The 230,686-nt window shown below is 44.2% G+C and carries 188 protein-coding genes, 2 tRNA genes, 1 other RNA gene and 2 pseudogenes (2 of these 193 only partly in view); 105 read left to right on the forward strand and 88 right to left on the reverse strand.

What is annotated here, in order from left to right; translation table 11 throughout:
• Positions 1-511, forward strand: the 3' portion of a protein-coding gene (locus tag KHS38_RS04115; RefSeq protein ID WP_213487244.1) for an amino acid permease. The gene continues 1,199 nt to the left of window position 1, outside the view; only the last 511 of its 1,710 coding nucleotides appear in the window; its start codon lies beyond the left edge, outside the window; the stop codon is at positions 509-511.
• 79 nt (positions 512-590) lie between these two features.
• Here KHS38_RS04115 and KHS38_RS04120 read toward each other — a convergent pair whose 3' ends face one another.
• Positions 591-1,700 carry a glycoside hydrolase family 43 protein gene (locus KHS38_RS04120; RefSeq protein WP_213487245.1) on the reverse strand — a complete coding sequence of 370 codons (1,110 nt, stop codon included), beginning with the start codon at positions 1,698-1,700 and terminating at the stop codon, positions 591-593.
• Positions 1,701-1,984: 284 nt separating this feature from the next.
• Here KHS38_RS04120 and KHS38_RS04125 point away from each other — a divergent pair, with 284 nt between their 5' ends.
• Complete coding sequence (locus tag KHS38_RS04125; protein ID WP_213487246.1) at positions 1,985-2,257, forward strand: hypothetical protein; 273 nt, start codon at positions 1,985-1,987, stop codon at positions 2,255-2,257.
• A 77-nt stretch (positions 2,258-2,334) separates the two neighbouring features.
• On the opposite strand, the gene KHS38_RS04130 is transcribed toward KHS38_RS04125, so the two are convergent.
• Both KHS38_RS04130 and KHS38_RS04135 read right to left on the reverse strand, forming a co-directional pair.
• Positions 2,335-4,536 carry a tetratricopeptide repeat-containing hybrid sensor histidine kinase/response regulator gene (locus tag KHS38_RS04130; RefSeq protein ID WP_213487247.1) on the reverse strand — a complete coding sequence of 734 codons (2,202 nt, stop codon included), beginning with the start codon at positions 4,534-4,536 and terminating at the stop codon, positions 2,335-2,337.
• 130 nt (positions 4,537-4,666) lie between these two features.
• Positions 4,667-5,578: a YitT family protein gene (locus KHS38_RS04135; protein WP_249665266.1), complete on the reverse strand. Its 912-nt coding sequence runs from the start codon at positions 5,576-5,578 to the stop codon at positions 4,667-4,669.
• Between the two features lie 88 nt (positions 5,579-5,666).
• Here KHS38_RS04135 and KHS38_RS04140 point away from each other — a divergent pair, with 88 nt between their 5' ends.
• The 5 genes from KHS38_RS04140 to KHS38_RS04160 all read left to right on the forward strand — a co-directional run bounded on the left by KHS38_RS04140 (position 5,667) and on the right by KHS38_RS04160 (position 11,517).
• On the forward strand, positions 5,667-6,050 hold the full coding sequence (locus KHS38_RS04140; protein ID WP_213487248.1) for a response regulator: 384 nt from the start codon (positions 5,667-5,669) through the stop codon (positions 6,048-6,050).
• 88 nt (positions 6,051-6,138) lie between these two features.
• Positions 6,139-7,389 (forward strand): DEAD/DEAH box helicase, encoded by a 1,251-nt coding sequence (locus KHS38_RS04145; protein WP_213487249.1) that lies wholly within the window; start codon positions 6,139-6,141, stop codon positions 7,387-7,389.
• Positions 7,390-7,529: 140 nt separating this feature from the next.
• A complete protein-coding gene (locus KHS38_RS04150; protein ID WP_213487250.1) occupies positions 7,530-9,122 on the forward strand; it encodes a M20/M25/M40 family metallo-hydrolase in 1,593 nt (530 codons plus the stop codon).
• A gap of 279 nt (positions 9,123-9,401) precedes the next feature.
• Complete coding sequence (locus KHS38_RS04155; protein ID WP_249665267.1) at positions 9,402-11,051, forward strand: pectate lyase family protein; 1,650 nt, start codon at positions 9,402-9,404, stop codon at positions 11,049-11,051.
• Positions 11,052-11,193: 142 nt separating this feature from the next.
• Positions 11,194-11,517, forward strand: a complete 324-nt coding sequence (locus KHS38_RS04160) for a hypothetical protein (RefSeq protein WP_213487251.1) — start codon at positions 11,194-11,196, stop codon at positions 11,515-11,517.
• 1 nt (position 11,518) lies between these two features.
• Here KHS38_RS04160 and KHS38_RS04165 read toward each other — a convergent pair whose 3' ends face one another.
• Positions 11,519-11,917: a hypothetical protein gene (locus tag KHS38_RS04165; protein ID WP_213487252.1), complete on the reverse strand. Its 399-nt coding sequence runs from the start codon at positions 11,915-11,917 to the stop codon at positions 11,519-11,521.
• A gap of 260 nt (positions 11,918-12,177) precedes the next feature.
• On the opposite strand from KHS38_RS04165, the gene ku reads away from it, so the two are divergent.
• From ku to KHS38_RS22200, 7 genes are all read left to right on the forward strand, one after another.
• Positions 12,178-12,948 carry a non-homologous end joining protein Ku gene (gene ku, locus KHS38_RS04170; protein ID WP_213487253.1) on the forward strand — a complete coding sequence of 257 codons (771 nt, stop codon included), beginning with the start codon at positions 12,178-12,180 and terminating at the stop codon, positions 12,946-12,948.
• Between the two features lie 3 nt (positions 12,949-12,951).
• Positions 12,952-15,477 carry a DNA ligase D gene (ligD, locus tag KHS38_RS04175; RefSeq protein ID WP_213487254.1) on the forward strand — a complete coding sequence of 842 codons (2,526 nt, stop codon included), beginning with the start codon at positions 12,952-12,954 and terminating at the stop codon, positions 15,475-15,477.
• Positions 15,478-15,676: 199 nt separating this feature from the next.
• Positions 15,677-16,471, forward strand: a complete 795-nt coding sequence (locus KHS38_RS04180) for a HipA family kinase (protein ID WP_213487255.1) — start codon at positions 15,677-15,679, stop codon at positions 16,469-16,471.
• Positions 16,449-16,835 carry a DUF3037 domain-containing protein gene (locus KHS38_RS04185; RefSeq protein ID WP_213487256.1) on the forward strand — a complete coding sequence of 129 codons (387 nt, stop codon included), beginning with the start codon at positions 16,449-16,451 and terminating at the stop codon, positions 16,833-16,835. The genes KHS38_RS04180 and KHS38_RS04185 overlap by 23 nt, the downstream gene beginning before the upstream one ends.
• 14 nt (positions 16,836-16,849) lie before the next feature.
• Positions 16,850-17,389, forward strand: coding sequence for an MOSC domain-containing protein (locus KHS38_RS04190; RefSeq protein ID WP_213487257.1), 540 nt, complete (start codon positions 16,850-16,852; stop codon positions 17,387-17,389).
• A 340-nt stretch (positions 17,390-17,729) separates the two neighbouring features.
• Positions 17,730-18,026: a choice-of-anchor I domain-containing protein gene (locus KHS38_RS22195; RefSeq protein ID WP_249665268.1), complete on the forward strand. Its 297-nt coding sequence runs from the start codon at positions 17,730-17,732 to the stop codon at positions 18,024-18,026.
• A gap of 28 nt (positions 18,027-18,054) precedes the next feature.
• A complete protein-coding gene (locus KHS38_RS22200) occupies positions 18,055-18,729 on the forward strand; it encodes a choice-of-anchor I domain-containing protein (RefSeq protein WP_249665269.1) in 675 nt (224 codons plus the stop codon).
• Between the two features lie 58 nt (positions 18,730-18,787).
• On the opposite strand, the gene KHS38_RS04200 is transcribed toward KHS38_RS22200, so the two are convergent.
• The 3 genes from KHS38_RS04200 to KHS38_RS04210 all read right to left on the reverse strand — a co-directional run bounded on the left by KHS38_RS04200 (position 18,788) and on the right by KHS38_RS04210 (position 20,759).
• Entirely contained in the window at positions 18,788-19,540 is a 753-nt protein-coding gene (locus KHS38_RS04200) for an OBAP family protein (RefSeq protein ID WP_249665270.1), read from the reverse strand.
• A gap of 135 nt (positions 19,541-19,675) precedes the next feature.
• Entirely contained in the window at positions 19,676-20,203 is a 528-nt protein-coding gene (locus KHS38_RS04205; protein ID WP_213487259.1) for a DUF4142 domain-containing protein, read from the reverse strand.
• Positions 20,204-20,285: 82 nt separating this feature from the next.
• The gene (locus KHS38_RS04210) at positions 20,286-20,759 is read right to left on the reverse strand and encodes a VOC family protein (RefSeq protein ID WP_213487260.1); all 474 of its coding nucleotides are present in this window, start codon (positions 20,757-20,759) and stop codon (positions 20,286-20,288) included.
• Positions 20,760-20,953: 194 nt separating this feature from the next.
• On the opposite strand from KHS38_RS04210, the gene KHS38_RS04215 reads away from it, so the two are divergent.
• The 7 genes from KHS38_RS04215 (at position 20,954) to KHS38_RS04245 (ending at position 27,314) form a co-directional block, all read left to right on the forward strand.
• On the forward strand, positions 20,954-21,712 hold the full coding sequence (locus KHS38_RS04215; protein ID WP_213487261.1) for a DUF72 domain-containing protein: 759 nt from the start codon (positions 20,954-20,956) through the stop codon (positions 21,710-21,712).
• Positions 21,713-21,814: 102 nt separating this feature from the next.
• The gene (locus KHS38_RS04220) at positions 21,815-22,567 is read left to right on the forward strand and encodes a YdcF family protein (RefSeq protein ID WP_213487262.1); all 753 of its coding nucleotides are present in this window, start codon (positions 21,815-21,817) and stop codon (positions 22,565-22,567) included.
• A 316-nt stretch (positions 22,568-22,883) separates the two neighbouring features.
• The gene (locus tag KHS38_RS04225) at positions 22,884-23,027 is read left to right on the forward strand and encodes a hypothetical protein (RefSeq protein WP_213487263.1); all 144 of its coding nucleotides are present in this window, start codon (positions 22,884-22,886) and stop codon (positions 23,025-23,027) included.
• 634 nt (positions 23,028-23,661) lie between these two features.
• Complete coding sequence (locus KHS38_RS04230; protein ID WP_213487264.1) at positions 23,662-25,281, forward strand: hypothetical protein; 1,620 nt, start codon at positions 23,662-23,664, stop codon at positions 25,279-25,281.
• An 11-nt stretch (positions 25,282-25,292) separates the two neighbouring features.
• Complete coding sequence (locus tag KHS38_RS04235; protein ID WP_213487265.1) at positions 25,293-25,868, forward strand: hypothetical protein; 576 nt, start codon at positions 25,293-25,295, stop codon at positions 25,866-25,868.
• 118 nt (positions 25,869-25,986) lie between these two features.
• Entirely contained in the window at positions 25,987-26,730 is a 744-nt protein-coding gene (locus KHS38_RS04240; RefSeq protein ID WP_213487266.1) for a hypothetical protein, read from the forward strand.
• Positions 26,731-26,813: 83 nt separating this feature from the next.
• Complete coding sequence (locus tag KHS38_RS04245) at positions 26,814-27,314, forward strand: hypothetical protein (RefSeq protein ID WP_213487267.1); 501 nt, start codon at positions 26,814-26,816, stop codon at positions 27,312-27,314.
• 975 nt (positions 27,315-28,289) lie between these two features.
• Here the strand turns inward: KHS38_RS04245 and KHS38_RS04250 are convergent.
• Both KHS38_RS04250 and ychF read right to left on the reverse strand, forming a co-directional pair.
• A tRNA-Arg gene (locus KHS38_RS04250) sits at positions 28,290-28,361 on the reverse strand.
• A 158-nt stretch (positions 28,362-28,519) separates the two neighbouring features.
• Entirely contained in the window at positions 28,520-29,620 is a 1,101-nt protein-coding gene (ychF, locus tag KHS38_RS04255; protein ID WP_213487268.1) for a redox-regulated ATPase YchF, read from the reverse strand.
• 236 nt (positions 29,621-29,856) lie between these two features.
• Here ychF and mgtE point away from each other — a divergent pair, with 236 nt between their 5' ends.
• Positions 29,857-31,218, forward strand: a complete 1,362-nt coding sequence (gene mgtE, locus KHS38_RS04260; RefSeq protein WP_213487269.1) for a magnesium transporter — start codon at positions 29,857-29,859, stop codon at positions 31,216-31,218.
• Between the two features lie 145 nt (positions 31,219-31,363).
• On the opposite strand, the gene KHS38_RS04265 is transcribed toward mgtE, so the two are convergent.
• Together KHS38_RS04265 and KHS38_RS04270 are read right to left on the reverse strand one after the other, a co-directional pair.
• Positions 31,364-31,705, reverse strand: coding sequence for a DUF3276 family protein (locus KHS38_RS04265; RefSeq protein ID WP_213487270.1), 342 nt, complete (start codon positions 31,703-31,705; stop codon positions 31,364-31,366).
• Positions 31,706-31,855: 150 nt separating this feature from the next.
• Positions 31,856-33,649, reverse strand: coding sequence for an ABC transporter ATP-binding protein (locus KHS38_RS04270; RefSeq protein ID WP_213487271.1), 1,794 nt, complete (start codon positions 33,647-33,649; stop codon positions 31,856-31,858).
• Between the two features lie 307 nt (positions 33,650-33,956).
• On the opposite strand from KHS38_RS04270, the gene nusB reads away from it, so the two are divergent.
• The 8 genes from nusB (at position 33,957) to KHS38_RS04310 (ending at position 38,922) form a co-directional block, all read left to right on the forward strand.
• Positions 33,957-34,904 (forward strand): transcription antitermination factor NusB, encoded by a 948-nt coding sequence (nusB, locus tag KHS38_RS04275; RefSeq protein WP_213487272.1) that lies wholly within the window; start codon positions 33,957-33,959, stop codon positions 34,902-34,904.
• Between the two features lie 8 nt (positions 34,905-34,912).
• Entirely contained in the window at positions 34,913-35,365 is a 453-nt protein-coding gene (locus KHS38_RS04280) for a DUF1573 domain-containing protein (protein WP_213487273.1), read from the forward strand.
• 11 nt (positions 35,366-35,376) lie between these two features.
• Positions 35,377-35,706 (forward strand): preprotein translocase subunit YajC, encoded by a 330-nt coding sequence (yajC, locus tag KHS38_RS04285; RefSeq protein WP_213487274.1) that lies wholly within the window; start codon positions 35,377-35,379, stop codon positions 35,704-35,706.
• A gap of 90 nt (positions 35,707-35,796) precedes the next feature.
• The gene (locus KHS38_RS04290) at positions 35,797-36,741 is read left to right on the forward strand and encodes a YbbR-like domain-containing protein (RefSeq protein ID WP_213487275.1); all 945 of its coding nucleotides are present in this window, start codon (positions 35,797-35,799) and stop codon (positions 36,739-36,741) included.
• A gap of 1 nt (position 36,742) precedes the next feature.
• Complete coding sequence (gene coaE, locus KHS38_RS04295; RefSeq protein WP_213487276.1) at positions 36,743-37,342, forward strand: dephospho-CoA kinase; 600 nt, start codon at positions 36,743-36,745, stop codon at positions 37,340-37,342.
• Positions 37,342-38,280 carry an MBL fold metallo-hydrolase gene (locus tag KHS38_RS04300; RefSeq protein WP_213487277.1) on the forward strand — a complete coding sequence of 313 codons (939 nt, stop codon included), beginning with the start codon at positions 37,342-37,344 and terminating at the stop codon, positions 38,278-38,280. The genes coaE and KHS38_RS04300 overlap by 1 nt, the downstream gene beginning before the upstream one ends.
• Position 38,281: 1 nt before the next feature.
• Positions 38,282-38,443 carry a C1orf53 family protein gene (locus KHS38_RS04305; RefSeq protein WP_213487278.1) on the forward strand — a complete coding sequence of 54 codons (162 nt, stop codon included), beginning with the start codon at positions 38,282-38,284 and terminating at the stop codon, positions 38,441-38,443.
• A 32-nt stretch (positions 38,444-38,475) separates the two neighbouring features.
• Positions 38,476-38,922, forward strand: coding sequence for a MarR family winged helix-turn-helix transcriptional regulator (locus KHS38_RS04310; protein ID WP_213487279.1), 447 nt, complete (start codon positions 38,476-38,478; stop codon positions 38,920-38,922).
• A gap of 44 nt (positions 38,923-38,966) precedes the next feature.
• Here the strand turns inward: KHS38_RS04310 and tamL are convergent, their stop codons facing one another.
• Positions 38,967-41,324: a translocation and assembly module lipoprotein TamL gene (gene tamL / locus KHS38_RS04315; RefSeq protein ID WP_213487280.1), complete on the reverse strand. Its 2,358-nt coding sequence runs from the start codon at positions 41,322-41,324 to the stop codon at positions 38,967-38,969.
• Between tamL and KHS38_RS04320 the strand changes: the two genes are divergently transcribed.
• The 3 genes from KHS38_RS04320 to KHS38_RS04330 all read left to right on the forward strand — a co-directional run bounded on the left by KHS38_RS04320 (position 41,315) and on the right by KHS38_RS04330 (position 42,392).
• Positions 41,315-42,064, forward strand: a complete 750-nt coding sequence (locus KHS38_RS04320; RefSeq protein ID WP_213487281.1) for a TrmH family RNA methyltransferase — start codon at positions 41,315-41,317, stop codon at positions 42,062-42,064. The two genes, tamL and KHS38_RS04320, sit on opposite strands and share 10 nt — an antisense overlap.
• Positions 42,065-42,116: 52 nt before the next feature.
• A tRNA-Cys gene (locus KHS38_RS04325) sits at positions 42,117-42,190 on the forward strand.
• A 28-nt stretch (positions 42,191-42,218) separates the two neighbouring features.
• Entirely contained in the window at positions 42,219-42,392 is a 174-nt protein-coding gene (locus tag KHS38_RS04330) for a spore protein (protein ID WP_213487282.1), read from the forward strand.
• 35 nt (positions 42,393-42,427) lie between these two features.
• Here the strand turns inward: KHS38_RS04330 and KHS38_RS04335 are convergent, their stop codons facing one another.
• The gene (locus KHS38_RS04335; RefSeq protein WP_213487283.1) at positions 42,428-43,474 is read right to left on the reverse strand and encodes a quinone-dependent dihydroorotate dehydrogenase; all 1,047 of its coding nucleotides are present in this window, start codon (positions 43,472-43,474) and stop codon (positions 42,428-42,430) included.
• 78 nt (positions 43,475-43,552) lie between these two features.
• Between KHS38_RS04335 and KHS38_RS04340 the strand changes: the two genes are divergently transcribed.
• From KHS38_RS04340 to KHS38_RS04360, 5 genes and pseudogenes are all read left to right on the forward strand, one after another.
• Complete coding sequence (locus KHS38_RS04340; protein ID WP_213487284.1) at positions 43,553-44,314, forward strand: SGNH/GDSL hydrolase family protein; 762 nt, start codon at positions 43,553-43,555, stop codon at positions 44,312-44,314.
• A 226-nt stretch (positions 44,315-44,540) separates the two neighbouring features.
• Entirely contained in the window at positions 44,541-46,454 is a 1,914-nt protein-coding gene (locus KHS38_RS04345; RefSeq protein ID WP_213487285.1) for an ABC-F family ATP-binding cassette domain-containing protein, read from the forward strand.
• Positions 46,455-46,523: 69 nt separating this feature from the next.
• On the forward strand, positions 46,524-47,792 hold the full coding sequence (locus KHS38_RS04350; RefSeq protein ID WP_213487286.1) for a type IX secretion system plug protein: 1,269 nt from the start codon (positions 46,524-46,526) through the stop codon (positions 47,790-47,792).
• A 115-nt stretch (positions 47,793-47,907) separates the two neighbouring features.
• Positions 47,908-48,435, forward strand: a complete 528-nt coding sequence (locus tag KHS38_RS04355; RefSeq protein WP_213487287.1) for an acyl-CoA thioesterase — start codon at positions 47,908-47,910, stop codon at positions 48,433-48,435.
• Positions 48,436-48,501: 66 nt separating this feature from the next.
• Positions 48,502-49,005, forward strand: a pseudogene (locus tag KHS38_RS04360) (O-acetyl-ADP-ribose deacetylase); the annotation flags it as partial.
• A 16-nt stretch (positions 49,006-49,021) separates the two neighbouring features.
• Here the strand turns inward: KHS38_RS04360 and KHS38_RS04365 are convergent.
• Together KHS38_RS04365 and KHS38_RS04370 are read right to left on the reverse strand one after the other, a co-directional pair.
• Positions 49,022-50,008, reverse strand: a complete 987-nt coding sequence (locus KHS38_RS04365) for an aldo/keto reductase (RefSeq protein ID WP_213487288.1) — start codon at positions 50,006-50,008, stop codon at positions 49,022-49,024.
• 52 nt (positions 50,009-50,060) lie between these two features.
• Positions 50,061-50,465: an EVE domain-containing protein gene (locus tag KHS38_RS04370; protein ID WP_213487289.1), complete on the reverse strand. Its 405-nt coding sequence runs from the start codon at positions 50,463-50,465 to the stop codon at positions 50,061-50,063.
• A gap of 456 nt (positions 50,466-50,921) precedes the next feature.
• Here KHS38_RS04370 and KHS38_RS04375 point away from each other — a divergent pair, with 456 nt between their 5' ends.
• The gene (locus KHS38_RS04375) at positions 50,922-51,116 is read left to right on the forward strand and encodes a hypothetical protein (RefSeq protein ID WP_213487290.1); all 195 of its coding nucleotides are present in this window, start codon (positions 50,922-50,924) and stop codon (positions 51,114-51,116) included.
• A 33-nt stretch (positions 51,117-51,149) separates the two neighbouring features.
• Here KHS38_RS04375 and holA read toward each other — a convergent pair whose 3' ends face one another.
• Positions 51,150-52,166: a DNA polymerase III subunit delta gene (holA, locus tag KHS38_RS04380; protein WP_213487291.1), complete on the reverse strand. Its 1,017-nt coding sequence runs from the start codon at positions 52,164-52,166 to the stop codon at positions 51,150-51,152.
• A gap of 24 nt (positions 52,167-52,190) precedes the next feature.
• Here holA and KHS38_RS04385 point away from each other — a divergent pair, with 24 nt between their 5' ends.
• Positions 52,191-52,691, forward strand: coding sequence for a type I restriction enzyme HsdR N-terminal domain-containing protein (locus KHS38_RS04385; protein WP_249665271.1), 501 nt, complete (start codon positions 52,191-52,193; stop codon positions 52,689-52,691).
• On the opposite strand, the gene KHS38_RS04390 is transcribed toward KHS38_RS04385, so the two are convergent.
• The 3 genes from KHS38_RS04390 to KHS38_RS04400 all read right to left on the reverse strand — a co-directional run bounded on the left by KHS38_RS04390 (position 52,676) and on the right by KHS38_RS04400 (position 57,999).
• Positions 52,676-54,523 (reverse strand): ATP-binding protein, encoded by a 1,848-nt coding sequence (locus KHS38_RS04390; RefSeq protein WP_213487292.1) that lies wholly within the window; start codon positions 54,521-54,523, stop codon positions 52,676-52,678. The two genes, KHS38_RS04385 and KHS38_RS04390, sit on opposite strands and share 16 nt — an antisense overlap.
• Positions 54,524-54,614: 91 nt before the next feature.
• On the reverse strand, positions 54,615-57,287 hold the full coding sequence (locus tag KHS38_RS04395; protein ID WP_213487293.1) for a valine--tRNA ligase: 2,673 nt from the start codon (positions 57,285-57,287) through the stop codon (positions 54,615-54,617).
• A 367-nt stretch (positions 57,288-57,654) separates the two neighbouring features.
• Positions 57,655-57,999 carry a hypothetical protein gene (locus KHS38_RS04400; RefSeq protein WP_213487294.1) on the reverse strand — a complete coding sequence of 115 codons (345 nt, stop codon included), beginning with the start codon at positions 57,997-57,999 and terminating at the stop codon, positions 57,655-57,657.
• 86 nt (positions 58,000-58,085) lie between these two features.
• Between KHS38_RS04400 and KHS38_RS04405 the strand changes: the two genes are divergently transcribed.
• Positions 58,086-58,574 carry a hypothetical protein gene (locus tag KHS38_RS04405; protein WP_213487295.1) on the forward strand — a complete coding sequence of 163 codons (489 nt, stop codon included), beginning with the start codon at positions 58,086-58,088 and terminating at the stop codon, positions 58,572-58,574.
• Positions 58,575-58,724: 150 nt separating this feature from the next.
• A complete protein-coding gene (locus KHS38_RS04410; protein ID WP_213487296.1) occupies positions 58,725-60,791 on the forward strand; it encodes a M13 family metallopeptidase in 2,067 nt (688 codons plus the stop codon).
• Between the two features lie 443 nt (positions 60,792-61,234).
• Here the strand turns inward: KHS38_RS04410 and KHS38_RS04415 are convergent, their stop codons facing one another.
• The 3 genes from KHS38_RS04415 to KHS38_RS04425 all read right to left on the reverse strand — a co-directional run bounded on the left by KHS38_RS04415 (position 61,235) and on the right by KHS38_RS04425 (position 64,188).
• A complete protein-coding gene (locus tag KHS38_RS04415; RefSeq protein WP_213487297.1) occupies positions 61,235-61,963 on the reverse strand; it encodes a DUF481 domain-containing protein in 729 nt (242 codons plus the stop codon).
• A gap of 79 nt (positions 61,964-62,042) precedes the next feature.
• Positions 62,043-63,293, reverse strand: a complete 1,251-nt coding sequence (locus KHS38_RS04420) for a DUF2130 domain-containing protein (protein WP_249665272.1) — start codon at positions 63,291-63,293, stop codon at positions 62,043-62,045.
• Between the two features lie 145 nt (positions 63,294-63,438).
• Positions 63,439-64,188 carry a Mut7-C RNAse domain-containing protein gene (locus tag KHS38_RS04425; protein WP_213487298.1) on the reverse strand — a complete coding sequence of 250 codons (750 nt, stop codon included), beginning with the start codon at positions 64,186-64,188 and terminating at the stop codon, positions 63,439-63,441.
• Between the two features lie 121 nt (positions 64,189-64,309).
• On the opposite strand from KHS38_RS04425, the gene KHS38_RS04430 reads away from it, so the two are divergent.
• From KHS38_RS04430 to KHS38_RS04440, 3 genes are all read left to right on the forward strand, one after another.
• A complete protein-coding gene (locus tag KHS38_RS04430) occupies positions 64,310-64,561 on the forward strand; it encodes a hypothetical protein (protein ID WP_213487299.1) in 252 nt (83 codons plus the stop codon).
• 156 nt (positions 64,562-64,717) lie between these two features.
• Complete coding sequence (locus tag KHS38_RS04435) at positions 64,718-65,488, forward strand: peptidase associated/transthyretin-like domain-containing protein (RefSeq protein WP_213487300.1); 771 nt, start codon at positions 64,718-64,720, stop codon at positions 65,486-65,488.
• Between the two features lie 77 nt (positions 65,489-65,565).
• Entirely contained in the window at positions 65,566-66,363 is a 798-nt protein-coding gene (locus tag KHS38_RS04440) for a TIGR00266 family protein (RefSeq protein WP_213487301.1), read from the forward strand.
• A 60-nt stretch (positions 66,364-66,423) separates the two neighbouring features.
• Here KHS38_RS04440 and KHS38_RS04445 read toward each other — a convergent pair whose 3' ends face one another.
• Entirely contained in the window at positions 66,424-66,933 is a 510-nt protein-coding gene (locus KHS38_RS04445; RefSeq protein ID WP_213487302.1) for a hypothetical protein, read from the reverse strand.
• Positions 66,905-67,396 carry a sigma-70 RNA polymerase sigma factor region 4 domain-containing protein gene (locus KHS38_RS04450; protein ID WP_213487303.1) on the reverse strand — a complete coding sequence of 164 codons (492 nt, stop codon included), beginning with the start codon at positions 67,394-67,396 and terminating at the stop codon, positions 66,905-66,907. Before KHS38_RS04450 ends, KHS38_RS04445 begins: the two co-directional genes overlap by 29 nt.
• Before the next feature lie 247 nt (positions 67,397-67,643).
• On the opposite strand from KHS38_RS04450, the gene KHS38_RS04455 reads away from it, so the two are divergent.
• Positions 67,644-69,512, forward strand: coding sequence for an SPFH domain-containing protein (locus KHS38_RS04455; protein WP_213487304.1), 1,869 nt, complete (start codon positions 67,644-67,646; stop codon positions 69,510-69,512).
• Between the two features lie 669 nt (positions 69,513-70,181).
• On the opposite strand, the gene KHS38_RS04460 is transcribed toward KHS38_RS04455, so the two are convergent.
• The 3 genes from KHS38_RS04460 to KHS38_RS04470 are packed head-to-tail and all read right to left on the reverse strand — an operon-like array spanning position 70,182 to position 71,622.
• Positions 70,182-70,637 carry a GreA/GreB family elongation factor gene (locus KHS38_RS04460; protein ID WP_213487305.1) on the reverse strand — a complete coding sequence of 152 codons (456 nt, stop codon included), beginning with the start codon at positions 70,635-70,637 and terminating at the stop codon, positions 70,182-70,184.
• 35 nt (positions 70,638-70,672) lie between these two features.
• Positions 70,673-71,125, reverse strand: a complete 453-nt coding sequence (locus KHS38_RS04465) for a DUF421 domain-containing protein (protein WP_213487306.1) — start codon at positions 71,123-71,125, stop codon at positions 70,673-70,675.
• A gap of 5 nt (positions 71,126-71,130) precedes the next feature.
• Positions 71,131-71,622 (reverse strand): hypothetical protein, encoded by a 492-nt coding sequence (locus KHS38_RS04470; protein WP_213487307.1) that lies wholly within the window; start codon positions 71,620-71,622, stop codon positions 71,131-71,133.
• Between the two features lie 227 nt (positions 71,623-71,849).
• Between KHS38_RS04470 and KHS38_RS04475 the strand changes: the two genes are divergently transcribed.
• The 5 genes from KHS38_RS04475 (at position 71,850) to KHS38_RS04495 (ending at position 75,844) form a co-directional block, all read left to right on the forward strand.
• Positions 71,850-72,587, forward strand: a complete 738-nt coding sequence (locus KHS38_RS04475) for a nucleotidyltransferase (protein ID WP_213487308.1) — start codon at positions 71,850-71,852, stop codon at positions 72,585-72,587.
• A 9-nt stretch (positions 72,588-72,596) separates the two neighbouring features.
• Positions 72,597-73,334 carry a metallophosphoesterase family protein gene (locus KHS38_RS04480; RefSeq protein WP_213487309.1) on the forward strand — a complete coding sequence of 246 codons (738 nt, stop codon included), beginning with the start codon at positions 72,597-72,599 and terminating at the stop codon, positions 73,332-73,334.
• A gap of 159 nt (positions 73,335-73,493) precedes the next feature.
• On the forward strand, positions 73,494-73,802 hold the full coding sequence (locus KHS38_RS04485) for a YMGG-like glycine zipper-containing protein (protein WP_213487310.1): 309 nt from the start codon (positions 73,494-73,496) through the stop codon (positions 73,800-73,802).
• 135 nt (positions 73,803-73,937) lie between these two features.
• Positions 73,938-74,510 carry an NUDIX domain-containing protein gene (locus KHS38_RS04490; RefSeq protein ID WP_213487311.1) on the forward strand — a complete coding sequence of 191 codons (573 nt, stop codon included), beginning with the start codon at positions 73,938-73,940 and terminating at the stop codon, positions 74,508-74,510.
• A 104-nt stretch (positions 74,511-74,614) separates the two neighbouring features.
• Positions 74,615-75,844 (forward strand): BamA/TamA family outer membrane protein, encoded by a 1,230-nt coding sequence (locus KHS38_RS04495; protein ID WP_213487312.1) that lies wholly within the window; start codon positions 74,615-74,617, stop codon positions 75,842-75,844.
• A gap of 148 nt (positions 75,845-75,992) precedes the next feature.
• Here KHS38_RS04495 and KHS38_RS04500 read toward each other — a convergent pair whose 3' ends face one another.
• Positions 75,993-77,720: a RagB/SusD family nutrient uptake outer membrane protein gene (locus KHS38_RS04500; protein WP_213487313.1), complete on the reverse strand. Its 1,728-nt coding sequence runs from the start codon at positions 77,718-77,720 to the stop codon at positions 75,993-75,995.
• Positions 77,721-77,734: 14 nt separating this feature from the next.
• Complete coding sequence (locus KHS38_RS04505) at positions 77,735-80,827, reverse strand: SusC/RagA family TonB-linked outer membrane protein (protein WP_213487314.1); 3,093 nt, start codon at positions 80,825-80,827, stop codon at positions 77,735-77,737.
• A 622-nt stretch (positions 80,828-81,449) separates the two neighbouring features.
• Here KHS38_RS04505 and KHS38_RS04510 point away from each other — a divergent pair.
• The 5 genes from KHS38_RS04510 to KHS38_RS04530 all read left to right on the forward strand — a co-directional run bounded on the left by KHS38_RS04510 (position 81,450) and on the right by KHS38_RS04530 (position 88,366).
• Complete coding sequence (locus KHS38_RS04510) at positions 81,450-82,553, forward strand: endo-1,4-beta-xylanase (protein WP_213487315.1); 1,104 nt, start codon at positions 81,450-81,452, stop codon at positions 82,551-82,553.
• A 19-nt stretch (positions 82,554-82,572) separates the two neighbouring features.
• Entirely contained in the window at positions 82,573-85,470 is a 2,898-nt protein-coding gene (locus KHS38_RS04515; protein WP_249665273.1) for a glycosyl hydrolase 115 family protein, read from the forward strand.
• Positions 85,471-85,706: 236 nt separating this feature from the next.
• Positions 85,707-86,372 (forward strand): fructose-6-phosphate aldolase, encoded by a 666-nt coding sequence (gene fsa, locus KHS38_RS04520; RefSeq protein WP_213487316.1) that lies wholly within the window; start codon positions 85,707-85,709, stop codon positions 86,370-86,372.
• 81 nt (positions 86,373-86,453) lie between these two features.
• On the forward strand, positions 86,454-87,299 hold the full coding sequence (locus KHS38_RS04525) for a transketolase (protein ID WP_213487317.1): 846 nt from the start codon (positions 86,454-86,456) through the stop codon (positions 87,297-87,299).
• 110 nt (positions 87,300-87,409) lie between these two features.
• Positions 87,410-88,366 carry a transketolase family protein gene (locus KHS38_RS04530; protein WP_213487318.1) on the forward strand — a complete coding sequence of 319 codons (957 nt, stop codon included), beginning with the start codon at positions 87,410-87,412 and terminating at the stop codon, positions 88,364-88,366.
• 68 nt (positions 88,367-88,434) lie between these two features.
• Here the strand turns inward: KHS38_RS04530 and uxuA are convergent, their stop codons facing one another.
• Both uxuA and KHS38_RS04540 read right to left on the reverse strand, forming a co-directional pair.
• Complete coding sequence (gene uxuA, locus KHS38_RS04535) at positions 88,435-89,631, reverse strand: mannonate dehydratase (protein ID WP_213487319.1); 1,197 nt, start codon at positions 89,629-89,631, stop codon at positions 88,435-88,437.
• A 45-nt stretch (positions 89,632-89,676) separates the two neighbouring features.
• Positions 89,677-91,245, reverse strand: coding sequence for a GH39 family glycosyl hydrolase (locus KHS38_RS04540; RefSeq protein WP_213487320.1), 1,569 nt, complete (start codon positions 91,243-91,245; stop codon positions 89,677-89,679).
• 243 nt (positions 91,246-91,488) lie between these two features.
• Here KHS38_RS04540 and KHS38_RS04545 point away from each other — a divergent pair, with 243 nt between their 5' ends.
• The 5 genes from KHS38_RS04545 (at position 91,489) to KHS38_RS04565 (ending at position 96,900) form a co-directional block, all read left to right on the forward strand.
• Complete coding sequence (locus tag KHS38_RS04545; RefSeq protein WP_213487321.1) at positions 91,489-92,520, forward strand: LacI family DNA-binding transcriptional regulator; 1,032 nt, start codon at positions 91,489-91,491, stop codon at positions 92,518-92,520.
• 55 nt (positions 92,521-92,575) lie between these two features.
• Positions 92,576-93,613 carry a LacI family DNA-binding transcriptional regulator gene (locus tag KHS38_RS04550; protein WP_213487322.1) on the forward strand — a complete coding sequence of 346 codons (1,038 nt, stop codon included), beginning with the start codon at positions 92,576-92,578 and terminating at the stop codon, positions 93,611-93,613.
• 82 nt (positions 93,614-93,695) lie between these two features.
• Positions 93,696-94,847, forward strand: a complete 1,152-nt coding sequence (locus KHS38_RS04555; protein ID WP_213487323.1) for an MFS transporter — start codon at positions 93,696-93,698, stop codon at positions 94,845-94,847.
• Between the two features lie 71 nt (positions 94,848-94,918).
• Positions 94,919-96,316 (forward strand): DNA/RNA non-specific endonuclease, encoded by a 1,398-nt coding sequence (locus tag KHS38_RS04560; RefSeq protein WP_213487324.1) that lies wholly within the window; start codon positions 94,919-94,921, stop codon positions 96,314-96,316.
• Positions 96,317-96,405: 89 nt separating this feature from the next.
• Positions 96,406-96,900 carry a DUF2147 domain-containing protein gene (locus KHS38_RS04565; protein ID WP_213487325.1) on the forward strand — a complete coding sequence of 165 codons (495 nt, stop codon included), beginning with the start codon at positions 96,406-96,408 and terminating at the stop codon, positions 96,898-96,900.
• Here KHS38_RS04565 and trxA read toward each other — a convergent pair.
• The 3 genes from trxA to KHS38_RS04580 all read right to left on the reverse strand — a co-directional run bounded on the left by trxA (position 96,897) and on the right by KHS38_RS04580 (position 99,629).
• Positions 96,897-97,199 carry a thioredoxin gene (trxA, locus tag KHS38_RS04570; protein WP_213487326.1) on the reverse strand — a complete coding sequence of 101 codons (303 nt, stop codon included), beginning with the start codon at positions 97,197-97,199 and terminating at the stop codon, positions 96,897-96,899. The genes KHS38_RS04565 and trxA overlap by 4 nt on opposite strands.
• 119 nt (positions 97,200-97,318) lie before the next feature.
• Positions 97,319-98,560 carry a beta-ketoacyl-ACP synthase II gene (fabF, locus tag KHS38_RS04575; RefSeq protein WP_213487327.1) on the reverse strand — a complete coding sequence of 414 codons (1,242 nt, stop codon included), beginning with the start codon at positions 98,558-98,560 and terminating at the stop codon, positions 97,319-97,321.
• Between the two features lie 118 nt (positions 98,561-98,678).
• Positions 98,679-99,629 carry a Smr/MutS family protein gene (locus tag KHS38_RS04580; protein ID WP_213487328.1) on the reverse strand — a complete coding sequence of 317 codons (951 nt, stop codon included), beginning with the start codon at positions 99,627-99,629 and terminating at the stop codon, positions 98,679-98,681.
• A 146-nt stretch (positions 99,630-99,775) separates the two neighbouring features.
• Between KHS38_RS04580 and KHS38_RS22430 the strand changes: the two genes are divergently transcribed.
• Complete coding sequence (locus tag KHS38_RS22430) at positions 99,776-100,420, forward strand: phosphatase PAP2-related protein (protein ID WP_213487329.1); 645 nt, start codon at positions 99,776-99,778, stop codon at positions 100,418-100,420.
• A gap of 58 nt (positions 100,421-100,478) precedes the next feature.
• Here the strand turns inward: KHS38_RS22430 and KHS38_RS04590 are convergent, their stop codons facing one another.
• Positions 100,479-100,835, reverse strand: coding sequence for a hypothetical protein (locus KHS38_RS04590; RefSeq protein WP_213487330.1), 357 nt, complete (start codon positions 100,833-100,835; stop codon positions 100,479-100,481).
• Between the two features lie 165 nt (positions 100,836-101,000).
• Here KHS38_RS04590 and KHS38_RS04595 point away from each other — a divergent pair, with 165 nt between their 5' ends.
• Together KHS38_RS04595 and KHS38_RS04600 are read left to right on the forward strand one after the other, a co-directional pair.
• Positions 101,001-102,782 (forward strand): thiamine pyrophosphate-requiring protein, encoded by a 1,782-nt coding sequence (locus KHS38_RS04595; protein ID WP_213487331.1) that lies wholly within the window; start codon positions 101,001-101,003, stop codon positions 102,780-102,782.
• A 202-nt stretch (positions 102,783-102,984) separates the two neighbouring features.
• On the forward strand, positions 102,985-104,484 hold the full coding sequence (locus KHS38_RS04600) for a malate:quinone oxidoreductase (protein WP_213487332.1): 1,500 nt from the start codon (positions 102,985-102,987) through the stop codon (positions 104,482-104,484).
• A 104-nt stretch (positions 104,485-104,588) separates the two neighbouring features.
• On the opposite strand, the gene KHS38_RS04605 is transcribed toward KHS38_RS04600, so the two are convergent.
• The 6 genes from KHS38_RS04605 to KHS38_RS04630 all read right to left on the reverse strand — a co-directional run bounded on the left by KHS38_RS04605 (position 104,589) and on the right by KHS38_RS04630 (position 112,949).
• Positions 104,589-105,695, reverse strand: a complete 1,107-nt coding sequence (locus KHS38_RS04605; RefSeq protein ID WP_213487333.1) for a spore photoproduct lyase family protein — start codon at positions 105,693-105,695, stop codon at positions 104,589-104,591.
• A gap of 127 nt (positions 105,696-105,822) precedes the next feature.
• Positions 105,823-106,845 carry a cytochrome d ubiquinol oxidase subunit II gene (locus tag KHS38_RS04610; RefSeq protein WP_213487334.1) on the reverse strand — a complete coding sequence of 341 codons (1,023 nt, stop codon included), beginning with the start codon at positions 106,843-106,845 and terminating at the stop codon, positions 105,823-105,825.
• A 1-nt stretch (position 106,846) separates the two neighbouring features.
• Positions 106,847-108,184 carry a cytochrome ubiquinol oxidase subunit I gene (locus tag KHS38_RS04615; protein ID WP_213487335.1) on the reverse strand — a complete coding sequence of 446 codons (1,338 nt, stop codon included), beginning with the start codon at positions 108,182-108,184 and terminating at the stop codon, positions 106,847-106,849.
• Between the two features lie 180 nt (positions 108,185-108,364).
• The gene (locus tag KHS38_RS04620; protein ID WP_213487336.1) at positions 108,365-110,038 is read right to left on the reverse strand and encodes a sodium/sugar symporter; all 1,674 of its coding nucleotides are present in this window, start codon (positions 110,036-110,038) and stop codon (positions 108,365-108,367) included.
• Between the two features lie 48 nt (positions 110,039-110,086).
• Positions 110,087-111,418: a xylose isomerase gene (gene xylA, locus KHS38_RS04625; protein WP_213487337.1), complete on the reverse strand. Its 1,332-nt coding sequence runs from the start codon at positions 111,416-111,418 to the stop codon at positions 110,087-110,089.
• A 25-nt stretch (positions 111,419-111,443) separates the two neighbouring features.
• Positions 111,444-112,949 (reverse strand): xylulokinase, encoded by a 1,506-nt coding sequence (locus tag KHS38_RS04630; RefSeq protein ID WP_213487338.1) that lies wholly within the window; start codon positions 112,947-112,949, stop codon positions 111,444-111,446.
• A gap of 371 nt (positions 112,950-113,320) precedes the next feature.
• Between KHS38_RS04630 and glgX the strand changes: the two genes are divergently transcribed.
• The 4 genes from glgX to KHS38_RS04650 all read left to right on the forward strand — a co-directional run bounded on the left by glgX (position 113,321) and on the right by KHS38_RS04650 (position 121,957).
• Complete coding sequence (gene glgX / locus KHS38_RS04635; protein WP_213487339.1) at positions 113,321-115,465, forward strand: glycogen debranching protein GlgX; 2,145 nt, start codon at positions 113,321-113,323, stop codon at positions 115,463-115,465.
• Positions 115,452-117,281: a malto-oligosyltrehalose trehalohydrolase gene (gene treZ, locus KHS38_RS04640; RefSeq protein ID WP_213487340.1), complete on the forward strand. Its 1,830-nt coding sequence runs from the start codon at positions 115,452-115,454 to the stop codon at positions 117,279-117,281. The genes glgX and treZ overlap by 14 nt, the downstream gene beginning before the upstream one ends.
• Positions 117,281-121,510 (forward strand): malto-oligosyltrehalose synthase, encoded by a 4,230-nt coding sequence (gene treY / locus KHS38_RS04645; RefSeq protein ID WP_213487341.1) that lies wholly within the window; start codon positions 117,281-117,283, stop codon positions 121,508-121,510. Before treZ ends, treY begins: the two co-directional genes overlap by 1 nt.
• Positions 121,511-121,738: 228 nt before the next feature.
• Positions 121,739-121,957 (forward strand): hypothetical protein, encoded by a 219-nt coding sequence (locus KHS38_RS04650; protein WP_213487342.1) that lies wholly within the window; start codon positions 121,739-121,741, stop codon positions 121,955-121,957.
• Between the two features lie 11 nt (positions 121,958-121,968).
• Here the strand turns inward: KHS38_RS04650 and KHS38_RS04655 are convergent, their stop codons facing one another.
• Positions 121,969-124,788, reverse strand: coding sequence for a TonB-dependent receptor (locus tag KHS38_RS04655; protein WP_213487343.1), 2,820 nt, complete (start codon positions 124,786-124,788; stop codon positions 121,969-121,971).
• Between the two features lie 206 nt (positions 124,789-124,994).
• On the opposite strand from KHS38_RS04655, the gene KHS38_RS04660 reads away from it, so the two are divergent.
• Together KHS38_RS04660 and KHS38_RS04665 are read left to right on the forward strand one after the other, a co-directional pair.
• Entirely contained in the window at positions 124,995-125,384 is a 390-nt protein-coding gene (locus KHS38_RS04660) for a PH domain-containing protein (RefSeq protein WP_213487344.1), read from the forward strand.
• A gap of 21 nt (positions 125,385-125,405) precedes the next feature.
• Complete coding sequence (locus tag KHS38_RS04665; RefSeq protein WP_213487345.1) at positions 125,406-126,095, forward strand: hypothetical protein; 690 nt, start codon at positions 125,406-125,408, stop codon at positions 126,093-126,095.
• A gap of 68 nt (positions 126,096-126,163) precedes the next feature.
• On the opposite strand, the gene KHS38_RS04670 is transcribed toward KHS38_RS04665, so the two are convergent.
• From KHS38_RS04670 to KHS38_RS04685, 4 genes are all read right to left on the reverse strand, one after another.
• On the reverse strand, positions 126,164-127,060 hold the full coding sequence (locus KHS38_RS04670; protein ID WP_213487346.1) for an SDR family oxidoreductase: 897 nt from the start codon (positions 127,058-127,060) through the stop codon (positions 126,164-126,166).
• Positions 127,061-127,146: 86 nt separating this feature from the next.
• Entirely contained in the window at positions 127,147-127,725 is a 579-nt protein-coding gene (locus KHS38_RS04675; protein WP_213487347.1) for a Crp/Fnr family transcriptional regulator, read from the reverse strand.
• 120 nt (positions 127,726-127,845) lie between these two features.
• Positions 127,846-128,346 carry an FKBP-type peptidyl-prolyl cis-trans isomerase gene (locus KHS38_RS04680; protein ID WP_213487348.1) on the reverse strand — a complete coding sequence of 167 codons (501 nt, stop codon included), beginning with the start codon at positions 128,344-128,346 and terminating at the stop codon, positions 127,846-127,848.
• Positions 128,347-128,370: 24 nt separating this feature from the next.
• On the reverse strand, positions 128,371-130,395 hold the full coding sequence (locus KHS38_RS04685; RefSeq protein ID WP_249665274.1) for a thioredoxin domain-containing protein: 2,025 nt from the start codon (positions 130,393-130,395) through the stop codon (positions 128,371-128,373).
• Between the two features lie 208 nt (positions 130,396-130,603).
• On the opposite strand from KHS38_RS04685, the gene KHS38_RS04690 reads away from it, so the two are divergent.
• The 3 genes from KHS38_RS04690 to KHS38_RS04700 all read left to right on the forward strand — a co-directional run bounded on the left by KHS38_RS04690 (position 130,604) and on the right by KHS38_RS04700 (position 134,064).
• Positions 130,604-132,877 carry an ATP-dependent helicase gene (locus KHS38_RS04690; protein WP_213487349.1) on the forward strand — a complete coding sequence of 758 codons (2,274 nt, stop codon included), beginning with the start codon at positions 130,604-130,606 and terminating at the stop codon, positions 132,875-132,877.
• Between the two features lie 291 nt (positions 132,878-133,168).
• The gene (locus KHS38_RS04695) at positions 133,169-133,537 is read left to right on the forward strand and encodes a helix-turn-helix domain-containing protein (RefSeq protein ID WP_213487350.1); all 369 of its coding nucleotides are present in this window, start codon (positions 133,169-133,171) and stop codon (positions 133,535-133,537) included.
• A gap of 230 nt (positions 133,538-133,767) precedes the next feature.
• Positions 133,768-134,064, forward strand: coding sequence for a hypothetical protein (locus KHS38_RS04700; RefSeq protein WP_213487351.1), 297 nt, complete (start codon positions 133,768-133,770; stop codon positions 134,062-134,064).
• A 17-nt stretch (positions 134,065-134,081) separates the two neighbouring features.
• On the opposite strand, the gene KHS38_RS04705 is transcribed toward KHS38_RS04700, so the two are convergent.
• Positions 134,082-135,401 (reverse strand): tetratricopeptide repeat protein, encoded by a 1,320-nt coding sequence (locus tag KHS38_RS04705; RefSeq protein WP_213487352.1) that lies wholly within the window; start codon positions 135,399-135,401, stop codon positions 134,082-134,084.
• A gap of 297 nt (positions 135,402-135,698) precedes the next feature.
• Between KHS38_RS04705 and KHS38_RS04710 the strand changes: the two genes are divergently transcribed.
• From KHS38_RS04710 to KHS38_RS04720, 3 genes are all read left to right on the forward strand, one after another.
• Positions 135,699-135,881 carry a hypothetical protein gene (locus KHS38_RS04710; RefSeq protein ID WP_213487353.1) on the forward strand — a complete coding sequence of 61 codons (183 nt, stop codon included), beginning with the start codon at positions 135,699-135,701 and terminating at the stop codon, positions 135,879-135,881.
• Positions 135,882-136,019: 138 nt separating this feature from the next.
• Complete coding sequence (locus KHS38_RS04715; protein ID WP_213487354.1) at positions 136,020-137,390, forward strand: dipeptidase; 1,371 nt, start codon at positions 136,020-136,022, stop codon at positions 137,388-137,390.
• Positions 137,391-137,519: 129 nt separating this feature from the next.
• On the forward strand, positions 137,520-138,866 hold the full coding sequence (locus KHS38_RS04720; protein WP_213488185.1) for a deoxyguanosinetriphosphate triphosphohydrolase: 1,347 nt from the start codon (positions 137,520-137,522) through the stop codon (positions 138,864-138,866).
• A gap of 118 nt (positions 138,867-138,984) precedes the next feature.
• Here KHS38_RS04720 and KHS38_RS04725 read toward each other — a convergent pair whose 3' ends face one another.
• Positions 138,985-140,100 carry a mandelate racemase/muconate lactonizing enzyme family protein gene (locus KHS38_RS04725; protein ID WP_213487355.1) on the reverse strand — a complete coding sequence of 372 codons (1,116 nt, stop codon included), beginning with the start codon at positions 140,098-140,100 and terminating at the stop codon, positions 138,985-138,987.
• Positions 140,101-140,318: 218 nt separating this feature from the next.
• Between KHS38_RS04725 and KHS38_RS04730 the strand changes: the two genes are divergently transcribed.
• The 4 genes from KHS38_RS04730 to KHS38_RS04745 all read left to right on the forward strand — a co-directional run bounded on the left by KHS38_RS04730 (position 140,319) and on the right by KHS38_RS04745 (position 144,587).
• Complete coding sequence (locus KHS38_RS04730; protein WP_249665275.1) at positions 140,319-141,047, forward strand: DUF4290 domain-containing protein; 729 nt, start codon at positions 140,319-140,321, stop codon at positions 141,045-141,047.
• A 205-nt stretch (positions 141,048-141,252) separates the two neighbouring features.
• On the forward strand, positions 141,253-142,560 hold the full coding sequence (murA, locus tag KHS38_RS04735; protein WP_213487356.1) for a UDP-N-acetylglucosamine 1-carboxyvinyltransferase: 1,308 nt from the start codon (positions 141,253-141,255) through the stop codon (positions 142,558-142,560).
• 88 nt (positions 142,561-142,648) lie between these two features.
• The gene (locus tag KHS38_RS04740) at positions 142,649-143,881 is read left to right on the forward strand and encodes an MDR family MFS transporter (protein ID WP_213487357.1); all 1,233 of its coding nucleotides are present in this window, start codon (positions 142,649-142,651) and stop codon (positions 143,879-143,881) included.
• A 70-nt stretch (positions 143,882-143,951) separates the two neighbouring features.
• On the forward strand, positions 143,952-144,587 hold the full coding sequence (locus KHS38_RS04745) for an HAD family hydrolase (RefSeq protein ID WP_213487358.1): 636 nt from the start codon (positions 143,952-143,954) through the stop codon (positions 144,585-144,587).
• A 9-nt stretch (positions 144,588-144,596) separates the two neighbouring features.
• Here KHS38_RS04745 and KHS38_RS04750 read toward each other — a convergent pair whose 3' ends face one another.
• Complete coding sequence (locus KHS38_RS04750) at positions 144,597-145,109, reverse strand: DinB family protein (protein WP_213487359.1); 513 nt, start codon at positions 145,107-145,109, stop codon at positions 144,597-144,599.
• 179 nt (positions 145,110-145,288) lie between these two features.
• Here KHS38_RS04750 and KHS38_RS04755 point away from each other — a divergent pair, with 179 nt between their 5' ends.
• A complete protein-coding gene (locus KHS38_RS04755) occupies positions 145,289-146,845 on the forward strand; it encodes a PQQ-dependent sugar dehydrogenase (RefSeq protein ID WP_213487360.1) in 1,557 nt (518 codons plus the stop codon).
• 200 nt (positions 146,846-147,045) lie between these two features.
• Positions 147,046-148,476, forward strand: coding sequence for a L,D-transpeptidase scaffold domain-containing protein (locus KHS38_RS04760; RefSeq protein WP_249665276.1), 1,431 nt, complete (start codon positions 147,046-147,048; stop codon positions 148,474-148,476).
• Between the two features lie 65 nt (positions 148,477-148,541).
• Here KHS38_RS04760 and KHS38_RS04765 read toward each other — a convergent pair whose 3' ends face one another.
• From KHS38_RS04765 to KHS38_RS04775, 3 genes are all read right to left on the reverse strand, one after another.
• Complete coding sequence (locus tag KHS38_RS04765) at positions 148,542-149,354, reverse strand: murein L,D-transpeptidase catalytic domain family protein (RefSeq protein WP_213487362.1); 813 nt, start codon at positions 149,352-149,354, stop codon at positions 148,542-148,544.
• 226 nt (positions 149,355-149,580) lie between these two features.
• On the reverse strand, positions 149,581-150,162 hold the full coding sequence (locus KHS38_RS04770; protein WP_213487363.1) for a nitroreductase family protein: 582 nt from the start codon (positions 150,160-150,162) through the stop codon (positions 149,581-149,583).
• Positions 150,163-150,334: 172 nt separating this feature from the next.
• A complete protein-coding gene (locus KHS38_RS04775; protein WP_213487364.1) occupies positions 150,335-152,764 on the reverse strand; it encodes an alpha-ketoacid dehydrogenase subunit alpha/beta in 2,430 nt (809 codons plus the stop codon).
• A 147-nt stretch (positions 152,765-152,911) separates the two neighbouring features.
• Between KHS38_RS04775 and KHS38_RS04780 the strand changes: the two genes are divergently transcribed.
• The 3 genes from KHS38_RS04780 (at position 152,912) to ssrA (ending at position 155,167) form a co-directional block, all read left to right on the forward strand.
• Positions 152,912-153,304, forward strand: a complete 393-nt coding sequence (locus KHS38_RS04780; protein WP_213487365.1) for a DUF1573 domain-containing protein — start codon at positions 152,912-152,914, stop codon at positions 153,302-153,304.
• A gap of 88 nt (positions 153,305-153,392) precedes the next feature.
• Positions 153,393-154,625 (forward strand): pyridoxal phosphate-dependent aminotransferase, encoded by a 1,233-nt coding sequence (locus KHS38_RS04785; RefSeq protein WP_213487366.1) that lies wholly within the window; start codon positions 153,393-153,395, stop codon positions 154,623-154,625.
• A gap of 174 nt (positions 154,626-154,799) precedes the next feature.
• Positions 154,800-155,167, forward strand: a transfer-messenger RNA (tmRNA) gene (gene ssrA / locus KHS38_RS04790).
• Between the two features lie 161 nt (positions 155,168-155,328).
• On the opposite strand, the gene KHS38_RS22505 is transcribed toward ssrA, so the two are convergent.
• Together KHS38_RS22505 and KHS38_RS22215 are read right to left on the reverse strand one after the other, a co-directional pair.
• Positions 155,329-155,610, reverse strand: a complete 282-nt coding sequence (locus KHS38_RS22505) for a hypothetical protein (RefSeq protein ID WP_502887917.1) — start codon at positions 155,608-155,610, stop codon at positions 155,329-155,331.
• A 52-nt stretch (positions 155,611-155,662) separates the two neighbouring features.
• On the reverse strand, positions 155,663-155,806 hold the full coding sequence (locus KHS38_RS22215; RefSeq protein ID WP_249665278.1) for a hypothetical protein: 144 nt from the start codon (positions 155,804-155,806) through the stop codon (positions 155,663-155,665).
• Positions 155,807-155,873: 67 nt separating this feature from the next.
• On the opposite strand from KHS38_RS22215, the gene KHS38_RS22220 reads away from it, so the two are divergent.
• Positions 155,874-156,383: a phage integrase SAM-like domain-containing protein gene (locus tag KHS38_RS22220; RefSeq protein ID WP_249665279.1), complete on the forward strand. Its 510-nt coding sequence runs from the start codon at positions 155,874-155,876 to the stop codon at positions 156,381-156,383.
• Positions 156,384-156,706: 323 nt separating this feature from the next.
• Positions 156,707-157,093, forward strand: a complete 387-nt coding sequence (locus KHS38_RS04800; protein ID WP_213487367.1) for an Arm DNA-binding domain-containing protein — start codon at positions 156,707-156,709, stop codon at positions 157,091-157,093.
• 211 nt (positions 157,094-157,304) lie between these two features.
• Here KHS38_RS04800 and KHS38_RS22435 read toward each other — a convergent pair whose 3' ends face one another.
• From KHS38_RS22435 to KHS38_RS04820, 5 genes and pseudogenes are all read right to left on the reverse strand, one after another.
• Positions 157,305-157,703 (reverse strand): helix-turn-helix domain-containing protein, encoded by a 399-nt coding sequence (locus KHS38_RS22435; RefSeq protein WP_349627909.1) that lies wholly within the window; start codon positions 157,701-157,703, stop codon positions 157,305-157,307.
• A 41-nt stretch (positions 157,704-157,744) separates the two neighbouring features.
• Positions 157,745-158,131 carry a hypothetical protein gene (locus KHS38_RS22440; protein WP_349627910.1) on the reverse strand — a complete coding sequence of 129 codons (387 nt, stop codon included), beginning with the start codon at positions 158,129-158,131 and terminating at the stop codon, positions 157,745-157,747.
• An 88-nt stretch (positions 158,132-158,219) separates the two neighbouring features.
• Positions 158,220-158,369, reverse strand: a pseudogene (locus KHS38_RS04810) (zinc-binding dehydrogenase); the annotation flags it as partial.
• A 49-nt stretch (positions 158,370-158,418) separates the two neighbouring features.
• Positions 158,419-158,709 carry a zinc-binding dehydrogenase gene (locus tag KHS38_RS04815; protein ID WP_213487369.1) on the reverse strand — a complete coding sequence of 97 codons (291 nt, stop codon included), beginning with the start codon at positions 158,707-158,709 and terminating at the stop codon, positions 158,419-158,421.
• Between the two features lie 6 nt (positions 158,710-158,715).
• The gene (locus KHS38_RS04820; RefSeq protein ID WP_213487370.1) at positions 158,716-158,997 is read right to left on the reverse strand and encodes an alcohol dehydrogenase catalytic domain-containing protein; all 282 of its coding nucleotides are present in this window, start codon (positions 158,995-158,997) and stop codon (positions 158,716-158,718) included.
• Positions 158,998-159,398: 401 nt separating this feature from the next.
• On the opposite strand from KHS38_RS04820, the gene KHS38_RS04825 reads away from it, so the two are divergent.
• Positions 159,399-160,301, forward strand: coding sequence for an NAD(P)H-binding protein (locus KHS38_RS04825; RefSeq protein ID WP_213487371.1), 903 nt, complete (start codon positions 159,399-159,401; stop codon positions 160,299-160,301).
• A 6-nt stretch (positions 160,302-160,307) separates the two neighbouring features.
• Entirely contained in the window at positions 160,308-161,222 is a 915-nt protein-coding gene (locus tag KHS38_RS04830; protein ID WP_213487372.1) for a helix-turn-helix domain-containing protein, read from the forward strand.
• 98 nt (positions 161,223-161,320) lie between these two features.
• Here the strand turns inward: KHS38_RS04830 and KHS38_RS04835 are convergent, their stop codons facing one another.
• The 7 genes from KHS38_RS04835 to KHS38_RS04865 form a co-directional block, all read right to left on the reverse strand.
• Positions 161,321-162,145: an alpha/beta fold hydrolase gene (locus KHS38_RS04835; RefSeq protein WP_349627911.1), complete on the reverse strand. Its 825-nt coding sequence runs from the start codon at positions 162,143-162,145 to the stop codon at positions 161,321-161,323.
• Between the two features lie 842 nt (positions 162,146-162,987).
• Complete coding sequence (locus KHS38_RS04840; protein WP_213487373.1) at positions 162,988-164,625, reverse strand: hypothetical protein; 1,638 nt, start codon at positions 164,623-164,625, stop codon at positions 162,988-162,990.
• Between the two features lie 110 nt (positions 164,626-164,735).
• A complete protein-coding gene (locus KHS38_RS04845) occupies positions 164,736-165,407 on the reverse strand; it encodes a basic secretory protein-like protein (protein ID WP_213487374.1) in 672 nt (223 codons plus the stop codon).
• 82 nt (positions 165,408-165,489) lie between these two features.
• Positions 165,490-166,458 carry a DUF5007 domain-containing protein gene (locus KHS38_RS04850; protein ID WP_249665281.1) on the reverse strand — a complete coding sequence of 323 codons (969 nt, stop codon included), beginning with the start codon at positions 166,456-166,458 and terminating at the stop codon, positions 165,490-165,492.
• Between the two features lie 18 nt (positions 166,459-166,476).
• Entirely contained in the window at positions 166,477-167,166 is a 690-nt protein-coding gene (locus KHS38_RS04855; RefSeq protein ID WP_213487375.1) for a hypothetical protein, read from the reverse strand.
• Positions 167,167-167,183: 17 nt separating this feature from the next.
• Positions 167,184-168,671 (reverse strand): RagB/SusD family nutrient uptake outer membrane protein, encoded by a 1,488-nt coding sequence (locus tag KHS38_RS04860; RefSeq protein ID WP_213487376.1) that lies wholly within the window; start codon positions 168,669-168,671, stop codon positions 167,184-167,186.
• A 23-nt stretch (positions 168,672-168,694) separates the two neighbouring features.
• Positions 168,695-171,949 carry a SusC/RagA family TonB-linked outer membrane protein gene (locus tag KHS38_RS04865; protein ID WP_213487377.1) on the reverse strand — a complete coding sequence of 1,085 codons (3,255 nt, stop codon included), beginning with the start codon at positions 171,947-171,949 and terminating at the stop codon, positions 168,695-168,697.
• 1,334 nt (positions 171,950-173,283) lie between these two features.
• On the opposite strand from KHS38_RS04865, the gene KHS38_RS04870 reads away from it, so the two are divergent.
• The 3 genes from KHS38_RS04870 (at position 173,284) to KHS38_RS04880 (ending at position 178,783) form a co-directional block, all read left to right on the forward strand.
• Complete coding sequence (locus KHS38_RS04870; RefSeq protein WP_213487378.1) at positions 173,284-173,886, forward strand: phage integrase SAM-like domain-containing protein; 603 nt, start codon at positions 173,284-173,286, stop codon at positions 173,884-173,886.
• 1,843 nt (positions 173,887-175,729) lie between these two features.
• The gene (locus KHS38_RS04875; RefSeq protein WP_213487379.1) at positions 175,730-178,009 is read left to right on the forward strand and encodes a GH92 family glycosyl hydrolase; all 2,280 of its coding nucleotides are present in this window, start codon (positions 175,730-175,732) and stop codon (positions 178,007-178,009) included.
• A gap of 96 nt (positions 178,010-178,105) precedes the next feature.
• Positions 178,106-178,783: a GNAT family N-acetyltransferase gene (locus tag KHS38_RS04880; protein WP_213487380.1), complete on the forward strand. Its 678-nt coding sequence runs from the start codon at positions 178,106-178,108 to the stop codon at positions 178,781-178,783.
• A gap of 27 nt (positions 178,784-178,810) precedes the next feature.
• On the opposite strand, the gene KHS38_RS04885 is transcribed toward KHS38_RS04880, so the two are convergent.
• The 11 genes from KHS38_RS04885 to KHS38_RS04930 all read right to left on the reverse strand — a co-directional run bounded on the left by KHS38_RS04885 (position 178,811) and on the right by KHS38_RS04930 (position 191,464).
• Complete coding sequence (locus KHS38_RS04885; RefSeq protein WP_213487381.1) at positions 178,811-179,653, reverse strand: NAD-dependent epimerase/dehydratase family protein; 843 nt, start codon at positions 179,651-179,653, stop codon at positions 178,811-178,813.
• Positions 179,654-179,732: 79 nt separating this feature from the next.
• A complete protein-coding gene (locus tag KHS38_RS04890) occupies positions 179,733-180,074 on the reverse strand; it encodes a HopJ type III effector protein (RefSeq protein ID WP_213487382.1) in 342 nt (113 codons plus the stop codon).
• Between the two features lie 213 nt (positions 180,075-180,287).
• Positions 180,288-182,501: a GH92 family glycosyl hydrolase gene (locus KHS38_RS04895; RefSeq protein WP_213487383.1), complete on the reverse strand. Its 2,214-nt coding sequence runs from the start codon at positions 182,499-182,501 to the stop codon at positions 180,288-180,290.
• A gap of 135 nt (positions 182,502-182,636) precedes the next feature.
• Positions 182,637-183,248, reverse strand: coding sequence for a phosphatase PAP2 family protein (locus KHS38_RS04900; RefSeq protein ID WP_213487384.1), 612 nt, complete (start codon positions 183,246-183,248; stop codon positions 182,637-182,639).
• 74 nt (positions 183,249-183,322) lie between these two features.
• Positions 183,323-184,381, reverse strand: coding sequence for a DUF748 domain-containing protein (locus tag KHS38_RS04905; protein ID WP_213487385.1), 1,059 nt, complete (start codon positions 184,379-184,381; stop codon positions 183,323-183,325).
• Between the two features lie 96 nt (positions 184,382-184,477).
• Positions 184,478-186,241, reverse strand: coding sequence for a carboxypeptidase-like regulatory domain-containing protein (locus KHS38_RS04910; protein WP_213487386.1), 1,764 nt, complete (start codon positions 186,239-186,241; stop codon positions 184,478-184,480).
• 21 nt (positions 186,242-186,262) lie between these two features.
• Entirely contained in the window at positions 186,263-187,225 is a 963-nt protein-coding gene (locus tag KHS38_RS04915; protein ID WP_213487387.1) for a FecR domain-containing protein, read from the reverse strand.
• An 11-nt stretch (positions 187,226-187,236) separates the two neighbouring features.
• Positions 187,237-187,824 carry an RNA polymerase sigma-70 factor gene (locus tag KHS38_RS04920; RefSeq protein WP_249665282.1) on the reverse strand — a complete coding sequence of 196 codons (588 nt, stop codon included), beginning with the start codon at positions 187,822-187,824 and terminating at the stop codon, positions 187,237-187,239.
• Between the two features lie 16 nt (positions 187,825-187,840).
• Complete coding sequence (locus KHS38_RS22225; RefSeq protein ID WP_249665283.1) at positions 187,841-188,539, reverse strand: TonB-dependent receptor domain-containing protein; 699 nt, start codon at positions 188,537-188,539, stop codon at positions 187,841-187,843.
• Positions 188,540-188,565: 26 nt separating this feature from the next.
• Positions 188,566-190,221 carry a TonB-dependent receptor gene (locus KHS38_RS04925; protein ID WP_249665284.1) on the reverse strand — a complete coding sequence of 552 codons (1,656 nt, stop codon included), beginning with the start codon at positions 190,219-190,221 and terminating at the stop codon, positions 188,566-188,568.
• 127 nt (positions 190,222-190,348) lie between these two features.
• The gene (locus KHS38_RS04930) at positions 190,349-191,464 is read right to left on the reverse strand and encodes a hypothetical protein (RefSeq protein ID WP_213487388.1); all 1,116 of its coding nucleotides are present in this window, start codon (positions 191,462-191,464) and stop codon (positions 190,349-190,351) included.
• A gap of 192 nt (positions 191,465-191,656) precedes the next feature.
• Here KHS38_RS04930 and KHS38_RS04935 point away from each other — a divergent pair, with 192 nt between their 5' ends.
• Both KHS38_RS04935 and KHS38_RS04940 read left to right on the forward strand, forming a co-directional pair.
• Positions 191,657-192,361: a dihydrofolate reductase family protein gene (locus KHS38_RS04935; protein WP_213487389.1), complete on the forward strand. Its 705-nt coding sequence runs from the start codon at positions 191,657-191,659 to the stop codon at positions 192,359-192,361.
• A 12-nt stretch (positions 192,362-192,373) separates the two neighbouring features.
• Positions 192,374-192,751, forward strand: coding sequence for a hypothetical protein (locus KHS38_RS04940; protein WP_213487390.1), 378 nt, complete (start codon positions 192,374-192,376; stop codon positions 192,749-192,751).
• Positions 192,752-192,906: 155 nt separating this feature from the next.
• On the opposite strand, the gene KHS38_RS04945 is transcribed toward KHS38_RS04940, so the two are convergent.
• The 11 genes from KHS38_RS04945 to KHS38_RS04995 form a co-directional block, all read right to left on the reverse strand.
• Complete coding sequence (locus KHS38_RS04945; RefSeq protein ID WP_213487391.1) at positions 192,907-194,355, reverse strand: sensor histidine kinase; 1,449 nt, start codon at positions 194,353-194,355, stop codon at positions 192,907-192,909.
• A 96-nt stretch (positions 194,356-194,451) separates the two neighbouring features.
• Positions 194,452-195,378: an SRPBCC family protein gene (locus KHS38_RS04950; protein WP_213487392.1), complete on the reverse strand. Its 927-nt coding sequence runs from the start codon at positions 195,376-195,378 to the stop codon at positions 194,452-194,454.
• A gap of 52 nt (positions 195,379-195,430) precedes the next feature.
• Positions 195,431-196,357: a TIGR01777 family oxidoreductase gene (locus KHS38_RS04955; protein ID WP_213487393.1), complete on the reverse strand. Its 927-nt coding sequence runs from the start codon at positions 196,355-196,357 to the stop codon at positions 195,431-195,433.
• 10 nt (positions 196,358-196,367) lie between these two features.
• A complete protein-coding gene (locus KHS38_RS04960; RefSeq protein ID WP_213487394.1) occupies positions 196,368-197,186 on the reverse strand; it encodes a DUF393 domain-containing protein in 819 nt (272 codons plus the stop codon).
• Positions 197,187-197,242: 56 nt separating this feature from the next.
• The gene (locus KHS38_RS04965; RefSeq protein ID WP_213487395.1) at positions 197,243-197,749 is read right to left on the reverse strand and encodes a GbsR/MarR family transcriptional regulator; all 507 of its coding nucleotides are present in this window, start codon (positions 197,747-197,749) and stop codon (positions 197,243-197,245) included.
• Between the two features lie 301 nt (positions 197,750-198,050).
• Entirely contained in the window at positions 198,051-199,670 is a 1,620-nt protein-coding gene (gene susR / locus KHS38_RS04970; RefSeq protein ID WP_213487396.1) for a SusR family glycan utilization regulator, read from the reverse strand.
• 115 nt (positions 199,671-199,785) lie between these two features.
• Entirely contained in the window at positions 199,786-202,254 is a 2,469-nt protein-coding gene (locus KHS38_RS04975; RefSeq protein ID WP_213487397.1) for a glycoside hydrolase family 31 protein, read from the reverse strand.
• A 98-nt stretch (positions 202,255-202,352) separates the two neighbouring features.
• Positions 202,353-203,105 carry a SusE domain-containing protein gene (locus tag KHS38_RS04980; protein WP_213487398.1) on the reverse strand — a complete coding sequence of 251 codons (753 nt, stop codon included), beginning with the start codon at positions 203,103-203,105 and terminating at the stop codon, positions 202,353-202,355.
• 60 nt (positions 203,106-203,165) lie between these two features.
• Positions 203,166-204,764 (reverse strand): RagB/SusD family nutrient uptake outer membrane protein, encoded by a 1,599-nt coding sequence (locus tag KHS38_RS04985; protein WP_213487399.1) that lies wholly within the window; start codon positions 204,762-204,764, stop codon positions 203,166-203,168.
• A gap of 26 nt (positions 204,765-204,790) precedes the next feature.
• On the reverse strand, positions 204,791-207,799 hold the full coding sequence (locus tag KHS38_RS04990; protein WP_213487400.1) for a SusC/RagA family TonB-linked outer membrane protein: 3,009 nt from the start codon (positions 207,797-207,799) through the stop codon (positions 204,791-204,793).
• 164 nt (positions 207,800-207,963) lie between these two features.
• Positions 207,964-209,814: a glycoside hydrolase family 13 protein gene (locus tag KHS38_RS04995; RefSeq protein WP_213487401.1), complete on the reverse strand. Its 1,851-nt coding sequence runs from the start codon at positions 209,812-209,814 to the stop codon at positions 207,964-207,966.
• Between the two features lie 653 nt (positions 209,815-210,467).
• On the opposite strand from KHS38_RS04995, the gene KHS38_RS05000 reads away from it, so the two are divergent.
• The 11 genes from KHS38_RS05000 to KHS38_RS05050 all read left to right on the forward strand — a co-directional run.
• Positions 210,468-216,065 carry an alpha-2-macroglobulin family protein gene (locus KHS38_RS05000; RefSeq protein ID WP_213487402.1) on the forward strand — a complete coding sequence of 1,866 codons (5,598 nt, stop codon included), beginning with the start codon at positions 210,468-210,470 and terminating at the stop codon, positions 216,063-216,065.
• Between the two features lie 376 nt (positions 216,066-216,441).
• Complete coding sequence (gene pbpC / locus KHS38_RS05005) at positions 216,442-218,766, forward strand: penicillin-binding protein 1C (protein ID WP_249665285.1); 2,325 nt, start codon at positions 216,442-216,444, stop codon at positions 218,764-218,766.
• Between the two features lie 110 nt (positions 218,767-218,876).
• Positions 218,877-219,932, forward strand: a complete 1,056-nt coding sequence (locus tag KHS38_RS05010) for an NAD-dependent epimerase (protein WP_213487404.1) — start codon at positions 218,877-218,879, stop codon at positions 219,930-219,932.
• A 123-nt stretch (positions 219,933-220,055) separates the two neighbouring features.
• Positions 220,056-221,006, forward strand: coding sequence for a glycosyltransferase family 2 protein (locus KHS38_RS05015; RefSeq protein WP_213487405.1), 951 nt, complete (start codon positions 220,056-220,058; stop codon positions 221,004-221,006).
• A 99-nt stretch (positions 221,007-221,105) separates the two neighbouring features.
• Positions 221,106-222,353: a transglutaminase-like domain-containing protein gene (locus KHS38_RS05020; protein ID WP_213487406.1), complete on the forward strand. Its 1,248-nt coding sequence runs from the start codon at positions 221,106-221,108 to the stop codon at positions 222,351-222,353.
• Positions 222,354-222,531: 178 nt separating this feature from the next.
• Complete coding sequence (locus KHS38_RS05025) at positions 222,532-223,500, forward strand: glycosyltransferase family 2 protein (protein WP_213487407.1); 969 nt, start codon at positions 222,532-222,534, stop codon at positions 223,498-223,500.
• 297 nt (positions 223,501-223,797) lie between these two features.
• A complete protein-coding gene (locus KHS38_RS22335; protein WP_502887927.1) occupies positions 223,798-224,301 on the forward strand; it encodes a glycerophosphoryl diester phosphodiesterase membrane domain-containing protein in 504 nt (167 codons plus the stop codon).
• 2 nt (positions 224,302-224,303) lie between these two features.
• Positions 224,304-225,809 carry a GH3 auxin-responsive promoter family protein gene (locus KHS38_RS05035; protein WP_213487409.1) on the forward strand — a complete coding sequence of 502 codons (1,506 nt, stop codon included), beginning with the start codon at positions 224,304-224,306 and terminating at the stop codon, positions 225,807-225,809.
• Positions 225,810-225,881: 72 nt separating this feature from the next.
• Positions 225,882-227,081 (forward strand): 1-deoxy-D-xylulose-5-phosphate reductoisomerase, encoded by a 1,200-nt coding sequence (locus KHS38_RS05040; RefSeq protein ID WP_213487410.1) that lies wholly within the window; start codon positions 225,882-225,884, stop codon positions 227,079-227,081.
• 16 nt (positions 227,082-227,097) lie between these two features.
• A complete protein-coding gene (gene rseP / locus KHS38_RS05045; RefSeq protein WP_213487411.1) occupies positions 227,098-228,429 on the forward strand; it encodes an RIP metalloprotease RseP in 1,332 nt (443 codons plus the stop codon).
• Between the two features lie 473 nt (positions 228,430-228,902).
• Positions 228,903-230,686: the 5' portion of a sensor histidine kinase gene (locus tag KHS38_RS05050; RefSeq protein ID WP_213487412.1), read on the forward strand. It continues 1,102 nt past the right edge of the window; only the first 1,784 of its 2,886 coding nucleotides appear in the window; it begins with the start codon at positions 228,903-228,905; its stop codon lies off the right edge, out of view.

Raw genomic sequence — 230,686 nt, forward strand, 5'->3', positions numbered from 1 at the left:
TGCTACCATCGTTACTGGCTTTGTAGTAGCCATACCGGCTCTTTTCATGAATCTTACAGAGGTAACCGACCTTACCAGTATTGGTACCCTGTTTGCCTTTGTGCTGGTTTGTGGCGGCGTATTGTTATTACCAAGGGAAGAAGCAGTAAAGGGTAAGTTTAAAATACCTTACATTAACGCCAAATGGATTGCCCCGGTAATCTTTATTGCGGGTGTGGTTATATTCTGGAAACCGATGTTGGGTTTATTTTCGGGCGAAAACAGCCATCATAATTTTCCTTACATTCTTTTCATTATACTTTCGGCTGCCTTAACAGTATTGGCTATTGTTAAAAACCTGTCTTTAATACCGGTTTTAGGCCTATTGAGCTGCTTTTACTTAATGACCGAGCTTGGATACACCAACTGGCTCCGGTTTTTGGCATGGCTTATTATTGGCTTAGTTATTTACTTTAGCTATAGCTATAAAAATAGCCGGTTAGGTAAAGAAAGTGCAGGAACAGCATTATAATATTTACTACTTAATGAGAAGTATATAAATAAAAAGGCGGACTAATCAGTCCGCCTTTTTATTTATATAGGATTCGTACTTACGGCTTTACAAATTCATCTATTGTTTCAATACTGCCATCGGGGCGGTGTTTCAGTTCGGTTACCTTTACATTACGTAACCAGGTTTTGCCTGATAGCTCGGTATCATGGTAAAACAAGTACCACTTACCTTTTATTTCTACAATGGAGTGATGCGTGGTCCAACCTTGTACTGGTTTTAGAATAACGCCTTTGTAAGTAAACGGCCCGTAAGGGCTGCTGCCAATGGCATAGCACAATCTATGTGTATCGCCGGTTGAATACGTGAAATAGTATTTGCCATTATACTTATACATCCACGATCCTTCAAAAAAGCGGCGGTCATGATCTTTAGTTAACAGCGGCTTGCCGTTTTCATCGAGTATCATTACATCTTTTGGGCTTTCGCTAAACTCCAGCATGTTTTTTCCCAGTTTGGCAACCTTGGCGGTTAATGCAGGTTCGTTATCTTTACCTAAATCTGTTTTTGAGCCATTGGCATCGTAGGTACCCTTAGCCCAGCGTTGCAACTGGCCGCCCCATATACCACCAAAATACATATAGTAGCTGCCATCGGTATCTTTAAAAACGCTTGGATCAATACTAAAGCTCCCTTTAATAGGCTGCGGCTGCGCCTTAAACGGCCCTACGGGCGACTTACTGGTGGCTACCCCTATCTGAAACATATCCTGCTTATCTTTAACCGGAAAATAAAGGTAGTATGTGCCATTCTCATAAGCCGCATCGGGCGCCCATAGCTGCCGGCCAGCCCAGGGAATATCTTTTATATCCAGTGCCACACCATTATCTTTCACAGGGCCACCTATGCTATCCATAGAAAGCACATGGTAATCGCGCATGGCAAAGTGGTCGCCGTTGTCGTTTTCCGGAACCCCGGCATCAATATCATGCGATGGATAAATGTATATTTTACCGTTGAACACATGTGCCGACGGGTCGGCCGTGTAAATGTGACTCACTAAAGGTTTGGAAATAAACTTAGCCGTCTTGTTAGTATCTTTTGTGGCAGTAATACTATCTGCACTGTTAGCCTGGCTGCTTTTGTTACCCTGACAAGCAACTGCCGCGCCTATTAAGGCCAAGGCTGGCAAATGTTTAATTTTTAGCATAATTGATAGGTTAAATAAGTTTTGCAATCGGTTGCATAAAGAAACGAAAAATATGAGCTAATCAAAATTATTTGCCGTGTAAAAAAATTGTAATGAAAAAGTTATCAGAGTATTGACTTTTCAAAAACGGTTAATTATTTTTATAGACAAGAAGATAATTATTCAGGAGCCTAAAAAAATTTCAGTTTCGTTCAGAAATTTTTGTTTTGGAGTATATCTTTTGAATTTCGTTTTGCGTATACAAACGTAAAAACGCACCAATTGCCTAATTAACTAAACTATATATGATTGAGGAGACCAACTTGCTGAGCTCTTATCTAGTGCAGCGGCAAAGATTTTACGATTTACTTTACTCTATTCAGGAAAAGTACCTGCAATGGTTTACTGAGCGGGAAAGCGTTAACGGACAGCAACACCCGAGTTTAGTACGCGATTATGTGGATTGCAACCTGGATTTAAGTACCCGGGTGCCAAAACTTAAATACAACCCCGATCTGGATTCAAACATTTTGGAAGAGTGCAGCGATGCTTTTTGCGTTGCCTTTGACTTAAGTTAAAAGAGTTATTATTATATATTATACTAAAAAAGCTTACCTCACAGGTAAGCTTTTTTAGTTAGTTCAGTTTATGCCCGTTAACATACTTCTAACAAAGCCTTGTAAAGCTTGTCAATCTCAATTGGCTTACGTAAAAAACCGGTAAAATAGTTGAGATACTGCTCCTGCCCTTCGGCTGTAATATCAGCCGTTAGGGCGAAAATCGGCGTTTTAATATTGGGGTTATCATTGTTTCGGATGTGTGCAGTAGCATCAAAGCCGTTCATCTCCGGCATGTGGATGTCCATCAAAATAAAGTCGAACGTTTTTTGCCAGGCCTTGTCTATCGCATCCAAACCATTCACTGCATGTTCGGCCGTAATACCCCAGTTAGATAATAACTTTCGGGCCACCATAGCATTAATCATATTATCTTCGGCCAGCAGGGCCACCCTATTATGCAATTGCTGCTTTGTTTTGGTTGGTGCCTGTTCACTTTGCCTGGCTCTTTTTAATTGAAGTTCAAAGTAAAACTCTGACCCCTTACCTACCTCACTTTTAAAATGTACTTGGCTTCCATGCAACTCTACCAGTTTTTTTACGATGGCCAAACCTAAACCCGAACCTCCCTGCTTACGCGTGGTGATAGATTTGGGTTGAGAAAAGCTTTCGAACATTTCACCGTAATATTCTTTTGGTATACCAACGCCGGTATCGGTAACTCTAAACTTAATAGTGTCTATTTCATCATGCGATGCCATCAGCAACAGTTCAACCACTACTTTGCCCTCATCAGTATACTTGATGGCATTGCTTATCAGGTTACCCAATATTTGCGCTAATTTAGTTTCGTCCAGCTCATATGCCTCGGCAATAAGCGGATCAATAAACAGGTACGGTTTTAAGCCTTTTTCGGTAGCCAAAAACACATACGTTTTTTTGATATGCTGCATCAGCACATGCAGGTTGCATGGCCGGTTCTCGAGCTGCATACGGCCGTTATCCAGCTTATTAAAGTCGAGGATATCATTAATGAGCAGCAGCAGGTTATTTGAGGCAAACCTGAGCGAGTCAAGAAGCTGCCTTTCCTCGTCATTGTCTCTGTCACTCAGTAACGATGAGATGGTAACAACCGCATTAAGCGGCGTGCGTATTTCATGACTCATGGTGGAGAGAAAATCCTGCTTCATTTTAGCCGACTGTTCGGCCCGCTCATGCTTTTTTATCATCTCGGCCTTTTCGCGCTCCATGTGGGCCTCTTTCTCTACCGACTCCATTTGGAGCATCAGCTCGTAATTCTCAATCACTTGGCGGGTTTGTGTATTGATAACAGCTTCGCGCTGGGTCATATAATATTCCAGGTGTTCGAGCGCCTTCGAGCTGTTGTTTTGCCCTTTATGTATTTGATAAAGCAGATGATTGCACTTAAACTTGATGATAAGCGTATTGTACTTTTCACTAAACAGTAAAGCTTCGGCCAAAATATTTTTAGCCATTTCGGCCTCGCCCATGGCTACGTAAAGCTTGCTCAGTTTGTAATAAGCCATCCCTGTTCCCAGGCGCTCACCCATTTGCTGATGAATTTCTATCGCCTTCAGAAAGTCCTGCTCTGCTTCGGGAAAGCGTTGCTGGTTCAGATTTATCTTGCCACGCCCATACAGTGCAAAGGCCATACCTCTTACATCGCCAGTGCGATGCTTGATTGCTATAGACTGCTCTATAACACGGGTTGCTTTTACAATTTTGCCCTGCTTAAGGTATATGCCTGATAATGGGTTATAAACGTTCGCGATCAGGTCTGTATCCTTAACCTTTCGGGCGGCATCAATAGCACTTTCATATGAGCGCAATGCATTTTTTTGATCACACAGGTATTCATAAATGGTAGCCAGTGATTTATGCGTGCGGGCAATGTTGTGATAATCATTAAACCTTTTGTAGGTACTCAGGCAATCGATTAAATTAACCAGCCCTAAATGATAATTATCAGTTTTATAATAAACACCTGCCAAACAGTACTTGGCATCGGCTATACCTTTTTCATCACCCAATACCTCGAAACTTTTAATAGCCTCTTTTGCCATGGCCACAGCGCGTTTATAAGCGCCTCTGATCATGTAAAACAATGATAGCTTGTTCAGGCTGTTGCCAACTAAGGCTACATCGTTTTGTTGCCGGCTAACGGCTAAAGCTTGCTTAGCAAGCTGAATGCTTTTTTGCAGGTTATTAATACGGCTACGATAAGCATTATTTAACAGGCTGTTTACTTCATCTGTATAATTTGTAGGAAGTTCACTCATGCAAAGGCCGTATTAGCGAATATTATGGTGTGTAAAAAGGGTTTGTCGATGGTTAGTGCAATGCACTAATTTACAAAAACTCTACGATATTACTTGCTATACAGATTTATAATATTATTAATTATACAAATTAATGCAGTGCCTTGCGCTTAAGTAATCCGCCTGTTGTATCGTCAATACTTTGTTGTATGATGAATGCTGTTGGATCTACCTTAAGGATTTCTTGTTTCAACACCGGTATCTCCAGCCGGGTAACTACTGTAAATACAATATCGCGCGGATCGTTTACCTGGCCATCTTTACCATAGCCACTTTTACCGGAATAAATAGTTACGCCGCGGCCCAGTTTGTGGGTGATCACTTTACGTATGGTTTCACTTTTAAGCGATATGATAGTAATACCTGTATACTGCTCAATACCGTTTAGTATAAAGTCGATCATTTTTGATGCCGCCAGATAGGTAAGAATTGAGTACATGGCAGACTCAATACCTAAAAAGAAAGCTGCAGCCCCAAAGATGACTACATTGAGCAGTAGTATAATATCGCTAACTTTAAGCAGATGGCTTTTTTTACTGACCACCAGTGCAGCAATCTCGGTACCGTCCAACACGGCCCCGCCGCGCATAGCCAAACCAATACCCACGCCTATAAAAAAGCCACCAAATACCGAAGTAAGCAACTTATCGTGCGTTACATCCGGATAATGCACAAAGGCTAGGCAAACAGATAAACCAGCAATAGCCAATGCGCTCCGGATAGCGAATGCAATGCCTACCCGTTTGTATCCCAATACAATAAATGGGAGGTTGATAACGAAAATCAGGATGGAGATAGGCAGATGCGTGATATCAGCTACCAGCATGGAAATACCGGTTACCCCACCATCAATAAAATGGCTCGACAACAAGAACCCCTTTAAGCCCATGCCTGCCGAAAGTATACCCAGAATTACCTGTACAAGGCCTAAAATTTTACTTCTGAAATTCGAAAATAGCTGTATCATTACCAGGTACCATTTACTTCTGGGTCTTACCATCATGCGCAAAAAATTATATAGTTAGAAACTTAAAAAATTACGTTTTTCGTAAATATAACAATTAGGCGCAATTTTTGATTACCATTTGACTATGGACACTAAGCAGAAAACGATATTAGTTGCGGACGATGATAAAGCTATAGTTGATTCCATCTCTGCTATTTTAAATATGTCGGGCTACGAAGTTTTGAACGTAAATGACGGCACCTCTGTATTGCAAGCCATTAAGGCCCAGCCCGATTTGGTATTGCTGGATATACAAATGCCGGGGCACGATGGTGTAGCGGTTTGCAAACAATTGAAACGACAGGCATCTACCAAAGATATTCCGATTATTTTTTTATCGGCCAGTATGGATGTGGCCCGCAAGGCACAAGAGTCAGGAGCGGACGATTATCTTGAGAAGCCGTTTGATATTGATGCCTTGAAAGATAAGATATTTCATTGCCTTAACCGGAGCCGGGCGGCCAGCTAATCAATTATTTACCGGCATATTGAGGTAAATGCCTGATTGTTGCTATATTAGCCCGTTATAACTTACATACAGAAACATTTACCCGATTTTGACCTTTAAAGATTTTAATTTTAACGAGCAACTGACTGAAGGTGTAGATAGCATGGGATTCAAAACCCCTACGCCCATTCAGCAATTGGCCATACCTGTGATATTGGAGGGTAAGGATATTATTGCCTGTGCCCAAACAGGAACCGGCAAAACAGCATCTTACCTGTTACCTGTTTTAAACCAGATTGGCCCTACGCCCAGCCACCAGATCAGCACACTTATTTTAGCGCCCACACGCGAGCTTGCCCAGCAAATAGACCAGCAGGTGGAAGGCCTGGCATACTTTACCGAAATCAGTTCGGTAGCTATTTTTGGCGGCGGCGACGGCATGGCTTATGAAAACCAGAAGCGCGGCCTGCAAAACAAGGTGGATATTGTAATTGCCACTCCTGGCCGGCTCATTGCTTTTTTAAACTCAGGTGCGCTGAAACTAAACCATCTGAAATATTTGGTTCTTGATGAAGCTGACCGTATGCTGGATATGGGTTTCCAGGAAGATATTATGCGCATAGTAAGCTACCTGCCCGGCAACCGGCAAACGCTTCTTTTTTCGGCAACTATGCCGCCTAAAATTCGCAAGCTTGCCGGCTCCATTCTAAAGGATCCGGAGCAGATTAATATTGCCATTTCGCAACCTGCCGAAGGCATTAATCAGATCGTTTACAAGGTATACGATGAGCAAAAAACCAAACTGATAGTACATCTTCTAAAAAGCGGTTTATACACCAGTACCATCATTTTTGCGTCGACCAAAGAAAAAGTAAAAGCACTTTACAAAGACTTGAAATCAAGGCAGATCAATGCCAACGCTTTTCACTCAGACATGAAGCAGAACGAGCGGGAGGAGATTTTGCTGGAATTCAAAAACAAACAACTCCCGGTGATTATCGGTACGGATGCCCTATCGCGCGGTATTGATGTGGAAGGTATTGATTTGGTTATCAATTATGATGCTCCGCCCGATCCTGAAGATTACGTACACCGTATTGGCCGTACTGCACGTGCTGCCACAACCGGCACTGCCATTACGCTGATCAATGAGCGCGATCAACGTAAGCTAAAAAGTATTCAGGAGCTTATTGATAAAGAAATTACGGAAGGTATTTTACCGCCTGAATTGGGCGAGGCACCAGTGTTTAAAAACACACCCTCAAACGACAGAAACAAAAACCGCCGCTGGAATAACAAGAAAGGACCGGCACGTAAAGGAAACAAGCCGCAGAATAATAAACCGGCCCCTTCTGCATAAAAAATTTCTAATGGCCCGCTTTACAGCGGGCCATTATGCTTTGCGGCCATTAATTAACAGGCAAAGCGCTTATGCGTATAAATCATGATACAATACCTGCTGCATTGTTTCTGCAATGGGCAATTTACTATATTGGCTTCATGAAATTTAATACTACTCACCTATCCTTTTTGCCACTTAAAAGTGGCTCCAAAGCATTGCTTTTGGGTTTGCTGATGGCATCGGCAACATCCCGGGCGCAAACCAAAGACCCCATAGTTGATCAGATTGTAAAAGAGGGCACAGACAATTCCCAGCTCGAAAAACTGGCTCAGGAACTGCTTGACGGTATTGGTGCACGTTTGGTAGGCACGCCGCAAATGAAACAGGCCAACGACTGGGCGGTAGCCAAATACCAAAGCTGGGGTGTAAACGCACGTAACGAAAAATGGGGTGAGTGGCGTGGCTGGGAACGCGGTGTGTCGCATATTGATATGGTTTACCCGCGTGTAAGATCGCTGGAAGGCACACAACTGGCCTGGAGCCCCGGAATGGGTAAAAGGACGGTAACTGCCGAAATGGTTATTTTACCTGATCTGGCAGATTCTGTAGCCTTCAAAAGCTGGCTGCCCACGGTGAAAGGTAAGTTTGTAATGATTTCGATGAACCAGCCTACCGGCCGGCCTGACTATAACTGGCAGGAATTTGCTACTAAAGAATCATTCGACAAAATGAAAGCAGCGCGTACCGCACAAACCGAGGCATGGCGCAGCCGCATACTGAAAACCGGCCTTAACTCACGTACACTTCCGGTAGCGCTTGAAAAAGCCGGTGCAGCAGGTATTATTACCTGTAACTGGTCGGCAGGGTTTGGCGTGGATAAAATTTTTAGCGCCTATACTAAAAAAGTACCTACGCTGGATATTGCCCTGGAAGATTATGGCTTGTTATACCGCTTAACCGAAGCAGGTAAAAAACCACAAATCCGCGTACATGCCGAATCGAAAGAACTGGGCGTGGTGCCAACATTTAACACGATAGCCGAAATTAAAGGCTCAGAAAAGCCTGATGAATACGTAATACTGTCGGCCCACTTTGATTCATGGGATGGTGCCAGCGGTGCAACCGATAATGGTACTGGCACTCTTACGATGATGGAAGCGATGCGTATTCTGAAAAAGATTTACCCTAATCCTAAACGTACTATTTTAGTTGGCCATTGGGGCAGCGAAGAAGAAGGACTTAACGGCTCACGTGCTTTTGTACAAGATCATCCCGAAATTGTAAATAACCTGCAGGCACTGTTTAATCAGGATAATGGCACCGGCCGCGTGGTAAGCATACAAGGTCAGGGCTTTGTGCATGCGTACGATTACATTGGCCGCTGGTTATCCAAAGTTCCCGCCAACATACGCGATCAGATCCAAACCAGTTTCCCGGGCATGCCTGGCGGCGGCGGGTCTGACTTTGCCTCGTTTGTAGCAGCAGGGGCTCCGGCATTCTCGTTAAGCTCCAACAGCTGGTCATATGGTAACTATACCTGGCACACCAACCGCGATACGTATGATAAAATTGTGTTTGATGATGTACGCAACAACGCCATACTAACGGCTATACTGGCTTACATGGCATCCGAAGATCCAAACAAAACATCACGCGAGCGCATGGTGATGCCTGTTAACCCGCAAACCGGCGAACAATATAAATGGCCTGCTGTAACCCAGCCAACCCGCCGAGGCGGACTGGATAAATAGCAGCAAGCGCAGACCAACACAAGGGCGAATAGTAAAACACTATTCGCCCTTGTGTTTATATAGTATTCTTCACAACGATGTTACGTAATTTAGCCACCCAACTAGCTTACAAGCAAACATTGTACAAGAGCATGAAAAAATGCTACATAAAACTTAGTTGTGCTTAATGGATATTTGAACAAGTAGGTATAGCCTAAGCCGTTACTGATAACCTAAAATAAAGCATGTAATAAGGTACAAAAACATGCTTGGAATAACCAATTGGTACAAACCGCATCAATGAAGACTAAATACTTGCTAAGCACTATGGCGCTGGCTGCCGGTATGGCCGCATGCCAAACCGCGCGTGCTCAATACCCTAATATTCCGCCATCAGTACAAGCCGTGGCCGATTCTGCACTGGCGGCCGAGCAGCGCAGTTCGGATGCAGCATGGGAAAAAGCGCTGCCCATCATTCAGCGTGATGAGAAGAACGGCAAGCCGTTTATCCCCTGGGCAGCCAAACCGTCCGATTTACCGCAAGCTAAAATTCTGGCTTTCCCGGGTGCTGAGGGTGGTGGAGCCTACGCCTTTGGCGGGCGCGGTGGTAAGGTATTCGTGGTAACCAGCCTGGCCGACCGTGGCCCCGGCACCCTGCGCGAGGCCTGCGAGCAAGGTGGCGCACGTATTATTGTGTTTAACGTGGCGGGTATTATTCAGTTAAAAAGCCCGATCATCATCCGGGCGCCGTACATTACCATTGCCGGGCAAACCGCTCCGGGCGATGGAGTTTGTGTAGCCGGTGAATCTGTTTGGATCAATACCCATGATGTGGTGATACGCTATATGCGTTTTAGGCGGGGCGCTACCGATGTAGCCCGCCGCGATGATGCCCTGGGTGGCAACCCGGTGGGTAATATCATCATTGACCACGTTTCGGCCAGCTGGGGATTAGACGAGAATATGTCAATTTACCGCCACGTGTACGACCGTAATGGCGCCAAGCAGGAAAAGATGCCTACGGTAAACGTCACCATCCAGAACTCTATTTTTTCGGAAGCACTGGATACCTATAACCATGCATTCGGCAGTACCATTGGCGGCTTGCACAATGCCTTTGTACGCAACCTCTGGGCCAACAATATCAGCCGTAACCCATCAGTAGGTATGTACGGCGATTTCAACTTTGTAAACAACGTAATATTTAACTGGTGGAACCGCAGCGCCGATGGCGGCGACAATAACTCATTGTTCAACTTCATCAATAACTACTACAAGCCCGGCCCCATTACACCGCTGGATAAACCCATAGGTCATCGCATTTTGAAACCGGAATCGGGCCGCGCCAAGGATAAATCAACGCTGTTTGGGCGGGTATACGCCAGCGGCAATATCATTGAGGGTAACGAGCGCGTTACTAAAAACAACTGGGATGGCGGCATACAAATTGGTGATATGGCTGATGCCGGTCGCTATACAGATAGTATCCGGTCTGACAAACCCTTCCCAATGCCGCAGATCAAAATGTTAACTGCCAGCAATTCCTATCAATATGTGCTGGCAAACGTTGGCGCTACCCTGCCTAAACGTGATGCGGTTGACAGCCGCATAGTACAGGAAGTAAGAACCGGTAAAATTACCTATGCAGAGGGCTATGCTAACAGCAAAGGCAGCCAGTATCTGAAACATCGCCTGCCCGATGATTCCTATAAACAAGGCATCATCACCGACCCGGCACAGGTTGGCGGTTACCCGGCATACAAAGGCACGCCTTACAAAGATACCGACAGTGATGGCATGCCCGATGTTTATGAAACCAAGCATGGCCTAAACCCGCGTAACGCTGCAGACGCCGTTTTGCAGGCCAAAGGAGAAAACGGCTATACCAATATAGAAGTATACCTGAACAGCATTGTTCCGCTCAACCAGGTGGTACCGGCTATAAAATAATTGCGCCTCAAAACTCTATTCAATAAAAAACGACCAGCCTTAAACAGGTTGGTCGTTTTTATTTGTGCGGATTTCCTATAATCAGTAAACAATTTTAGTAGCCGAAACTTAATTAGAAGTAACTATTTAGGAGAGCGAGCGTATGAATCCGATTTATGTTGCCATTGGCCAGCAAACCTTTAAAATTTTACCTGATACCCAGGCCCATGCCGACGGGCATGCGGTAATTACCCACACCTATCACGTATTTAAAGACGAGCGGGACAATGACGATATTACCCGTCAACCCAATCTCGATCTTAACATCTCCAACCCGGATTATTTTGGGTACATAACCTTTGAGCTGCCGGGCCGGATGTTTACTTACACATCAAACGGCAGTTACGAGCTCAGCAATGAAGATATTGAACAACTGATTGAACAGATCAATCATTACCGCGATCATCCGGAATTGTGGCGTTATTAAGTCAATCGTTGTTTAAATGCAGCGTTTCAAATTCTGTACGAATTTCGCTATCTAGGTCAAACAGGTTCTGCAAGGCAACCTGAATACGCGAGTAGCTCCCCCATTTAACCAGGCACTGCTCCCAGATCTTTTCAAAACTGGTTATGCTGGATATAATCTGTATTACATAATGCACTGATGCCTCGGGCTGCTCAAATTCAATATCATCCAGTACATGCAGTTGTTTCATGATATCGTACATGAGGTACGGTACCCGTTTATTGGCAATTACCCTAATGTTGGTTTCGGCACCATAAATGCGCGAGTTGTACACCGGTTCGGTATTGATTTTTTGTGCCTCGATGTAGGTTAGTACAATATTTTTCAGTGCTTGCTGAATTTGCTGTAATTCGTCAGTCATGTGGCAGTGTGTTTACGTATAGGCCAAATGTATCAACAACTACGCCTGCCATGCCAAAAGGCATTGCCTATTTCTCTACATCGGCACACAAGTTACTAACACTGCTGTTGAGAATTCCACAAAACAAAAAACCAATAAGCTATTTATCAACTACATAGCAGCCACTTGCAAGTAAATCTATTAACGGCATTTTGTAAACCGCTAATGTTCCGTTAAAACCGATTTTGAAAACCAGTGGTTATACTAAAAACTAAATAGCTATGCGATCAATCTGGAAAGGTTCTATCGGGTTCGGACTGGTTAACATTCCAATCAAATTATATTCGGCCGTACAAAGCAGCTCGCTTGATCTGGACATGCTCGACAGCCGCGATCACTCACGCATTCGTTTTTTGCGCGTGAATGAACATACGCATAAAGAAGTGCCATATGATAAAATAGTGCGTGCCTATAAAATGGACGATGATTATGTGGTACTGGAAGAGCAGGATTTTGCAGACGCCAGTCCTGAAAAAAGCAAGCTTATCAACATTGAGCATTTTGTAGAGGCCGAAGAAATTAACCCTATGTTTTATGAAACTTCCTACTATGCCGAGCCCGACGGCAAAAATGCCAAAGCCTATGCGCTGCTGCTACAGGCGCTCAAAAAGTCGGGCAAGGCTGGCTTAGGTCGCTTTGTACTGCGCAATACCGAAAACCTGTGCGTAATACATCCGGTAGAAAATGCGCTGGTTATCACCCGTATACGGTTTGCCCAGGAACTGCGCAACCAGGACGACTTGAAGCTACCCGATGATGAGAGTGTAACCAAGAAAGAACTGGACATGGGTTTAGCGCTCATTAAGCAATACACCGAAGATTTTGATGTATCAGAATTTAAAAACGAGTACTCAACTGAACTGCTGAAAATCATCCGTGCAAAAGCCAAAGGCAAACGCCCAACCATCAAGAAAATGAAGGTGGCTAAAACCAGCAGCACCGACCTGTACGAGCAATTGATGGAAAGCCTGCAAACCCGGAAAGGAGCATAAAATATGAGTTTGGAAAAGTATGAGGCCAAGCGCAATTTCAATAAAACAGCTGAACCTAAAGGAGGCAAAAGTAAAGGCAAGGCGCTATCCTTTGTAGTACAACGGCATCATGCATCGCACTTGCATTATGATTTCAGGCTGGAGCTGGATGGCGTGCTCAAAAGCTGGGCGGTGCCCAAAGGCCCGTCCATGAATCCCGGCGACAAGCGGTTGGCCATGATGGTGGAAGATCACCCGTATGATTACCAGTTTTTTGAGGGCGTGATACCCAACGGCGAGTATGGTGCAGGCGTAGTTATTACGTGGGATCATGGCACTTACGAATCGTTGGCCGAAGACCGCAAACAGGATGTTAAAACCCTGCACGCGGGATTGCACTTGGGCAATTTAAAATTCAAGCTGCACGGGCAAATTTTGCAGGGTGAGTTTGCGCTGGTAAAACTGCACAACCGCGATGGCGATGATAACTCCTGGCTGCTTATTAAACATAAGGACGAGTTTGCTGTGACCAGCAAATTTGACAGTGAAGCCTTTGTACCCGACAACATCAAGGAACTGAAGAACAATAAAACGGGTAAAGTAAAATCGCTACCCAAGCACCCGCTTGTTGGCGTAAATCAACCGGCAAAAAAGGCAAAATCTTCCAAAAAGCAGGATGAGGATAAAGCTGATAACGCCTACAAACCCATGCTGGCCAAGCTGGAAGAAAAAGTATTTGACGACCCGAACTGGCTGTATGAACCTAAGCTGGATGGCTACCGGGCCATTGGCTACACCAATAAGGCTGCTGCGCTGATATCGCGCAACGGGCTCGATTTTGGCAACAAGTATGAAAAGGTATTAAACAGCTTAAAAGCCATTGAACGCGAAGCCGTACTGGATGGCGAAATTGTACTGGAGGATGAGCATGGCCGCAGCGATTTTCAGGATCTGCAAAACTATGCATCCGAAAAAAACAAGCTTACGCTACGGTACTACGTGTTTGACCTGCTTAGCTTGGACGGGCATGACCTGCGCAGTATGCCGCTCATTAAACGCAAAGAACTGTTGCGTGCGTTGATGGATACCTTCCCGGCTGATGCGCCGATGCAATATGTATCCCATTCCACTGGTAATGGCACGGAATTGCTGGTGCAAGCCCAGAAAGAAGGTTGGGAAGGCATTATTGGTAAAGACAGCCATAGCGTTTACGAGAACGGCCGCCGGTCTGACCGGTGGTTGAAGTTCAAAATTCAGGTATCGCAGGAAGCCATTATTTGCGGCTATACCCAACCCAAAGGCAAGCGGCAATATATCGGCTCGCTGATATTGGGTATCAACCAGGGGGATGAAATTAAATATGTAGGCAACTGCGGCACCGGCTTTGATACCGAAACACTGAAAGATTTACATGGGCGGCTTGAACCGCTCGAAACCGGCCTTAAACCATTTAAAGACAAAGTAAGCTACCACGGCCCTATTACCTGGGTAAAGCCCGAACTGGTATGCGAAGTGTTTTATGCCGAGTGGACAGCCGACGGCATTATGCGCCACCCGGTATTTAAAGGATTACGTATGGACAAAGAAGCAAACAATGTGTTAAAGGAAGTAGCCGGCGATAGCGGTCAGCTTCCAGACGAGGAGATAGTGAGCTATGGCAGCAAAAAAGTAAAGCTCACGCATCAGCACAAACTATTCTGGAAAAAAGAAGGCATTACCAAAGGCGAATTACTGCATTATTACAAGGATATAGCGCCGCATATCCTGCCTTTTCTGAAAGGTAAGGCCTTATCTATGCGCCGCCAGCCGAATGGAATTGATGATCCGGGCTTTTTCCAAAAAGATGTGGATGAAAGCCATTTGCCAGAGTGGATCAAAACCGAGAAACTTTATTCTGAAAGTAACGATAAGGATATTAATTACATCATTGGTCAGGACGAAGCAACCCTGTTGTATGTGGTAAACTTAGGATGTATTGAAATCAATCCGTGGCTCAGCAATTACAAAACGCCCGAAAACCCGGATTACGTGGTGATTGACATTGACCCGCACGACGTGCCGTTTACCGAGGCGGTTGAAGTTGCATTAAAAACCAAAGAGATTTTTGACCGGATGAAGCTAAAAGTCTTTATCAAAACATCCGGCTCTAAGGGCCTGCATATTTACTGCTACTTGGGCGGCAAATACGACTATGATTTTGTAAAGACCTTTGCCGAATATGTGGCCAACGTGGTACATGATGAGTTACCCAAAACTACCAGTGTAGAACGCAACCCGGCCAAACGCAAAAACAAAACTTATATCGACTTTTTGCAGAACCGCCGTGGCCAAACCATTGCAGCCCCCTACTCCGTACGTCCAAAACCCGGCGCAACGGTATCCACACCGCTACACTGGCATGAAGTGAACGACAGCCTATCGCTGGCCAACTTCACCATCCATACAATTAAAGACCGCTTGGCTAACGTAGAAGACCCTTGGCAGGACTTACATAAAAAAAAGCAGGATTTAAAGAAGGGATTAGAAAGAATGAAGAGTGAAAAGGGCTGATGAGAACAGTTTATACATTAGGAAGTGTAGTAAGTTCTCGGCCTACATAGTACCACCAAACTTACATCGCCTCCGATTTACTACAGTGAGCAGATAACAAAAAGTTTGACACCACTAACGATAGTGAAAAACGCAAGCAGTACGTCCAAAGCCAAACAAATTGCCTAATTTTCGTCCCTGTTTCGTTTAGCATCATATTATGAACGATAATCCGCAACTCAGAACCGTTAACGTAATGCGTTATGTAACGCCTTTGCGCGAAGGCGGTTCGCTGCCGGCCATTGCCGAGGCAGATGATGAATTTTTATATGTACTTAAATTCCGGGGTGCCGGGCAGGGTGTAAAGGCTTTGATTGCCGAACTGATTGGTGGCGAGATAGCCCGGACGCTGGGCTTCAAAATACCGGAAATTGTGTTTGCCAACCTGGATACAGCTTTTGGCCGCTCGGAGCCCGATGAGGAAATACAGGATTTGCTGAAAGCCAGTGTAGGTTTAAACCTGGCACTGCACTACCTGTCGGGTGCCATAACGTACGATCCTGTGCTGACCACGCTTGATGAAAAGCTGGCATCGCAGATTGTATGGCTGGATTGCTTGCTGACAAACGTTGACCGTACACCCCGTAATACCAATATGCTGATGTGGCACAAGGAGCTTTGGCTTATTGACCATGGCGCGGCGCTATACTTTCATCACTCGTGGCAAAATTGGGAAGAGCAGGCTAAAAAACCATTTACGTTGATCAAAGACCATGTACTGCTGCCCCAAGCCAGCGAACTGGAAGCTGTGGATGCGGAGTTCCGTACGCTGTTAACATCAGAACGTATAAGAGCAATTGTAAACCTTGTACCCGACGAATGGCTTACAGGCGGTTCAATCGAAGAAACTGCTGCCGAGCGACGTGAGGTTTATGCCCGCTTTTTAGAGATACGGGTTGCATCATCAGAAACATTTGTAAAAGAAGCGCAAAATGCCAGAGCCACACTTATTTGAGTATGCCGTAATACGCGTTGTACCCAGGGTGGAGCGCGAGGAATTTTTAAATATCGGCGTGATATTATATTGCCCCAAACAAAAGTTTTTGCAATGCCAGTTCACTATCAATGAAGACCGCATACGTGCATTTGCACCCGTGCTGGATATTGACGAACTGAAAGGTAACATCGAAGCATTTGAGAAAATATGTAACGGTGGAAAAGGTGGTGGGCCTATTGGTATGCTGGATATCGCATCGCGTTTCAGGTGGCTTACTGCTACCCGCAGTACGGTGGTACAGGCATCCAAAGTACACCCCGGCTTGTGCAACTGCGAGGCGCACCAAACTTTAACCAAACTACACGCACAGCAAGTGCTCTAAGTGATAAGCGTTGTATGAAGCTAACCAAATCATCGCCATTGCAAAAGCTGCTGGATACCCTGCCCCAACAAGGCAAAGTATGCTGGATAGGCATTCGCCCTCAGCGCAAGGCACCACTGCTTTCATTAAATGAGGTAGAGGCGCTAACTTTAAAAGGACTTGCAGGCGATCACTTTTCGGGTTCAGCCGGCAGTAAGCGGCAGGTTACCCTCATACAACAAGAACACCTGGATGCTATTGCGTCTATCATGCAACTGCCGGATCTGTCGCCGGGCATAATACGGCGTAACATTGTAGTTAAAGGGATCAACCTGCTGGCTTTAAAAGATAAAACTTTTTGGGTGGGCAATACTTTATTGGAATACACCGGCGAATGCCATCCATGCTCGCGTATGGAAGAAAATTTAGGTGCAGGTGGTTACAACGCCGTGCGTGGCCATGGCGGTATTACCGCGCGCATATTACAAGGCGGTATTATCAGCGTTGGCGATGCGGTAAAGATGAACGGTATCGATGAACGTTTACCTGCTACTGATTTATTTACAGGGTTGTAATAAAAGCTTTATACAATTGATCTCTGACTGCTCATATCTATGCTATTTAATAATTGATTAACCGTCAGATTAATCTCCCTTAATACAACGAGGATAGCTTTGATGCTTACATAAACCAATACTTTATGAAGCACTATTTACTTTCTGCTCTCCTGATTGCCAGCCTGGCAGGCTGTAAAAAGGACAATCAGCCTACCGATCCGGAAACCGAGTTTTTGTAAACGAAGACCCGGCTACGTTTGCCGAAACAGGTTCGCTTGATATTGGCGATGCCGGTGCTGCCGAAATATCAGCCTTTGACCCAACTACCAACCGTTTGTTTGTTGTAAACAATGGCACGGTGAACAAGATAGATATCATTGATTTTAAAGACTCGGCACACATGAGCGTTATCACTTCCATCAGCATGGCGCCTTATGGCGGCTCGGTTAACAGTGTATCCGTATCAGATGGCAAGCTAGCTGCCGCAATCGAATCAACCGACAAACAGGCCAATGGTAAAATTGCCGTTTTTAAAACCAGCGATTACAGCGAAATAAAGGTGATTAACGTAGGTGCATTGCCCGATATGGTTACCTTTTCGCCCGATGGCAAATATATTCTGACAGCCAACGAGGGCGAGTACCGACGGCAATGAAATTGATCCAAGCGATAAAGATAACGGCATGACGCTGGCAAAATGGAACGTAAAAGGCGTTTATATGCCCGATGCTATTGCCGTACTTGAATCAAACGGTACCCCCTATTTATTTACCGCCAACGAGGGCGATGCCCGTGAGTATTCGGCCTTTAGTGAGGTTAAACGTATTAAAGACAAAGACGTAAAACTGGATGCAGCTAAATTCCCGAATGCAGCTACGCTGAAACAGGATGAGCAGTTAGGCCGCTTAAACATCACGACGACACTGGGCGACACTGATGGCGACGGTGACCTGGACGAGCTGTATTCCTTCGGTGCGCGTTCTTTCAGCGTTTGGAACGGCAATGATGGCAAGCAAGTATTTGACAGCAAAAACGAAGTTGACGTTAAAGCCATTGCTGCCGGTATCTATGATGACGGCCGCAGCGACGATAAGTCTGTAGAGCCCGAAGGTATAACCATTGGCAAAATAGGCAAAAAGAACGTTGCTTTTGTAGGTTTGGAAAGAGCCGATGCCGTAGCCGTTTATGATGTTACCGATCCGGCCAAACCTGCATTTTTACAATTGCTTAAATGCGGCGATGCGCCGGAAGGTGTGCTTATCATCCCGGCAAAAAACAGCCCTACCAAAAAGAGCCTGCTGGTTGTAAGTAGCGAGAACGACGGTGTTATAAAAGTATATACACCTAAAACCATATAAGTAAATCGCCGGAATAAATAAGGGCCTATGCTAAGCATCAGGCCCTTATTTACTTTAATCAAGGCTTCATCATGTGCTTGTTCATGGCCGAATCAACCTGATCTGTGATTATGAACTGCCTTACTTTGCCCTTTTCCCAAGCATTGGCATTAGGGTCAACCTGTGGCATAGGGATGTCGGCCCGGTTTCGCTTCTTTTCTTCTTTTGATACGTTGAACCGCTTATCTCTGTCGGCCACGGCTGCGGGGTTAAGCTGCCCTTCTTTGGTAAAGCCCATCATCAGCATAGGCATCCCCATAGGCAAGGTACGGTCCTGATCGGTATGCCAGGTATGGATGGTTTTACCGTAGGTGGACACAATCTTTTCCATCAACTCATGCTCCGCCTTTTCGGGCAGTCCCGGCGCAATTAACTCGCCTGATTTTACCTCGTAATGGTGGCTGTGCCACAGCAACTTTTCCTTCTCGGGCAACGTCTTGAACAGCTTAGCGGTAATGATATACTCTACCCCCATTAACTTGGCATCTTTACCGTTGCCATCAAATATAATGGCCTGATACATATCATTATTTAACTGCGATACATAGTGATGCGCCTCCATTTGGGCATGCAGGTTGCCGTTATAAAAGTGAAAGCCATCCAGGTAAGTATTAAAGGTACTTAGTGGCGTTTTATCCTGTATCAGGTCGGCCCCGGTTTCCAACATTTTGTCTTTGCCGGTTTTCTCGCCGCCTTTGGCCTCCACGTTCGACGAGGTGTTGTTGCCACCGCAACTGTAAAATAATGCCAGCAAACAGGCTGTAATGCTCAAGCGGCTAACTTGCCTTATGATATTATCTAAAATCATTATACAATCTTTATTACAACGGATATGGTTAAAGCACCGGCTTATAAAACAACAAAAGCCGGTTGCAAACCAGCTCTTGTTAAATGTTTAGAGATTCTTTTATTGAGTAACAGCACCTGTGGTACCTAATTTAGAAACAATAGCCTGTGCCTGAACCAGGTGTTGTTTTAACAAAGGCAGTGTTTTAACGGCAAAAGCTTTCAGATCCGGTTCGGGAACGGTATGCGTTGCAGTTTCAAACAACTCAATAGTTTTTTGGTGATCAGCTACCATCATGGTCATGTACATGCGGTCAAACTCGGCGCCTGAAGCATTTACCAGCATACTGTCTGGTGCAGCTGCCTCAACAGGTGGTTTTGGTAGTTTATAGCCTTTGGCTTTCACTAAAGCCATCATTTGCTTGGTAGCCATTTTGTGGTGCTCAACCATTTGGTCACCATATTTTTTAACTTCTGCATCTTTTGCTTTAGTACCGGCCAGTTTACCGGTAACAATCTCTTTCATGTTGGCCACGGTAGCATTGGTAATAAAATCGGCAGATGCCGGATCCGGTGTTTTACTTTGTGCAAACGAAACCTGCGTAATGATTGCACCTAGTACGATTAAATAGGCGATGATCTTTTTCATAAATCCTGATGTTAGTTTGTTTATTGCTTAATTAACACCATCAGAAAATTACTGTTTTTAATTATTAATAAATAATATTTACTTAACCTTTCATGTAAGCTTCCTGCAAAACTGCAATATCAATTTTGCCCATTTGCATGAGGGCCTGCATTACGTTTTGCGACTTTGCGGCATCCGCTCCCTTTAATAGTTCAGCCAACGCATCAGGCACAACCTGCCATGATAAGCCAAACTGATCTTTAAGCCAGCCACACCTGCCCGGCTCGCCACCATCAGCTAATTTTTCCCAGTAGTAATCTACCTCTTCCTGCATTTGGCAATTGATAACAAAAGATATTGCTTCCGTAAATTTGTAATGCGGCCCGCCATTTAGCGCTATAAACTTTTGCCCGTTAAGCGTAAACGTAGCGGTCATTAGAGAACCTGCCGGGCCGGGGCCAGCATCGCCGTAACGGACCACCTTACCAATTTCTGCTTCTTTAAAAACAGATGTATAAAACGTAAGGGCTTCTTCCGCATTATTATTGAACCATAAAAAAGGTGTGATTGACGGCATAAGTTTAAATTTACTAATTAGTTAAACAATTGATTATTAATATCTACGATACAAACATAACATTAAACCTTGTAGTGAAACATGTGTAATTCCGACAAATAGCGGCCTATTCGCGACGGCATATTGCAATCAACGCTGAGCGCATCTCACGCGGCAACACAAACAGTTCTGATTAAAGTGTTGTTAACATTCACATGATATGGAATAGTGAAGGCGGTTATTATGCAGGTACCAGTAATGTGGTACTACCTGTGCCCAACAAGCAGTTCTTTCCGGCTGAATTTCAAAACAAAAGCAGGCTTGCTTATTATGCATCGTTGTTTAATAGTGTAGAGATCAATAGCACTTTTTATAAGGTACCGATGGCATCAACCATTGCCAAATGGGCAATTGAAGTACCGGATACCTTCAGGTTCACTTTTAAGCTTTGGCAGGATATCACCCATAATGCCGGGCTAAAGTTCGATAGTGCAGCTGTGCAACGCTTTATGAATGTAATTAGCTATGCCGGTGATAAAAAAGGCTGTTTGCTGATACAGTTTCCGCCAAGCACAAATATTAACCTGCCGCAGCTACAATATCTGCTGAGCGAAATTAAGCATGCTGATGTATCGGCCAATTGGCCCCTTGCCGTCGAATTCAGGCACCGCTCATGGTATAATGACGATGTATACGATTTACTTGACGAGCATGGCGTTGGTATGGTACTGCATGATTTGCCAGCCTCGGCAGCACCTTTGCGTATAGGCGAGGCTGACTTTGTGTATCTGCGTTTTCATGGGCCGAATGGCGGTTACCGCGGCAGCTACGCTGATGAGTTTTTATATGAGTATGCCCAGTACATCCAGGAATGGATGCAGGATGGCAAAACAGTATATGCCTACTTTAACAACACCATGGGCGAAGCGGTAAAAAACCTGCAAACACTGAACAATTACATGCAGGAAAGCTAACTGCTTCATTTCTCTAAGAGCAGGTTAAAACATTACAATGTAAGCAATAAGAATATTACGTCGCTCTTTCCATATATTTACCTCGCCTGCTTGAGCTATAATATGATGTTTGTCTTATCGAAAGTACTACTGTTCATCACCTTCCCGATCACCTGGGTATTCATCATTTTTATAAGCGCCATTATCTTAAAAAAGCCACACGTTAAACAGCGGTTATGCATTGTCGGCGTATTACTGTTATATACTTTTTCTATACCGTTTTTTCTGAACGTTTATGCCAAGCTATGGTCTTATCCAAGCACGTCGTTAAACCTACATAAAACGTATAGCTGCGCCATTATTTTGGGTGGATTTTCATCCAGAAAGGCAGATAAGACAGGCTACTTCAATGGAGCGGCCGACCGTTTTATACAAGCATTAAAATTGAAAGCAACAGGAAAAGCATCGCACCTGTTAATTACCAGCGGAAATGCCAGCTTAAGACCCGACACTACAAGCGAAGGCGTATGGGTGGGCAGGCAGTTAAAAGAACTGAATATTCCGGATAGCAGTATCTTGATTGAAAGCAAATCGAGAAACACGATAGAAAACGCGCTGTTTACCCGGCAGTTACTTAAAACCCAAAACCTGAAGCCGCCATACCTGCTTGTAACGTCCGACTTTCATATGCGCCGTGCAATGCTCATATTTAAGCATACCGGAATTGACGTAATCCCCTACACTTGCCATTACATAGCTGGTACAGATAAAATCAGCCTGAACTCATTTTGGCCCCATAGCGACGTACTTTATACCTGGGAAATATATACGAAAGAGTTGGTCGGATACGTGGTAGCTCGGCTGCATAAGTATTAATTAGCACCACATGGAGATACTATGGACATTAGCCTATTTTCAAGCTTGATTGTTGAGAATATTGTAGCACATTATCAGTACGACGCCGAGCCATCAGTTAAGATAATTGATGTTAATTACTTGTGTGCTAATCATAATAATGATTCTGCCAGTCTTCTAAATTGAACAGTTAACGAAATCCTATACCAATAATTCGTTCTCTTAAAAACCCCCATTAATCAGCTGAATATAAAAGCTACACAGTTTGGTATACAGTTTATAAATGCCTGCAACAATACAAATTTGCCATGCTACCTTGGTATAAATTAATTTTGCTATGGCTCATCAGGATATCACCCAAATCACTTTTACCACTAAATTTAAGGATGTTTTAGGGCTGTTAGCTTTACTGGCTTTAGGCTTTTTTATTATCTTCCTTATGCTTCCTTATTTAGAAGCTTTTATGTTAAGCCGAACATAAGGTTCAAACCATTTTGATTTTATTAAGCGCATTGCCCCGGCCTAGTGTTTGGATATGAACAATTTTTTGTCATCCACGTGGGAGCGAATTATCCGGGGTCGGTTTCGCGACCGGACTAAATAGCTATGTAATTGTGCGTGTGCTTCTTGATATATTAGATTCCGGCTCACGACCGTTATAGCAAAATCTATTTTACAAAGCGCAGCTCATTACGCATCTTATTAGAGGTCTGGGTGAAATGACTCATTGGCACTGACTTCCTTTTAAAGTTTATCACATAGCTATGTTAAAATTTGGTAAAAAGAGATGTACATTGATTATGGTTAGCTTTTACCCTAAAAGAGTGTGCAGACGGTTGCTGATTTGTCAGTAAGAATGAATATTAATTTTTGACAGCTTTAATTTAATCGTAATCAGCACCTAAACTGCGTTTGGGTGATAAACATTTCTTGATTGAAATGTGATTTTATATCGAATCCTCTTCCTAGTTAAGCCATTGTACATAGCTAAGAGCAAGCGTCTTTTCACAGTTGATCTTGGTTTTGAACTTATTTAACTATGAGACAAAAACTCATGTAATTTCTTTGATTTTCGAAATACAATTACTACTTTTCTAGTAATCTAACCATCACAAATGAAAAAAATTCCTACTTCCTGCCGCGGTGTTGTCTCCCTGTATTTTTTCACACTCATTTTTATAATTTTTAGCTGTAGGAAAGACAATCGTGGAGAACATAACGAGCTTAGAAGCCCCAATGATAAATTTGATTACAGCGAGTATAAAATACTCTATGAAAACTCGTTTAAAACATATAAATCTTTTTCATTAGGCGAAAGATTATTTAATGCTATCAAAGGAAGAGACCTTATGTGGGATAAAGGCTATGTTTTTGAGCGAAGCGATAGTAGCCTTGTTGCGGAGTTTACCATGGTTGTTGATTCTACCATCATCTGTTATGCCCCACCTGCAACAGCCGCGAAGAAAACGTTTGCCAATAAAACAGATGCGGTGTTCCTAACATTTCACAATGGCTCGAGGATGAACTTTTACATGAAAGTGGTTGAAGATATTTCTGAACACAAGGAAAAGCCGCTGATCAACGCCGTTCATTACACCGATATTCCGGCAGGCTTTACGGGTATGGTTTATTATTTTACGTTTGATCACAAATTCATCAATGGTTGGATGTACAAAAACGGGGCGCTCACTGCCGAGGCTACCTTGGTTCCCTCCCTCGGTAATTCAACGGATACGAAAGTACTTTCAACCGGTTCAGTAAGTAAACCGCTTAACATGGCACCCAATTGTGAGACTTACGAAACCAAGTTTTATAACTGCTACTATGGATCCTGGACAAGCAATGGCGTTACTTATTCATCAGAGGTAACCTGCGACTACATGTATTCAACCACCACTACAGTTTGTACAGGCACCGGAAGTGGTGGTGGCGGTTCCGTTGGTGGTGGTGGTGGCGGTGGCGGCGGCGGGACCACTCCCAATCCTAATCCTTGTGTGCCTGTTATAGAACAACCACAAGTTGTCAGTATTAAGGTTATCGCAGGCAAAAATCAGGTATTAAATGTGCCACCACCGCCACCGATAGGTGTAGATCCTGGAGGAGGCGGCAATCCACCTTGCCCTCCAGTGAGCAACCCACCGCTTACAGATATCGTAAATAATTTAACCGGATGCAATTATGCGGTGGTTGAAAAGTTGAGGAGCAAAGATTTAAAGGGACAGGTAGCTGGAATTATGCAAAGCACATTTGGTACAACAGATAAAGTGAACGCAGTATTCATTGAGAGTACCGATACCTATACCAGGCCTGCATTCTCGCTTCCTTTGACTGACAGAACGAGAGATGGGATACACTATTATGATTATGAGATAAGAATAAATAAAAATACTCTTCCAAGTGATGCAAGTCAGGAGTTTAAAGCGGCTATATTTATTCACGAATTGTTACATGGCTACTTAACATTCACCAATTCATCTGAAGCGAACACACAGATGCTTCAACACTATGATATTGCAACAAAGTATGTCGATGGAATTGCCCAGTTGCTTACCAATGTATTTGGACTTGATAAAGGTAAAGCTGTCTCTCTTGCAATCGGTGGCGTTAAGGATCTCTCTGTTTCAAATCCGGTTATCTACAATCAAATTTTAAATGCCCATCATACATCTCAAAGCCAGATAAATCTTGATTATGAATTTCAACGTGCCGGCTTGGACGGTACTAAATGTCCATAAAACGAATAGCTATGAAAGCAATAATTATCACCCTAATTCTAACCGCATGCACATTAGCCGGTTTTTGTCAAAAAACATCTGGCATTGGCCCTTTATTGGATGATATAAACCTAATGTCATTAAAGATGATTAAAGAATATCATCCGAATAGGGATTCCGTCGACAATTCATGTCAGGAATTCTGTGTATTCATTAAATTCAATATCAGCGCAAAAGGCAAGCTAACAAATATAGCTTATACACGAACCACCCCGGCTTTTGTTCAGCAAGCCCTTACTAAGGCGTTTAAGGCAATAGAGCCTGCTGTGAAGATCCGGATAACAAGTCAACTGGCTAAAAGGACATACATTCTACCATTGCAGCTGATACATAACGAAGGCTGCGGTTTGCAATACGGATCCTGGCCCAGTCCGGAAGATGAAAAGCTGACAGAAGAAATGAAACAGGTTTACAAAGATCGTCAGCTAAGGTTCAGCCATTCGCCTGTATCTATATGGAATATTACCCATTTTACTGATGGGAACCGTACTGACGCCATTGACTGCATCTTGTTGTCACCACTTCGTAGTGGTGGGATCATATTCTAAGCTCCATTTCATTTGAAATGCAAACCTATAATTTGAGCCTCAATAAGCATTAGAACCTGACTAGATCCTACCTAGCACCAATAGTTGGCCGGAATTTATTTGCATCAAAGTCATAATTGTGATAGAACAACCACAAGTTGTCAGTATTAAGGTTATCGCAGGCAAAAATCAGGTATTAAATGTGCCACCACCACCACCGATAGGCGGAGATCCTGGAGGAGGCGGCAATACACCTTGCCCTCCCGCCAACAATACATCCCCGGCCCTTACAGATATTAAAAACGAGCTAACCGGATGCAATGGCGTTGTGGTCGATAAATTAAAAAACAAAAATATGGTTGGACAAGTAGCGTCGATCATACAAACCACCTTTGGTACAACCGATAAAGTCAATGCAATGTTCATAGAAAGCACTGAAACTTATAACCGACCGGCTTTCTCATTTCCATTGAAGAATGTTACCAAGTCCGATGGCTCCCGGCAATATGACTTTCTGATTAGGGTAAATACGAACGTGTTGCCCAGGGATGCGAGCCAAGAATTTAAAGCTGCTATCTTTGTTCATGAGCTGCTACACGGATATTTAAGCTATGTAAACTCGTCAAAAGCGAATACGCAAATGTTACAGCATTACGACATCGCAACAAAATATGTAAATGGTATTGCCTCACTTCTCAATAATGTGTTCGGGGTAAATATAAATATCGCAACGTCTTTGGCCCTCGGCGGCGTTAAAGATCTTTCTGTGTCGAATCCTACCACTTACAACCAGATCCTCAAAGACCATAACACTACTCAAAGCCAGATTAATGTTGATTATGAATATCAGCGTGCCGGTCTGGAAGGCACCAAATGCCCATAAAACGACTATGTATGAAAGCATTGTTTATCACCCTCATCTTGACCGCGTTTACCTTAAGCGGTTTCAGCCAACATCAACGCCGTATGGCAGCTTTAACGGACGATATCTATAATATTTTTTCTAAAATGATTGACCACTATCACCCCGATAAAGATTCCGTTAATAACTCCTGCCAGGAGTTCTGCGTGTTCGTAAAATTCAACATCAGTAAAAAAGGGAAGTTGTCCAACATCGCTTACACAAAAACCACCCCGGTTTTTGTTCAGCAAGCCCTTATTAAAGCATTCAAAGCTATTGAACCACTGGCTACTATCCGGGTATCCGGAACATTGGCTACAAGAACATACATTCTACCTTTGCAACTGACACATAATGAAGGATGCGGTTTACAGTATGGATCCTGGCCCAGCCCCGAAGACGAAAAGCTGACAGAAGAAATGAAACAAGTTTACAAAGACCGCCAGCTAAGATTTAGCCATTCCCCAGAATCCATATGGAACATAACAAACTTTACAGACGGGCGAAAAGATGTCGTCGATTGCATTCTTCTGTCGCCGTTCCAAAGTGGTGGTATAATATTTTAACCCCATAATGATAAGGTGAAACCAAAATTTAGTTTCACCTTATCATTACAAACATTAAAACCTCACTAAGTCCCACCTAGCTCCTATCGTCGGCCGGAACTTATTGAAATTAAGGTTATAATTGTAGTTTGATATCAAACTAAACCGGTTGATATCAAACTACCCTGGGCCAATGTGAGTAAGCTGCGCGAAGCTGAAATTTGCTGCCACTTGAATACCTAAGTTCGAAAACCGGTTCTTTCTGCTGAACGGTCAGTAGCTTGACGCCACTCACATGAAACTATAAGATCGTTAGAGAATATATCAATGTAGCTTTTATTTGCCTTCATTATCCGTTTCTTTTTTCACTACTGCACCACAGTCAACGAATCAATATAAGCATAATCGAACTGGCCACGGTCCGAGGTGTCAGCGCAGGCAACTGGTGGCCGGTAGGCAAGTTACGTTGTTTGATGTGGTTGTTTTACACTTGCAAATGTTTCTGTGTTGTATAGAAACAACTCACCATACGTTTTAACCAATAAATACTTTCCATCGGTTGTTGTGAGATGTTTATACCACTTAACTCTCATACTAGTTTCGAATTGAAAAGAGTTTGGATCCTGACTGATACTCTAATACTGAAATACTGGATATTGAATAGATTCATCCCTATTATCACTGTAATTAAAACATCCGGAACCTCTGTTTGGCACTAGCTTATCTTGCTCAGATACTTCGTAAAAGGATCGTACACATATTGTTCGTAAGTCTGAACATATAGCGATTTATGAAGCTGTTAAGAACACCTTTGCAACGGATATGAAAGAATTGAAACCAACCACTGAAGTGCTAACCTATAATGTACAGAGCATAAAGAGCAGAGCACTCGCTTTAACCAGAGAACCATCTGCAACGAAGCACAAAAAGCCTTAGAAGCTCGATTATTTACACCATTAAAAAACCCCTCTCAAACGCTTGTTTGGAGGGGTTTAGTGCACCCGAAGGGATTCGAACCCCTATCTTCAGAACCGGAATCTGAAATTCTATCCATTGAACTACGGGTGCTTGCAGCGAGTGCAAATATATTATTTTAGAATCAAGAGCCAAGAGCTGAAAACCAATTAGTCTTTAATTTATAGCAAACTATGCTTCAAGAACCAGGAAATAAGCTATGTACTAACTATTTTTCCCGACTCTTAATTGTTAGCTCTTGGCTTAATTCACTACACGTTGAAGCGGAAGTGCATAATGTCGCCGTCTTGTACAACGTAAGTTTTACCTTCTACGCTTAATTTACCGGCATCTTTGCAGGCACTTTCCGAACCAAACTTCACAAAATCTTCATACTTGATCACCTCCGCACGGATAAATCCTTTCTCAAAATCGGAGTGGATTACGCCTGCTGCCTGCGGTGCTGTAAATCCTTTAGTAATTGTCCAAGCACGCACTTCCTGTACACCGGCAGTGAAGTAGGTACTCAGATCCAACAGCTGGTACGCTGCTTTAATCAGCTTATTTACCCCGGATTCTTTCAAACCCAAATCGTCCAGAAACATTTGGCGCTCCTCGTAAGTTTCCAGCTGAGCAATTTCCGATTCAATCTGTGCAGAAATGACCAGTACTTCAGCGTTTTCTTCTTTTACGGCCTCACGTACTTTTTCAACGTAAGCGTTACCGGTATTTACGGCGCTTTCTTCTACGTTGCAAACGTACATTACCGGCTTGGCGGTTAATAACCACAAGTCGGCAATATGCTCTTTATCCTCTTCGGCAACTTGTGCTGTACGGGCAGATTTACCGCTCATAAGGTGTTCACGGTAAACGGTTAAAACTTCGTATGCTTTTTTAGCATCCTTGTCGCCACCGGTTTTGGCCATCTTTTCTACTTTCTGAATCTTCTTTTCAACCGATTCCAGGTCTTTCAGCTGCAGTTCGGTATCAATGATTTCTTTGTCACGAATCGGGTCAACAGAACCATCAACGTGAATTACGTTATCGTTATCAAAACAACGCAGCACGTGAATAATGGCATTAGTGGCACGTATATTACCTAAAAACTGGTTACCCAATCCCTCACCTTTGCTGGCGCCTTTTACCAAACCGGCAATATCTACTATCTCAATCACGTTCGGTACCACCTTTTGCGGAACTACCAGCTCGGCCAGCTTGGTTAGCCGCTCATCGGGCACGGTAATTACGCCAACATTGGGCTCAATTGTACAAAACGGAAAGTTAGCCGCCTGTGCTTTGGCGTTCGATAAACAGTTAAAAAGTGTTGATTTACCTACGTTTGGCAAACCTACTATACCACATTGTAAACCCATTAGTTGTTATTGCGTGTATTAAATTGTTAAGTGAATGGCGCTATGTATATTGTATAAGCCACCTAAGTGACTTGTTGTATTGTTCAGTAAATTAATATACTAAATACGCTGTCAAATTTCCCGCAAAGATAACACAATTTCTGCCTTGATATTTGAAAAAATAAACGACTTTTGCGGGCGTTATCAAACGATTGCTGACAATTTAAGTTTAAGATGTAAAACAAAGAGGGCCGCATATGAAAGAAATGGTTGAACAAATAGAAATGTTACTGGAAACAGGAGATAAAACGCAATTGCATGACTATTTGAACAGCCTCAACATATCGGACGTCGAAGAACTGATCGGGGAACTGCCCGAGCATGCAGCTGTTTTTATTGAAAGTCTTTCCCTTAACCGCGCAGTGAACGTTTTCCGGATTTTGGATTTCCCAACCCAGGAGCGTTTACTAAAAAAGCTGCCGGGATACAAAACAGCCGAACTGATTAACGAACTACCGCCCGATGACCGTACCTCATTATTCAGTGAATTACATGGCGATACGGTTAAAAATCTGATTTTACACCTCCCACCCGACGACCGCAAACAGGCCCTGGCTTTATTAGGCTACGAAGAAGACAGCGTAGGCCGGTTGATGACACCGGATTATGTAGCCGTAAGAAAAGACTGGGATGTAGTACGTGTGCTATCACACATCAGGCGCTATGGTAAAAATTCCGAAACCATAGACGTGATATATGTAATTGACGATCATGGCGTTTTGTTGGACGATATCAGAATTCGTGAAATATTGCTGGTTGATCCGGCCACTAAAATAAGTGACCTGATGGATAACCGGCTGATTGCCCTGAACGTGAACGACCCCCAAGAAGAGGTGATCAACACTTTCAGGATGAATAACCGCGTAGCCCTACCCGTTACCGATCATAATGATATTTTGCTGGGTATTGTAACTGTGGATGACATTTTGTGGATAGCCAACGAGGAATATACAGAAGACATTCAAAAAATTGGTGGTACAGAGGCATTAGATGAGCCTTACCTGGACATCCCGTTGCTAAAACTGGTTAAGAAACGCGTAGGCTGGCTAATTATCTTATTTTTAAGTGAGATGCTTACCGCTACAGCAATGGGCTTTTTTGAGGATCAGATAGCTAAGGCTGTAGTACTCGCCTTGTTTGTGCCGCTCATTATATCGAGTGGTGGCAACAGCGGGTCGCAGGCATCAACTCTTATTATACAAGCCATGGCGCTTGGTGAAGTTACCGTGGCCGATTGGTGGCGCGTAATGCGCCGGGAAATCATCTCTGGTTTGCTGCTTGGTGTTACACTCGGTATCATTGGCTTTTTCCGAATTTACATCTGGACGCTTTTTAGCGACATCTACGGTCCGCATTGGGTACTGGTAGGTACAACAGTTGGTCTGGCTTTGGTAGGCATTGTACTGTGGGGATCACTGGCCGGCTCCATGCTGCCGCTGATGCTTAAAAAGCTGGGGCTTGACCCTGCTACATCATCAGCGCCATTTGTAGCTACGCTGGTTGACGTTACCGGCCTTATTATTTACTTTACCATCGCAGTATCCATTATGCATATATAAGGTCTTCAGTAATAGAGACCTCAGATAACTATCGCCAAAACAAATTAATGCTAAATACAAAACAAAAAAGCCTCGCCCTTACCGGACGAAGCTTCAATAATAAGCTTATAAAGAAATGCGCCTAAGGGCGCATTTTTATTTTGTATTAGTACGTTGTTAAGTCTTCGTCTGGTTCGGCTACACCGGCTGCTTTGGTGATTTCAGACAGCTCGCTGTATTCGTAACGTTTTTCAACCACATCCTGATGGGCTTTGATATAATCAACTGTCTCTTTCAGGCCTTCGGCAAACTTCTCAAAATCTTCTTTGTACAAGAAAATTTTATGTTTCACAAACACACCATCTTCCAAACGCTTTTTGCTCTCTGTTACTGTGATGTAATAGTCGTTTGAACGTGTTGCTTTTACATCAAAAAAATAAGTTCTTTTACCTGCCCTTACCTTTTTCGAGAATACTTCATCCCGCTCTCTGTTATCAAAATCTCCCATGATAAATAAGTGTTGTAATAGTTATGATTGCATAAATATAAACAATTTTTGAAATAGCAAGTATTTTTATTAATAATGTTGATAATTATTTAAACTATTAACATCCTTGTTTGTATTTCGCACCCTCAATCTAACACTTGTATATTAAGCCTACGTTTGTGGGCTTTCTTGTTCCTCGAGCAGTTGCTTTTCGTACAGTTCAAAATAAACACCTTTTTGCTGCATCAGCTCGTCGTGGTTGCCCTGCTCAGCAATCACACCGTTATCCATCACCAGTATTTTGTCGGCATTGCGAATGGTAGAAATACGGTGGGCTATGATGATGCTGGTTTTACCGTTCATAACTCGGCCCATATTACGCAGTATCTCTTCTTCGGTGCGGGTATCCACAGCCGAAAGGCAGTCATCAAACACCAGGATCTGTGGTTCTTTCACAATGGCCCGGGCAATGGAAACCCGTTGCTTTTGCCCTCCCGATAAAGTGATACCCCGCTCGCCTATCAGCGTTTCAAATCCTTTTTCCAGCTCTATGATATTATTATAAACAGCAGCATCTTTGGCAGCCTGCTCAACGGCAGGTGTATTCAGTACATCGGCACTAAAAGCTATATTACGGGCAATAGTGTCCGAAAATAAAAAAACTTCCTGCGGCACAAAACCAACCTGTGAGCGATAGCTGTTAAGGTTTAACTGACTGATAGGTGTACCGTCGATACATATCTGCCCACCGGTGGTATCATACATACGCATCAACAGGTTGGCAATGGTAGACTTGCCAGATCCTGTACGGCCGATAATGGCCAGCATCTGTCCGGGTTCAATACTGAACGACACATTTTGGAGGGCCTTTATACCGGTATCCGGATATACGAAACTTACCCCATCAAAAACAATATTTCCCTTCACCTGCTTGGGTTGCACTGCTGGCGATTTTACTTCGGGCTGTTCATGCAAAAACTCGTTGATACGTTTTTGAGATGCCGCCGCGCGCTGTATAAGCGAGGTTACCCACCCTAATGACATTACCGGAAACATCAGTTGGTTCAAATAAACCACAAATTCGGCAATATTGCCCGAAGTGATGCTTCCCTTCATTACCTCTACACCACCTATATATATGATAAGCACATTACTGATACCTACCAATAAAAGCATCATGGGATAAAACAACGCCTGCACTTTGGTAAGCGCCATGGAATGCATTTTGTAATTCTCGCTCTCTTCGGTAAAGCGCTTGCTGATATACGATTCGCGGACGTAAGATTTAACAACCCTAATGCCTGATATATTTTCCTGTACAAAACTCGACAGCGCAGATAACCGCTCCTGTATTTTTTCGCTGCGGAAATTGATAATATTGTTTACATAATAAATGCTTAGCACCAGTACCGGCATGGGTAGTAAGGCAAACAGCGCCAGCCTGCCGTTTACCGAAAGCATGGCATAAACCGTCAGCACAAAAAGCACAACGGTGTTGATGGCATACATAATACCAGGGCCCAGGTACATACGCACCCGGCTTACATCTTCGGTTGCGCGGTTCATCAAATCGCCGGTATTGTGGCGGCGGTAAAATGCGAGGGATAATTCCTGGTAGTGGCTATAAATTTCGTTTTTCAGATCATACTCAATATGCCGCGACATGAGGATGATGGTTTGCCGCATAAAAAACAGGAACAGGCCCCTCAACAACGCCAGCACTAATACCAACACACCAAAAAGCAGCAGGCTCGACCCGAAAATATCATAAACAACCTGTTGCCGGTTAAAGCCGGCATACAGATGATAGATCTGTATATTTTCGGCTACCAAGTTAAAGGCTACCCGTATTACCTGCGCAGGCAACACACCAAATATGTTGGATATTATTACAAAGAACACACCCGGCACCAGGCGCCAGCGGTACTTGTAAAAAAACTTATTTAAATAGGCAAGGCTTTTCATACTACCGGCACAAAGGTAATGTATTTGACAGCTACAAAGGTACCGCTTACCAGCAGCACCAATTTATTTACCTTTTATTAATATTTTACCCGACCTAATGTTTATTGGCAAGCAAAAAAAACTTACTTTTGCACCGAAATATTATAGTTTCATGGCGTTGTAGCGGTGCAGTACTTTTGCTTATAAAAGCTGTACCGGGTAAACCTTGTGAGACTGATGTAACCGCGAACAAAAGCACATTGCTGATGTTTTGGGTATATCAAGTGAAACATTTTTTTAGAAATACCATCTTAAATCGTTCTTATTCATGTTAAACAGAAGGCATCTCAGGGTTAAAGTATTGCAGGCTTTATACGCATATCATCAAACAGAGCAAAAGGATGTTAAACAGCATGAAAAAAACTTACTGCATAACATTGACCAGGTATATGAGATGTATATCTGGATGCTATCACTGATTGACGAAGTGATACAGTTTTCCAGCAATGACGCTGAAGAGCGTGCTAACAAACACTTGCCCACCGCCGAAGATCTGAATCCCAACTTAAAGATTCTCGAAAACCGCTTTATTACTTCACTGCACGTTAATAAAGACTACATTTTAGCCCTCAAAAAATACAAGGTATCCTGGGATTTTGAGCCCGAACTGTCAAAATCACTGTTTTTGGTACTTAAAAACTCGGATGAGTATAAAGCTTACCTGCAAAAAACAGATGATACGCTGTTAACGGATAAAGACATCATTAAATACATCTTCAAAAAAGTAATTCTGAAATCGACACTTGCCGAACAGGTGTTTGAAGATAAGTTTATTGCCTGGCCTATTGATAAAGAAATATTGCAGGCACTGATTGCAAAAACCTTCAAAAACTTCTCGAACGATAATCCGCATGAGAACAAGCTGGCCGAAGTTACAGGTAACTGGCCCGAAGACCGCGACTTTATCATTAACCTTTTTGAAGAGTGCATTCGTCATGATGCCGAGTACCAGGAATTGATAGGCAACAAAACCCAGAACTGGGAGCCGGAACGTATTGCCATGATGGATACGCTGCTGATGAAAATGGCTATCACAGAATTTGTTAACTTTGCATCCGTACCCGTTAAGGTAACCATTAACGAGTACCTGGAGATTGCGAAAGAATTCAGTACACCGAAAAGCAACTCGTTTATTAACGGTATACTTGATAAAATTTTGTTTGAACTGAAAGACCAGAACAAAATTCGTAAAACCGGCAGGGGATTAATTGAATAACAGCAAACATGAGAAACTTTATAGTAGTATTATGCCTGGCAGGTGCATTAGCCGCCTGTAACCAATCAACCAAAACGGCAAACGTAACTGGCAACAGCGACAGTACAGCAACCACACACGAGGCAGCAAGTGTTGATTCGGCCAGTGCCCCGGCAATGCAGTTCCAAAAAACAGCTTACGACTTTGGTAAAATCAAAACCGGTGATAAAGTAAGCTACACATTTAAATTTACCAATACCGGTAAATCGCCGCTTATCATCAGCGATGCGGTGGCCAGCTGCGGCTGTACCAAGCCGGAGTTTGATGCCAAGCCCATTGCACCCGGCCAGGATGGCGAAATTAAAGTAACATTCAATAGTGCCGGCAAAGACGGCTTACAGGATAAAATGGTAACCATTACCGCCAATACATTTCACCCGCAAAATGTGGTGCATTTAACCGGCGAGGTAACCAAAAAATAATTAATTTAAACATGACGACAGCAACTATTCTATTACAATTTGGCGGTGGCGCCGGCGGCTTTGGTAGTATCGTACCCATGATCCTGATCATTGTGGTATTCTACTTTTTTATGATTCGCCCTCAGGTTAAAAAACAGAAAGACCAGAAGAAATACGTTGAAGAGCTTAAAAAAGGCGACAAAGTGGTAACCACTGCCGGTATACACGGCCGCATTGCCGACATCAACGATACGACATTTTTAGTTGAGGTAGACAATGGTGTAAAAATCCGTTTTGATAAAGCATCCATCTCATTAGATGCATCAAAAGCATTAAACACACCGGTTGTTACTAAATCTTAACTAAAACATTACCTTTTCAAATGCCGTTTCTTTTTGTAATTAAAAGAGCGGCATTTTATTTTTAGCCGTTAAGCAAAGCGATACATAAGCATGCCCATCATCAAACTATCTGTTTCTGAACGCAGGCGGTTATCCGTTTTCATAACCTGTTTGTTACTTGCTGTAGTAGCCTGGGTATTTGCTACGCTGTCGGAAAAATATGTTTACACCACACGGCAGGCCATTGTGTTCAAAAACGCCCCGCAAAAGCGTGCCTTCAGGCCTTTGCAGACTGATACTGTAGAAATAAGTTTGCAAGGCACCGGCTGGCAGATGCTGTTTTCAAAAATGGATCATGGCTCGCGCCCTATCCCGGTTGATTTGCATACGCTTGATCACAACGACTATATTGCACTTAACACCCAGTTAGAGCGCATTAACCGGAACAAAGACCTCAACCATCGCATTATTGCTTTTAACCCGGATACGCTTTATTTTGACTTCACCAATCGGCTAACCAAGAAAGTACCGGTACTACCCCTTCAGGCTATCACTTACAAGAAACAGTATATGGTTACAGGTAAAGTGACCGTTCAGCCCGCTTATGTAGTTGTTAACGGACCCGGCAATGTTATCGAAAATGTAAACCACTGGCTAACCGACTCTATTAAGTTTACCGATGTACGGCAAACAATCAATACCATTGTAAGGCTGCAACCGGTTAAGTCCGGCAACCTGAATGTATACCCAAAGATGGTTCAGGTGCGCATACCGGTTGAGGAGTTTACCGAAAAAACGCTGGATATACCGGTAAAAGTAAGCAACAACACACATTACGATGCGGTAAGAATCTTTCCACAGAAAGTAAGGGTAACGTTTACCGTACCACTAAGCCGCTATACCGAGATTGACGAAAACTTTTTTGAAGCTAACGCCGATTTGAGTTTGTGGCATCAAGGCTACAGCGTGTTGCCGGTTAAGATTACGCATATGCCTGCCTACTGTAAAATAGTAAGTACCGTACCCCAGAACGTCGACTTTATAATTAAAAAATAACATGCTTAAAATTGGCATCACCGGAAATATAGGCAGCGGCAAAACAACCATCAGCCAGGTATTTGAATTGCTGGGTATCCCGGTTTTTTATGCGGATAACGAAGCCAAGAAAGTAATGACGGCTGATGCCATTCTGATTGCTGCCCTGCGTGAAACCTTCGGGCCTGAAGCCTATTTGGCCGATGGAACACTTAACCGTAAGTATATTGCAGGTATTGTTTTTAATAACGAGGCCGAACTTAAGAAGCTGAATGCACTGGTACACCCTGCCGTTTTCAGAGCTTTTGATAACTGGGTTTTGCAACATGCCCATGCACCTTATGTACTTAAGGAAGCCGCCATACTCTTTGAAAGCGGATCGCATAAAGATTGTAATTACACTATACTGGTAACCGCCCCTGACGCCATGCGAATAGACCGCGTGATGCAACGGGATCATATTACCCAGCAGGAGGCCGAAAGCCGCAATGCTAAACAAATGCCACAAGAGCAAAAAGCTGCCCTGGCCAATTTTATTATAGCTAATGACAATACCCAGCTGGTGATACCTCAAATACTCGCCTTACACCAGCAGTTTTTAGCGGAAGCGAGTACCCGATAATGATATTAGACGATTTTTTAGTTTTTGATACCAACGGTTTATACTGCCGTTACGGCGATTTTTATTTAGACCCGCAACAAACGGTTAAACAGGCCGTAATATCGCACGCCCATGCCGATCATGCCATAGCCGGCAACCTGGACGTGTACTGTACGCCCGCCACAGCCGACTTTATGAAACTGCGCTATGGTAAAAACGCCGGCCGTAATTTCACTTTGCTGCAATGGCAGCAAACCGTTGCAATAGGCCCGGTAACTATCAGCTTCATTCCAGCCGGGCATATGCTTGGATCGGCGCAGGTAATGATGGAATACCAGGGTGTGAGATATCTTTACACAGGTGATTATAAACTGCAACCTGACCTAACCTGCGAGCCCATTGCATGGTTAAAAGCAGATGTGCTGATTACAGAAAGCACCTTTGCCAACCCTGACACTGCACACCCAGATCCGGTTGCGGAGATCAGGAAGCTTAACGATATCAAAATCAATATTTTGCTTGGCGCCTACGGCTTAGGTAAAGCACAACGGCTAATTAAGCTTATTAACCAACATGCACCGCAAAAAAAGATATTGGTACACCATCGTATTGCACCTATTAACACTATTTATGAAAAATACGACTACCAGTTGGGTCCCTACCAGCACTATGGTCGCAAGCTCATGAAAAACCAGGAAGAGTATGTTTACCTGGTTCCGCCGTTTACTTTTGATAGTTACCTGCGTGCAACCGGCGTTAAACGACTGTTCGCATCGGGCTGGAAAAACCTGCAGGTAAACGATCAGGATACGCTGTTTATTTCTGACCATGCCGACTGGAACGATGTTTTGCAAGCAGTTGAACAAGTATCCCCAAAGCAAATATGGACGCTGCATGGTGATGGTTCGCATCTTAAAAAGCATTTTTATGACCGTATCTTTGTGAAAGTATTGAACTGATATGCTTATTGAAGGCACTGACTATTACATTAATGAAGATGGTAACTGGGTTTTTACCCGCGAATACCATTTAAAACGGGGGTATTGCTGCAAAAACAATTGCCTGCACTGCCCATGGCGTAATGGCAAAGTCAAATCCTGTAAACAAATTGAAAATAAATAAACATATTTGCCCGTTCGTTATTTTACTACAGTATGCAAATTGACAAAGAGATACAGAGCAAATTCGAGGATAATTATCACAAAGCTGTTGTCAATGTCAACTACACGTATGGCTGGCTGGCAAATCTACTTCGTAGCGAGTTTGAAAAATATAATTTAACAAGCCAGCAGTTCAATGTACTGCGCATACTGCGTGGCCAGCATCCTAAGCCGGCTACTATCAATATGTTAAAAGAGCGGATGCTCGATAAAATGTCGGATGCATCGCGCATTGTTGACCGGTTGGTGCAAAAAGAGTTGGTATCGCGTGGTACCTGCAGCCGCGACCGCCGCGCTGTTGATATCAAGATTACCGATAAAGGATTGGATATACTTACCCAAATGGATAAAGGCTTTAAAACAGCCGATTTGATCAGCCGTAATCTTACTGAAGATGAGGCCGGTCTGTTAAGCGATTTGCTTGATAAACTGCGGGGGTAAAACCAAGTCTAAATCCAATTACCGGATCTAACTATATATCATAATTAGAATGGCAAGCCCACGCCGAAGTTAAGCTGCATAAAACGGTAGGGCTCTCCCCCATTTGCTTCTCTGTAATTTTGCTTAAATTCTCCTGATTTGAACAGCTCATCAAAGTGTTTGATAAGCACCCATTGATCAGAACCGGTAAACTGAGGGTCCTTGAACTTAAAGCCGGCATCTAACCTGAATACGAAGTAAGATAAATCGAATCGCAAACCTGCACCTATGCCAATAGCCGTTGTTTGCAGCAATTTATTCAGCCTAAATTCGCCTCCCGGGTTATCGCTATTTTTCTTTAATCGCCAAACGTTCCCAAAATCACTAAAAAAAGCGCCCTTTAACTTGGTACCGTAAAAGTCATTGGTAATACGGAACCGGTACTCGGCATTCCCAATAATTCGGATCTCGCCAAACTGATCCAGATACCTGAACCTGCTTAACTGGGTGGTATCCCCTCCATAAAATGCACCACGGTTAAACTGACCAGGTCCAAGTGTACGGGGCAACCAGGCACGAATGTCATTAGCACCACCGGCATAATAATTTTTCTCAAAAATAAGCTGGTTGCTGTTACCGAACGGAACACCAATACCGGGATTGATACGGAACACAAACTGGCGCTCATTACGACCCAGGCTACGGTACCAGCGTAAATCAATATCAGCCTTGGCATACTGGGCAAAGGTGTAACCAAACATGGTACGGTTACCTAATGTATCGCGGGGCCTGTCAAAGGTGCGGCTAACCAAATTCAGGAAGTTACCGCCTACATCAACAAAACCTCTGAAATAAACAAAGTTCTCCAAAGAGTACAGCTTGTTGGCATTAAGCTGGTAAGTATACTGGCTACCGGTAGTGAATATGGTACGCCCGATAAGATAGATGTAAGAGTATCGGTTTTCACGCAATAACGTATCCTTCGCTACCGGGTCAATAGAACCGCTCGAAAATTCGATACTGATGGGAGTTAGTGTGTGTTGCTTACGGCTGGTTTCATTCCAATCGTACGTAAGGGCATTGACAAAGCTACGGCGTTGTACAAGCCCCTTTTGGTAAAACAACTGAAAGTTGGACGAGAAGGTGGTATGCGGCACGCCGTACTTACCCAGTGTAGGCAAATCAAACGGAGCAATAATACGCGGGTAAACCAAATTGACACCCGCTTTAAAGTCCTGGTTTTGTATACTGCCTGTATTGCCGCCATTTGTATCAAACAATATACTCCAGTTCAGTTTCAACTGCAACACTTCGGCCTGCTTAAACAAATTTCGGTTGGTAAATGTGTTACCTAAGTTGTATCCATAACGCCCGCCGCTAAACAGAAACTCCGCCTCAACACGATCCGACATCCGCTTGAGCGGTATCATATTAATTTTATTATCCAACCGGTTCGAACTGTCTGCCAGCTTCCGGTAGGCCGGGTTGGGCACGTTCCGGAAAACATTAAGCTCAGACAAGCGCGCCGTGGTTAGCGATTGTTGGTCGATATTATACAAGTCTCCCTTTTTCTGGAATATATACCGGTTAATAGCACCCGGTTTAAACCGATGAGAGAAGTCAACAAACCTTAATTGAGAGTCAACCTGTATCGTATCGGCTTTACCAATAGTACGGCCGTAGCTATCGGTAATGGTTACTAAGGTATTATTGATACGGTAGGTAGGATGAGCCGATTTATTTTCGGGATTATCCACAATCATCTTTACATCAACTACGCCGTTATTAAAGGTTGAATCGTAGTTATAGTTAATGTATTGGCGATAAAAATCATAATACCCGTTACGTTTCATTACCTGATAAAACTCATCGCGGTCATAAGCCAAACTATCGGTATCAAAACGGCCGCCGGGCTGCACGTGCGAAAAGCGGCGACGGTTAACCCGGTAAAGCGCCTGCACTGCCGGATCGCCGATACTGTCCTGAATATTACGGATACGGAAAAGCGGGCCCTCGTTAGCTGTAAAGGTAAGCTTGGCTTTCTTTTTGGCTACTTCTATCTGGCTTGCTACACGGGCTTTTAAATAGCCTTTGTTCTTTAAAAAGAGTTCGATCTGTTCACGGGAATTTTCTACCAGTCCGCTATCCAGAATAGCCGGTGGCTCGCCGATGTTCTTTTTACCGTTTTTGCTAAGCAGGTAGTACAACTGCAGGTTAAACCAGTTGTTGGGCTGCTGCTGGCGGTCTATATAAGTAAGTGCCTGATCCGAAAATTCACTGTCGATACTATCCAGTTTTACGGTTCGCACCAGGGCCTGATTATCATCCAGCCTGCGGGTTAAACTGCAACTGCTGACAAAAAAGATGAAAAGAATGGTTAATATTGCAAGGCTATAATGCTTAATCTCGGGAAATGCTTTCAAAATCTCAGGTCAGTTTATTAAAATCCTTACAACAAAAAAAGTTTCGCAGAGAGCACAGTCTCTTTGTGGTGGAGGGCCTTAAATCGGTGTCTGAGTTCATGACATCTTCTTACGCTATCCAAACAATATATCATACGCCTGCTGCAAGTTCTAAATTGTATCAACTATCAAAGAAAATCAATTTTCAGGAAATTACAGCCACCGAACTTGAAAAAATAAGCAGCCTTACAACTCCTCAGGAAGTTCTGGCCGTAATCCGTATTCCGGAGTGGCCGGCGCTTGATAACAAGCAGCTGTTAAAAAAGTTTACACTTGTGCTTGATGGCGTTCAGGATCCGGGCAATATGGGTACGATCATTCGCACGGCCGATTGGTTTGGCATCCAGCATATCATCTGCTCGCAAGATACGGTTGACGTTTACAACCCGAAAGTAGTGCAGGCTACAATGGGTTCGCTTGCGCGGATAAATGTGCATTATGCCGATTTAACAAAACTGCTACCCCAACTGAACCTGCCTTTGCTGGGTGCCATGCTGGATGGCGAAAATATTTATGCTACCGATTTGGGCAACGAAGGGCTTATTGTGATGGGTAATGAGGGTAACGGCTTACGGGCTGATATACAGCAACTCATCAACAAAAAGATTACGATTCCACGCATTGGCCAGGCCGAATCCTTGAACGTTGCCATTGCCACGGCGCTGTTCTGTTCGGAAATAAGTAGAAAAAGATTGCAATAATTATTGGCGGATAACAAATAATTATTATTTTTGCGCTCCGTTAAATAAGAACGGTCGGGTGGCCGAGTGGCTAGGCAGAGGTCTGCAAAACCTCGTACAGCGGTTCGAATCCGCTCTCGACCTCCAAAGGGATAACCGATAAAGATAAATTACCATGGGCGTAACACGTTTAAAAAGAAAAGACAGAAGAAACAAAACTGTTTCTCGTTTAGAAGTACAACACCTGAAACTGGCTACTAACCTGGAACCAGGAAGCCGCTCACAAGAGCCTAAGAAAAGCCAGATTGCTAAAAACAATGAGGTTTTAGCTCAATTGACTTCAAAGTAATCACTGATTTATTCAGCATAAAAAAATCCTGTCAGTTATACTGACAGGATTTTTTTGTTGATACGCCCTATCAAACCGGGGCCTTCGTATATAAAACCGGTATACAGCTGTATTAGCGAGGCGCCTGCCTCCAGCTTTTCAATTGCATCTTCCGGACTGTGTATCCCTCCTACCCCAATAATCGGGAACGAGCGATTAGATTTATCAGACAAATAACGGATCACCTCGGTTGAGCGTTGCGTTAATGGCTTACCGCTTAAACCACCTGTTTCGTTCACTAATTGTTGCGGCGAATGCAGCCCATCACGGCTTATGGTGGTATTGGTTGCGATGATACCTGCGATATTGGTTTGCTTTACAATATCTACAATATCATCCAGCTGCTCATTCGTTAAATCGGGCGCAATTTTGAGCAGTATGGGTCTGCTTATTCCATTTTTGTTATTCCGTTGCTGCAATGTATTTAAAATATTCATCAACGGTTCTTTCTCTTGCAAAGCACGTAACCCGGGCGTATTAGGCGAGCTAACATTCACCACAAAGTAATCCACTACATCAAACAGGCGGTCAAAACACTTAATGTAATCGCTTACGGCATCTTCATTAGGCGTATTTTTATTTTTACCAATGTTGCCGCCAATCATAATATTGCCTTGTTTTTTAGCGGCCGCGCTTTTACGGTAAGCAGCAATGCGCGATGCCAGCACATCTACGCCAAGGTTATTGAAGCCCATACGGTTTATCAAAGCCGAATCTGTTGGCAATCGGTACATACGGGGTTTGGGGTTGCCCGGCTGTGGCAGCGGTGTTACCGTACCTACCTCAACAAAACCGAAACCCAGGTTAGCCATTTCGGCAATCATCTCGCCGTTTTTGTCAAAACCTGCAGCTAAACCAACTGGGTTTTTAAATTTCAGACCAAACACTTCGCGTTCCAGACGCTTATCCTGCACATCCCAGATTTGGCGACTTAAAGCTGCGCCACCCGGAAAACGGTTTACCCGTTTTAAATTACGGGTCACAAAATAATGTACCTTCTCAGGATCGAACTTAAATAATATAGGCTTGAGTATAAAATACATGCTGCGAAGTTAGGGCTTTAAAGCCGTATTTGCAGATTTGATGTAAACCCCATACATTAGGGACTACAATTATAATTCATGAGCAACTCATTAAACCGCCGCAAATTTATTACCGGCACGGCAGTAGCCACCATTGGCGCCATATCGTTACCGCAAATTGTATCGGCTGCCTTTGAGGCTGAAAAGACACCTAAAGTAACGTTGAATGCCAACGATGTGATAGTTTACCAAGGCGATTCTATTACTGATTGGGGCCGCAATAAATCTGAAACTACCCCCAACAGCTTTGGCATGCTGGGCACCGGATATGTTTACCAATCGGCAGCACATTTATTACTTAAACACGCCGATAAAAACCTGCAGATTTATAACCGGGGCGTAGGCGGCAATAAAGTTTATCAATTAGCTGATCGCTGGGATGCCGACTGTCTTGCTTTTAAACCAAATGTACTAAGCATTATGGTTGGTGTAAACGACTACTGGCACACGCTTAGCGGTAACTACAAAGGCACTATAGAAACTTACCGTACCGATTACAAAAAGCTGCTTGACCGTACTAAGCAAGCCCTGCCTAATGTTAAGCTCATTATAGGCGAGCCGTTTGCTATAAAAGATGTAAAGGCGGTTACCGATAAATGGTACCCGGCTTTTGATGAATACCGCCAGGCGGCACGCGAAATTGCCACCCAATACGACGCCATATTTTTACCTTACCAAAAACTGTTTGACGAAGCTTTAAAAGTTGCACCCGGTACCTACTGGACCAACGATGGTGTACACCCCAGCGTAGCGGGTGCGGCATTGATGGCTAAGGCCTGGTTAAAGGCGGTGAAATCTTAAGCATTGGCTTAAGCTGTTAAATAAGCCTTTGTTAAAACGAGCGTTAGTCTGCTCTTTTAACAAAGGCTTTTCTTTTGACGTAGTTACAAAATGAAGACTGCTCCGAGGCAATAGGCGTGTTCATCAAATTCAACCCTTCAGTATAGGTAGCCGAAGTCATATTTTGACAATCCCTTTATCCTTTCACCTTCCCGCTTTCGCCTCAAAATGGTATATTTGTGGTTAAATGATTGCGATAAATAACCTGACGTTCGAGATTGGTGCGCGTGCGCTATACGATGAAGCTAACTGGCATATTAAACCGGGAGAGAAAATTGGCCTTATAGGCGCTAATGGTACCGGTAAAACCACTTTGCTGAAGTTGATTGTAGGCGACTACAAACCTACATCAGGCACCATATCCAAGTCTAAAGAACTTACTATTGGTTATTTAAATCAGGACCTGTTATCCTACGCATCCGAAAAGTCGATTTTGCATGTGGCCATGGAAGCATTTGAGCGCCAGAACCAATTGCATTCCGAAATTGAAAGCCTGCTGCAAAAGCTGGAAAGCGACTATAGTGAGGATTCACTAAACAAGCTGAGCGACAAGCAACAGGAATTTGAGGCGCTGGACGGTTATAGCATCGAGTACAAAGCCCACGAAATTTTAGCCGGTTTAGGTTTCAGTGATGAGGATCAGCAACGTAAGCTCAGCACCTTTTCGGGTGGATGGCGCATGCGGGTTATGCTGGCTAAAATATTATTACAGGCACCTGATATCTTGCTGCTGGATGAGCCTACCAACCACTTGGACTTACCGTCCATCCAATGGCTGGAAGATTATTTGAGAAACTTTGAAGGGGCTATCGTAATCGTATCGCACGACAGATGGTTTCTGGATAAAGTAATTAACCGTACGGTTGAATCGCGCAAAGGCAAACTGACCGTTTATGCGGGTAATTACACTTTTTATCTGGAAGAGAAATCCCTTCGTGAAGAGATACAACGTGGCGAGTTCAAAAACCAACAGGCCAAAATACGTCAGGAAGAGCGCTTGATTGAACGTTTCCGTGCTAAGGCATCGAAAGCTAAAATGGCACAATCACGCATCAAAATGCTTGATAAAATGGAGCGTATTGACGACGTTGATGATGATAACCCGAGCGTTAACTTCAACTTCAAGTTCAGCAAGCAATCAGGCCGTAATGTAATTGCCATCGAAGGGCTAAACAAAAGCTATCCCAATCTGGAAATTTTGCATAATGCCCATGCCGTGATCGAAAAGGGCGATAAGATAGCCTTGATTGGTGCAAACGGTCGTGGTAAATCAACCCTGTTGCGCATCATTGCAGGCGCTGATAAAGACTTCACCGGTAAAAGCGAAACTGGCTATAACGTTACCCAAACCTTTTTTGCCCAGCACCAGTTGGAGTCATTGCACTTAGATAGCGAAATTTTACAGGAGCTGCAATCATTTGCACCTAAGCATACCGATACGGAGCTGCGCTCGATATTGGGATCCTTCCTTTTCACAGGCGATGATGTATTTAAAAAGATCCGCGTACTGTCCGGAGGGGAAAAATCACGTGTGGCGCTGGCTAAGGCTTTAACGGCTGATGCTAACTTCCTGATACTCGATGAGCCTACCAACCACTTGGATATGCAATCGGTAAACATCCTGATACAGGCATTACAGCAATACGAAGGTACTTTTATCGCCGTATCGCACGACAGGTACTTCCTGGATAATATTGCCAACAAAATCTGGTATATTGAAGACAAACAGATCAAAGTATATCCGGGCACTTATCAGGAATACGAAGAGTGGCAGTCCAAACGCAAACTGCAACCAAAAGCAGCCGCCCCTCAGCCTAAAAAGGAAGAGAAAAAGGCGGTTGTAAAACAAGAACCTACCGAGGATAGATCCAAACAGCTGAAAAAGCTGAATCAGGATTTAAACCGCATGGAACAGCAAATTGCCGATCTGGAAAAAGAAGTAAAGCAGTTGGAAGTGCAACTGGCCGACGATGGCGTATACAGCAATCCAAACAAACTGAAAGAAACCAACAACAGCTACCAGGAAAAGCAAAGCCAGCTAAAGGGCGTTCAGCAACAATGGGAAAACCTGGCTGAACAGATTATGGAACTGGAAGCATAAAATTGATAAACATATAGAACGTCATGCTCAACACAACAGCATGGCGTTTTTTTATATCTAATAGTGTACATGAATAAGCGTTTGACAATCTTGCTGATCATTAGCTTGCTGGCTGTAAAGTCTTTTGCGCAGGCTATCGTATACAACAGCTACACTTATCGCCCCGAGATAAAGAGTGTAGAATGCTATAACGCCGAAAAGGAAGGCTCCTTCCCGATCATCAACCTGCGCTCAAACGAACAGATACAACTCAATTTTGACGACCTGACCGGGCAAAGCCGTAATTACTATTACACCTTGCAGCATTGTGATGCACAATGGGCCCCATCCAACCTATCGCCGGCAGAGTACCTGCAAAGCTTTATGGAAGACCGCCTGTTGAATTACTGGTATGCCAGCGGAACTGTGCAAAAGTATGTGCATTACGAACTTAAACTGCCTAACCAAAACATTGCGCCAAAACTGAGCGGCAATTATATATTAAAAGTTTATGAGGATGGGGATCAGCGCAGATTAGCTTTAACCCGGCGCATTTATGTAGTAAATACCCGTGCTGGCATCAATGCAGAGATGGTACCCTCGAACAACGTTGCCCTGCGGCCAACCAATCAGAAGATCAATTTTCAGGTTGATTATGCCGGCATCAATGTATCTAACCCATACAATGATATAAAGGTGCTGATTATGCAGAACAGCCGTCCGGAAACGGCCGTATTAAATACCAGGCCCACAAATGTTCGGGGTACACAACTGCTGTATAACGACTATCAGAGCAATGACTTTGCCGGTGGTAATGAGTTCAGGCATTTTGATATCCGCAGCCTTAAACTTAATTCAGAACGGGTAGCCCGCATTTTTAAGGATACGGCCAACACCGTACTACTTTTGGGTGATGCGAGCCGCAGGCAATCTGCCTACCTGTTTCAGTATGATAACGACGGTAACTTTTTTATCCGCAACCAGGATGGCCGCGATGCACGTGTAGATGCCGACTATATACAGGTTTATTTCGGCTTAAACATCAACCTGCCCGCAACTGAGGGTGATGTGTACATAACAGGCAAGTTTAACGACTACCGCCTGGATGCATCCAGCAAACTGCAATATGATGCCAGCCGTAATATTTATACAACCAACTTACTGTTAAAGCAAGGCGTGTACGACTATCAGTATGTTTGGGTGCCACGTAATACCAACCTGGCATCAACCACAGAAACAGAAGGCAGCTACTTTGAAACCGAGAATGAATACCAACTGTTAGTGTATTACCATGCGCCCGGCGCCCGGTGGGAAGAATTGGTTGGTTACCGTTTGCTTACCAATGCCCAAAAACGATAGCGGCAAAGCTCAACAACCTGTTGTAATTTAGACTAATTGCCAATTAGATATTCTTGCGGCTCTATACACCGCCATTAGGTACAATGCGCTATATTTGCAGCTTTATTAAATGCGTATGACATCCAAAAAGCCTAAAGATTCGCTGGTAATAATGAACGAGTTGGTATTACCCAACGATACCAACATGATGCATAACCTGATGGGAGGCCGTTTACTTTACTGGATGGACATCGCAGCGGCCATGTCGGCCCAAAAGCATAGCAATCGGTTAGTGGTAACCGCATCGGTAGATAACGTTTCTTTTCAGCATTCCATTAAGCTGGGTGATGCAGTTACTATAGAAGCTAAAGTGACCCGTGCTTTTAATAAATCAATGGAAGTGCGCCTGGATGTATGGGCCGAAAACATCCCTACCGGTAGCCGTGTAAAAAGCAACGAAGCTTATTATACTTTTGTGGCTTTGGATGGTGATGGCAGCCCCGTACAGGTACCTGAACTAACACCCGAAACGCCTGAAGAAGAAGTTATATTTGCAGGCGCTTTGCGCCGCCGCCAATTACGATTGATACTAAGCGGACGCATGGAACCTAATGATGCTACTGAGCTTAAAGCGCTGTTTATGGCAGCCAAACAGGAGTCGTAGGTAGAAACAATTTTTGTACATACTAATAGCTGCCTACCCTATGGATAATCGCATCAATTACAAAAAGGTGATATAACGAAACTACCGGTTGATGCCATTGTAAACGCTGCCAACAGCAGTCTGATGGGTGGTGGTGGCGTTGATGGCGCGATACATCGGACAGGTGGTAGCCAGATACTCGAAGAATGCCGCGCTATAATAGCCCGCCAAGGCAAATGTAAAACAGGCGAAGCCGTAATTACCAGCGGCGGCAACCTGCCGGCAAAATATGTAATTCATACCGTTGGCCCCGTATGGAACGGCGGTAAAAAGAAGGAGTCGCAGTTACTGAGTAATTGTTATGTGAACAGCCTCAATCTGGCTGTGGAAAATGACATTAAAACTGTTGCCTTCCCCAATATTAGTACCGGCATATATGGCTATCCGAAAAATGAGGCCGCCGAAATTGCAATAAAAGCGGTAAACGACTTTTTAGCAAATAATACCTTCATCCAAAAAGTAATTTTTATCTGCTTTGATGATGAAAACTATGGCTTGTATGAGGCAATGCTAAGCTCTCCAGCCCTTTAAATAAGATAAGAGGGCTCTAAAAGTGTCCTCTTATCTTATTGTATATTTCTTCGTCATATAATTTTCGCAGCTGCTGATGTGTATCGGCGGACAAAGCCTGAAGGCCAGATGCCTCAACATTGCTATGCACCTGGCTAATTTTAGATGCACCGGGAATGACGGTAGTTACTTCGGGGTGGTCCAGAATCCAGCGGATTGCCCATTGTGCCATACGCTCGTCGGGCAACATGGCTTTGATTTTGCCGGCTAATCTAACCCCTTCCTTAAACTCAATTCCCGAAAAGGTTTCACCCGCATTGAATGCATCGCCATTGGCATTAAAATTACGGTGATCGTTAGCACCGAAAGATGTATCCTCTTTAAATTTACCGCTTAATAAGCCACTGGCCAAAGGTACACGTACAATCAGCGCTACGCCTTTCTCCTGAGCTTTGGCAAAAACCTCATCGGCTACATGCTGCCTGAACAGGTTGAATATAATCTGCAGCGATGCCAGCCCCTCCTGCTCCAGGCATATCAGCGCCTCTTCTGACGTTTCTACACTGGCACCAAAATAACGGATCAATCCTTCCTGCTGTAGTTTGCGCAGATTATCAAATACCTTACCGGTACGCATTTCATCGGTAGGTATGCAATGAAGTTGTTCCAAAAACAATTGCGATAGTCCTAGGTGCTGCAGCGAATCTTCGGCATGGCGTTTTATGGCATCATACGTGAAGTTTTGCGGCCAGCCATTGCCTGCATCGCCTCGCCGGCCAAGCTTGGTGGCTACAAATATTTCTTTATCTGTATTCGCTTTTAAAAACTTGCCTATCACTGTTTCGCTCACACCCATGCCGTACACATCAGCCGTATCAATGAAGTTGCCGCCTGCATCAACATAGCTTTGCAGTATCTGCAGCGCTTCTTGCTCGTTTACGTTACCCCAATCGGCACTTCCTAACTGCCATGTACCTAAACCAACCTCGGCTACCGATACGTCTTTAAATGCCCTGAATTTCATTATAGATGATATTGTATAATCTGTCAACCAATGTAAATAAGCGATTGTTTGCTTAACTCCCCAATTCAACAATGCGGTCAAATTCTTCAGGCTTAAGGCCCATAACAGACAATCGCCCCTGGCGTACTAAACTAATATCTTTTAAGCGGTCATCGGCTTTGATTTGCTCCAGCGTCACCGGCTTTTGCAGGCCCTGTATAGGCGATAAATCAACCACGACCCAATTGGTATCATCTGTTGTGGGGTCTTGGTAAAACTCTTTAACTACCTTGGCTATACCCACTACGGCCTTACCTTCGTTACTATGGTAAAACAACACTAAATCACCCTCTTTCATCGCTTTAAGGTTGTTGCGGGCCTGATAATTGCGCACGCCATCCCAAAAGGTGCGTCCGTCTTGGTTGAATTTTTCCCAAGAATATTTGAATGGTTCTGATTTGACTAACCAATAGTTCATGATTTTAATTTCTCTATCGCTTTATTTGAATTCGAATGTAAAGGTTAAAATTTTCGCTGATTTATAAAACTTGCAAGGTTGCTCTTTAGCTATTCTTATAAATTTTCAATCAGATAGAGTTTCATGAATCATATAGTAAGTAAGGTATTAAGGACGTTACCTACTCAAACACTAAATCGCAGCCTTAAACTCTCAGGATTTGCTCAGTCGTAAAGACGCTTGTGGGCATTTATGCTTATTTGGTTCTTAACTTACTATGTCCAACTTTTGTATTGTGCCAAGTTATTTACTTATATCCGTTTTTATTTGACCGCGTATTCGTTCATTTCCGAGTTATTCAAATGCATAATAATGCAGCAGCTTCCTTGCATCAGTACCAGAAAAACCAGGTATATATCTTATCTAAACTTTTACTACTACACCTTGTTTATCTCTTATAATCATACAATATCTATCATGAGAAACGGACTATTTGAATACGGCGACCGGGTTATTATTTCATCAACAGATGAAAGGGGAACGGTAAATATTGACCAGATGAAAGATGGCGATCCGGTTGAGGTGGCACTTGAAGGATCGGGGGCTGTAAACCAGTACAGTGAAGATGACCTGGAGTTTGACGAAGATTACCGGCCCGATACAGGCGAATAAATAAAAAGCCGGTTTTACTACCGGCTTTTTATCTTAATGAATTATTTTAAATACAAGCTCTTTCATCAATTCACCGTGAGAGGCATTTGAATCAACGCCCTTGCTTTTCAAATCGTACTCCCGCAAAAATGAGATGATTTGCAAGGTTTTATAATAGTCGAAGCTACGAGCGGCCTGTTCATAATCTTTCAGGAAATAAGGACTAACGCCCAACTCACGGGCAGCGTTGGCTTTATCCTTGACGTAATGGAACAACAGCACCTTGCTGAAAAAGTTATTCATATTACCTAAAACCAATACAATGGGGTTGGCCTTAGGATTGGCTTCAAAGTAATTAACGATCTGGTTGGCTTTTAGCACATCTTTTCTAATCAGGGCCGACTGCAGCTCAAAAACATTATACTCTTTACTAATACCAATATTTTCCTGTATATGCTTTAGTGTTATTTCCTGGCCGGCGGGTACATTCAGCATCAGTTTGCTTAACTCATTGGCAATTTTTGAAAGGTCGTTACCAAGATATTCGGCCAGCATAGCCGATGCCTGGGCACTAATACGGTAACCTTTTGCTGTGGTATAGCCTTCAATCCAACCGGGTACTTTATTATCGTACAAAGCGGCCGATTCCATAACTATGCCATTCTTTTCAATGGCTTTATAAGCTTTCTTCCGCTTATCAAACTTTCCGTACTTGTAACATAAAACCAGGATAGTGCTTTGCAGCGGGTTTTCCAGATAGCTCAATACCGGGTTGAGCCCTTTCTTATCCGCATCTTCTTTACCCCATTTCATATCCTGCGCTTCTTTCACAATAATTACCTGATATTCGGCCATCATCGGGAAGCGGCGCGCAGCGTTAATCACCGTCATAATGTCGGTATCCTTGCCATACAAAACCGTTTGGTTAAAGCCCTTTTCAGCCTCATTCAGCACCTTATCCTCTATGTAATCGCTTACTTCGTCAATAAAATAAGGCTCGTCGCCGTGCAGTAAGTACAAGGGTTTAAACTTGCGGCTTTTCAGGTCTTTCAGTATCTCGTTTGCGGTCATTTTACAGGGTGCAATTTACAAAATATGCCATTAGGATTTGGCAGCGATAATGATGAATTTAGCGCCATGAATTTGTTGCAGCCGCTCAACCTGCCTCCCTACCCTTTTAAACTTACCGACCAAAACGGCCAGCTTTTCATTTTCGATGAGATAAGGAAAAAGAATTTGCTGCTGACACCGGAGGAATGGGTAAGGCAACATTTTGTGCAGTACCTGATAAAAGAAAGACGCTATCCTAAAAGCCTGATTAAGCTGGAGGGCGGCCTAAGGCAAAATGGCATAGCCCGCCGGTCTGATATTGTAGTTTTTAATACCTATGGCCAAAAGATACTGATGGTAGAATGCAAGGCGCCTGCGGTTGAAATTACCCAAAGTGTTTTTGACCAGATTGCCCGCTATAATATCACCCATCAGGTACCATTACTTGCCGTAAGTAACGGCTTGCAACACTACTATTGTACCATTGATTTTACGCAGCGCAGCTACGTATTTATTGAGCAATTGCCTCCTTACAACGCCACCTGACTATTATCGTTTAGCAAGGCATCACCTGAAGTAAGCTTCATGATCTTTTCACGCAGCTCATTTGGTTTGAACGGTTTGGATACATAATCATTCATACCCGAGTCGAACACTTTTTCGCGAATATCAATCAGCGCCGATGCGGTTAGGGCAATGATAGGTGTAACTGCTTTTTTAGGATCTTTGAGCTTGCGTATTTCCGTTGCGGCATCAAAACCGTTCATTACCGGCATTTGCAAATCCATCAGGATAATATCGAAGTTGCCGTATTGCACTTGCTCAACCGCCAGTGCGCCATTTTCAGCAAAGGATGATTTGAGTTTCCATTTGGAGAACAGCTTTTTCATAAGCATCGTGTTCACCATGTTATCTTCCGCTACCAAAACATTTAGATGGCTCATATCGCTTTCGCCATCCTGTTCGGTAGCAACAGGTTCCTGCGGCTTTATTACTTTTTCAACTACAGGCTCGGTTGATACCGGGAATTCTATATTGAATGAAAACTCGGAGCCTCTGCCCGGTTGACTAAGCACCTGCATTTGCACGCCGCTTAACTCCAGCAACCGTTTTACGATGGCTAAGCCCAACCCCGTACCTCCATACTGGCGGGTAGTGGTAACCGACTCTTGTGTAAATGGCTCGAATATGGCATTAAGGTTTTCTTTTTCTATACCGATACCCGTGTCTTTTACAGAAAATTGGATAGTAACCCGGTCATGTCGGTCTTCAACCAACTCAACCAGCACATGCACTTCACCTTGTTGTGTAAACTTAATGGCGTTACTTACCAGGTTAAAAATAACCTGAGTAAGGCGGGTTGGGTCGCCTATCACCACTTTGTTTTTTACCCGGCTGTCAATATCCAGCACAAAATTAAGCCCTTTTTCAATAGCTTTAGGCTTTTGTCCGCCGCAGATGTTTTGCATCAATTCGGCCAGATTGAACCGGATGTTTTCAAATACAATTTTCCCAGATTCGATCTTATTAAAGTCCAGAACATCGTTTACGATAGCCAGCAGGTTACCTGCTGAGAATTTGAGTATCTCTAAATTTTCTTTTTGATCCGGCCGGGGATTGCTCATCATAAGCAGATTGCTCATACCGATAACCGCATTCAAAGGGGTACGAATTTCATGCGACATGGTGGATAAAAACTCGGACTTTGCAAGTGATGATTTCTCTGCCTTATCAATAGCAGCTTCCAACACACTATTCAGCCTGCCTTGCTCTTCACTGTTCTTCTTCAGTTGCCTCATATTGGTTTGAAAGGCCTGATAGAAGTGATTGTGTATAAAAACCAATAAAATAAAATTGGTAAGCACACCCAAAATAAGCGTTGCCTGATCTAAATGCGAGGGTCTGAAATTTATTATATATAAATTATTTGAAGAGTAGATCATGAACAGAATAATGGGTACTACATTCAGTATAGAATACAACATTCCCCATTTTTGCCCAAGCATGTAAAAGCCGAAGATAACGATCAGCAAAACCAATTGTACTGATATAATGTCAACCTGCTGAAATATCAGAAAAGCATCCACCATGTTGATCATGGTACCTGTAACCAGTAGCGCGTGTGATACAAATCGCCAATCTGGTTTCCAGGTAAGATACTTAAATAAAATAATTATGCATATCAGCAATGTACCGGTTATATAACCCATTACAGCCTGATTTTGCACAAGCTGGTTAATAAAAATAACAGATACTGTTCCTAAAATAAGCAACAATCCATAGTACAACAAACGGATACGGGCGTTCTCTAATGAAGATCGCCCGTTCGCTAATATGTTTTTTATAGAAAGGTTAAAAAAACCTGCTGCTTTTGCCATTGCGAATATTTATAATGATAGCATCTGCTAAAATTACCTGTTTAAGAAGATTTAAACAAAGCTGAATTTATGCTAAACTATCACCTTGCAATTAATCTGCCAAAAGATCCAAATTATCATCTATGATTTTAATTTTGGCTTCGGCATCCGCTTTCTTTTTGCGCTCGTTTTCGATAATCTCCGGTTTGGCGTTATTAACAAATCGCTCGTTACTCAGCTTTGCATTTACCGATTTCAGGAATCCTTCCAGGTATTCTTTTTCTTTTTGCAACCTTGTACGCTCCGCTTCTGCATCTACATTGCCCTCCAACGGAATAAAAAACTCATTCCCTGACACAATGAAGTTAGCAGCACCAGCTATTTTATCAGCAGTTTCATTAAACTCGCTGATATTACCCAACTTGGTTATAACCGGTAAATAGGCTTTGTAATCGGTGCTGTTATTAAGCTTCACAAATAAGCTCAATGCCTCTTTAGGCGATATTTGTTTACTGTTACGCGTGTTACGAATTTCGGTAATCAGTTGCTTGATGCCTTCGAACTCCGCCAACAACTGTGTATTAATTTGCTCAATAACTGGTAACTGTGCTACAATACAGCAGTCTTGCTCGGTGCGGTTGCCAAACACCTCATCATGCCATAACTCTTCGGTAATAAACGGCATAAACGGATGCAACACTTTCAATATTTGTTCAAAAAATGTAATCGTTGCCTCATAGGTTTGCTTATCTATCGGCTGCTGATAGGCCGGTTTAACCATCTCAAGATACCAGGCGCAGAAATCGTCCCAAACGAGTTTATAGACAGCCATAATTGCATCTGATAAACGATATTGGTTAAAGTTTTCCTCAATTTCGGCCAATGCCTGGTTAAAACGATTTTTAAACCACTCAACGGCTGGTGCATTCGCAAACTCCAAACTATCGCTTACTTCCCAACCTTTAACCAGCCTGAATGCGTTCCATATTTTATTGGCAAAGTTGCGTCCCTGTTCGCAGTAGCTCTCATCAAACATTAAATCGTTACCTGCGGGAGAACACATCAGCATACCCACACGTACCCCATCCGCACCGAATTGTTTAATCAAATCAATCGGATCAGGTGAATTACCTAATTGTTTGGACATTTTACGGCCAAGCTTATCACGCACAATACCGGTCAGATAAACGTTTTTAAATGGTGCCTCACCTTTAAACTCATGGCCGGCCATAATCATACGGGCAACCCAAAAGAATAAAATCTCAGGCGCTGTTACCAGATCATTGGTTGGATAGTAGTAGTTGATATCGGCATTATCAGGATCTTTAAATCCATCAAAAACCGATATAGGCCACAACCATGATGAAAACCAGGTATCCACCACGTCAGGGTCCTGGTAAATACCGGTAGCATCCTGGCCTTGTGCCTGGAATTCTGCCTCGGCTTCGGCCTGGGTTTTGGCTACTACCCACTGGCCTTTCTCGTTGTACCAGGCAGGAATTTGCTGGCCCCACCACAACTGGCGACTAATGTTCCAGTCGCGCACGTTTTCCATCCAGTGGCGGTAGGTATTGATAAACTTTTCTGGTATCAGTTTTACCTCACCGTTCAGCACGTAATCCAGTGCCGGTTTAGCCATCTCCTGCATTTTGCAAAACCACTGCATAGATAGTTTGGGCTCAATCACCGCGTCTGTACGTTCAGAAAAACCTACCTGCGATTTGTACTCCTCTACCTTCTCCAGCGCGCCGGCTTCTTCCAGCATTACGGCAATCTTTTTACGGGCGGCAAAGCGATCCTCGCCTACCAGTATCTGCGCATTTTCGTTCAGAGAGCCGTCATCGTTTAAGATATCAATTACCGGCAGGTTATGTTTCTGGCCCAGTTCATAATCGTTCAAATCGTGTGCCGGTGTAACTTTAAGGCAACCGGTACCAAAATCCATGGTTACATACTCGTCCAATATCACCGGTATTTCGCGGTTAATTATGGGCACAAATACTTTTTTACCGTGCAAGTGTGTATAACGCTCGTCGTTCGGATTGATACACACGGCACTATCGGCCATAATGGTTTCCGGACGGGTAGTGGCAATGATGAGATGGTGTGCGGAGTGCGAGGCATTAGGAGCGGTATCTTCAACACTCTTCTCACCTTCCGCTTCGCTCACAGCTAAAGCATAGCGTATATAGTAAAGTTTCTGGTTAACTTCTTTACGGATTACTTCTTCGTCTGACACGGCTGTTAAACCCTTGGGGTCCCAGTTTACCATGCGCACGCCGCGGTAAATCCAGCCCTTTTTGTACAGGTGTATAAAGGTATCTATAACCGCTTCCGACAGTTCAGGATCCATAGTAAAGCGGGTGCGGTCCCAATCGCAGGAAGCGCCTAACTTTTTAAGCTGCTCCAGGATAATGCCGCCGTATTTCTCTTTCCACTCCCAGGCGTAGTTTAAAAACTCTTCGCGGGTAAGCTCTTTTTTATTGATGCCGCGCTCTTTGAGCATATTTACCACTTTGGCTTCGGTGGCAATGCTGGCATGGTCGGTGCCGGGTACCCAGCAGGCATTTTTGCCTTTCATGCGGGCACGGCGTATCAGTACGTCCTGAATGGTATTATTCAACATATGGCCCATGTGCAACACGCCGGTTACATTGGGTGGAGGAATGACTATCGTGTACGGTTCGCGCTCATCGGGCACAGATTTGAAAAACTTGTGTGCCAGCCAGTAGCTGTACCATTTATCTTCAACTTCGTTAAACTGATAGGTTTTTGAAATACTCATAGCCCACAAAAATAATGTTTTGCCCTTAATAGTGAAGGGCTTGCCCGCTTTTGTTTATTTCTCAAACTAATCCGTGCTATACCACCGTACCGAAGCTGCTTTAACCCCATAGGTGTACCACTTTTGAAAGTGGTACAAAGCGGAACAAACCGGTACACCCCGGAACAGGTGGTACACTTTGGTACAGCAAAAACGGCATTTGCAAGCTGCAAACGCCGTTCATAAAAAGTGGTACACTTTGGAACACCCGGTACAGTTTGGTACAGGTATTTATACTCGTGACACGATCTTGTCAGTACCAATTAGTTGTTAACACTCACAGCTACATTAATAAAAGAAAGCTTTTGTAACCTAAGCTACACGCTTCTTAACGCCCATGTGCCGGCACAGCAACCGGCACTACCGTTGTTGGCGCAACCTCGGGTTCTAAACGGTTCCATCTGTCGAGCTTACCATTTAAAAAGTATAAACAGTACTGCCTTAAACCTGTACCGTTTTCATACATCGTGTATTGTATAATTTCCAGCAGATTATTAGTGCCAGGTAAGCGCTCGGCAGAGATTACATTGTCAGGCTTAATTTTTAGCGCTTGCCTAACTTCATCTTTACTCATGCCTATGCTCACCTGCGACATATTGGCTTTCATAACAGCGCATGAAGTTATAACGGCTGCCACCAAAGCAAGAATGAATGTTTTAAATATCTTTTTCATGTTAGGTTGTAGATTGGTTTGGGTTTGACGGTGGTGAAAGGTACAGGTTTAATGTTATCTTCAACAAATTAAACACCTTAATCATAATGAAAATTCATACGTCCTTGGTCTGCTGGTTACTACTTACCATTGCTATGCTTGCTATTGCCTGCAATACAAAGAAAAATAAAAATCTGGACAGCTTTTATACTGATGGTGGCGAATGGGACTCTGCCCGCATACCGTTTATCAAACCTTATGAAGCCATCAAATCAGACGATAGATACGGATGGATTATGAATTTAGAAGGAATAGACGGAGATACTGGAATACTTAACATTCAAATGGCTGGTATAGTAAATGGAACAATTCTGTTATATAGCACTAATACAATCCTTCATGGAAATGATGTAAAAGAGGCATGGTATGTTATCATCCCAAAACAACATTTGGAGAAGGGTTTTGGAAGCTACCGAGCGTATCTTAGTTATTTGAGAGCATTAGGGTTTAAAAACACCCCGAAATTACATAACATAAGAACGATTGCTAGCTATTTTGATGACCATGAAACAATAGATTGGAATAGAATCGAATAATTATTATAGCTTCACACAGCAGATGACTATAATTATGATAGCAAATTCTAGCAATTATTGAAGATCTCCCTCCCTGTAAAAAAAGCCTTACAATTTCCTAACAATCATTTTAAAATGGTTATTTTAAGCCATCATTATTTAAACTATTAAATGAAATCAAATTTAGGAAATTGGATGCTTGCCGCTGCCGTTTGCATTTCGGCCAGTGCTTGGGCTGCTGATGGCGGTAAACCGGGGAAAGCCAAACCCGCACCGTCTAAAAAATTCATAGATCCGGCCAACATGGATCTGTCAGTAAAACCCGGCGACGACTTTTTTGAGTATGCCAATGGTGGCTGGATTAAAAAAAACACCATCCCTGCTAAAGAAACCAGCTGGGGCAGTTTTATCATGCTGCGCGACAACAATAAGCAACAAATTGTAGGTATAGTGAATGAGGTGAGCAAAACTTCGGCCACGCAGCCAAAAGGCAGTATAAAACAACGGGTGGGCGATTTGTATGCCAGTGCCATGGACACTGTAACCATCGAACGCTTAGGCTACAACCCTATCAAAGCCGATTTGCAACGCATTGATGCCATTAATAACGTTGATGCGGTAGTAAACGAGATTGTTTACGAACGCTCGAACGCCATTGGCAGTCCGCTATTCAGTTTCGGTGTTCGCCAGGATTCTAAAAATGTAAGCAAATACATTGTTAGCTTTGGCCAGGGCGGTACCAGTTTGCCTGATCGTGATTACTACTTGAATAACGATGCGCGTACCCAGCGTATACAGGCTGCTTACAAACAATATATTACCGATCTGTTTACCCTAACCGGTAGCTCGCCCGAAGAGGCTGCAAAAAATGCGTCAACCATTTTCGGTATAGAAAGTAAACTGGCTCAGGCACAAATGAGCCGTGTGGCCATGCGCGATCCAAACAAAACTTACAACAAGTTCACCGTTGCCGATTTTAGTAAAACCACCCCCCACTTAAACTGGGTACAATTATTACCTAAGCTGAAAGTAAACGGCCAGGATACCGTATTGGTTGGCCAGCCTGATTTCTATAAATCGGCGGATGCCTTACTGGTAGCTACGCCGATTGAAGATTGGAAAACCTACCTAAAATGGGGTATTCTGCGTAACTCGGCGGGTTCTTTAAGTTCACCGTTTGTACAGGCTCAGTTTAAATACAGCAGTGTATTAAGCGGCCAAAAAGTACAAACACCTCGTAACGAGCGCAGTGCCATGTTTGTTGATGGTGCCGTAGGCGAATTATTAGGCCAGCTTTATGTAGAACAATACTTTAAGCCTGCCGCCAAAACTTATATGGAAGGCTTGGTAGCCAACTTAAGAACTGCTTTGGGCGAGCGCATTCAGCGTTTGGATTGGATGACGCCCGAAACCAAAGCCCGTGCAACCAAAAAGCTGAATGCCTTTACCGTTAAAATTGGCTACACCGAAAAATGGGAAACCTATGCAGGTTTAAACATTGACCGCAACGATTACTTTGGTAATATCAGACGTGTGTCTGCCTGGGGTTATAATGATATGATTAACCGACTGGGTAAACCGGTTGACAAAACCGAATGGGGCATGACGCCACCTACGGTAAATGCTTACTATAACCCGGTAAACAACGAGATTGTGTTCCCGGCTGGTATTTTACAGTTCCCGTTCTATGATTTTGCTGCGGACGATGCGGTGAACTATGGCGGTATCGGTGCTGTAATTGGCCACGAAATGACCCACGGTTTTGACGACCAGGGTCGCCAGTATGATGCTGATGGCACCCTGCGCGATTGGTGGAAAAAAGAAGATGCCGACAAGTTTAAAAGCCGTGCGGATATGGTAGTAAACCAGTACAACGGCTTTACTGCTGTGGATACCATGCACGTAAACGGTCGCTTAACCTTAGGTGAAAACCTGGCCGACTTAGGCGGCATCAACATTGCCTACGAAGCGTTCAAGAAAACCAAAGAAGGAAAGTCAAATACCAAGATTGATGGCTTCACGCCTGATCAGCGTTTCTTCCTGTCGTTTGCACAGATTTGGAGAGGCCTGCAACGCCCCGAGGCTACTGCACAGCAAATCAAAACTGACCCGCACTCGCCAGGCCGTTTCCGCACCAACGGACCGGTTGTGAATGTGGATGCTTGGTACAAAGCGTTCAACGTACAAGCCGGCGATAAAATGTACAAAAAACCTGAAGACCGGATTAAGATCTGGTAATTAAGGTGGTGAGATAAAAAGAGAGCGCCTGGTTGATTAGCCAAGCGCTCTCTTTTTTGTATAAGCTATAACATAGCGGTTCTACTTTTCTTTACTATCGTCAGTGCTTTCAATGCTCTGCAGTCCGCTCATTGCCGCGGAGGCTACTTACTTTGTCATAGCCACAAAGTAAGCAAAAGGCCTAGCTTTCGCAATCCCTGCCAACGCTACAGAGCCTGCACCCGGCCGGGTGCGAAAGCAGCCCTACGCTCGTTTGAGGAATGAGGCTTGAGGTGCGGAGAGCGAGGAGATGTTCTTGTTTCTTGGCTCTTGCTTCCTGACTCTACCAACTTCCAGTCATCTCCAGCTCTGGGTAAAAGGCGAGCGGCACAGATCAGCCCTGTGCTGTGGCAATGACCTTTTTGCTTTTGCATAAGCGCAGCAATAAGGAGAATTAAGCGCTATCAAAACCACCGCTCTAACTTCAAACCATAAGTCAACAGCAAATTTTCGCTATCCGTTACCGAAATGCGGTTGTAGGCCAGTGAACTGGTTAGGCTAAGCCAGTTGCTTAACTTAAAGCCGAGGTTCAATGTAGATCGCAGGTTCGTATCATTGCGGCGGGTTAAGGAGGGTTGCCAGAAAGCGCCCCCATCCACAGATACATTTTTTCTGATAATGAACCTGAACTGCAAGCGCAAAGAGTTACGGTAGGTATGATAATCGATACGCTGATCATTCACATACAAATCGCTTAAATCATATAAAACACCGTCGCTAATGTTCAGGTAGGCCTCGGGGCGGTCATAAATACTGTAAGCAATACCCCCACCCGCCAATAGCTGGTTATTAATTTTGAGCGAAAAGCTGGTATTGTAATTGGCCAGCCCCCAGTAATAAAAATGCGGCAGGGTGCGGTAGAGGTTAAAATCGAGCGAGGTGGAATAATCGTTATTGGTTAAGTCGCTGTTGTTGCGGCCGTATATCCAGCTATTGTTCAAATTCAGCAGAATGCTTTTTTTCTTCATACCGAAGCCCAAAGCATTGTTGAGCAGGTAAGAGTTACCGTCTTTAGTTCGGTTTACAGTACCGGTACCATTAAACACCGCGTGGTATTGGGTAGTATCGCTAAACTGAGCCGAAGCTGTTAACGAGCAGCTAAATAGCAGGATGAAAACAAGAATTTTGTGCATAGATAACCGTTGAGGTTGCCTCATACCGACAAATAACTGCCCTGCATTGTTTTTATTTATCCGCCAAACAGGCCAATGTTTAGCTAAGCATAATCATATCTTCATCATCAGTAAGGCTCAGTTGTATATTGTCGCTGCCGGCAATGCCTTCAATAGACCCTTTGATGTGTGCTGCACTGATAAGGGCTTTTTCCAGTTGCTTTTCGCGGGTTTTCCAAAGCTTCTCCATGGCATCGCGCTCGCGTTGGATAGATAAACGCATGCTCATAAAACCTTCGCGCAAAGCCTTCCATTGTTCGCCAAATTCGTTGCTCATCAAATAATCATACAGCAGGTGCATTTTATCGCCCCTGTTTTCCTGGGCGCGCATAATAGCGGATGTTTTGATGATACAATCGCGCAGTACAAATGATACGGCTTTTACCTCCTCAAAAGAGCAGATCCAAACGCCATCTTTTTCACCAAAGCAATCCATCCCTTTCGGGTAGCATTGCGTTACAATAACAGCCGTATCGGCGCCAATGTGGCGCATATCTTTTTTAAGCTTTTCTATCCAGTCGCCGCCAAACTCTTTGGTACGTTTGCTTTCATAAATAATTCGGCCGCATTCCTGCCCGTACTGGTTGCGCACGGTTTGTATACAGTCGGCACCGCGTATGCCCTTGCCTACCTCGCCAACCAAATCAAATGGAAAATAGCTGCGCAATATTTCTTCCAGCATCAGTTCCTGCACCTCGCCTTGTAATTGCATGGAGCCTTGCTCGGCTTTGCGCTTCATTTCATCGGCCAGCTTTTTCTGGTCTTCGAGTTGCTTTTCAAGCTCTTTAACCTTTAGCTGGTATTCGGTATCGCGCATAGAGAATTTTTCCACCTCCTGCTTGCGTATCTGCTCGGCCAGTTCCAGGCGTTGTTCCTGCAGTTTGCGTTGGGTAATCAGCTCCAGTTCTTCTTCGCGCTGCTTTAATTGCTGCTCCTTTTGCAAAAAGGCCATTTCTTTCTCGCGCGACTGGCGCAGCTTTTCTTTCGATTCTTCAACCGAGTTTTGCAGCAGCTGCATCTTGGTTTCATAATCGGATGCGATGGACTGGCGAAGGGTTTGCTCCATGGCCAGTTGCAGCTGCCGCTTTTCTTCAGACAAGCGCTGCTCAAACTGCTGCTGCTGCTTGCGCTGCAGAGCACTGAACTCTTCTTCCTTCTTGCGGGCTTCTTCCTCTTTTTGCTGCTTAAACTGCTGCATTTGCAGGCGAAGTTGTTTCTTATACTCTTCGGTCATCACTTCCTCAATCGGGAAGGGATGATTACAACTCGGACACTTAACCTCTGTAGCCATACTTTTGCTTGCTGGTAAATTACTTTAACCAAAATTTTTATACCGCCTTAAAGGTAAAGGTATTTTGTTAAAAATATTAGCAAAGGTTTTACACACGTTTTAGCATTTTATCCACAACAGCACCATCCGTCTGACACATCAATGGCTATTCACCTGCGTGCACATTCCTTAACTTATCAATCAGCAAAAGCATTTTTTCATAATGCGAACCTTTCCAGTACACCCGCCAGCAATGGTCGCACTGCCAGAATTCATTGAAATACTCGCGGGTTTTTGGCTGCAGCTGGTGTGCCACCTGCTGCTTCGGCACCGGCTGCAACAAGCCATTGCATACCATACAGCGTTTAAAGGGCTGCAGGTTCCGGCTCAGGTCAAACCTGCTCATTACATCCCCTATCTGTTCTTCGGTGTTCGGGGAGCAGATGTAATGCCCCCATTTAATGTCTTTGTGTTTTAACAAATGTGCGCTACGGGTTAACACAATACGGTTTTCGGACGCGGCCAATGGCGCAATCACGGCTTCGGTATAGCGGTTATCATACCAGGCATCAAAGCCTAACAGTCGTAGCATACGCGCCAATGTACCCAAATGGGCATCTACAATAAAACCATTTTGCACGGGCGCACTACCACTTATGCTGTAATTTGAGGATAAGGATGAACCATGCGGATAGGCTTCTATCGTGTCATGGTTTTGCAGCAGGTATTGAAAATCAACAGCGTTGCCATTCACCAAAACCACATCTACCTCGGTGTGCGGAATGCCCATGGCCTCAATAGCATCTTTAACGGATGGCTTGCCGTTGAAATAATAATCATGTTGGCAGGGGGTAACGGTTATCGGCAAAATATCTCCTAAACTTCCTTTGAAAGTAAAATTAGCTTTGTGTTCCATATACACTATAGCAACACCCAACGGATGCAAATTGTTAAGCCAAATTTAACCAAAAGGAAATTTTTATAAACCAATGCATTTATAGGGTGTTATTCCAAGTACATCTTAAATACATTGAGCTATGATAATTACAGTAAAAGAACCGGCAACTCATACAGATATAGAACTGGATGCACAACCAGAAGATTATAACGGCGAACAAGGCTGGCGCATATTATCGCCCGATAAAGATTCGTTTGTAATGGTTGAGAAAAACGGCCAATGGAATGTGATGGATGATGCCGACATCAACCCCGAATTTTTGGATGCCATTGGCAAAGCCCTGCATCCGGTTGCACGCTACAATCACTTAAGTGGTTCTGAGGGTGTATAAAAGAACCTCCATTGCATGAAAATAAAAGCGGCATTACGAATTAAAGTAATGCCGCTTTTATTTGTTAAACAAGTGTGTTAATAAAAGTTAAATGATGAAGCTTAATGCCTTTTAGTTGTAAATTAGCAAAAGCCTAATCTAAGCCATCTATTTGCCATGAAGCTGATTACTATTGTCATCGTCCTTGTGTTTTTCACAGCCCGGGTTTGCGCACAGTCAATAAGCGGTATGGTGATTGACCGAAACACCAAGCTACCGGTTGCAGGCGCCCGTATAGCTACCGGCTACCAAACAGTGGGTACCAATGGCGCAGGTTACTTTCATTTAACCACGGCGCATGCAGGTGATACGGTATACATTACCGGCAAGGGCTACAAACCTTACCAGTCGGTTTTGCATTTCAGATCGCCAGGCGATACGATTAAATTCTATCTGGACAGGGCCTCTATCATTTTGCAGCCGGTAACCGTTACGGGCAAGCACAACGCTACGCTCGATTCTTTGAAAACGCGCCGGGAATTTTCATCCGTACTAGCGCAAAAAGCATCGATACTAAAAGAAGGTTTTATTACACGCAATCCCTATCAATATACGCCATATGATAACCTCACCGCACCCAATAATACCACCACCATGGTGAGTTTCAATGCGCTGTCATTACTCAACTTATTTTCAAAAAAGAAAAGTGAAACGTCACGGCTGCAAAAAACGATATTGAAAGATGAAGAAAGCAACTACCTTGACCGCACCTTCTCTAAGCAACTTGTAAACCGGGCAACAGGTTTACAAGGCGACTCGTTGCAACAATTCATGACCCTTTACAGGCCAACCACACAGAAACTAAAGAGCATGACGCAGTACGACCTAATTATGTATGTAAAAGACTGCTACAAAAGCTTCACTAAAACCACTACCCGCCAGCTATAAAATCAGTCGCCTGCTACTGTAACAAATCAAAAAACAGGCAGTCTATTGTTAAATTGGCAACACCTAAAACACAATACATGAGAAACCACGAAATAGACTACCGCATTTTTGGCGAGGAGATGCAGTACGTAGAAGTTGAGCTTGACCCTAATGAAACCGCCATTGCCGAATCGGGCGCGTTTATGATGATGGATGACGGCATACAAATGCAAACCATATTTGGCGACGGCAGCCAGCAGCAGGGTGGCGGTGGCCTTATGAGCCAGCTCTTTAGCGCGGGCAAGCGCCTGCTTACCGGCGAAAGCCTGTTTATGACGGCCTTTACCAACATTAGCCACGGCAAAAGACGGGTAAGCTTTGCATCTCCCTATCCCGGTAAAATTATCCCATTGAATTTGCAGCAACTGGGCGGTACGGTAATATGCCAAAAGGATGCCTTTTTATGTGCAGCCAAAGGCGTAGCCATCAATATAGAATTTCAACGCAGGCTGGGCACCGGTTTGTTTGGTGGCGAGGGCTTTATTATGGAACGTTTAGAGGGCGATGGTATGGCCTTTATGCATGCCGGCGGCCACGTATTCGAGCGCGAATTGCTACACGGCGAATTTGTTAAAATTGATACCGGATGTTTGGTGGGTTACACCGCAGGCGTGCAGTTTGATATTGAATTTATTGGCGGCATACGTAACAAACTGTTCGGCGGTGAGGGGGTGTTTTTTGCTACCCTGCGCGGGCCGGGTAAAGTTTGGATACAAACACTACCGGTGAGCCGTTTGGCCAGCCGCATTTTAACTTATGCATCACCAGGCGGCCGTAAGGAAGAAGGAAGTATATTAGGCGGCCTGGGTAATTTACTGGATGGCGACGGCCGTTAATCTTATAATTTACAGATGGAGGTTAATAGCTGATAACCGGCTATTAACCTCCATCTATTACTACTTACTGTTCATACGTTTAATTTCACGTATCTCTTGTCTTAATTCCTGGATATTTTGTTGCGCCTGGCGGTTTTCCAGATAAAAGTAAATAGCAAAGCCTAAAAATATTTTACCCAGTACAAACACCGCAGCAAATACCCACTTCCAACTTTTGTGTATACGCATATGGGTGCTTTCGCCCTCCACCTCTATATACTTAGGCTCCTTGCTTTCGTTGCTCTGCTCGCGGCGCTCATCACGGTTTATTTTGGCCGGGGTTTGCGGTGGGGCTATCGTTATTTCATTGAAATCAGATTCAATGCGATTCCATAATGTGGGTGGCGGTGCTATGGCCATATGCTGGGCTATCTTCTCCAGATCAATTTCCAGCTCATTAAGTGCCTGCTTTACCTGCGGATAGCTGTTTTTCATATACAGCACCTCCTTCTCTTCCGCCTCAGATGCTGATCCGGTAACGTAAGCTTCCAGCAAGCCGCTTTCAATAAAGTTCTGTATATGATTTTCCATTCCTGATTACTTTAAAAGCCTCTCTTAATATTTTTCTAATATCGTTAGCAGTGGTGCCCAACTCCTGGGCCAGCCAGCTTACGGGCTGCTGGTAATAATAGATGCCGCAAAACACAAAACGTTGCTGCTCATTCATCAGGCTCAAAAACTCGTCGCCGCGGCCGGTGGCTTTTATGCTGTTTGTTAAAGCATGCTCCTGCTGTGCCCGGGCACAGCCTGCCAGCTTTTGTTTGGCTATCATTTGTAAACGCAGCCAGGCGTTGCCCTGGTTCTGCGAAAATTCGCTTAAGCGGAACGGTATCTCTTTAAAAATATCTACCAGATACTCTTCGGCAAGTTTCCGGTCGTTTACCACTTTAGTAATGTAGCCCAGCAGTAAATTACCATAACGGTCATACAGCGCCCTGGTAGCCGTGACGTCGTTTGCGGTTAGTACTTTCTGATTCTCAACTCTTAACTCCACAGGGGAAATATTGATGATTACGCTAACAAATATAACCAACAATTACAATTGCACAGATACCAGCAGTTAAATACAAAAATAAACTATTGTATATCAATAATTTAAAAAATACTTAAAAATACCTGTAACAAAGCATGAGCATCTAAATCTAAATGTTGCTTATATGGCCGAGGTACTACAATAATGCCATAAGCAACGTCCAGAGCCCGAACCTTAAGGGCCCCTTTTAAAACAATCCAACAAAACAATGGCTGATTTAATTTTTAAACTGTGGTGGGTGCTACCCGTTATGGTGGCGCTCGTAATGTACAAATCTGTACTTCGTGTATTTTTTGGTATGGTTATCGTTCCGGATGACCGTATTGGTTTGGTTATTAAAAAGTTTACCCTGTATGGCGACAAGCGCCTGCCCGATGGTCGTATCATTGCCACTAAAGGCGAAGCAGGTATGCAGGCAAAACCCCTTGCTCCCGGCCTTTACTGGCGCATGTGGCCGTGGCAGTACGGCATTATCATGGAACCGTTTACCATCATCGAGCAAAATAAACTTGGGCTGGTTAAGGCCAAGGATGGTGCTGCGCTGGATACCGGCCGCGTGCTGGGTCGCCCGGTAGAATGTGATAAGTTTCAGGATGCCGAGGCATTTCTGGAAACTAAAGGCCAGAAAGGTCCGCAGGCGGCATTTCTAACGCCGGGTAGTTATCGTATCAATACCTTTTTATTTGAGATAGAGAAAGTACCCATCACCCAGATACATGAAAACAAAGTGGGCATTGTAACCACTTTAGATGGTGAGCCTTTAGATAAAGGTGAAATTGCAGGCGGCTCAGTAGCCGGTCATCGCAACTATCAGGACCCGATGGCCTTTATACATGCCGGCGGCAAAAAAGGCTTGCAAGAGGATGTGATATTGGCCGGTACCTATTACCTGAACCCATGGTTTGTAATAGTGGAACAGGTAGATATGATGCATATTCCAATTGGCTATGTAGGTGTAGTAAACTCCTTTGTAGGCCCCGAGGGTACCGATACCAGCGGCGATGCCTTTAAACATGGTAACATTGTGCAAAAGCCGCAAAAAGGTGTATGGTCTGAGCCTCTGGACCCAGGTAAGCATCCTGTTAATATTTATACGCATGGCGTTGAAGTGGTACCTACCACCAACATTGTACTTAACTGGGCCAACAGCCGCAGCGAGGCGCATGAACTTGATAAAAACCTGAGCACCATCAGTGTACGTTCGTCTGACGGATTTACATTTAACCTGGATGTAGCCCAAATCATTCACGTGCCACGCAATGAGGCGCCTAAAGTGATTGCACGCTTTGGTAAGATGAAAAATCTGGTATCGCAGGTACTGGAACCTACCATCGCCAACTACTTCCGCAACGCCGCACAAAAGAGTGATGTGATTGGTTTCCTGACCAACCGTTCGCAACGGCAGGACGATGCCAAGGGGCACATTAGCCAGGTGCTGGCCGATTATAACGTGGTAGGTGTTGATACCCTGATTGGCGACATTGTTCCGCCCGAAGCATTGATGAAAACGATGACCGACCGTAAACTGGCCGAAGAGGAACGCCATACTTATGAAATACAGCGTAGCGCACAACTGGAGCGTAAGGAGTTTGAAAGCGCCAAAGCCGGTGCCGATATGCAGCCCGAGGTGGTAAAATCAACCCGGCAGGTGGAGATCAACACGCAAATGTCGGCCGCTAAAGTGGCTGCAGCCAAAGGCGATGCAGAATCCAGAACCATCAATGCCCGTGCCGATGCCGAGAACCGCACCATTAACGCCCGTGCCGATGCTGAAGCTAAAACTATCATAGCTAAAGCCGATGCCGAAGCTACTGAGGTAAACGGTAGTGCCGAAGCAGGCAAGATTAAAGCCATCGGTTTGGCCGAAGCTGAAGTAACCAAGCAAAAAACTGAAGCCATGGGTACCGAGCAATATGCCATTGTTCGCGTAGCCGAAGCGCTGGCCAGCAACGGCGTTAAACTGGTTCCCGAAATTCTGGTTAGTGGCAAAGACGGCGGCAATGGCGGCATGATTGATGCCTTGATTGGTAGTGAAATGTTTAAGAAGTTACAGAAGGAGAATAGTAGAGAGGAATAGATAACTTTTAATTCATGGAAAGCGCATCTGGTTGCAGGTGCGCTTTTTTTTTGGCGTATATTCTGCGTTTATTAGATTGCTTTTATGCGTTTGAACTTTTTGTTGTGATGATTTACTTTCTTCGTCCGCTCTTGGCCGCGGAGGCCAGTTACTTTGTCATAGCCACAAAGTAACCAAAAGGCCTAGCCAAAAAAATGCGTTCATCCGCACAGGCCAAACTCCCTGGCCCGCTTTTTTGGCAGCCCCGCGCTCTTTTAAATAAGGTTTCATAATACTATCCAAAGATCCCATGTCATTACGAGCGATAGCGTGGCAATCTCTTTGTTTCTTGAGCCCTTTACCTGTCCTGAGAGATTGCTTCGTACCTCGCAAGGACAAGTGGGAAGCATTATCTATGATAAATGATGAATAGTAAAAGAAAGATAACGCACTGCCAAAACAAGCCCTCAAAAAAATCGGCATTCAGCTTCTTTCGGTAGCTTTTAATTAAGTTGAAGTACCAGCTTGAGTAGAAAGAAGGTGCGCCCGGGAGCTTTTTCTTTGGTTACTTTCTTTTTTGCGGTAAAAAAGAAAGTGACGTCCACAGGCTGTGGTATAGACATCTACCTATCCTAACGAAGCAGAGAACAGGAGTTCAACAGCACTAATTAACATAAAATGCTAATAATCTCAAATCACCTCCAACACCTTATACCCCTTACCATTCAAACTAAACTCATCGCCCACTTTACATCCTTTCATTTTTTGACCAATGGGCGAGCCGGGTGATATAGCAAAATAGGTTTGACCTTCGTGTATAAACGTGCCTACACTTACCGAAATGTAAAACCTACCGCTATCCGTAACCACCACACTACCCGCTTCAGCCTGGGCAGAATGGCCGTTGATGCTCACCTGGTTTAGCGTAACCAGCAATTTATTGGCTTCGGTTAGCTGCGCCATGTTGCGGTTGGTTTCCTGTTGCATCATTTCGCGGCCGGTTTCGTACTTATCGCCGGCACTGCTTTTGGTGTCGTCTTTTGCGGCCTGCTGTGCGGCTTCAATGGCTTGTCGGGCCGCGTCAATACGTTGTTGTATAAGGTCAACACACAGGTGATGCAATTCTTTCTTTAAATTGTTGGTCATATCAGCCTGCAAAGATATTAAATTGGCTAAGCCTGTCACTCCTCTTTGCTTTTAGGAATAATGGATATGGTGCCATCTTTTTCGAGCACGGCGTATTTAATCTGCGCCAGCTTTTCCAGCCCGTGTATGGAGCGTGCAGCATACATCACATCTTCCAAATCCACCTGCGATTGCCGCATGCGAACAGGCAGCGGCTCGCCATTATCAACTAAAATGAGCGGCGTACCTTCCACCATCTTAGAAAAAAAATGGAACCGTTGTTTGATGATCGAAAAAACGATATTGACCGTAACAAACACGATTATAAGTATAGTAGCGCCTGTAAGCGAATAATCCATACCTACCAGCGCCTGTTCTGTAACCTGGCTTATGGTAAGCAGCAGCACAAAATCAAAAGTACTGGTTTGCGCCATAGTGCGCTTGCCAATTACACGCACAATAACCAGCAAAAAAAGGTACATGAAAGCTGCTCTGATAACTAAATCCATAACGATCAGGGATAGATGAAAAATTTGGGGTGAAAGGCTACGTTGTTAATAATGATGTCCCCTTCGGCATGGCCTGCTTTCATGGGAATAATGTAAAGCAGTACTCTCAGATTTTTTTCGGGCTTGTACACATACACCCGGTGCCCGTCCTGCACATAGGAGCTTTCGGGCTGCGGAACAAACTCGGTGATTTTAAAATTATCAACTAGCGACTGGCTGATGGTTATGGTGTGTATATTTTCTTTGGCTGATATGAGCACCATTTTTTCGGCCTGGTAGCGCAGGTAACGTTCATACTTAATGTTTACGTTCTGTTTATTACCGGTGGTATCGCTTAGCATGCCATCACCAAACAAGCCGGTGCAAACAATGGCTATCAGCACAAACATGGCTACCCAAGCTACCTTTTGCAGCCGCCAGCTGGTTTGGGTAAACTTCACCTCCTCATCTATCTCCATATCCGTACCCGATACAGGCTCGGCCCCATTGTTTTTCATTTACAATACGTTAAGCGAATCAGCAATTATTTAATAAGTAACCCATTAACTATACAGTTGTTTAGGCATTTATATGTTTAACCATCGTTCAGGCGCTTTAAATACGTTTGCAAACTACTGCTTACAAATGTTAAAAACAGATTAAGCAAATCTTAGTTATTAGGAAAATATAGCCCGATGTGTGCAACTGCCTGCACCCACTGCTTTATCTATATAACCTGTATTTTATGAGTATTAACGACGATAAGAATGCGTATGCATTTTACCAGGAAGCATTGGTGTTGCTGGAAGAAAGTGAAATTCCTTTTATGCTGGGCGGCGCCTTTGCCATATTTCATTACAGCGGCATTTACCGCGAAACCAAGGATCTGGACGTTTACTGCAAATCGTCAGATTGTCCGCGGATTATGAAATACTTTAGCGACCGCGGCTATGAAACGCAGTTTACGGATGCCCGCTGGCTGGCTAAAATATTTAAAGGCGAGTATTTTATTGACCTGATATTTGACACCGTAAATAACATTTGTACGGTTGACGATAGCTGGTTTGAACGTGCCGTGGATGCCAGCTTTTTTGAAAAAGACGTAAAATTACTACCGCCCGAAGAATTGATTTGGAGCAAAATATACGTACAAAACCGCGAACGTTATGATGGCGCCGATATTAATCACCTGCTGGTGCAGTATGGTGACAACCTGGACTGGAACCAGCTGATGTTTCGTATGGACCAGCACTGGCAACTGCTTCTGGCACAGTTAATGTCTTTCCAGTTTGTATATCCGGCCGATTATCAGCAGAAAGTGCCGCGTTGGGTTTATGATGAATTGCTGCGCCGTGCACACGAACAACTGGATTTACCAGCAGCAACCGAAAAGGTTTGCCGCGGCCCGATGATTGACCAGACACAATACAGTGTGGATATTAAAGATTGGGACTATAAATCGTACACCATTAAAACCGTTTAATTTTTAGTAATGGACGAGAAAAAAATAACCCGTATAGCTGCAGTAGGCGACATCCATGTCAAAGAAACCGATCATGGCAAATGGGTGGATTATTTTCGGGAGATATCAACAAAGGCAGATGTGCTGCTGATATGCGGCGACCTGACCGATACTGGTGATGAGGACGAAGCTAAAATACTGGCCGAAGAATTAAGAGCCTGTACCATACCGGTAATTTGCGTGCTGGGTAACCACGATTATGAGAAAGGCCGCCATAAACTGATTAGGCAAACGCTGCAAAACCAAAACGTACATATACTGGATGGCGAAGCGCTGGTAATTGGCGATGTGGGCTTTGCCGGCGTAAAAGGCTTTGGCGGTGGGTTTGACCGCTACCTGCTTACCATGTTTGGCGAAGATGCCAACAAAGCATTTGTGCAGGAAGCCGTTGATGAAGCCCTGCACCTGGAGCGCGCGCTGAACAAACTGGATGGCGAACATCAGGTAACTAAAAAAATTGCGGTATTACACTATGCGCCTATTAAAGCTACAGTGGTTGGCGAGCCCGAAGAGATATTCCCTTTCCTGGGGTCATCGCGCCTGGCGGAACCACTTATTCGCAACAATGTAATTGCGGCTTTTCATGGCCATGCACATGCCGGTACGCTTGAAGGTATTTTAAATGGCAACATCCGGATATTTAATGTGGCAAAGCCCATATTGGTAAAGGCTGGTTATGCCTGCCCGTTCTATTTGCTCGAAGTGTAATTGTCAAGCCATACAACTGCAGGTAGTAAGTAACAGCAACAGGTAATACAAAATGCTATTACCTATTGAAACACTTTTTGTAATACGTATGTTACATACTCCGTTAAACCATGGTTAAATATTCGCATCTTATCTATTATAATATAAATTGGAACACCTATGAAAAAGACCATTTTGTTATTTAGCTTGATTATAACAGTTTTACTATCAAGCACTACTTATACCAACGCACAACGCAAAAGAGGCATGAGCGATCAGGCCAAAGGCGCCTTAATTGGGGGTGCAGGTGGTGCTGTAGCCGGTGGTTTGATTGGCAAAGGCGTTAAAGGAGCCCTGATTGGTGGTGCTATTGGTGCTGGTGGTGGTTACATTATTGGTAACGAGCATCGTCGTAACAAAGCTAAAAGACAACGTGCTTACTATCGTACCCACAAACGCAGCACTTATTACAGCCGTCGTAAATATTAATCAGAATCTTTATAGCTCTTAAAAAGGAAAGGCCTGGAATTATAGTTTCAGGCCTTTCCTTTTTTACAAAATTGCATACGTTAAAACACGAGGCTATTGAAACCTGTTGCCTAATTAACAAAACAGGATTACACCATGGCCGAGATACAAATTACCAACCGCGAAACGTTATCAGAGCGCAAGTTTCCGCTTAAATACTTCACATACCAAAAGCCGGATGCCGATAATAAAATGCAAAGTCTAAAGGCCGAGGTATACTTCCGGCCCGATGCAGTGGGCATATTACTATATGATACAGAACGCAGCAAGTTTTTGCTGACCAAGCAATTCAGGCTACCGGCCTACCTGAACGGCAGCGATACCGGTTATCTGGTTGAAGTTTGTGCCGGCCTTATCGATGAGGGCGAAACACCGGAAGAAACTGCTATACGGGAAGCTTTTGAAGAAACAGGATATGAAATAACCGACGTCAAGAAAATAGCAGCAGCCTACACTTCGGCCGGCGGCATTACCGAATATATACATCTTTATTTAGCCGCCTACAACCCATCCTTGCAAAAAAGCAAAGGCGGTGGTTTGGAAGAAGAAGGGGAAAATATTGAATTGATAGAACTTGATTTTGAACAGGCCAGGCAAATGTTAAAAAATCAGGAATTCAGGGATGCAAAAACAATTATGCTATTGCAACATTACTTTTTATTTTGTTAATTACAATTGTCAAATCAATGTAAACAAAATAAGTTCCCTTGCGTAGTAATGTTTGGATTAAACAACCGTATTACGCTAAAGTAGTGTAAAGCATAATTTAATTGATGGGTAAAAATTTACGACTTGCGCTGCTTTTATTTGGACTGTTGCCATTAGGTGCCCTTGCACAGGACGAGGGCGGGTTTGGATCGGGATTTAAAAGAGATTCGGTACCCCAGCGTGACTTGATTGATGTGTTTAAAACGGTATTTAAACCACGTGCAAAGCCATCAACCAGTATGGGTCCTGCTGATTCCAAAGTTTACTTTTCGTTTTTACCCACAGCTACCAGTGTTCCGGGTGGCGGCAAGGCATTTATTACCTCTACCACGGCCGGTTTTTACTTGGGCGATCATGAAACTACCAACCTGTCCAGCGTTAGTTTTACACCATACTTCAACTTTCAGGGGCGCTATGGATTGCCTTTAAGATCAAGCATCTGGCTAAGGGACAATAAATGGTTCATAACCGGCGATACCCGCCTGATGGTTTACCCGCAAGATACCTGGGGCCTTGGCGGCGATCAGCCCAATGAAAATAAAATGCGGGTGGATTATAAGTACATCCGCTTATACCAAAGTGTGCTGCGCCGTATAAAACCATACTTTTTGGTTGGTGTAGGCTACGCGATGGATTACCACATTGCCATTAATACGAATGAAGAGCAAACTACTTTGCCAGATTTATCGGGCTACCCAATAGGCACAGCTCCCGGCCAAAACTCTTTCTCGTCAGGAGCAACGCTCAATATTTTGTACGATACACGCAACAACTCGCTCAACCCGTTGCCGGGATGTTATGCCAACTTTATTTACCGCTACAACACACCGCTGTTGGGTAGTAACCGTACCTGGCACTCCATATATGCAGATGTAAGGAAATATGTATCGTTGGGCCATAGTCCGGTACAAAATACGCTGGCCTTTTGGAGCTACTACTGGTCAACATTTGACCGCGGTACCCCCTATTTAAGTTTGCCCAGCATTGGGTGGGATGTATATAATCGCTCAGGCCGTGGCGTACCTCAAAACCGCTACCGCGGGTCGCGCCTCGTATACTTTGAAACGGAATACCGCCGGGGCATAACGCGCGATGGCTTACTGGGCTTCGTTTTATTTGCCAATACCACTTCGGTTACAGAGCCTGAAAACAACAAGTTCAAGTATTTTCACCCAGCAGGTGGTGCCGGTTTGCGCATCAAGTTCAACAAGTCATCCAACACAAATATGGCTATTGATTATGGCTTCAGCAAAGGATTCTCATCCATCCGCTTAAACCTGGGCGAAGCTTTTTAAGCTGTTCGTCTCTTCTCTCGGTAATAACATTTAGTATATCGATTATTTGGACTTGATTTATCGAAGGTATCTCTTATCCCAAAGCCTGCAATTCAACAAAAAAGGCCGCTTGCATGCAAGCGGCCTTTTCAATGATTTCGTACATCAGTTAATATCCTGGATTCTGCGGAAATCCTGTTTTGTCTGACAACAAATCCAATTGGGTTTGTGGAATTGGGCGTAGCATGTGGGTTTCCTTCACATTAGTTGCGCCATCGTTGTTGTATGCTTTTACGCGTGTGGTTAGCAAACCTGTGCGGGTTAAATCAAACCATCGTAACTGTTCGCCGCACAACTCACGCGCACGCTCATCCAAAATTAAATCCAACGTTACCTGGCTTGGCTGTATGGTCATGGCCGTAACGGCTGCTGTGTTTTGATCAGCCGAGTTTGATGCCCTGTAGGCCGCACGCTGCCTGATCACGTTGATATACTTTGCAGCATCGCCTGTATTACCTAACTCAAACGCAGCCTCGGCCGCAATAAGGTAAGTTTCGGATAGCTTGGCTACAATGAACGGACGCGTTGAGGCGTTGTTGGCAGCCGTGCGGTTAGGGTCGTCAAATTTCATCATATGCGGATACATCTGGTTGGTGTAATCGCTCGGTGCATAGATGCGGTACTTTTTGGCTGCTCTTAATTCGGCCAATACCTCGCGGCCTGGCATGTACAAAGCCGTATCGCCAATGTTAAAGCCTTTTACGCTGGTATTGCACAGCCAAAGCGTACGGAAGGTCTTGTCATAACGTGAATCGCTGGTACGGTTACCAAAGGCAGTATTTAGCAGATACCCGGTAGGCCTGAACCTACGCCACGGACGCTGATACAGCACGCTCCTAACAACCGGAATAACACCATTTACACTTTGTGCCTCATAATTGGGCGTAAACAAAAAGCAGGCACGGTTCTCTTTCAATCCGCTTGCCGGTGCATTGGTGTTCGATTCATTGAACTGATCGTTCAGGGTGTGCTGTACGGCAAACAGGTTCTCGCCGGTGTTCTCGTTGCCTGGCTTATTCACATTGGCAAAATCATTGAACAGGCTGGCACCATATTGCGATGGATTATCAACCAGTTGCTTGGCGGTGTTATAGGCTAACTGAAAATCGGCCTGTGCGGTAGTAGTACTTCCGGTAATACCTTTCTTTTCGGACCATGCACGGGTTAAGTACACTTTTGACAATAAATGCAATGCAGCAGCCTTGCTGGCTTTTGCAACGTCTGACGGACGTGCGTCCGGCATTTTAGATATGGCATCCGTTAAATCTGCAATAATAGCAGCATAAACCTCATACACTGTGTTGCGCTTGGATACCGTTGAAGGAACTGTATTGAAACCCAGCGGCCCGGCGCCTAAATCAAGCGGCACACCACCGTACGATTGTACCAGCAGAAAATAATACAAGGCCCTTATATACTTTGCTTCGGCAATAACCTGGTTCTTTTGTGCGTCGGTAAGTTCGGTGGATGCCTGGGCATATTGAACTACGCCATTACAGGTGTTGATGTATACAAAATCATTATTCCAGGGCGTTAACAGCTGCCCGTTATCCGACCGGATGGCGTAGGTATTCAGCTGTATGGTTTCGCTGTTCGCAGCATCGCCGGTGGTAAATTCATCCGTACCGGGAACCGTGATAGCCAGCGCACCCTCCGGGCCAAATTGAAAACGTAAACCAGAGTAGGCGGCAGTTAAACTATAGTTGATGCCGGCTGCAGTTTTTAAGTAATCCGGGGTAAGTATTGATCGCGGATTTTCTTCAAGCTTTTTTGAACAACCTGCCGTCAGCGTTCCGGCCACAACAAGCAGTGCTAATATTTTATTGATTGATTTCATAATTGGTTTCTGAATTAATATCTAACATTTACACCGAAAATGAACGTACGAACCGGCGGCACGTCCACACCCACAGTTAGCTGGCGGCCTTGCACCGCAATACCGGCACCCTCGGTTCCGCCGCCCGAACGGTTTGGCTCGGGACTAACGCCGCCCATTCGCATGTAGGGCGAAAACAAGTAGCCAACGTTGTTGCAGGTAGCATATACGCGGAGTGATTTACCGCCTATTTTTCTTATCAGTTTATCGGTAAAAGTATAGCCGAAGTTAATGCTGCGAATGTGCAGATAGCTGGCATCAAAGTAAGCTAATGATGATGGTGCAATCTGAGGCAAGTCGCCCTGCGTTGCATCCGGCATCGGGAAATCATTGGTTGGATTGCTTGGCGTCCAATAGTTTACTTTCGGTACGTTATGACGACCGTTGATGGTATAAAAATAGCTTTGCGGGTTATAAACAGCGCTATACAATAAACCGCCATAACGGCCATTGGCTACAACCGACAGGTCGAAGTTTTTGTAAGTAAACCGGTTGGTAATACCACCTTCAAATCTGGCCTGATAGTTTCCGATAAGCGTACGGTCGTTCGCATCAATTTTGCGGTCGCCGTTCAGGTCGAGCGCTTTGATCTGGCCTGGCTTTTGGTTATATAAAGCGGCCTCTGCGGCTTCGTTAGTTTGCCATATGCCCAGCTTTTTATTATCGTAAGCCACATCAATAGGCTGACCAACAAACCAGCCGTTGGCCACATCCTGCGTTACACCATTTTGCAGTGCCAAAATTTTATTTCTGTTCAGGAACCAGTTAACGTCAACGCCCCAGTTAAAACCATCTTTCTTTTGCAGCACCTGCGCCGAAAGGCTGATCTCAATACCTTTATTTTCTGTACGGCCAATATTGTTCAAAAAGCTGCCCGGTACACCGGTAGTTGCCGGCAACTGTTGCGGCAGCAGGATATCAAAGGTACGCTGGCGATATAAGTCAATTGAACCGGTCAAGCGGTTGTCCCAAAAACCGAAATCAATACCGGCGTTGATGGTTTTGCTATACTCCCATCCCAGGTTAGGGTTGGTTAGGTTGCTCAGGTAATAACCGTATTGCCCGGCTGTACCGCTGTTGTAGTAATTTTGACTGATCAAACCCAATGTAGCATAAGGGTTAATGGCCTGGTTAGATGTTTGCCCCCAACCTGCACGCAGCTTTAAGTTGCTGATATAGGTCTGGCTTTTCATGAAGCTCTCGTTGGTAATGTTCCAACCAGCTGATACTGCCGGATAGTAGTTCCATTTCTTTCCCGGAGCCAATACTGACGAACCATCCGCACGACCGGTTAAGGTTAACAAAAAACGCTCGTTGAAATTATAATTAACCCGCAGCATGTACGATAAGATATCGCGCTGCGTATATTGGTTGTTGTTGGATGCCGGAACAATGTAAGGCTGATCAGACTGGCCAAGGTTGTTATATTGCAGATAATTGGCCAGGATGTTTTGTGCCTGAATGTATGAGCCCTCGCCGTGTTGCTCTTGCAAGCTGTATAAAGCAGTAACATTGATCTTATGCTTTTCGGCAATGGTTTTATCGTAGTACAGCAAGTTTTCGATGGTATAATCGTAACCCGAATTATTAGATACAGTGGCCTGGCTATAAGTTTGCGTTGCCGGACTAAATGCTGACACCGGTGCCTGGAAACTGCCGTACTGATCCTGAACGTAACGTGCACCGATATTGATACGGTATTTCAAGCCTTCTAAAATTTGTACCTCGCCATATAAGCTGTTGAATGTACTAATCCTTTTGCGGCGCTGTGCCCAGTTCTCTCTGTTGTTTACCAATAGCGGGCTAAACTGATCCTCGCGCGGAGCAGCAGGTTTAGCAATTACATTACCGTTGGCATCGTAAGCCGGTACAAGCGGACTTAAACTAAGCACGCCAAACATCAGATTTACATTTTCGCCATCGTTTTGTGTAAATGTGTTTTGGGTGCTTAAACCTACCTTAATGCGCTTGCCTATTTTTGCATCCACACTGGCGCGCAAGGCATAACGCTGAAACTCCTGGCCCGGCACTACGGTAGTCTGGTCAAAATACCCACCGCCTATAGAATACTGGCCCTGCTCGGTACCACCGCTAACGGTAACCTGATGATCCTGCTGGCGGGCAGTTTTATAGAGCAAATCCTGCCAGTCGGTACTGGTGCCGTTTGCAATCGACTGCTGCTCTTGTGGTAGATAGAAAAAGTTATTATTCGGTGTTGTAGAGCCATTTGCAGGAACGGAGTTTGCCAAATCGCGGTAAGCACGGAACTCGTCGCCGTTTAACACCGGATACTTTTTCATCACGTTGCCAAAGCCATAATAGCCATTATAACTGATGGTAGTTTCGCCGGTACGGCCGCGCTGCGTAGTAACAATGATAACACCGTTAGACCCACGGGAACCATAAATAGCTGTAGCCGAAGCATCTTTCAATACATCGATTGATTTGATATCATTTGGGTTGATATCATTTAAGCTGCCGGTAAAAATGATACCATCAACCACAATCAAAGGATCGTTAGCGCCCGAGGTAAGCGAACGCTCGCCCCGAATACGTATGCGGCCCGGATCGCCAGGGCGTGAGCTGGTATTGGTTACACTGATACCTGCCGCACGGCCTTGCAGTGCCTGCCCTAAGTTAGATACCGGAACCTCGCGCAAAGCTTTTTCATTAACTGATGCTATAGAACCGGTAACGTCCGATCTGCGTTGTGTACCGTAGCCAACTACCACTACTTCGGTAAGGCTTTTGGCATCTGGCCGTAACGGCACATCATAAACATTGACGCCAGGCTTAATCAAAATCTCCTGGGTTGGATAGCCCACAAAAGAAACAACCAGCGTATTTTCGTTTGCAGGTACCTCTATCGAGTAGGCACCTTCTACGTTAGCAGCTACGCTTTTACCCGAAGTTTTTAATCTCACGGTGGCACCAGGCAGCGGAAGTCCCTTTTCATCGAGTACCTTACCGGTTACCTTCCGGTTTTGTGCAAATACGATGACCGGGCAAATCATCAACCCGACCATCATAAACACTTTAATAAAATGTTTAAGTTTAGTTTTCTGCATAATTTTCTGAGTTATAATTGAAGTTTAGTATGATGCTTAAGTTGAGCAGATATTAGATTCTCACCATTTTCCTGTACACGCGGCTACTCAAAAATTTATTAAATCGATTGCATAAGTGAATTAAACACACACAGATTGAATAGATAAAGTAAATACCTGAGCATAATGGTAAATTTTAAGTTTAGTAAATTGGTTATATCAACTTTGGTTGTTTGTAAAAGGCATGGTAAATCGCTCACCTACCTTTTCATTTATTTCAAAGAGTGTATCTAATTGGTTTCAAAGGCTAAAGTAGAAAGAAAAAATAAAAATGCAATCGATTGCAAATAATTATTTAAAATTCTGTATACGATGCGTTTTCATCTTACCATTACTACAAGGTTTTCGTTTGAACATAATCTAACAGAATTAAATCTTCAATTTAATGTCTGTAACAGAGCTTGGTAATAATTATATTTTTAGCAAAAAGATATTAAACTATTTTACTCATGATCTTCTCTTTACTCAAAGAAAATTACTGCATTTTATAGTTTGTTATACTTGCGAAAGTCAGTATTACTAATAAATTTGCAATCGATTGCAAAATATCTAGTATTTGCAAAACCAATTAATCTATAGAATTATGAGAAATAGCGCCTTAAAACTGGGGTTTCAGTTTGTGGCCTGTGCCATAGCAAGCTATTGTACCACGCAAACTGCATTAGCGCAAAAACTTGCCGGCAAAGGTCTGAAAGATTATTATAAATCTTATTTCCCTATTGGCGTAGCTGTTGCCCCGCGCAATCTTAGCGGCGAGGAAGGCAGGTTTATTGTAAAGCAATTCAACAGCCTTACCCCCGAGAATGCTATGAAAATGGGGCCAATACACCCACGCCCAAACCAGTATTACTGGCAGGATGCAGATTCCATTGTCAGCTTTGCACGGCATAACGGGCTACGGGTACGTGGCCATAACTTATGCTGGCATGAGCAAACACCGGATTGGATATTTAAAGACAGTACCGGCAAACAGGTTAGCAAACAGGTTTTGCTTCAGCGTTTACGAGATCATATCCATACCGTTGTAAAACGCTATAAAGGTAAAATATATGCCTGGGACGTTGTGAACGAGGCTATTGACGATAACCCCAATAAATTTTTGCGCAACTCGCTGTGGTACCAGATATGCGGCGAGGATTTCATTGCCAAAGCTTTTGAATACGCTCACGAAGCCGACCCAAAGGCCGTTTTGTTTTATAATGATTACAACACCGAGCGCCCCGAAAAGATGGAGCGTGTATATAAACTCCTTAAAAAACTGGTGGATGCCAAAGTGCCCGTTCATGCAGTGGGTTTGCAGGCACACTGGTCGTTACAGGAACCCTCAGGTACAGAGTTACGCAACACAATTGAAAAATTTGCCTCGCTTGGCTTAAAGGTACAGATCACGGAAATGGATGTGTCCATTTACCCTTGGGAAAAGGAACGCCGCCCATTGCACCCCGGCGAAAAAGGTGAACTTACGTCCGAATTAGAGCAGAAGCAAATAGCTAAATATAAAGAGGTGTTTGATATTTTACGGCAGTATAAAAAGGTAATCACCGGGGTTACCTTCTGGAACGTATCCGACCGTTATACCTGGCTGGATGAATATCCGGTACAGGGGCGTAAAAACTTCCCGCTATTATTTGATACCAACCTGCAACCCAAAAAGGCTTATTATGAAGTCGTCAACTTCAAAAGGTAAACCTCAACTCAGAAACCTGATGATACAACTACTAACCAAGCCATTTATTAATCGCATTGTTTGCAAAGCAGCCAGTGCTTTTGCCATGATAGGCATTTGCACAACGGCTTTTGCAATGGGTGAGCAACCTTATGTTTCGGATAAGGCCAGCACGGGTGCTTTTGCCTTATCAGCGGCAGGTAAATCGGCACCTATATTTGTAAGCCCGGCAGATTATAAAGGTGTGATACGGGCAGCCAAGGATCTGCAAACAGACATTACCTCGGTAACTCAGGCCGAGCCACTTTTATCTACAAATACCATTACAGGCAAGCAAGTAGTACTGATTGGTACAATTGGAAACAGTACGCTGATTGACCGCCTTATTCAGCAGAAAAAATTGAATGTAGCCGGTATTAAGGGTAAGTGGGAAACCTTTGTACTGCAAACTATCAGCCACCCAATGCCGGGGGTTGATAAGGCACTCGTGATTGCCGGTAGCGACAAGCGGGGTACTATATACGGTATTTATGACCTATCAGCCCAAATTGGAGTATCGCCCTGGTACTGGTGGGCAGATGTACCGGTTAAACAGCAAAAAAGCCTCTATGTGTTGCCTGGCCGCCATTCGCAGGGCGAACCTGCTGTAAAGTACCGTGGCATATTTATTAATGATGAAGCGCCGGCGTTTTCGGGATGGACAAATGAGAAGTTTGGCGGCTTTAACCATAAAGTATACACCAAAGTATTTGAACTGATCTTGCGCCTGAAGGGCAATTACCTTTGGCCTGCTATGTGGGGCAATGCCTTTAATGATGATGATTCGCTGAACCGGCCACTGGCTGATGAGTACGGCATTGTAATGGGCACATCGCACCACGAACCTATGGACCGCGCCCAAACTGAATGGAAACGTTACGGTAAAGGTGAATGGGATTATAATAAAAATGGCGAAGTACTGCGCAACTTTTGGCGCAAAGGTATACAGAACATGGGCACTGCCGAAACCATCGTAACTGTAGGCATGCGCGGCGATGGCGATATGGCTATGGAAGAAGGCACCAACATTGCCCTACTGGAAAAAATAGTGGCCGACCAGCGCAAAATTATTGCCGATGTAACCGGCAACCCCGCTGACCAAACGCCGCAATTATGGGCGCTTTATAAAGAAGTTCAGGAGTATTACGACAAAGGTATGCGCGTGCCTGACGATATAACCTTACTGTTGTGTGATGACAATTGGGGCAACATCCGCAAGCTACCCGCACTGGGCGAAAAACCACGTAAAGGAGGCTACGGCATTTATTATCATTTTGATTACGTGGGCGATCCGCGAAATTACAAATGGCTTAACACCAACCCCATCAGCAAAGTATGGGAGCAAATGCATCTGGCTTATGAATATAACGCCCGGCAGGTATGGATTGTGAATGTGGGGGATTTGAAACCCATGGAATACCCCATCTCCTTCTTTTTGGATTATGCCTGGAACCCCAATAAATGGCCGGCAAGCCGGGTGCAGGAGTATACCCGGCTGTGGGCTAAGCAACAATTTGGTGCAACATACGCGATACAAATTGCCGATATCCTGTCTAAATACACCAAATACAATGGCCGCCGTAAGCCAGAAATGCTCGATCAGAACACGTATAGCCTGGCAAACTTCCGGGAGTTTGAAACAATTGTAAACGACTATAATAAATTGGAAGAGCAGGCACAAGCTTTATACAAAGACATACCCAAACAATACAAAGACGCTTATTACCAACTGGTGCTGCACCCGGTACAGGCTTGTTCAAACCTGAATGCCATGTATTATGCCGCTGCCAAAAATCACCTATATGCCAGTCAAGGCCGTGCGGCTACAAATGATATGGCACAGCAGGTAAGAGATTTATACGTCCGCGATGCAGAAATATCCAGATACTATAATACCCAATTAGCGGGTGGCAAATGGAACCACATGATGGATCAAACCCATATTGGTTACACTTACTGGCAACAGCCAGATTCGAATAAGATGCCGGAAGTAAAAACAATTAACATTCCGCAAAAGGCCGCGATGGGTGTTGCTGTACAGGGCTTAAATGAGTGGTGGCCTAATTCATCAGCGCAAGCGGCTTTGCAGCAGTTCAACCTGTTGCAGCAGCAGCCACAATATATCGAGGTATTTAACCGTGGTAAACTGCCAATAAAATATTCGGTAAGTACGGCTCCGTGGATAACGGCTACGCCACAAAGCGGCACTATAGATCAGGAGAACCGCTTATCAGTTAGTATTAATTGGCAAAAGGTACCAGTGGGTACCCAAAGCGGAACTGTTACCATCAAAGGTTCCGATGGCAGCAGCATATCGGTTAACGTACCTGTTAGCACGATCAAAAATGCACCGGGCATTGGCTTTTTACAAAACAACGGTTATGTATCAATCGAAGCAGAACATTACAATAAGGCCGTCACAACACCGCAAATTAAATGGTTAACCATACCAGACTATGGCCGCACGCTATCCGGCGTAACCCCCTACCCGGTTACCGCCCCGTTACAAAAACCCGGCGGCAATAGCCCCCACCTGGAATATATGGTAACCCTGGCCGACACCGGCAAGGTTTACATCCATGCCTACCTATCGCCCACTATTGATTTTACGCATAATAAAAGCTTGCAATACGCCATTTCTGTTGATGACGAGCAGCCGCAAATATGCAACGTAAATGCAGCCGCTAACCAGCAAGTATGGAGTAAGGCCGTGGCCGAAAACATAAACATTTTGGTATCAGAACACCACATTGCCAAAGCGGGTATGCATACAGTTAAGTTTTGGATGGTAAGCCCAGGTGTAGTATTGCAAAAGTTGGTTCTGAATATTAACCACCGTTTACCGGCCAGCTATTTAGGTCCGCCTGAGAACTATCGGGTAACTACAATTAATCAGTAAAAATTCACTTCAAAAGCCTTGTTCCATCAACTGATATACTTCAGTGACAGAACAAGGCTTTTTGACTTATCAGTCTACAAACCGTTACCTATCAAAGCTGAACACGTTAATGCAATCGATTGTATAAATTGTTTAGGTAACATTCAAAAAATATTGCATTTTTACTGCGTATCGGGGCCTAAGGGTCTATTTCAACGTTCAAACAGTTTATCACATTCATAAACAAATAATTAATTATGAAATTTTTCATCGACACGGCCAATTTGGCCCAGATCCGGGAAGCGCATGACCTGGGTGTGCTGGACGGCGTAACCACCAATCCATCACTGATGGCTAAAGAAGGTATTACCGGCCATGATAATGTTATTGCCCATTACAAAGCCATCTGCGAAATTACCGATGGCGATGTAAGCGCCGAGGTGATCTCTACCAATTATGATGAGATGATTGCCGAAGGTGAGGCTTTAGCTGCCCTGCATGAGCGTATTGTGGTTAAAGTGCCTATGATTAAAGATGGCGTAAAAGCAATCAAGTATTTTACACAAAAAGGCATCCGTACCAACTGTACGCTGGTATTTTCGGCTGGTCAGGCTTTGCTTGCTGCCAAAGCAGGGGCTACCTATGTGTCGCCGTTTATTGGCCGTTTAGATGATGTATCAACCGATGGTTTGCAACTAATCGAAGATATCCGTTTAATTTATGACAACTACGGTTACGAAACCCAGATCCTGGCTGCTTCCGTACGCCATGCCATGCACATTATCAACTGCGCTAAAATCGGTTCCGATGTAATTACCGGTCCGCTTTCGGCCATTACCGCTTTGTTAAAACACCCGCTTACCGATAACGGTCTGGCCCAATTCCTGGCCGATCATGCCAAAGCTGCAGAGCAGGGAAAATAGTTACAGGTGTGGAGAGCAAGGAAAAAGGCGCGGTATATCAAGCACTCTTCGCTCCTCCTCAATTAAAATTAAATTCAATCAATGACACAAGATATTCAAGAGCTTAAAGGCATAGCTTCGCAGGTACGCCGCGATGTGGTGCGCATGGTGCATGGCAGCCAAAGTGGCCACCCGGGCGGTTCATTGGGCTGTACCGACTTTTTGGTAGCCCTTTACTTTTCAGTAATGAAACACGATCCATCCTTTAACATGGATGGCGTTAATGAAGACCTTTTCTTCCTTTCTAACGGGCATATTTCGCCGGTATTTTATTCTGTATTAGCCCGCAGCGGTTATTTTGGCGTTGCCGAACTGGCTACTTTCCGTAAACTGGATTCGAGGTTACAGGGCCACCCTACCACACACGAACATTTACCGGGCATACGCATTGCATCCGGCTCATTAGGTCAGGGCTTATCGGTAGGTATTGGCGCAGCTTTAAGCAAAAAGCTGAACGGCGATGACCGCCTGGTGTTTACCCTGCACGGCGACGGCGAGCTGCAGGAAGGCCAGATTTGGGAAGCTGCCATGTTTGCCCCGCACAACCGTGTAGACAACCTGATTGCTACTGTAGATGTAAACGGCCAGCAAATTGACGGCCCTACCAAAGTGGTACTTTCACTGGGCGACCTGCACGCTAAGTTCGCGGCTTTTGGCTGGGAAGTTATGGAAATGAAGGGTAATGATATGGCTGCGGTTGTTGAAGGCCTGCAAAAAGCCATTGGCCTTAGCGGCAACGGTAAACCGGTAGTTATTTTAATGCAGACCGATATGGGTGCCGGCGTTGATTTCATGATGGGATCGCATAAATGGCATGGTGTTGCCCCTAATGATGCCCAACTGGAGCAAGCCTTAAACCAACTGGAAGAAAGCCTGGGAGATTATTAAGAGTTAGTTATACGTTGTGAGTTGTCAGTTATCTGTGTTTTACAGATGCTGCCTGCTTCATAATCACCATACCTACTCACAACAGACACCCCATAACACAACAGAAACAAATGACCAAGTATACATATACAGAAAAAAAAGATACCCGCTCGGGTTTCGGTGCAGGCTTACTGGAAGCCGGTAAACGCAACCCTAAAGTGGTAGCCTTATGTGCCGACCTGGTGGGCTCATTAAAAATGCAGGATTTTATCAATGCTTTTCCTGAGCGTTTTGTTCAGGTGGGTATTGCCGAAGCCAATATGATGGGCATTGCAGCCGGTTTAACTATTGGCGGCCATGTGCCGTTTACCGGTACGTTCGCCAACTTTTCTACAGGCCGCGTTTACGATCAAATTCGCCAGTCCATCGCTTATTCAGATAAAAACGTAAAAATCTGTGCCTCGCACGCGGGTTTAACGCTGGGCGAGGATGGTGCAACCCACCAGATACTGGAAGATATTGGCATGATGAAAATGCTGCCGGGTATGACCGTAATTAACCCTTGCGATTATAACCAAACCAAAGCTGCCACCATTGCCATTGCCGAGCATCATGGCCCGGTTTACCTGCGCTTTGGTCGCCCGGTGGTGCCTATCTTCACCCCTGCCGATCAGGTTTTTGAAATTGGCAAAGCCTGGATGGTAAGCGAAGGTACCGATGTAACCATCGTAGCTACCGGCCACCTGGTATGGGAAGCCATACAAGCCGGCGAGCAGCTGGAAGCAATGGGCATCTCGGCCGAAATTATCAACATCCATACCATTAAACCGTTTGACGAAGAAGCGGTATTACGCTCAATAGCCAAAACCGGCTGCGTGGTAACTGCTGAGGAGCATAACCGTTTAGGCGGTTTGGGTGATTCGGTAGCACAAGCACTGGTTAAAAACAAACCAGCACCGCAAGAATACATAGCCGTAAATGATTCATTCGGTGAATCGGGTACGCCTGAACAACTGATGACCAAATACGGACTGGATGCCAAGCACATTGTGGCAGCAGCACAAAAAGTAATTCAGCGTAAAGGTTAATCTCAACCTAACGTCAATAAAAAAAGCCGCTTTGAAAGCGGCTTTTTTTATTGACGTTCTTTGCAATCTTAACCGTCAAATAAAGTACGCTTGATACCCATTTCCAGCCCACGCAGTTCGGCCAAGCCTTTAAGGCGGCCAATTACAGAGTAACCGGGATAAGTATCGTAATTATAATCATCCAGCAGTTTATGGCCATGATCGGGACGCATAGGTATGGCAACATCAGCCCGGCCGCTATCCTGACGCTTTTTTTGCTCCAGAATAATATTCTTCATAACGGCATACATATCCGTACTACCGTTCAAATGATTGGCCTCGTAAAAGCTGCCATCAGCCTCGCGCTGCACGTTGCGCAGATGTAAAAAATGGATGTGCTGCCCCAGGCGCTTTATCATACCCGGCAAATCGTTACTGGGATTAGCACCTAATGAACCGGTACAAAATGTAATGCCATTACTTGGCGATTGGCAGGCGTTCACCACATCTGTCAAATCCTGCTCGGTGGATACCACCCGCGGCAGCCCCAAGATAGAAAACGGCGGATCATCCGGGTGTACGCACATTTTAATACCTAACTTTTCTGCATCGGGTATAATGGCTTGTAAAAAGTAAGCCATGTGTTGCTTCAATACCTGCGAATCAATATGCTCGTACTTTTTCAAATACTCTTTAAATTCGGCTATCGTAAACACCTCATCGGTACCCGGCAGCCCGGCCATGATAATGTTGGTGAGCTTGTCTTTCTCGTCGTCGCTTAAACTATCAAAATAAGCCTTGGCGGCTTGTTGCTGCTCTGCGCTAAATTCGTTATGAGCCTCCGGGCGTTGCAAAATGTACAGATCGAATGCGGCCAGTGCAGCAGCATCATACCGGAGAGCCGATGCATTGTTGGGCAGGCGATAGTCGAGGTTGGTGCGTGTCCAATCGAGCACAGGCATGAAATTGTAACACACCACACTTAAACCTTCGGCAGCCAAATTTTTAAGGGATTCGATATACTTGGCTATGTATTCATCACGCTCGGCAGATGCTATGCGTATGCTCTCGTGTATATTCACGCTTTCCACTACCGACCATCGCAATCCGGCAGCCTCTATAATAGCTTTGCGCTTTTTTATCTCTTCGGGTGTCCATACCTCGCCGGCTGGTATATGGTGCAGGGCAGTAACAATGCCTGTAGCACCTGTTTGCCTGATGGCGCTCAAGGTAACCGGATCTGACGGGCCAAACCAGCGGAATGTCTGTTCTAAATTACTGATCATAGATTTATTTCAGGTGAATGGTGGTATACAATCAATGGTTTACGATTATTTAATGGGATCAACCGTTACCAGATAAACATCGTTCTGGCGCATTGAGAATGTCTTTTGCAAGGCGCCGGAACTACCAACTACTACAGTAGCTATGGATACCGGCCTACCGCTGTTTTCGGCTTTAATACGTGCCACTTGCTCCCGCGTTAGCTGCGAAGGCGTACCTAATTTACGATAGGTACCATAAGCATCATTAACTCCATAGCCGGTTTGATACACCATCACTCGGTACCTGCCATTTTTTAAACCGGTTAATTTAAGGGTAACAGCGGGCAAGGTTTTAGCAGGCAGGTCGCGCTTGTAATATACCTGGTTGTTAGTTGAATCGCCGGGATGATCTATGGTGCAGTTCCAGAACAGCGCCTGCACCCCGCCCTGCTCATTTTTACAGATATAGGAGGATGAATCTGCGTTGTTCAGTTCGGTAGTGCTTAATTTATTCAGAAAAGAGAAAGCATAATAAGCCGGCTTTTTAATATCCTGATAGTTCATCAAACCAAAGCCACCATGAAACGGCGTTGCACGCGGACCGGCTTCTTCAAAAATATCCGTAAACGTCCAATACGAAAGGGAATTGACGGCCGGGGCCGCCAGCTTAACGGTATTTAAAATATAAGCTGCTTCCTGGTAGGTATCATGTATCGGGTCGGATGGTGTGTAAGAGGAGCTCCATTCCGTATAATGCAGTTCCAGCTTAGGCAATGCCGAAGCGGCAATTTCCCTGCGTGAGTGGTGCATATTGTTAGCTACCGAATTTTTATTGGGATTGATGATGGTACCTACATTACCTGTTACATCCAAAAAGCCTTGGGTAACGCCATAATCGTGCGTGCTTATAAAATCAATGGGCACTTTGTTCTGCACACAAAAGTTAATTGTTTCGGGTATCCAGGCATTGCCTGCCGTGGCCGGGCCGCCCACACAATAGTCGGGCGATATGCTTTTGATAGTCCGGGCCGTCTCCTGATAAAGTTTAAAATAGTCCTGCTGTGTGCCGGCAAAAAATAAATCCTTCAAATTAGGTTCGTTCCAAACTTCAAAGTACCATTTGGCTACTTCGGCCTTGCCGTAGCGTTCGGTCCAGTGTTCTGTCAAGGCTTTGATAAGGCCGTTCCACTTAGCATAATCTTTTGGCGGGGTGATGTTTCCTTTCCACCAAAAAATGGTTTTATCGCCGCTGGCCAATGCACGGGGCATAAACCCCAACTCCACAAAAGGCCGTACGCGGATGCTTAACAGAAAATCAAACAACTCATCAATGTACTGCCAGTTATAAATGGATTTACCGGTCTTATCTTCCAGGTACACGCCCATATCGTCTGACAGCAAACCATGAAAGCGGATATATTCAAAGCCACAGTCCTGCTTAGCCTGCCGTAATTGCCGCTGCCAATCGGCACGTAAACCTTCATTCGCCCTCCCTGCCCCAACACAAAATTTAAAGTTTTGATTTAACCGGCCTTTAACCTGATTTACATCAGCCGAAATCATTCGGGGTGCCTGGGCTAATGCTGACAGCGAAGCTACGAGCAAAAAGGAGAGTAAAGCATGCCTGCGTTTCATCCTTAAAGAAAAAGTAAATGGTTTTATAAAGAAGTACCGGCGCAGTAAGCACCGGTACCTTGAGTTTAGTTTTATAATCGATTTGTGCTTCAAATATGCAAACAATATTCAGCATTCACAATCGATTGCAATAATTTTGATACATTTACTACTTAATTCGGCTATTGAACTTGCGCTAACGATAAGCTAAAAGGTTATAGCTATATTTAGCACTTCTAAAAAAGATCCGTTTTGATACCGCTCATGAGCGTACCCGAAAAAGAAATAACTATTTACGATATAGCCCGTGCGCTTGACCTATCACCGGCAACGGTAAGCCGTGCCCTGGCCAATCACGCAGCTATCAGTATCAAAACTAAAAAAAGAATTCAAGAAGCTGCCCAAGCAATGGGATACCGAACCAACCGGATGGCCAGCAACCTGCGCAAAAAGCGCAGCAACATTATCGGTGTTATTGTACCACGGCTCAACAGCAGCTTTATGTCGGATGTACTGGCCGGTATGGAGAAGGTGCTGAACCAAGCTGGTTACAATATCATCATCAGCCAGTCGTTCGAGACAGCAGCTAAGGAGATTACCAACGCCCAGGCCATGTACAACAACCGGGTAGACGGCCTGCTGGTATCATTAGCTTATGAAAGCCATCATACCAATCACTTTGATGCCTTTACACAACGCAACATTCCCATAGTGTACTTTGACCGTGTGCTTAAAGATGATCATAACCCCGGTGTAATGATCGACAATGTAAAAGCAGCTTATGCCATTACAGAACATCTCATTAAACAGGGTTGCCGGCAAATTGTACATGTAACGGCCCAGCACCTGCATAGCGTATACAAGCAAAGGCTGGAAGGTTTTAAACAAGCCCTGCTTGACAATAGCATGCCATTTAGTTACGATATGGTGCTCGGCAGCGATCTTACCTTATCGGGTAGTACGGAAATAGCTGATCTGGTTATGAACCTGCCCACACAACCCGATGGTATATTTGCGGCTAACGATGCCTGTGCGGTTAACTGCATTATGGGGTTAAAGGAAAAAGGCATTTCTGTACCACATGATATTGCCGTAGCCGGATTTAACAATGACCCGGTGGCCTGCATTAGCGAACCGAAACTGACCACTGTTAATTACGATGGTTATGCTATGGGCGAGGCATCAGCCCGGGTACTACTTAAACGCCTGAATAACCAGTATGATGCTACAACAGATAAAGAAGTTATATTACCGGCCGAACTGATTATACGCGGTTCCACTTTAAGAAATAAATAAGCAGGATTAGTATTTTACCTTTGCTTTTAAATTTAAACCAGAAGAATTAGCGCTGATGGATACACCAGAAAAAGAAATTACCATATATGATATTGCCCGGCACCTCAACATCTCGGCTGCTACGGTGAGCCGTGCGTTGATGGATCACCCGTCGGTAAACGTTAATACCAAACAAAAGGTACAGGAAACGGCTCAGCAAATGGGTTACCGCTCCAACCACCTGGCCAGTAACCTGCGCAAAAAGCGCAGCAACATCATTGGCCTGGTAGTAGGCAACCTGGACAGTAGTTTCATGACCAACATTATTGTAGGTATTGAAAAGGTATTGAGTGAAGCTAATTATAACCTCATCATCAGTCAATCGCTTGATAATATCGGCAAGGAAATAAAAATTGCCCGGGCCATGTACAATAACCGGGTAGATGGCCTGCTGGTATCTTTGGCTTACGATACCGAGAATGCTGAACACTTTGAGAGCTTCGTAAAACGCGGCATTCCGCTGGTATATTTTGACCGTATTTTTCCAGACAATAACTGCCCTGGTGTGGAAATAGATAACGTGAAGGCGGCATACGAAATTACGGAGCACCTGATACAGCAAGGCTGCAAACGTATTGTGCACGTTACGGCCTACCGCCTGAGCAGCGTTGCGCTTGACCGGTTTAATGGCTACAAGCAGGCGCTTTTAGATTACAATATTCCGTTTGATGAAAGCCTGGTGATTTACACCCACCTCGGCATTGAAGACGGTGTGCAGGCGGCCCAAACCATACTGGCCATGCCCAACCGCCCCGATGGTGTTTTTGCCATTAATGATGCCTCTGCCGTAGGCTGTATAAAAGAGTTGAAAAAAGCGGGCGTTAAAATTCCGGATGATATTGCCTTTGCAGGATTCAATAACGACTCGATAGCCAGCATTGTAGAACCGGGACTAACCACCGTAAACTACAAAGGTTACGAAATGGGCGAAATGGCTGCGCAAATACTGGTTGATAAGCTGAACAACAACTATACGCCTCCGGCTGGCAACAAACTAATTTTGAAATCTGAATTGGTAGTGCGCGAGTCATCCCAGAAGAAAAAGCGCAAATAGGCGGTACAGCTAATTGCGGCTTGACGGACAAGGACGGAATAGTACAGGTAGCTTTAGGCGGTAATAGTTACCTTTGCCATCAATGACAGAAGAGGTTAGCAACAAATCACCGCAGGCATTACGCATAGGTTGTGCCGTATTCTTTTTTATTTCGGGCTTTGGATATTCCTCGTGGGCATCGCGCATCCCTACCCTGCAGCAACAACTGCATTTAAACGAAGCGCAGCTGGGTGCGGTGTTGTTTGCATTACCTATCGGCCTGATGCTTACCCTACCCATTACCGGGCGCTTGCTGAGCCATTATGCCAGCCGCACCATCATGATTATAGGTGCGCTGCTTTTTAATGCGGTACTATGCTTTTTGGGCTTTGCAACGGCGGTTTGGCAATTGGTGCTTATGCTGTTTTGCTTGGGATCGGCACGCAACCTTCTTAACTTATCGGTAAACGCACAATCGGTTAGCGTGCAGTCGCTTTATAGCAAATCTATCATTACCACTTTTCATGGCATCTGGAGTTTGGCGGGCTTCGCCGGGGCAGCGGTAGGCTACCTGATGGTTAAAATGAATATACCGGCCACCTATCATTTGCTTGCTGCAGGCGCAGTATTGGTAGTGGCATCTTTATACTTTTACCCTTATACCTTTTACCAGAAGCCGGTAAATACCGGCCCTAAACCCTTACTGCTGCTGCCCGATAAAAGCATGCTCAAATTTGCCCTTATCTGCTTTGCCAGCATGGCTTGCGAAAATACCATGTACGATTGGAGCGCGATTTACTTTGAGAAAGCCGTACATGCAAGCAAAGCGGCATCAACCGCAGCCTTTGTGGCTTATATGGTAGCCATGACCGCAGCCCGCTTAACCGGCGACAAGCTGGTAAACCGCATTGGTATCAAAGCCATGCTTAACTATAGTGGCTGGCTTATTTTAGCTGGTTTACTGCTGGCTGTATTACTCCCCTATACCATCACTGCGGGTGCAGGCTTTATGCTGGTGGGGCTGGGCGTAGCATGCGTAGTACCGCTGGTATTTAGCATTGCAGGCAAATCGGCTACATTGAGTAGCGGGGCTGCTATTGCTTCTATATCTACCATCGGTTACCTTGGCTTTTTGGTGGTACCGCCATTTGTTGGCTTTGTGGCACAGGCGGCTGGATTGCAATGGTCGTTCGGCCTAATTGCGTTGCTGGGCGGACTCATGATCTGGATGGTAAGTAAAATTGAGGAAGAGTAGAACTTACAAATTGCTTTCCTGTCAAACAAAAACTAATATTCTTATCGTTATAAGCTTACATTCACCTGTACATGAAACTGAATCGCTTTTATACCTACTGCTTACTACTTTGCCTTATCATTATCAATGGCTGCTCTTGCAACCGGCAACAAAACGGCAATACTACATCCGGCCAGCAAAGTGAATATGCAAACGAAATACTGCTGAGGGAAGATTTTGAAAATGCTACAAAGAAAACGTATGCAACCGGCAAAGTAAACTTTAGCAGCGGCACCTGGAGCCTTACTGATGCGCTTACAGGCACATCGGCAGCTGATGCTAAAGAAGGTAGCCAGTCTGTTCGCCTGCGCGAAAAAGGACAGCTCAAGATGAGCTTTGATGTGGATGGTGCATCAAGTGTAAGCATCAAACATGCCGCTTATGGCAAAGGCAGTTCCAACTGGGAGCTACGCATGTCGGTTGATGGCGGGCGCACTTTTAAACAGGTAGGCGATGCTGTACAAACCAGCGGGCGTGAATTGCAAACAGCTACTTTTACTGTAAACCAGCAAGGGCCGGTACGGTTCCAGATACGTAAAACTGCAAGCAATAAGAGCCGCATCAATATTGATGACTTTATTATTTACCGGTACAATGCCCAGCACACACCGGCGGCAACACCGATAGCACCAAGCAACACCGCCAGTACAGACACCACTTATGATAACCTGCTGTTAGGCAACCCCAGCAATGCAGCCACCAATAGTACAGACAATTACCTGATGGCTACCCCTTATTACACGCTGAGCTATAATTGCAGCAAGGGAGGCCCCAATTGGGTGAGCTGGTACGTAGGGAAAGTTACTTTAGGCGATGCTGAGCGGGAAAACGATTTCAGGCCCAATGCCAAGCTGCCGAAAAGCTGTTATCTGGTATTGAATACCAGCTACCAGGGAAGCGGTTTTGAGCGTGGCCACAACTGCCCGTCGGCCGATAGAACCAGTTCCACAGCGGCTAACTCGGCTACGTTTTTGATGACCAACATGATTCCGCAAGCGCCAGCTAACAACCAGCATACCTGGGGTAACCTCGAAAATTATGAACGCCTGCTGGTTAAGCAAGGTAACGAGGTTTATGTGATTATGGGCAGCTACGGTACCGGCGGCTATGGTACACGCGGCTACCGTACCACTATTGATAATGGCCATATACAAGTTCCGTCACAAATTTGGAAAGTGATTGTGGTAATACCCGATGGCAGTGACGATCTGCATCGTATCAACCAAAACACCCGTGTTATTGCTGTTAACACCCCTAATAATAACGGCGTTGATGCAAACTGGACCAAGTACATCTGTACCGTTCGGGATATTGAAAAAGCAACTGGCTACAATTTGTTATCCAAATTGCCAAAATCTGTCCAGGATGCTATTGAAACTAAAAAAGATGCGGGTATTGATGCAGATGACGCTTACATTATGAGATTTTAACGCCTATTCGTTTATATGCAGTAGTTATTTGCGTAAACAAATCGTACCTTATTCCTGTTCAATTATATATCTCAGGAATAGAACTACACATGCTTAAAAAGACCTCAATCAGCTGCACAGCGCTTTTACTAATAATCACCAGTTTTGCCGTAACAGCTGTTGCTCAAACGAGCGATAAGGTGTGCGGCAAATGGATGTCCGAAAAAAAGAATTGCGTTGTACAGGTTTATCGTGAAGGCAATGACTTTAAGGCCAAACTGTTGTGGTTTGATAATTCAACTGAGCCTTCTGTACCCATGGAAGAAGCTGTGGACAAAAAGAATCCAAATACCGCGCTCAGAAACCGTAAACTCATCGGCATGAATGTATTGGAGAATCTGGAGTATATATCAAAAACCAACAGTTGGGAAAACGGCATGATTTACGATGCACAATCCGGAAAAAAATGGAACTCATCGGCCTATATGACCGATAACAATACCCTAAAAGTAACCGGTTACTGGCACTTCAAATTCATTGGCCGCACCATGACGTTTAAACGTTTAGACGACGCGCAACTGGCCCGCTTTGTTGCCAAGAATTAATCAGCCCCGTACTGCTCAATAATCTGCTTTAACTGACCTGCTTGCACCACACCGCTTTGGCGCCATTTATTCTCGCCGTTTTTAAATAAAATTAAGGTAGGCACGCCCTGTACACGATAAGCATCAGCTACAGCCGGATTCTTATCCACGTCAATCTTTACAATTTTAACACGGTCGCCCATAGCATCTTTAACCTGTTTTAATATCGGGGCCATCATTTTGCAAGGGCCGCACCACTCGGCCGAAAAATCAACCAGTACAGGTTGCGGACTATTGATGATATCTGAAAATGTTGCCATATCTTTTTATTTTAGAAACGCTTGTAAGATGCCCTTTGTTTAGCCGCGATTGTCATCCATAAATAATAAAGGGAGCATGTGATGTTCATGCTCCCTTTGTTAGTATAAAGCTGTTTTACTTAAACTTTTTTAAATATAACTACGCTGTTGTGGCCACCGAAGCCGAAAGTATTGCTTACGGCAACATCTACCTGCTTTTCTAAAGCCTGCTGGGTTACAATTTGCAGGGCCTGAGGTATCTGCTCGTCCAGCTTGCTGGTATTGATGGTAGGTGGTATAATACCTTCTGTAATGGCTTTGATAGAAATCAAAGCTTCAACCGCACCTGCAGCACCTAACAAGTGCCCCGTCATGGATTTGGTTGCGCTTACATGCAGATTTTTGCTGCCGTTAAAAGCAGCATGGATTGCTTTGGCCTCGCTAATATCTCCTACCGGTGTTGAGGTGGCGTGGGCATTCAGATAGTGTACGTCATCACGGTTCAGGCCGGCATCCTCCAAAGCTAATTCCATGCCTTTTATTGCACCTTTACCTTCGGGATGTGTTGCGGTGATGTGATAAGCATCCGAGGTCATGGCGGCACCAACGAGTTCGGCATAAATGTGTGCACCGCGTTGTTTGGCATGCTCATACTCCTCCAGAACCAATACACCGGCTCCCTCACCCATCACAAAACCATCGCGTTCCACATCAAACGGACGGGATGCAGCCTGCGGGTCGTCGTTACGGGTAGATAAAGCCTTCAAGGCATTGTATCCACCGATTGAGCCCGGCGTAATAGGCGCATCGGCACCGCCGGTTACAATGATCTTGGCTTTACCCCAGCGGATATAGTTCAGGGCATCCATGATAGCGCTGTTGGCGCTGGCACAGGCCGATGCTGTAGTATAGTTAATCCCCATCAAGCCGTATTTTATAGATATTAAACCGGCCGCCATGTTTACCAGCGTTTTAGGAATAAAGAACGGATTAAAATGCGGCTCAAAACCAGAAGCAGTAAACTCCTGAATTTGTTGCTCAAATGTTACCATTCCGCCTTGTGCCGAACCGAAAATCACACCTGCATCATAGGGCGACATGGTTGATAAATCAAAGCCCGAATCTTCAATGGCCTGCTTGGCGGCAATTAATGCATACTGAGTGTATAAATCGTTCCGCTTAATTTCGCTTTTGTCCAGAAACTGAGCTGCACTGAAATCAGCAGGTAGTTGCGAAGCAAAATGGGTTTTAAATTTAGCAGCATCGAAACGGCTGATGGCCTTAGCCCCGCTTTGGCCGTTGGCTATATTATTCCAGAATGTAGCTACGTCATTTCCTAAAGCCGAAACCACGCCTAATCCTGTAACAACAACTCTTTTCATGAATGAGAATAAAATTTTATGTGCGTTTGTATGATGTGAGGGAGCCAAAGCTACTAAGCCCGCTCCTCACATCAAATAGGGCGCAAAGTAAATAAGTATTTACCTGATTAGCTAATGATTATTTAAGAATTACCTTGGTAGCGCCGTAGCCGAATTTCTCTTTTCGGGCATCCATAAAGGTTTGCACTTTCTGGTGTTTGCCCAACTGCTTGTGCAACTCACTGCGTAAAGTTCCGTTACCGGCACCGTGTATAAAAGTAATTTCGGGCAGCTGGTGTACAATGGCTGCGTCAAGCGCTTTTTTGAAATGCTCGAGCTGGATGCGCAAAATATCGTTGCTGCCTATAAACTGGTAATCGTTACGCAGCTTTTCAATGTGCAGGTCAACTTCGTTGCCGGGGCGGTCAACCTGTTGTTTTTCTTCGGCAGGTTTAAAAAAGCTTTCTTTCAGCTTTTCGGCATCAATCACCAGCTCCGGTTCGTCCAAACGAATCAGCCAGCCTTGTTGGTTCACTACCGGTACCTGTTTTTTTGCGCCGGCAAAATCTTTGGCTTTAAACTTCTCCGCAAAGATGATCGGCTCGGCAGGTTGTATGTTTTGCGGCGTATGGAAAAGTACCTGCAAATTAAACTTAGGCCATAGTTGTATATCGGCCAGTTGGGCCGAGTAAACAACTGCCGACGATTTAGGCGCAATGATGCCGGCATATTCGCCTTTATAGCCCTGCTGCTTTTCAGTACTCAAGGTAGCCAGAATTTGGAAAGATGTATCATTTACCAAGTGGAAGTGCACAACCGATGCCGCTTTGGCATCACTTATTACGCCCAGGTATACACCTTTGGTCTGAAATTCGGTTAATGGCACCTCCGGGGTAGTTAGGGCCTTCCCGGTAGTGGTTTGCTCTTTGGGCTGGTGGCCGTATACCGACGTAACTTTGCTGGCCAGCACGGGTATCTCAAAATCATCCTGATCGGTAACACCTATGGTTTGATCGTCAATGATACGGGTTATGTAGCCTTCTATCTTCTCATCAACAAAGCGCACAAAATCGCCCAGTTTGTATTTCATAATATCTGTTTTTACAACGCAAAGTTACATTAATCCTTTATTGGTTTTTAAGGTCTATAATCACAGCAAATTAATATTTAACTAAAATATATTTAACATGCCGCTACAAAGTATTAATTTTGCCAACCCTGATTAAGTAATTAATAGTGAGCCAAAATTCATCCCTTTCTTTAAAGCAAAACTGGAAGGCCTTATGGGCATCTTCGTCACACCGGTTACTGATGCTGCTGGGGTCAGTTATTGTTGCGGCTATACTTTCGGCCATGCCTACGTTTTTCCAGGCTATTGAACACCGGCCAGGCATTCAGGTACACGATGTGGTACTGGCCCATATACCTGCAGTAAACGTTTCGATATATATTTTCCTGATTATTTGGGGTATGGGGTTGTATACCCTTATCCGCGCTATTAAGGAACCGCTTATTTACACGCGCTATGTGTGGCTTTATATTGCCATTTGTACCGCACGCATATTAACCATTACCTTGATACCACTGGCCGCTCCGCTTGGTTTGGTTGAGCTGGTAGATCCGCTAACCGGCGTATTTTACGGCCATGCTACCATTACAAAAGATCTTTTCTTTTCGGGACATACGGCTACTCTGGTAGCTATGTATTTTTGCCTTCCTAAAAAAGGCGAACGGATTGCCGCTATTATTGCTTCGGTTGCCGTTGGTATATTATTGCTGGTGCAGCACGTGCACTATACTATTGACGTGCTGGCCGCACCGTTTTTTGTATTTGCATTGAACAAGCTGTTACAGGCAACCATTTTTGCCGACAGCCATTAAGCGTTAAATCAACATAAAAAGAAAGCGGGTTCTGAATAAGACCCGCTTTCTTTTTATGTTATTTTTTCGCACGCTTCAGTGTAGTTTGCATTTCAGTACCCTGATAATTCATCTTCAGTACAATCGAATCCTGATAGATCTTACCGGTATGCGGTATAGAAGTACCGTTAAGCTGTATATTAAAGCTGATATTATCCTTATCAATTTTGCCATCAGCTATAGTGCTTTGCCCGTAAGGGGTTTCGCTTGTGCCTGTCAGCTTATCGCCATCTGCCTTAAAATTGTAAGCAAGGTCAATTGCATTGCCGTTATAATCAACAAAGCCAATCCATTTACCGGTAATATCCAGCGTAAAAAGACAAATCATCGCACCGCAAAAAGTAAGTGCCAAAGAGTTCAAAATTTTCGATTTCATGGTTAAAAGGTTTTCGTAATAAATATACATTCTTTTATGTTCGGTTAAACATTTCAATACCAATTAGTTCATCAGCCTATTCTTTTCATTAAATTAAACAAATAAGCGATTGCTCGGGTTAAAAGTACGGCTGCCGTTTGGTGGTTTTGGTTAAGCAGGTAAATCATGAGCAAGAACGTAAGTGAGTTTATAATAGAACGCATCCACGCTTGGGGCATTAAGCGCGTATTTGGCTATCCCGGCGATGGTATAAACGGCGTAATGGGCGCGCTGGATAAGTTGAAAGATAAAGTAGATTTTATACAGGTAGCACATGAAGAAAACGCCGCCTTTATGGCCTGCGGTCATGCCAAATTTACCGGCGAAGTAGGGGTTTGTATTTCCACCTCGGGCCCGGGTGCCATACACATGCTTAACGGTTTGTATGATGCCAAGCTCGACCACCAACCGGTAGTAGCTATTGTAGGGCAGCAGGCGCGAATGTCATTAGGTGGCGAGTACCAGCAGGAGGTTGATTTGGTGACGCTCTTTAAAGACGTAGCCCATCACTTTGTGCATATGGTTACCGACCCTAACCAGGTACGCCATGTGGTTGACCGGGCGATACGCATAGCCAAAGCCGAGCGTACGGTAACCTGCGTTATTTTGCCTAATGATGTACAGGAACTGGATGCCGTTGAAGAACCGCCACATAAACATGGCAGCGTACATACCGGCATTGGGCACAGCCTGGAGCGCCCGGTGCCGCCCATGAGCGAGTTGCAAAAAGCTGCGGCGGTATTGAACGAAGGTAAAAAGGTAGCTATTTTGGCAGGCGTAGGTGCCGCCGGAGCCCCGGAAGAACTGAAGCAAGTGGCCGAAGTTTTAGGTGCAGGCATTGCCAAGGCTTTGTTAGGCCGTGCTATTTTACCTGATGACCTGCCTTATGTAACCGGGGCCATTGGCTTATTAGGCACCAGTGCAAGCTGGGAAATGATGTCGGATTGTGATACGCTGCTGATGATTGGTACCGGCTTCCCCTACTCGGAATTTTTACCGAAGGAAGGACAAGCACGTGCCGTGCAGATAGATATAGACCCCAAAATGGTGAGCCTGCGCTACCCTACCGAGGTAAATTTAATTGGCGATGCACAGGAAACCCTAAAGGCGTTGATCCCTCTGCTGCAACATAAGGAAGATCGCAGCTGGCGACAAACCATCGAAAAGAATGTGGCCGATTGGTGGAAAGTGGTAGAGGCCAAAGCCATGGTGGATGCCAATCCGATTAATCCGCAACGGGTATTGCAGGAGCTATCTCCCCGCCTGCCCGACCGCTGTATACTTACCGCCGATTCAGGTTCATCAGCCACCTGGTTTGCCCGAAATTTGAAGATCAGGGAGGGTATGATGGCTTCCTTATCAGGCACGCTGGCTACGATGTGCCCCGGCGTGCCCTATATTACCGCTGCCAAGTTTGCCTACCCGGACCGCATTCCAATTGCCATAATTGGTGATGGTGCCATGCAAATGCTGGGTATCAACGGCATGATTACCATTGCCAAATACTGGAAAAAGTGGGCCGATCCGCGCATGGTGATACTGGTATTAAATAACCGCGACCTGAATATGGTTACCTGGGAACAACGCGTTACCAATGGTAACCCGGAGTTTGTAGGTTCTCAGGAACTGATGGATTTTCAGTATGCTAAATATGCCGAATTGCTGGGCCTAAAAGGCATCCGGGTTGAAAACCCTGATGAAATTGGTGCAGCCTTGGATGCCGTATTATCAGCCGACCGACCAGCCTTGCTTGAGGTAGTGGTTGATCCGGCCGTGCCTCCGTTGCCGCCACATATCACGGCACAGCAAATGGTAAGCTTTAGCAAAGCCCTGCTTAAAGGCGACAACATGGAAATGGGCCTGATTAAGCAGTCATTTAAAGATTTGCTACAGGAAGTATTACACTGATAAATACAGCTAAGCGAGGGCTGAAACTTTAATGATTTTCGCATACTCTTACTTACTAAAAAGTGTTAGTTTGTAAGCGTATAGTAAGCTTCCAGAATTTTTATCAAAGAAATTGTAATTTTTATGATGATTTTCATAAAATAGTGCGTTAAAATTAGGTACAATACAAATTGCGTGTACATTTGCACCGTTCAAAACCAAAATGAGTAACAACGATTATAAACAGAATTCACAGGTTGATGTAGTTTTAATAGGCGCCGGTATCATGAGCGCCACCCTTGGCGTAATGCTTAAGGAGCTGCAGCCTGATTTAACTATCGAAATATTTGAAAGACTGGATGTTATGGCTGCAGAAAGTTCTGATGCCATGAACAACGCCGGTACTGGTCACTCTGCTTTTTGTGAGCTTAACTATACGCCGCAACTTGCCGACGGTTCGGTTGATATCTCGAAAGCGATCAAAATTGCCGAGCAGTTTGAGATTTCGAAGGAATTCTGGTCGTTTTTGATCGATAAGCAATTTATCCAATCACCAAAATCATTCATTGTTCCTGTTCCGCACATGAGCTTTGTATGGGGCGAGGATAATGTTACCTACCTGCGCAAACGTTATGAGGCGCTGGTAAAGCATCACCTGTTTGCAGGTATGCAATACTCTGAAGATTTTTCGCAGCTACAGCAATGGATACCACTGGTAATGGAAGGTCGCGAACAAAGCCAAAAAGTATCGGCCAACCGTATGGATTTGGGTACCGATGTAAACTTTGGTGCGCTTACCATCAGCCTGTTTAACCATATTAAACAGCAGCCGGGTGTAAACCTGCACCTGCAGCATGATGTAAGCGATGTAAAACGCAATAAGGATCAAAGCTGGAAAATTACCGTTAAGGACAACAAAAACGGAGGCAAACGCAGCGTGAATGCCAAGTTTGTATTTATTGGTGCCGGTGGCGGCGCATTACACCTGCTACAAAAATCGGGCATTCCGGAAAGCAATGGCTTTGGTGGTTTCCCGGTAAGCGGGCAGTGGCTGGTATGCAACAACTCCGATGTAATTAAACGCCATGAAGCAAAAGTATACGGTAAGGCTTCGGTAGGTTCGCCGCCTATGTCAGTACCTCACCTGGATACTCGCATGATTAATGGAAAACGCTCATTACTATTTGGCCCTTACGCAGGTTTCTCTACACGGTTTCTTAAAAAGGGCTCCTTGATGGATTTGTTCACTTCCATCCGGTTAAATAACATCGCACCGATGCTTAAAGCCGGTATAGACAATATTCCATTAACCAAATACCTGATTAGCCAGGTAACCCAATCGCAAGATGACCGCCTGGCTGCCCTGCGCGAGTATTTCCCCGAAGCACGTAAAGAAGACTGGGAACTGGACATTGCCGGCCAACGTGTACAGGTTATTAAAAAAGACCCGAAACGCGGCGGTGTGCTGGAGTTTGGTACCGAAGTGGTAGCCGCTGCTGATGGCAGCATTGCAGCCTTGTTGGGTGCATCACCAGGTGCATCAACTTCAGTGCCTATCATGGTGCAGCTGATTGAGCGTTGCTTTAAAGACAAAGCCAAAACGCCGGAATGGCAAGCCAAGCTAAAAGGCATGATCCCATCCTACGGACAATCACTGGCTAAAAATGCGGAACTGGCCAACGCAACCCGCGAACGTACCAGTAAAGTATTGGAATTAGTATAAAACAAGAAAGCCCTCTTAAACGAGGGCTTTCTTGTTTTATAGACATCTTGATATGATATTACTTTGCTGTGTTAAGTTGCCCGACAGCACGGTATTGCCAAGTACTACGTCCAATATAAAATCTTAGCCTCCGGAAACCGTGTTTGTATCTGATATTCAAAAAAGCCTTTTAAGCGCTGCATTTGCTCTTTGCCGTACACATATTTGATACCGCCAAACTTATTGCGTTTGGTGCTACGGGTGGCCTCGTCCATATCCAGGCTGGTATTCGGGTACCAGTTGAGTAAAATATCCTTGGAACCAGGCGTAAACCGGTGACTGATCAGTTCGAACGTCAAATCACAACTAAAATCAAGATTTTGTTGCAGCTGATCGAACAAGTCGCTATAAGCCTCCTCCCAACCCGGAATGGGCATAATAGGAGCCAAAACAACACCGATGGGGTAACCTCCGCCGCCCTGCTGCTTTGGTAAAGCCATTTTACGCAATGCCTGTATACGTGCCGCAACGTTAGGTGTACCACCCTCCAATCGCCTGGCTACTGCATCGGCATTTAAACTACAACGGAAACGGGTATGCCCATTATGCTCCAAATCAATCAGCGAATCAACCGCATCAAATTTGGTTACAAAGCGCAAGTGGCTCATTGGTCTGTCTGCAAAAAACTTAATAGTTTCGGCCAGGCCTCCGGTAATATGTTCTAAACTCAAAGGGTCGGTATAGCAACTGGCCTCATAACTGGTTACCTGGCTCAATCGTTCGTACTTAACTGTGTTTTGCAGTATGGAAGGCAGGTTAGCAAATACCCGGATTGCCGGTGGGCCTTGCAAGCTGCCTGCCAGGTAACAGTACTGGCAATGGGCCGGGCAGCCCTCGGCCAGGTGAAATTGCCAGTCGGCCGATGGTGGAATAGGGCGCAGGTTAAACGCACTTTGCGGAGCATTTACAATGGCTAAAGTATTTTTGGCTATTTTGTAAGTTTCTCGTTCGGTGGCACCGCGTAAACCTGTAATACGGTTATTTTTCAACAGCTCCACATTCAGGTCCAAAGCCTTGGCCCGCTCATAAATCTGCTGCCCGTAAGGTTCGTTCATAGCATCTGGCGTAAATACCACACGCTTTGGCATCCACAGCCTAAAACCTTTTGGTGTAGCCGTTTGCAATACTTTTGCTTCCTCATCAATCTGTTCCAGCACCGTCAGTAATTCCATAACAGTATGGGATACAAATGCCGTTCCATCATAACTTAAAAACGCTATTATGGCAGATTAAAAGTTAATTTATTTAACTCCTAATTAGAATAAAAGTAAGGTTTATTTATCGATGCTTTATGCTATATTAATGCTCTATTTCGCCGTCATGACTAAGTTTTTGGAAGCGGTAGTATAGATAAACCAATGCAGGCAAAATAAATACACTACCAATCAACAAAGCCCACCCCAAAGCATTAATGGTTGCATCGGGCGCCTGATGCTTGAATAGGGACAAGCGCTCACCGCCCTGCAAAATCAAGAAATTAGGAAAGTGTACGTAAGTAATAGCCAGCAAAATCATCGTAGCCTGAAAGCCTGCCAACACTCTCGGCACCATTGCCTTGCCCCTAATCACCAGCAGCCATAAAACAACTAAGGAAATACTGGCAGCTATAACTGCAGTTAGGCCTATGGGTTGCCCTAACACCCATTTAATAAGCGGAATGTTTTCGAAATATGCCGCAATAAAAACCAAAGCACCACAAACAACGGCTACTACATTCCACACAGCTGCTTTACGTACAAAACTTTTACGGTCGTACTCATCCTGCGCCTCACCAATCAGGTATATGGATGCCAAGAAGCTGCATAGCGCTACTGTAAACAAACCTATAGCCACACAAAACCAATTGAGCCAGCAAAACACGTAAGCAGACAAGAAATCTGTAGCCTCGGGATTGATTTTACCAGAAACAGCGCTGCCCGCAATAATGCCCAAAAACAGCGGCGTGATAAAGCTTGATACCAGAAATATCCGGTTATAAACGGCCTGCATATTATCCTGCACGGCATCATAATTGCGAAACACAAAAGCTGTTCCGCGCGCGGTAATGCCCAGCAACATAATCACCAACGGAATATGCAGGTAGATAGACATGGTACTGTATATAACCGGAAAGCCCACAAACAAGATGACCACAGCAATAATAAGCCACATATGATTAGCTTCCCATATAGGGCCTATTGCCTGGTAAGCCGCCTTACGCGTGCGGCTGCGCATAGAAGTTGGCGTAAACAATTCGATTATACCGGCACCAAAATCGGCCCCGCCTAAAACCAGGTATAGCAAAATAGCCAGCCATAAAAAAGTAATGATGACGTATTGCATATCAGGCGTTATTTAAGTTTAAGGCCGGAGCCGGTTTATCATATACCACAGGCACAACTTTAATTTGCCTGTACAACAAAAAGATTACCACTATGCTAAGTGATATATAAATGGCTGTAAAAATATAAAAGGAATAGGCTATGCCGGGCATTGGTGTAACTGCATCGGCTGTGCGCATAATGCCTTGAATAATCCATGGCTGGCGGCCAACCTCGGTTACCGTCCACCCGGCCTCCACAGCTATAAAGCCCATTGGTATAGCAGCAACAAACAGCTTGTAGAGCCAGTTGCTTCCTTGCCAGTTCTTTTTAAACCATAAAGCTACAAAGTACAAAACAGCAACCAGCATCATAAACATCCCCAACCCTACCATAATCTGAAAAGCATAATGTGTGATTGCAACGGGTGGTTGGTCTTCCACAGGTATCTGATCCATCCCCTTTACCGTTTCGTGAAAGTTATCATATACCAGAAAGCTTAACATGCCGGGAATTTCAATGGCATAATCTACTTTCTTTTCTTTTTCGTTAGGCATACCGCCAATTAGTAAAGGCGAATTGGGCTGTGTATGAAAATAAGCTTCCATAGCCGCTAATTTAGCCGGTTGGCGTTGTGCTACGCTTTTGGCAGCAATATCGCCTGCAAAGGGCTGTAAGATGGCTGCAACGCAGGCAAACACCGCAGCTATCTTAAATGCCGATCGGTGAAACTGTACGTTTTGCTTACGCAGTATCATCAAGGCATGTACACCCGCAACTGCAAAACCGGTAGCAGCGAAGGCGGCCAGCGTCATGTGCAAGGCTTCAGAAAACCATGCTTTGTTGAACATGGCTTTGATAGGATCAATATTGACATATTGCCCGTTCACATAATCGAACCCGGCCGGACTATTCATCCATGAATTACCGGCTACCACCAGTATACCTGATGCCAATCCACTAATGCCCACTACCAGCCCGGTAAACCAGTGGAACCTGGGATTTAAACGATCCCATCCATATAGAAAGAAGCCAAGCGCTATAGCTTCTATAAAAAATGCAGTTCCTTCCAGCGAAAACGGCATACCAAATATAGGCCCGGCATGTTCCATAAATTTAGGCCAAAGCAATCCCAACTCGAATGACAAGATAGTTCCCGACACCGCGCCTGTGGCAAAAAATATAGCTACGCCTTTGCTCCATGCCTTTGCTACATTCTGGTAAGCCACATTTTTAGTTTTAAGCCATTTATAGTGAGATACAGCCATAAAAAACGGCATTACCATACCAATACAAGCGTATATGATATGAAACCCTAAGGAGAGTGCCATTTGCGATCGGGCTGCTAAAAAGTCATTCATAGCGGTAACATTTTTGATACTAAAATACCGGCAAACCTTATTGCACCTATTACATTTTGCAAATTATATTGATTATATATTAATATTTTATTTCGAGATCGGCGAGTTTGGCACGGTAAGGCAATAAAAAAGGCGGCTCATTGTAATGAACCGCCTTTTGCTATAATAGTTTACTATTTGTTACCAAAGCAGGGTATAAAGAGCAACCAGTATACCGCAAATAATCAATGAACCTACAGCAAACGAATTTGATGTTTTAAACATTTTGGTATCCACTTCCAGGCCATTTGGTCTTTTGCCTGCGGCATACTCAATCGTGCTGATGATCCACATACCTATGATACAGATGACGAATACAAAGCCCATACGATCCAGGAACGGAATCTCATATACACCGCTTTCAGCACTTTTAACTGCAAAGCCGGATGGATACAGGAAAGAAAGATCAACAAACTGCGGTAAGAATTTGAAAATTACCGAAAAGATGAAACCACCAATAGTTGCAAATAGCGCTGCGTTCGATGATGCTTTTTTCCAGAAAAAGCCAAGGATAAACATCGCAAAGATACCCGGAGATACAAAGCCGGTGTATTCCTGAATAAAGGTAAAGCCACCTTTTTTGTCAATTCCCAGGAAAGGAGAAATCACCACACCTAATATCATGGCTACCACAACTGTAATTTTACCCACGTTCACCAGTTTACGATCAGGTGCATCAGGAGCAATTTTCTTTTTGTAGATATCCAGTGTAAAAATGGTGGCAATACTATTGGCCTTACCGGCAAGTGAAGCTACCACGGCAGCCGTTAATGCAGCAAATGACAGTCCTTTAAAGCCGGCCGGCAGCAGGTTTAACAGTACAGGGTAAGCTTTGTCATGATTATCGGTTAAGCTTTGCGTCATTTCGCTCGGGAATACGCTTTGCTTGTACAATACATAAGCAGCAATACCTGGCAGTACCACAATAAGGGGCATCATTAATTTCAGGAATGCGGCAAACAGGATACCGCCGCGTGCAGTTGGCAGGTTAGCACCTAAAGCACGCTGGGTTATATACTGGTTACAACCCCAGTAATTCAGGTTCACGATCCACATACCACCTAACAACACGGTTAAGCCCGGCAAGTCAATAAAGCTTGGGTTATCCTTTTTAAGGATCATATGGAAATGGTCGTTATACTTATCATACATTACGCCCAAACCATGCGTAAAGCTGTTACCGCCGAAGTGCTGTGATACCGTAGTTACGGCGATGTAAGTAGTTACCAAACCGCCCAATACCAGGAAAAACACCTGAATAACGTCGGTAAATCCAATTACTTTCATACCACCTAAAGTGATAATTACAGCGAATACTGCCAGTGCAACCAAACATAAATTGAAGTTGATACCAGAGATACCATTTACAGCAATTGCACCTAAGTACAAAATAGAAGTTAAGTTAACTATAACGTAAAGCAACAGCCAGAACACAGCCATAATCATAGCCACCGTACCGTTGTAACGCTGACTAAGAAACTGCGGCATGGTGAATATTTTATTACGCAGATATACCGGAATAAAAAACACCGCTACAATCACCAGCGTTAATGCTGCCATCCACTCATAAGCCGAAATAGCCAAACCCATGGTAAAACCGTTGCCGGCCATAGCCACAAACTGCTCTGCCGAAATATTGGAGGCAATAAGCGATGCACCGATAGCCCACCAGGTTAACGAACCTTCGGCCAAAAAGTAATCTTTGGATGTAGCATCGGCGTTACGCTTACGGCGGTACACCCACAAGCCGTAAATGGCCACAATTAAAAAATAGACAATAAATACGGTGTAGTCAGCCGCGGTTAACTTATTCATTCTGTTTATTCTTAGGATTTTATTGGTTTAACTTGCAACAAGTATATATTAAATATACCGGTTTATCAAATTTTCAAGATATTCCTGTTTACCGCTTATAGTGGCTGGTTCGCCTTGTTCAATTGCGTAAGCGCGAAGGTCTTCCAGGGTTAATTTCCCTTCTTCAAATTCTTTGCCTTTACCGCTGTCATACGAAGCATAACGCTCCTCAAGCACTTTCAGGTAATCTGATTTTTGCAAGATGTTGTCGGCAGTAATCAATGCACGTGCAAACGTATCCACGCCACCAATGTGCGCATAAAATAAATCGGCCGGATCGGTAGAATTACGGCGAACTTTTGCGTCGAAGTTAATACCACCGCCTTGTAAGCCACCCGCTTGCAGCAATACCATCATACACTCGGTTACCTCGTTCAGGTTGGTTGGGAACTGGTCGGTATCCCAGCCGTTTTGCTCATCACCACGGTTGGCATCCATTGAGCCTAAAATACCCGCGTTGGCAGCAACCTGCATTTCATGTGCAAAGGTATGGCCGGCCAATGTAGCATGGTTTACTTCCAGGTTCAGTTTAAAATCACCCAGCAAATCGTATTTCTGCAAAAAGCCAATCACGGTAGCTGCATCATAATCGTACTGGTGCTTGGTTGGCTCGCATGGTTTGGGTTCGATAAAGAAATTACCGGTAAAGCCTTGTTTGCGTGCATAATCTTTAGCTGTATGTAAAAACTTAGCCAGGTGCTCCTGCTCGCGCTTCATGTTGGTATTCAGCAAGCTCATGTAGCCTTCGCGTCCACCCCAAAATACATAGTTTTCGCCTCCCAATGCAATGGTAGCATCCAGTGCAGCTTTAACCTGGGCTGCGCCGTGGGTTAGCACATGGAAGTCGGGGTTGGTAGCGGCACCGTTCATGTAACGTTTGTGCGAAAATAGGTTGGCCGTACCCCAAAGCAGTTTAATACCGCTGGCGGCTTGCTTTTCTTTCGCATAAGCTACCAAGGTTTGCAGGCGGCGGTCATTCTCGTTAATATCGTCACTGTAATCTACCACGTCAACATCATGAAAGCAGTAATAAGGCAAGCCCAGCTTGGTCATAAACTCAAAGGCCGCATCCATTTTGTCTTTAGCACGCTCCACAGCATCGGCTTTCTGATCCCATTCAAAAACGTGGGTAGCGCCGCCAAACGGATCGGAACCGTTACCATTAAATGAATGCCAGTAAGCCACAGCAAACTTGAAATGATCTTTTAAAGTTTTGCCAGCTACTACGCGGTTTTCATCATACCACCGGAAAGCCAACGGGTTATCACTTTCGGGTCCTTCATATTTAATTTGGCCAAAGCCTTTAAAGTACTCTTTGTCTCCTGTTAAAATAGTTGCCATTTCGTTTTTTATTTGGTTTGATAGATTAGTTATTTACTTCATTAATTGCCTCTTCGGCTATCAGTTGTTTTTCGAGCAGCAGTTTCCATTCCTGGTATACTTCTTCAAAATGATTGGTAGCAGGTTCTATCACCTGCACTCTTTCCATACCCTTAAACGCTTCGGCTGCCGACGCGAACAGGCCTGCGCCTATTCCTGCACCTAAAGCCGCCCCCACGCTACCATCATTGTTGTAAAGCTCTACGGGCACACCGGTAACATTCACAAACGTTTCGGCAAACAGGTCGCTTAAAAACAAGTTGGCCTTACCAGCACGTATTACCGTTGGATTCATGCCGTTGCTGCGCATAATATCCAACCCATAGCGGAATGCACAGGCAATACCTTCCTGCACCGCACGGAAGATGTGCTGCTGGGAATGTAAATTCAGATCGATGTTGTGGAAGTGCACGCCTACAAGTTTGTTGTTCAGCATGCGTTCCGCACCGTTACCGAAGGGCAATATGCGCAGGCCGTTGCTTCCGGCCGGCACCTGCCTGGCCTGTTCGTTCATTTGCGCATAGCTAATGTTAGCACCAAACAGGTTTTTGGTCCACCGGTTAAGGCTGCCTGTACCATTAATACATAGCAGAATACCCAGGCGCTTTTGCTCGTCGGTATAATTCACGTGCGCAAAGGTGTTCACGCGCGATTGCGGATCATAAGCCAACTGATCGCTTACCCCATATATCACGCCCGAAGTGCCGGCTGTGGCAGCCACCTCACCGGGATTCAACACATTCAGGGATAGTGCATTATTGGGCTGGTCGCCCGCTTTGTAAGCCACCGGAATGCCGGCTTTCAGCCTTAACTGCTGGGAAACCGATTGTGATAAAGTACCATGTATAGAGAACACTGGGTTTACAGCAGGTATCAACTCCTCATTGAAACCGAAATAGTTCATCACATCCCTGGACAGGCCATTCTCTTTAAAGTCGAAGAAAATCCCTTCCGAAAGCGCAGATACCGAAGTGGTGATCTCACCGGTAAGCTTCATGGCTATAAAATCGCCAGGCAGCATAATCTTGTCAATCTTTGCATATACCTCGGGTTCATTGGCTTTAACCCAAGCCAGCTTGGCTGCCGTAAAGTTGCCCGGCGAGTTGAGCAAGTGCGATAAACTTTTCTCCTCACCTATTGCTGCAAAAGCCTCGTCACCATATTCAACTGCACGGCTGTCACACCAAATGATACTGTTACGCAACGCTTGTTGATTCTTGTCGACCAACACCAGGCCGTGCATTTGATAGGCAATACCAATGGCGGCAATATCCTGCGGATTATAAGTACCCGAATTATGGCACAACTGTATTGCCTGCTGCGCCTGCTCCCACCACATTTCGGGCGACTGCTCTGCCCAACCCAATTGGAGCGAGATAATCGGCGATTCGGTATCGGGATACTGTGCCGATGCAATAGCCTTTTGCGAACCGGCATCAACAACAGAAACTTTTACTGATGATGTGCCAATATCAATGCCTAATAATAACATATGCTGATAAGTGAATGTATATCGTACTTAGCTTATAAATTGGTCTGTAAAAGCGAAGATATGTGATTTATTCGCTTTTGCAATCGATTGTCAAAGATAAATTCATTTTATGAATATGCAATAGCTAAGGGAAGATAGTGTAGAAAAAACACTATTATTTTGCACATTATGGATTACAGGTGCGCAGGCAATACAATCGATTACAACATATAGCGGATAGCAGGATTTTGGTCCATTTTTCTAAACTTAATACCAGTCTGGCGAACTAAATGAATAGCACCTACGATAATAATCTTCCTTGTCCTGATTTATTATCAACAATTTGCTACTCAGCGCAAACTTTTTTATTCCTAAATCATTGATTGGTTACCATGAGAATCAACAGTTATCCAGGTAATCCGTACCCACTGGGCGCTACCTTCACAGGCAAAGGCGTAAACTTTGCCATATACGCAGCAAACGCATCCAAAGTAGAGCTTTGTTTATTTAAAACACCGCAAGACGAGATTGAATATGCTAAAATTGAACTAACTGAACGTACGCATGAAATATGGCATACCTTTATTGAACATTTAAAACCAGGCCAGCTTTACGGCTACCGTGTGCACGGCAATTATGACCCTAACAACGGCCAGCGCTTTAACCCTAATAAATTACTGATAGATCCTTATGCTAAGGCTATATCCGGTACCATTGAGTGGAACGAGGCATTGTTTGGCTACAACCTGCTTGATGAGGAGAAAGACGTTACCTATAATGAAACAGATAGTGCACCTTATATTCCTAAAAGTGTTGTAGTTAATCCTGCGTTTGATTGGGAAGATGATTGCTCACCTAAATATTCTTATCAGGAGTCTATCATTTACGAAACCCACGTAAAGGGCTTTACCATGTTAAACCCGGATATTCCGGAAGAAATAAGAGGTACCTACGCTGCCATAGGGCACCCGGTTACTATCGAGTACTTACAAAAATTAGGCATTACCGCCATTGAGCTGTTACCTATACATCACTTTGTAACCGACTGGTACTTGAAAGAAAAAGGCTTAACCAACTATTGGGGCTATAATACCATCGGCTTTTTTGCACCCGATGTACGCTACAGCAGCAGCGGTACTTTGGGCGAACAGGTAACCGAGTTTAAGCAAATGGTGAAAAACCTGCACAAAGCAGGTATTGAGGTTATTCTGGATGTGGTATACAACCACACTGCCGAAGGTAATGAGCAAGGTCCTACCCTATCATTTAAAGGCATCGATAACGAATCGTACTACCGTCTGGTGGGCGACAACAAGCGTTATTACATGGATTATACCGGTACAGGCAACACACTCAATACGTACCTGCCAAGCGTACTGCGCTTAATTATGGATAGCTTGCGCTATTGGATTACCGAAATGCACGTAGATGGTTTCAGGTTTGACCTGGCTGCTACGCTTGCCCGTGGCTTGCACGAAGTTGATCGTTTGAGTGCCTTCTTTGAGATTATTTACCAGGATCCGGTTATTTCACAAGTAAAATTGATTGCGGAGCCTTGGGATATTGGCGAGGGTGGTTACCAGGTTGGTCAGTTCCCGGCCGGATGGGGCGAGTGGAACGGCAAGTACCGCGATTGCGTACGCGACTACTGGCGCGGTGAGCACAGTACCCTGGCTGAGTTTGCTTCACGCTTTACCGGTAGTGCCGACTTATACAAAGACGAATTCAGAAACCCTACAGCCAGTATCAACTTCATTACCGCTCACGATGGTTTCACACTGAATGACCTGGTAAGCTACAACGAAAAGCATAACGAAGCTAACGGCGAGGATAACAACGACGGTGAAAGCCACAACCGATCTTACAACTATGGCGTTGAAGGCCCTACCGACGACGAGGTAATTAACAACATCCGCACCCGCCAGAAACGTAATTTCCTGACTACGCTATTCTTATCGCAAGGGGTACCGATGATGGTGGCCGGTGATGAAATGGGCCGTACCCAACAGGGTAACAACAATGCCTACTGCCAGGATAATGAAATATCATGGGTTAACTGGGCCGCTGCTGATAAAGATTTGATGGAGTTTACCAGCAAGCTGATTAAACTGCGTCGCGAACACCCGGCTTTCTGCCGCCGCCGCTGGTTCCGAGGCGCACAGGTACGCGGGGTTGAGGATATCGCATGGTTCCTGCCAGAGGGCGAACAAATGTCAGACGAGCACTGGAACACCGGCTATGCACAATCACTGGCCGTATTTATTAATGGCCGGGCACTGCGTACACGCAATAAACAGGGCGAAGCTATTATTGACGATGGCTTTTACATGATATTTAACGCACATACCGAGCCGGTGGAGTACAAGCTCCCAAGTGATACTTACGCCAAAACCTGGACAAAAATTATTGACACCGCCAAAGATGAGGTTGCTGATACTGAAACATACAATGCCGACGATACTATAACCGTTGAAGGCCGGTCAGTTATTGTATTACATGACCCTGTAATTTATAATACACCGAATGAAAACAGCTAATCAAAGACCTGGAGTTACTATTACTGATTCAAAAACTACTGTTTTGCTTTGGGCTCCCAAAGCAAACAAAGTAGCCTTGAAATTACAGCATACACAAAAAGAATTACAACTTGAACAGCAGCCCTACGGCTACTGGCAACTGGAAACCGATGAAATAAAAGAAGGCGACCGATACAAGTTTGTACTGGATGGCGAAAAAGAACTGCCCGACCCTGCTTCGTTACACCAGCCCGATACTGTACATGGCCCATCGGAGGTGGTAAATGTACAGGCGTTTAACTGGACAGATACCGAGTGGAATAATACTGCATTGCAGGATTATATTATATATGAACTACATGCCGGCACATTTACAGCCGACAGTACATTTGCCGGCATTGAAAGCAAGCTTGATTACTTAGTTGAGCTTGGTATTAACGCCATTGAAATTATGCCGGTGGCCCAGTTTCCGGGCAACCGCAACTGGGGTTATGATGGTGTGTTCCCATACGCTGTGCAAAACAGCTATGGTGGCGCCAAGGGCTTACAACAACTGGTTGATGCCTGCCACAAAAAAGGCTTGGCTGTAGTGCTGGATGTGGTGTATAACCACATGGGACCCGAGGGTAACTATTTCGGCGAGTTCGGCCCTTATTTTACTGATAAGTATAATACACCTTGGGGTAACGCCATCAATTTTGATGATGCAGGCTGCGATGCCGTGCGTCATTATTTTATTGAGAATGTGCTGATGTGGTTCCGCGATTTCCATATCGATGCCTTGCGCATGGATGCGGTGCATGCTATTAAGGATTTTAGCGCAGAGCATATCCTGAGCGAAATTCGTAGCCGTGTAAACGAGCTGATGCAGCAAACCGGTAAAAAGCACTACCTGATTATAGAGTGTGATTTGAACGACACCCGTTTCCTGAACTCACAAGAGGTAGGCGGCTTTGCTATGGATTCGCAGTGGATCGATGAATTTCATCATGCCCTGCGCCTGGCTGCAGGCGGTGAGCCCACCGGTTACTACAGTGATTTTAGCGGCGTAGCCGATTTGGCAAAATCTTACCGGGACGCTTACGTGTACGATGGCCAGTACTCGCCGCATCGCGACAAGCATTTTGGTATTAAAGCGGAGAACAATCCGGGCGAGCAGTTTATCGTGTTCTCACAAAACCACGATCAGGTAGGCAACCGTATGCTGGGCGAGCGCAGCAGCGAACTGTTCAGCTTCGAAATGCAAAAGGTAATGGCCGGTGCTGTACTTACCGCACCTTACCTGCCTATGCTGTTTATGGGCGAAGAGTACAGCGAACCGCATCGCTTTATGTACTTTGTAAGCCATACCGATGCTGAACTGGCCGAGGCTGTGCGCAAGGGTCGCAAGGCTGAGTTTGCCGCGTTTCACGCCCAAGGCGAAGCACCAGATCCGGTAGATGAAAAAACGTTTATCGATTCGCAGCTGCAATGGGACATCATCGCGCAGCAACCGCATCAAACTATGCTCAGTTTTTATAAAGCATTGATCCAGCTGCGTAAAACGCTGCCTGCGTTGCATCACCTGAACCGTAAACATATCTGGACGGATGTAAATGAAGAACAAAACACTTTGATTCTGAGACGCAAGCATTACGTGCAGGAAGCATTAATACTGATGAACTTTTCTGGTAACAAACAAAGTTTATCTTTACCCGATACGGCACAATCCTGGAAAAAACAATTTGATTCGGCTGATGTGCAATGGAATGGCCCGCAAGCTGCAGCCGACGAGGTGAACGGCGGCGGTACAGTTGAGTTACAGCCCGAATCATTTATTATATACATAAACGAATAATGAACAACCCTGTTGCAACATACCGACTACAATTTCATTCGGCTTTTACATTTAATGAATTTGAGCGCATTATAGGTTACCTGCAAAAACTGGGTGTAAGCACGGTTTATGCATCGCCGGTATTTGAGGCCACACCCGGCAGTACACATGGTTACGATGGCGTAAATCCGCACCTTATCAACCCCGAGATTGGTACGGAGAAGCAACTGAAAGCAATCAGCGCTCGGCTTAAAGAAAATAATATTGGCTGGCTGCAAGACATTGTGCCCAATCACATGGGTTTTCACCAGAACAACCCCTGGCTGATGGACCTGCTCGAAAAGGGCAAGCAGTCGCTATACGCCAGTTTTTTTGACGCGGCTTGGACCAGCCCGCTGTTTAAAGATGAGCCTCTGATGGTTCCTTTTTTAGGCAACTCACTCGAAGAGGCCATCAATAACAACGAGATTAAAGTTGCTTATGATGCACAGCAAGGTTTAGTACTGCAGTACTATGACAACATTTATCCGGTAAACCCCAATACTTACGGTACTATTTTACAGACTGAGACTCAGGTCCCTGAAGAATTACAAGCACTGATTACCAAGCTCCCAGGCCTAAACAACGTTCAGGAAACCGGTAAATATGCGGTGCAATGGACCGGTTGGAAACAAAAGCTGATTAAAGCGCTGAAGGTAGATGATACCAACAACTACCTCACCCAACGGTTATCGGCTATAAATGCCGATAAAGTTTTGTTATTACAGCTTGCAAACCAGCAGGCTTACCGCCTGTGCAGCTGGCAAGAAACGGATCAAAGCATCAACTTCCGCCGCTTTTTTACGGTAAACAGCCTGATCTGCCTGAACATTCAGGACAAAGCCGTTTTTGATCACTTCCACCAGATGATCAAAAATCTGGTAGAGGCCGGTGTTTTCCAGGGCTTGCGGATTGACCATATTGACGGCTTGTACGATCCGGCCCAGTACTTGGAGCGCTTGCGCGAACTGGCTGGCGAGGACACCTACATCGTGGCCGAAAAGATTCTGGAATCGGGCGAAGAGCTGGCTACGCAATGGCCACTACAAGGCAGTAGCGGTTATGATTACCTGGCGTTGGTAAATAATTTACTTACCAATCAATCGGCCGAGAAGAAACTAACCCGGTTTTATGAAGAGCTGGTAAACGACGAGCAGCCGGTTCAGGAGCAAATCTGGAAAAAGAAAGCCTACATCCTGTATGAACATATGGGTGGCGAACTGGAGAATCTTTACCAGTTGCTTAACAAGCTTAACCTCATTGATAAGAAAATAGGTGCTGGCCTGCAGCCCGAAGATATTAAAAAAGCTATAGGCGAAGTATTAATTCACTGCCCAGTTTACCGTTACTATGGCAACCAACTGCCGCTGCCTAAAGACGAATACGAAGCAGTAAAAGAAATTTTCAATTTAGCCAAAACCAATACAGACGGTTTAAAAGCTGCACTGAACCTGCTGGAAGTTATCATTCTGGAAAAACCTAAATTGGGTAATGAAGATTATAACCAGAGAGCGTTGCAGTTTTACCAGCGTTTAATGCAATTTAGCGGCCCGCTGATGGCAAAAGGCGTTGAGGATACGCTGATGTATACCTACAATCGTTTTATTGCCCACAACGAGGTTGGTGATGCGCCCGATGCATTTGGCATGAGCGCCAAGAAGTTCCACAAACTGATGCTGGAGCGCCAAAAGCAATGGCCGCTGGCAATAAACGGCACCTCAACCCACGATACAAAACGTGGCGAGGACGTACGCGCCCGCTTAAACGTTTTGAGCGACGTACCGAAACTTTGGCTGCGTACCGTAAAGCAGTGGCAAAAGCTAAATGCCAATCTTAAGCAAAACAACGCGCCAAGTGCCAATGATGAGTATTTTATTTATCAAACCATAGCAGGCGCCTACCCTATGCCGGGCCAGCCTGATGACGATTTTACCAACCGCCTGCAGGAGTACCTAACCAAGGCCATGCGCGAAGCAAAGGTAAACTCTAACTGGACGGAACCTAACGAGGAGTATGAACAGGCTACACTAAACTTTGCAGCCAGCATACTGGATACCAAAAGTGAATTCTGGAAATCATTCCAAAACTTTCAGCTTAAAATTGCTGATTTCGGCATTGTAAATTCCCTGGCGCAGGTATTGTTAAAGTTTACTTGTCCGGGTGTGCCCGATGTTTACCAGGGTTGTGAACTATACGACCTGAGCCTGGTTGACCCGGATAACCGCAGGCCAGTGGATTACAACCTTCGCAGCCGCTTGCTGGATGAGTTTGATACTCATGCCAACTCGCCCGAGCTGTTACAGCAACTGTGGCAAAACCGTTTTGACGGGCAAATTAAACTCTGGCTTACTAACCAGTTATTCCATATCCGTAAAAAGGATGCTAACCTGTTTGCTCAGGGCAGCTATATCCCATTACAGGTAAAAGGTGCTTACAAGGATTATGTAATGGCCTATGCACGCCGCTATGAGCAAACTTGGTACGTGGCCATAGTGCCGCTTTACCCTGGCGAACTAAGCCGCGAGCAGGATAAGCAAATCCATAACCTGAAATGGAAAAATACCCGCATTATACTTCCTGCCGAAGCACCAACCGAGTGGCAAAATCTGCTGATTGACACCAACGGTAAAGTTGAAGAAGGCGCTATCAAGCTTAAAGACGTTTTAAGCTCGCTACCGCTTGGCTTGCTTAAGTTAGAACAAACCAACAGCAACCGTGGAGCCGGTATTCTGATGCATATCACATCCTTGCCATCTGGTTTTGGCGTAGGCGATTTGGGGCCGGGCGCTAAAACATTTGCCGACTTTTTGAGCCGTTGCGGCCAAAAGTATTGGCAATTGTTGCCGCTTAACCCTACCGGGGCCGAGCAGAATTACTCGCCTTACAGCTCTATCAGCAGCATGGCCGGTAATACTTTACTCATCAGCCCTATGCTGCTGGTTAAAGAAGGCTTGCTGGACGAAGATGATGTAAACGATTACTACATCCGGCCAACCGAAAAGGTAGATTATGCCGAAGCAAAAAAAATCAAAGATGCCTTATTTGAACAGGCTTACGTAAACTGCTGCAACGGCTCATTTACTACGCTGAACAACCAGTTTAAACTCTTCTGCGAGCAGGAAGCATACTGGCTGGATGATTTTGCATTGTACACGGCCATTAAACGCCATCATGAAAGTAAACCCTGGTACGAGTGGCCACGGGAGTTTAAACAGCGCAAGCCTGCAGTTTTAAAACGTTTTGCTGAAAAGCACAGCAATGAAATTAATAAAGCCAAATGGCTGCAGTTTATATTTGATAAGCAGTGGAAATCGCTTAAAGAGTACTGCCATACGCAAAACATCCAGCTATTTGGCGACCTGCCTTTCTATGTAAGCTACGATTCGGTAGATGTTTGGGCTAACCCGGATAGCTTTGCCCTGGATGCCGAAGGCAACATGGTTGGCGTGGCTGGTGTGCCGCCCGATTATTTTAATGAAAACGGACAGCTTTGGGGCATGCCGGTTTACCAATGGGGTGTAATGAAAGCCAATGGTTACAGATGGTGGATTGGCCGCCTGCGCAAAAACATGGAAATGTTCGACCTGTTGCGTTTAGACCATTTCCGCGCTTTTTCGGCTTACTGGGAAGTGCCGGCCGGCGAGGATACGGCAAAAAATGGTAAGTGGAAACCGGGACCGGGCAGTACTTTTTTTAAAGCCGTACAAGATGCCTTAGGTGATCTGCCATTCGTGGCCGAAGATTTGGGTGAGATTGACGAGCCCGTATTCCAGTTGCGCGATGAGTTTGGTTTGCCCGGCATGAAAATTTTGCAATTTGCCTTTGGTGATGAGATTGCCGCATCGCTGTACATACCGCACAATTACCAGGAAAACTACTTGGTTTATACCGGCACGCACGATAACAATACCACTTTAGGCTGGTTCCATCAGGATGCTAACAAGGCTATCCGCAAACAGATAGAACAGTATACTGGTGTATCGGTCAAAGCATCCAATATACACGAAGTGCTGGGGCGCGTAGCCTATGCATCAACCGCTAAACTGGCTATATTGCCTATACAGGATGTGATTGGATTGGATGAAAGCGCACGTATGAACAACCCTTCATCAGCCGAAGGTAACTGGGGCTGGCGCTTATTGAGCGAAGATTTAACCCAGGATATTGAAGAACGCCTGCTGGAGTGGGTAAGAATATATAACAGAGCCTAATCAGGCTCTGTTTTTTACATCGTCTCTAACTTCTTTTTTACCTTTATTCTGCCTTACAACCATATAAATGGCCAGGATAACGAATAGTAAAATCAGTACAACTAAAACCGGTAGTAACATAACTTTTCCTCCTTTTAAATAACAACAGGTTGCAAACGCTATTGTTTAACTAAAGGTTTAATACTTTACCAGCACAAACCCTAAACCGCCTTTCACGTTACTATCTTTATGGAAGATTTTGGAATGACTTTAGCCATTAATGGCCAGCAAATACCGGCAACCGTGCATCCGCACGTGGAAGGCGAAACCACTTATTATGATATTATAACTGATTCGTTCACCATCAGTATTTATAAAGACACGTTGTACACCTGGGCAGCCGATGATAACGCAGGTTTCAGTAATGACGAGATCAGCAGCATTGGGGCACAACTGAACAATTATTAATTGATTTAGAACTAAGGCTCAATAAAACTACCATCTCCCCTACGCCTCAGGTTATGGCCGTTTTTGCGGGGCGAGCCTGTCCACTTTTGCAGGTACGAGCGTACGCTTAGCATAAAGTACCGGCTCAGGGCGTTGCTTAAAGTATTGGTATACGAATTCTCGGTAGTTGTCTGGCTCACAAAATTGTTTTGTTTCAGGATATCAAAAACCTGCAAATTCACAGTCAACAAACGTTTTTTAAAAAAGTCTTTTTCGATATAAGCATTAATTACCAGCGGATTACGTGTGAGGTTACTTGAAATACCTTTCACGTAATTTTTGCTGGCGTCATAACCAATGGTCAACGACCTGTTTTTCATAAAGAAGAACCTCCCATCAATAGCCAAAGCCGTAGTGCGTACATCGGTACTGGTATTACTCAAACCAAAAAAAGTACGCGCCACATCATAAGATACAAACGGGTTAACCTCTATACTTTCATTCGGATTAATGCGTGGACCCAACCGCTCGTTCAAATGCCAGGATGTAGTGAAGCTTTTGATATTATCGGTCATGGATACGCCGCGGTTGTAGCTTGCACTACCGTTTAATGACAGATTATATTTACGGTCGGCCAGTTGCTTGGATATGTTATAGTAGCCATTTACCCCATAAGATCCGTTTAGATTCAGAAAACGGGTTTCGGTTTTGAAGGAATTAAACACATCAGCAATACGCACGTTATTGGTTACAATTTGCTTGCTGGTAATGCTGGTATTGATAGCGCCCGATATATTCAGATGAGAATTAACCAGATAATTGTTGTACTGGGCATTGATACTGTGCCTGAATGAAGGTTTCAGGTTCGGATTACCTACCACCGGATTTTGCGGGCTAGATACATCTCGAACCGGTTGTATCTGGTTAAAGCTTGGCTCTGATGGGCTGCCCGAGTAATTAACCGAAAACCGTTCCTCGCGCGACCATATGTATTGAAAGCGGGCTATCGGTATCAGGTTAAAGTTATTTTGGTGAACCGACACACTGCTTATACTACTGCGGCTGCCATCCAGTACGGTAGGCACTGCCGTAACCCCTACAGATATATTGTACTTTGGCTTATTCAGGCGATAATTTAAAGCCAGCCTTACTTCGGTAAAAGAATAATTGAAAATATTGCTCAAGCTATCAACCCGTGCGCGGGTACCTAACGAGTCGATGTTATCGGTAATAGCCCTGTTGTCATAAGCCCGGTAATTCATCTGGCCGTTAAACTCCAGTTGTGAAACCGGCGTAAGAGGCTCCACATAAGTAGCGCTTGCCCTGAAATTCTTGTTAAGTGTGGTACGTTTAATGTAGTTGTGCACCAGCGAATCTTTTCGCACCAAATCGGTAGAATCCTGATAATAGCGAATAGCCGTTTGCCTATCGTTAACATTGCTTTGGTTAGCGCTGTTATAACTCAATTGCACAGATGCGTTACGCTTTGGTTTCTTAAATATGTGCTGATAAAAAACTAAGCCGCCCCAGTTTGGTGCAGTATTGTCACTACTATTTTGTGTATGCGTGTCCTGATGCCGAAGACCGGTTTCGAACCTTCTGGAATCGCCGGTGTTGCTTGAACCGGTATAACTGAAGTTGGGTACTATCTTCAAATAATTAGCCGTATCCGGCGTGTACTCAAACTCAAAATTAAAGTTGTGCGTTTTGCTGGTATTACGATTAGCGCTATTGTTGATAAAACTGATGGTTTGCCCATTAATCCGGTTACCGGCGGAGTCACTAAAAAATTGCTGCCCATTGCTATTGTTTAGTGAATTTACGTTACGATAACTGAGGTTATAATTACCATTTATCTGTACCTTTTTGCCCCACTGGTTGCGGTAGTTTATTGATGGACCGCCCGATGTGGTGGTACCACCGCTTCCACCGCCGCCGCCGTTACCGCCACCATTGCCACCACCAGAGTTTCCGCTTGAAGCTACACCGTTGACGGTATTTCGGTAGTTCCCTATCAATGCTATCTGCTCGTTGCCGTTTAGCCTTTGTAAAAACACTCGTCCTTCATACCGTTTGTCATTACCGGCCCCGGCAGATAAGCGAGCAATGTTACCTACAGACCTATCAGCCCTGGTAGTTATATTGATCACTTTTTGCGGGTCGCCATCTTTGATACCGGTACGAGCGGCCTGGTCGCCGTAATCGTCAACCACCTGTATCTTATCAATAATATCGGCCGGCAGGTTCTGTATGGCTTTGGCTAAATCGCCGCCAGCATACTCCTTACCGTTCAGTTTAACTTTGGTTATTTTTTGACCCTGGTGAGTAACCGATCCGTCTGATGCCACCTCCATACCTTCCATTTTTTTCAGCACCTCATCAACCGTGGCATTAGGCCGCACCTTGTAATCGCTGGCTTTATATTCAACCGTATCTGTTTTATAGGAAATGCTTGGTGTACCGTTTACGATTACCTCGTGCAATACATTGGCCTGCGTACGCAATATAATGGGATCCAGTTGCAAGCGCTGTACGGCATCGTTATTGAGCATTCGTCTTACCACAGTCTGGTAGCCAATACTACTTACAGAAATAATAAACGTGGCCGATTTTACATTTTTCAGGGTAAAAGCCCCGTCGGCATTGGTAGTGGTGCTTACGCTGTCTGTTCCGGCTTTAACTTTTACCGTAGCACCAATTACAGCATTATTGGCAGTGTCTTTTACCATGCCGCTTACATCGCGCAACGCAACCGCTTTGGCGCTATTCGGCGCTTTAACGGCAGCAGGTACCTGTGCAAAAAGCCGGCAGCTACAGAAAGTTAGCAAAAAAAACAGTAAAAATTTAACCATTGATAAAGCCGGTAGCGTGTTAATTGGTTACAGGTTAAAATATCCCTACCAAATCTAAACGTATTTACCCTAACCAAAGCCAACGCTACGGTAATAAATTAGATACATTGCAAGCACAATGGTTATTAAAAATAAAACCATTGTGTAGATTTATATTTATGAAGGAGGAAATGCATCGGTATAAATCCAAGAGGGATAACTGGCCTATGGTAGCTACCGCGTTGGTTGCATGTGGTGTTATACTGATTATGGCCTTAAACCAGTTATGGTTTTTTGTTGCCGCTCTCTTTATATTGTTTGCATTTGCAGGTAAGTATGGTTTTGGCAACATTTATTACAATATAAACGGCAATATCCTTGATATTACTTTCGGCTTTCATCAGCAGATTACCATAGATATCCTGACTATCAGAAAGATCAAGAAGATAAGCAGCCGGCTTAATGTCAATTCAGCAGCGCTATCGGCCGACCGTATTGAAGTTTTTTATAACAAAGTGGATTCCATCATGCTATCGCCCGAAGATCAAACAACATTTGTGGCACATCTTAAACAAATTAATCCGCAGATTTGTACTGAGATTACGGCCATACAGTAATCTGATTTATTATCTATAATAGTGAAACACTTATTCATCATCTTACTAATCGGTTTTACTTATACTGGCTTTGCTCAGCAAACAGTAGAGCGCGAATCCAAGCTTACACCACAGGTAAAGGAAGTGTACAATGTGTTAAGTTCCGACTATAATACACGGCAAGGCACTTACGCGGCTTATGTGAAAAAGAAAATGATTGCCGCGGGCAGATACGAAAAAAATAAAAAGGTTGGCGCTTGGACATTTTTTAACCGTAAAGGCGAAGTGATACAACGTTATAATTTTGACAACAACACGTTGCTTTATGATGCCCCTGAAGATACCACATCTTCTTTCCGGTATGTTATTGACAGAGAGTTCAAAGATACCGACCGCATTACCAAGCCTGTAAAAGTGGGCGGCCGCTATTATGGCTATTTGCGATACCTGAACTTGTTTAAGCTGCCTCCCGATATGATAGGCATTAGTGACAATGCCTTTGCCATAACGATGGAACTACTGGTAAGCCCACTTGGCCGATTGGCAGAATACAAAGTACGCATCAGATCCTTATTAAGACCCGAAGAAGAAGTGGCATTAAACCTGAATTTGAACTTACTTACGGATGAAGACAAAACCTTTATTCCGGCAACTGTTAATGGTGAACTGGTATCCACCCGCGTCATTATCCGCTGCCACCTGGTTGGTGCAGACCGGATTGATATTGATTGAACGCCTTGACTTTATATAATTAAAACAGGCTATTCTACCCTTATGGTATAGAATAGCCTGTTTTGGTTTTAAGAATTAAAATAAGTGCCAAGGTCGATATCCGGCAGCAAGGCTGTCTGCACGGGTGTCCACCCTAACTGGGTTTGCGTTTGCAAACTGGAGGCCGGGCAATCTACGCCAACAAAGTACGCGAGCCAGCCAAAGTGTTCGGCCGCTTCCTGGGCTGTTTTAGACACAACCGGTACATTCAGGTGCCTGCTTATCACTTCTACAATATCCCGCATTGGCACACCCTCATCGGCCACGCCATGAAATATGGAACCTGCAGCACCCTTCTCCAGCGCCAGGCGAAAAAGACGCGCAGCATCTAACCGGTGTACCGCCGGCCAGCGGTTAAGCCCCTCGCCAACGTAAGCGGCAACGCCTTTTTGACGGGCAATGTTAATTAAAGCAGGTACAAAGCCATGGTCGCCATCGCCATGCACAGATGGAGGCAGGCGCACAACTGATGAACGCACACCTTTAGCAGCCATAGCCAATATAGCCTTTTCGGATGCAATGCGATGCGATGCCGCAGAATTAGGGTCGGGCATGTCATTCTCGGTGCCAACAGTACCTGGCTTGAGCATGGCAATGCCGGAGGTGATCACGAAAGGACGGTCAGAGCCGGCTAAAGCTTCGGCTATGGTCTGTACTGCTAAGGTGTCAGTTTTGCAAGCGGCTTCATAATCCTTAAAATCATGGATAAAAGCGGTGTGAATAACACCATCGGCAGCCGCAGCTCCGCTTTTTAAACTTTCCAAATCGTCAAGCGCACCTCGGTGCACTTCGATACCAGCCGCTAAAAGCTGCTCGGCTGACGAATCTGAGCGGGCAAGACCAACCACCTGGTGGCCTGCGCCAATTAATTCCTGAACGACGGCTGAGCCCACAAAGCCCGAAGCGCCGGTTAAAAATACACGCATATTCTGTTCTTTTATTAATTAATTCAACAGAACAAAATTGGCTAAGTCGCTATTCAAAAACGAGGACATTTGTCACCGTTTTCAAATTAGCGTTTAACCTGGGCATGCCGGATACGGCTAAGCGTTTCGCGCGAAACACCGAGGTAGGATGCCACCATGTGCAGCGGCACACGGGCAAAAATATCGGGATAAGTGCTTACAAATTCATCGTACCTTTCTTCAACCGAGGAGCTGATGGTGCTGAGTATGCGCCTTTGGCTTCGGTATAAATTTTGGGTAATTATATTTTCGGAAAATTCCTTTAAACGGGGAACGCTGACATAAAGCCCGTCAAAATTAACTTTATTCCAAAGCAGCACTTCGCTGTCTTCCAACGCATCAATTGTAAACGCAGCCGGAACCTGTTTGTGGTAGCTTTCGGGATCGGTAGTCCAACGGTGTTCGGGCGCAAATCCCATAATATACTCACTGCCGTCTGGCTTGGTACTGTAGGTTCTTAATAAGCCTTTACAAACAAATATCTTGTAACGGCAAACGTCGCCTTCGCGCAGCAATACTTCTTTTCTGCGCAGCTTTTTGCATTCTGCTGATGAACAGATTTGTTTCACTTCATCATCTGTAAAGTTTGCTTGCGTTTTAAGATAAGTTTCAAATTCGGCTAACATAGAGTACTCAAAAATAAATCTTTTAGCGTTTACTTATGGAAATATTTGGATTAAGCAATCCCAATAAACACAAAAAGCCGCCATAATAAAAATGGCGGCCTTTTACTTGGTAAATTTTTATTAGTGTTGGTGATGGCCATCCGGACCGTGAGCATGACCATGAGACAGCTCTTCGGCATTAGCCGGACGTACATTTACGATATTTCCTTTGAAATGCAATTCCTGGCCAGCCATTGGGTGATTCAGGTCAACAATCACTGCATCTTCAGCTACAGATACTACCTGGCCCTGAAAACGGTTGCCCTGGTTATCCTGCAATGGTAAAATAGCGCCTATTTCTGGAATTTCAGCACCAGCAAACATTTCTTTAGGCAAGCTGGTTACTGCCTCTTCACTATATTCACCGTAAGCATCCTCAGCAGCCAAACGGAAATCGAAGCTGTCGCCGGTTGACAGGGTGCTTAAATTTTCTTCAAATTTAGGCAGCATCTGTCCTGCACCGTACAAAAATGTTAAAGGCTGCTCAAGGGTAGCACTTTCAACTAATGCTTCGGTGCCGCTTTCCTGGTTCACATACAAATCGTATGTTAAGGATACTACGTGTTGTGGTTGAATTTTCATTTAAATACAAGTTTAATATATAAGCTACGAAAGCTCGATTTGTTTTAACGCGTCAGAAACACTGGTTAACGGCAATCCGCAGGTTTTATCTTTACAAATAAAGATCCGTGTTTCGTCGGCAATCCGGTTTTGCAACAAAGGTAAATTTTCTTGCGTTCCGCCCAACATAATTTTATTGGGGATATAGTGCTGTTCCAATTCCTGCCTTACCTGATGTACTTGGTTACCTGTAACGGCAATTTCATAAGTACCGAATACTTCCTCCATCAATAACATGCCCCAGTTGGAGTACGATGAACCATACTTGGCCATATAAGGCATTACATTACGCAACAATTGTGCAGCAATATCTTCATAATGGCTATTTTCGAGCAGTAAGCTCAGCTTATGCAGGTTGCGTGCCATAATAGAGTTTGATGCCGGTATAACACCATCCATAATTTCTGTTTTGCGCGCTATCAGCTGCTCATCATCGCTGGCTGTGTAAAAGAACATTCCTTCGTTATCATCATAATAATAGCGTATTGCATTATCGGTTAATTGTTGTGCCAGCTGCAGCCATTGTATATCAAAAGTAACTTCATACAAGGCAATGTAAGCCTCAACCACACTGGCATAGTCATCCAGAAAAGCTATAACCGGCTCGTTGGCTGCTGCTTCCTTTTTGTAAATACGGGTAAGTCTGCTATCGGCTTTTATGAGGTTATTTTTGATGAATGCGGCATTGTTTAAGGCCAGTTGCAAATAGGCTTCATTACCGAAAGTACGGTAGGCATCGCAAATCCCTTTTAGCATCAAACCGTTCCAGGCAGCCAGTATTTTATTATCCAGCCCCGGCCGGATGCGTTTACTTCGTGCTTCAAAAACCCGCGGTTTGGCTTGTGCAATCTTATCTTGTAAATCGGCGGTAGTTAACCCCAGTTGCTTAGCCAGTAACTCGTCCTGCTCTTTACGGAAAAATACATTGGTTTCTTCCTCTTCCCAATTGCCGGGTTCAGTTACATGATAGTAGATATTGAACAGATCCGCATCATCACCCAATATGGCTTCAATATCGGCTTTGGTAAAAGTATAAAACTTACCCTCTACCCCTTCGCTATCAGCATCGAGCGCCGAGTAAAATCCAAAGTCGGTCGACATCAGCTCGCGCTGTACAAAAGCCAGCGTTTCTTCTACAACATCTTTATACAACGGCTCGGAGTTCCAAACATATGCTTCGGCGTACAAACCTACCAGCTGGGCATTATCGTATAGCATTTTTTCGAAATGCGGCACATGCCAGCGGCCATCTACTGAGTAGCGGGCAAAGCCACCGCCTATATGATCGTATATGCCGCCGAAGGCCATCTTATGCAGCGTGAGCTTTACGTGTTGCGCTACATCCTCATCTTTAAATAAATGTGCATAACGCATCATAAACTGCCAGTTATTCGGCATCGGAAACTTAGGCGCACGGGCCATACCGCCCTCTTTTTTGTCCAGATAACGTTTCCATCCTTTTACAATGGCCTCAATGTCCGATTTGGCATAGTCGGGCTGTTCCAGTATGAGATCAACCGCTTCATATTGCTGTATGCCTTCCGTTAAGCGAACAGCATATTCAATGGCTTCATCGCGTCTATTGGTGTAAAAGTCGGCCAAACTCATCAGCACATTCATCCAGTCCGTTTTCGGAAAGTAGGTACCGCCATAAATTGGTCGCTGATCGGGCAGGCAAATGCAGTTGAGGGGCCAGCCGCCGCGGTTGGTCATGAGCTGTACGGCGCTCATGTAAATCTGATCCACGTCGGGGCGCTCTTCCCTATCCACCTTAATACATACAAAATGCTCGTTCATGAGAGCAGCTACCTGCTCATCTTCAAAACTTTCGTGTTCCATAACATGGCACCAGTGGCATGCCGAGTAACCTACGCTTACCAGCAATAGCTTATCCTCATCGCGTGCTTTTTGTAAAGCCTCGGGTCCCCAGGGGTACCAGTCGACAGGATTATTAGCGTGTTGTAAAAGATATGGAGAGGTGGAATTGGCCAAACGATTCATAGAAAGCATGTTTTGTTCTAAACTGAACAATGAATTACAGGTTGTGTGTTGCCAAAGGTAACCAAATGTTCGGTTAGCACTGAGGCACGCAAACACTTACGTATAACCATGGCGCTCTTATCATTCCTAATTTTATTAGCAACACGATTACTTTTTAACTTTCAGCTTTCGCCTTAAAAATCTAATTTTGTCGTTCTTAAGAAAAAGGGAGAAGATTTTGGATTACTTAAAGGGATTAAACCCGCAACAAAGGGCCGCGGTTGAACAAACCAAAGGTCCGGTAATGATTATAGCCGGTGCCGGATCAGGTAAAACCCGGGTTATAACCTACCGTGTAGCGCACCTCATCCACACTGGTGTGGATGCGTTTAACATATTGGTGTTAACCTTTACCAACAAGGCGGCAAAGGAAATGCGCGAGCGTATTACGCAAGTGGTTGGCCCCGAAGCGAAGAATATCTGGATGGGTACCTTCCACTCCGTATTTGCCAAGATTTTGCGCGTGGAGGCCGACAAATTGGGCTATCCCAGCAACTTTACCATTTACGATACCGACGATAGCAAAAGCGTGATCAGGGCCATTTTGAAAGAAATGAACCTGGACGATAAGCTGTATAATCCAAACTTTGTATATAACCGCATATCGGCAGCCAAAAACAATCTGGTTTCGTTTCAGGAATACCAGCAAAACGCGCAGATTCAGGCTGATGACTTTTCGAGCGGCCGCGGGCACATGGGTAAGGTTTATGAAATGTACGCCACCCGTTGCTACCGGGCCGGCGCTATGGATTTTGATGACTTGTTGTTCCAGACCAATCGCCTGTTAAAGGAGTATCCCGATGTATTATACAAGTACCAGAACAAGTTCAAATACCTGATGGTGGATGAGTATCAGGATACTAACTTTTCGCAGTACCTGATTGTTAAAAAGCTGGCCTCTATCAACGAAAATATTTGTGTGGTAGGCGATGATGCCCAAAGTATTTATGCATTCCGTGGTGCCAATATTCAAAACATACTCAATTTCGAGAAGGATTATCCCGACCTGCATGTGTTTAAGCTGGAGCAAAACTATCGCTCTACACAAAACATTGTAAATGTTGCCAACAGCATTATATCAAATAACAAAGAGCAGCTTAAAAAGAACGTATTCTCCGAAAAAGAAAATGGCGACAAAATTAAGGTAATACGCGCTTTTAGCGATAATGAGGAAGGTAAGGTAGTTGCCGAATCCATTATGCAGGAACGCACTACCCGCGGTTTAAAATGGAACGACTTTGCCATTCTATACCGCACCAACGCCCAATCGCGCTCAATGGAGGAGGCTTTACGCAAGCTTAATATCCCTTACAAGATATATGGTGGGGTATCATTTTACCAGCGTAAGGAGATTAAGGACTTAATTGCTTACTTCAGGCTTACCTCCAACCCAAATGATGAGGAGGCGATGAAAAGGGTGATCAACTACCCGCGCCGGGGTATTGGCGATACCACGGTTGACCGTATTATTGTAAGCGCCAATCAAAATGGCATCAGTACCTGGGAGGTAATCACCAATGCTTCCCAATATCTGGACGGACGCAGCGCCGGGTCGGTAGGTACTTTTGGCACCATGATACAAAGCTTTCAGGTTATTACGCAAACACAATCGGCGTACGATGCTGCCATGCACATTGCACAGCACTCGGGTTTATTGAAAGACCTTTACGAAGATAAATCGGTTGAAGGTCTGAACCGCTATGAAAACATCCAGGAGTTATTGAACGGTATTAAAGAGTTTTCGGAACGGGAAGATATCGAAGAAAAGACACTGAGCGTATTTATGCAGGATGTGGCCTTGTTAACGAATGACGATAACGACAAGAACCCGAATGCCGATACGGTATCGCTGATGACGATCCACTCATCTAAGGGATTGGAGTTTCCGCAGGTACACGTAGTTGGCTTGGAAGAGAACCTGTTCCCTTCGCAAATGTCGCTTAACTCACGTAGCGACCTGGAAGAAGAACGTCGTTTGTTTTATGTAGCCGTAACCCGTGCTGAATATAAGCTGACCATCAGCTATGCTACATCCAGGTTTAAATTCGGTACGCTGATCAATTGCGAGCCGAGCCGTTTTCTGGACGAGATAGATTCGCAATACCTTGAGCTTGATTTTACAGCCAAGCAGGCCAAAGGCAATCCATTTTTTGAGGAGGAGCGCACTGCCTGGAGCCGTAATAACGACACCTTCTCCAAGCCGAAACCACCAGCCAGTAAGCCCAAAACGACATCGTTGCTGGCTAAGGCTCACGTGCCTACCGCTGGCTTTGCCCCTTCGGATACCAATAAACTGCAAGTGGGCATGGAAGTAGAGCATGAGCGCTTTGGTTTTGGAAAAGTAATAAACCTGGAAGGTAATAAGCCTGATGTGAAGGCTACCATATTTTTTAAAGAAATTGGGCAGAAGCAATTACTGTTAAAATTTGCCAAACTAAGGATAGTAGAGTAAGCCTTGTGCTTACTCTACTATTAATACTGCCAATTATTAATTGGCAGTATTTACATAAATGCTTACTTAATTTTAAGGTAAGCAGAAACACGCTCCTTATCTAAATAATTCTCAAAGCGGGTAATTTTTTAACCTAAAGCTCTACTTAATTGTGGAATTATTTCAACAGAGTTAATTAAAAATTGTACTCAAATCGCTTAATTAACTCATAAACAAGCACTTTCATTATATGGCACAGGCTTTGAACCTTTAAACTAACGCCCTTTCCCCTAAACAGGCGTTTAAACATATATGAGTGCCCTAATTAACAACAAAGCAGTAAACTCGGTTGGTAACAACATCCGTACATTGCGCCATCAACGTGGCTGGAGCCAGGAAGATGTTGCCACTCGTTTAGGTATTTCTATTCCGGCTTTTTCAAAGATCGAAACGGGCATTACCGACGTTAACTTATCCAGGTTAGAACAAATTGCCACTATCTTCGAAATTTCGGTAGTGCAACTGATTGGCCTTGGCTTGACCGAAAGTGAGAAACAATATTCGAGCATGAACGCTGCACAGAAAAAATTAACCGAGCGTGAAAGTGAAATTGCGGATCTGCAACGTAAAGTAATTGAGCTTTACGAAGAACTGCGCAACAAAAAGCCAATGGCTGTCTGAAAAAGAAGCTGCTGTTTGGTATTTGTGACACTTCTGTTGCAAAAATACACACAAAAAGCAGCTTTCTTTTTTCTACCCTTGCCTAAATTAATGCATACTCACATTATTTCACCATAGAGAAATATATACCTATTGTGTGAGTATAATAGCCTTTTTTTTATTAAAAAGCTTTAGCAGACACCTTTTGGAGTAAAAATTGCCAATCATAGGTTGTAAAACAACTACAGGCTATGATGACCAATTATTTTATATCAATACCCCAGAATTCGACTGTTAAGGATGGTATTATACACGATCCGGAATCGAAGTTGAAGGTAAAGGTATATAACCTGCTAAAGTCAAAATTTAAGCCTCGTCGTGGCGAAAAACGTTTTTATGTAACCGCGGGTAGCGAAACGCTTGCGTTTGAGACACAAGGTTATAACAAACACCGTAAATTACTTATTTTGGAGATGGTTGCCTGGTATTGCGTTTACCTGGGTTTAATGGAAGCACAAATACACAGCCAGTTGCCGGTTGCCTGCTAAACAGGCGTACATAGCTACTACAATCCGGCTCTTTCAGGATTATGCAGCATATCGCTCATATCCATAATTTTGTCGTCGATTTCGCCAACGCATTTCACCATCATGGCAATGCATTCCGACTGATTGACAAGCCCTTCTTTTTCAAGGTTCATTAAACCTTTTAAGGTAGCGATAGGCCCCCTGATTTGATGTGAAAGGTAAGAAGAGTACTCAGACAACTTCTTGTTTTTGATTTGAAGATCTTTTGTACGCTCATCTATAATCTCCTCTAAATGATGATTAATGCGGTCAAGATTATCTTTTTGAACCGATATCTCATTATTCAGTTCTGTAAGCCTCTTATTAGTTTCGGCTTTGCGTTTTACGTTACCTACCAACAAAATTACCACAACACATAAAAGCACAGCTAAGCACACTACAGCAATAGTTATATTTCGGTTGTAACGCTGCTTGGCCTGTATCACCTCATTTTCTTGCTGCAGTTCATCCTGTCTGAATTTTACCTGATAAATATTCAAAGCGGCTGCGCTGCTGGCGCGGTACTGAATACTATCCTTACGATAAATACCTTGCAGGTAGTGAAGCGCCTGCTCAAAGTTTTTACGCTTCAACTCCAGTTCGTAGAAGCTGGTCTGATAATCGTCCAAAAGTTTTTCATTCTTACTAATCGATGCATAAGCCTTTCCTTCTTTCAACCATTTTTCAGCATCTGTGAACTGGCTTTGTGCAATAAAAATTTCGGCTAATGACAAGTTTGTACGTGCCACATATTGGTTTAAATCAAGTGCCTTAGCCTGTTTATTAGCTTCAAATAACAGAGACTTTGCCTTTTCATAATTACCAACCGCAGTGTACACAACCCCCATGTTCTGCAACACGGTAGTCAGCATTACTTTATCGCCGGTTTCCTTAACCAGCTTGTTACAAGCATCGTAATTAACTAAGGATTTGGAGAAGTTTAGCTTGCGCTGGTAAACATTACCTAAATTCAAATATATCGTAGCCAGTAAAGCTTTATTAGACAATTTCTCCGATTGATACAGGTTCATTGCCTCGTTAAAATACTGCAAACTTTTATCGTAATCGATATCAAGATATAATGCACCAATATTATTGATAACATTAATCTCACCTAAGGTATTATGTAGTTGGTTATGATAATAAGAACGGGCCTGCAGGTAATTGATAATAGCTTTCTGATCATTACCTAAATAATGCTCGCCTAATCCTTTTATACGGTAGGCAATAGCAACCCCTTTACCATAATTCAGTTTACGGGCTAAACGCAGGGCACGATCTGCATACGATACCGTTTGGGCGGCATCAGTAAGTCGCATATCAAAACCCTGATCCAATAAATTATTTACTTCTGTTGTATCCTGCTTTGGCTCAGCAAGTAAGTCAGCAAAGCTATCTTGACTAGCTATTAGGATTAAGAAAGTGACAAAACAGGCGAACAAGCTTTTCATTAAAACTTTATTACGATGAAGTATAGCAAATGTTATAAATATATATAAGATTGCCAGCATACGAAAATATAATATTTTTAATCTCCTATAAAAATGTGTAAAAACTTATTTACATTTGTTATGTTATATTAACGCATTACATAAAACACTTAAAGCTAACATTTTATGAAAAAAGTAATACTTGCAGCAGCGCTGATTTTCAGCATAGGCGCGGTGTCTTCTTGCACAAAAGAAAACGATGCAAAACCATCTGTACCAGGTAAAGTTTCATCTGTAGCTCCTGACGGCCCGGGTGATAAGGGCACTTTAGGCTCTGGCGATGGTACAAGACCAAGCCAAGGTGGTTAATTCATATAACACTAAGAAGTCTAAATAACAAAGGTCTGGCCATATAGTCAGACCTTTGTTGTTTAGACCGGAAGATTATCTGTGTTTTGAACTTACAAACTTCATAAGTTATATATTTGCCTTTCTAATTTTGTAACTATGCAAATTATCAGACAATATATTGATGAGCATAAACAGCGCCTGCTGGATGAGCTTTTTGATTTGCTGCGCTTAGCCTCTGTAAGCGCCGATCCTAAATACAAGCCCGAAGTTTTAAAAACAGCCGATTACACCGCAGCTAAGCTTCGTGAAGCAGGTGCCGATAAGGTTGAGGTTTGCGAAACAGCCGGCTATCCGATTGTGTACGGCGAAAAGATTATCGACCCGTCAAAACCAACGGTACTGGTTTATGGCCATTACGATGTGCAACCACCCGACCCGCTGGAGCTATGGCAAACGCCGCCATTTGAACCTACCGTGCGTGATGGTAAAATTTATGCCCGCGGCGCTTGTGACGACAAAGGACAGTTTTACATGCACGTAAAGGCTTTTGAACTGATGATGCAAACCAACACTTTGCCCTGCAACATTAAATTCATGATTGAAGGCGAAGAGGAAGTGGGTTCGAATAACCTGGGCATCTTTGTTAAAGATAATAAAGAACGCCTGAAGGCAGATGTGGTACTGATTTCGGATACATCCATGATCAGCATGGAAAATCCATCATTGGAAACCGGCTTGCGCGGACTATCTTACCTGGAAGTAGAGGTTACCGGTCCTAACCGCGACCTACACTCAGGCGTTTATGGTGGTGCTGTAGCTAACCCGGCTACTATTCTGGCCAAAATGATTGCTTCACTGCACGATGAAAATAACCATATCGCTATTCCTGGTTTTTACGATGATGTGGTTGCGTTAACGGAAGAAGAGCGTAAAGCGCTGAACTCCGCACCATATGATGAGGAAGAATACAAAAAAGACCTGGATATAGCCGAAGTATGGGGCGAAAAAGGCTACTCAACTTTAGAGCGAACAGGTACACGCCCTACCCTGGAAGTGAACGGTATTTGGGGTGGTTACATTGGCGAAGGTGCAAAAACCGTATTGCCATCCAAAGCAAACGCAAAAATTTCGATGCGCCTGGTGCCAAACCAAACTTCTGAAAAAATTACGCAGTTGTTTACAGAACACTTTTTGCGCATTGCACCTCCCTATGTAAAGGTAAAGGTTACCCCACACCATGGCGGCGAGCCGGTAGTGACACCTACTGATAGCATTGCCTATCAGGCAGCTAAAAACGCCATAACCGAATCGTTTGGTAAAGAGCCTATCCCAACCCGGGGTGGCGGCAGTATACCTATTGTGGCTTTGTTTGAAGCCGAGCTGGGCATCAAAACCGTACTGATGGGCTTTGGCTTAGATAGTGATGCATTGCACTCTCCTAACGAGAAGTATGACATCTTTAATTATTATAAAGGCATTGAAACCATTCCGCTGTTTTACAAACATTTTGCGGAGTTAAGCAAGTAATAGTAGCTTTAACAAAAAGTAAGAAGGCTGATAACGTTGTTATCAGCCTTCTTACTTTTTAAATATACTTATCCTCAGCATTTACCATCATTTGCTTTAATAATTTCGTTGTAAATTGCCGGCCTTATGATGCAATGGGAAAAACTGATATCGGCCAGGCGCTGGGGTGTTGCCAATAGTGATACGCAAGACCAGGATAAAGCACGCTCACAGTTTCAGCGCGATTATGACCGCCTGATCTTTTCTTCGCCTTTTAGGCGGTTGCAAAATAAAACGCAGGTTTTCCCGTTGCCTGGTAGTGTATTTGTACACAACCGCCTTACCCATAGCCTGGAAGTTGCCAGCGTTGGCCGCTCAATGGGAACCATCTTTTATCAAAATTTAAAAAAGCACGATGCAGAACTTGATCAACGCCTGCCGCTTATCAGCGAAGTAGGTAACATCGTAGCTGCCGCCTGTTTGGCTCATGATATGGGTAACCCGGCTTTCGGCCATTCGGGCGAAGCTGCCATGTCGAGATATTTTACGGATGGCGATGGCGCCAGATACAAGGCAGAACTTACAGACGAGCAATGGCATGATGTGATCAACTTTGAAGGTAATGCTAACGCCTTTCGTATACTTACCTACCCCTTTACAGGTAAAGGTAATGGTGCTTTTGCACTTACTTATACCACGCTTGCTTCTATAGTAAAGTACCCTTGTGCTGCCATTGCCGGGCATGTAAAGGGCAACATACATCAAAAGAAATACGGCTTTTTTCAATCAGAGCAAGCATCATTTGAAGATATAGCTAATGAGTTAGGTTTAATTAAAACACAGGAGAACCCGCTTATTTACAAGCGCCATCCGCTGGTGTACCTGGTTGAAGCAGCTGATGACATTTGCTACAGCATTATTGACCTGGAAGACGCGCACAGGCTCAAAATCCTGTCATACGATAAAATTAAAGAACTTTTACTGCCCATATGCAACAGTACCCGTTTAGAACCCTGGCTGGAAAGCGAGTTTGAAGATGAAGACGCCAAGGTAGGTCTGCTACGTGCTAAAGCCATTAACAACCTGATTACAGCCTGTTCTATAATATTTATGGATAATCAGGAAGCTATTTTAAGCGGCAACTTCAATCATGGCCTTACCGATGTATTGGAGGAACCGTTCTTAACGCCCTGGAAAACTATTCAGAAAATATCATATGAAAAGATTTACAATTATCAGTCGGTAGTGCAAATTGAAGTTGCCGGCTACAAAGTAATGGGCGGCTTGTTAGAGGAATTCATACCGGCACTCATTAATAACAGTTCTAAGTATGATAAGAAGCTGGTTGAACTGATACCAAAACAGTTTATAAGCCGCAATACAGACACCTACTCTAAAATCCAAAGCGTGCTGGACTTTATATCGGGTATGACAGATCTGTATGCGGTTGAGCTATACCGAAACATCAAGGGCATATCATTCCCGGCAATTCATTAGGACCAACCTCCCCCGGTAGAGAGGGGTGTTGATTTGCATGCATTTTGAAGGCAGGATAGTATATATTTTTTCTTGTAATTTTGAAGACCTCCCCTCCTTGTGAGGGTTTGAAAGGAGCTTACACTCGCCAATGCTCACATTTTTTCAAGAAAGCCGGATCCGCATCGGCTCCAATGCCGTGCTTATCTGCAATATCCAAAAAATAGCCTTTGTAGGTAACACCGCCTAAACAGGGGTCTTCCAAATGGCCCAGCATACAGGTATCCATATCGTAAAATTGGATATTAGTGCAGGCATAAACCAGGTGCAGTTGGGCACTTACGGCAATACGGCTTTCCAGCATCCCTCCCATCATACACGGAATGCGGTTTTGGGCAGCCAAATCCTGAATTTTTAATGCCTCGTGCAACCCGCCCGATTTGGCCAGCTTAATATTGATGTAATCGCACGATTGGCTCATGATCTGCAAACGCGCATCATGATGCGTGTAAACACTCTCATCAGCCATAATCTTTACCGGAGATAACCGCCTTAGCTCAGGCAGCCGGTCATTATTCCAGGTGCGCATGGGTTGCTCGCAAAATTCAATATTTGCATTACCCATCCTTTGCAGTGCATATACCGCATCATCAAAGCTCCACCCCTGGTTGGCGTCTATACGTATTTTTATATCCGGGCCAACAGCCGCCCTTATTTCGGATATACGCTCTACATCCTGCCGGGCATCCTTACCCAATTTTATTTTAAGGATACGGGCACCATTTTCTTTAAATGCAACAGCTTTTTGAGCCATTGCTGATGGGTCGGCAATACCAATGGTAATATCGGTTTCTACCTCACGCTTTTTGCCGTTTAAAAACTGATACAAGGGCAATCTCTCATTTTTGGCAGCAATATCATACAAAGCCATATCAAAAGCGCTTTTGATGGTATAGTTACCGGCTGCAAAATCATGTAACTGTTGCAAGCGGGCAGGTATATCCAAAGCATCTTTACCCACCCATAACTGTGCAAAATCGCGTGCCATGGCCAGGCAGGTTTCCTGTGTCTCGCCGGTAATCATGGGAAAGGCAGAGCACTCGCCTACACCATCAAAGCCAGCATCGGTATGTATACGTATCAGCACGTTTTGCGCATAATGCATGGTACCGGTAGCTATGGTAAACGGCTCCATAGGTATACTGAACCGGTAAATGTCAATATGCTTAATATAAACTTTATGCTGCTGGGTCATGATTAGTTTTTATCGTTAACAAATATTAGTACTTACTTGTGTAAAAAAAAATAGTAATATACCTGTTTGATACACCTTTGCTAACACAAAACGCTTATATTTGCGTTACTCTGATATATTTTTTGTAAAACTTATCAATTACGGCTGCTAACCCTTTGTTTTATACTTATATAAACCGGTTAGGCAAGCTGATAAATAAACTTTATTAAAACAACTACATGGCACAAAGAGAAATGCCTGCTTCATTTGATTATAACTCAACCCGTAGTAAACTTTTATTATCCGAATACGGCCGCAATGTACAAAACATGGTTAAGTACATTGTTAACCTGCCAACTAAAGAAGAGCGTAACCGCTATGCCAACGTGGTTATTGAGCTGATGGGCTTTTTAAACCCGCATTTACGTGATGTGGCCGATTTTAAACACAAATTATGGGATCACCTGCACATCATATCCGATTATAAGATTGATGTGGATTCGCCTTATCCTGTTCCATCGCCCGAGGCTGTTCATTTAAAACCGGAACCTTTAAAATATCCGCATCAGCGTATTAAGTACAAGCATTACGGCAAAACCATTGAAATGATGATGGATAAAGCCCGCAGCATTGAAGAACCGGCACGCCGCCAGCACATGGTGCAGGCTATAGCTAACTTTATGAAGATGGCTTATGTACAATGGAATAAAGATTCGGTAAGCGACGAGAGTATTTTGGCCGATTTGCGCGAACTATCTAACGGCGAACTACAGCTGGAAGATAATGTGAACCTGAACCGTGTAGAGTACCGCAGCCCTACGCAGGCGGCACGCAACAACAACCCGCGCAACAACAACAATCCGCGTAATAATAACAATAACCAAAACCGTAATAATAACAACAATAACCAGAAGCGCAACAATAACAACCAGAACCGCAGCAACGGCGGTGGTTCGCGTAAATATTAAGCTGCTGGCAGCATTTTACAAATTGTCATTACGGGCATGTAGCTATTTAACCGATAGAACGTTGCCCTTAATGACAATTTTGCTTAATAGCTTTTGTATTCTGCAAGCTATCTAAAACCATTCATCGTTTTTTGCAATTATTATTTAATCTTTGCATAAATTTTACTGCAGGCACCAGCCTGCCCCTTACTGATTATAACATAGTATGAAAAATGCGTTTGAAATAAATGGTGGTAAACGTTTAAAGGGCGAAATTATACCGCAGGGTGCCAAAAACGAGGCACTGCAAATACTTTCGGCCGTGCTGTTAACCAGCGAAAAAATCACCATCAGCAATATTCCTGATATTAAAGATGTCAATAAACTGATCGAGCTTTTAGGCGATATGGGGGTAACCGTAGAGCGCCTTTCGGCAGATACTTATACTTTTGAGGCTGCTAACATCAACCTCGATTTCTTCCAGTCGGAAGCGTTTAAGGCCAAGGGCGGTAGCTTGCGCGGTTCAATCATGATTGTGGGTCCGCTGCTGGCCCGCTTTGGTAAAGCATCCATTCCGAAACCCGGAGGTGATAAAATTGGTCGCCGCCGATTGGATACCCATTTTTTGGGTTTTGAAAAACTGGGCGCTAAATTCAACTACAACCCTGAGGACAGCTTTTACAGTGTAGATGCCACCGATTTGAGGGGCACCTATATCTTGCTTGACGAAGCTTCGGTAACCGGTACAGCTAACATTGTGATGGCTGCTGTTTTAGCCAAAGGCACAACCACCATATATAATGCAGCTTGTGAGCCCTACCTGCAACAGCTTTGTAAAATGCTGAACCGCATGGGCGCTAAAATTACAGGCATCGGGTCAAACCTGCTAACTATTGAAGGTGTAACGGAACTGCATGGCACTGAGCACCGCATGTTGCCGGATATGATCGAGATTGGCTCGTTCATTGGCCTGGCAGCCATGACCGGTTCTGAAATCACTATCAAAGATGTACAGTACAAAGAACTGGGTATTATTCCTGATGTGTTCCGTCGTTTAGGTATCAAAATGGAACTGCGCGGCGACGATATTTTCATTCCGGCTCAGGATCATTACGAAATTGAAACGTTTATTGACGGCTCCATCATGACCATTGCTGACGCACCGTGGCCAGGCTTTACGCCCGACCTGCTGAGCATTGTACTGGTTGTAGCTATACAAGCAAAAGGTTCTGTACTGATACATCAAAAGATGTTTGAGAGCCGCTTGTTCTTTGTGGACAAGTTGCTGGATATGGGTGCGCAAATCATCCTGTGCGATCCGCACCGCGCTACAGTCATTGGCTTGGATAAGCAGGTGCAGCTGCGTGGTATATCCATGACTTCGCCTGACATCCGCGCCGGTGTTTCCCTGCTTATAGCTGCTTTATCGGCACAGGGCAAATCAACCATTTACAACATTGAGCAGATTGAGCGCGGCTACCAGCATATTGACGAACGCTTAAGGGCATTAGGTGCAGACATTGTACGTGTCTGATGATAAATAAAACAGTATTTATTAACCACTGCCCCAACCGGCAGTGGTTTTTTTATTTTTATGTAAACCTGAACACATAACAAACCTTATGATTTCCTATACCATAAAACTCTATAAAGATGCATACCATGGGCTGTCGCGCAACAGCTGGTATCTATCATTGGTAATGCTGGTTAATCGCAGCGGCACTATGGTTGTGCCGTTCATGACTATTTACTGCACGCAGCAGCTGCACTTTAGCATTATACAAGCCGGTATTATTATGGCGCTGTTCGGCGCAGGCGCCTTAACCGGTGCCTTTATAGGTGGTAAAATAACCGATAAGTATGGTTTTTACGATGTGCAGGTTGGTGCGCTGCTAAGCGGCGGTTTATTATTTATGCTTTTAGGGTTGCAACAAAGCTTTGCAGGAATATGCATTGTTACGTTTATACTGAGCCTTTGTAATGATTCATTCAGGCCGGCTAATTCAACTGCTATCGCGCATTATAGTACTGATGCATCACGTACCCGTTCCTACTCTTTAAACCGGCTTGCCGTAAACCTGGGCTGGGCTTGCGGCGGGGCGTTAGGCGGCTTTTTGGCTTCAGTAAACTATCACCTGCTTTTTTGGGTGGATGGATGCACCAATATCTTGTCTGCAGTACTGCTGCTCATACTCATGCCCAGATCTGTTTATAAAAAGCCGGTTGCCATTAAAACACACGAGCCGCAACAAGTACAATCACCTTACCGCGATGGTGAGTACCTTACCTTCATTGCCCTTACCGCGTTGTTTGGTGCCTGCTTTTTTCAGTTGTTTACCATGCAGCCTGTGTTTTATAAAAGCCAGTGGCATTTGAATGAACAGTTTATCGGTTTTTTAATGGCGCTGAACGGCGTGCTTATTATTATAGTTGAGATGATACTGGTGCAGCGATTGGAAGGCAGAAGGCCTGCGCTCAATTATATCAGTGCCGGTGTGCTGGTGTCAGGAATTGGTTTTGCCATACTTAACACTATGCCGCCGGGTATTTGGACAGCTTTGTTTGTGGTGCTGTTAATCACGCTGGGCGAGATATTGAGTATGCCTTTCATGAACGCGTTTTGGATTGCCCGTACTACCAACAATAACCGTGGCGGGTACGCGGCATTGTATTCGATGGCATGGTCTATTGCCCAAATTATTGCGCCTGCTTTAGGCAGCCAGCTTATTTTACATGGCGGATACGATTTGCTTTGGTGGGTGTTAGGCGGAACCTGCTTAGTGACTTCTGTTGGCTTTATATGGTTATACAAATTCCGGAATCAAACACCTTTAGCGGGCAAATTGGCCAATTGATTTCAGTTAAACACAATATATTAAAACCCTAACAGTAACTCCCGGTTGTATCAGAACCAACATTGTAAATATGATCAAAGCCCTGATATTAGATTTAGATAACACCATCTATCCGGTTGAATCTATTAGTGACGAACTGTTTGTACCGCTGTACGACTTGATGGAGCAGTACCGCGATGAGGTTGGTGAAGACACGCTGCAGGAAGCCAAACAGGAAATGATGAAAGTAGCTTTCCAGAAAGTGGCAGACAAGCACCAGTTCCCCGAAGAATTGAAGAAAAAAGGTGTGGCCTTGTTAAGCGACCTCACCTATGAGGGCAACATGACGCCCTTTGAAGATTACAGCGAACTGCAAAACCTGGCCACCGACAAACATTTGGTTACCATGGGATTTACCAAAATGCAATGGCGCAAAGTTGATAAGCTGAATTTAAGACCAGACTTTATAGAAATTGTAGTAAACGACCCTGAAACAACAGAAGGCACCAAAAAGGAGGTTTTTCAGGATATTATGCAGAAACACAACTACCAGCCAAACGAAGTATTAGTTATTGGCGACGATCCAAATTCTGAAATAAAGGCAGGCAAGGACCTGGGTATGATAACTGTTTTATATGACCGTAAAGGCGAATACGGTACCGATCAGTCAGATTATAAAATTGCCAGCTTTACTGAGCTTAAATCCTTACCGCTTGAAATTAGCTGAGTCTAAAAACTAAGACTCAGCTTTTAAAACCTGCACGGTAACCAGTAATTGCCCTACATGGCGCATAGTATGCTCTGCGGAGTGCACATACAGGCCTATTTGGGTGGATGGCACCTGTGCGCGGCCTACACCTCTTACATCCGTTAAGTGTTGTTCGTCAGCTTGCCTTAACTGCGCTAAGGCAACGTCTACCTGGTGGGCAAATGCGGCAATTAATGCATCCCTACCTGGCGCATTCTCGTAAGGCTTGCCCTCGCTTTGCAAAGCAGCAAGTTGGGCATTAGACAAGGCTTCTGCCCTGGCGTAAGTAAACAAACGATCCAGCACGCCTGTAAGGTGCTGTAAATGGAAACCCGGCGAAGCCATTCCCGCTACTTTTTGCCAAAGCTTCTCTTCCGGAAAATTCTGCATTAACTCTACCACTTCTTCTCGTGCCTGGAGCAAGGCATGCGCTATGGGTTGCAGCAAGGCAGGTACATCAGGCAGCGGGCCCCGCAGCCATACTTCAGATTTGTTGCTCATATCAATATTGGTTAATATTCAATTGTTGTTTTACTGACTTTAATACGCCTGGTGGCATTACAAACATAACCATCCTAAGCCACCGGTATACCATCCGTGTAAAGCTTTACAATTGCCTGTAATTTCTTTTTAATTAATTTATAAAACCATTTATTAACAAGCTGCTTTTCTATGTATCTATGAAAAAGCATTTACTACTTATATGCTTGCTGGCTATATGCATTGCCAACAGCAAAGCTCAGCAGCTTACCGGCCCCATACACGAAAAATTCACCATGCGTGTGGTAGCCGCTAAATTAAGCGACCCCTGGGAAATAACTTACGGCCCCGATAATTATTTGTGGATTACCGAAGCAAAGGGATACCGCGTAAGCCGCATTAACCCGGCAACGGGCAGTAAAACCGTTTTGCTTGATCTGAACGGCGAAAGAAAGTTCCCACGGTATGACCGCATGCCCAAGGGCAGTAATCGTAAACCATGGCCGCAGGGTGGCTTAATGGGCATGGCTCTGCATCCGCAATTGTTAAAAGGACAGCCATATGTTTACCTGGCCTATGTGTATTATTTTGAAGGGGCCGATAGCACTGGTGACGGATGTAAAGTGAATTACGGCGGCTGTTTCTTTAAAACCAAGATTGTGCGATATGAATATAATGCGTCAACGCAAAAATTATTTAACCCGATAACACTATGTGATACCATACCCAACAGCAGTGACCACAACAGCGGCCGCCTGCTGATTGCCCCTGTCGGTAACAAAAGCTACCTATTCTATACTGTAGGTGATTTAGGCGCAGGCCAGTTTGATAACGGCGGCAGGCCTAACCATGCACAAGAAAAAAACGTTTACGAGGGTAAAGTACTGCGCTTCAATTTATCGCCCGATGCCAATACCGATGCTGGCGACAAATGGGTACCCGATGACAATCCATTTAACGGCAGCAGGCAAAATGCGGTTTGGAGCTATGGGCACCGCAATGCACAGGGATTAAGCTATGGTGTTATTAACGGTAAAGGCTACATCTATTCTTCGGAACATGGCCCCTACTCTGATGATGAAATTAACATTATTGAAAAGGGAAAGAACTATGGACATCCTTTAATTATCGGTTATGCAGATGGTAACTACAATGGCCTTGCAGCGAGTGTGTCTGACCGCGAAAGCTTGCCCGATCGCTGGCATACCACCTATCCTTTAATTGAGGATGAGAAAGCAAATGCAAAACGTATTGGCGCTACTGTTTATCGCGATCCGATATTGAGTTTGAATCCAAACAACCATACTATGCTAACGGATTTGTTCAACAAAGTTTTATCTCATCAGGATAACGGCGGCTGGCCTTCCGAAGCACCAAGTAGTATAGATGTGTATACATCAGCGGCAATCCCAGGCTGGCAAAACTCCTTACTGATACCTACTTTAAAGGGGCATAAACTTATCCGCGTAAAACTGAATACAACAGGCAACAAAACCGTTGGCGATACGCTCACCTACTTCAGTGCGGATGTGAGATACCGTGATATAGCCATATCGCCTGATGGTAAAAAGCTTTACCTGGCAACAGACAGCTCCTCAGTAAGCTCAGGCCCATCCAAGCAAAACCCGGATGAGGTACAAATTAAAGGAGCTATACTGGAGTTTACCTATGCCGGTCAGGATAACGGACAAAGCCAACCAGCACAAAGCCCGATGCAAAAAGAAAAGGCCACAGACTGTAAGCGTAATGGTAAATAACCATCAGGTTATTAGCTAAATTTTACCACTTGTTAAAGTAATGGTATAGGTATTGCTTATAACAGTCGTACTTATATTAAAATCTACATATGATACTTGATACACTTCGCATTCCTAAAACAAAATTCCCAGCTTGGCTACTGGTAATTTGTGCATTTTTAGTTATTACTGCCGAGAGTTGTAAGAAAAAACGCTCTGATATGGCGCAAACCATATATAAGGTAAACAAAAACAAGGCTTTTAACAAAGTAACACCTGAAGGATTTGAGCCAGTTTTCCAGAAAGTACTGGCCGAAAAAAAGGCCAAACTGGCTAATCCGAAACTCATTACCGGCTTTTATGAAGGTAACGGCTATGATCCGGTTTTAATACTGGATCACATGGAGGGCGATGACCTGAAATCGATAACCAATTATTTACAGCATGCCAGCGATCATGGTTTGGATCCTAAAATTTTTCAGGCCCAGCAAATAACCGATCTGGTGAACAAATTTTACAGCAAAGATGGTATCAAAACCACCGAAGAAGCCTATCAAACTATGGCCGAGCTGGAAGTTACCCTGGCAAATTCTATAATCAATTACTCGAACGCTATGCAGTACGGGTTGATTAGTCCGCGTAAAATTTATGCACGTTACTACACGGAAACCAAACGCCCGGATAGTACTGCTATGCTGCAGGTTTTTAAAGTGCCACAGCTAAAAAACTTTTTAGACAGCATTCAGCCTAAAGACCCACAATACCTGGCTTTGCAAAAAGCTTTAAAAAGCAATGTACAGGTACCCGGCATGTCAACCGAAGAATCGGATCGAATTCTGAAAGTAAATTTAGAGCGCCTGCGCTGGAAAAACAAGCCGACACAAAGTGAGTATGTAATTGTAAACATTGCCGACTACAGCCTGAATGTAATGAAACAAGGCAAATCTGCTTTAACTATGAAGGTTTGTGTAGGCGAAGGCCGTAATATTGACCGTACAGATAACCTGACAGAGTATGACGAAAGCGATAAAGTAGACCGCCCTTTCTCACGCGAAACCCCACAGCTAAACAGCATGATTTACTCGGCACAGGTAAACCCGGTTTGGAATATTCCGGAAAGTATTGCCAGCAAAGAAATCATGAAACATGCCGCTGCCGATCCATATTATCTATCAAACGAAAATATTGATGTTTACAAAAACGGCGCAAAGGTAGAAGACCCCGAAACCATCGACTGGGCATCAGCTGGCGATGGCTACTCCTTTAAACAGCGCCCTGGTGATAATAACGCTTTAGGTAAAATTAAATTCCTGTTCAAAAACAAAAGCAGTGTTTACCTGCACGATACCCCTGCTAAACTGGCCTTTAACAAAACAATGCGCGCAGTAAGCCATGGTTGTGTACGTGTAGAAAAGCCTCTGGAATTAGCTCATGCATTATTTGGCGATAGCAACAAGTATCAGACCATTGAAACAGCAATGAACGAGAACAACCCTGAGCCAACCGACTTATCGCTGCCCCGCAAAATGCCGGTATACCTTACCTATATAACCTGCTGGCAAGATAGTAATGGTACCTTACAGTTCAGACCAGATGTTTACGGTTTAGATATTGTACTGTTTGCACACATGAAAAGATTGCTAACTGCATAAAAAAGCTCTTAACAAAAAAAGCCTGATGGATAATCCATCAGGCTTTTTTTGTTATACAATTAGTATTATAAAGCAGCTCTTAATACTTGCTGACTGCTGTTGGTATCTGGAACAGCAAAGTTTGATGCAAAAGCATTGTTCAGATATTTAGAGGTATAAGCGTTGCTGTTGGCGTTGATGAACAACATATTTTTACCTTTAATCAGATCGATGATTTGATTACTAACCTCAGGCGATACTGCAGGGCAACCAAAGCTACGGCCCAAACGACCTAACTGGTTAATGGTACTTTGGCATACATAAGCTGCAGCATGTAAAACTACAGCACGTGCGCGGGCATTGCTATTGAACCCAGCATCCATACCGTCCAGCTTTAAAGAACGGCCATGTTTACCAAAGTAAATACCATCAGTTACATAAAAACCTAAACTGCTTTGATGTGAATCGGCAGTATTAGAAAACTGCGTAGCTACATCATTGCCACTTCCTTGTCCGTGTGCAACCCATGTATTTAACAGCAGTTGTTTCTTTGCCAAATCCACAATCCACATACGTTTTTCGCGGCTTGGTTTGTTAAAGTCAACTATGGTAATAATGCTGCTATTATCATTCAGCTTATGATTTTGTTTCAGGTTATAATAACCGGTTACTGCTTTCTCAAACACTGTATAATCTAAACCAGATGTCATCAAATTGGCGCTTTGGTAAATTGTATTTACATAAGTGCCGTAAGCAGATACAATAGGTGCATTCTTAACTGCTGCCGGGTCGTTTTTTGACTTAGAAATATTAGTATGGGTAGCAGCAGAACGCCAGCTGATGATGATAATTGATAAGACTAAAACGATACTTGTAATCCACCAAAAATTCTTCTTCATATTGTCCGTTGATTAGTTTAAAAAATTAATTAAGCTAAAAGTCAACAGGTTTAAGTTAGGTTATAATTGCCGTGTGATTGTAGTACAAATATAACAAGGATTTTACATCCGATAGTCATCTATTTATCACGAAATTTAATTTTTGGTTAAACTTCGTGATAAATATAAATGCCTTCTTTTAAAGAAATGTAACGTTGCTATAATACTATAACGCTACAAATATTAATTATTGCACCCACTTTATTTTTTCTTCAAGCGGTGTTTTGCGTTGGCCGGCAGGGTACTCATCTGCATAACCCAGATATAGCAAGCCCATTACCTGATCGTCAGCCCCTAAGCCCAGAAACTCTTTCATAACCGGTTTAAGGGTAGCGCCACCAGTACTCCAGAAACTGGCGATATTTAATGCGGTTGCGCCTAATAAAAGATTTTGTACGGCACAAGCTGCTGCAGAAATCTCCTCAAATACCGGAATTTTTGACAGCTCGCTACGGTGCATAATAGCTACCACCACGTGCGATGCCTTGTTGCCCATATTCATAAGGTTATTGTAGGTGGCCTGGTTAAAGTTTTCTTCAGTAGCTTGCTGTTTGTATAATTCGGCATGCTGCTGGCAAAACTGCTGCGGGTTTTCATAAACTACAAAACGCCAAGGCTCGGTGTAAGCATGTGTTGGTGCCCAATCTGCCAGTACCAGCAATTCCTGTACTTGTTCGTTCGGAACTTTTTGACCGTTCATCATACCCGGTTTTACGGTACGGCGGGTTTTAATTACATCAGCTATAGCAGTGAAAGTTTGATTATCCATAAATTGTAATTGCGTATGCCGCAAAAGTAAGAGATTAATTGATTAAACAAGGCGAAACAAGCCGCCCGATAGAAGTTATCCCTACTACGGAACCGTTTATGCTTATCAGTTAAAACAAAAAAGCTTCGTGCTTTAGACACGAAGCTTTTTTTGTTTCATTAAAAATTAGGGCTTAATATATAGCCGGGTACTTAGCCGGATTACTATTGTTCATCATGGCATAAACCATTTCAATCACATCATCAACGGATGGCTTGCTGAAATAGTCGCCATCGGAACCATAAGGCGGGCGATGCTCTTTTGCACACAATGTTTTAGGTGCAACATCCAGGTAATTGTACCCTCCCTGCTTTTCGAGTATTTGCTGAAGGATATAAGCCGAACCACCGCCCGGAATATCCTCGTCTACCACCAGCAGCTTATTGGTTTTTTTGAGGGATTGCACACAGGTACTGTCCAGATCGAACGGATACAGGGTTTGCGGGTCAATAACTTCAATACTGATGTTCAATGCCTTTAACTCTTCTATAGCCTCTTGCACAATGCGCAGTGTTGAACCGTACGATACAACGGTTACATCCGTTCCTTCATTCAGTACTTCGGCTTTACCAAGCGGAACGGTAAACTCGCCAACATTGTCGGGTAGCTTTTCTTTCAGGCGATAGCCATTCAGGCTTTCGATCACCATAGCTGGTTCATCACCCCGCAATAATGTGTTATACATGCCGGCAGCTTGCGTCATGTTGCGTGGTACACAAATATGGAGTCCGCGCAAGGCATTCAGTAACGAACCCATTGGCGAACCGGAATGCCATATCCCTTCCAGGCGGTGCCCGCGGGTGCGTACAATGATAGGCGCTTTTTGTCCGCCTTTTGTACGATAACTTAAACTGGCAATATCATCGCTTAAAACCGTGATGGCATAAATCCAATAATCCAGATACTGAATTTCGGCAATGGGGCGCAAGCCGCGCATAGAAAGGCCCATGCCCTGCCCTATAATGGTTGTTTCGCGGATACCTGTATCGGTAATACGCAAGTCGCCATACTTGGATTGCAAACCGGCAAAGCCCTGGTTTACATCGCCAATAGCGCCAACGTCCTCACCAAAGGCTACAATGCGCTTATCGCGTTCAAAGTTAGCGTCAAAGCAAGCATTTAATATCTCTCGGCCATCCAGCATTTTAGCATCAGGCACATATTGCGCCGGTATTACAGGCACTTTTAGTGGCGACTGCGGCGTATCACTAAACAGCTTTGAATTATAGCGATCGCGGTTCAACTCATTTTCGCGGTTGAGCCATTCTAATAACGCCTGGCGCTCATCCAAACTTTCATTAGCTGTTAAGCGCAGAGCCTTACGTACAGAATTAATAATTTCGCGACGACCCGGGTCTATACAGGTACGCAGTGATGAGGCAATATCTTTAATTGTTGACACAACCGAACGTTCGGCCAGTTGCTCTATTAAAGCGGCCGCCTCGTTCAGTTCTGCCTTAATTTCAGCCGAAAGTTCATTCCAGGCTTCACGCTGGCAATTGCGAACATATTTCTTGGCGGTATCTTCCAGTTCTTCCAGCTCCTGCTCGGAAATAATTGCCGAGGCAATCATCCAGTTCCGCATTTGCAACAAACTATCGTGCTCCGCTTCCCAGGCCAGCCTTTCGGCAGATTTATAACGCTCGTGCGATCCGGAAGTTGAGTGGCCTTGCGGCTGCGTCATTTCCGTAACATGTATCAATACCGGCACATGCTGGGTGCGGCATAAATTGATGGCATGCGCATAGGTTTCGCACAAAGCAACATAATCCCATCCGCGTACCTTATATATTTCGTAACCGTTACTACCGGCATCGCGCTGAAAACCTTTTAAGGCTTCAGATATATCTTCTTTAGTGGTTTGCAGCTTGGCCGGAACAGAAATAGCATAAGCATCATCCCATACCGAAATAGCCATAGGCACCTGCAGTACCCCTGCAGCGTTGAAGGTTTCCAGGAACAATCCTTCGGATGTAGCACCATTACCAATAGTACCGAAAGCCACCTCATTGCCATCTACCGAAAACTCTTTCAGATACTCCAATTCCTTATTTTCACGATATAGTTTCGATGCATAAGCCAACCCTAAAAGCCGTGGCATAGCACCACCAGTGGTTGATATATCGGAAGAACAGTTCATGGTTTCGGCCTGATTTACCCAGCTGCCATCATGATTAACAAAACGTGTAGCGTAATGACAGTTCATTTGCCTTCCGGCAGATGCAGGGTCTTTTTCCACATCGGGATGCGCATATAACTGAGCAAAAAACTCCTTGATGGTGCTCATACCGGTGGCAAACATAAAAGTTTGATCGCGGTAGTAGCCGGCGCGCCAGTCGCCAGGCTTAAATACTTTGGCCATAGCCAGTTGAGCCACCTCCTTACCATCGCCAAAGATGCCAAATTTGGCCTTACCGGTAAGTACTTCACGCCGGCCAATCATACTGGCCTGCCTGCTCTCGTAACCAATACGGTAATCATGAATGACGATTTTTCGGAAATCATCAAAACTCAGCTCACTTGAAGTAAAGTCTCCGTTTGCCGGTAATGTGCTTTCTGGCATATAATATTCGTTTAGGGCGTAAAAATAAAAAATTCTATATTGATTTTATCTTTCTTAACGGGTTCGTTACCGATAGTATCTAATAATATATTTTTTACTGAACATTAAACCATTAGATTATATTTGCGTATAACAACATATATGAACATGAAAAAGCTGATGATATTGTGTGCGGTGATTTTAGGATTTACTATTACCGCATCGGCACAGGACAACAAAAAAGCCGAATTTAAATTTTCAGAAGAAAAACATGATTTCGGTAAAATTGCCCAGGGTAAACCGGTAACCACCATGTTTGAGTACACCAACGTAGGCGAAGAACCGCTTATTTTGACTGATGTACGCCCAACCTGTGGTTGTACCATTGCCGATTACACCAAGACCCCGGTAAAAAATGGTGCTAAAGGCACAATTAAAATCACTTACAGTGCTGCAGCACCAGGTGCATTTTCAAAAGCCATTGTAGTAACATCCAACTCCAAAACGCCAACTAAAACACTTTACATTGTAGGCGAGGTAGTTACCCAACCTACCAAGTAAAAAGAAGCTCTATTTTAACCAATAAGGAAAGGCGCAAATTATGCGCCTTTTTTGTTGAATAGGGTTTTATCTTTTTACATTTGCCCTTATGCCAAAAATATCTCAAAAAGGGCAGCACATGCCTGCATCGCCAATACGTAAGCTAACGCCGTTTGCCGAAAAAGCCAAACAGGAAGGTAAAAAAGTATACCACCTGAATATTGGACAGCCGGATATTGAAACACCGGAGGGCATGCTGAATGCAATCAAAAATATCGACTTTAAAGTTTGGGCCTACACAGCCTCGGAAGGCACTTTATCTTACCGTAAAAAGCTGGCCGAATATTATAACAAATTAAATTACAATATAACCCCAGAGAACATCATTGTAACCACCGGTGGTTCGGAAGCCATTACCATTGCTATGATGACCTGCCTTAACCCAGGTGACGAGGTGATTATACCGGAGCCATTTTACGCCAACTATAACGGCTTTGCCTGCCAGAGTGATATTGTGGTAAAGCCTATTTTATCTTACATTGAAAACGGCTTTGCGCTACCTGCTATCAGTGAATTTGAAAAACTGATTACGGATAAAACCAAGGCAATCATCATCTGCAACCCCAACAACCCTACCGGCTACCTGTACTCTAAACAGGAGATGGAAGCGTTGAAGGATCTTGTACTAAAATACGACCTGTACCTTTTTGCGGATGAAGCATACCGCGAATTTTGCTATGATGGCCGTGAATTTACATCGCCCATGCACCTGAGCGGCTTGGATGAGAACGTAATTGTGATGGATACGGTGAGCAAGCGTTACAGCGCCTGCGGTGCACGTTTAGGCTGTTTAATCACCAAAAATAAGGAAGTTTTGGTTGCCGCTCTGAAGTTTGCACAAGCACGTTTAAGTCCGGGTATGATTGAGCAGATTGCCGGCGAAGCTGCGGTTGAGACACCGGACGCTTATTTTGAAACTGTAAATGAGGAATACACATACCGCCGTGATGTGCTGGTAAAAGCTTTGAACCAGATGGAGGGTGTATACTGCCCTAACCCGGGCGGTGCCTTTTATGTTGTAGCCCGCTTCCCTATTGACAATGCAGACAGATTTTGCCAATGGATGCTGGAAAGCTTTAGCTATGAAAACCAAACCGTGATGATGGCACCCGCTACTGGCTTTTACAGCACACCTGGTGCCGGCCAGAATGAAGTACGTATGGCCTACGTGCTGAACAGTACCGACCTGCAAAACGCCATGATTTGTTTACAGGAAGCACTAAAAGTTTACCCTGGCCGTGTTGCCACCCCTCCTACTGTGTCTGATAATCTGCAATCATAAAACAACTTACTGTCTGACAGTCTGTATGCTACGTACAGACTGTCAATTAAAACATGGTTAACAATGCGGACTAAATATCAGTTTAACATCGCATTAACAAACCTGGCTTAAATTTTGTATATTTGTAACTACTTATCTGAGTACAACAATGCTTGGGAAGATAACCAAAACAATGGGGTCGACCGGAATTGACAGGATGGAGATAAGTAAGTAAGCATGCAGCGCGTTGGGTGAATTAGCGCTATAATCTGAACGCTCAAACTTACAAATGGCGAAAACAACTACGCCTTAGCTGCCTAATTTAGAATTAGCATAGCTTTTGTCCCGCCGGTTTTCCGTTTCATCGGATCGGCATACGGGGCATCGACAGATGAAACTGGTTTGCTTAGGGTGTGATAAGCGAACGAGATAAAGCACCTACGGAAGATGGTATAGGTGAGCCACTGACCTTCCACTTCCCGACAATTTAACAGAGCTAAGCATGTAGAAAGCTTACCTTATACCATGTTTGGACGAGGGTTCGAATCCCTCCGGCTCCACAAATTAAGGTCTAAATGAGTAAAAGACGCTATAAACTGATGGTTTATAGCGTTTTTTTATGAATTCCAGTCTAAAAGAGTCTATATAAATGCATGTTTCGGGAGACCTAATCGAGACCTGTAAGCACTTTTGTAATTTAGGTCTCGAAAAACTCCGCAACAAACTAACATTCAATGCCTTGCAAAAACCAGCACCACAGATTGTCAGTGGTTTTTAACATGATTTTTAACGAGTTGAGAAACCTATTATGACTAAAAATTTTGCCCTTTCGCTCCAGTTGAAACGAACCAAGGCGCATTCCGGAGGCAATGCACCGATTTACCTGATAATCACCATCGACAGCAGCCGTGTTGAGGTCGCGACCAAGCGCACCATCAGCCAGGAGATCTGGAACCCCGTAGCCCCAGAAAGCGACGGGCCATTCAGATGAGGCGCGCTCGGTCAACAAGCATTTAAAAACGCTTGAACAAAATGCTTATGAAATCTATCGCGAGATGTTAGAACGGAAAGTGCCACTTACGGCACAAGCATTCAGAGATCGAATGAATGGTATTGATGCGGAAATCCCGACGCGGATGCTTATCCAGATCTTCAGGATCATAACCGTCAGATGGAAGCTCTGGTCGGTAAAGAGTAAGCACCTGCTACAGTTGTTCGTTATCAAACCACACTCAAAGATGTGGTCAATTTTTAAAATGGAAGTATAAGATGGCTGATATAGATATTCGCCGCCTGGATCATGAATTCGTGACCTCGCTGGAGTTTTATCTGAGGACAGTCAGAAACTGTAACAACAATTCGGCGGTCAAGTACATCAAAAATGTTAAAAAGATCTTGCATCTCTGCCTAGCCAAAAACTGGCTTGACCGTAATCCGTTTGGTAAATACAAAACTAAGATCAAGGAAGTGATCAGGGACTTTCTTTCCAGTGAAGAGTTAGAGACCATCCAAAACAAAACCTTTGTCAGTGACCGGCTGAACCAGGTGAAAGATGTGTTTTTAGTTAGCTGCTTTACCGGGTTAGCTTATGCAGACGTCAATAAACTAAAGCGGTCGGAGATCAACACGGGAATCAATAACAACAAGTGGATCTTTACCACACGACAAAAAACCGACACGGAATCGCGCATACCACTCCCACCTGTAGCGCTGGAAATCTTAAATAAGTATGAGAATCACCCGGAATGTGTCAATGATCTAAACTGCTACCGATACTAACGAACTAGAAGATGAATGCGTATTTGAAAGAGATAGCAGACGTCTGTGGTATCCAAAAAGAATTAACTTTCACATCGCCCGTCACACCTTTGCGACTACGGTTATGCTCGCAAACGGGGTCTCGATTAAAGTGTATCAAGAATGCTGGGCCATAAAAATATCCGTACCACCCAACACTACGCAAAAATTCTGGACAGTCAGGTCAGACAGGATATGGATTTGCTTCGGCACAAGTTCAATTCATCGACTAAGACTATCACAAACAGCAATCCTAATAAATAAATTCGCTGACCCCGAAGTCCGGGGTGAGAATATTCAGCCTTTTGGAAATCTTTCGCAAACCGACATCTGAAATCTGGTATTTGGTGGCGATGGTGCTCAGCGGCGCTGTCCAGACCATCTCTAAAGCGCCTCGCGGGATAATTCAACTTCTTTCATCGTCTATTTCTCATGTTAAAACGACAGCTCGTGACGTTATTGATACAGACCCAATAAGGGGAAAGTTTTTGTTTCACTTCAAGTCCGTTCCTATGAAAAGCAACCTACACATTCTTTTCTTTTTATACCGCTCGAAAGTCAATGAAAAACAGCAGATGCCGATTTTCTGCGGAATTACTATCGACGGCAAACGCAAGCAGTTTTCGACAGGTTGCTTTATTAGCGCAACCAAATGGCTCCCAAAGCTGGGCGCCATCAAGGCTCCTCTGTAGCGGCGAAACATATTAACAGTCGTATTCGGTCCATCTGGACGAAGCTTTTAAAAGCCTATCAGATTGCCGCTTCGGAAAATACTACCATCACTTTAGGTTTCAAGCTCGTTCATTATAATTGCATTTTTTTTGGAGAGAGAATTCAAAGATGTTTAAACATTACAGAACAAGTAGTCCACTTTGGTTAAAACATCTTACGCGCTATATCAATTTAATTAAAAGACGCCCTAAATTCCAGTGGTGATTGGCTTGTCTTGGCCTTAAGTAATTTGCTGAATGATTGCAGATGCTCGAAGCCAAACCCGTAGGCGATCTCGCTAACCAATAACTCGGTGGTCGACAATTTCTCTTTAGCTTTTTCTATTAGCTTTTCGTGTATATGCTGCTGCGTATTTAGGCCAGTGAGCACTTTGAGCACACTGCTCAAATATTTTGGAGAAAGATTAAGCTCACCTGCTAGATAAGCCACGGTAGGTAATCCTTTTGAAAGCAGGGCATCGCTGTGGAAGTATCGGGCGAGTAAGGTTTCTACCTGCTCCAATATCTGATGATTGGACTTCTCCCGGGTGATAAACTGGCGATGGTAATAGCGGTCGGCATAGTTGAGCAAGGCTTCGATGTGCGAAACGATTATACTTTTGCTGAACTTGTCTATATTTGCCCGGTATTCTTCATGAATACTTTGAACAAGGTTATTGATCCTTGTCTCTTCCTTTTCGGAAAAAAAGATTCGTTGAGCGAATAGTTCCAGAAATCATATTGACGGATGGTTTTGGCCAATCCCGCATTCCAAGAAAAATCAGGATGGATGTAGATTACCCATCCTGATTTTTCTGTCTTTTTACTTTTATCGTTAACATCAATAACTAAATTCTGGTTGGGTGACATAAAAGACATAATGCCACCGTTAAAATCAAAAGGACGCTGCCTGTATCGCACCTTAAAATTGACCATTCGTTTAACAGCAATGGAATAAAAATCCATCGCCATGTTCATCGGTTCCAGTACCTCCCGGTGTGGCACGGTCGCAACATCCACTACGCTGATCAGCGGGTGAAGCGGTGCCGGTAAGCCCACGAAAAGATGGAACTCTGCGATAGTTTTAAATGCTTCATACAGGTGTTACTTATTTTTTGAGGTCTAAAACCAGTCTGCCGCGTACATGCCAGGTGCCAATCTGGCGGTGTGCTTCAGTAACCTCTTCTAAGGTAAATACTTTATTGAATAAAACCTGCACTTTACCGGCCTCAATGAGCTCAGCCATCTCTGCCGGCGATTCTTGTTTAGGTTGGTTTGCCGATGATGCAGCTTTAACATTTTTTACTTTAGCTGCTTTTCATCAACGCGTCGTTAAAAGGAAAGTCTGTGTTAACGCTGACGAAGATTTCGCCGTCTTTCAAAACGCTAATCGCTTTTATCCGCTCGCTGTTGTTTCGGGTTGGTGAGGCTTCAAGCACCAAATCAACATCACGGAGCAGCTCTTCATAGTTTTGCGTCTTGTAATCAATTACTTCGTCAGCGCCCAATTCCTTTACGTATGCTACGTTATCTTTAGATGCCATACAGATGACGTAAGCTCCTTTCGCTTTAGCAAACTGAACCGCAAAACCACCCACACCACCTTAAGCACCCTGGATCAGAATGCGCTGACTCGGTTTCGAGCCGCCATGAGCAAATATACCGGTCCAGGCGGTTAGCGCAGCTAAAGGCACACCGGCAGCCTGCGTAAAATCAAGGCTTTGCGGTTTGATGGCAAACTGGATCGCCTTGCTCACACAATAATCCGCATAACTGCCGTCGTCCGGAAAGTTAGGAACACCGTAAACCTCATCACCCGCCTTTAAGGATGTAACCTCGTTGCCGGCTTCTACCACAACCCCGGCCGCATTCCAGCCTAAAGTCATGGGCGGTATCAGGAACGAACGCAGGCTTCCATTTTCGCCGCTTCTGATCGCTCTCTATCCACCGGGTTTACACCACTTGCATATACTTCGACTAATACTTCGTTAGATGCCGGAACCGGACGCGCTATCTCTTCGATCTTCATGACCTCTGGCCCAACATATTCGTTGATCCTTACTGCTTTCATAATAATTAATTTATAAATCAAAGGTGGGCACTAATAGCCTTCTTTTTTTAGCTGAAATACGCTTTGTGTTAGTCAAAACGCCATATGGTTAATAGAAGCTGCCGATCAAACCTTATTTTCAAACATAAAAGGAGATAGTAACACAACAAGGATAGATTTGATTAAACAGACGTTTGTTTATATAAGGACCTTTGTATTGTATCAAGTAATATAAGTATGAAAATCGTTATATCCGGTTCGTTAGGACACATTAGTAAACCGCTGGCTAAATCTCTTATTGAAAAGGGACATACCCTAACCGTTATCAGCAGCAATCCGGAAAAGCGGGCAGCCATTGAAGCTATGGGTGCTAACGCAGCAATAGGGTCGGTACAGGATGCTGCGTTTTTAAGGGAGGCATTTGCAGGTGCTGATGCCGTTTACACGATGGTGCCGCCTGTGAGCTACATGAACCTTAATCTTGACCCTATCGGCCATTTCAGCAGCATTGGCGAAAACTATGCAACTGCAATCGAACAGACAGGCATCAAACGCGTGGTTAACCTGAGCAGTTGGGGTGCGCACCGCGGTAATGGCACCGGCGGGATTGTTGGAACCTATTATTACGAGCAAGTGATGAACGGGTTACCTTCGGATGTTAGCATTACCCACATTCGCCCGGCTTCCTTCTACTACAATCTTTTCGACTTTATCCCTGCTATAAAATTCACTGGTCGTATAGCAGCTAATTATGGCGGTGATGACCGCACTGTACTGGTAGCACCTGAAGATATTGCAGCAGCCGTAGCAGAGGAATTGGAGAAAACGGCTGATGGCAGGAACATTCGGTACGTGGCCAGCGACGAACTAAGCTGTAGCGAGGTAGCTAGCGCTTTAGGCAAGGCCATTGGTAAACCCGGCCTCCGGTGGGAACTCATTTCGGCAGAACAGGTACAACAAAATCTTGAAGCAGCAGGCTTGCCGCCCAAATCTGCTTCTTTACTGGTAGAATTACAAGAGGGGCATCATAAAGGTTTGATTGCAGAAGATTACTACCAGCACAAACCGGTGCTCGGTAAGATCAAGATAGCCGATTTTGCCAAAGACTTTGCGCTGGCCTATCAAAAACAGGTATCTTAGGCCATCATGGATAACAAGCCTGTACATATCAAAACCATTAACGAATTTCACCGGCTCCGGGGTTTGCCGGGGCCGGTGCATCCGCTGGTCAGCGTAGTGCGGTTTGAAGATATGAGATCAGTCCCTGATCATCCTACAAGTTGGGTGCTTGATTTTTACGCCATCGCGCTGAAAAGAAATTTTCATGCCAAGCTGAAATACGGTCAGCAGGTATATGATTTTGACGAAGGCATCATGACTTTCATGGCACCGGGTCAGAAGATCGGAATCGAGTCAGATCCTGATCAGCCGATTGAACACTTCGGGTGGCTGCTTATTTTTCATCCCGATTTTTTATGGAATACGGCGTTGGCTAAAGGCATTAAGCAATACGAGTACTTTGACTATGCGGTTAAGGAAGCGCTTTTTCTTTCGGAGCAGGAAGAAGCAATCCTTACCGCCATAATGCAGAATATAGCTACAGAATATGTAAGGATAATTGACTCGTTTACACAAAATATTATTGTGGCCCATCTGGAGGTGTTATTATCTTATGCTCAGCGTTTTTATCAGCGCCAGTTCCTCACCCGCGGCATCAATAGCCACGACATGCTCAGTCGGTTGGAAGCTGTTCTCCAGCATTGTTTTACACCTGAAAATATGGTTGGTAAGGGGTTGCCAACCGTTATATCGGTTGCCGATGCCCTTCATGTTTCGCCCAATTATCTCAGCGGCTTGCTTAAAACCCTGACCGGTAAAAGCACCCAGCAGCATATACAAGATAAGCTGATTGATCATGCCAAAGAAATGCTGTCAACAACAGGTTTGTCAGTAAGCGAAATTGCCTACACTTTGGGGTTCGATTATCCGCAATCGTTCAGTAAGTTATTTAAAAGCAAAACTCAGCTAACGCCGGTGGAATTCCGCCAATTTTACAATTAGGATCAAAGCGCTTAATATTTTTGTTTTAATCATCACTCGCAACTGCCCGCTATCCAACAAGTGATAGCGGGGAAAATCAGCAACGCCTTGGTTAAATCTCACTCACTATTTGTTATCAGGTGTTCGAGCATGGCGTTTATGACAGCGGCAGGATTTTCCTCGAAAATATAATGACCAGTATTTTCCAAATGCAACAGTTGATATTGTTCTGCAATGGTTGGCAAAGCATACTGATAGTAACCATACGAAACGTGACTGGCCATACCCAAGATCGGCATCGTCAATTTTGAATAATGCTGGGCGTCTTCGATATCCTGATTAAATGTCTGATACCAGGCTTTGGAAGCGCGAATACGCTCGGGTTGATCGTAGACTGCCGCGTAAACACTTCTGTCAAAATCAGGCATCTTGCTATCATCCACCATTACATAGCGGAATAACCGGTCGAGCAAGTATCGAAAGCGTCCTTCCAGTAGTTTCTCCGGTAATTCCTTTACCTGGTTAAAACCCATCCACCAGGTGTAGGGTTGCTGATGATCTGTCTTTTCACCAAATGTTCCGGCGGGCGACATCAGCTTCATTTGCATCATGTCCTCACTCGGGTGCAAGCCATCCGCCAGGATCAGGCTTATTATCGCTTCCCAAAAATTATACGCCAGGCTCGCGGCTACCATGCCGCCGATGTCGTGTCCTAATACATGCGCTTTCGTGATTCCTAGTGTTAACGTCAGCTCATAAACATCTGCAGCCATGGTTTTCTTGTCGTAACCCGATGCTGGCATTGCCGAACTACCCATTCCGCGAATGTCAATAACAATAACATGAAATTGCTCGGCTAATTTTGGTGCTATCGGAAGGTACGAGTACCAGGTTTGCGGCCATCCGGGCAGACAAGTTAGTACCGGCCCTTTACCACCGTCCACATAATGCAGTTGTGTTCCGTTTACCTCGATATGATGACTGGTGAATCCAGGCCAGTCCTTGATCAGTTATTCGTCTTGATATATAGCTTCCATACTATGCGTGCAGTTGATTATTGATCAACTTAAGTGTGTCTTCGGCTGTTTGCCAGGTTAAGCCCGAATAACGGTCATTGTCAAGCGTGTGATGATGTGCCGCAAACATGCTATACAGGTATTGCATTTGCTGCCATTTCGGATATAATCGATGTTCGCCATTCGGATATTCGCGCCGTACATTTTGGATATAGGCTGCGAATTGTTTTAAGGAGCCCTGTTCTTTTACTTCAAAGGGTTCGGCAAAGATAGGTCCGGTACGCTTTGCCAGTTCATTAGGACTACCCGCAGGACGAGCATTAACAGAATGGGCTACCGCAAAAATGCCGGATAATTTGTAAATTACTGTTTGCTTGATTTTTTATTTGCCTTCAGATCCCATTTTATCCAGCCAATCATCAAAATAAATTAGTCAATAATGAACATCTGCAGAGGTATTACAAATACAGCCAAATTACTTCCAAATTCCTGCCTTGTAACATTTAACTAATTAAACATCATGGTTGCAAATGACACATTCACCACTTTTGTTTCATTTTAAAGAACTATGTTGAAAAGAACTTAAATGAATTTGCTGTTCCATTGAAGGAAAGATTTATACCAAAAATCTTCTCCTTTAAGAGCAGCATTTTGTGTATTTCAAGACATTTTTATGTCCGGCAAGCGTACTGCAAATTGAGAATATTCTAAGTTTAGTACTTAGAATATTACAATAGTGATCAGAAAGATTCACTGAAAACGAGGTCGCCTTAGCGCCAGTCGAAATCAACTGCCTGGCCATTGAGTCTCCATTTAGAAGGAAATGGATTTTCCATCCAGTCTAAAGGCTCACCAGTGGGCTGCACTTTTGAGGCTTGGGCGAAGGCTTCTTTAACGGCAGCTTTTTGCTCAGTGCCTATTGCATCCAGTTCTGCTGAAATGAATAGCGGAGCCCCGCTTTCGGCTAATAATCGGAGCCATTGCTTGTTTTTTGCCCAGCGCACGTCTTTGGTTAAGCCCACACAGTCGCCATCAGCTGCATAAAAGGTATTGTGCTGCGGTAAGCGAAAACCCAGTGTATTAACACCCATTTTACGGGTACGGTCCCAATCTTTTCCACTAGTATCATCTCCAGTTCGATTCAATTCGAATATTCCTGCCGAAAGATGGCTCATAGTGTTACAACCAATGATATACATATCTCCGGCAGCCTCCCTAATGGAACGGTACAAATGATTAATGATTTCGGCATTGGTTTTCGTCTGGTCATTAAACTTCCAGCCCGGAGTCGTAAATTCATCCGCCATTTTGGATCCCCAGCGGCCGAATATATCATATGAAGTAAAATCGTGCTTAACCATTTCATAGCCCCATGAACGATAGGTGTGAAAATTACTTTGTATCCGCTCAATGGTTTCAGGTACAGTGGGATCGAGTATGAAATCTTTTGCCCCTTCGTTTCTGCCCTTTATTTTAGGTGCCAGCAATTCAGGTTTATCATTATCCTTTGCCACCAGGGGCCTGGTCCATAAACCCGGGCGCATGCCCAAGCGTTTAATTTCTTCGGCCATAAGGTGCATATCCTTAAACTTATCGTTGGCTTTTGAAAAATCATCACTCACCTGCCAGCCATCATCAATTACGGAAAATGGGCGATTAGAATTATCCGTTAACAGCTCGGCCATAAATGCCGTTTGGCTTTTGATACTGTTAAATGAGTTGTTGCCGTATACAGCGTACCAGTCATTGATACCATAAACGGGACTTTTGGGTAGACGCGGTTTAGTGCACATCATGCTACAAAAGCGGGTAGCCGTTGCAAAAGGTGTTTCTCCTGTTTTACTATCAGCTACCACAATATCAGCAGCATGAAGCGTTCTTTGTCCAAGCATTACACCTACCCCACCGGAATGTGTATCCAGCGTCAGCTCAATGGCGTTATTGTTAACCGTCCAGTAGCAAATGGTATCTGCACCGGTTTTTACGCCAAAACAGGCGGTATGGCGGGTATCATACAAAAGCATGTACCAAGGCAGTTTAACGCCTGCCTGAGGGGCTTTCCACGCCAGATCTCCATAAGAACGCTCCCAGTGGTCGCCCAGTATTTCAGAATAGGAAGAGGTATTGTACTTCCACTGCAGCCTAATGCCCTGCAAGCTTGCTGTGGGTGACTGAATATAAACAGCTTTTTTACCTTTACCAGCTTTAAACTCCACACGAAGGTCGTGGTAAGAAAATATGTTACCGCCGGAGTTCGTTAACTTTACCCAATTTTCATTTACCTTGGCCCACGCCTCATCCGGATGGTTAATTAAAGCCAAATTTAAGCTGCTTGCATAAGTTAGTCTACTAAATAACGTAGCGGCAGTTGCAGTAGCCGAAAGTTTTAAAAAATGACGTCTGTTCATATGGATTGCTTCTGTGATATTGTTTACGCAGCTGATCTTTTTTCTTGCTTCTGAAGGTTTGTGATAATAATTACAAGTTTGTATGATCAGTTACAGTTGAATTGGTTATGCTATATTTGGGGATGTGCTGAATAAGAAACCCATAGTTCATCAACAGTTTTACCGGTTTCTTTTTTCCAGCTCTCATCCGTAAAGGTATGACTGCGCAATTGTTCATCAAAGCTTTTCACTAAGTCAGGTTTTAATTTTTTTTCAATCCATACCAAAAAGCGGGCAGTAATACGATAAGCGTTATCATAATTTTGGCTTGGCTTATAGTCTGGCAGTTGCCAACCAGCACCCTTATTATCTACGCCAAATTTAAAGCGGGCATAATCGGCAATTCCTTCTGTTAACCATCCAGGCCCTGCCCCATCGCCATAGTCTTGTATAATATGCATTACCTCATGGGTAACCACATCAATGTCTGCGGGATGTTTCGTCATGTATTTAGAACTGAAGGTTACCCTTCCCCCACCTGTTTCTGCTACGCCATCGTAAGCTGTATCAATTATAAAGGTAACCTCTTCTGAGGTTTTTGAATTATACTCCTTTTCAAGTTTGGGATACACTTCAAAAAATGTTTTTACCAGTTTGGCTATCTCTGCTTTGCTGAATTCCGGATCTTGGTTAATAATAGTGAGCCTATATCCTTTTTTATTAATTACCTCTGTTGACTGTGCGTTAACAACGGCATGGCCTGATGAAAGTAAAAAGGTGATGAGCAATAAAAACTTCTTCATGATATTAAAGTAAACGATGTTTAAGTACTTAATATCCGGCACAAGCATTAGCTCCTTGTACCGGATACATTGAGTATATGATTTAAATTGGGTCGCGCGTAACGTGCTGCAATTTTACTGTGATTAAATATGTGCCTTCTTGAGATATCCTTACGGTAAATCGAGGGTTTGCGCTGTATCCGCGGTCTGATGTTGGTGTAAAACCAGGATCAATTTTGGCAAATTTACCCGGAATACGATAGTAAATTGTAAAACCTTGTGCAGCACCCTGGAACGGAAAAGGAATAACCTCGAAGTTACAGGTCAAGGATGTATCAGAAACGATAAGCGGATGAAACTTAGCAAAAGTTTCAAAATCGCTACGGTCACCGCGCTTTATATATTCTTTATTTTTAGGATTAAAAGCAACGCCGTTTTTATCAACTATTTTTAAAATAGCTAATGTACCACGCGGCGACAATTTTTGAACGGTAACTTTAGGTTCGCCAATATCACCGCTGGTGGTTGTGCCATCTTTAAACCAAGCGCCGCCCCCGGCGTCAATTTGTGCAACCGGGCCATCGTACAAATTAAAATTTGCAACATTGCTGTAAGTCTTTGTGCCATTTTCGTTACTTGCGCTAATGTCAAATTCATAAAGCCCTGTCGGAACATTTGCCGTAGTACCATAAAAAGTAAAACCACCTGTATGTTCATTAAACTCAAAAGCAGGTGTACTCACAATTTTGCGTCTGCTGTTAAGCAAGGCTACAGTTGTATCTACGTTTGGGTCAAACTGTGAAATGTAAACGTATCTGTTCCTGCTTTTGTAAATTGAATCGGCATGTTTATGGGTTACAGCATCTCTTATATCTAACAACTTATAAGTTACAGGGGCACTTGAGCCGTCGTTATCAACAGCTGAAGTTTCAACTACGTTGCCGCGAACGACCTGAATGGGGCTATCCCGATACCTGATTTGAGTACTTAAAAAGCCATGCGGAGCCTTCACACAGGCAACAATACTTGTAGCTATAAAAGCAACAAATATAATTATATGGTTTCTTTTCATTTTTTAAGTATGATATTATTAGTTATTTGTATCGTTGAAATAAGTAAACGTGTGGTTATTATTTAATACATGTAGTATACCCGTAGTTGTGATTATACCCGTAGTTTGACAGAGCGTGGTAAGCAGTTGACTAGGGTCTACTTGTCCTACGCCACCAATATCAACAGGCACCGGGCCCCCTGGCTTTAAGGGGACAACTTTGGTAAGATAAATATACTGCGGGTTGGTTGTAAAAATCTGACTGACATAATTAGTAGTTGGCCGCTTGTTTATCAGCCTTTTTTCGCCATCGTTTGCTGATGCATACACACCAGTTTGGGTTAAATTATCCAGTGTTAGTTTATCTTTAAACATGTAAGCCCTTAATGAATCTTTTAAAGCTGTGAAGTTCAATGAATCGAAAGTGAAAATCAGGTTTTCATCATTGGTAGTTACCCGTAGTTGCGCCTGCTTTGCCTGAACAAAGTTGTGAATAGAATAATTGGTCATTGCAAAGAAAGTCCCGCTTGAGTTTACTTCCTCTTTAAGCTGCATCTTATCGATCATTACTACCAGCGTATCAAAAGCGTGGTTGGTTTTAAGATAATCATAAGTGGTCATATCCACTTTTGCATTAAATACACTGCCGCCTAATGTGGAGTCCTTTTTACAGGAAAAGAAAACGGTTGCAGCCAACAGCGCTAGCATAAATATTTTTAATGTTTTCATTTTATAATCTTTAAGGGTTATAGCTTTCCTTGCCAGTAAGGTGTTTGCTTTAATACAAAGTCATCTTTAAACATCGTAGGATCGATAGGCCAGTAGTTTCCGCCCGCATTAATTCTCGTGTCGTCAAATCTTGAATTGTAGTCTGCAATAAAACTTGAAGTTGGATTACCAATCTTTTTAATACGTACCAAGTCATAAAAGGCATGTCCTTCGTAAAAAAGCTCACGTAGGCGTTCTTCAAGTATAGTGCGGTTAAGTTCATCACCAGTACCGCTATAATTAGCTATATGCGCTCTTTGCCGCACCTTATTAAGTAATAATAAGGCTTCACCATCGCGGCCTAAATGATTAAGTGCTTCGGCTCTTAACAGCATTATATCCGCCAAACGAAAAATGATCAGGTTATTAGATACCCTTGGATCATTTTTGGCGGATCCATCTGCATAAGTGATATTTGAAAATTTAATTGTTTGGCCATTTGATTCAGACTGGGCCTGAAAAAAGTACTTAGCGTACCTAATGTCTAAAGTATCCGTGTACAGCTTATTTACATACTCTTTATTGGTTGGCCATTGCAAATCGGTTTTTGAATAAATAAACGGAAACTTGAGCGTTGGTGTATAGCCACCGTTATTAACAGCTATACCTTCGCTTTGGCCATAATTGATATTTATTTCAAAAATTCCTTCAACCGATTTGCCCACAAAAACTTTACCGAACTGCGAGGTATCCGTAACAAGGCTGTAGCCCCCGTTGTCAATTACTTGTGCGGCGGCCTGCTCACAGGCGCTGTAGTTATGCGTCCATGCTTGTATGTGTGCTTCTAATGCAAAGGCGCTGCCTTTGTTGGCCCTTACTGCACGCTGGTTTTGATCTGTATAACCAAAGGTAAGATTATCTTCAGCTATCTTTAGATCGGCTAGGCATTGTTTCATAACATCGGCAGCTGGGCTGCGAGGTATGTTTTTGGCTTGACTTATATCTAAATCGGGTGCTAACTTTAAAGGAACATCGCCCCATACCCTACTCATATAAAAGTAAGTATATGCCCTCAGGAAATAGGCTTCGCCGATTATTCTCTTCTTATCATCCTGGTTAGTAAAAGTGTTGATAGGAATATCAGGAACTTTGTTGATTACCAAATTTATTTGCTGCAATAACTGATAATAATTTTGCCAGTTCCAATTGCCCGAACCAACGTTCAATCCCGTAAACTCACCATTTGAGATGTTATAGTTCTGGTTATCCTTGCCGGAAAGTATATTGAACTCTTTAGCGGTTGCATCGCCATACACATGGAATGACGAGTTATTAAGCAATACTGAACGTAAAAGTGCATACGCGCCGGCTATGGCTGTGTTGGCATCGGTTCCATTGGTAAAATAGGCGTTTGTAAATGTTGAGTTATGAGGATTGAGGTCCAGTATCTTCTTACAGGACGTTGCACTTATTACGCCGATTATAATCATGAGTGCGGCTGTGCATTCTAATATTCGTATTTTCATTTTGTTTCTTTTTATCAACTTAATTAAAAGCTTAAATCTAGTCCCATAGTAAACTTTTTAGGGATTGGATAACCGCTGCCGTTGTAGACACCAAAAGCATCAACTTGTTCGGCGTCAGGCACATTCGATTTTTGGAATATGTGAAGATTATCTACCATGCCATAAACTCTCAAGCGGCTTAAATGTAATTTACTTAATACAGCCGGCTTAAACGTATAGGCAAGTGACACCGTCTTGATACGCATATATGACCCATTTTCAACCCAGGCTGAGCTGACCGCAGCATATTTGTAATGGGTGCCGCTTACCGAGCTTAAAGATGGATAAGTAGCATCATCGCCTGGGTTCCTCCAATAGTTAATACCTGTAAGATCAGGAAACGCATTATTCGTAATCGCGTGGTACGGATCAGAATCCTGGTCGTCATTAGGCACTAAGTGCGACAGCTTGCCCACCAGATAATCGTTATAAATGTCGCGGCCTAAGGTGAAGGTACAGAATACAGATAGTGTCCAGTTTTTATAGCCGAAAATATTGCTAAATCCGCCGGTAAATTTAGGGTTTGGGTTTCCGGCGGGTACATAATCAGTAGCGTCCAACGTTCCGTCTCCATTTGAATCTTTCCAGATAGGATCGCCGCCTTTAAATGGATAACCGTAAAAATTTATAGGCGCTCCCGTAACGGGGTTTATGGGCACATCTTTATCCGTTTTATAAATACCGGTTTGTTGAAACAAGTTGTATTCATTGATGGGCTGTCCTTGTCTTAAAAGATATTTATCTAAATAAATGTCACGTCCGCCGTTAGGCAATGAAGTAATCTCGTTTTGATTGTAAGCAATATTAAAGTCAGTTTCCCACTGAAATGCACTTTTAGGGCTAAAGTAATGCGAAATAAATGATGCTTCGAGCCCCCTGTTTTGTGTACCGATAGAGTTGGTTACAATAGTTCGATAACCAGTAGTAACAGGCAGGTTCAGGGTAAATATACCTTGGCTGGTATTTTTAACATAAGCATCAACAACAGCATTGAAACGGCCATCAAGAATGGTAAGGTCAAAACCTACGTTCAATTGTTTCGAGTGCTCCCAAGTTAAATCCTTATTACTTAGGCCACCATTAAAATTAGGCGCTATTGCTGCTACGCCATTATAAGTGGTTGAAAGGTTTGCCCCAGTTTGGGGACTACTGCTACCGGCAAAACCGCCTGCACCAATGTTATAAGAGTTAAAAGATAAGTAGTTATCACCAGAATCGGGCTGCCTACCAGTGATACCATAGCTACCACGCAATTTAAATAAGGTAAGCCAGCTTTTTGCGAATTGCATAAATGGCTCATCGCTTACTATCCAGCCTGCAGATACCGAAGGAAAATATCCTACGCGATTACCAGGGCCAAATTTGGATGAGGCATCAGCGTTCATAACGCCCGATATCAGGTAACGTCCTTTGTAATCATAATTCAACCGCACAAATTCTGTTGCTATACCGCTTTCAATCAAATCAGAAAAAGCGGTGGAACCATTTTTATCTAACACCTTTACGATAGAAATCTGGTCGTTTGGTATACCATCTGCAGTAGCGCTGGTTGCTCTATAATTATGATATTCCATATTTTGCCCCAACAATACATTCAGATGGTGCACTTTATTTATCGTGGTATTATATTGAATATTGCTACTAAGTAAATAGTTTGCCGAATTATCAACAAAGCTTGAGGCATAGCCATAACCACTCTGTCTAACAACTCCGGGGGTATAAGTATCCCGGCGGCTACCGGCGCTTTCGTAAGAAAGAACACTGTTGAATAAGAAATGGTCAGATATCTTCCAGTCTATAGTCGGGCTGATCGTTATACTGTTGTTCGTATTGTTATCTGTACTTTTGTTTGTGCTGCCAAATAGAAAATCTCTATTGTCTTGCGTAAGATATAGATTTGATGGCGGCAACGGACTGTTTGCATAATATCCGCCTGTAAACGGATTTACATTCCCGCTGATATCACTAAGCGAAGTTGGCCTGTCAACTCTATAAAACCTTATCTGGGTACTGACTTTTAACCGGGGTGAAATGTTTATACCTACCGTGCTGTTAATTGAATAACGTTTTAATCCGGTTTTTTTAATAATACCAGATTCATCGTAGTAGTTTAAGCCGTACCTGTAGGTTAAAACGTCATTCCCGCCTGTTGCTGATAGTTCATAATTATCAACTCGTCCTGTCTGGTATAACTGACCGCGGTAATCATTAGCATTGTTAAAAGCCGGGTTTAATGTATCCGTTAGAATTTGAGGAATGTTCTTGAGGTTATCATAATTACCGTAGTGTCTTAACAAATCAAGCTTCGCTCTGGTTTCTTCGGCACCGGTAAGCACTTTATCTAGGTTGGGGCTATTGGTAATACCGTGGTAGGTAGAAAAATTGATGCGAGTTTTGCCAGCAACGCCTTTTTTAGTAGTGATGATAATAACACCATTTGCACCACGTGAACCATATACAGCCGCAGCAGATGCATCTTTTAAAATGTCGATAGATCCAATATCGCCGATTGGGATACCAGCAAGTACATCAGTACTTGTTCCCGAACCGTAATTGATGGCTGCAATATCTTCCGTACTTTGCGGAACACCGTCAATAACATATAGTGGACCGGATATTGCCCTTGCTAAACTGGCTTTCCCCGATGCACTACCCGTATTATTATCAATGTTACGACTAACAGCAGTGTTACCACGCAACACTACGTTACTACGTACACCTGGCTCGCCAGAAAAATTTTGCACGTTCAATCCTGCTACACGTCCTTGTAACAAGGCATCAAATGTAGGTGCAGGTACATCTGCAATTGATTTAGGATCAACAGATGTTACAGCCGCACTTAAAGTACGACGTGATACCTGCTGATAGCCTATTACTACCACATCTTTTAAATTCTTCTGATCGGTTTTTAAAACGACAATAACATTTGACTTTGCTCCTGTTACCTGTACAGTTTGTGATAGATAACCAATCATCCTTACCGAAATTGATTTGCCAAATTCGGCTTTGATGGTAAACGCGCCGGAAGTATTCGTAGAAACAGCTGATGAGGAGCCAACAATTGATACCGTGGCGCCGGGTAAAGGTCCGCTATTATCCTTGACAATACCGGAAACCGTCACTTGAGTACCTGCAACAGGTAGACTTTGACCATATAACTTTACAGCGTTTAAAACAAAAAAAGTAATGATTACAGATGAGCAGTAGAGGATTTTTCTTTTGTAAAAAAATTTAATCATAATAAAGTTTTAATTAATGATAAGTGTTATTTGATGAGAGTTCATCAGTAGCGATGGATTTGCGGCAGTGCCGCCATTATTTAAGTTAGTGGATTTCTTTCATGCAACTTATTAGGTTAAAGATTATTTATTTAATTGATAAAACGTTTTACCAAGTTAACGAAAACTTGGAGCAAAAAATATTAATACAAAATTCATTACTCTAAAGCTAAATCTTTAAAAGGTGAGCATTAACAGCAGCTCTCATGTCTAAATAGATATTTGTCACACACCAAAGAGCCTATATTCCATTATAGATGGCTTAGTTTAACAAGGACAGAGCAAGGATCGTTGCTTAATAAGTCCACAGCGACAATTTTTTGATGAATTTACAATAATATTCTAATACAATTCTAATAACTTTTTAATATTTTGTTAATAACTTAGATTTAGCGAGCAATTGCATTACATTTTTAGGATCTTGGGGGCTAAATAGCTGCCGGCTTCTTAAACATTGCCATTTTTAAGCCGATTCAAATAAGAAGGCGATATAAAGTTTTATCTTTTCAATGATGATTTTAGCATTAGGTATCTTGCTACACTTAACACTGGGTGCTAACATCATTAATCAGCTATAAATCGTAAGGAGGAATGAACCTTTGCCAAAGTATCTATAGATATATCAAAATTGCTTCCATTATTTAGGATGCCCATAGATACAAATTAGCTCATTTACGCTTTACTGAATAATTCCGAGACCGAAAAATGGGCAGAGATTTGAAGCAAGCAGGTTTCACGAAAGATTAACTTACCCTTATAGTCACGCCATTTGATACAGAGGCAAAACAACATAAGTTAACACCGAGTTGGCGCATTATATAATTAATATTGTAGCCTATCATTTCGTGCATTACCGATTTTGGTGTAAAAAACCTGAAAGAGCATCAAACACCTAATTTAAATTTACGCTATTTAATTATTTTTGTTGCAGCATTTGCAGCAATAGTAAGGCAAAAATAAGAGGTGAGTAATTCGGTGATCCAAAAACCTCTTTAAGATATTAGCAATCAGCCATTTACAAATAAAACATAAAAACCTCTGGCTCCACTGAGTAGGTATCAAAACCACTAAAACCCTTCAAACGTTATGTTTGAGGGGTTTTTTATTACGTTTTGGTTTCATTTGCTCACCTTTGAACCGCCATTTTGGTAACTATTCTGGTGAGCAGGTCACTTTACACTAAGCTGCTCACCAGGACATCATAAAATCATTGACTATCAACGATTTCACCGAGCAAACACCTTGTTTGAACTATGCTGCGAAGTTAATTTTGTTTAACCTTTAACAGCTTTCTTATGACTAAAAATGTCGCTATTCTCTTTTATTTGAAAAAGAGAGCAAATGCCAAAGAGCAGAAAGCTCCGGTTTACATAAGAATAACTGTGGACGGACAACGTGTTGAAATTGCAACCGGTGAAAGAATTGAGCCCAGGTTATGGGATCCTAATGAAGGACGAGCGAAAGGAAGAACGTCCAACATTGAAGAAATTAACTCAAATCTCAGCAGGCTTGAGATGAGGATTAACGACACGGCTCGTTATCTTAGGGACTACGACGAAAAGATTACGGCTGAGAAAATCAAAAACAGATTTCACGGTAAAGTTGAAAAACCGATGATGGTAGTTGAGGTTTTTCAAGAGCATAACCGAAAAGTCATGGCCCTGGTTAATCGTAAGTTTGCTCCTGCAACTGCTACCCGGTATGAAACCACCTTAAAACATACCATTGATTTTATACAATGGAAGTACAATAAGAAAGACATGCGAGTTAAACAGTTAGATCACCATTTTATTACGGAGTTTGAGTTTCACCTCCGGTCTGTGAGAAAGTGTAATAACAATTCAGCATTCAAGTACATTAAGAATTTTGGCAAGATTGTACGTATTTGCTTTGGCTAACGGCTGGATAACAGTTAATCCGTTTTTGAATTACAAAATTAAAATCAAAAAAGTTGACCGCCACTTAGCTTGTCGCCGGATAGCTGAAGCGTTTTAGAAAATCGTTAAGCTCTGTTTCATGAGGAAATAGTTTATAGAATTCTTCTGCCGCTATTGCGCTGGAAAAGGTCACTTTTGAATTATTCGAGAAAACTTTGACCTGATCTGCCCAATTAAGAATCGATCGAAAGCCAAGGCCCTTATTGCCAATCATCTGCTTCTTGCCACGCTTAGTGCTTAGGTCCCGAATCATTAGTGATCTTATGCCTTGGCCGCTGAAAGGCTCACCGGTATTGCTGAAAGTCAGTTTTCGATGACCGTATCACCGTATCTAAGTTAATTTGAACTCTATCTGCGCCAGTGTCGTCGGCATTTTGCAGCATCTCTAATAATTGGCGGCCATCGTAAGCTCTTATTAGTTTTTCTTCACCTTGAAAATCACTGACAATCCTACTGGCTGAATTAGAAAAGTCTTATGATTTTCATTTATGTAACCGAGAATAAGTTCGTGGTAATTTTTGTTGTGACGTAGCATTTTTAGGCTGTAGGTATAAGTCAGTAAAATACTATTAATGGAGATAAGTTATCAAAAAAATTAATGCTATTAAATTTTCACTATCGCAATTCGTTTACGCCAATACTTGTTCTTTATTAGTCAGCCTTTAAGATTTACTTATAGACTTGTCGAAGCTCAAACACACATAAAAAATTTATTAATTCTAATTAATTTTTGTATCTTTAGGTCAATACGCTAATTAGCATAATTCAAGGGTCAATTAGTGGCCATTTGGTGAGCACCCGGTGAGCAGGGTTATTAACCGACAAAAAATATCGAAAGAGAACCTTTAACGCAATTTTTCACGTTCCCTCCAGCTCCACTGGAAAGCAAGAACGAACGGAAGGCATCTTTAAAAAGACTTCCGTTTCTATTTAAAGCTATATCTTTTGGGTTAAGAAAGGTTCCATGTATTATATTTTATTTACACCGAATTGCATTAACCGATTTTCATCGCTTACACGATGCCGATAGGTCTAAATTTCATTGTATAACAGAAGACCTACTGTGACGGCACCCACCCTATCATGCTGCAGTACATGTTTAACCGGAAGATGAAGGTAATGTACCAAATCAACCACTACCTAAATGAAAAGCATGTTAAAGCCCTACATAACCTCCACGCTATAAAGTATGCTCGCCTTGTTAAATCTCAGTAACAAAATTTGCAAGACAGGTAAAACTATTTTGTTATCCTAATTCTTGGTTGATATAAAATTAGATTTATAGTAGCTACTGCTTTTGATAACTAATTGTGGGCATTCAACGCGTAAACAACTTCGGAGTTGCAAGTAGGGGAACGGTTAAGAGCAGCGTAAGCATTAAAAAATAAATATCGCTGCGCTACTTGTGTGTCCTTGAGAGTTTACCTGCGTAGTTATCTATGTAAAAGCGTAGGCATGCCGCCTTTCGTATTTAAATTAAAGTAGTTGAATTAGGAGCCTAGAAAGTTTACGACCGCATTGCTTGCAAAACAGGTGAACATGGGAAGCTGCTTTCACCGCTATTTTTTTAAGCTACGGAAAATAATCAGCTCATCTAATTTCACATCTGATGACTCGGCTATATGTAGACAAATTCAAGATCAAGCATATGGCAATTCATCTGTACACATTAAACCTATACACATCAACGTAAACTGCACAACCGGTTTTAACCAAGACAAAAATCAACACAACCGTTAAAAATTAAATTTTTCATACCGTATTCAGATAATCTTTACTATCTATGAGCAATCTATAAAATACCATGAAAATTTTTACGGGTCGAAATATTTGTATATTCCTGTTGTCCGCTTGTCTGTCTGCATCAAATGCAAATGCACAAACCAGCAAGGAACCTGTTGATTACGTTAATCCCTACATTGGCAATATCAGCCACCTGCTGGTGCCTACTTACCCAACCGTTCATTTACCGAACAGCCTGCTCCGCGTTTATCCCGAACGTGAAAACTTTACCGGGAACACGATCAAAGGTTTGCCACTGATGATTACGAGCCACCGCGGAAGTTCGGCATTCAGCCTTAGCCCCTACCAGGGAGACGTATCCGCTATCCACAACGTAATGGATTATGGCTATGACAACGAAGTGATCAAGCCTTATTATTACCAGGTTGATCTGGATGATTACGGCATTAACGTCCGGTACGCACCTTCACAGCAATCGGGCATTTATGAAATACGTTTCGAGGCCAACAGCACAGCACCCTATCTGGTTGTGAACACCAAAGACGGTGGACTTACTGCCAGCGGCAATACGATAAGCGGCTATCAGCTTTTGGACAACAATACCAAGGTTTACATTTATGCCGAATCGGATATCAAACCTGTTCGGTCCGGACAAATAGAGGGTGGCTCCATTGATGCTAAAAAGCCCGCTGCCCAGGGTAAAAACGCATTCATCGCACTCCAGTATCCGGCAAAAACACCAGTGATACATGTGCGTTATGGCGTATCCTTTATCAGTGCAGACCAGGCTAAGAAAAACCTGGCCCGCGAAATAAATAACTATGAAGTAGCTGCTGTAGCAACGCGAGGCAGACAGCTTTGGAACAATACGCTAAGTAAAATCAGTGTACAAGGCACAGACGAAAATGCGAAAACCATTTTTTACACCTCTCTGTACCGCACTTATGAACGCATGATCTGCATTTCGGAAGACGGCCGGTACTTTAGCGCTTACGACGGCAAAGTACATAATGACGAAGGTACGCCTTTTTACACCGACGACTGGGTATGGGATACCTACCGTGCCGTACACCCGCTAAGAGTTATTTTGGAGCCCAAAAAAGAGTCGGATATGATCAACTCTTACCTTCGGATGGCCAGCCAGATGGATAATCACTGGATGCCAACTTTTCCGGAGGTAACCGGCGATAGCCGGCGCATGAATGGCAATCATGCTGTTGCCACCGTGATTGATGCCTACAATAAAGGTTTGCGGTCTTTCAATATGGAACAAGCTTACCAATATTGCAAGGCAGCCATAACCGAAAAAACGCTGGCACCGTGGTCGGGTAAAAAAGCAGGGGTGCTGGATCAGTTTTATAAAGATAACGGCTACTTCCCGGCCCTGGCAAGCGGCGAAAAAGAAACCGCACCCGAAGTGCATGGTTGGGAAAAAAGGCAACCTGTGGCCGTAACCTTAGGTACTGTTTATGATGAATGGTGCCTGGGAAACATCGCACAAAATCTTGGTAAAACGGAAGATGCTAAGTACTTTTTGCAAAGGAGCCTGAATTATCATAAAGTATTCAACCCCGAAACTAAATTCTTTCACCCCAAAGACGCACAAGGGAAATTCATAGAACCCTTTGATTACCGGTACTCGAGCGGCATTGGCGCCAGGGAAGCCTACGATGAAAACAACGGTTATGTATACCGGTGGGATGTGCAGCACAATATTGGCGATTTAGTAAACATGCTTGGCGGTAAACAAAGCTTTGTGGATGGTTTGGAAAACATGTTCAGTACGCCGCTGGGCAAAGGCCGACCTGACTTTTACCACCAGTTTGGCGATCATACCGGCAATGTGGGCCAGTTTTCAATGGGTAACGAGCCAGCTATGCACATACCTTATCTTTACGCTTATGCCGGTCAGCCGTGGCGTACGCAAAAGCGCGTTCGTAATTTACTGAAAGAATGGTTCAGAAATGATTTAATGGGTATACCTGGCGATGAAGATGGTGGCGGTTTGACCTCTTTTGTAGTGTTTTCACAAATTGGCTTTTATCCGGTTACGCCAGGCTTGCCTATGTATGTTATCGGTAGCCCAATGTTTCAAAAGGCAACCATCCAGTTGGGTGGAGGCAAAACATTTACGGTTGTTTGCCAAAATTACTCGCCCGAAAACAAGTACATACAATCGGCAAAGCTTAATGGCAAAGTTTGGGATAAGTCCTGGTTTGCACATGCAGAGTTGATGAAAGGCGGTCAGCTTGAGCTGGTAATGGGCGCTCATCCGAATAAAAACTGGGCATCGGCCGCATCATCCTTGCCACCTTCTTTCCAAATGCCTGCGACAAACTAAATTTAGCATACTTACATCGCAAAATATGGCGCTGTGATAAGGTTGATCGAAAATAGCTTCGACCAACCTTATCACAGCTAACCTAATTATTATAATATGGTCCACCCTTTAGATAATCCAATCTGGTCGGCATTAAATACCGGCAATAAACACTTAGCTCTGGGCAATGATTTAGCTAAGCACTTTGAGAGTGATGTGGCTCTTTTTGTAGCCGTTAAAAATAATGAGCGCGAAGCTTATCAAGCCTTATGGAATATGATTGAACATGATCAGACCGTAGTTGCCTTTTCTAAAGAGAAGCATATTGATGCAGCGCCCTGGAGTTTGATTAACCGGATAGATGGCTTGCAAATGCTGTTTGAGGGAGCAACGCCCCTACCCAACAACGAGACAGAAATAACTGCGCTTATAGAAACTAATGTGCCGGCCATGCTGGCACTAACACAACTGGTACCGCCCGGACCTTTTTATAAGCAAACCATCCGGTTTGGCGGGTATGAAGGTATTTTTTCGGGAGAAGAACTTGTTGCCATGGCCGGGCAACGATTTCATAGCGGTCCTTACGTAGAAATCAGCGCGGTATGCACACACACCAACCATATGGGCAAAGGCTATGCCCGGCAGTTAATTAACAGCCAGATACGCCGGATACAAGCTCAAGGCAATACACCTTATTTGCATGTACGGGCCGATAATACACGTGCCATCCAGATATACCAGGACTTAGGGTTTGTTACCAGAAGCGAGATGAACTTTTATATTTTGAAAAAGTAAGTAGGTGGCGTAGCTCCTACAATCGGTTCAGTTATGGATTAAATAATCGAAAGTGAACTTAGGTGAATAACCCAGTAGCTTTTTTGCTTTCTCAATAACATAAACACGATCAATACTTTCAGGGAACGACCAATTGTTTGCCTGATAAATTGCCCCCGCTTCGGGATATAGCTTAAGGATAACCGCTGCTGGGTTATCCTTAAGTGTTTTCAGATCACTTTTAGAAAAAGTACTGCTGCTTGCGATATTCATAATCTCGAAGTCTTGGAAATGATGCTGTAGTGCTAAATAAAGAGCTTCGGCACCATCGCGTTCGTCAAGCCCCCTGTATAAGCGATGATTTGCCTGTAGGTTAGCAGCCTCCGGCAAAAACCGGCCAACGCGGTAAACGGAAGTCTGCAGCCCTTCTTTATAAAAGAAGTCTTTGCACAGTTGCTCAGCGGCTTGTTTAGTAATATCGTAAATATCTCTTGGCTGTGCGGCCAAATCCTCGTTCACCCAAACCGCCTGGTCTGGATCAACCATTGCAGTGCCATAGATCGACGTTGTGCTGATATACAAGAACTTTTTAACGCCTTGTTGTACAGATGCATTTAACAGATTTAACGTTCCATAGATATTCGTATCTATAAACGCCTCTCTTGGATAATTGAGATCAGAGTGTTTACCATGAATGGCTGCGGTATGTATTATGGCATCAATACCCATGCAGGCCTTCTTTACCTCATCCTTGTCCTTTATATCCAGAATAAGATCGGTTGTAGCGCCCGGCAGCAAATCTACCCCAACTACCACGTTGTTGGTCGACCTCAACTTAGCCACAACTGCTTTGCCCAGCTTGCCTGCTGAGCCGGTAACCAGTACTTTCATCAGCTAACTTTTCAAAATAAAACGAGCGCGTGCACCGCTTCAAAACTACTTTGTGAAACTTTGATCTAAAACCGGCAATCTATTTTGCAAGCAATGCCTGGCCCTCAAAAGCTATACCGGGCCAACCATGGGCCATAAACTGCCTGATGTTTTGATGGTCTGCTCCATCCGGGTTTGCCAGCACAGCTTGATAATGCTCTGCAAACAACTGAAGGGTATCATCTTTACTCAAATCGTTAATTTGTGCAAAAGCAAACACCTTGGCACTGCCTTGATTTTGTGTTGCCTCGTTGTAGGCATCGCCGTTTTTAAATGCGGTTGGCTGATGCTGATAGTACGTTTCTATAAATTTAATAACATCATTAAAAGCGACTGAACCTGCTTTTAAATTTTCAAGTAAGGCGAGTAATTGTTCTTTCATGTGAAATCGTTTTTATCTAAAAAAGTAAATTCAAATAGCTAAAGTCTGTAAAAGTTCCTGTTGGTAATGACCTATCACAAACAGCACCGGCAAAAGTACAACACAGCTTAGTCTTATCTTAATAAATCTATTTATAAGAACATAGTTAAATATAACAAAAGAGCCAGCGGTTATTACCGCCGGCTCTTTCCGGTTTTTAGTAGCTTTTATTTGTTAATTATCCATACTTAACTGGTAGGCTTTATTAGGCCGTGGCCCCATTACAAATTCAAGCCTGCCGCCGCTCAATACATCTTGGTGAGTGATGTAAGCTTTGTGATAAGGTTTGCCATTGAGCTTAACACTTTGAATGTATACATTCTTTTTGCTGTTGCTATTAGCCTTGATCGTAAACTTGCCTTTAGATGTGGTGATAATAACTTCATCTGCCGAAGGGCTGCCAAACACATACTTACCGCTGGCTGGATTAACCGGGTAAAGCCCCGCAATGCTCCACACGCCCCAGGCACTCATCTGGCCGCAATCTTCGTTGCCTGCATAACCATCGGGCCGGTCATGATACATTGAATCAACAATCATTCGTACTCTTTCCTGGCTTTTCCAGGGCATACCTGCATAGTTGTATAAATAAGCAATGTGGTGACTCGGCTCATTACCGTGAGCGTATTGGCCAATCAGTCCGCTTACATCAGGCGACTGATTAGCTCCGGTCATTTTGGAACTTACCGAAAACAGGGAATCTAGCTTTTGTACAAAACGGGTGTTGCTGCCATATTTCATAGCCAGCCCCTTTACATCCTGTGGTACAAAGAAAGTGTGCTGCCACGAGTTCCCTTCAGTAAACATGGCTTTGTCAGGATCGTGTTCCGAGAAATACGGGTCGAACGGTGTTACCCAACTACCATTGGCATTTTTAGCACGCGCAAATCCAATGCGGCTATCAAACAGCTGCGCCCATGAGGCCGACCGCTTCATGAAATAAGCATAATCATCCTTATACCCCAACTTTTGGGCAACCTGCGCAATACACCAATCGTCATAAGCGTATTCAAAAGTTATGGTAACGCTGCTGCCAAACTTATCCTGCGGTATATATCCATATTGGCGATAAAAATTGGTACCCCTTATATCTTGCATAGCGCTCTTTTTCATGGCTTGGTAAGCTTCCTGCGCGTTAACATTTCCAATACCTTTCAAAATAGCATCAGCCAGCACCGGTACAGCATGGTATCCCGTCATGCAATTGGTTTCATAAGTACTTAGATCCCAAACGGGCAACAATCCATTTTCGCGGTAAAAGGCCAGCATGGTGTTGAGCATGCCGCTGTATTTTTCGGGCTGCGTGATGGTAAGTAATGGGTTTAAGGCCCTGAAGGTATCCCAAAGCGAATACTCTGTATAACGCTGCATGCCTGCCGGCATTTGATGCACTTCGCCTTTGGCATTCTGATAACTGCCATCCTGATCTGAATATAATGCAGGGGCTACACAGGTGTGATAAAGGGCCGTGTAAAACACACGTTTTAAGTGAACATTTTGCGTGGTGATTTGAACTTTAGCCAGCTCCCGCTCCCATTTAGCCTCGGCCTGCTGCTTTACGCCATTAAAGTTCCAGCTTTTAATTTCATTTAATGCGAGTAATGCCTTATCAGTATTCACAGAGGATAAAGCTACTTTAAGCATCACCTTATTTTGCGTTGCTGATGTAAACTGCAACTGGCCAACTACGGATGCTGCTTTTGCTTCTGCACCGTTTACCGCCTGCCTGTCAGCCTTCAGGTAAAGCTGTTTGAAAGGCACCGAAGAGCGTACTGCAAAATAAACGCGCTGTATGCCAGCCCAACCTGTGGAGTACCGATAACCTACCAGGGTAGAATCGTTCAACTGCTTTAGATAGGTTTCGGTTGGCTTATCCCAGTTGATATGAAAACCCAGATTAATTTTCACCACCGGAGCCACCTTGGCCGGAAAGGTATAGGCATGCAGGCCGCAACGCTCAGTAGTGGTTAAATCGGCCGTGATGCCATTATCCATCTGTACGTGATAGTAGCCAGGACTGGCTTTTTCGCTGCTGTGCTTAAAGGTGGTTTTGCCATGATCGGTAGTATCGGTGTTCAGCTCGTTTTGCGGCATCACCGAAATATCGTACCAGTCGCCAATACCGGTACCACTTAAGTGGGTATGGCTAAACCCGGTGATGGTACTATCGCCATAATAATAACCACCGCACCAGTCCCAGCCGCCACGGCCATTATCTGGGCTTAGCTGCACCATTCCAAAAGGCACTGTAGCACCGGGAAAGGTATGACCATGACCGCCCGTGCCTATAAACGGATCCACATACTGGGTGAGCTTTTTCTGCGCATTCACATGAACTGCCGAAATAAGGCAAAGCGATGCGATGAAGTATTTACTGATTTTATACATATTTAAGTAAGTATGCTTTTTACTATAAACGCAAAGCGGAGTAGTTATGCTACCCCGCCCGCATTAAAATTAGACATTTATGGTTAAATTCTTTTTTAAGCATCATCCGAACGAAAGCGTTCATCATCCGAGCTTTTACTTTTTCAGGAACATCAGCGAGGCGGCAGACCCGCTTCCCAGTGCTATGCCCCCGGCCACATCGGTTGGGTAATGTACGCCCAGGTACATACGCGAATAGCTTACCGTGCCTGCCCACAGATAGGCCGGTGCAATTACATACCATTTGGGGTAGGCCAAAGACAAGCTTGTGGCCGTTGAGAAGGTAGATGCCGTATGCCCCGACGGAAATGACGTGCTCCCGGCACGATACACAGGTATAATATGCACATTATGAATAAAAGGTCGCGGACGTTTAACAAAGTGCTTGATAACCGACATTAAGCCATATGATAGCGCGGTACTACTGGCCACAAATAAAGCGTTTTGACGCATTTGCTGATTGTTGGAAGCTATGCCGCCAATAAGCAAGCCGGCAGGTACACCAATATCGCCGTATAGCTGGGTGTTGGTCATAAACCTCAGAAACTTCGTTTTTTCGGGTGTACGACCTTTTGCAATATTGAGCAGCACGCGATCATCCCAAGGCGTGGGTGGCACTACTTCCTGAGCATAAGTTGCATGCACGGTTATCAATATAGCTAACCCAAATAAAGCGCCCGTTAAGTACCGGTTTAATGTCAAAGGCATAAGGTAAAGATAGCCGATTGATTTACGCTGCTGCCTGCACATCTAAAATATTACACAAGTGTGTTTGCGTTAGTTTAGTCCAATGTATTATCAATACCTTGTGTAAATGCCTTAATGAAAGCATTTTTAAGTACGCCTATAAATGTTTTCCAGCCGCTGGTTTTGGGATCGTTGAAGCTTCCGGAGATGGGAACTTTGGTAGCGATCTTTTTAGTTTTAGGATTTTCAACCGCCTTGGTGAACAAGCCAACAACAGCTTCTTTGGCTGCCTGGAAAATACCGCCTTTCTTTTTTACATCCTTTTTCCAGTTAAGTACCTTTACATTTTTAATAAACGGCTTTACATAACCATTAAAGCGGCCGTTGGTAGCCTTCAGTTCACTGTACATATCCAGTGTGCCTTTTTCAACGTCTATTTTACCCTTTGCCTCAATGAAATCATTCAAGCTGGTTAATTTGACACCGGTAAGCCGGGCATTCAAATCAAAATCAGGAAGTTCTTTGAGCACATTTACTTTCATGTCCATTTTTAGCTTACCGCTACCAATGGAAGTGCCTGTTAGCCACACGGTAGAAGGCAAGGGTGTAGCTGCCTTTTCCACATTAGCCAGGTTAAGTGCGGTAAGCTGCATGTTGTCGATGTGGAGGTTTACATCCGGACTGGCTTTGAAATCCAGGTAAGCCACGCGCCCATTATTGACTTGCAGCCGGTTAACGGTCATTGGCATTAACGCTTTTACAGTCTCCGTCCAGTGTTCTTTGGATGGCTCTTCCGACGGATCGTGCGTGTTGGCCAGCAGGTGCACTTTGGGTTCATTCATTATCACCTCTCCTACCAATCGCCCTTTAAACAGCGATTTCCATTCGATAGATAAATCCGTATGCCGTATCTGAAGCGTGGGATATTTTGCAGCATCGGTATTTTTTTTCAGTACCAAACCATCAATGGCGTAAGCGCCTCGTATCAGATGAATATCAATATCATCAACGTGCCCGGTATAGCCCGGAAGGTTGTTCAGCTTGCGGTTCACGTAGCTTTTCACAATGGAAGGCAAGGCCAACCGTACAATGATTACCAGCAAAACAAAACCTATAATAATCCAGTAGCGCTTTCTGAGTTTTATCCCATTCATACCATGAAAACTGGTATCATGCAAATTTGTTTATGCAGGCCGGTTTATGGTTTATTCATAATGGCGCTACAGAACTTTTATTTTCGATTTTTAGGGCTACAAGATCGTAACGCCGATGCTCCACCCTAACCAACCTTTAGTGCGATCACTAAAATTTGCAAATGCCAACTTATGATTCAGCAACTTGCTATCATTAAAATCATTCTGGTTATTGGTATATACAGCATAAGACGGCCCTGCAAAGAGACCTACCCACCTGTTTATACGATGATGATAATACAAAGAAATCTTATTGAGATAGCGGTGCTCCTGATAATCAGAAAAGAACAGTGTCTGAAAAGCGCCCTCGGCTCCGATCATTGCGCTTTTACCCAATATAAAATCGTGGCCAAATGCGGCACCGAACATGACCAGATCCTGCTCCGGGCCGAGATTCCGACCAGCCATGATACGTGTATACAGTAAGGAATTACCGCTTTTAAATGAAATGTTTGTATTGCAAACCTCGTCCGTATATACGGCGAACTGGTGATAGCCGTTGCGGGACAGGTTTACCAAGCCAATGGCTACGCCATCCAGCGTATCGGCCAAATTCAATAAGCCGAAATGCGTGCCGCTAAGCCGATGGGCATAGTTAAACAAGCCCGCAACCTGCACGCCTTTAGCCGTGCCACGGGTAATGTTGCCTACACCAGCCACTTGCATACCTGCGCTGTGGCTGTTATTGATATTGAGTGATCCTGCAAATTGTATAACCTCAGAAGTATTGCCCACTACATTGACCAGACCTGCTGCCTGCGCCCCTTTGGCCGTACCATTTACAAAGTTGAAAAGGCCCGCCATTTGCACCCCTTTCAAACTATCTTTGATAGAATTATTAAGACCAGCCGCTTGCACTCCATTTACACTTTTAAAAACGGTGTTGCTTAAACCGCTTAACTGCACACCAACCATGGTACCGCTGGTTAGGTTAAACAGACCAGCAGCCTGCACGTACTTAACATCCTGCCGGTTAATATTAAACATTCCTGCTAATTCGACCCCGTTAACCCCGGCTGTATAACCGCCAATCAGGTTTAATGATAAGGAGTTTACAATCTGGCTGCTCATTAAACCATGACTGCTAAGGCCCGGTGTAATGGATGTTTGTACCGGCACCGTGGCTATAAAATTACCGATATTAAGGCTTTGAAGCCGTTGCCTGGAGGATATAAACATGCGCCCGAGCCAGCTTTTTTCCATACTCCTGAACGAAGTGTCTGTGCTGTAATACTGCCTATGCGGATCATTGGTAATGCGTACAGCTCCCAGAATGTTAATACTCGTATCCTTATAAAGCTCCTTGGTAACCGTTAAAGTAACCGGCCCGTTATATTTTATTTTGAGCTTAAAGTATCCGTTTTTATCTGTGAGGGTTGACAATAGTACGTGATGTTCATAAACGCTGGCTCCGCTTAATTTGTATCCTGTTCTTTCATCAGTTACATAACCGGTTATAATGTAATTTTTATCCTCATCTGCATTATTATCCGGAAAAACGGCAAGCCTGTAAGGGGCCGGGCGCAAAATGATGTAGCCAGGTGTCTCCTTATAATCTACCTTACCTTCAAAAAGCCTGTCGAGCAGTTGGCGTATGGGTACGTAGTTTTCCGTAATAGTAACAGCACTGTCTACCGCTACCCAGTTGGAGGTATAAGAAAAATAAAAGCAGCCCTGCTTCCCGATTGATTTCAAAAGGTCGGCTATTTTTTGGTTCCTTACATTAACAGAAACTCTTCTTTGCAGGTTTTGCTGTGCAACTGCAAAGCCACATGCAGTACTAATGCATATGGCCAGCAGTATCCAAAAGCGATGCTTCATTCCGGGATAAGGTTGATTTTACTATTGTATAAATATATGATCGCCTTTTTTATTGATGCGTACACGGTAAGTTTCACGGATCACTTCCAGGTTTTGTTCCAGGTTTCCGTAGAGCAGCGTTGTGTTGAGCAGCATATTAGCTAATTTTTTATCGGGTACCGTAATCTTAACATGGTATGCCGCGCTCAATACCTCGGCTACCCGCCATAGCGGTGTTTTATCCGCCACAAATTCATTGGTGCGGTAATAATTATATAACTTGTCATTAGCCGCTTGTTTGTGGTACTTCCCTGTACCCGAGTCAATCCATAGCTTTTCTGCCGGTGTTAACTTTACAACCACCTTTTTGCGTATCACCTGTACAACGCCTGTTTCTACAATAACTTCGGTAACGGCATTCATATTTTTGATATTGAACGAAGTACCTACCACGCGCACCTTCACATCATTAATACTGATAATAAACGGCTTTTGCTTGTTGTGCGCTATATCAAAAAACGCCTCACCTTTTTTCAGTTCAACGTTGCGAACATTGCCGGCAAAAACGCGTGGGCAGGTTAACACGGTTCCCTTATTAAGAGTAATTACCGAACCATCTGACAAGGTATCCGTTTTCGCCTCATTAATAGCTTGCAGCGTAAGCATTTCTTCTTTCTGAGGCTTCCATAAGGTATAGATGCCTACGGCTATGCCCGCTACAATCAGCCATACAGCGGCTATGCGCACCCACCTAAGCGGGTTAAGTTGTTTTACAGGCGCATCTTGTTGTGGTTCTTGTTTTGCAACCAGCTGTTTAAACTCATGCCAGGAAACATCAGGATCCAGGCTGCTTTGCACTTTCAGCTCTTTGCTGGTATCCCATATCAACTTGAAATGCTTAAAATAGCGCCTGTTATCTTCGCTTACCGCAAGCCACTCCTCAACCCAGTGCTTTTCGCTCAGGGTGGCTTCGCCCAATATATATTTAGTTAATAACTCATCCATTTGTTGCTCCATTACTTGTTTTCTATTTTAGAAATTAACCATACAATCAGCGGCAGATAGTCCACCAGTTTAAGTCGTAAAACACGTAGTGCTTTACTCATCTGAGCTTCCACCGTTTTAATGGAAATACTTAGGCGATCGGCTATTTCCTGGTACTTCAGCTCCTCGAAGCGGCTTAATTGAAAAACCGTACGGCAACCTTCGGGCAACTCACTTAAGGCATGGTGCAGCTTTTCTTTCAGATCCAGCAGTTCCATTGCCGAGCTACCGTTATAATAATCCTGCTGTGAATGTATAATATGCTGCTGATGGCTGATCTTCACTTTTTCGTGCCGGAGGTGGTTAAGGCATTCGTTATATACGGCGCTATAAAGATAGGCCTGTATTGAGCCTGCTATATTGAGGTGTTCCCTTCTCTCCCATAGCTTAAGAAAAACGTTTTGCACTTTTTCTCTCGCCGTCTCCTCATCTTTCAGGATATTAATTGCATAGATATGTAACGGCCTTAAAAACTGTTTGTATACCTGCTCGAAAACCGCTTCGTTTCCGGATAGTAATAAGGTAAGCTGGTGTTGGTTATCGGTTTCCAAAATTTTCAACAAATTCGTTACTAATTTAAAGCTCTATTCGGTAAGTTAAAGATGGCAGAATACCAATCCATTTATTTTTTTCCAGGCTGCGCTTATTACTGCTGTAGTAATAGCCGATATTATTTTCCCTGCTTAGCAGATTTTGAATATCAAGCAGCAACAGATGTGCCTTGCCACGGCTATTGATGCGGTAACTGGCCGAAAAATCGATCCTGAAATAAGGATCAGCAGTAAGTGTATTTATCTGGCTTTCATCAATTACCTGCTCATCCAAACGCAGCGATTCACTTAAATTTACAGGCGAATACTTGCGCCCGCCTGCATAGATCAGCTTACCGTTTAAGCCGAAAAGATTCTTTTTATTGCGCCCTGCCACCCATTCTTTCCCGGCAACCAGGTTGCCTACATACCGGGTATTGAACGTAGTGTTAAACTCCTGCCCGCTCAACGCCTTGAATTTTGAATCGAATAAGGAAGACGTTATGATAAAGTAATAACCTTTTGACAAAGCTTTTTCGAGTGAAAACTCAAGCCCGTAATTATAGCCTTTGCCTTTATTTACCAGCGATGTATAATTTGATGAATTGATGACGTCGGTGTTAGTTACATTGAGCAGAGAAAAATTCTTTGATACGTCGGCGGATACCGGCACGTTGTAAAGGTACTGGTAATAGGCTTCGGTTTTAAACTTTAACCGGCCGTTGAACTGCTTTTCGTAACCCATTACAGCTTGGGCTGATTGAGTCGGCTTTAATTTACTGCTCTCTTCCCGCTCAAATCGGTTCCTTTTGCAAAGTAATAGGCCAGCGGCTCAATGCGGCTATACGTTCCGGCTGCAAATGATAGCTGCTGATCGGACCTGAACTGCCAGTTTAACCCTACACGCGGTTCAATAGTGAAACTTTTACTCAGGTTAAAATAATTAGTATGTATGCCGGTGTTTAACGATACGCTGTTACCAAAATCGTGCTTATTTTCAATGTAAGCATCAAATGTAGCCGCACTGCCTTTTTGGTTCAGTACCTCGTCCAAAGCTTTCAACTCCTGTTTGTAGCTCAGGCTACGCATATTGTAATTGAGCAAACCTGCATTGAGGCCGGCCCTGATTGTATTGCTGTTATCGGGCCTGTAATTAATCATACCGGCATACCTTACGGTTGTGTTGTTAAATTCACCTCGGTAAACCAGGCTGGGTATATAAGTTTGAGATAAAGAATCGGACGTAGATGTGGTATAATCGCCAGAGTAAGACAAAATATGGCTTATATAAAGTTTTTCATTAGCCACATATATATTTTTAAGCCCGAAGCTACCGGCAGTGTATTTACCATCGTACTCAAATGCATCTTTGCGCTCGTCCCACTCTTGAATGTCATGCTTGGCTTTCTCTTTAAGTCCGCCTGAACCTCCGATGCCAAAGAGCGAGAACGTTCCGGCCTTACGGGTTGGGAAAACAAAGTTGAACGACAGATCCTGGTAGCGAGGCACACCACCATCCGATATATCTACACCCATCTTCATCAGCAAATCAAGCGATGAGTAGCGGTAACTGATCAGGTAGGATGACTGGCTACCTTTTGAAAAAGGCCCTTCCAGTGTAGCGCCAACACCGAGTACGCCGGCTGTAAAGCTGTATTCTCTCCGGTCGGTGTTACCTTTTCTAAATTTCAGATCAAATACGCCAGCCGTTGCATTATTGTACTCTGCAGGCATGGCACCGGTATAAAAATCAGACGTTGATAACATGGTAGAGTTGATCATGCTGATGGCTCCCCCTGCCGAACCATTATTACTGAAGTGATTGGGGTTAATAATCTCGATACCTTCCAAACGCCACTGCAAGCTTTTTGGCGAATTACCACGTACAATGATCTCGTTATTATCACCTCCCGCTACTACGCCTGCAAAACTCTGCGCCATACGTGCCGGATCAAAAAAAGCCCCGGCATAACGGTTGGTTTCCTCGGGCGAAAATGACCGCCCGCTTGCCATAGCCATGGTATTAAGCGGCCTTTTAACAACGCCATGCCGTACCACAACTTCACTCAACTGTTGGCTTGATGAGTTTAGCTCCAGATTAAGCTCGGTTTCTTTACCGCTTATAACCAGCACATCGCTTATTATCAGCGTTTCAAAACCGGTACAAGAAATTTCCACGCTATGCCGGCCTACAACAGGCACACCGGTTATACGGAACACGCCATCGGCACCGGTAGCTGCGGCCTTTGCCGGTTGTGTGCTGGTTAGCCTAACCGTTACCCCCGGTATTCTTAGCTTTGTATTTTTATCGGTAACGGTACCCTTAATTGTTTGTGTAATTACATCAGGCGTATTGCCACTTTGTGAGTAAACTACTTGTTGTAACAGTAGCATACTTAAGATGATAAGGTATAAATGCTTTTTCATTTTTAATATTTCCCGTTAAACACCCCAGCAGCTTTTTACCCTTATGCACCTTTTTGTTTTTTAAACAAAAAGCCAGGCATAACCCGGCTTTTTGTTCAACAACGAATAGTATTAACTTAACCAGTACTTATAGCTTAAACGCAACACCGGCGGTATAACCCACATAAAAGCCCTGGAAGTTATTGCCGTTGCGCCCACCCCATGATGATATGTACTTTTTGTGCAAAGCAGGGCCTTCACCTGGATCTGAATTAATGTAGTTGATTGACGGCCCTGCAAATATTTCGGCCACGCCACCCAGCCGCACAGCAGGCATCAAGGCAAACGAAACCTTGTAATATTCATTATCCTTGAAATTAAGCAGACCAGTATTGGTAAGCTCGCCGTTTAACCTGAACTGGCTGCCATTAAGTAAATGTGCCCCTAAACCAGCCTGGTAGGCATAAACCTGTTTTTTGTTGTTGAAATTATAACCTGCTCCTAAAATACCATACATGAGCCTTCCGCCTGACCGGAAACTTACCAGCGCTGTTTGCACTTCGTCAATAGTGGCAGCAATGCTCATTTCACCGTTCTTCGAAAAATTCAATACTCCGATTTGCACATCGGCAGTATCAGCAATATTGATAAACCCTGCCAGCTGCGTACCATGTACGGTTTTTGCATGATTAATAAAGCCGGCTAATTGAAAGCCTTTTACATTGGCCGCATGATTGATGAAACCGGCTACCTGCGAACCTTTCACATTTTGGGCTACATTCATAAAGCCGGCTACCTGCAGCCCGGAAACTTTTCCGCCGGTATTTAAAAATCCGGCTACCTGCGCTTTACTTGCGGTATGTCCTATGTTGGCAAAACCCGCTATGCTGATTCCATTACTGCTGCCATAGGTATTCAGAAAACCTGCTATGGCAGCGCCCTGCGCTTCTTTACCAATATGGTTGGAAAAACCCGCAACTTGTAAACCCTGAGCATTTCCGAGAATTACATTCGAAAAGCCAGCAATGGCAGCACCACTTTCATTTTTTGAAAGCCCTGCAAGTAAATTCAAAGAGAAACTATTACTCACTTGCGCTGCATTGATACCGTTGGTACTTACAGGGTAAACCAGGCCGATGTTGATACGTTTTGGCTCCTCCTTTTGAGCGTAGGCATTGCCGCAAGCGGCTATAGCCAATATTAAGAATGCTGTATTTTTAATTGTACTTCTGAATCTGCTGGATGTGGAAAGACTTTTCATCATGTTGTTATCTTTTGATTTTGCACTCATAACACCCTTCTGGCAACCTACCCCTACGTGCGAATGATTAATTTTAACGCTTTGAGATTTCGATTGAGATGCATGCTGACAGATTTAAGCTGCCTCTCGCTTGTAACAATAGTTTTTCAATCAATTATTCCATCCAAACGTTTAGCTAAACACTAACTGATGAACATGAAAAAACCATACGTTATCTGCCACATGATGTCGACCGTAGATGGCCGCATCATTTCGGGAAACTGGGGCAGCCAGCAACTGATTGATACTTATGCAGGCTTTTTTGAAAAGTACCACGAAACTTTTGAAAGCCAGGCCTGGATGTGCGGGCGGGTTACCATGGAGCGCGATTTTTCGGGCGGTATACAACCACAACTCATAACGCCAGAGCAGCCCATTGCCCGTGAACCTTTTATTGGCAATAAAGATGCCGCCTCATTCGCCGTTGCTATTGATGCACACGGAAAGCTGGGATGGGAAAAGAACGAAACCGGCGGCGACCACATTATTGAAGTACTTACGGAGCAGGTAAGTGATGAGTACTTGCAGTACCTGCAACAGAAAGGTATATCCTACATTTTTGCAGGTAGAAGTGATATTGATTTTAAATCGGCTATAAGCCAGTTATCAGACCTGTTCCCTATTCAAACGCTGATGCTTGAGGGCGGCGGCCACGTAAACGGCTCCATGCTGAACGAGGGGTTGATTGATGAACTAAGCCTATTGCTGTTGCCGGTTGCCGATGGCACACCAAGATCGCCTACCACGTTTGAGGTGAGCGAGTACCTTACCAAAAAGCCGGCTACGCAATTGTACTTAAAAGAAGTAAAGCAATTAGAGAATGATGTAATTTGGCTGAAGTATAAATTTGAACATAATTAAGCTTTTGACAGCATGAACAGCTTTACTATACAGGCCAATGCCTTGCCTGACGAAAAGGACGATGTTACCGCATATTTAACTCAGCTACTTGCACCCAACACGGATAACTATAACCTGCTCAAATATGAAATTCAGCGCGAGTACCGCTTCAGCGGATCGCCGGATATCACGAATATGAAGTATGACCGGGTAAAGTTTGACGCAGCATCAGGCAAGGGTAGTTTTCGCGTTGTGCTTGATATCAACTTCACTTTTGCCTGTGAAGATATCCGGACCGAGAAAACAGATCAAACCTCAGAATGGACTTTTGAGATAAATAAAGATACGCATACCGTCACCTTTTATGCTTCGCCATACATTGATAGCCGAAGCACTGCCGATGAGTTTTGATTTGATAAATCAGGATGCTTTTTTAACACAGCTGCTCTTGCATAGCCTTCGGCTTGTAAGAGCAGCAAAACAGTGACAATAACGGTACAACAAAACACAACAGCTGGCGTAATGGTTCTGGTGCCGCCATGCAAAAGCCTTATAGGTAAAAACAACTATTTATCATAAAGCGGAAGCGTGAAGTAAAAGGTTGATCCCTGCCCTACTTCTGTAATAAAATTTATGGTACCGCCCTGCATTTTAATAATCTCGGCCGCCAGGTGCAGGCCCAGGCCGGTTCCGGGGATACGTGTTTTTTTAATGGATTCTGTTCGGCCAAAGCGTTGAAACAGCTTGTGCTGATCCTGCTGTGGTATACCCAGGCCAAAGTCCTGAACGCTCACCTTAACTTCCATCTCCGAAACATCAACACTCACCATCACCTCATTGGCCTTTGGCGAATATTTTACGGCATTGGATAATAAATTGGTAACCACGCTGCCTGTCCGCACCCGATCAGCCAGTACCATACTGTCTGCCTCGTTTTGAAGTATAATTTTATGATGAGCAACCGTTAGCCCAAAACTTTCCACCTGTTCTTTAACCAGGCTGCACAGGTTAAACACTTCTTTATCCAGTAGCAGTTTACCGGTTGTAATTTTAGATGTATCGAGCAAGGCCGAAATAAGTGAATTTAGAAAATTACTTTGCTCGTTAATTTTGTCAACCGCTTTTTTGATAATGGGTTTGGCTTCCTGCAATTCGCGGTCGAGGAGCTGGCCGTAGGCTTTAATTACCGATACAGGTGTCCGTATTTCATGACTGGCTACGGATATGAATATATCCTTTTCCTGCATTATAGCCCGGTCATCAGTCTGGTCCGCAAACTCTAAGCTGAACAGCAGGTTGGGTGGCTGATAGATGCGCCGGGGCTTTACAAGCAGGCTCCTTGCACCACGCTGAGGGTGCTCAAAAGATACCTCATAGTCGTGATGAAAGCGGTGTTCCTTTACAATCTCGTCCAGTACGGCTCTTAGCTCGGCCAGGTTTACACCGCCATCTAATATTTCAAAAAGCAACTTGCCGGTAATATCAGTCTTATTTAAACTAAAAAAACGGATAAACTCTGGTGTAGCATTCACTACCTCCAGTTGCGAATTTAATATAACAACACTTTCGTTGTAAGTTGATACAATAGTTTGAGCCAGTTCCTGCTCTTCACGCAGGTTGGCCTGGGCCTGCTCCTCGTCGGATATATTACGCATGATTTTGGAAAAGCCCATATGCTGCCCCGCCTCATTAAACAGCGGGAACACCAAGCCACTGCCCCAAAACCGCTTGCCTCCTTTTTTAACATGAAAACGTTCATCAATACCCTTGCCCTCTCTCAATGCGGTACCCATCTCCAAAGCCGGCGCATGCTGTTCTATATCCTCTGGTGTGTATAGAATATCTGCACTCGTGCCTATTATTTCATTGGCCATATATAACAGCACCTTTTCGGCCCCGGCGCTCCAGCTTGTTACCACACCCTGCGCATCGGTGGTAAAAACAGCGTAATCCTTAATACTATCAACAACTATCTTATAAAAATCAGGGTTGGCCTGCAGCATCATTTCATTCATACTTAATAAACAAAACTCTGATGAGGCTAATTGGTTTGGCAGGATTTGGCGTATTGGCTTTTTACAACATGCTGTTGTTTCTACTTAAAACACTACTTACTTATTTTCGCTCAGCTGCTTAATGTGCGCCATTACCCGCAGGTGTACGTTACGCACAATACTTTGTGCCCAAGTATCATAATACCATACCGGAAATACATATAACCGGTACGAGCTGTTACCTATCAAGGTGGTGGTATTATCGCCATTATCTTTCAGTATGAACTGACCGCGCAAGATATCTATATGCCCCATTATTTCAGGATCACGGGGCTGGCGGGTAATATCAAAAGTGAGATTACGGTTTTCATCGTACGTCACTATCTTTTCATCAAATACATAGCCGTTGCTGAAAATACATTTGCGCCCGGCACCCACATGATAGCCATCTACCGTGGCCTCAACCGGACTTGGCAAACCTGCCTTGAACAGCCAGTATTTGTTTTTTTCTTCGATACGTTTAAAGGCTACTACATGCTGCCATACTTCGGCTACCGGTGCGTTGATCACCACCACATCCGAAACTTCATTTTCATAATGATGCTCAGACCGGGCGTCGGCAATAAACACAGCCAGCATTAATGATACTATACTAATATTGAGCTTTTGATTATTCTTTCTGAACATTTTACGCCCTAAAAAGGTACCGGCGAGGGTAAATACCCATAACAGGGGCGATACAATAATGAGGCAAATTACTCCCTCTTCTAAAAAAACGCCACTTAAAAAGACAGCTATCATAGTATTGTAAAATGAGTAGCTGGTTAATTTCCGGCTATTTAAATTCAGATTTCTCCAAAACGAGGCGCTGATAATACCTATGAGCATAGGAATAATAACAAACTCTGAAAAAATGTACAAGTTCGATTTCCCCGACATGCCATCAGAACTGGATGCTACTGCCATAGTGATGCCCAGGATAGTGAGAGCTACCAGGTTGGCCACTAAAAAGCCATTGATCTTAGGCGTAAAAAGTTGTTTCATGATAAAGTGTGTTTATGGTTGAAGTGATAAGGTTTAGGTTGTATTGGTTTTCTTAAACCCTGAGACTTAATATATCTTTAATGGCATGATCGGCTTCAGAGAACCGGAAGTGATAACCACTGTCCAGCAAACGTTTAGGCGCTACCCAGCGGCTTTTCAGTATCAGCTCAGTTTCGGTACCTATTACTACTGCGCCTATTTCCAGCAGCCAGGCAGGTGTAGGTAAGCCGATGGGGACGCCGTAGGCTTTACGCAAGGCTTGCATCAAATCGGTATTTTTAACAGCTACTGGTGCGGTGCAGTTAACCACACCGCTTATTTCGGAATGTTGTAGCAACCATTCGGTACTGTGAGCCACATCCTGTTCGTGAACCCAGGCCACATATTGCTGACCATCGCCCTGCCTACCACCCATACCCAACTTTACCAGATTAAGCAGGCGCGGAAACACGCCATCTTTACGGCCCAGCACTATACCCATACGTAGCGCTACTTGCCGGGTAGCGGGCGTACTGCAATTAAAAAAGGCGGCTTCCCACTGGCGACATACGTCTATAGAAAAACCGTAACCAATTTGGCCGGTTTCTTCATCCTGTGCATGGTCTTCTGCATGGCGGTAAATGGTGGCTGATGTTACATTGATCCAAAGCCGGGGCGGGTTTTGCAGCCCGGCAATTACCTGCCCTAATAGTTGGGTGGGCACCACTCTGGAATTGATAATTTCTGCACGGTTTTTGGCTGTGTACCTGCAGTTCACATTTTTGCCGCAAAGGTTTATCAGCATGTCTGCGCCTTCTAAACTGTTTACCCACTCGCCTTCATTGCGGCCATCCCATACTATAGTGGCAATGTTCCCTTGCGCAGCTTTTTCGCTACGGCCTAATATCACTATCTCTTTGGCAAGGGGGGCATAATGGGCAGCCAATACCTGCCCTAAGTAGCCGTTACCGCCGGCCAAGACGATCTTGTTGTATTGCATAACATTAAGATTAAAATAAGATGATAACTAAAATCATTAATCTGTATACTGCCCAGCTTAACGTGAGTGCCCAGCCAAGTTGCAATAGTTTGGTACGGCGTATATGTTCCAAAAACATCAGCCCCGCTACCAGCATAAAATAACCTGCATAAAAAACCGGGTGATGCCCTATCCAGCCAGACAGTAACCACACCGGGAGCAACAACAAAGCGCCGCCAAAAGAAATGGTCATCATATTGCCGAGATAGCTCCATGCTTTTTTGGGAGCAATAAGCGCTACAATAGCACCCTGAAACAATACTTGCCCACCGCAAATCAGGTACTCGCGGTAGCTGTTACCGACAGGTACTACACCCTGCAGCAGAGCTGCATATTGGGTGAGAATACAGGAGGTAACTGCCCAGGTAAAAAGCAGGTAAGCAAGCCGGTAATGCAATTTAAATGTTGGTTGCAAGGCAAAAGCATCGCTGTTGACAGGTGCAGGTACAATTACCCGGCGGTTATACGATATAAAAGCATAAACCTTACTCATTAACCACACAAAAGGGCCAAATGAGAACAGGGGTTTAAAAACCGGCATGGCCTCGCCGAACACTTTGAACAGGCTGTGTATACCGTAGGTAACCTCGCCTGTTTGCTGATTAATGAGTGCTATTTCATTGACGGCACGCTGACGGTCTACCATTGGGCAGGCATCAGGCGCAAGCGACTGGTAAGCCGCCCTGCCCTCTTCATCCAAAATCCCTGTTTGAACCAATGCCTTGGTGTACAATTTGCACATGGGGCACTCGGCATCAAATAATATCTGGTAGTTCTTCAAGGTCGCCATTTTAATTATTATTGAATTTTCAGAAATTATTGAAATATGCTATCAAATAAAAAAGCCTATTTAAAGACTTTTAAAATCGATCCCCAAAACCAGTTCTCTTCAGCCTTGAGCATGGTTTCGAATGTACGGTCTACATTCTTGGCCAGTTTATTGATATCGGTTACCGTCTTATTAAAGGTCCTGAACTCTTCATTTTTTGCATCTCCTTCTACCGTGCTCAGCTCATCTAACAGTTTAAGTACAGGCTCAAGTTCGCGCCTTCGCCGCTCCTTGGCTACCTGGCGGGCAATGTTCCAGGTATCTTTATCTGCATAAAAGTATTCTTTGCGCTCGCCGGGGCGGTGCTTCTTTTCTACCAGTCCCCATCCCATCAAATCGCGCAGGGTCATGTTAGCATTACCGCGCGATATGCTTAGCTGCGCCATTATCTCTTCGGTGGTCAGTTCACCAGGCGTAATCAGCAACAAGGCGTGTACTTGTGCCATAGTGCGGTTAATGCCCCACTCAGAACCTAACTTTCCCCAAGCCTCTATAAACTTCTGCTTAGCTTCCGGTAATTCCATATACAAATGTACATATTATCTTAAACTTTCAAAACTTACTGAAAGTTTTAATTAATTTTATTTAACCTGTTAAACTGGCAATGTATGCCATATGCACTTAAATAAAACCGTTGGCACTACCCATAAGTTACTCATCAAACGATTGTAACTTTGGCATCAGAAATAAGTTTAACGACTTACTGGCCTTCCGCCTCAAATCACTTAATGACACGCTGTATCATGACTGATATAAAATAGTGTAAAACGAAAGAGCCGACCTGATTGCCAAGGCCGGCTCTTTTGTTTTGTAATCAATCATTACTTATACAGCCTGTGGTGTATCCACTGCTTTAATAGCCATTACACGGGCATCAAACTCTTCGCCATGCACCAGGGCTTTGGCCTTGATACGCATTTTGTATACGTAAATGGTTTTCTCCGAGTATTCCAGAATATTGGCTACTGCCTCTACATCGGTAATTCCTAAACGCATCAGGGCAAAAATGCGCAAGTCAGTGGTGAGTACTTCGTGTTCTTTAGGCCATATCTGGTCTTTTTCGGCAAACAGGGAATTGAATGCGGTGATAAAGTTTGGGAATATCTTCAGGAACACATGATCGAAGGTATAAAACAGCGTTTCGCGTTCTTTTTTAATATTGATGTTATTGATGGTTACCTGGATATCATCATACTTTTTGATTGATAACTTGGTATCTATAGAGTGCTTCAGCTTTTCGAGCTTAGATATATAGCCCGAGATTACGTTAAAGAAATAGCCAATATAATCTTCCTTAATACGGGTATCTTCCTGCAGTTTGCCGTTAATGGCTTCCAGCTCCGTATTCTTATCTTCAATTATCTTTTCTTTAGCCTGTACCATTTTCAATTGTTTAAACAACTGGATGGTAATTGCAATTACACCCAGCGCCAAAACAGTGATCAGTACCAGGTAGGTCAGGAAACGGGTTCGCTCCTTTTCGGAATACGTTAGCTGCTGTGCCGCCACAATGGGCAAGACAGCGCTGATCTGGAACTGACGCTGGCGGGCGCCGTAAAACTCCGCGTCGGCCATTGCCTGCTGCAAAAAGTCGTACGCATTTTTGGTGTCTCCATTTTTGTATAGGAGTTCGGCCAGCCACAGTAAGGCAACCGTTTCTTTGGTGGACGACTGAATATCGCCGATAGCCGCCTCTATAAGCAAATCGGTACCCTTTTGCGGGTTAGAATCCATGTACAACTTACTTAAAGTTGATGTAACAATGGCGTACTGGTGGCGATCAAGCTTGCGCTTCAGTAAATTATTAAACTCTATTTCGGCAACCTCGTATTGCTTGTTTTTATAAGCTTTGTAACCTGTAAAATATATACGGTCAAAAGAACCGGCACTGCTGATGGCAATGGCCGAGTCGATATACTTATTGGCCAGCACCACATAATTGGGCGAGTAATGCCTGTCGTTATTAAACGCGGCAATATCATAATTAGCCCGGGTAAGCAATGTATAGTACTCCAGTTTCACACTGTCGGGCATGCGGCGAACATCAATCCCTTCCAGGTTATCAAATGCCTCTTTAAACAAACCTGATGAAAGCAGGATGAAAGTCACTTTCAGCTTTGCATAATCAGTCCGTACCTTGTTGTCCATTTGCTGGCTTAGCGCCTGCATTTTATCGGCATATACGTAAGCCGAATCATACTGGTAAGATCTGTATTCTTCGTAAATGCGGTTGCAAAAATTAAACTGCTGCTCGGCGTTGGCTGCCGGGGTTTGATGCAGCTGATTTTTCAACTGTTTAATTGCCGTTTCTTTTTGCTGATCATAAGTGCTTTTTTTATTGATCTCCGCTTTAAGTTTGTCTATCAGATCCGGGTCGCCCGAAAATGAAAAAGCAGCTTGCCCGCACAGTATTATCAATAAAATACACGAAGAAACAAATCTCATAAATTGGCAGTTAAACATGCGCAAAAGTAATGGGTATTAAGCAATAATAATAACAGAAAAGCCCCCGGCGCTAAAAACAATCAGCACCGGGGGCAATGCATAGCTATGCAAAAGATTAGTACGATAATACCATCTGGTTGCTGCTGTTGCTCATGGTTATAGTTTTAACATTGTGCCCTTCGGCCGCATTAATTACGCCTTGCGGATCAAACGAGGATACGGGTGTTAAAAAGGATACAAATTCGGTTTTTGTATTGGCCGATTTAGTATTGAGCGCAATTTTATCATTATCAGCAAAGCCATGTAACTGTACTTTGATGTACTTGAATTTGGAGCTTAAGCTACCCTCTGCTTTGGCAAATACAATCTGCTTTTTAACGGCATCATAAGCAATGGTCCTTTTATAAAAAGTACCGTTTTCGTAGTTGTAGCTTTCACCGTCATCTTCATAGTAAACAAAGCTATTGTTACGGTTGCCTTTGTAAACATGTACGGTTAACGTATCAGTAGGTTTTTCAGCAGTGCTTTGCACCAGCGATTGCATCGGGATAATGCTGCTTTCTTTTACAAACACCGGTAATTTTTGCGTAGTAACACGCATCATTTTTTCCTGCTTGCCGGTAATCAGGGCATCATTGTATAAATCATACCAATTGCCTTCCGGAAAGTATACGGTGCCGTAAGTATCCGCACTGGTGAACGGCGCAATCATAAAACCGTTGCCAAACTCATACTGGTTCTGGAACTGGGCGCTATATATTCTTTGATCGTGAGTATAGTTAATAGCCAGCGAGCGTACCACCGGGTGCCCATTTTGGGTAGCCTCATAAAAGGATGAATACAAATAAGGCAGTAAACGGTAACGCAGGTTGATATAGTTACGGGCGACTTCCAGCGCTTCTTCTCCAAAAGCCCACGGCTCGGCCGACTTGGTATTAACCCCGGTATGGTTACGGAAATACGGACTAAAGGCCCCTATCTGCATCCAGCGGGTATACAAAGCCACCGTTGGATTGCCGGTAAAACCGCCTATATCCATCCCGGTAAACGGCACCCCGCTTAAACCCAAACTGCTTAACAAGCGTACGCCTAACAGCATGTGGTCATCTTCGGCACGGTTATCACCGGTCCAGATGGCGGTGTAGCGTTGCAAACCAGCATAACCAGAGCGGGTTAATATGAACGGACGCTTGTTGTTCAGCGCTTTCCGGTAACCTTCATAACTGGCACGAGCCATCTCCAAACCATAAACGTTGTGGGCCTGCAGGTGAGATGCGTTTTGCCCTTCATAATTAAAAATTACGTTATCCGGCATTTTCTGGCCCCAGGTTGATATCTCATTCATATCATTCCAGATGCCGCTTACGCCTACATCAGCATATTTTTTTATTTGCGTATGCCACCAGTTACGTCCCTTTTCGCCGGTAAAATCGGGAAAATGGCACCAGCCCGGCCATACCTCGCCGGTATAGTTGGTGCTGTCGCTGTATTTGATGAAAATGTTGTTTTTCAAGCCGTCCTCAAATACTGGGTAACCCTGTTCGGTTTTCACGCCGGGGTCCACAATCAGGGTCAGCTTCAAACCCATATCTTTTAACCTGGCAGTCAGTTTAGCCGGATCAGGAAAACGATTTTTATCCCAGGTAAATACTTTGTATTTATCCATGTAGTGGATATCCAGCGTGATACCATCGGCCGGTATTTTCTTTTCGCGCAGGGTTTGCGCTATGCGATAAACCTCCGTATCAGGATAGTAGCTGTAGCGGTTTTGCTGATAGCCCAGGCTCCACAACGGCGGCATTTTCATGCGACCGGTTAAAGCCGTATATGAGGTGATGATGTCAGTCAGATGCTTGTGGTAAATGAAATAATAATTCATTTCGCCACCATGTGCCCCGAATGATGAGAAACGGTTGTTGCTGGCGCCAAAGTTAAAGTCGCTTTGGTAGGTATTATCCATAAATATACCGTAGTTCAGGTTGTGGTGAACACCGATATAGAACGGGATGGTTGAATAGATTGGGTCCTGATCGGTACGGTAACCGAAGGTATCGGAGTTCCAGTTGGTATAGCCGTTACCCTTGCGATCCAAGTTGCCTGTCTTTTCGCCCAGACCAATGAAGTGCTCACCATCCTGCATGTGCTTATAGGTGGTTACCGATTCATTTACCCAGGATGTTGACAAGCCTTTCTCATCCTGACTGATCACTTTACCATCCAGCGTGTAAAACGTAGCAGCGAAAGGTTTTTTGCTGATTATGAGTTTTAACGAGTCGGTAGTGATGCTTACCTCGTTATCATTTTGGTTGATGGTAGCCTTGGTTTGCTGTGGCTTGGCAATCACGGCGAATGAAAAATCGGCCGCTAAGGGCTGTTTATCCACACGCATTCTGATGACCGACGGACTGTACACCGTAACCTCGGCAAAGGCATTTTGGGTGGCTATTTTAACCTGCTGCCCATTTATTTGAACGTTGCTGACGTTGCCCGCGCTCTTTACGGCCCCGCTTTGCGCATAAGCTGTTCCGGCTAACAAAGCAGTTAAGAATGATATAGAAAATGCTCTTAACAATGGTTTGTTCATGAGTTTATTTTTTATTTAAGACAAAAAATAGCCATCATAAAAAGACATTCGCTTTTGGCAGTCTCTCCATGATGGCTACAATAAATTAAAGAGCTGCTTTATAACTTGTCGATAGTATAAGACATGGTGTTAAGATCTACATGTATTTTATACTTACCTGGTGCAACCGGAATATTGGTATCACCGCCGGCGATAAGTTTGCCAGCAACGCCCCCATAGTTTTCATCCCATGTTTTACCGGTAGTAAACTTGAACAAAACAGTAGCATCATTACTTGTAAAAGTTACCTCACCATCATAAATTTTATTACTGGTAGGAGAACTGATAGTCTGAATATCATCAGAAGCAGGATTCCATCCCTGATAAGATCCGGGCAGATATAAGTACGATGTTTTAGAATACGGTGTAACGGTTAAAGTTAGTGCGTTTGAGTAGGTAGCATCAGCGTTGGCAGCTATTGCCGATTTAACTCTTATTTCTACCTGTGTTTCTACACCATCGGCTAAACCTAAATTATGCAAGGCTGTGTTTAGCGCATCAACAGTAATAACAGTAGATGGAACCGCTGCTGCAATTTCGGTTGGACGGGTAAAATTATTACCTTTCTTATCAACCTGCAGCGTATAGGTTACTACAGCCTTTGTACCACTAACAGAGGTTTCGGGAAAACTAAAAGTCACTGCTGTGTTTGCTGCTGTTTCTAATGACAGAGCCGGTGCTGTAGTGCTTGCCGTAAGTGTACCTGTACTCCCTAATGAGGAGTAGGCTTTGGTTTCATCCTTTTTGCATGATGACAGCATGAGCAGCATGATACTGCTCAGTGCTAAAATGGAGATAAATATCTTTTTCATAATTAAGCCTGTGTTTGGTTAGTAGCCTGCCTTACTTACGCAAAGCAGGCTACAGGTCAATTAATATCCCGGGTTCTGTTGCAGATTAGGGTTATTGGTAATATCACTGTTGGGTATAGGAAACAGGTTACGGGTAGCTTGTACACCTCTGCCATCGCGCACGCCGCCTTTCCATGGCCACAGGTACGAACCTGATGTGAATAAGCCATAGCGAATTAAATCCGTGCGGCGGAAACCTTCCCAGTACAATTCACGACCTCTTTCATCTAAAATACTGTTTAATGTAATGCTGCTTACATTGCCGTTGGTGCTTCCATTGTAAGCACGGGTACGCAACTGGTTAATGTATTGCAAAGCGGTGTTGTTATTACCACCTGTGCCACCTCTTAATGTAGCTTCAGCATAAACCAGATACATTTCGCCCAAACGGAACAGCGGAAAGTCTGTAGAACAGAAGGTACCACCTGATGATGGTGCTGCTTTACCGTCAGATAACAGGTTTTTAAATTTAACCACGGCCACCCCCTGGGTAAAATCGTTCACGTTGCTGATCTCCAGGTTTGATCCATAGAAAATAGCACGTTTGTCCGTATTACCGCTCCGATCGCTGAACAACAGCGGCAAATTGCGGGTACTGCGGTTACCACCCCAGCCACCGTTAGGGATACCATAGTTGGCCGGCCCCATATCAGAATTTACAGAAGCATTGATAATAAAGGTTGTACCTCCATAATTTTGTGTATTTACACCATCATAGTTTACAGACAGGATGGTTTCGGTGTTGCCTACATTGTTATCTGCCAAAAACAATTTCTGATAGCTTGATTGCAGGGTGTAACCAGCACCAATAACCTTGTTTGCATAGGTAATAGCATCTGTATATTTAGCATTACCGCTACCTAAGTAAACCTCTGCATTCAGGTACATACGGGCTAGCAATGCCCATGCAGCAGCCTGATCGGCACGGCCATACTCATTTTGGCGGGGTGCTACTAACTGTGTTTCTAAAGCTTTCAGTTCTGATTCGATATAAGCAAACAGCTTATCTCTGGTAATGCGTGCTGGAAAGAAGCTTTTATCGCCAATTGGTGAGTTTTCATCAATAAACGGTGGGTTGCCAAACAGATCCATTAACACCCAATACTGGTAAGCTCTTAAAAAACGAGCCTCCGCACGGTAGTGGCGTATGTTTTCGGCATCGGTACCGGTAATACCACGGCTGCTTAATTTCTCATCAGTTGATTCTTTGATGAATGCGTTGGCTACCGTAATCTGGTATACGCAACGGTTGTACAAACCATTAAGCAAGGTGTTGTTACTGCTCCAGCTCAGGTTATGAAAATCAGGCACATCGGTATTGTTCCAGGCGCAAAGAGCTTCCTCTGTAGTCCACTCCTGCGCGCTCCAGAATAAGCGCACAAAATCAGACGTACCGGCATCAATGTTACCCAAATCGGAACTGCCCGAACCGGTGCTGCCGGTAAGCGCAAATGCACCGTATACTTTTGCAAGCGCTTGCTTGTATCCTACCGGTGTGCTAAACACAGCTTCATTTGTAGTAGCATTGGTTGGCATACGGTCCAGATCTTTTTTGCAGGATGTTAAACCTATAGTGCATAAAGCAGTGAGGCTTAAAAATCTTACTATATTCTTTTTCATAATATCTTCTCTAATCTTTAATTAGTTTAAAAACCCAGGTTTAAGCTTAAAGTATAAGTTCTTGGTCTTGGATAAAAGCGATTATCGATACCACCTGAAATCTCAGGATCCAGACCTTTATACTTGGTGATCACAAACACATTCTGCACGTTGGCACCAATATTTAACCTTAAACCTTTGTATACTTTACCAAAGTCATAAGCCAAACCGGCGTTGTCCATTCTCAGGAAAGATGCGTTTTGCACATAGTAGTCAGACAGGTAAGTACTGTTAGTGAACCCAGTGTTCAGAATGTCGCGGTTAGCATTGTTATTAAAGTTACCCGCAGTGCTGATCAGCACGTTTTGCGTACCTAAGTTTGAGGCAACGTTATTGTAAAGATAGTTACCGATGTTGGCACGTAAAAGGGTGCTTAATGTCCATTTTTTGTAGTTGAACGCCGTGTTGAAGCCCATAATAAATTTAGGGAACGGCGATTTGTACTGGTACAGATCACTGCTGTTTACTTCGCCATCACCGTTACGGTCTACAAACACGCCTTGCAGCGGCTTGCCAGTTTTAGAGTCATACACCTGCTGGTATACATAAAATGCATTTGGTGAATAACCTACCGACTGGATTTGCACAGTAGTACCGGTACCACCTGCAATGCCGCCAACCAGGTTACCTACCGAGCTGTTGTTGTTACCGTTCACAGCCAGGTTAGTGATTCTGTTATAGTTGTAAGCAATGTTATAGTTAACGGTCCAGTTAATGTCTTTGGTTTTAACTGCAACTGCATTCAGGTTTAACTCAATACCGCGGTTCACCATGTTACCTACGTTGGTTACCAAACCGTTAGTAAAGTTGGTACCAGCTGGTATCAACACGTATGATAACAGGTCTTTGGTGTTTTTGTAATAAGCATCAATGCTACCGCTGATGCGCTGGTTAAAGAAACCAAAATCGAAACCCACGTTAGTGGTTTGCGTAGTTTCCCATTTTAAGCTGTTATCAAAAAAGTTCGGCGTATACATGTTGTAAAACTGATTACCAAACTGGTACTGCGAATCATTATTACTCAAGTAATAAGTTGGCAGGTAACGGTACAGGTAATCATTACCCAAATCCTGCTGACCGGTAACACCATAGCTTACACGCAGTTTCAGGTCAGATACAGTCTTGGATTCTTTAAGGAAGTTCTCATCGCTGATACGCCAGGTGAACGCTGCTGACGGGAATACACCCCAGCGCTTATCCGGTGAAAAACGAGACACACCATCCGTACGGATCGAACCGGCAAAGATATACTTGGTATTGAATGTATAAATCAAACGGCCATAATATGATTCAAGCGTATTACGCGGAATATCGTATGCAAAAACCGGCATGCTACCGTCAATTAAAGCACCTGCTGCCGAGTAACGTGGGTAGTTACGGTTAACAGTACGGAAATCGTAGTAACCATAACCCGCAGTTGCGTTGATATTGCTCTTGATTGATTTAATATCACTGGTATAGTTCAGGTAGAATTCGCCGGTGGTGTTATAATTTTTCTGGTGCGATTGATAGCTTGAACCGGCAGTTGAATATGACTGTGCAGCAGTAGCCGGCACAAATACGCTACCTGCACCTTTCGACAAATCGTAGCCTAAGTTCAGGTTAGCACGCAAAGCTTTCAGGAACGGAAAACGGTAATCGGCTGTGAAGTTACCAAAGCTGCGGTAAGTATCAGCCCCATCTTGTTTGTCGTTCAACAAAGCAACCGGGTTGCGGGGCGCGTTTGGATTTAAGTTAATTACACCATTGCTGCCAGTAGTATACCACTCTGTATAACCGTTAAACGGACTTGCAGCGTTATAAACAGGCTGGGTTGGATCAAAAATTACGGCAGCGCCAATAGCGTCCTGATTACCGAAACGGCTTTTTGCATAAGTACCATTCAGGTTGAAATCAAGCTTCAAAGCATCGTTGAAAAACTTTGGGCTTAAACGGATTGCTGCTGTGGTACGTTTTAAATTATCGGTTTTTACTAAACCGTTAGCATCCAGGTAACCAACTGATATACGGTACGGAACTTTTTTGGTTGTACCCGATACGCTGAAGTTGTTATCAGAAGTGAAGGCACTACGGTAAATTTCGTCTTGCCAGTCGGTGTTGGCTGTACCCAAATAAGAAGATCTGTTGGTACCGTTGGCTGCGTCATACGCTTTAACATAGTTGCGTATTTCATCAGCGCTCAATACATCCACCTTATTACGGATAGTCCCGATTGAGTTTTTGGTTGAGAAAGTGAATTGCGGCGCACCTGATGTACCTTTTTTAGTGGTGATGATAATAACACCGTTAGATGCCCTGGAACCATAAATAGCGGTTGATGCAGCATCCTTCAATACAGTGAAAGATTCGATATCATCGGGATTGATCAAAGCAAGCGGGTTTGACGCGCCTGAGATACCGCTGTTGCTTACCGGCACACCATCAATCACAATCAAAGGATCGTTGCTGGCATTTATAGAAGCCCCCTGGCGGATACGGATAGTAGCACCTGAGCCCGGCTGACCACCATTGGTAGTAACCGCTACGCCTGCCACTTTGCCTTGGATAAGCTCGGCCGGGGTGGTAGTGGTCCCTTTCTGGAAGTCTTTAGATGATACGGTTGATATTGCACCGGTAGCTTCTTTACGCGTAGACGTACCGTAGCCGATCACCACCACTTCATTCAGTGATTTGCTTTCGGGCGTTAGCTGAAAGTTTTCGGTAACGGCTGCACCTGCAGTTACGGTAACTGATTTTTTTAATGCCGAATACCCTACAAACTGGGCAGACACTGTGTAGGTGCCCGGCTTAACATTATTAATGCGGTAAACACCGTCAATAGATGTAGTTGCACCCTGGGTAGTACCAGTAATGCTTACGCTAACACCGGGTAAAGTTTCGCCTTTTTCGTCGAGCACTGTACCGGTGATAGCACCTGTTTGGGCATAGGCGGCTATACTGCTCAGTACAAGCGCCACGCAAACAAGCATGTATTTTTTAAGATAGTTTTGCTTCATACAACTTAAATTTTGCTGTAAAAACTTAGTAGTTATAAAATAATTGGTTAATAGGGATCCTGTTGGACAGTGCATACTGCCCATTAATTTGAAATTTGACTGTTTACTTTCTCAGGTGGTATTGATTTTTAGGATGGGGAATAATTGGGTCATATAATCAGGGTTTATTTGGTTAGTTCAAGAATGTACTCGCCTTTGGCCGGCACAGTCACATTTTGGGTTACGGGCATCTGCTTACCTGTTATTACATCGCGCCCCTGGGTGTTGCCTTTAATCACATCCACAAAGCGGTTCATCTGCACGGTTTTGTCTGAATTTGTTCCGTTCAGCATCACCAGCACGGTTTTATCATCTTTGATACGGGCATACACATACACGCCGGTGCCATCAACCACATAGTGTATCAGTTTGCCCTGGGCTATGGCCTGGTTACCTTTACGCCACTGCAATAGTTTTTGCATATAATCCCAGGCCTCATTCTGCTTAGCCGTACGGCCACCAGCGGTAAAGGCGTCTGTTTGGTCGCCGTTCCAGCCACCCGGAAAATCGGTGCGTACATAGCCGTCACTTTTGGCTTTTTTGCCGTCCATCAAAATTTCGGTACCGTAATAAATTTGTGGTATGCCACGGGTAGTAAGCAAAAAGGCAAGGGCTTGCTTATACCGGCGCAGGTCGGGATCATCGCTGCGGGCAAAACGATCCAGATCATGATTATCCAGAAAGGTCAGGATATTGCTCTGGTCTGCAAACATAAAATCCTGTGCAATCTCCTCATAAATCTTAAATAGCGGACTACCCTCTCCTACCTCATCGTTCTTGGTATAATCAAAAGCATTATTGGCAATAAACGTTAATGGAAAATCCATCACTGTTTTCAGGTAAGTATTTCCGGTTTTATTAAGTGCCGAACCTTTTTGCCACCATGATGATGCAGAAGAACGGCCATACCACGATTCGCCTACAATGTTAAACTGCGGATACTCGGCCTGAACTTCCTTACACCAACGGGCCATAAAATCGTAATCGGGGTATGGATAGGTATCCTGACGGATGCCATCAATACGGGCATATTCAATCCACCAGATACTATTCTGAATAAGGTAAGTAGCCAAGTGGCGGTTACGCTGATTCAGATCGGGCATTTCTTTTACAAACCAGCCGTTAATCAGTATATCCTTATCAATAGGAGCCGCATGCGGGTCCATCAGTGTGTATTTGGCATGGTTGGTTTGCACATAGTTGCCGCTATTGTTATTAATCCAGTCTTTCGATGGCAAGTCATTCATCCACCAGTGGGAGCTGCCGCAGTGGTTAAAAATCATATCCATCACCACTTTCATGCCTTTGCGGTGCATGCTGGCAGTCAGGTCACGAAACTGCGTGTTGGTTCCAAAGCGCGGGTCAATGTTGTAAAAATCGGTAATGGCATAGCCATGGTATGAGCCGCCGGGCATTCTGTTTTCCTGAACCGGATTAAGCCATACGGTGGTAAAGCCCAGGTTTTTGATATAATCCAGATGCTGAGCAATACCCTCTAAATCGCCACCATGGCGTGCGTTTGGATCCTGGCGGTTTACCTGAACATCTTCTAAAGCATCGTTCCCTGCATTGCCATTAGCAAAACGGTCGGGTGTAATCAGGTACATAACATCAGCCTGACTAAAACCGGCCGCACCCTCTTTGTGCGTACGTGCCAGTAATTGGTAGTTATAACTCAGGGTTTGCTGCCCTTGCTTAAACTGCATTTTGATAGTGCCGGGCTTGGTAGCAGGCGCAATATTGAGGTAAATAAAAAGATAGTTGGGATTATCGGTGCGGGCAATTTCCTTAACGGTAATACCGGGATAAGTAAAAGATGGCTGTGTTTTACCAATGCCCTTACCATACACCATAACCTGGAGGGTAGTATTTTTCATACCGGTCCACCAGCTGGCAGGCTCAACACGGGTAATCTCTGCAGCTCTGGTCTGCAAAAAACTAACGGCAAATACAATACAAAGTATTATTCTTCTCATTCGGTTAATAACAATATCACCAGTCACAAACGGTAAAATCAAGCAAAAAGCCCCGCCAGTAAAGCATTGAGCTTAATCCTAACTTTTACAATTGTCGGTAAGTTTAATTCGGTTAATTGGTATACTTATAATTGAAACCTGCGACAAGCATCACACGTCTCCTTAATAAACATGATGCAAATTAAGTTCACAAAAACAGCAGCTTATTCTTCTTTATCAAAAATTTAAGCTTTTTAAGCTTTTTCAAAACACAAGACACTGTATATCAATGCTCTAAAAAACACCGTTATCGAAAAAATATAATGGGTTTATAGCCTTATATATCGATTGCAATCCGCATTAATCACAATATCAATCTCAATCCGCAGCAGTACTTCCCCAACTTGTCCAATTAATTCCAAACAGTTTTCAGTGGATAAATAGACAGGCTCAATGTGCCTGTCATTTTACCTACAGTCGTTAAACTCTTTTTGTAATTAAAACTTATCAGGCAAAAACCTAAAGATTTCATTTTTACGAAACCATGATGGTTTGGTTGCGCAGGTTTCTTCACTAATCACACTTCTCATTCACGCGATGTAATAATTGATGATATAAGTATTGCATAGAAGTTAAACACTCCCTACCTTTCCCCCATATTTAACCTCTACACTATGAGTAGTTCCTATTCATTATCACCAGCCGCTAAAAAAACAACGATAGTTGGCTTTGGTATCATTGTTTGCTTATTAGGTGCATACCTGTTGTTACGAAACCGCCACAAAGGCAACGTTAACCCGGAGTTTAGCAAATACATAGAATCCTACACGGCGGGCAGCATATCCCGGCGGAGCCCGATCCGAATCAAGCTGTCTAACCAAGTTGAAACAAGCCATGCCAAAAACGAACCGGTAAAAGATGGTGTATTCGATTTTTCGCCTTCGGTAAAAGGTAAGGCCTATTGGGTAGATGCACAGACCATTGAGTTTAGACCTGACGAGGAGCTTAGTCCGGATAAAAATTACGATGTAGATTTTGATCTGGATGCAATAACCAAAGTGCCCGACGAGTTTGAGAACTTTAAGTTCAGCTTTGCAACGCTTAAGCCCGATTTTACCGTTACCTACAACGGACTGCAATCGGCCACCAACACATCGTTAGATAAGATGAAGTTTACCGGCATCATCCAAACTGCCGACACCGAGGATGATGCTAAGATCGAAAAACTGATTTCGGTACGTTATGCATCAGCTACGCCTGTTACCTGGCAGCATAACGAGCTTACCCGCACACACCAGTTTACCATCAACAATATCAAACGCCCGGCAGCAACCGGCGCAGAAATGGAAGTAAGCTACAATGGCGACGCACTGAACGTGGACAACAAAGCCAGCAGCGAAAAGGTGGAAATACCTGCCGTAGGCGATTTCAAAGTACTGGGCATCCGCGCCGTGCAGGACCAGGAACAGTACGTACTGGTACAACTATCCAACCCGATACTGGTTGGGCAGGAACTGAACGGCCTTGCCGGCATCAGCAACATGGCCGACCCTGCCTATACAATTGATGGCAGCACCATTAAAATTTATGCACCCGATAGATTAGAGGGTAATTACACCGCCTTTGTGAATGAAGGTATTGAAGACATTACGCAGAAAAAGATCACTCAAGGTTACACTGGCAATGTGTTTTTTGAAAACCGGCAGCCATCGGTAGTTATTCCGGGCAAGGGCGTTATACTGCCGGATTCGGGCCGGTTAATGATGCCTTTTGAAGCCGTGAACCTTAAAGCTGTGGATGTAAGCATCATCAAGATTTATGAGAATAACGTTCCGCAATACTTCCAGGCCAATGGTTTCGATGGAAATTACCAACTGCGCCAGGTAGGTAAACCCATCATCCAGAAAACTATCCGTTTGGATGACGACAAGGGTTTGAACCTGAATAAGAAAAACCGTTTTATGCTGGATATTGATCACCTGATGCGCACCGAACCAGGCGCTATATACCGGGTGGTGATCGGTTTCCGTAAGGAGTATTCTTTATATAACTGTACAGCACGCCAATCAGGTTCAGCCAAATCCGATAACGAAGAGGGCGAGTATTATGAGGGTAATGAAGGCGAAGATAACAGCGGGCAGATTGATGAGGATGATGACTTTTGGCAGCGTTATGATAACTACTATCCCGAAGGCTACCAGTGGGATGAGCGCGATAACCCTTGCAATACATCTTACTATACCAAGGAGCGCTGGGCTACGCGCAACATCATTGCCTCCAATATTGGCCTTATTGCCAAACGCGGCAGTGATAACAGCATGCTGGTGGCCGTTACCAATATATTGGATGCGCAGCCCATGTCGGGCGTTACGCTTGAACTGCTTGATTACCAAAAACAGGTTATCTTTAAAACCACATCAGATGGCGATGGCCTGGCCCGTTTCGAGCTGAAGCGCAAGCCTTACCTGCTGGTTGCTAAAAATGGTGATGAACGCGGCTATTTAAAACTGGACGATGCCAGCAGCTTGCCACTGTCTCGCTTCAATGTAGGTGGCGAAACCGTACAGCACGGCTTAAAAGGCTTTATTTACGGCGAACGAGGCGTATGGCGCCCAGGTGACTCCATATTTGTTTCGTTTATTTTAGAAGATAAGCAGAAGCTGCTCCCGGCCGATCACCCGGTTGAATTTGAACTGTATAACCCAATGGGGCAACTGTACCGCCGCATTACCCGCACCAGTGCTACAGATGGCTTTTACAGTTTCCATACCGCCACAACTACATCCTCCCCTACCGGCAACTGGACAGCCAAGGTAAAAGTGGGCGGTGCGGTATTTGAGAAAAACATCAAGGTGGAAACCATTATGCCCAACCGCCTGAAGCTGAACCTAAGCTTTAACGGACAGGCTGAACTGACCAAAGGCAACACCACGCAGGGCAATCTGAATGCCCGCTGGCTGTTTGGCGGTATTGCGCAGAACCTCAAAGCCAAGGTGGATGCGTTTGTATCACCACAAAAAACGGCCTTTAAGCATTTTGAAGGATACGAGTTTGACGACCCTACCCTGGCTTTTAACACGCAAACCCAAACCGTATTTGACGGCCGGCTGGATGCCAATGGCAACGCCCCGGTTAATGCCGATATTAATATTGACAAGCAGGCTCCGGGTCAGCTTCGGGCCAACTTTGTAGTGAAGGTGTTTGAACCGGGCGGCAATTTCAGCATACAGCAGGTTACCCTGCCCTATAATGTTTACAGCGGCTATGTAGGCATCAAGGTACCTGAAGGCAGCAGCACCATAAACAATATGCTCACTACCGATGCCAACCATAGTATTGATATTGCGGCATTGAATACACGCGGCCAGTTATGGGGCGGTGCACATAACGTACAAGTTGAGCTTTATAAAATAAACTGGCGCTGGTGGTGGGACGAAAGCGGCGACGAGCTGAGCAACTTCACCCAAGACCAATACAACAAATTGATTAAGGTTGAGAACCTGACCTTATCCAATGGCCGCGGCAAATGGAACCTGCATGTAAACAAGGCAGACTGGGGCCGATACCTGATACGGGTAAAAGACCTGCAAACCGGCCACTCAACCGGTAAAATCGTTTACGTTGACTGGCCTAACTGGTCGGAGCGCTTGCAGCAGGATAACCCGACCGAGGCAGCCATGATATCATTTACTGCGGATAAGAACAAGTACCGCGTTGGTGAAGAAGCTACCCTGACCATACCTACCGGCGCTAATGGCCGGGCGTTGATTAGCATCGAGAATGGCAGCCATATTTTAAAAACAGCCTGGATCAATACCGAAAAAGGCCAAACCCGTTATCAATTCAAAATTGAACCGGGCATGGCGCCTAATATTTTTGTGAACGTAAGCCTTTTGCAGCGACATGCGCAAACGCTGAACGATTTGCCTATCCGCATGTACGGCGCTATACCGTTAGAGGTGGAAGATCCGGAAACTATCCTGAAACCGGTGATCACCATGCCGGATAAGATCAGGCCCGAAACGCAATCGGCCATTACCGTATCCGAAGCATCGGGCAAGGAAATGACCTATACCATTGCCCTGGTGGATGAAGGCCTGCTGGATCTTACCAACTTCAAAACCCCCGATCCGCATTCTGCATTTTATGCCCGCGAGGCGCTGGGCGTTAAAACCTGGGATTTGTTTGATTATGTGATCGGCGCCTACGGCGGCGGGCTGGAACGCATCCTGAGCATTGGTGGTGACGGTACGGCGGGTACCAATAAAAACGTATCGGTAAACCGCTTCAAACCAGTAGTAAAATTCATGGGGCCGTTCCGCCTGGGTAAAGGCGACAAGCAAACGCACAAGTTTACCCTGCCGCAGTATATCGGCTCGGTAAGGGCCATGGTGATTGCAGGGCATGCCGGCAGCTATGGCTTTGCCGATAAACAGGTGGCCGTTAAAAAACCTCTCATGATACTGGCCACCCTGCCACGTGTGCTGGGTCCGTCAGAAAAAGTACAATTGCCGGTTACCGTTTTTGCGATGGAAAACAACATCAAAAATGTAACTGTGCGGGTACAATCCAACGCCTTCAGCAACCCGGGCAGCAGTTACCAAAAAACGGTAAGCTTTGCCAAACCCGGTGATCAGTTGGTTTCTTTTGATTTGGATGTGAAGGATTTTGTGGGTGTTGGTAAGGTAAAAATCATCGCCCAAAGTGGCAGCGAAACCGCGGCCTACGATGTGGAACTGAACGTGCGCAACCCTAATCCGCCGATTACCCGAATTACAGAAAAAGAACTGCGCCCCGGCGAAGTCTGGAGTACAGCATACGCTGCTATCGGCATGGCGGGCACCAACAAAGCCACGCTGGAGGTATCGTCCATCCCGGCACTTAACCTGTCAAAACGGTTAAGCTACCTCGTGCAATACCCGCACGGCTGTGTAGAGCAAACCACCTCGTCGGCATTCCCGCAATTGTATCTGGGCCAGCTGATCGATTTGTCGCAACGTCAGAAAGCTGAAACTGACCGTAATATCAAGAGCACGATTGCCCGGCTCAACGGCTTCCAGTTGCCCAACGGCGGGCTCACCTACTGGCCAGGTTCGGGCGATGCGGATGAATGGGGTACCAACTATGCCGGCCACTTTATGCTGGCAGCGCAGGCCAAGGGCTACAACCTGCCGGTTGGCTTTATAGACCAGTGGAAACGCTATCAGAAACAAAGAGCCCTTGCCTGGGCGCCCGATTCGCGCAGCTTTTACGGCGCTGATCTGACACAGGCTTACCGTTTGTACCTGCTGGCACTGGGCCGCGCACCCGAACTTGGGGCAATGAACCGCCTCAAAGAGTTTAAATACCTGAGCCCCGAAGCCCGCTGGCGACTGGCGGCCGCCTACAAACTGGCCGGCCAGCCCGAGGTAGCCAACCGTATGGTGGCCAAACTGCCAACCGAATTAAAACCGTACAACCAGCTTTACGGCACCTACGGCTCCGACCTGCGCGATGAGGCCATGATACTGGAAACCCTTACCCTGCTTGGGCAGCGGCAAAAGGCTGCAGGCTTGTTGCGCACGGTAGCTACACACCTATCGCAGGATAGCTGGTACAGCACGCAAACCACGGCTTACTCATTGCTTGCGGTTGCGCAGTACTGTGGAGCTAATAAAGCCGGCAACAAATTACAGTTCAATTTGAACGGTAAAACGACAGTTAACTCGCAATCGTACCTGTGGCAATCGGCACTGGCTGCGAATGGCGGCAGGGCACAACTGGCTAACAAGGGTAATAATGTATTATATGTGCGCCTGATACAGCAGGGGCAGCCTTCAACCACACAGGATGTGGAATCGCGCATTAATCCAGATGTATTACAGATGGACGTGCAATATTATACCATGACCGGTAAGCTGATCGATCCATCAACTCTAAAACAGGGTACCGACTTTGTGGCACAGGTAACGCTGAAAAACCCCGGACAGCGCGGCCGTTATGATAACATGGCGCTCACGCAGATCTTCCCTTCGGGCTGGGAGATACTCAATACCCGCATGCTGAACAACGATGAAGTGTTTAAATCCTCGCCGTCCGACTATCGCGGTATTCGCGACGACCGGGTGAACACTTACTTTAGTTTGGGCGAGCACCAGCAGGTTACCTACTATGTAATGCTCAATGCGGCCTACACCGGTCGCTATTACCTGCCGGCCACCTATTGCGAAGCCATGTACGATGCCAGCATCAACGCCTTACAAAAAGGCCTGTGGGTTGAGGTGGTGAAGTAAATCATGTTAACTCTATAAAAGCCTCCCGTCATGCCGAACTGGTTTCGGCATGACGGATAAGGTTATCTCTCATTCCGCATTTCCGGTTCACACTTAGGTGTACCACTTTTAAAGTGGTACAAAGCGGAACAAACCGGTACACTCCGGAACAGTTGGTACACTTTGGTACACCCAAAACGCTGTTTGCAGCACGCAGGGGCCGTTCAAAAAAAATGGTACACTTTGGAACACCCGGTACAGTTCGGTACAGGTATTTATACTCGTGACACGATCTTGTCAGTACCTGAATTCTATTAATTTTGCCGCATCAATCATGCATCGACGCTTAAAACGCTTATATCAAAGTCCGAAAAGGCTCGCAGCAATCATCATAATCATGATTGCCTTGCTTGCTTTTTGGCTTTGCTTGCCGCGCCCTTTGTTTAAGCGACCTACATCTTATGTAATTGACGATGATCGGGGGCTGCTGCTGGGGGCCGCCATTGCGGCTGATGGGCAGTGGCGTTTTCCATATGACGATTCCGTGCCCGATAAATTCAGGCAATGCATTATCACTTTCGAGGATAAACGTTTTACATACCATCCGGGTGTGGATCCGCTGGCTTTCGGGCGGGCCATCAGGCAAAACCTAAAGGCGGGGCATGTAAGCAGTGGCGGTAGCACCCTTACCATGCAGGTAATACGTTTAGCTACGCACCACAACCGCACCATCTGGAACAAGCTGCTGGAAATGATAATGGCCCTGCGGCTGGAACTTACTTACAGCAAAAAAGAAATACTGGCGCTGTATACCAGCAATGCACCGTTTGGCGGTAATGTGATTGGGCTCAATGCAGCTTCGTGGCGGTATTTTGGCCGTAGTCCGGCGCAACTGTCCTGGGGCGAAATGGCCGCTATGGCGGTACTGCCCAACTCGCCGGCGCTGGTGCATCCGGGTAAAAACCGTACCACGTTATTAAAAAAACGCAATCAGCTACTGGATAAACTTTACGAGCAGAAGGTGATAGACCAGAGCACTGCCCAACTGGCCAAGCTGGAACCCATGCCCGATAAGCCCTTGCCCCTGCCTCAGATAGCGCCCCACCTGCTTGAGCGTTTCAAGGCCGAACACCGTGGCAACGGGCAAACCGGTACGCGCGTACGTACCACGCTTAAAGCCGAGCTGCAGCAACAGGTAAGCGATATTCTGGAACGACACCACCGCGTATTGCGTGCAAACCAAATCAACAACATAGCCGCCGTAGTACTGAATGTGGAAACCGGCGCAGCGCTGGCTTATACAGGTAACGTTTACCACCCTGACGAAGCGCAGCTGGAAAGCCATGTTGATGTAATAAACGCACCGCGCAGCCCCGGCAGCACATTAAAACCTTTGCTCTATGCAGCCATGCTACACGACGGTTTTATTTTACCTAATACGCTTGTACCCGACATCCCTACCCAGATTGCCGGCTATCATCCCGAAAATTATGATTTGGGTTACGATGGCGCTGTTCCGGCATCCAAGGCATTGGCCCGTTCGCTGAATGTGCCTGCTGTAAAGATGCTGCAAAAGTATAAGTATGAGCGTTTTTATGATGTATTGAAGAAAACCGGCATCAGCACCCTCAACCAGCCTGCCGATCATTACGGCTTATCCCTTATTTTGGGCGGCAGCGAAAACACGTTGTGGGAACTCACGGGGGCCTATGCCAGCATGGCCCGGGTGCTAAACCATTACAACCGGCACAAAGGCGGGTATGATGCGGCGGATTATCACTCCCCCGTTTATCAACTTCTGAAAACCAAAAATCATCAGCCTGAAAAGAATGGCCTGTTAGATGCCGGATCGATATATTATACCCTGCAAGCTATGGAAGAGGTAATGCGCCCCGGCGAGGAAATGCTATGGCAGCAGTTTGGCTCCACCCAGCGCGTAGCCTGGAAAACCGGCACCAGCTTTGGCTTTCGCGATGGCTGGGCCATAGGCATCACCCCCAAATATGTTGTGGGCGTATGGGTAGGCAACACCACCGGCGAAGGCCGCCCTAACCTAACAGGTATCAATACCGCAGCGCCGGTGCTGTTCGAAATCTTTCGCCTTTTGCCGGTTAGCCGGGAGTGGTTTGCAGAACCTGAAGGCGCACTGGTAAAAATAAAAGTATGCCGCGAAAGCGGTAACCGCGTGGGTGAATATTGTGAACACCCTGATGATGCCTGGGTGCCTGCCGCCGGACTCAAATCGCCGGTTTGCCCCTACCACCAGTTGGTACATCTGGATGCTACCGGCAGCTGGCAGGTAACGGCCGATTGCGAATCGCCCGACCGTATCCTTAACCGGAAATGGTTTGTACTGCCCCCCTCTATAGAGTATTATTACAAAACAAAAAATTATCAATATCACACGTTGCCCCCTTTCAGAAATGATTGTGCCGTAGCGGATAAGGCGCAGCCTATGGAAGTGATTTACCCTCGTAATGATGCAAAAGTGTACATCCCCATCGAGGCCGACGGCACACGCGGCAAGATGATTTGTAACGCAGCCCACAGCCAGCCCGGCACTAAAATATTCTGGCACCTGGACGACCATTACGCGGGCGAAACGCACGATTTTCACCAAATGGCAATTAGTCCGCCGGCGGGCAACCATGTACTTACCCTGGTAGATGCTACCGGCAACACGGTAAGCGTAAGGTTTAGGGTGCTGGATAAGGAGAAGTGATCAATTTACCCGTAGATACCATAAGTTGTGACAATGCGTTTATAATTTGATTTAACTAAATTAACGTACCTTTGCACATTGCTGCTTTAGCTAAGCAGCGTACCGGATTTATGAAGATTTTAGTTACCGGCACTGCCGGTTTTATTGGTTTTTATGTGGCCCAAAGGCTGGCCGAATTGCAGTACGATATTGTTGGGGTGGATAATATCAACACTTACTATGATACTGCTCTTAAACACGGTCGCCTGCGCGCATCGGGCATTGAGGTTGACCAGCTACAGGACAACCAACCGCTGCAAAGCACCAAATATCCTAACTACAGCTTTATAAAACTGGATATTGCAGACCGTGCCCAGATGGAAAGTCTGTTTCAAAGCCACCAGTTTGATGTGGTTTGCCACTTAGCAGCCCAGGCAGGTGTACGCTACTCCATCACCAATCCGCACGATTATGCACTGAGCAACCTTTCGGGTTTTCTGAACATTTTGGAAGGCTGCCGTAATGCCGGCACTATTCAGCACCTGGTGTATGCCAGCAGCAGCAGCGTTTATGGGTTGAACAGCAATACACCGTTTTCGGTACATGACAGTGCCGCACACCCGGTTAGCTTATATGCAGCCAGCAAAAAAAGTAACGAGATGATGGCGCACAGTTATAGCCATTTGTACAATATACCCACTACAGGTCTGCGCTTTTTTACCGTTTATGGGCCATGGGGCCGCCCGGATATGGCTTACTTTAAATTTGCTGATGCCATTATTCAGGGTAAACCCATTGATGTGTACAACAACGGCGAAATGAAACGCGACTTTACTTATGTTGATGATATTGTAGAAGGCATTATCCGCGTGCTGGGCAAACCGGCCACTGCCAACCCGGCCTGGGACAGTGCTAACCCCGACCCGGCTACATCCAGCGCGCCATACCGTATTTACAACATCGGCAACTCATCGCCGGTAAAACTGATGGATTTTATCGGGGCGCTGGAAAATGCCATAGGCAAAAAAGCGATCAAAAACATGCTGCCCATGCAGGCGGGCGATGTACTGTCCACCGATGCGGATATGACCGATCTGGAACAGAACTTTCATTACCAGCCCAAAACCGATATACAAAGCGGCATAAACCGTTTTGTAGCGTGGTTCAGTGATTTTTATGGTGTGTAACTTCAAAATAAAATAAGCGACCGGCTTTATTTACCGACGCTTGGTTCTATCTCTCAACAACAAACAATTTTTATATTTTTGCCTGCTGCAAATCAAAGCTAACAGCGCTTTTTATTAACCAGAATGGATATTTCAGTTGTAATACCTTTATTTAATGAAGTGGAATCCCTGCCGGAGCTAACCTCATGGATTGCCCGGGTAATGGATGAACACCGCTTTAGCTATGAAATTATCCTGGTAGATGACGGCAGCTACGATGGCTCCTGGGAAGTGGTATGTGAACTGCATGAGCAAAACCCGGCCATTAGGGGCATTAAGTTCAGGCGCAACTACGGTAAATCGGCAGCACTGAATACCGGCTTTGAAGCAACCAAAGGCGATGTGGTAATTACGATGGATGCTGATTTACAGGACAGCCCCGACGAGATACCCGAGCTTTACCGCCGCATTAAAGAAGAGCAATACGACCTGATATCGGGATGGAAAGCTAAGCGTTACGATCCGCCGAGCAAAACCATTCCTACCAAGTTATTTAATGCCGCTACCCGCAAAATGTCGGGCATTGATAACCTGCACGATTTCAACTGCGGACTGAAAGCTTACCGTAAAGCCGTTGTGAAAAACATTGAGGTATATGGCGAAATGCACCGTTACATACCTGTAATTGCCAAATGGGCAGGTTTTACCAAAATAGGCGAACAGGTGGTAGAGCACCGTGCGCGTAAGTACGGCAAAACCAAATTTGGCATGAGCCGGTTTATCAATGGCTTTCTGGACCTGCTTTCTATCTTTTTTGTTGGCAAGTTCGGCAAGCGCCCTATGCACTTTTTCGGCTCTATGGGTGTACTCAGCTTTTTTGTAGGCCTGGTAATGGCCATCTGGATCGTTACCGAAAAACTGATTCATATTGCTCATAATGAGCGTTACCGCGATGCTACGGATAACCCGTTGTTTTACATTGCTTTGGTAGCCATCATAGTCGGCTCACAACTGTTCCTCACCGGCTTTGTTGCCGAACTGGTAGCCCGCAGCTCCAGCGACCGCAACAAGTACCAGATTGAAGAAACGGTATAAATACGCTTTGTAATTATTATGACAAATGCTTAATTTTAGATAGCTCGGGTATCCGTTTTACGGTATCTGAATTATCCGAAACTTAACCACTTGTCATACATGAAAATCAAACTGCTTACTCTCCTGTTCGCTTTATGGTGCTTATCATTCAGCGCTTTTGCTGATAACCATGAATTTGAATCTTTTGCTAATGAGCAATCACGCCTAATGCATGTTGCTTACGAAAAGAAAGATACCAAAGCATACAGCCAGCTTTTAACTTCATTCCTGAAACGTTACAACAAGTTATCAGCCCAGGAGCAAAAGCAGTATGCCGGCTACTTATCCAATAGCTACTACAATTTAAGCTGTGCCTATGCGCTGCTTAATCAAAAAGATATGGCCATAACTTATCTGGATAAGTCTATTAAAGCAGGCTATCTCAACTATGCGCACATCCAGGAAGACACCGATTTTGACAACCTGCGTACTGAACCCGGCTTTATTACCCTTACGCAATCCTTACGACGGATAAGTGATTACCCTTATATTTTGGAACATGCTGCAGCCTATAACCGCAACGATACCCGATTGGTACCTAAATTCGCCTACCAGGCCGCCAGCAACCCTAACCTGGTCACATTGCGTAAAGCACTAAACCTTGATTCGATAGCGGGACAGGGAAACCAGGTTTCAAAAGTATTGAACCTGATGTACTGGATACACAACCTGATTCCGCATGATGGCAACCACATGAATCCGGTGGTTAAAAACGCCATGAGCATGATTAACGAATGCAAGCGCGATAACCGCGGCTTGAATTGCCGCGGACTGGCAACTGTTCTGAATGAGTGCTATTTATCAATGGGCATTAAATCGCGTTTTGTGACCTGCCTGCCTAAAGACAGTTTAAGTATAGATCCGGATTGCCACGTGATTAACATGGTTTATATCAATGACCTTAAAAAATGGATATGGGTTGATCCAACCTTCGCTGCCTACGTTCGTGATGAAAACGGACAATTTTTGGGCATAGAAGAGGTGCGTGAACGCCTGATTGAGAAAAAGCCATTAATATTGAATCCGGAAGCCAACTGGAACCATAAACAATCGCAAACCAAAGAGTATTACTTAGGCTACTATATGTCAAAAAACTTGTACATGCTGGAGTGCCCCGTAAGCAGCGAGTATGATACAGAAACCTCTGTTGCGGGCAAGCAAATTGAATATGTAAAGCTGCTACCGCTCGAGTACTTTAAACAAGCAACTGACAATAAAGCCGTTAGCACCAATAACAAAAGCAAGGTTACGTATACCACTTACGGCACCAACAACCCAAATACCTTCTGGGCAGCACCCGAAAAATAAGTTTATTGTTACAGTTATAATACTCAACAAACGCCGGTTAATATTTTAACCGGCGTTTGTTGTTTTTACAGCAAAGCGATTACTTTCTTAACATATTTTCAATATTTACTAAAATACATGTTGCACATCACGTAATCATCTGCATATTTGCAGGTCCGTACATCGGCGTAATTGATACATGTTTTTTTCAATCATCATACCTCTATACAACCGCCCGCAGGAGATAAAAGAACTGCTGGAAAGCCTCACCTATCAAACCTACAAACAGTTTGAGGTGCTGGTAATTGAGGATGGTTCGGTAAATGATGCGAAAGATATTGTAGCGGGTTTTACGAACCAGCTTGATTTGCACTACTACGCCAAGCCGAACGAGGGCCAGGGTTTTACCCGCAACTTCGGGTTTGAACGCGCCAAAGGCGATTACTTCATCATTTTCGACTCGGATATTTTGGTGCCTGCCAATTACCTCGAAATCGTAAACCACCGCCTTACTACCGATTACCTGGATGCCTACGGCGGGCCCGACGATGCACACCCATCCTTTACGCCGCTGCAAAAAGCCATCAGCTATTCGATGACGTCGCCTTTTACCACCGGTGGTATCCGTGGCAATAAAAAGGGAATCGGGCAGTTTCATCCGCGCAGTTTTAACATGGGCGTATCGCGTGAGGTATGGCAAAAGGTAGGCGGCTTTATTATTACCCGTTTGGGTGAGGATATTGAGTACAGCATCCGCATACACACCGCCGGTTTTAAGATAGGGCTAATACCCGATGCCAAGGTTTATCACAAGCGCCGCACCAGCTTCAGGCAGTTTTATAAGCAGCTGCATTTCTTTGGCAGGTCGCGTATCAACATTTATAAGTTTTTCCCTTCCGAACTAAAGGCCGTCCACTTTTTTCCGGCCGTGTTTACGTTGGGCTTGTTGTTTAGCGTTATTGCCAACTTGCTGAGGTGGCCAGTGGCCATTTTATGCAACGCATTTGTGTGCCTGTTTATCGTGTTGATATTTTTTCACTCCCTATATAAAAACAAATCGTTAAAAGTTGCATTTTTGAGCATAGGCGCAGCCTTTATTCAACTTACCGCATATGGTTTAGGATTTATGCAGGATTATTGGAAACGCGTTATACTAAAAAAATCTTAATCATCTATGTATCACCCTTTTTCCATTGCCGAAACTATCAAGTCAGCATGGGGTGTTATCAGGAAAAATTATATTTCCTTGATCGTGTACACCGTAATTACCTTTATGTGCAATATTGCCATAAAGGCCTTAAGTGAAAATCTGACATCGGATAATGCCTATACCTCGGTTATTTACAGGTTAATCATTATGTTGATAGAAGCCTATCTTACCTTAGCTTTTTACAAGCTATTACTTACTTTGATTGACCGGGAGTATTACGAGTTTTCATTCAAAGATATATGGCCAACGTTTAAAATGGCTATAAACGCAGTTACTATTGGCATAATCGTAATATTTGTAGTAGGTACAATATTCTTCATAAATTCTCGCATCGTAGCAAATAATGAAGAGACTATGGTTCCAGTTTTCGAAAAATATATCTATCCAGTAGAGGTTAGTATAATGATATACCTAAGTATTAGGTTTATTTTTTGTCTTTGCTTTATTGTTGATGACAATTGTGGACCAATAGAATCACTAAGGCAAAGCCTTACTATTACTCGCAATCACTTTTTCAAGCTGATTGCATTGGTTCTACTTGTTTTTGTGTTTGTTGCTCTCGTCTTGATGCTCATAAATGCTATTATTACTTATTTGGTACCAGCAGAAAGCCATGTTATTGATTACATGATCGACATAGCAGCCATTTGCTGGTTTGCCATTGCTTTCCCTACTGTACAGGTAATGATTATAGCAACCTACCGCAAACTGGTGTACAGCACCAAAGATATTGACGACGACGTATCTGAAACGTTATAAGCATGGGGTTAAAATCTGTTTTAAGCAAAGCATTTGCCGCATGGGTAAACCTCGATTTGAACCGCATACGCAGCCAGGGCGTGGCGCTGCAGCAAAAAACGCTGCAACAATTGGTTAGGCATGCTACGAATACAGCGTTCGGTAACGACCATCACTTCGCTTCCATAAAAACCTACGCCGACTTTAAAAAGCAGGTACCTGTAAGAGATTACGAAGACCTGCGCCCTTACATTGACCGCCTTACACAAGGCGAAGCCAATGTAATATGGCCCGGCAAACCGGCCTATCTGGCTAAAACATCGGGCACCACATCTGGTGTAAAGTATATTCCCATCAGCAAAGAAAGCATGCCCGAGCATATTAAGGCGGCACGCAATGCTTTACTGAGCTACATCCATGAAACCGGCAAAGCCGACTTTGTAGACGGGCAGATGATATTTTTACAGGGCAGCCCTGTACTTTCAGAAAAAGCGGGCGTTGCAACCGGCCGGCTCTCGGGCATTGTGGCCCACCATGTGCCGGCTTATTTGCAAAAAAACCGCCTGCCCAGCTATGAGGTAAACTGTATAGAGGATTGGGAAGAAAAGGTAGATGCCATTGTAGCGGAAACTTATAATGCCGATATGCGCCTTATATCGGGCATACCGCCCTGGTGCCAGATGTATTTTGACCGGCTTTCGGCCAAAGCGGGCGGTAAAAAGATCAAGGATATATTCCCGAATTTCAAGCTGTTTGTTTACGGAGGCGTAAACTATGAACCCTACCGTGCACGTATCGAGGAAAGTATTGGCTTTGGTATTGATACCATTGAAACCTACCCGGCATCCGAAGGGTTTATTGCTTTCCAGGACTCGCAAAAAGATAAAGGCTTATTGCTGCTGGTCGATTCGGGCATATTTTATGAGTTTATTCCGGCCGAAGAGTATTATAATGAAAACCCTACCCGCCTGAGTTTGCAGGAGGTAGAACTGAATAAAAACTATGCACTGATCCTGAACACCAATGCCGGGTTATGGGGATACAGTATTGGCGATACAGTTAAATTCACTTCGCTCAATCCCTACAAAATTGTAGTTACCGGCCGCATCAAACATTATATATCGGCCTTTGGCGAACATGTGATTGGTGAGGAAGTGGAGCATGCACTGATGAGCGTGGCCAACCAGGAAGGTGTAGACATTGTTGAATTTACCGTGGCCCCGCAAGTAACGCCGCCTGCCGGGCAGCTGCCTTATCATGAATGGTTTATAGAATTTGGCAAAGCACCTGCAGACATGCAATCCTTTAGCCGGAAGGTGGATGAGGCGTTGCAGAAAAAAAATATTTATTACTTTGACCTCATTAGCGGTAACATTTTACAGCCTTTGATCGTCAGAAGTTTAGAACCGGATAGTTTTATTAACTTTATGCGTTCACAGGGTAAACTGGGTGGGCAAAATAAAGTACCGAGATTAGCCAACGACCGTAAGATTGCCGAAGGGCTTGCACCTTACGTTATTAAATCATAATTTTAAATTTGTTGCTTTAACCATCATCCGCTCAGGCGTGAGTTACGTATACGTTAAAGCGACCGTTAATAAATGTACAATTCATCTGTTTCTATAAAAAACATAGCCATCCTGGGATCAACCGGCAGTATCGGTACGCAAACACTCGAAGTGATTGCCGAAAATCCTGAGCGCTTTAAGGCCCATGTGCTCACCGCCCATCGCAATGCAGCTTTGCTTATTGAGCAGGCGCTGCTGTTTAAGCCGGCCTACGCAGTTATTTGCGATACAAGCCAATATGAGCAGGTAAAACAAGCATTAGCCGGTACCGAAACCAAAGTTTTAGCAGGACATGAAGAAGTTAAGACAATTGTAACCCTGTCCGAAATTGACATTGTACTTACCGCAATGGTAGGCTTTGCCGGGCTTGAACCAACTATTAACGCCGTAAAAGCGGGTAAAGATATAGCACTGGCCAACAAGGAAACCCTGGTGGTTGCCGGTGAACTGATTACCGCACTGGCGCGTGAACACCAGGTAAAGCTACTGCCGGTAGACTCAGAGCATTCGGCCATATTTCAGTGCCTGACAGGCGAAGATCACAATCCGATAGAAAAAATTATTTTAACAGCCTCCGGCGGTCCATTCCGTGGTAAGGATAGCGGCTTTTTAGCCGGGGTAACCCGTGCCGATGCATTGAAGCATCCCAACTGGGTGATGGGTGCCAAGATTACTATTGATTCGGCATCACTGATGAACAAGGGATTGGAAGTAATTGAGGCCAAATGGCTGTTTGATTTGCAGTTGGAACAAATTGAGGTGATTGTACACCCGCAATCTATCATCCACTCTATGGTGCAGTTTCAGGACGGCTCGATAAAAGCACAAATGGGCCTGCCCGATATGAAATTGCCCATACAATATGCTTTAGGCTATCCGGACAGGATACAAAACAATTTCAAACGCTTCGATTTCTCGGCCTACCCTACCCTAAGCTTTGAGCAGCCCGACCTCCAAACGTTCCGTAATTTAGCCTTGGCTTTTGAAGCATTGAAACTGGGCGGCAACATGCCTTGCATCATCAATGCCGCTAACGAAATTGCAGTAGAAGGCTTTTTGAACGAACAAGTAAGCTTTTTAGGCATGAGCGAGGTAATTGAACAGTGCATGCAAAAAATACCGGCCATTGCCCATCCTACTTTAGCCGATTATTTGAATACTGATAAAGAAACCCGCATCTTAGCACAAAATTTAATTAAAGAAATGCCGTTAAAGGCAGTAACCGTTTTATAGACGATACACATACAGAATGGATATAGTGATTATGGTAGGCCAGTTGATACTGGGCTTATCGATATTAGTAATTTTACACGAACTCGGACACTTTTTAGCGGCTCGCGCCTTCGGCATAAAAGTCGAGAAGTTTTACCTTTTCTTTGATGCATGGAACTTTAGCCTGTTCAAGTTCAACTACAAAGGTGTTGAATACGGCATGGGCTGGCTGCCACTGGGCGGCTATGTAAAAATTGCCGGCATGATTGATGAATCAATGGATACCGACCAAATGGCTGGTCCGCCGCAACCTTGGGAGTTCCGTTCTAAACCGGCCTGGCAGCGTTTAATAGTGATGCTGGGTGGTATAGTGGTAAATATTATCCTGGGCATTCTTATTTTTTGGGTACTAACCATCAAATACGGCGAAAGCTACATCCCGAACGATAGCTTAAAGTATGGAATCGTACCGGGCACCATAGGCCAAAAAATCGGCCTGAAACCCGGCGATAAAATCACAGCCATCAATAATCAAAAAATAGAGCGCTTTGAAGATCTGATCAGTTCAAAGGTGTTAATGGGCAACAGCGAGCTAACCGTTCAACGCGGCAACCAAACCCTTAATGTAACGGTACCAAGCAGCATTTTAAATGATATATCTGACTTAGGTATTGAAGAGTTTATCAGCCGTATGCCACGTACTAAATTCAGCGTGGGTGCCATACAGCCTAAAAGCAGTGCACAAAAAGCAGGGCTGCAAAAAGGTGATAGTATTGTAAGCGTTAACAATAAGCCCATCCAGTTTTTCGACCAGTTGCATGATGAACTCATGCGCAATAAAAGTAAAACAGTTCAAATTGGCGTGAAACGCCATGAGGAGCCCATGCAGCTAACCGCACAGTTAAACAATTTAGGCCAGCTGGGCTTTATGCCAAATCCGGATCTGCCGCATGAAAAAACGTTAACCTTTGGTTTCTTTGGGTCGTTACCCGTGGGTGCATCAAAAGCATGGGGTACATTTACCGATAATGCTAAAGGGCTGGGCAAGGTATTTACCGGCCAGGTAAAGCCACAGAAAGCACTGTCGAGCCCTATTGGCATTGCCGTGTTATTTGGTAGCCATGTTGATTGGCTGCGTTTTTGGAGCCTGGTTGGCTTGCTATCTATGGCCCTGGCGCTGATGAACCTGTTACCCATCCCGGCACTGGATGGCGGCCATGCGCTTTTCCTGATCATTGAGATGATTAAAGGCAAACCACTAAGCGATAAGTTTTTGGAGCGTGCTCAGATTGTGGGCTTCGTTATCCTGGTAACGTTAATGGTGTTTGTTTTCGGTAACGATATCTTCAAACACTTCATTAAAAAGTAGTGAGTTAATAAATGCCTCTATCAGGCATTTTAATATAACATTAAAACAAAAGCCCGGTTAGTTAGCCGGGCTTTTGTTTTAATGTTATAGGTTGGTTCTATAATGCTACTGATGAACCCTGTTCAACTAATTCTGATTGTTGAGTTGCTGTTGAAATAGGAAAGCCCGACACAATTGCGTCAGGCTTATACCGGGTCAAAACTTGTTAAGTATTCAAAAAAACAATAGAACTATCATTTACTGATAATTCTATTTCCGCTATAAACGGATAAATATGATAAGGTTTAGGTTGTTGAATTAAATATATTTGTTACTATCAATTAATATATTTAATTCACTTATACAAAGATATAGCAGCCCCTGACCATTCACCATGTGAACTACACGGTATTATTGGGTATATTTCACGGGTACATATACCGTGTTTTCACGGTATATTATTTTAAGCTTATTTAGATAATTTCAGCTCCTTTATGCACTTGCTGACGCTCACCAAACTATGGGTCTTAACAGCTCTCTTTATACTCATCAGTAACCTTACGGCTACTGGCCAATCCGCTAACCTTAGCAAGGTTCAGGGCTTGCCCTCATCCGAGGCCTATGATATACTGATGGATAAAAAGGGATTTATTTGGGTTGGGCATAATCTTGGACTATCCCGTTACGACGGGCATAGCTTTACCACCTTCACCTCTCCCGACTTGCTATCCCTAAGCATGACGGACTTAAACGAAGACTCACAAGGCCGCATCTGGTGCCATAATTTCAGCGGCCAGATTGTATACATTGAGCATGAAAAACTTCACATATTAAAAAGCTATGATCCGCGCCTCGAACAAAACTACCCACGGATAACACTTGTACGCAACCACCTTTTTTCAACTACCGATGAGGGCCTTTTCATCTATAACATTAAAAGCCAAAAATATAAATACATACCATGCACAAGCAGTGCGGGCAAAAAGCATCCTACATCATCAATAACCCGGCTTGGCAGTAATGTAATAGCCTATGGTGTTGCATTTGGTATTGCCGAGTGGTTTAAATGTGATACCAATGGGCATGTAAAAACACTGGCCAAACACAGCAGCTTGCATGCTATTAAAGACAACTCTTATCTGCTCCAGCCTATTACCTACCAGGATACTATTTATGTTATTTCCAATATAGCAGGTTTGGTTCATAAACTGCGGGTTGAGCATGATACAGTGAAAGTAGTTGGCAAGATTAAGATGTCGAGCTTTATTAATACGCTTAGCCAGGTAAAGCGCTCGTTATGGATCAATACAAAGAAGGAAAGCATTAACCCCGAAAGCGGGCAAAAAATTGAGAACTACAATATCAGTAACATTATAAGCGGCAGCATGGGTAATACCTGGTACAGCAGCCTCAAGTTCGGCTTACTCGTTAATGCAAAAGCGCCTAAATGGCAAAATGAGATTGTGCCATTGAATGAAGGTGACTATGTACGCTGTATTTGTAAGAATAGTGATTACCTGCTTTTGGGTACGCAAAATGGTCACTTATTACTTAAACACCACCTAAGCCCGAATATACTTCATAACTTATCATTACCCAGTACCTGTGGCGCTATAGAAACCATAAAACGGTTTGATAGCAACTCATTTTTAGTAGGTGCCTCAATGGGTATCTTCTTATATCAGCCTGGCGAAAAAAAACTAACTCAGTTATCGCCAACACTCACTTTTAAAGATGCTGTTTTAATAGCCAATAAGTTATATACAGCGCAAACCACTAATGCATTTGTATCACCTGCTTCTACTTTATCAGAATTAAAAGCATCGTTACCAGGAACTTCCCTTTTACCCAAACGGCAGCGCAGCCGTGCTTTGGTATATGATACGGCATCAAAAACGCTATACAGCGCATTTAAAAACGATTTGATCAAACTGCATGACAACCGCCTTACACGTGTTTTATTCAACAATAACTCTATTTATGCATCAACACTCGTTGGCCGCGGACACAAAGTATTAATAGGTACCTATACGCAAGGGTTGTTGCTGCTTACCCCATCCGGCATCAAATCATATAATAGTAACAATGGCTTGCTTTCCAATACCATATTTAAAATAGCGCTATTTAACAACCATGCCTGGGTAGCAGGCAACAACTGTCTGCAGCTTTTTGATATGGATACAGAAAAGTTTATTGAACGAATTAACTATCCCACCGCAGATGACATTGCTGTTTATGACATATTGGAAGATGACAATAAATTGTATGTTACCACAGC

Origin of the sequence: Mucilaginibacter sp. Bleaf8, assembly GCF_018390515.1 — a bacterium.
GTDB lineage: Bacteria > Bacteroidota > Bacteroidia > Sphingobacteriales > Sphingobacteriaceae > Mucilaginibacter.

Bases quoted from the DNA above. Each gene is read 5' to 3' on its own strand.
- KHS38_RS04120 (WP_213487245.1), bottom strand. From the start codon at position 1,700: ATGCTAAAAATTAAACATTTGCCAGCCTTGGCCTTAATAGGCGCGGCA.
- KHS38_RS04125 (WP_213487246.1), top strand. From the start codon at position 1,985: ATGATTGAGGAGACCAACTTGCTGAGCTCTTATCTAGTGCAGCGGCAA.
- KHS38_RS04130 (WP_213487247.1), bottom strand. From the start codon at position 4,536: ATGAGTGAACTTCCTACAAATTATACAGATGAAGTAAACAGCCTGTTA.
- KHS38_RS04135 (WP_249665266.1), bottom strand. From the start codon at position 5,578: ATGATGGTAAGACCCAGAAGTAAATGGTACCTGGTAATGATACAGCTA.
- KHS38_RS04140 (WP_213487248.1), top strand. From the start codon at position 5,667: ATGGACACTAAGCAGAAAACGATATTAGTTGCGGACGATGATAAAGCT.
- KHS38_RS04150 (WP_213487250.1), top strand. From the start codon at position 7,530: ATGAAATTTAATACTACTCACCTATCCTTTTTGCCACTTAAAAGTGGC.
- KHS38_RS04155 (WP_249665267.1), top strand. From the start codon at position 9,402: ATGAAGACTAAATACTTGCTAAGCACTATGGCGCTGGCTGCCGGTATG.
- KHS38_RS04160 (WP_213487251.1), top strand. From the start codon at position 11,194: ATGAATCCGATTTATGTTGCCATTGGCCAGCAAACCTTTAAAATTTTA.
- KHS38_RS04165 (WP_213487252.1), bottom strand. From the start codon at position 11,917: ATGACTGACGAATTACAGCAAATTCAGCAAGCACTGAAAAATATTGTA.
- ku (WP_213487253.1), top strand. From the start codon at position 12,178: ATGCGATCAATCTGGAAAGGTTCTATCGGGTTCGGACTGGTTAACATT.
- ligD (WP_213487254.1), top strand. From the start codon at position 12,952: ATGAGTTTGGAAAAGTATGAGGCCAAGCGCAATTTCAATAAAACAGCT.
- KHS38_RS04180 (WP_213487255.1), top strand. From the start codon at position 15,677: ATGAACGATAATCCGCAACTCAGAACCGTTAACGTAATGCGTTATGTA.
- KHS38_RS04185 (WP_213487256.1), top strand. From the start codon at position 16,449: ATGCCAGAGCCACACTTATTTGAGTATGCCGTAATACGCGTTGTACCC.
- KHS38_RS04190 (WP_213487257.1), top strand. From the start codon at position 16,850: ATGAAGCTAACCAAATCATCGCCATTGCAAAAGCTGCTGGATACCCTG.
- KHS38_RS22200 (WP_249665269.1), top strand. From the start codon at position 18,055: ATGACGCTGGCAAAATGGAACGTAAAAGGCGTTTATATGCCCGATGCT.
- KHS38_RS04205 (WP_213487259.1), bottom strand. From the start codon at position 20,203: ATGAAAAAGATCATCGCCTATTTAATCGTACTAGGTGCAATCATTACG.
- KHS38_RS04210 (WP_213487260.1), bottom strand. From the start codon at position 20,759: ATGCCGTCAATCACACCTTTTTTATGGTTCAATAATAATGCGGAAGAA.
- KHS38_RS04215 (WP_213487261.1), top strand. From the start codon at position 20,954: ATGATATGGAATAGTGAAGGCGGTTATTATGCAGGTACCAGTAATGTG.
- KHS38_RS04220 (WP_213487262.1), top strand. From the start codon at position 21,815: ATGATGTTTGTCTTATCGAAAGTACTACTGTTCATCACCTTCCCGATC.
- KHS38_RS04225 (WP_213487263.1), top strand. From the start codon at position 22,884: ATGGCTCATCAGGATATCACCCAAATCACTTTTACCACTAAATTTAAG.
- KHS38_RS04230 (WP_213487264.1), top strand. From the start codon at position 23,662: ATGAAAAAAATTCCTACTTCCTGCCGCGGTGTTGTCTCCCTGTATTTT.
- KHS38_RS04235 (WP_213487265.1), top strand. From the start codon at position 25,293: ATGAAAGCAATAATTATCACCCTAATTCTAACCGCATGCACATTAGCC.
- KHS38_RS04245 (WP_213487267.1), top strand. From the start codon at position 26,814: ATGGCAGCTTTAACGGACGATATCTATAATATTTTTTCTAAAATGATT.
- ychF (WP_213487268.1), bottom strand. From the start codon at position 29,620: ATGGGTTTACAATGTGGTATAGTAGGTTTGCCAAACGTAGGTAAATCA.
- mgtE (WP_213487269.1), top strand. From the start codon at position 29,857: ATGAAAGAAATGGTTGAACAAATAGAAATGTTACTGGAAACAGGAGAT.
- KHS38_RS04265 (WP_213487270.1), bottom strand. From the start codon at position 31,705: ATGGGAGATTTTGATAACAGAGAGCGGGATGAAGTATTCTCGAAAAAG.
- KHS38_RS04270 (WP_213487271.1), bottom strand. From the start codon at position 33,649: ATGAAAAGCCTTGCCTATTTAAATAAGTTTTTTTACAAGTACCGCTGG.
- nusB (WP_213487272.1), top strand. From the start codon at position 33,957: ATGTTAAACAGAAGGCATCTCAGGGTTAAAGTATTGCAGGCTTTATAC.
- KHS38_RS04280 (WP_213487273.1), top strand. From the start codon at position 34,913: ATGAGAAACTTTATAGTAGTATTATGCCTGGCAGGTGCATTAGCCGCC.
- yajC (WP_213487274.1), top strand. From the start codon at position 35,377: ATGACGACAGCAACTATTCTATTACAATTTGGCGGTGGCGCCGGCGGC.
- KHS38_RS04290 (WP_213487275.1), top strand. From the start codon at position 35,797: ATGCCCATCATCAAACTATCTGTTTCTGAACGCAGGCGGTTATCCGTT.
- coaE (WP_213487276.1), top strand. From the start codon at position 36,743: ATGCTTAAAATTGGCATCACCGGAAATATAGGCAGCGGCAAAACAACC.
- KHS38_RS04300 (WP_213487277.1), top strand. From the start codon at position 37,342: ATGATATTAGACGATTTTTTAGTTTTTGATACCAACGGTTTATACTGC.
- KHS38_RS04305 (WP_213487278.1), top strand. From the start codon at position 38,282: ATGCTTATTGAAGGCACTGACTATTACATTAATGAAGATGGTAACTGG.
- KHS38_RS04310 (WP_213487279.1), top strand. From the start codon at position 38,476: ATGCAAATTGACAAAGAGATACAGAGCAAATTCGAGGATAATTATCAC.
- KHS38_RS04320 (WP_213487281.1), top strand. From the start codon at position 41,315: ATGCTTTCAAAATCTCAGGTCAGTTTATTAAAATCCTTACAACAAAAA.
- KHS38_RS04330 (WP_213487282.1), top strand. From the start codon at position 42,219: ATGGGCGTAACACGTTTAAAAAGAAAAGACAGAAGAAACAAAACTGTT.
- KHS38_RS04335 (WP_213487283.1), bottom strand. From the start codon at position 43,474: ATGTATTTTATACTCAAGCCTATATTATTTAAGTTCGATCCTGAGAAG.
- KHS38_RS04340 (WP_213487284.1), top strand. From the start codon at position 43,553: ATGAGCAACTCATTAAACCGCCGCAAATTTATTACCGGCACGGCAGTA.
- KHS38_RS04345 (WP_213487285.1), top strand. From the start codon at position 44,541: ATGATTGCGATAAATAACCTGACGTTCGAGATTGGTGCGCGTGCGCTA.
- KHS38_RS04350 (WP_213487286.1), top strand. From the start codon at position 46,524: ATGAATAAGCGTTTGACAATCTTGCTGATCATTAGCTTGCTGGCTGTA.
- KHS38_RS04355 (WP_213487287.1), top strand. From the start codon at position 47,908: ATGACATCCAAAAAGCCTAAAGATTCGCTGGTAATAATGAACGAGTTG.
- KHS38_RS04365 (WP_213487288.1), bottom strand. From the start codon at position 50,008: ATGAAATTCAGGGCATTTAAAGACGTATCGGTAGCCGAGGTTGGTTTA.
- KHS38_RS04370 (WP_213487289.1), bottom strand. From the start codon at position 50,465: ATGAACTATTGGTTAGTCAAATCAGAACCATTCAAATATTCTTGGGAA.
- KHS38_RS04375 (WP_213487290.1), top strand. From the start codon at position 50,922: ATGAGAAACGGACTATTTGAATACGGCGACCGGGTTATTATTTCATCA.
- holA (WP_213487291.1), bottom strand. From the start codon at position 52,166: ATGACCGCAAACGAGATACTGAAAGACCTGAAAAGCCGCAAGTTTAAA.
- KHS38_RS04385 (WP_249665271.1), top strand. From the start codon at position 52,191: ATGCCATTAGGATTTGGCAGCGATAATGATGAATTTAGCGCCATGAAT.
- KHS38_RS04390 (WP_213487292.1), bottom strand. From the start codon at position 54,523: ATGGCAAAAGCAGCAGGTTTTTTTAACCTTTCTATAAAAAACATATTA.
- KHS38_RS04395 (WP_213487293.1), bottom strand. From the start codon at position 57,287: ATGAGTATTTCAAAAACCTATCAGTTTAACGAAGTTGAAGATAAATGG.
- KHS38_RS04400 (WP_213487294.1), bottom strand. From the start codon at position 57,999: ATGAAAAAGATATTTAAAACATTCATTCTTGCTTTGGTGGCAGCCGTT.
- KHS38_RS04405 (WP_213487295.1), top strand. From the start codon at position 58,086: ATGAAAATTCATACGTCCTTGGTCTGCTGGTTACTACTTACCATTGCT.
- KHS38_RS04410 (WP_213487296.1), top strand. From the start codon at position 58,725: ATGAAATCAAATTTAGGAAATTGGATGCTTGCCGCTGCCGTTTGCATT.
- KHS38_RS04415 (WP_213487297.1), bottom strand. From the start codon at position 61,963: ATGCACAAAATTCTTGTTTTCATCCTGCTATTTAGCTGCTCGTTAACA.
- KHS38_RS04420 (WP_249665272.1), bottom strand. From the start codon at position 63,293: ATGGCTACAGAGGTTAAGTGTCCGAGTTGTAATCATCCCTTCCCGATT.
- KHS38_RS04425 (WP_213487298.1), bottom strand. From the start codon at position 64,188: ATGGAACACAAAGCTAATTTTACTTTCAAAGGAAGTTTAGGAGATATT.
- KHS38_RS04430 (WP_213487299.1), top strand. From the start codon at position 64,310: ATGATAATTACAGTAAAAGAACCGGCAACTCATACAGATATAGAACTG.
- KHS38_RS04435 (WP_213487300.1), top strand. From the start codon at position 64,718: ATGAAGCTGATTACTATTGTCATCGTCCTTGTGTTTTTCACAGCCCGG.
- KHS38_RS04440 (WP_213487301.1), top strand. From the start codon at position 65,566: ATGAGAAACCACGAAATAGACTACCGCATTTTTGGCGAGGAGATGCAG.
- KHS38_RS04445 (WP_213487302.1), bottom strand. From the start codon at position 66,933: ATGGAAAATCATATACAGAACTTTATTGAAAGCGGCTTGCTGGAAGCT.
- KHS38_RS04455 (WP_213487304.1), top strand. From the start codon at position 67,644: ATGGCTGATTTAATTTTTAAACTGTGGTGGGTGCTACCCGTTATGGTG.
- KHS38_RS04460 (WP_213487305.1), bottom strand. From the start codon at position 70,637: ATGACCAACAATTTAAAGAAAGAATTGCATCACCTGTGTGTTGACCTT.
- KHS38_RS04465 (WP_213487306.1), bottom strand. From the start codon at position 71,125: ATGGATTTAGTTATCAGAGCAGCTTTCATGTACCTTTTTTTGCTGGTT.
- KHS38_RS04470 (WP_213487307.1), bottom strand. From the start codon at position 71,622: ATGAAAAACAATGGGGCCGAGCCTGTATCGGGTACGGATATGGAGATA.
- KHS38_RS04475 (WP_213487308.1), top strand. From the start codon at position 71,850: ATGAGTATTAACGACGATAAGAATGCGTATGCATTTTACCAGGAAGCA.
- KHS38_RS04480 (WP_213487309.1), top strand. From the start codon at position 72,597: ATGGACGAGAAAAAAATAACCCGTATAGCTGCAGTAGGCGACATCCAT.
- KHS38_RS04485 (WP_213487310.1), top strand. From the start codon at position 73,494: ATGAAAAAGACCATTTTGTTATTTAGCTTGATTATAACAGTTTTACTA.
- KHS38_RS04490 (WP_213487311.1), top strand. From the start codon at position 73,938: ATGGCCGAGATACAAATTACCAACCGCGAAACGTTATCAGAGCGCAAG.
- KHS38_RS04495 (WP_213487312.1), top strand. From the start codon at position 74,615: ATGGGTAAAAATTTACGACTTGCGCTGCTTTTATTTGGACTGTTGCCA.
- KHS38_RS04500 (WP_213487313.1), bottom strand. From the start codon at position 77,720: ATGAAATCAATCAATAAAATATTAGCACTGCTTGTTGTGGCCGGAACG.
- KHS38_RS04505 (WP_213487314.1), bottom strand. From the start codon at position 80,827: ATGCAGAAAACTAAACTTAAACATTTTATTAAAGTGTTTATGATGGTC.
- KHS38_RS04510 (WP_213487315.1), top strand. From the start codon at position 81,450: ATGAGAAATAGCGCCTTAAAACTGGGGTTTCAGTTTGTGGCCTGTGCC.
- KHS38_RS04515 (WP_249665273.1), top strand. From the start codon at position 82,573: ATGATACAACTACTAACCAAGCCATTTATTAATCGCATTGTTTGCAAA.
- fsa (WP_213487316.1), top strand. From the start codon at position 85,707: ATGAAATTTTTCATCGACACGGCCAATTTGGCCCAGATCCGGGAAGCG.
- KHS38_RS04525 (WP_213487317.1), top strand. From the start codon at position 86,454: ATGACACAAGATATTCAAGAGCTTAAAGGCATAGCTTCGCAGGTACGC.
- KHS38_RS04530 (WP_213487318.1), top strand. From the start codon at position 87,410: ATGACCAAGTATACATATACAGAAAAAAAAGATACCCGCTCGGGTTTC.
- uxuA (WP_213487319.1), bottom strand. From the start codon at position 89,631: ATGATCAGTAATTTAGAACAGACATTCCGCTGGTTTGGCCCGTCAGAT.
- KHS38_RS04540 (WP_213487320.1), bottom strand. From the start codon at position 91,245: ATGAAACGCAGGCATGCTTTACTCTCCTTTTTGCTCGTAGCTTCGCTG.
- KHS38_RS04545 (WP_213487321.1), top strand. From the start codon at position 91,489: ATGAGCGTACCCGAAAAAGAAATAACTATTTACGATATAGCCCGTGCG.
- KHS38_RS04550 (WP_213487322.1), top strand. From the start codon at position 92,576: ATGGATACACCAGAAAAAGAAATTACCATATATGATATTGCCCGGCAC.
- KHS38_RS04555 (WP_213487323.1), top strand. From the start codon at position 93,696: ATGACAGAAGAGGTTAGCAACAAATCACCGCAGGCATTACGCATAGGT.
- KHS38_RS04560 (WP_213487324.1), top strand. From the start codon at position 94,919: ATGAAACTGAATCGCTTTTATACCTACTGCTTACTACTTTGCCTTATC.
- KHS38_RS04565 (WP_213487325.1), top strand. From the start codon at position 96,406: ATGCTTAAAAAGACCTCAATCAGCTGCACAGCGCTTTTACTAATAATC.
- trxA (WP_213487326.1), bottom strand. From the start codon at position 97,199: ATGGCAACATTTTCAGATATCATCAATAGTCCGCAACCTGTACTGGTT.
- fabF (WP_213487327.1), bottom strand. From the start codon at position 98,560: ATGAAAAGAGTTGTTGTTACAGGATTAGGCGTGGTTTCGGCTTTAGGA.
- KHS38_RS04580 (WP_213487328.1), bottom strand. From the start codon at position 99,629: ATGAAATACAAACTGGGCGATTTTGTGCGCTTTGTTGATGAGAAGATA.
- KHS38_RS04590 (WP_213487330.1), bottom strand. From the start codon at position 100,835: ATGAAATCGAAAATTTTGAACTCTTTGGCACTTACTTTTTGCGGTGCG.
- KHS38_RS04595 (WP_213487331.1), top strand. From the start codon at position 101,001: ATGAGCAAGAACGTAAGTGAGTTTATAATAGAACGCATCCACGCTTGG.
- KHS38_RS04600 (WP_213487332.1), top strand. From the start codon at position 102,985: ATGAGTAACAACGATTATAAACAGAATTCACAGGTTGATGTAGTTTTA.
- KHS38_RS04605 (WP_213487333.1), bottom strand. From the start codon at position 105,695: ATGGAATTACTGACGGTGCTGGAACAGATTGATGAGGAAGCAAAAGTA.
- KHS38_RS04610 (WP_213487334.1), bottom strand. From the start codon at position 106,845: ATGCAATACGTCATCATTACTTTTTTATGGCTGGCTATTTTGCTATAC.
- KHS38_RS04615 (WP_213487335.1), bottom strand. From the start codon at position 108,184: ATGAATGACTTTTTAGCAGCCCGATCGCAAATGGCACTCTCCTTAGGG.
- KHS38_RS04620 (WP_213487336.1), bottom strand. From the start codon at position 110,038: ATGAATAAGTTAACCGCGGCTGACTACACCGTATTTATTGTCTATTTT.
- xylA (WP_213487337.1), bottom strand. From the start codon at position 111,418: ATGGCAACTATTTTAACAGGAGACAAAGAGTACTTTAAAGGCTTTGGC.
- KHS38_RS04630 (WP_213487338.1), bottom strand. From the start codon at position 112,949: ATGTTATTATTAGGCATTGATATTGGCACATCATCAGTAAAAGTTTCT.
- glgX (WP_213487339.1), top strand. From the start codon at position 113,321: ATGAGAATCAACAGTTATCCAGGTAATCCGTACCCACTGGGCGCTACC.
- treZ (WP_213487340.1), top strand. From the start codon at position 115,452: ATGAAAACAGCTAATCAAAGACCTGGAGTTACTATTACTGATTCAAAA.
- treY (WP_213487341.1), top strand. From the start codon at position 117,281: ATGAACAACCCTGTTGCAACATACCGACTACAATTTCATTCGGCTTTT.
- KHS38_RS04650 (WP_213487342.1), top strand. From the start codon at position 121,739: ATGGAAGATTTTGGAATGACTTTAGCCATTAATGGCCAGCAAATACCG.
- KHS38_RS04655 (WP_213487343.1), bottom strand. From the start codon at position 124,788: ATGGTTAAATTTTTACTGTTTTTTTTGCTAACTTTCTGTAGCTGCCGG.
- KHS38_RS04660 (WP_213487344.1), top strand. From the start codon at position 124,995: ATGGTAGCTACCGCGTTGGTTGCATGTGGTGTTATACTGATTATGGCC.
- KHS38_RS04670 (WP_213487346.1), bottom strand. From the start codon at position 127,060: ATGCGTGTATTTTTAACCGGCGCTTCGGGCTTTGTGGGCTCAGCCGTC.
- KHS38_RS04675 (WP_213487347.1), bottom strand. From the start codon at position 127,725: ATGTTAGCCGAATTTGAAACTTATCTTAAAACGCAAGCAAACTTTACA.
- KHS38_RS04680 (WP_213487348.1), bottom strand. From the start codon at position 128,346: ATGAAAATTCAACCACAACACGTAGTATCCTTAACATACGATTTGTAT.
- KHS38_RS04685 (WP_249665274.1), bottom strand. From the start codon at position 130,395: ATGCTTTCTATGAATCGTTTGGCCAATTCCACCTCTCCATATCTTTTA.
- KHS38_RS04695 (WP_213487350.1), top strand. From the start codon at position 133,169: ATGAGTGCCCTAATTAACAACAAAGCAGTAAACTCGGTTGGTAACAAC.
- KHS38_RS04700 (WP_213487351.1), top strand. From the start codon at position 133,768: ATGATGACCAATTATTTTATATCAATACCCCAGAATTCGACTGTTAAG.
- KHS38_RS04705 (WP_213487352.1), bottom strand. From the start codon at position 135,401: ATGCGACTTACTGATGCCGCCCAAACGGTATCGTATGCAGATCGTGCC.
- KHS38_RS04710 (WP_213487353.1), top strand. From the start codon at position 135,699: ATGAAAAAAGTAATACTTGCAGCAGCGCTGATTTTCAGCATAGGCGCG.
- KHS38_RS04715 (WP_213487354.1), top strand. From the start codon at position 136,020: ATGCAAATTATCAGACAATATATTGATGAGCATAAACAGCGCCTGCTG.
- KHS38_RS04720 (WP_213488185.1), top strand. From the start codon at position 137,520: ATGCAATGGGAAAAACTGATATCGGCCAGGCGCTGGGGTGTTGCCAAT.
- KHS38_RS04725 (WP_213487355.1), bottom strand. From the start codon at position 140,100: ATGACCCAGCAGCATAAAGTTTATATTAAGCATATTGACATTTACCGG.
- KHS38_RS04730 (WP_249665275.1), top strand. From the start codon at position 140,319: ATGGCACAAAGAGAAATGCCTGCTTCATTTGATTATAACTCAACCCGT.
- murA (WP_213487356.1), top strand. From the start codon at position 141,253: ATGAAAAATGCGTTTGAAATAAATGGTGGTAAACGTTTAAAGGGCGAA.
- KHS38_RS04740 (WP_213487357.1), top strand. From the start codon at position 142,649: ATGATTTCCTATACCATAAAACTCTATAAAGATGCATACCATGGGCTG.
- KHS38_RS04745 (WP_213487358.1), top strand. From the start codon at position 143,952: ATGATCAAAGCCCTGATATTAGATTTAGATAACACCATCTATCCGGTT.
- KHS38_RS04750 (WP_213487359.1), bottom strand. From the start codon at position 145,109: ATGAGCAACAAATCTGAAGTATGGCTGCGGGGCCCGCTGCCTGATGTA.
- KHS38_RS04755 (WP_213487360.1), top strand. From the start codon at position 145,289: ATGAAAAAGCATTTACTACTTATATGCTTGCTGGCTATATGCATTGCC.
- KHS38_RS04760 (WP_249665276.1), top strand. From the start codon at position 147,046: ATGGCGCAAACCATATATAAGGTAAACAAAAACAAGGCTTTTAACAAA.
- KHS38_RS04765 (WP_213487362.1), bottom strand. From the start codon at position 149,354: ATGAAGAAGAATTTTTGGTGGATTACAAGTATCGTTTTAGTCTTATCA.
- KHS38_RS04770 (WP_213487363.1), bottom strand. From the start codon at position 150,162: ATGGATAATCAAACTTTCACTGCTATAGCTGATGTAATTAAAACCCGC.
- KHS38_RS04775 (WP_213487364.1), bottom strand. From the start codon at position 152,764: ATGCCAGAAAGCACATTACCGGCAAACGGAGACTTTACTTCAAGTGAG.
- KHS38_RS04780 (WP_213487365.1), top strand. From the start codon at position 152,912: ATGAAAAAGCTGATGATATTGTGTGCGGTGATTTTAGGATTTACTATT.
- KHS38_RS04785 (WP_213487366.1), top strand. From the start codon at position 153,393: ATGCCAAAAATATCTCAAAAAGGGCAGCACATGCCTGCATCGCCAATA.
- KHS38_RS22220 (WP_249665279.1), top strand. From the start codon at position 155,874: ATGGCTGATATAGATATTCGCCGCCTGGATCATGAATTCGTGACCTCG.
- KHS38_RS04820 (WP_213487370.1), bottom strand. From the start codon at position 158,997: ATGACTTTAGGCTGGAATGCGGCCGGGGTTGTGGTAGAAGCCGGCAAC.
- KHS38_RS04825 (WP_213487371.1), top strand. From the start codon at position 159,399: ATGAAAATCGTTATATCCGGTTCGTTAGGACACATTAGTAAACCGCTG.
- KHS38_RS04830 (WP_213487372.1), top strand. From the start codon at position 160,308: ATGGATAACAAGCCTGTACATATCAAAACCATTAACGAATTTCACCGG.
- KHS38_RS04840 (WP_213487373.1), bottom strand. From the start codon at position 164,625: ATGAACAGACGTCATTTTTTAAAACTTTCGGCTACTGCAACTGCCGCT.
- KHS38_RS04845 (WP_213487374.1), bottom strand. From the start codon at position 165,407: ATGAAGAAGTTTTTATTGCTCATCACCTTTTTACTTTCATCAGGCCAT.
- KHS38_RS04850 (WP_249665281.1), bottom strand. From the start codon at position 166,458: ATGAAAAGAAACCATATAATTATATTTGTTGCTTTTATAGCTACAAGT.
- KHS38_RS04855 (WP_213487375.1), bottom strand. From the start codon at position 167,166: ATGAAAACATTAAAAATATTTATGCTAGCGCTGTTGGCTGCAACCGTT.
- KHS38_RS04860 (WP_213487376.1), bottom strand. From the start codon at position 168,671: ATGAAAATACGAATATTAGAATGCACAGCCGCACTCATGATTATAATC.
- KHS38_RS04865 (WP_213487377.1), bottom strand. From the start codon at position 171,949: ATGATTAAATTTTTTTACAAAAGAAAAATCCTCTACTGCTCATCTGTA.
- KHS38_RS04870 (WP_213487378.1), top strand. From the start codon at position 173,284: ATGACTAAAAATGTCGCTATTCTCTTTTATTTGAAAAAGAGAGCAAAT.
- KHS38_RS04875 (WP_213487379.1), top strand. From the start codon at position 175,730: ATGAAAATTTTTACGGGTCGAAATATTTGTATATTCCTGTTGTCCGCT.
- KHS38_RS04880 (WP_213487380.1), top strand. From the start codon at position 178,106: ATGGTCCACCCTTTAGATAATCCAATCTGGTCGGCATTAAATACCGGC.
- KHS38_RS04885 (WP_213487381.1), bottom strand. From the start codon at position 179,653: ATGAAAGTACTGGTTACCGGCTCAGCAGGCAAGCTGGGCAAAGCAGTT.
- KHS38_RS04890 (WP_213487382.1), bottom strand. From the start codon at position 180,074: ATGAAAGAACAATTACTCGCCTTACTTGAAAATTTAAAAGCAGGTTCA.
- KHS38_RS04895 (WP_213487383.1), bottom strand. From the start codon at position 182,501: ATGTATAAAATCAGTAAATACTTCATCGCATCGCTTTGCCTTATTTCG.
- KHS38_RS04900 (WP_213487384.1), bottom strand. From the start codon at position 183,248: ATGCCTTTGACATTAAACCGGTACTTAACGGGCGCTTTATTTGGGTTA.
- KHS38_RS04905 (WP_213487385.1), bottom strand. From the start codon at position 184,381: ATGAATGGGATAAAACTCAGAAAGCGCTACTGGATTATTATAGGTTTT.
- KHS38_RS04910 (WP_213487386.1), bottom strand. From the start codon at position 186,241: ATGAAGCATCGCTTTTGGATACTGCTGGCCATATGCATTAGTACTGCA.
- KHS38_RS04915 (WP_213487387.1), bottom strand. From the start codon at position 187,225: ATGGATGAGTTATTAACTAAATATATATTGGGCGAAGCCACCCTGAGC.
- KHS38_RS22225 (WP_249665283.1), bottom strand. From the start codon at position 188,539: ATGGGTTACGAAAAGCAGTTCAACGGCCGGTTAAAGTTTAAAACCGAA.
- KHS38_RS04925 (WP_249665284.1), bottom strand. From the start codon at position 190,221: ATGAAAAAGCATTTATACCTTATCATCTTAAGTATGCTACTGTTACAA.
- KHS38_RS04930 (WP_213487388.1), bottom strand. From the start codon at position 191,464: ATGATGAAAAGTCTTTCCACATCCAGCAGATTCAGAAGTACAATTAAA.
- KHS38_RS04935 (WP_213487389.1), top strand. From the start codon at position 191,657: ATGAAAAAACCATACGTTATCTGCCACATGATGTCGACCGTAGATGGC.
- KHS38_RS04940 (WP_213487390.1), top strand. From the start codon at position 192,374: ATGAACAGCTTTACTATACAGGCCAATGCCTTGCCTGACGAAAAGGAC.
- KHS38_RS04945 (WP_213487391.1), bottom strand. From the start codon at position 194,355: ATGAATGAAATGATGCTGCAGGCCAACCCTGATTTTTATAAGATAGTT.
- KHS38_RS04950 (WP_213487392.1), bottom strand. From the start codon at position 195,378: ATGAAACAACTTTTTACGCCTAAGATCAATGGCTTTTTAGTGGCCAAC.
- KHS38_RS04955 (WP_213487393.1), bottom strand. From the start codon at position 196,357: ATGCAATACAACAAGATCGTCTTGGCCGGCGGTAACGGCTACTTAGGG.
- KHS38_RS04960 (WP_213487394.1), bottom strand. From the start codon at position 197,186: ATGGCGACCTTGAAGAACTACCAGATATTATTTGATGCCGAGTGCCCC.
- KHS38_RS04965 (WP_213487395.1), bottom strand. From the start codon at position 197,749: ATGGAATTACCGGAAGCTAAGCAGAAGTTTATAGAGGCTTGGGGAAAG.
- susR (WP_213487396.1), bottom strand. From the start codon at position 199,670: ATGAGATTTGTTTCTTCGTGTATTTTATTGATAATACTGTGCGGGCAA.
- KHS38_RS04975 (WP_213487397.1), bottom strand. From the start codon at position 202,254: ATGAACAAACCATTGTTAAGAGCATTTTCTATATCATTCTTAACTGCT.
- KHS38_RS04980 (WP_213487398.1), bottom strand. From the start codon at position 203,105: ATGAAAAAGATATTTATCTCCATTTTAGCACTGAGCAGTATCATGCTG.
- KHS38_RS04985 (WP_213487399.1), bottom strand. From the start codon at position 204,764: ATGAAAAAGAATATAGTAAGATTTTTAAGCCTCACTGCTTTATGCACT.
- KHS38_RS04990 (WP_213487400.1), bottom strand. From the start codon at position 207,799: ATGAAGCAAAACTATCTTAAAAAATACATGCTTGTTTGCGTGGCGCTT.
- KHS38_RS04995 (WP_213487401.1), bottom strand. From the start codon at position 209,814: ATGAGAAGAATAATACTTTGTATTGTATTTGCCGTTAGTTTTTTGCAG.
- KHS38_RS05000 (WP_213487402.1), top strand. From the start codon at position 210,468: ATGAGTAGTTCCTATTCATTATCACCAGCCGCTAAAAAAACAACGATA.
- pbpC (WP_249665285.1), top strand. From the start codon at position 216,442: ATGATTGCCTTGCTTGCTTTTTGGCTTTGCTTGCCGCGCCCTTTGTTT.
- KHS38_RS05010 (WP_213487404.1), top strand. From the start codon at position 218,877: ATGAAGATTTTAGTTACCGGCACTGCCGGTTTTATTGGTTTTTATGTG.
- KHS38_RS05015 (WP_213487405.1), top strand. From the start codon at position 220,056: ATGGATATTTCAGTTGTAATACCTTTATTTAATGAAGTGGAATCCCTG.
- KHS38_RS05020 (WP_213487406.1), top strand. From the start codon at position 221,106: ATGAAAATCAAACTGCTTACTCTCCTGTTCGCTTTATGGTGCTTATCA.
- KHS38_RS05025 (WP_213487407.1), top strand. From the start codon at position 222,532: ATGTTTTTTTCAATCATCATACCTCTATACAACCGCCCGCAGGAGATA.
- KHS38_RS22335 (WP_502887927.1), top strand. From the start codon at position 223,798: ATGGCTATAAACGCAGTTACTATTGGCATAATCGTAATATTTGTAGTA.
- KHS38_RS05035 (WP_213487409.1), top strand. From the start codon at position 224,304: ATGGGGTTAAAATCTGTTTTAAGCAAAGCATTTGCCGCATGGGTAAAC.
- KHS38_RS05040 (WP_213487410.1), top strand. From the start codon at position 225,882: ATGTACAATTCATCTGTTTCTATAAAAAACATAGCCATCCTGGGATCA.
- rseP (WP_213487411.1), top strand. From the start codon at position 227,098: ATGGATATAGTGATTATGGTAGGCCAGTTGATACTGGGCTTATCGATA.